General features: G+C 53.9%; 207 protein-coding genes, 1 tRNA gene, 1 other RNA gene and 3 pseudogenes (2 of these 212 only partly in view). 100 read left to right on the top strand and 112 right to left on the bottom strand.

Features of this window, described 5'->3' with window-relative positions; all coding sequences use genetic code 11:
- From C8R31_RS00220 to prfB, 3 genes are all read right to left on the bottom strand, one after another.
- Nucleotides 1-331: the beginning of a sulfite exporter TauE/SafE family protein gene (locus C8R31_RS00220; protein WP_219907414.1), read on the bottom strand. 788 nt of this gene lie to the left of the window's left edge; only the first 331 of its 1,119 coding nucleotides appear in the window; the start codon lies at nt 329-331; the stop codon falls past the left edge of the window.
- A 523-nt stretch (nt 332-854) separates the two neighbouring features.
- On the bottom strand, nt 855-2,384 hold the full coding sequence (gene lysS, locus C8R31_RS00230) for a lysine--tRNA ligase (protein ID WP_107692096.1): 1,530 nt from the start codon (nt 2,382-2,384) through the stop codon (nt 855-857).
- A 25-nt stretch (nt 2,385-2,409) separates the two neighbouring features.
- Nucleotides 2,410-3,514 (bottom strand): peptide chain release factor 2 gene (gene prfB / locus C8R31_RS00235; protein ID WP_146164511.1). Its coding sequence is split into 2 segments (ribosomal slippage): nt 2,410-3,432 and nt 3,434-3,514, totalling 1,104 coding nucleotides; the frame shifts between segments, so codons are not numbered across the junction.
- 480 nt (nt 3,515-3,994) lie between these two features.
- Between prfB and C8R31_RS00240 the strand changes: the two genes are divergently transcribed.
- A complete protein-coding gene (locus C8R31_RS00240; RefSeq protein WP_107692098.1) occupies nt 3,995-5,809 on the top strand; it encodes a hypothetical protein in 1,815 nt (604 codons plus the stop codon).
- Between the two features lie 129 nt (nt 5,810-5,938).
- Here the strand turns inward: C8R31_RS00240 and fghA are convergent, their stop codons facing one another.
- Complete coding sequence (gene fghA, locus C8R31_RS00245) at nt 5,939-6,775, bottom strand: S-formylglutathione hydrolase (RefSeq protein ID WP_181320414.1); 837 nt, start codon at nt 6,773-6,775, stop codon at nt 5,939-5,941.
- A 43-nt stretch (nt 6,776-6,818) separates the two neighbouring features.
- The gene (locus tag C8R31_RS00250; RefSeq protein WP_375136107.1) at nt 6,819-7,946 is read right to left on the bottom strand and encodes an S-(hydroxymethyl)glutathione dehydrogenase/class III alcohol dehydrogenase; all 1,128 of its coding nucleotides are present in this window, start codon (nt 7,944-7,946) and stop codon (nt 6,819-6,821) included.
- Nucleotides 7,947-8,233: 287 nt separating this feature from the next.
- On the opposite strand from C8R31_RS00250, the gene C8R31_RS00255 reads away from it, so the two are divergent.
- Complete coding sequence (locus tag C8R31_RS00255; protein WP_107692101.1) at nt 8,234-8,743, top strand: DUF1269 domain-containing protein; 510 nt, start codon at nt 8,234-8,236, stop codon at nt 8,741-8,743.
- A 6-nt stretch (nt 8,744-8,749) separates the two neighbouring features.
- Here C8R31_RS00255 and C8R31_RS00260 read toward each other — a convergent pair whose 3' ends face one another.
- Nucleotides 8,750-9,943: an FAD-dependent oxidoreductase gene (locus C8R31_RS00260; protein WP_107692102.1), complete on the bottom strand. Its 1,194-nt coding sequence runs from the start codon at nt 9,941-9,943 to the stop codon at nt 8,750-8,752.
- Between the two features lie 40 nt (nt 9,944-9,983).
- Between C8R31_RS00260 and C8R31_RS00265 the strand changes: the two genes are divergently transcribed.
- The 5 genes from C8R31_RS00265 (at nt 9,984) to C8R31_RS00285 (ending at nt 17,127) form a co-directional block, all read left to right on the top strand.
- Nucleotides 9,984-10,352 carry a gamma-butyrobetaine hydroxylase-like domain-containing protein gene (locus C8R31_RS00265; protein ID WP_107692103.1) on the top strand — a complete coding sequence of 123 codons (369 nt, stop codon included), beginning with the start codon at nt 9,984-9,986 and terminating at the stop codon, nt 10,350-10,352.
- Nucleotides 10,353-10,454: 102 nt separating this feature from the next.
- Nucleotides 10,455-11,189: a bifunctional demethylmenaquinone methyltransferase/2-methoxy-6-polyprenyl-1,4-benzoquinol methylase UbiE gene (ubiE, locus tag C8R31_RS00270; RefSeq protein WP_107692104.1), complete on the top strand. Its 735-nt coding sequence runs from the start codon at nt 10,455-10,457 to the stop codon at nt 11,187-11,189.
- 484 nt (nt 11,190-11,673) lie between these two features.
- Complete coding sequence (locus tag C8R31_RS00275) at nt 11,674-12,585, top strand: carbohydrate kinase (protein ID WP_107692105.1); 912 nt, start codon at nt 11,674-11,676, stop codon at nt 12,583-12,585.
- Complete coding sequence (locus C8R31_RS00280; protein WP_107692763.1) at nt 12,582-14,750, top strand: HAD-IIB family hydrolase; 2,169 nt, start codon at nt 12,582-12,584, stop codon at nt 14,748-14,750. The genes C8R31_RS00275 and C8R31_RS00280 overlap by 4 nt, the downstream gene beginning before the upstream one ends.
- The gene (locus C8R31_RS00285) at nt 14,734-17,127 is read left to right on the top strand and encodes a sucrose synthase (RefSeq protein ID WP_107692106.1); all 2,394 of its coding nucleotides are present in this window, start codon (nt 14,734-14,736) and stop codon (nt 17,125-17,127) included. Before C8R31_RS00280 ends, C8R31_RS00285 begins: the two co-directional genes overlap by 17 nt.
- 65 nt (nt 17,128-17,192) lie before the next feature.
- Here the strand turns inward: C8R31_RS00285 and epsA are convergent, their stop codons facing one another.
- Nucleotides 17,193-17,951, bottom strand: a complete 759-nt coding sequence (epsA, locus tag C8R31_RS00290) for an XrtB/PEP-CTERM-associated transcriptional regulator EpsA (protein ID WP_181320307.1) — start codon at nt 17,949-17,951, stop codon at nt 17,193-17,195.
- Between the two features lie 664 nt (nt 17,952-18,615).
- Here epsA and C8R31_RS00295 point away from each other — a divergent pair.
- The 3 genes from C8R31_RS00295 to C8R31_RS00305 all read left to right on the top strand — a co-directional run bounded on the left by C8R31_RS00295 (nt 18,616) and on the right by C8R31_RS00305 (nt 20,215).
- Entirely contained in the window at nt 18,616-19,200 is a 585-nt protein-coding gene (locus C8R31_RS00295) for a hypothetical protein (RefSeq protein WP_181320309.1), read from the top strand.
- A gap of 132 nt (nt 19,201-19,332) precedes the next feature.
- Complete coding sequence (locus C8R31_RS00300) at nt 19,333-19,722, top strand: RidA family protein (RefSeq protein WP_107692107.1); 390 nt, start codon at nt 19,333-19,335, stop codon at nt 19,720-19,722.
- A 106-nt stretch (nt 19,723-19,828) separates the two neighbouring features.
- Nucleotides 19,829-20,215 carry a TIR domain-containing protein gene (locus C8R31_RS00305; protein WP_107692108.1) on the top strand — a complete coding sequence of 129 codons (387 nt, stop codon included), beginning with the start codon at nt 19,829-19,831 and terminating at the stop codon, nt 20,213-20,215.
- Between the two features lie 204 nt (nt 20,216-20,419).
- Here the strand turns inward: C8R31_RS00305 and C8R31_RS00310 are convergent, their stop codons facing one another.
- From C8R31_RS00310 to C8R31_RS00320, 3 genes are all read right to left on the bottom strand, one after another.
- Entirely contained in the window at nt 20,420-21,679 is a 1,260-nt protein-coding gene (locus tag C8R31_RS00310; protein WP_107692109.1) for a hypothetical protein, read from the bottom strand.
- A 755-nt stretch (nt 21,680-22,434) separates the two neighbouring features.
- The gene (locus C8R31_RS00315; RefSeq protein WP_107692110.1) at nt 22,435-22,986 is read right to left on the bottom strand and encodes a Slp family lipoprotein; all 552 of its coding nucleotides are present in this window, start codon (nt 22,984-22,986) and stop codon (nt 22,435-22,437) included.
- A 128-nt stretch (nt 22,987-23,114) separates the two neighbouring features.
- Entirely contained in the window at nt 23,115-23,993 is an 879-nt protein-coding gene (locus tag C8R31_RS00320; protein WP_181320311.1) for an alpha/beta fold hydrolase, read from the bottom strand.
- Between the two features lie 1,486 nt (nt 23,994-25,479).
- Here C8R31_RS00320 and ovoA point away from each other — a divergent pair.
- The 8 genes from ovoA to C8R31_RS00365 all read left to right on the top strand — a co-directional run bounded on the left by ovoA (nt 25,480) and on the right by C8R31_RS00365 (nt 38,530).
- Nucleotides 25,480-27,675, top strand: coding sequence for a 5-histidylcysteine sulfoxide synthase (ovoA, locus tag C8R31_RS00330; protein ID WP_181320313.1), 2,196 nt, complete (start codon nt 25,480-25,482; stop codon nt 27,673-27,675).
- Complete coding sequence (locus tag C8R31_RS00335) at nt 27,672-28,874, top strand: MalY/PatB family protein (protein ID WP_258192466.1); 1,203 nt, start codon at nt 27,672-27,674, stop codon at nt 28,872-28,874. The genes ovoA and C8R31_RS00335 overlap by 4 nt, the downstream gene beginning before the upstream one ends.
- A gap of 85 nt (nt 28,875-28,959) precedes the next feature.
- Entirely contained in the window at nt 28,960-29,859 is a 900-nt protein-coding gene (locus C8R31_RS00340) for a DMT family transporter (RefSeq protein ID WP_258192528.1), read from the top strand.
- An 83-nt stretch (nt 29,860-29,942) separates the two neighbouring features.
- Nucleotides 29,943-32,282, top strand: coding sequence for an ABC transporter transmembrane domain-containing protein (locus tag C8R31_RS00345; protein WP_107692113.1), 2,340 nt, complete (start codon nt 29,943-29,945; stop codon nt 32,280-32,282).
- Nucleotides 32,275-32,748: a DUF1854 domain-containing protein gene (locus tag C8R31_RS00350; RefSeq protein ID WP_107692114.1), complete on the top strand. Its 474-nt coding sequence runs from the start codon at nt 32,275-32,277 to the stop codon at nt 32,746-32,748. The genes C8R31_RS00345 and C8R31_RS00350 overlap by 8 nt, the downstream gene beginning before the upstream one ends.
- A 431-nt stretch (nt 32,749-33,179) precedes the next feature.
- The gene (gene cphA / locus C8R31_RS00355; RefSeq protein ID WP_107692115.1) at nt 33,180-35,483 is read left to right on the top strand and encodes a cyanophycin synthetase; all 2,304 of its coding nucleotides are present in this window, start codon (nt 33,180-33,182) and stop codon (nt 35,481-35,483) included.
- A 25-nt stretch (nt 35,484-35,508) separates the two neighbouring features.
- On the top strand, nt 35,509-38,079 hold the full coding sequence (cphA, locus tag C8R31_RS00360) for a cyanophycin synthetase (RefSeq protein ID WP_107692116.1): 2,571 nt from the start codon (nt 35,509-35,511) through the stop codon (nt 38,077-38,079).
- Nucleotides 38,080-38,308: 229 nt separating this feature from the next.
- Complete coding sequence (locus C8R31_RS00365) at nt 38,309-38,530, top strand: dodecin family protein (protein ID WP_107692117.1); 222 nt, start codon at nt 38,309-38,311, stop codon at nt 38,528-38,530.
- Between the two features lie 81 nt (nt 38,531-38,611).
- Here the strand turns inward: C8R31_RS00365 and clpA are convergent, their stop codons facing one another.
- Nucleotides 38,612-40,870, bottom strand: coding sequence for an ATP-dependent Clp protease ATP-binding subunit ClpA (clpA, locus tag C8R31_RS00370; RefSeq protein WP_107692118.1), 2,259 nt, complete (start codon nt 40,868-40,870; stop codon nt 38,612-38,614).
- A 1-nt stretch (nt 40,871) separates the two neighbouring features.
- A complete protein-coding gene (gene clpS, locus C8R31_RS00375) occupies nt 40,872-41,180 on the bottom strand; it encodes an ATP-dependent Clp protease adapter ClpS (RefSeq protein WP_107692119.1) in 309 nt (102 codons plus the stop codon).
- Nucleotides 41,181-41,482: 302 nt separating this feature from the next.
- Here clpS and C8R31_RS00385 point away from each other — a divergent pair, with 302 nt between their 5' ends.
- On the top strand, nt 41,483-41,686 hold the full coding sequence (locus tag C8R31_RS00385; RefSeq protein ID WP_004174375.1) for a cold-shock protein: 204 nt from the start codon (nt 41,483-41,485) through the stop codon (nt 41,684-41,686).
- Between the two features lie 313 nt (nt 41,687-41,999).
- Here C8R31_RS00385 and icd read toward each other — a convergent pair whose 3' ends face one another.
- Entirely contained in the window at nt 42,000-43,247 is a 1,248-nt protein-coding gene (icd, locus tag C8R31_RS00390; RefSeq protein ID WP_107692121.1) for an NADP-dependent isocitrate dehydrogenase, read from the bottom strand.
- Between the two features lie 464 nt (nt 43,248-43,711).
- Between icd and C8R31_RS00400 the strand changes: the two genes are divergently transcribed.
- Together C8R31_RS00400 and mnmA are read left to right on the top strand one after the other, a co-directional pair.
- Complete coding sequence (locus tag C8R31_RS00400; RefSeq protein ID WP_258192467.1) at nt 43,712-44,140, top strand: NUDIX hydrolase; 429 nt, start codon at nt 43,712-43,714, stop codon at nt 44,138-44,140.
- Nucleotides 44,141-44,244: 104 nt separating this feature from the next.
- Nucleotides 44,245-45,330 (top strand): tRNA 2-thiouridine(34) synthase MnmA, encoded by a 1,086-nt coding sequence (gene mnmA, locus C8R31_RS00405; RefSeq protein ID WP_107692124.1) that lies wholly within the window; start codon nt 44,245-44,247, stop codon nt 45,328-45,330.
- Nucleotides 45,331-45,418: 88 nt separating this feature from the next.
- Here the strand turns inward: mnmA and C8R31_RS00410 are convergent, their stop codons facing one another.
- Nucleotides 45,419-46,027 carry a glutathione S-transferase gene (locus C8R31_RS00410; protein ID WP_107692125.1) on the bottom strand — a complete coding sequence of 203 codons (609 nt, stop codon included), beginning with the start codon at nt 46,025-46,027 and terminating at the stop codon, nt 45,419-45,421.
- A gap of 277 nt (nt 46,028-46,304) precedes the next feature.
- Between C8R31_RS00410 and purB the strand changes: the two genes are divergently transcribed.
- The 4 genes from purB (at nt 46,305) to dnaJ (ending at nt 51,852) form a co-directional block, all read left to right on the top strand.
- Nucleotides 46,305-47,690: an adenylosuccinate lyase gene (purB, locus tag C8R31_RS00415; protein WP_107692126.1), complete on the top strand. Its 1,386-nt coding sequence runs from the start codon at nt 46,305-46,307 to the stop codon at nt 47,688-47,690.
- A gap of 259 nt (nt 47,691-47,949) precedes the next feature.
- Entirely contained in the window at nt 47,950-48,537 is a 588-nt protein-coding gene (gene grpE, locus C8R31_RS00420; RefSeq protein WP_107692127.1) for a nucleotide exchange factor GrpE, read from the top strand.
- 87 nt (nt 48,538-48,624) lie between these two features.
- Nucleotides 48,625-50,562 carry a molecular chaperone DnaK gene (gene dnaK / locus C8R31_RS00425; RefSeq protein WP_107692128.1) on the top strand — a complete coding sequence of 646 codons (1,938 nt, stop codon included), beginning with the start codon at nt 48,625-48,627 and terminating at the stop codon, nt 50,560-50,562.
- 186 nt (nt 50,563-50,748) lie between these two features.
- Nucleotides 50,749-51,852, top strand: a complete 1,104-nt coding sequence (gene dnaJ / locus C8R31_RS00430) for a molecular chaperone DnaJ (protein WP_107692129.1) — start codon at nt 50,749-50,751, stop codon at nt 51,850-51,852.
- Nucleotides 51,853-52,031: 179 nt separating this feature from the next.
- Here the strand turns inward: dnaJ and C8R31_RS00435 are convergent, their stop codons facing one another.
- From C8R31_RS00435 to uvrA, 5 genes are all read right to left on the bottom strand, one after another.
- Entirely contained in the window at nt 52,032-52,589 is a 558-nt protein-coding gene (locus C8R31_RS00435; RefSeq protein WP_107692130.1) for an NUDIX domain-containing protein, read from the bottom strand.
- A gap of 77 nt (nt 52,590-52,666) precedes the next feature.
- On the bottom strand, nt 52,667-53,995 hold the full coding sequence (gene phoR, locus C8R31_RS00440) for a phosphate regulon sensor histidine kinase PhoR (RefSeq protein WP_107692131.1): 1,329 nt from the start codon (nt 53,993-53,995) through the stop codon (nt 52,667-52,669).
- Between the two features lie 51 nt (nt 53,996-54,046).
- Nucleotides 54,047-54,733 carry a phosphate regulon transcriptional regulator PhoB gene (phoB, locus tag C8R31_RS00445; RefSeq protein ID WP_107692769.1) on the bottom strand — a complete coding sequence of 229 codons (687 nt, stop codon included), beginning with the start codon at nt 54,731-54,733 and terminating at the stop codon, nt 54,047-54,049.
- A gap of 132 nt (nt 54,734-54,865) precedes the next feature.
- On the bottom strand, nt 54,866-56,167 hold the full coding sequence (locus C8R31_RS00450) for a glycerate kinase (protein ID WP_107692132.1): 1,302 nt from the start codon (nt 56,165-56,167) through the stop codon (nt 54,866-54,868).
- A gap of 25 nt (nt 56,168-56,192) precedes the next feature.
- Nucleotides 56,193-59,030, bottom strand: coding sequence for an excinuclease ABC subunit UvrA (uvrA, locus tag C8R31_RS00455; protein ID WP_107692133.1), 2,838 nt, complete (start codon nt 59,028-59,030; stop codon nt 56,193-56,195).
- 187 nt (nt 59,031-59,217) lie between these two features.
- On the opposite strand from uvrA, the gene C8R31_RS00465 reads away from it, so the two are divergent.
- The 12 genes from C8R31_RS00465 to rlmD all read left to right on the top strand — a co-directional run bounded on the left by C8R31_RS00465 (nt 59,218) and on the right by rlmD (nt 72,916).
- Nucleotides 59,218-60,603: an MFS transporter gene (locus tag C8R31_RS00465; RefSeq protein ID WP_107692135.1), complete on the top strand. Its 1,386-nt coding sequence runs from the start codon at nt 59,218-59,220 to the stop codon at nt 60,601-60,603.
- On the top strand, nt 60,603-61,061 hold the full coding sequence (gene ssb, locus C8R31_RS00470; protein WP_107692136.1) for a single-stranded DNA-binding protein: 459 nt from the start codon (nt 60,603-60,605) through the stop codon (nt 61,059-61,061). Before C8R31_RS00465 ends, ssb begins: the two co-directional genes overlap by 1 nt.
- A gap of 361 nt (nt 61,062-61,422) precedes the next feature.
- On the top strand, nt 61,423-63,291 hold the full coding sequence (locus tag C8R31_RS00475; protein WP_219907415.1) for an SIR2 family protein: 1,869 nt from the start codon (nt 61,423-61,425) through the stop codon (nt 63,289-63,291).
- 173 nt (nt 63,292-63,464) lie between these two features.
- A complete protein-coding gene (locus tag C8R31_RS00480) occupies nt 63,465-64,742 on the top strand; it encodes a hypothetical protein (RefSeq protein WP_219907416.1) in 1,278 nt (425 codons plus the stop codon).
- Between the two features lie 115 nt (nt 64,743-64,857).
- Nucleotides 64,858-66,144 (top strand): SH3 domain-containing protein, encoded by a 1,287-nt coding sequence (locus C8R31_RS00485; protein ID WP_107692139.1) that lies wholly within the window; start codon nt 64,858-64,860, stop codon nt 66,142-66,144.
- Between the two features lie 429 nt (nt 66,145-66,573).
- Nucleotides 66,574-66,867 carry a helix-hairpin-helix domain-containing protein gene (locus tag C8R31_RS00490; protein WP_107692770.1) on the top strand — a complete coding sequence of 98 codons (294 nt, stop codon included), beginning with the start codon at nt 66,574-66,576 and terminating at the stop codon, nt 66,865-66,867.
- Nucleotides 66,868-67,002: 135 nt separating this feature from the next.
- The gene (cysM, locus tag C8R31_RS00495) at nt 67,003-67,890 is read left to right on the top strand and encodes a cysteine synthase CysM (RefSeq protein WP_107692140.1); all 888 of its coding nucleotides are present in this window, start codon (nt 67,003-67,005) and stop codon (nt 67,888-67,890) included.
- 221 nt (nt 67,891-68,111) lie between these two features.
- Nucleotides 68,112-70,004: a YdbH domain-containing protein gene (locus C8R31_RS00500; RefSeq protein WP_258192468.1), complete on the top strand. Its 1,893-nt coding sequence runs from the start codon at nt 68,112-68,114 to the stop codon at nt 70,002-70,004.
- A 7-nt stretch (nt 70,005-70,011) separates the two neighbouring features.
- Entirely contained in the window at nt 70,012-70,287 is a 276-nt protein-coding gene (locus C8R31_RS00505; RefSeq protein ID WP_107692142.1) for a hypothetical protein, read from the top strand.
- Nucleotides 70,288-70,298: 11 nt separating this feature from the next.
- Nucleotides 70,299-70,727, top strand: a complete 429-nt coding sequence (locus C8R31_RS00510; RefSeq protein ID WP_107692771.1) for a YdbL family protein — start codon at nt 70,299-70,301, stop codon at nt 70,725-70,727.
- Between the two features lie 48 nt (nt 70,728-70,775).
- Complete coding sequence (locus tag C8R31_RS00515) at nt 70,776-71,549, top strand: 3'-5' exonuclease (protein WP_107692143.1); 774 nt, start codon at nt 70,776-70,778, stop codon at nt 71,547-71,549.
- Between the two features lie 53 nt (nt 71,550-71,602).
- On the top strand, nt 71,603-72,916 hold the full coding sequence (rlmD, locus tag C8R31_RS00520) for a 23S rRNA (uracil(1939)-C(5))-methyltransferase RlmD (RefSeq protein ID WP_107692144.1): 1,314 nt from the start codon (nt 71,603-71,605) through the stop codon (nt 72,914-72,916).
- An 82-nt stretch (nt 72,917-72,998) separates the two neighbouring features.
- On the opposite strand, the gene C8R31_RS00525 is transcribed toward rlmD, so the two are convergent.
- Together C8R31_RS00525 and C8R31_RS15750 are read right to left on the bottom strand one after the other, a co-directional pair.
- Nucleotides 72,999-73,697 carry a Bax inhibitor-1/YccA family protein gene (locus C8R31_RS00525; protein ID WP_181320315.1) on the bottom strand — a complete coding sequence of 233 codons (699 nt, stop codon included), beginning with the start codon at nt 73,695-73,697 and terminating at the stop codon, nt 72,999-73,001.
- 247 nt (nt 73,698-73,944) lie between these two features.
- Complete coding sequence (locus C8R31_RS15750; RefSeq protein WP_181320317.1) at nt 73,945-74,112, bottom strand: hypothetical protein; 168 nt, start codon at nt 74,110-74,112, stop codon at nt 73,945-73,947.
- Between the two features lie 443 nt (nt 74,113-74,555).
- On the opposite strand from C8R31_RS15750, the gene C8R31_RS00535 reads away from it, so the two are divergent.
- Complete coding sequence (locus tag C8R31_RS00535) at nt 74,556-74,816, top strand: hypothetical protein (protein WP_181320319.1); 261 nt, start codon at nt 74,556-74,558, stop codon at nt 74,814-74,816.
- A gap of 427 nt (nt 74,817-75,243) precedes the next feature.
- Nucleotides 75,244-75,576 carry a hypothetical protein gene (locus C8R31_RS00540; protein WP_146164513.1) on the top strand — a complete coding sequence of 111 codons (333 nt, stop codon included), beginning with the start codon at nt 75,244-75,246 and terminating at the stop codon, nt 75,574-75,576.
- Nucleotides 75,577-75,991: 415 nt separating this feature from the next.
- On the opposite strand, the gene C8R31_RS16360 is transcribed toward C8R31_RS00540, so the two are convergent.
- Both C8R31_RS16360 and C8R31_RS15890 read right to left on the bottom strand, forming a co-directional pair.
- A complete protein-coding gene (locus tag C8R31_RS16360) occupies nt 75,992-76,588 on the bottom strand; it encodes a DUF1566 domain-containing protein (protein WP_258192469.1) in 597 nt (198 codons plus the stop codon).
- A 308-nt stretch (nt 76,589-76,896) separates the two neighbouring features.
- The gene (locus tag C8R31_RS15890; RefSeq protein ID WP_181320321.1) at nt 76,897-77,034 is read right to left on the bottom strand and encodes a hypothetical protein; all 138 of its coding nucleotides are present in this window, start codon (nt 77,032-77,034) and stop codon (nt 76,897-76,899) included.
- Nucleotides 77,035-77,141: 107 nt separating this feature from the next.
- Here C8R31_RS15890 and C8R31_RS00555 point away from each other — a divergent pair, with 107 nt between their 5' ends.
- Nucleotides 77,142-77,357, top strand: a complete 216-nt coding sequence (locus tag C8R31_RS00555) for a hypothetical protein (protein ID WP_107692149.1) — start codon at nt 77,142-77,144, stop codon at nt 77,355-77,357.
- Between the two features lie 1,229 nt (nt 77,358-78,586).
- Here C8R31_RS00555 and C8R31_RS16680 read toward each other — a convergent pair.
- From C8R31_RS16680 to C8R31_RS00650, 19 genes are all read right to left on the bottom strand, one after another.
- Nucleotides 78,587-78,949 (bottom strand): HNH endonuclease, encoded by a 363-nt coding sequence (locus C8R31_RS16680; RefSeq protein WP_107692150.1) that lies wholly within the window; start codon nt 78,947-78,949, stop codon nt 78,587-78,589.
- A gap of 5 nt (nt 78,950-78,954) precedes the next feature.
- Nucleotides 78,955-79,539 (bottom strand): hypothetical protein, encoded by a 585-nt coding sequence (locus tag C8R31_RS00565; RefSeq protein WP_107692151.1) that lies wholly within the window; start codon nt 79,537-79,539, stop codon nt 78,955-78,957.
- A complete protein-coding gene (locus C8R31_RS00570; RefSeq protein WP_107692152.1) occupies nt 79,536-79,988 on the bottom strand; it encodes a retropepsin-like aspartic protease in 453 nt (150 codons plus the stop codon). The genes C8R31_RS00565 and C8R31_RS00570 overlap by 4 nt, the downstream gene beginning before the upstream one ends.
- Nucleotides 79,989-81,053 (bottom strand): hypothetical protein, encoded by a 1,065-nt coding sequence (locus tag C8R31_RS00575; protein ID WP_107692153.1) that lies wholly within the window; start codon nt 81,051-81,053, stop codon nt 79,989-79,991.
- On the bottom strand, nt 81,029-81,412 hold the full coding sequence (locus C8R31_RS00580) for a DUF6950 family protein (RefSeq protein WP_146164514.1): 384 nt from the start codon (nt 81,410-81,412) through the stop codon (nt 81,029-81,031). The genes C8R31_RS00575 and C8R31_RS00580 overlap by 25 nt, the downstream gene beginning before the upstream one ends.
- Before the next feature lie 167 nt (nt 81,413-81,579).
- Complete coding sequence (locus tag C8R31_RS00585) at nt 81,580-82,731, bottom strand: phage major capsid protein (protein ID WP_181320322.1); 1,152 nt, start codon at nt 82,729-82,731, stop codon at nt 81,580-81,582.
- Nucleotides 82,732-82,827: 96 nt separating this feature from the next.
- Entirely contained in the window at nt 82,828-83,202 is a 375-nt protein-coding gene (locus C8R31_RS00590) for a hypothetical protein (RefSeq protein ID WP_107692156.1), read from the bottom strand.
- Between the two features lie 154 nt (nt 83,203-83,356).
- Nucleotides 83,357-83,629 carry a hypothetical protein gene (locus tag C8R31_RS00595; RefSeq protein ID WP_107692157.1) on the bottom strand — a complete coding sequence of 91 codons (273 nt, stop codon included), beginning with the start codon at nt 83,627-83,629 and terminating at the stop codon, nt 83,357-83,359.
- Nucleotides 83,630-83,634: 5 nt separating this feature from the next.
- Nucleotides 83,635-83,838, bottom strand: coding sequence for a hypothetical protein (locus tag C8R31_RS00600; protein WP_107692158.1), 204 nt, complete (start codon nt 83,836-83,838; stop codon nt 83,635-83,637).
- Nucleotides 83,835-84,233, bottom strand: coding sequence for a hypothetical protein (locus tag C8R31_RS00605; protein WP_107692159.1), 399 nt, complete (start codon nt 84,231-84,233; stop codon nt 83,835-83,837). The genes C8R31_RS00600 and C8R31_RS00605 overlap by 4 nt, the downstream gene beginning before the upstream one ends.
- Nucleotides 84,233-85,285 (bottom strand): AAA family ATPase, encoded by a 1,053-nt coding sequence (locus C8R31_RS00610; protein ID WP_107692160.1) that lies wholly within the window; start codon nt 85,283-85,285, stop codon nt 84,233-84,235. The genes C8R31_RS00605 and C8R31_RS00610 overlap by 1 nt, the downstream gene beginning before the upstream one ends.
- Nucleotides 85,282-85,719: a hypothetical protein gene (locus C8R31_RS00615; RefSeq protein ID WP_107692161.1), complete on the bottom strand. Its 438-nt coding sequence runs from the start codon at nt 85,717-85,719 to the stop codon at nt 85,282-85,284. Before C8R31_RS00615 ends, C8R31_RS00610 begins: the two co-directional genes overlap by 4 nt.
- On the bottom strand, nt 85,716-85,931 hold the full coding sequence (locus C8R31_RS00620) for an AlpA family transcriptional regulator (RefSeq protein WP_107692162.1): 216 nt from the start codon (nt 85,929-85,931) through the stop codon (nt 85,716-85,718). The genes C8R31_RS00615 and C8R31_RS00620 overlap by 4 nt, the downstream gene beginning before the upstream one ends.
- A gap of 213 nt (nt 85,932-86,144) precedes the next feature.
- Nucleotides 86,145-86,870, bottom strand: a complete 726-nt coding sequence (locus C8R31_RS00625; RefSeq protein ID WP_146164515.1) for a hypothetical protein — start codon at nt 86,868-86,870, stop codon at nt 86,145-86,147.
- Nucleotides 86,871-86,956: 86 nt separating this feature from the next.
- The gene (locus C8R31_RS00630; RefSeq protein ID WP_107692164.1) at nt 86,957-88,180 is read right to left on the bottom strand and encodes a site-specific integrase; all 1,224 of its coding nucleotides are present in this window, start codon (nt 88,178-88,180) and stop codon (nt 86,957-86,959) included.
- A gap of 156 nt (nt 88,181-88,336) precedes the next feature.
- Nucleotides 88,337-88,421, bottom strand: a tRNA-Ser gene (locus C8R31_RS00635).
- Nucleotides 88,422-88,645: 224 nt separating this feature from the next.
- On the bottom strand, nt 88,646-89,899 hold the full coding sequence (locus C8R31_RS00640; RefSeq protein ID WP_258192470.1) for an AI-2E family transporter: 1,254 nt from the start codon (nt 89,897-89,899) through the stop codon (nt 88,646-88,648).
- 128 nt (nt 89,900-90,027) lie between these two features.
- Nucleotides 90,028-90,516: a hypothetical protein gene (locus C8R31_RS00645; RefSeq protein WP_107692165.1), complete on the bottom strand. Its 489-nt coding sequence runs from the start codon at nt 90,514-90,516 to the stop codon at nt 90,028-90,030.
- Between the two features lie 29 nt (nt 90,517-90,545).
- Complete coding sequence (locus C8R31_RS00650) at nt 90,546-91,700, bottom strand: zinc-dependent alcohol dehydrogenase (protein WP_107692166.1); 1,155 nt, start codon at nt 91,698-91,700, stop codon at nt 90,546-90,548.
- A gap of 1,610 nt (nt 91,701-93,310) precedes the next feature.
- Here C8R31_RS00650 and C8R31_RS00655 point away from each other — a divergent pair.
- Nucleotides 93,311-93,610 (top strand): encapsulin-associated ferritin-like protein, encoded by a 300-nt coding sequence (locus C8R31_RS00655; RefSeq protein ID WP_107692167.1) that lies wholly within the window; start codon nt 93,311-93,313, stop codon nt 93,608-93,610.
- An 82-nt stretch (nt 93,611-93,692) separates the two neighbouring features.
- Here C8R31_RS00655 and C8R31_RS00660 read toward each other — a convergent pair whose 3' ends face one another.
- The 7 genes from C8R31_RS00660 to gyrA all read right to left on the bottom strand — a co-directional run bounded on the left by C8R31_RS00660 (nt 93,693) and on the right by gyrA (nt 102,964).
- Nucleotides 93,693-94,616 carry a prephenate dehydrogenase/arogenate dehydrogenase family protein gene (locus tag C8R31_RS00660; protein ID WP_107692168.1) on the bottom strand — a complete coding sequence of 308 codons (924 nt, stop codon included), beginning with the start codon at nt 94,614-94,616 and terminating at the stop codon, nt 93,693-93,695.
- Nucleotides 94,617-94,690: 74 nt separating this feature from the next.
- Nucleotides 94,691-95,707 carry a 3-deoxy-7-phosphoheptulonate synthase gene (gene aroF / locus C8R31_RS00665; protein ID WP_107692169.1) on the bottom strand — a complete coding sequence of 339 codons (1,017 nt, stop codon included), beginning with the start codon at nt 95,705-95,707 and terminating at the stop codon, nt 94,691-94,693.
- The gene (hisC, locus tag C8R31_RS00670; protein ID WP_181320324.1) at nt 95,704-96,873 is read right to left on the bottom strand and encodes a histidinol-phosphate transaminase; all 1,170 of its coding nucleotides are present in this window, start codon (nt 96,871-96,873) and stop codon (nt 95,704-95,706) included. The genes aroF and hisC overlap by 4 nt, the downstream gene beginning before the upstream one ends.
- Nucleotides 96,874-96,943: 70 nt before the next feature.
- Nucleotides 96,944-98,026, bottom strand: a complete 1,083-nt coding sequence (gene pheA, locus C8R31_RS00675; protein WP_107692171.1) for a prephenate dehydratase — start codon at nt 98,024-98,026, stop codon at nt 96,944-96,946.
- 36 nt (nt 98,027-98,062) lie between these two features.
- Nucleotides 98,063-99,262: a 3-phosphoglycerate dehydrogenase family protein gene (locus C8R31_RS00680; RefSeq protein WP_107692172.1), complete on the bottom strand. Its 1,200-nt coding sequence runs from the start codon at nt 99,260-99,262 to the stop codon at nt 98,063-98,065.
- On the bottom strand, nt 99,255-100,349 hold the full coding sequence (gene serC, locus C8R31_RS00685; RefSeq protein WP_107692173.1) for a 3-phosphoserine/phosphohydroxythreonine transaminase: 1,095 nt from the start codon (nt 100,347-100,349) through the stop codon (nt 99,255-99,257). The genes C8R31_RS00680 and serC overlap by 8 nt, the downstream gene beginning before the upstream one ends.
- 38 nt (nt 100,350-100,387) lie before the next feature.
- On the bottom strand, nt 100,388-102,964 hold the full coding sequence (gene gyrA / locus C8R31_RS00690; protein WP_107692174.1) for a DNA gyrase subunit A: 2,577 nt from the start codon (nt 102,962-102,964) through the stop codon (nt 100,388-100,390).
- A 318-nt stretch (nt 102,965-103,282) separates the two neighbouring features.
- On the opposite strand from gyrA, the gene C8R31_RS00695 reads away from it, so the two are divergent.
- The 4 genes from C8R31_RS00695 (at nt 103,283) to C8R31_RS00710 (ending at nt 106,856) form a co-directional block, all read left to right on the top strand.
- On the top strand, nt 103,283-103,963 hold the full coding sequence (locus tag C8R31_RS00695) for an OmpA family protein (RefSeq protein WP_107692774.1): 681 nt from the start codon (nt 103,283-103,285) through the stop codon (nt 103,961-103,963).
- Between the two features lie 68 nt (nt 103,964-104,031).
- Entirely contained in the window at nt 104,032-105,375 is a 1,344-nt protein-coding gene (locus tag C8R31_RS00700) for a TRZ/ATZ family hydrolase (protein WP_107692175.1), read from the top strand.
- A gap of 26 nt (nt 105,376-105,401) precedes the next feature.
- Nucleotides 105,402-106,106 carry a bifunctional 2-polyprenyl-6-hydroxyphenol methylase/3-demethylubiquinol 3-O-methyltransferase UbiG gene (gene ubiG, locus C8R31_RS00705; protein ID WP_107692176.1) on the top strand — a complete coding sequence of 235 codons (705 nt, stop codon included), beginning with the start codon at nt 105,402-105,404 and terminating at the stop codon, nt 106,104-106,106.
- 102 nt (nt 106,107-106,208) lie between these two features.
- Complete coding sequence (locus tag C8R31_RS00710) at nt 106,209-106,856, top strand: HAD family hydrolase (RefSeq protein WP_107692177.1); 648 nt, start codon at nt 106,209-106,211, stop codon at nt 106,854-106,856.
- 45 nt (nt 106,857-106,901) lie between these two features.
- Here C8R31_RS00710 and C8R31_RS00715 read toward each other — a convergent pair whose 3' ends face one another.
- A complete protein-coding gene (locus C8R31_RS00715; RefSeq protein ID WP_107692178.1) occupies nt 106,902-107,177 on the bottom strand; it encodes a hypothetical protein in 276 nt (91 codons plus the stop codon).
- Nucleotides 107,178-107,441: 264 nt separating this feature from the next.
- On the opposite strand from C8R31_RS00715, the gene C8R31_RS16365 reads away from it, so the two are divergent.
- Together C8R31_RS16365 and ssrA are read left to right on the top strand one after the other, a co-directional pair.
- Nucleotides 107,442-107,573 carry a hypothetical protein gene (locus C8R31_RS16365; RefSeq protein WP_258192471.1) on the top strand — a complete coding sequence of 44 codons (132 nt, stop codon included), beginning with the start codon at nt 107,442-107,444 and terminating at the stop codon, nt 107,571-107,573.
- Between the two features lie 221 nt (nt 107,574-107,794).
- Nucleotides 107,795-108,156: a transfer-messenger RNA gene (gene ssrA, locus C8R31_RS00720) on the top strand.
- Nucleotides 108,157-108,383: 227 nt separating this feature from the next.
- On the opposite strand, the gene C8R31_RS00730 is transcribed toward ssrA, so the two are convergent.
- Entirely contained in the window at nt 108,384-109,076 is a 693-nt protein-coding gene (locus C8R31_RS00730; RefSeq protein WP_146164516.1) for a hypothetical protein, read from the bottom strand.
- Between the two features lie 290 nt (nt 109,077-109,366).
- Between C8R31_RS00730 and C8R31_RS00740 the strand changes: the two are divergent.
- Nucleotides 109,367-109,767, top strand: a pseudogene (locus tag C8R31_RS00740) (ATP-binding protein); the annotation flags it as partial.
- 129 nt (nt 109,768-109,896) lie between these two features.
- Here C8R31_RS00740 and C8R31_RS00745 read toward each other — a convergent pair.
- The 4 genes from C8R31_RS00745 to dndD are packed head-to-tail and all read right to left on the bottom strand — an operon-like array spanning nt 109,897 to nt 115,188.
- Nucleotides 109,897-111,114, bottom strand: coding sequence for a DNA phosphorothioation-associated DGQHR protein 1 (locus C8R31_RS00745; protein ID WP_107692181.1), 1,218 nt, complete (start codon nt 111,112-111,114; stop codon nt 109,897-109,899).
- Nucleotides 111,111-111,602, bottom strand: coding sequence for a hypothetical protein (locus tag C8R31_RS00750; protein ID WP_107692182.1), 492 nt, complete (start codon nt 111,600-111,602; stop codon nt 111,111-111,113). The genes C8R31_RS00745 and C8R31_RS00750 overlap by 4 nt, the downstream gene beginning before the upstream one ends.
- 8 nt (nt 111,603-111,610) lie before the next feature.
- Nucleotides 111,611-113,140: a helicase HerA domain-containing protein gene (locus tag C8R31_RS00755; protein ID WP_107692183.1), complete on the bottom strand. Its 1,530-nt coding sequence runs from the start codon at nt 113,138-113,140 to the stop codon at nt 111,611-111,613.
- A complete protein-coding gene (gene dndD, locus C8R31_RS00760; protein ID WP_107692184.1) occupies nt 113,137-115,188 on the bottom strand; it encodes a DNA sulfur modification protein DndD in 2,052 nt (683 codons plus the stop codon). Before dndD ends, C8R31_RS00755 begins: the two co-directional genes overlap by 4 nt.
- A gap of 178 nt (nt 115,189-115,366) precedes the next feature.
- On the opposite strand from dndD, the pseudogene C8R31_RS00765 reads away from it, so the two are divergent.
- A pseudogene (locus C8R31_RS00765) lies at nt 115,367-116,481 on the top strand (IS3 family transposase).
- 119 nt (nt 116,482-116,600) lie between these two features.
- Here the strand turns inward: C8R31_RS00765 and dndC are convergent.
- From dndC to C8R31_RS00790, 5 genes and pseudogenes are all read right to left on the bottom strand, one after another.
- Entirely contained in the window at nt 116,601-117,773 is a 1,173-nt protein-coding gene (gene dndC, locus C8R31_RS00770; RefSeq protein WP_107692185.1) for a DNA phosphorothioation system sulfurtransferase DndC, read from the bottom strand.
- A gap of 539 nt (nt 117,774-118,312) precedes the next feature.
- Nucleotides 118,313-118,444: pseudogene (locus tag C8R31_RS16685) on the bottom strand (transposase); the annotation flags it as partial.
- Between the two features lie 59 nt (nt 118,445-118,503).
- A complete protein-coding gene (locus C8R31_RS16130; RefSeq protein ID WP_219907418.1) occupies nt 118,504-119,889 on the bottom strand; it encodes an endo alpha-1,4 polygalactosaminidase in 1,386 nt (461 codons plus the stop codon).
- A 77-nt stretch (nt 119,890-119,966) separates the two neighbouring features.
- A complete protein-coding gene (locus tag C8R31_RS00785; protein ID WP_107692187.1) occupies nt 119,967-121,667 on the bottom strand; it encodes a hypothetical protein in 1,701 nt (566 codons plus the stop codon).
- 430 nt (nt 121,668-122,097) lie between these two features.
- Entirely contained in the window at nt 122,098-122,652 is a 555-nt protein-coding gene (locus C8R31_RS00790) for an acyloxyacyl hydrolase (protein ID WP_107692188.1), read from the bottom strand.
- Between the two features lie 299 nt (nt 122,653-122,951).
- Here C8R31_RS00790 and C8R31_RS00795 point away from each other — a divergent pair, with 299 nt between their 5' ends.
- Nucleotides 122,952-124,469 carry a cytochrome P450 gene (locus tag C8R31_RS00795; protein WP_258192472.1) on the top strand — a complete coding sequence of 506 codons (1,518 nt, stop codon included), beginning with the start codon at nt 122,952-122,954 and terminating at the stop codon, nt 124,467-124,469.
- Nucleotides 124,470-124,575: 106 nt separating this feature from the next.
- On the opposite strand, the gene C8R31_RS00800 is transcribed toward C8R31_RS00795, so the two are convergent.
- From C8R31_RS00800 to C8R31_RS00815, 4 genes are all read right to left on the bottom strand, one after another.
- Nucleotides 124,576-125,568 (bottom strand): isoaspartyl peptidase/L-asparaginase family protein, encoded by a 993-nt coding sequence (locus C8R31_RS00800; RefSeq protein WP_107692189.1) that lies wholly within the window; start codon nt 125,566-125,568, stop codon nt 124,576-124,578.
- Between the two features lie 167 nt (nt 125,569-125,735).
- Nucleotides 125,736-126,791 (bottom strand): hypothetical protein, encoded by a 1,056-nt coding sequence (locus C8R31_RS00805; RefSeq protein ID WP_107692190.1) that lies wholly within the window; start codon nt 126,789-126,791, stop codon nt 125,736-125,738.
- 172 nt (nt 126,792-126,963) lie between these two features.
- Nucleotides 126,964-127,566, bottom strand: a complete 603-nt coding sequence (locus tag C8R31_RS00810; protein ID WP_107692191.1) for a SagB/ThcOx family dehydrogenase — start codon at nt 127,564-127,566, stop codon at nt 126,964-126,966.
- A 29-nt stretch (nt 127,567-127,595) separates the two neighbouring features.
- The gene (locus C8R31_RS00815; protein ID WP_146164517.1) at nt 127,596-127,784 is read right to left on the bottom strand and encodes a hypothetical protein; all 189 of its coding nucleotides are present in this window, start codon (nt 127,782-127,784) and stop codon (nt 127,596-127,598) included.
- A gap of 188 nt (nt 127,785-127,972) precedes the next feature.
- Between C8R31_RS00815 and C8R31_RS00820 the strand changes: the two genes are divergently transcribed.
- Complete coding sequence (locus tag C8R31_RS00820) at nt 127,973-129,370, top strand: alkaline phosphatase PhoX (protein ID WP_107692193.1); 1,398 nt, start codon at nt 127,973-127,975, stop codon at nt 129,368-129,370.
- A 68-nt stretch (nt 129,371-129,438) separates the two neighbouring features.
- Here the strand turns inward: C8R31_RS00820 and C8R31_RS15895 are convergent, their stop codons facing one another.
- The 3 genes from C8R31_RS15895 to C8R31_RS00835 all read right to left on the bottom strand — a co-directional run bounded on the left by C8R31_RS15895 (nt 129,439) and on the right by C8R31_RS00835 (nt 132,013).
- Complete coding sequence (locus C8R31_RS15895; protein ID WP_181320326.1) at nt 129,439-129,591, bottom strand: hypothetical protein; 153 nt, start codon at nt 129,589-129,591, stop codon at nt 129,439-129,441.
- A gap of 391 nt (nt 129,592-129,982) precedes the next feature.
- Entirely contained in the window at nt 129,983-131,368 is a 1,386-nt protein-coding gene (locus C8R31_RS00825; protein WP_107692194.1) for a CAP domain-containing protein, read from the bottom strand.
- A gap of 324 nt (nt 131,369-131,692) precedes the next feature.
- A complete protein-coding gene (locus tag C8R31_RS00835) occupies nt 131,693-132,013 on the bottom strand; it encodes a hypothetical protein (RefSeq protein WP_107692196.1) in 321 nt (106 codons plus the stop codon).
- Nucleotides 132,014-132,268: 255 nt separating this feature from the next.
- Between C8R31_RS00835 and putA the strand changes: the two genes are divergently transcribed.
- Nucleotides 132,269-135,937, top strand: coding sequence for a trifunctional transcriptional regulator/proline dehydrogenase/L-glutamate gamma-semialdehyde dehydrogenase (gene putA / locus C8R31_RS00840; RefSeq protein WP_107692197.1), 3,669 nt, complete (start codon nt 132,269-132,271; stop codon nt 135,935-135,937).
- Between the two features lie 18 nt (nt 135,938-135,955).
- On the opposite strand, the gene C8R31_RS00845 is transcribed toward putA, so the two are convergent.
- Nucleotides 135,956-136,423 carry a putative molybdenum carrier protein gene (locus C8R31_RS00845; RefSeq protein WP_107692198.1) on the bottom strand — a complete coding sequence of 156 codons (468 nt, stop codon included), beginning with the start codon at nt 136,421-136,423 and terminating at the stop codon, nt 135,956-135,958.
- 174 nt (nt 136,424-136,597) lie between these two features.
- Nucleotides 136,598-136,852, bottom strand: coding sequence for a DUF504 domain-containing protein (locus C8R31_RS00850; protein ID WP_107692199.1), 255 nt, complete (start codon nt 136,850-136,852; stop codon nt 136,598-136,600).
- Between the two features lie 481 nt (nt 136,853-137,333).
- Between C8R31_RS00850 and C8R31_RS00860 the strand changes: the two genes are divergently transcribed.
- From C8R31_RS00860 to C8R31_RS00875, 4 genes are all read left to right on the top strand, one after another.
- On the top strand, nt 137,334-137,540 hold the full coding sequence (locus C8R31_RS00860; protein WP_146164518.1) for a hypothetical protein: 207 nt from the start codon (nt 137,334-137,336) through the stop codon (nt 137,538-137,540).
- A gap of 2 nt (nt 137,541-137,542) precedes the next feature.
- Nucleotides 137,543-139,030 (top strand): tyrosinase family protein, encoded by a 1,488-nt coding sequence (locus tag C8R31_RS00865; protein ID WP_107692201.1) that lies wholly within the window; start codon nt 137,543-137,545, stop codon nt 139,028-139,030.
- A gap of 606 nt (nt 139,031-139,636) precedes the next feature.
- Nucleotides 139,637-140,014: a hypothetical protein gene (locus C8R31_RS00870; RefSeq protein WP_107692202.1), complete on the top strand. Its 378-nt coding sequence runs from the start codon at nt 139,637-139,639 to the stop codon at nt 140,012-140,014.
- Between the two features lie 396 nt (nt 140,015-140,410).
- Nucleotides 140,411-141,343 (top strand): YihY/virulence factor BrkB family protein, encoded by a 933-nt coding sequence (locus tag C8R31_RS00875; RefSeq protein WP_107692203.1) that lies wholly within the window; start codon nt 140,411-140,413, stop codon nt 141,341-141,343.
- A gap of 21 nt (nt 141,344-141,364) precedes the next feature.
- Here the strand turns inward: C8R31_RS00875 and C8R31_RS00880 are convergent, their stop codons facing one another.
- From C8R31_RS00880 to C8R31_RS00915, 8 genes are all read right to left on the bottom strand, one after another.
- Nucleotides 141,365-142,507 carry a glycosyltransferase family 4 protein gene (locus tag C8R31_RS00880; protein ID WP_107692204.1) on the bottom strand — a complete coding sequence of 381 codons (1,143 nt, stop codon included), beginning with the start codon at nt 142,505-142,507 and terminating at the stop codon, nt 141,365-141,367.
- A gap of 1 nt (nt 142,508) precedes the next feature.
- Nucleotides 142,509-143,312, bottom strand: coding sequence for an amidohydrolase family protein (locus C8R31_RS00885; RefSeq protein ID WP_107692205.1), 804 nt, complete (start codon nt 143,310-143,312; stop codon nt 142,509-142,511).
- A gap of 29 nt (nt 143,313-143,341) precedes the next feature.
- Nucleotides 143,342-147,202 carry an NAD(P)-binding protein gene (locus tag C8R31_RS00890; RefSeq protein ID WP_258192474.1) on the bottom strand — a complete coding sequence of 1,287 codons (3,861 nt, stop codon included), beginning with the start codon at nt 147,200-147,202 and terminating at the stop codon, nt 143,342-143,344.
- Nucleotides 147,203-147,552: 350 nt separating this feature from the next.
- Nucleotides 147,553-148,713, bottom strand: a complete 1,161-nt coding sequence (locus C8R31_RS00895) for a zinc-dependent alcohol dehydrogenase (protein ID WP_107692206.1) — start codon at nt 148,711-148,713, stop codon at nt 147,553-147,555.
- Nucleotides 148,714-148,777: 64 nt separating this feature from the next.
- Complete coding sequence (locus C8R31_RS00900; RefSeq protein WP_107692207.1) at nt 148,778-149,212, bottom strand: hypothetical protein; 435 nt, start codon at nt 149,210-149,212, stop codon at nt 148,778-148,780.
- A gap of 167 nt (nt 149,213-149,379) precedes the next feature.
- Nucleotides 149,380-150,168 carry an inositol monophosphatase family protein gene (locus tag C8R31_RS00905; RefSeq protein ID WP_146164519.1) on the bottom strand — a complete coding sequence of 263 codons (789 nt, stop codon included), beginning with the start codon at nt 150,166-150,168 and terminating at the stop codon, nt 149,380-149,382.
- 113 nt (nt 150,169-150,281) lie between these two features.
- Nucleotides 150,282-150,815 carry a DUF421 domain-containing protein gene (locus C8R31_RS00910; protein ID WP_107692209.1) on the bottom strand — a complete coding sequence of 178 codons (534 nt, stop codon included), beginning with the start codon at nt 150,813-150,815 and terminating at the stop codon, nt 150,282-150,284.
- Between the two features lie 421 nt (nt 150,816-151,236).
- Nucleotides 151,237-151,746, bottom strand: a complete 510-nt coding sequence (locus C8R31_RS00915; RefSeq protein WP_107692210.1) for a hypothetical protein — start codon at nt 151,744-151,746, stop codon at nt 151,237-151,239.
- Between the two features lie 97 nt (nt 151,747-151,843).
- On the opposite strand from C8R31_RS00915, the gene C8R31_RS00920 reads away from it, so the two are divergent.
- The 4 genes from C8R31_RS00920 to C8R31_RS00935 all read left to right on the top strand — a co-directional run bounded on the left by C8R31_RS00920 (nt 151,844) and on the right by C8R31_RS00935 (nt 155,572).
- Nucleotides 151,844-153,124, top strand: coding sequence for an SDR family oxidoreductase (locus C8R31_RS00920; RefSeq protein ID WP_107692211.1), 1,281 nt, complete (start codon nt 151,844-151,846; stop codon nt 153,122-153,124).
- Complete coding sequence (locus tag C8R31_RS00925; protein ID WP_107692212.1) at nt 153,124-153,588, top strand: DUF2269 domain-containing protein; 465 nt, start codon at nt 153,124-153,126, stop codon at nt 153,586-153,588. Before C8R31_RS00920 ends, C8R31_RS00925 begins: the two co-directional genes overlap by 1 nt.
- Before the next feature lie 53 nt (nt 153,589-153,641).
- Entirely contained in the window at nt 153,642-154,232 is a 591-nt protein-coding gene (locus C8R31_RS00930; protein WP_107692213.1) for an isochorismatase family cysteine hydrolase, read from the top strand.
- Nucleotides 154,233-154,408: 176 nt separating this feature from the next.
- Nucleotides 154,409-155,572 carry a fatty acid desaturase gene (locus C8R31_RS00935; protein ID WP_107692214.1) on the top strand — a complete coding sequence of 388 codons (1,164 nt, stop codon included), beginning with the start codon at nt 154,409-154,411 and terminating at the stop codon, nt 155,570-155,572.
- 147 nt (nt 155,573-155,719) lie between these two features.
- Here the strand turns inward: C8R31_RS00935 and rpmG are convergent, their stop codons facing one another.
- From rpmG to radC, 3 genes are read right to left on the bottom strand one after another with little or no spacing between them, the layout of a single operon-like run.
- Nucleotides 155,720-155,875, bottom strand: a complete 156-nt coding sequence (gene rpmG, locus C8R31_RS00940) for a 50S ribosomal protein L33 (RefSeq protein WP_107692215.1) — start codon at nt 155,873-155,875, stop codon at nt 155,720-155,722.
- A 38-nt stretch (nt 155,876-155,913) separates the two neighbouring features.
- Entirely contained in the window at nt 155,914-156,159 is a 246-nt protein-coding gene (gene rpmB / locus C8R31_RS00945; protein WP_107692216.1) for a 50S ribosomal protein L28, read from the bottom strand.
- A gap of 58 nt (nt 156,160-156,217) precedes the next feature.
- The gene (gene radC, locus C8R31_RS00950; protein ID WP_107692217.1) at nt 156,218-156,892 is read right to left on the bottom strand and encodes a DNA repair protein RadC; all 675 of its coding nucleotides are present in this window, start codon (nt 156,890-156,892) and stop codon (nt 156,218-156,220) included.
- Between the two features lie 112 nt (nt 156,893-157,004).
- Here radC and coaBC point away from each other — a divergent pair, with 112 nt between their 5' ends.
- The 3 genes from coaBC to C8R31_RS00965 are packed head-to-tail and all read left to right on the top strand — an operon-like array spanning nt 157,005 to nt 159,098.
- Nucleotides 157,005-158,204 (top strand): bifunctional phosphopantothenoylcysteine decarboxylase/phosphopantothenate--cysteine ligase CoaBC, encoded by a 1,200-nt coding sequence (coaBC, locus tag C8R31_RS00955; RefSeq protein WP_107692218.1) that lies wholly within the window; start codon nt 157,005-157,007, stop codon nt 158,202-158,204.
- A 7-nt stretch (nt 158,205-158,211) separates the two neighbouring features.
- Entirely contained in the window at nt 158,212-158,664 is a 453-nt protein-coding gene (dut, locus tag C8R31_RS00960) for a dUTP diphosphatase (RefSeq protein WP_107692219.1), read from the top strand.
- Complete coding sequence (locus tag C8R31_RS00965) at nt 158,664-159,098, top strand: DUF192 domain-containing protein (protein ID WP_107692220.1); 435 nt, start codon at nt 158,664-158,666, stop codon at nt 159,096-159,098. Before dut ends, C8R31_RS00965 begins: the two co-directional genes overlap by 1 nt.
- A 13-nt stretch (nt 159,099-159,111) precedes the next feature.
- Here C8R31_RS00965 and ffh read toward each other — a convergent pair whose 3' ends face one another.
- Nucleotides 159,112-160,461: a signal recognition particle protein gene (gene ffh, locus C8R31_RS00970; protein ID WP_107692221.1), complete on the bottom strand. Its 1,350-nt coding sequence runs from the start codon at nt 160,459-160,461 to the stop codon at nt 159,112-159,114.
- 65 nt (nt 160,462-160,526) lie between these two features.
- On the opposite strand from ffh, the gene C8R31_RS00975 reads away from it, so the two are divergent.
- The 11 genes from C8R31_RS00975 to thpR all read left to right on the top strand — a co-directional run bounded on the left by C8R31_RS00975 (nt 160,527) and on the right by thpR (nt 172,891).
- Entirely contained in the window at nt 160,527-161,354 is an 828-nt protein-coding gene (locus C8R31_RS00975) for an inner membrane protein YpjD (protein WP_107692222.1), read from the top strand.
- Between the two features lie 400 nt (nt 161,355-161,754).
- On the top strand, nt 161,755-163,041 hold the full coding sequence (locus tag C8R31_RS00980; RefSeq protein WP_107692223.1) for an HlyC/CorC family transporter: 1,287 nt from the start codon (nt 161,755-161,757) through the stop codon (nt 163,039-163,041).
- A 157-nt stretch (nt 163,042-163,198) separates the two neighbouring features.
- On the top strand, nt 163,199-164,059 hold the full coding sequence (locus C8R31_RS00985; RefSeq protein ID WP_107692224.1) for an A24 family peptidase: 861 nt from the start codon (nt 163,199-163,201) through the stop codon (nt 164,057-164,059).
- 2 nt (nt 164,060-164,061) lie between these two features.
- Entirely contained in the window at nt 164,062-164,667 is a 606-nt protein-coding gene (gene coaE, locus C8R31_RS00990; RefSeq protein ID WP_107692225.1) for a dephospho-CoA kinase, read from the top strand.
- Between the two features lie 110 nt (nt 164,668-164,777).
- Nucleotides 164,778-165,533: a cell division protein ZapD gene (zapD, locus tag C8R31_RS00995; RefSeq protein WP_107692226.1), complete on the top strand. Its 756-nt coding sequence runs from the start codon at nt 164,778-164,780 to the stop codon at nt 165,531-165,533.
- A 438-nt stretch (nt 165,534-165,971) separates the two neighbouring features.
- Complete coding sequence (locus C8R31_RS01000) at nt 165,972-167,165, top strand: hypothetical protein (protein ID WP_146164520.1); 1,194 nt, start codon at nt 165,972-165,974, stop codon at nt 167,163-167,165.
- 35 nt (nt 167,166-167,200) lie between these two features.
- Entirely contained in the window at nt 167,201-169,366 is a 2,166-nt protein-coding gene (locus tag C8R31_RS01005) for a hypothetical protein (protein ID WP_146164521.1), read from the top strand.
- Between the two features lie 465 nt (nt 169,367-169,831).
- Entirely contained in the window at nt 169,832-171,034 is a 1,203-nt protein-coding gene (locus C8R31_RS01015; protein WP_107692230.1) for a 5'-methylthioadenosine/S-adenosylhomocysteine nucleosidase, read from the top strand.
- Nucleotides 171,035-171,062: 28 nt separating this feature from the next.
- Nucleotides 171,063-171,773, top strand: coding sequence for a 2-C-methyl-D-erythritol 4-phosphate cytidylyltransferase (ispD, locus tag C8R31_RS01020; RefSeq protein ID WP_107692231.1), 711 nt, complete (start codon nt 171,063-171,065; stop codon nt 171,771-171,773).
- A gap of 64 nt (nt 171,774-171,837) precedes the next feature.
- Nucleotides 171,838-172,344, top strand: coding sequence for a 2-C-methyl-D-erythritol 2,4-cyclodiphosphate synthase (gene ispF / locus C8R31_RS01025; protein WP_107692232.1), 507 nt, complete (start codon nt 171,838-171,840; stop codon nt 172,342-172,344).
- Complete coding sequence (thpR, locus tag C8R31_RS01030; protein WP_107692233.1) at nt 172,322-172,891, top strand: RNA 2',3'-cyclic phosphodiesterase; 570 nt, start codon at nt 172,322-172,324, stop codon at nt 172,889-172,891. The genes ispF and thpR overlap by 23 nt, the downstream gene beginning before the upstream one ends.
- A gap of 3 nt (nt 172,892-172,894) precedes the next feature.
- Here the strand turns inward: thpR and C8R31_RS01035 are convergent, their stop codons facing one another.
- Entirely contained in the window at nt 172,895-173,335 is a 441-nt protein-coding gene (locus C8R31_RS01035; protein ID WP_107692234.1) for a host attachment protein, read from the bottom strand.
- A gap of 130 nt (nt 173,336-173,465) precedes the next feature.
- Here C8R31_RS01035 and tsaB point away from each other — a divergent pair, with 130 nt between their 5' ends.
- The 6 genes from tsaB (at nt 173,466) to C8R31_RS01065 (ending at nt 177,553) form a co-directional block, all read left to right on the top strand.
- The gene (gene tsaB / locus C8R31_RS01040; protein ID WP_107692235.1) at nt 173,466-174,134 is read left to right on the top strand and encodes a tRNA (adenosine(37)-N6)-threonylcarbamoyltransferase complex dimerization subunit type 1 TsaB; all 669 of its coding nucleotides are present in this window, start codon (nt 173,466-173,468) and stop codon (nt 174,132-174,134) included.
- Nucleotides 174,131-174,592, top strand: a complete 462-nt coding sequence (gene rimI / locus C8R31_RS01045) for a ribosomal protein S18-alanine N-acetyltransferase (protein ID WP_107692236.1) — start codon at nt 174,131-174,133, stop codon at nt 174,590-174,592. Before tsaB ends, rimI begins: the two co-directional genes overlap by 4 nt.
- Nucleotides 174,589-175,368 carry a uracil-DNA glycosylase family protein gene (locus tag C8R31_RS01050; RefSeq protein ID WP_107692237.1) on the top strand — a complete coding sequence of 260 codons (780 nt, stop codon included), beginning with the start codon at nt 174,589-174,591 and terminating at the stop codon, nt 175,366-175,368. The genes rimI and C8R31_RS01050 overlap by 4 nt, the downstream gene beginning before the upstream one ends.
- A gap of 56 nt (nt 175,369-175,424) precedes the next feature.
- Nucleotides 175,425-176,018, top strand: coding sequence for a LemA family protein (locus tag C8R31_RS01055; RefSeq protein ID WP_107692778.1), 594 nt, complete (start codon nt 175,425-175,427; stop codon nt 176,016-176,018).
- Between the two features lie 149 nt (nt 176,019-176,167).
- Entirely contained in the window at nt 176,168-177,052 is an 885-nt protein-coding gene (locus tag C8R31_RS01060; protein ID WP_107692238.1) for a YgcG family protein, read from the top strand.
- Entirely contained in the window at nt 177,053-177,553 is a 501-nt protein-coding gene (locus C8R31_RS01065; RefSeq protein WP_107692239.1) for a TPM domain-containing protein, read from the top strand.
- 61 nt (nt 177,554-177,614) lie between these two features.
- On the opposite strand, the gene lplT is transcribed toward C8R31_RS01065, so the two are convergent.
- On the bottom strand, nt 177,615-178,889 hold the full coding sequence (lplT, locus tag C8R31_RS01070; RefSeq protein ID WP_107692240.1) for a lysophospholipid transporter LplT: 1,275 nt from the start codon (nt 178,887-178,889) through the stop codon (nt 177,615-177,617).
- 163 nt (nt 178,890-179,052) lie between these two features.
- Between lplT and alr the strand changes: the two genes are divergently transcribed.
- The gene (gene alr / locus C8R31_RS01075; protein ID WP_107692241.1) at nt 179,053-180,126 is read left to right on the top strand and encodes an alanine racemase; all 1,074 of its coding nucleotides are present in this window, start codon (nt 179,053-179,055) and stop codon (nt 180,124-180,126) included.
- 91 nt (nt 180,127-180,217) lie between these two features.
- Here alr and C8R31_RS01080 read toward each other — a convergent pair whose 3' ends face one another.
- From C8R31_RS01080 to C8R31_RS01135, 12 genes are all read right to left on the bottom strand, one after another.
- Nucleotides 180,218-181,015: a peptidyl-prolyl cis-trans isomerase gene (locus C8R31_RS01080; RefSeq protein WP_107692242.1), complete on the bottom strand. Its 798-nt coding sequence runs from the start codon at nt 181,013-181,015 to the stop codon at nt 180,218-180,220.
- A 12-nt stretch (nt 181,016-181,027) separates the two neighbouring features.
- Nucleotides 181,028-181,306 (bottom strand): BolA family transcriptional regulator, encoded by a 279-nt coding sequence (locus tag C8R31_RS01085; RefSeq protein ID WP_107692243.1) that lies wholly within the window; start codon nt 181,304-181,306, stop codon nt 181,028-181,030.
- A gap of 5 nt (nt 181,307-181,311) precedes the next feature.
- Nucleotides 181,312-181,614: a YciI family protein gene (locus C8R31_RS01090; protein ID WP_107692779.1), complete on the bottom strand. Its 303-nt coding sequence runs from the start codon at nt 181,612-181,614 to the stop codon at nt 181,312-181,314.
- Nucleotides 181,614-182,159 carry a septation protein A gene (locus C8R31_RS01095; RefSeq protein ID WP_107692244.1) on the bottom strand — a complete coding sequence of 182 codons (546 nt, stop codon included), beginning with the start codon at nt 182,157-182,159 and terminating at the stop codon, nt 181,614-181,616. The genes C8R31_RS01090 and C8R31_RS01095 overlap by 1 nt, the downstream gene beginning before the upstream one ends.
- A 41-nt stretch (nt 182,160-182,200) precedes the next feature.
- Complete coding sequence (gene msrB / locus C8R31_RS01100; protein ID WP_107692245.1) at nt 182,201-182,620, bottom strand: peptide-methionine (R)-S-oxide reductase MsrB; 420 nt, start codon at nt 182,618-182,620, stop codon at nt 182,201-182,203.
- 55 nt (nt 182,621-182,675) lie between these two features.
- On the bottom strand, nt 182,676-183,881 hold the full coding sequence (locus tag C8R31_RS01105) for a DUF2863 family protein (RefSeq protein ID WP_107692246.1): 1,206 nt from the start codon (nt 183,879-183,881) through the stop codon (nt 182,676-182,678).
- 545 nt (nt 183,882-184,426) lie between these two features.
- Complete coding sequence (locus C8R31_RS01110; RefSeq protein WP_107692247.1) at nt 184,427-187,639, bottom strand: efflux RND transporter permease subunit; 3,213 nt, start codon at nt 187,637-187,639, stop codon at nt 184,427-184,429.
- Nucleotides 187,640-187,676: 37 nt separating this feature from the next.
- On the bottom strand, nt 187,677-189,287 hold the full coding sequence (locus C8R31_RS01115) for an efflux RND transporter periplasmic adaptor subunit (protein WP_107692248.1): 1,611 nt from the start codon (nt 189,285-189,287) through the stop codon (nt 187,677-187,679).
- Nucleotides 189,277-190,701: a TolC family protein gene (locus tag C8R31_RS01120; protein WP_107692249.1), complete on the bottom strand. Its 1,425-nt coding sequence runs from the start codon at nt 190,699-190,701 to the stop codon at nt 189,277-189,279. Before C8R31_RS01120 ends, C8R31_RS01115 begins: the two co-directional genes overlap by 11 nt.
- A 172-nt stretch (nt 190,702-190,873) precedes the next feature.
- A complete protein-coding gene (locus C8R31_RS01125) occupies nt 190,874-191,251 on the bottom strand; it encodes a hypothetical protein (RefSeq protein ID WP_107692250.1) in 378 nt (125 codons plus the stop codon).
- A gap of 93 nt (nt 191,252-191,344) precedes the next feature.
- Nucleotides 191,345-193,207 (bottom strand): alpha-amylase family glycosyl hydrolase, encoded by a 1,863-nt coding sequence (locus C8R31_RS01130; protein ID WP_107692251.1) that lies wholly within the window; start codon nt 193,205-193,207, stop codon nt 191,345-191,347.
- Between the two features lie 79 nt (nt 193,208-193,286).
- Nucleotides 193,287-193,649: a cupin domain-containing protein gene (locus tag C8R31_RS01135; RefSeq protein WP_107692252.1), complete on the bottom strand. Its 363-nt coding sequence runs from the start codon at nt 193,647-193,649 to the stop codon at nt 193,287-193,289.
- A 477-nt stretch (nt 193,650-194,126) separates the two neighbouring features.
- Here C8R31_RS01135 and lon point away from each other — a divergent pair, with 477 nt between their 5' ends.
- Nucleotides 194,127-196,517, top strand: coding sequence for an endopeptidase La (gene lon, locus C8R31_RS01140; RefSeq protein WP_107692253.1), 2,391 nt, complete (start codon nt 194,127-194,129; stop codon nt 196,515-196,517).
- A gap of 45 nt (nt 196,518-196,562) precedes the next feature.
- Here the strand turns inward: lon and C8R31_RS01145 are convergent, their stop codons facing one another.
- The 3 genes from C8R31_RS01145 to ppa form a co-directional block, all read right to left on the bottom strand.
- On the bottom strand, nt 196,563-197,306 hold the full coding sequence (locus C8R31_RS01145; RefSeq protein ID WP_258192475.1) for an intradiol ring-cleavage dioxygenase: 744 nt from the start codon (nt 197,304-197,306) through the stop codon (nt 196,563-196,565).
- A 130-nt stretch (nt 197,307-197,436) separates the two neighbouring features.
- The gene (locus C8R31_RS01150; protein ID WP_107692254.1) at nt 197,437-198,039 is read right to left on the bottom strand and encodes a GNAT family N-acetyltransferase; all 603 of its coding nucleotides are present in this window, start codon (nt 198,037-198,039) and stop codon (nt 197,437-197,439) included.
- 150 nt (nt 198,040-198,189) lie between these two features.
- Nucleotides 198,190-198,738, bottom strand: a complete 549-nt coding sequence (ppa, locus tag C8R31_RS01155) for an inorganic diphosphatase (RefSeq protein WP_107692255.1) — start codon at nt 198,736-198,738, stop codon at nt 198,190-198,192.
- Between the two features lie 87 nt (nt 198,739-198,825).
- On the opposite strand from ppa, the gene C8R31_RS01160 reads away from it, so the two are divergent.
- Together C8R31_RS01160 and C8R31_RS01165 are read left to right on the top strand one after the other, a co-directional pair.
- Entirely contained in the window at nt 198,826-199,638 is an 813-nt protein-coding gene (locus C8R31_RS01160) for an alpha/beta hydrolase (RefSeq protein ID WP_107692256.1), read from the top strand.
- 69 nt (nt 199,639-199,707) lie between these two features.
- Nucleotides 199,708-200,370 (top strand): glycerophosphodiester phosphodiesterase, encoded by a 663-nt coding sequence (locus tag C8R31_RS01165; protein WP_107692257.1) that lies wholly within the window; start codon nt 199,708-199,710, stop codon nt 200,368-200,370.
- 95 nt (nt 200,371-200,465) lie between these two features.
- On the opposite strand, the gene C8R31_RS01170 is transcribed toward C8R31_RS01165, so the two are convergent.
- The 5 genes from C8R31_RS01170 to C8R31_RS01190 all read right to left on the bottom strand — a co-directional run bounded on the left by C8R31_RS01170 (nt 200,466) and on the right by C8R31_RS01190 (nt 206,220).
- Complete coding sequence (locus tag C8R31_RS01170; RefSeq protein ID WP_258192476.1) at nt 200,466-201,959, bottom strand: M48 family metalloprotease; 1,494 nt, start codon at nt 201,957-201,959, stop codon at nt 200,466-200,468.
- Between the two features lie 87 nt (nt 201,960-202,046).
- The gene (gene rpmE / locus C8R31_RS01175) at nt 202,047-202,271 is read right to left on the bottom strand and encodes a 50S ribosomal protein L31 (RefSeq protein WP_107692258.1); all 225 of its coding nucleotides are present in this window, start codon (nt 202,269-202,271) and stop codon (nt 202,047-202,049) included.
- Nucleotides 202,272-202,408: 137 nt separating this feature from the next.
- Entirely contained in the window at nt 202,409-203,668 is a 1,260-nt protein-coding gene (gene rho, locus C8R31_RS01180) for a transcription termination factor Rho (RefSeq protein ID WP_107692259.1), read from the bottom strand.
- A 145-nt stretch (nt 203,669-203,813) separates the two neighbouring features.
- Nucleotides 203,814-204,140 (bottom strand): thioredoxin TrxA, encoded by a 327-nt coding sequence (trxA, locus tag C8R31_RS01185; RefSeq protein ID WP_107692260.1) that lies wholly within the window; start codon nt 204,138-204,140, stop codon nt 203,814-203,816.
- A gap of 382 nt (nt 204,141-204,522) precedes the next feature.
- Nucleotides 204,523-206,220 carry a glutamine--tRNA ligase/YqeY domain fusion protein gene (locus tag C8R31_RS01190; protein WP_107692261.1) on the bottom strand — a complete coding sequence of 566 codons (1,698 nt, stop codon included), beginning with the start codon at nt 206,218-206,220 and terminating at the stop codon, nt 204,523-204,525.
- Nucleotides 206,221-206,349: 129 nt separating this feature from the next.
- Here C8R31_RS01190 and C8R31_RS01195 point away from each other — a divergent pair, with 129 nt between their 5' ends.
- The 4 genes from C8R31_RS01195 to hemB all read left to right on the top strand — a co-directional run bounded on the left by C8R31_RS01195 (nt 206,350) and on the right by hemB (nt 209,969).
- On the top strand, nt 206,350-207,339 hold the full coding sequence (locus tag C8R31_RS01195; RefSeq protein ID WP_107692262.1) for a biotin--[acetyl-CoA-carboxylase] ligase: 990 nt from the start codon (nt 206,350-206,352) through the stop codon (nt 207,337-207,339).
- A 1-nt stretch (nt 207,340) separates the two neighbouring features.
- Nucleotides 207,341-208,090, top strand: coding sequence for a type III pantothenate kinase (locus C8R31_RS01200; protein WP_107692263.1), 750 nt, complete (start codon nt 207,341-207,343; stop codon nt 208,088-208,090).
- 71 nt (nt 208,091-208,161) lie between these two features.
- Nucleotides 208,162-208,788 (top strand): ribosome biogenesis GTP-binding protein YihA/YsxC, encoded by a 627-nt coding sequence (yihA, locus tag C8R31_RS01205; RefSeq protein WP_107692264.1) that lies wholly within the window; start codon nt 208,162-208,164, stop codon nt 208,786-208,788.
- Between the two features lie 182 nt (nt 208,789-208,970).
- The gene (gene hemB / locus C8R31_RS01210; protein WP_107692265.1) at nt 208,971-209,969 is read left to right on the top strand and encodes a porphobilinogen synthase; all 999 of its coding nucleotides are present in this window, start codon (nt 208,971-208,973) and stop codon (nt 209,967-209,969) included.
- A 45-nt stretch (nt 209,970-210,014) separates the two neighbouring features.
- Here the strand turns inward: hemB and C8R31_RS01215 are convergent, their stop codons facing one another.
- From C8R31_RS01215 to cysK, 7 genes are all read right to left on the bottom strand, one after another.
- Complete coding sequence (locus C8R31_RS01215; protein ID WP_107692266.1) at nt 210,015-212,393, bottom strand: penicillin-binding protein 1A; 2,379 nt, start codon at nt 212,391-212,393, stop codon at nt 210,015-210,017.
- Nucleotides 212,394-212,644: 251 nt separating this feature from the next.
- Complete coding sequence (locus C8R31_RS01220) at nt 212,645-213,037, bottom strand: SirB2 family protein (RefSeq protein WP_107692267.1); 393 nt, start codon at nt 213,035-213,037, stop codon at nt 212,645-212,647.
- Between the two features lie 2 nt (nt 213,038-213,039).
- Nucleotides 213,040-213,522: a CopD family protein gene (locus tag C8R31_RS01225; RefSeq protein ID WP_107692268.1), complete on the bottom strand. Its 483-nt coding sequence runs from the start codon at nt 213,520-213,522 to the stop codon at nt 213,040-213,042.
- A gap of 329 nt (nt 213,523-213,851) precedes the next feature.
- A complete protein-coding gene (locus tag C8R31_RS01230; RefSeq protein ID WP_107692782.1) occupies nt 213,852-215,282 on the bottom strand; it encodes a dihydrolipoyl dehydrogenase in 1,431 nt (476 codons plus the stop codon).
- Between the two features lie 185 nt (nt 215,283-215,467).
- Nucleotides 215,468-216,193, bottom strand: coding sequence for a tetratricopeptide repeat protein (locus C8R31_RS01235; protein WP_258192477.1), 726 nt, complete (start codon nt 216,191-216,193; stop codon nt 215,468-215,470).
- Nucleotides 216,194-216,590: 397 nt separating this feature from the next.
- Complete coding sequence (epsC, locus tag C8R31_RS01240; RefSeq protein WP_107692270.1) at nt 216,591-217,514, bottom strand: serine O-acetyltransferase EpsC; 924 nt, start codon at nt 217,512-217,514, stop codon at nt 216,591-216,593.
- A 76-nt stretch (nt 217,515-217,590) separates the two neighbouring features.
- Nucleotides 217,591-218,553 (bottom strand): cysteine synthase A, encoded by a 963-nt coding sequence (gene cysK, locus C8R31_RS01245; RefSeq protein ID WP_107692271.1) that lies wholly within the window; start codon nt 218,551-218,553, stop codon nt 217,591-217,593.
- A 291-nt stretch (nt 218,554-218,844) separates the two neighbouring features.
- Here cysK and C8R31_RS01250 point away from each other — a divergent pair, with 291 nt between their 5' ends.
- The 8 genes from C8R31_RS01250 to C8R31_RS01285 all read left to right on the top strand — a co-directional run bounded on the left by C8R31_RS01250 (nt 218,845) and on the right by C8R31_RS01285 (nt 226,722).
- On the top strand, nt 218,845-220,224 hold the full coding sequence (locus C8R31_RS01250; RefSeq protein WP_107692272.1) for an adhesin: 1,380 nt from the start codon (nt 218,845-218,847) through the stop codon (nt 220,222-220,224).
- A 66-nt stretch (nt 220,225-220,290) separates the two neighbouring features.
- Complete coding sequence (aroA, locus tag C8R31_RS15900) at nt 220,291-221,604, top strand: 3-phosphoshikimate 1-carboxyvinyltransferase (protein WP_107692273.1); 1,314 nt, start codon at nt 220,291-220,293, stop codon at nt 221,602-221,604.
- Between the two features lie 48 nt (nt 221,605-221,652).
- Nucleotides 221,653-222,333, top strand: coding sequence for a (d)CMP kinase (gene cmk / locus C8R31_RS15905; protein ID WP_107692274.1), 681 nt, complete (start codon nt 221,653-221,655; stop codon nt 222,331-222,333).
- A 383-nt stretch (nt 222,334-222,716) separates the two neighbouring features.
- Nucleotides 222,717-224,432, top strand: coding sequence for a 30S ribosomal protein S1 (rpsA, locus tag C8R31_RS01265; RefSeq protein WP_107692275.1), 1,716 nt, complete (start codon nt 222,717-222,719; stop codon nt 224,430-224,432).
- A gap of 8 nt (nt 224,433-224,440) precedes the next feature.
- The gene (locus C8R31_RS01270; RefSeq protein ID WP_091136706.1) at nt 224,441-224,725 is read left to right on the top strand and encodes an integration host factor subunit beta; all 285 of its coding nucleotides are present in this window, start codon (nt 224,441-224,443) and stop codon (nt 224,723-224,725) included.
- A gap of 148 nt (nt 224,726-224,873) precedes the next feature.
- Entirely contained in the window at nt 224,874-225,131 is a 258-nt protein-coding gene (locus C8R31_RS01275) for a lipopolysaccharide assembly LapA domain-containing protein (protein WP_107692276.1), read from the top strand.
- Nucleotides 225,132-225,182: 51 nt separating this feature from the next.
- On the top strand, nt 225,183-225,899 hold the full coding sequence (gene pyrF / locus C8R31_RS01280) for an orotidine-5'-phosphate decarboxylase (protein WP_107692277.1): 717 nt from the start codon (nt 225,183-225,185) through the stop codon (nt 225,897-225,899).
- Nucleotides 225,900-226,131: 232 nt separating this feature from the next.
- A complete protein-coding gene (locus tag C8R31_RS01285) occupies nt 226,132-226,722 on the top strand; it encodes a CBS domain-containing protein (RefSeq protein WP_107692278.1) in 591 nt (196 codons plus the stop codon).
- Between the two features lie 273 nt (nt 226,723-226,995).
- Here the strand turns inward: C8R31_RS01285 and C8R31_RS01290 are convergent, their stop codons facing one another.
- Nucleotides 226,996-227,355, bottom strand: a complete 360-nt coding sequence (locus tag C8R31_RS01290; protein ID WP_107692279.1) for a dihydroneopterin aldolase — start codon at nt 227,353-227,355, stop codon at nt 226,996-226,998.
- A gap of 373 nt (nt 227,356-227,728) precedes the next feature.
- Between C8R31_RS01290 and plsY the strand changes: the two genes are divergently transcribed.
- Nucleotides 227,729-228,337, top strand: coding sequence for a glycerol-3-phosphate 1-O-acyltransferase PlsY (gene plsY / locus C8R31_RS01295; protein ID WP_107692783.1), 609 nt, complete (start codon nt 227,729-227,731; stop codon nt 228,335-228,337).
- 4 nt (nt 228,338-228,341) lie between these two features.
- On the opposite strand, the gene tsaD is transcribed toward plsY, so the two are convergent.
- Entirely contained in the window at nt 228,342-229,388 is a 1,047-nt protein-coding gene (tsaD, locus tag C8R31_RS01300) for a tRNA (adenosine(37)-N6)-threonylcarbamoyltransferase complex transferase subunit TsaD (protein ID WP_107692280.1), read from the bottom strand.
- Between the two features lie 129 nt (nt 229,389-229,517).
- Here tsaD and rpsU point away from each other — a divergent pair, with 129 nt between their 5' ends.
- The 3 genes from rpsU to dnaG all read left to right on the top strand — a co-directional run.
- On the top strand, nt 229,518-229,730 hold the full coding sequence (rpsU, locus tag C8R31_RS01305; protein ID WP_004179462.1) for a 30S ribosomal protein S21: 213 nt from the start codon (nt 229,518-229,520) through the stop codon (nt 229,728-229,730).
- A gap of 47 nt (nt 229,731-229,777) precedes the next feature.
- The gene (locus C8R31_RS01310; RefSeq protein ID WP_107692281.1) at nt 229,778-230,224 is read left to right on the top strand and encodes a GatB/YqeY domain-containing protein; all 447 of its coding nucleotides are present in this window, start codon (nt 229,778-229,780) and stop codon (nt 230,222-230,224) included.
- 132 nt (nt 230,225-230,356) lie between these two features.
- Nucleotides 230,357-230,686: the 5' portion of a DNA primase gene (gene dnaG, locus C8R31_RS01315; RefSeq protein ID WP_107692282.1), read on the top strand. It continues 1,473 nt past the right edge of the window; only the first 330 of its 1,803 coding nucleotides appear in the window; its start codon is at nt 230,357-230,359; its stop codon lies off the right edge, out of view.

The raw sequence follows: 230,686 nt of genomic DNA on the forward strand, positions 1-230,686 counted from the left end.
TCATCTCTCCTACCAGGCCGGGGATCATGCTCTTGCCCCAGACCGTAATACCACCCACTACCAGCAGGAAGAGCAGGAAAATGAACGCGCTTCGCAGATTGCCCAGTGGGGACGTGGCTGCGCCTTCGAACTCGTATCCCTTTTCTTCGATCGCAAGGCGAATCCCGGCATCGCCGATGAGCTTGCTGTTGAACTCGACATCAACCGTCTGCTTGACATAATCCGCTTTTACTTTCTGCACTCCCGGCAAACCAACGATTGCATTCTCGATAGTTTCCTCGCACCCCGTGCAATGCATGCCTTTGATCTTCAGATGTGTGGATTTATTCATCGTCGCATCCTTTTGGCCGAACCACAGACTGTCTTCAGGAAATCCCCTCGCGGAATTTGTTCCTCGCAAGTCCCGGAGCCTGGATTCAGCAACTCCTGCTATCGAATTAAGGAAATTCCATTAGAAGCTTTGCTTTTAATATATACCCCAATAGGGTATATGTCAATACCCCCATAGAGTATGTGTTCTGGGAAGGCGCTACCTGCTTGAGGCAAGGAATTTCGTTGTGTTGCTACGGGAATGGTAGAAGAGGTACGTCAGGGTAGAGGGGCAACGTGATGACGATTTGAACCGTTGGAACCCTCCTGTGCATGCCGTACCAACGGCCGCGCACACGTCAGGCAGGATTTTTGAAGGCCGTGATCGGCCCGATGGGGCGTGTTGAGGGAGAGGCGTTATCTCATCCTCTTCCGTCACAAAACAATGACCGCCCTATTTATACCGAGGCAGGATTTCCGGAGAATGCGAATGATCCAATATATATATCGAGACCAAAATGGCTTCCGCCGGAGGATCTGACGGATTAGTCTTCCGGTCGCAGTTGCGGAAACAGAATCACATCGCGAATACTCGGACTATCGGTAAAAAGCATGACGAGCCGGTCGATGCCGATGCCTTCGCCAGCTGTGGGAGGCAGGCCGTATTCCAGCGCTCGGATATAATCGCCGTCGTAATGCATCGCCTCCTCATCACCAGCCTCCTTGGCGCTGGCCTGTTCCTGGAAGCGTGCAGCCTGATCCTCCGGGTCGTTCAGTTCAGAAAAACCATTGGCGATTTCGCGTCCGGCAATATAGAGCTCAAACCGGTCGGTTATTGCGGGATTCAAGTCGTTGCGCCGTGCTAGGGGGGAGACCTCGGCCGGATAATCGATAATAAAAACCGGCTCAAACAGTAAATGCTCGGTGGTTTCATCAAACAAGGTGAGCTGCAGGGCGCCAATACCGTCCTCCGGTTTATACGCGACACCCAGCGACTTTAGCTTGGCAATCACGAAGGCACGATCGGCGAGTTGCACATCGGTTATATCGGGGTGAAACTTCCGGATAGCCTGAGTAATGGTAAGCCGCCCAAAGGGCTGCGCAAGATTAATTTCGCGGCCCTGATAGACGATTCTCGTGGTGCCCGACACCTTGAGAGCAATTTCCCGCAGCATGGCTTCGGTTAAATCCATCAAGTAGGCGTAGTCCCGATAGGCTTCGTAGAATTCCAGCATCGTAAACTCGGGATTATGCCGCGTCGAAATGCCTTCGTTCCTGAAGCTGCGGTTGATTTCGAATATCCGCTCCATACCGCCGATAACAAGCCGCTTCAAATAAAGTTCCGGCGCGATGCGGAGGTACAATTCCATATCCAGCGCGTTATGGTGCGTGACAAAAGGACGCGCCGCCGCGCCACCGGGGATGGGATGCATCATCGGCGTCTCGACTTCCAGGTAACCGCGCGCGACCAGAGACTCACGGATGGACTGAATAATGCGTGAGCGGGCGATAAAAACGTTGCGGCTATTCTCGTTGGTGATGAGGTCGAGATAACGCTGGCGATATTTCTGTTCCTGATCGGCCAGGCCATGAAATTTTTCCGGGAGTGGGCGCAGCGATTTTGTCAGCAACCGAAGGCTGGTCACTCGCACGGATAGCTCGCCGGTTCTGGTTCTGAACAGTGTGCCCTGAGCCCCGAGAATATCGCCGAGGTCATAATGCTTGAACGCCGCCTGTGTCTCCGCCCCGGCTGAATCAATCGCGATATAGAGTTGAATGCGGCTGCTCATGTCTTGAATCGTGGCGAAGCTCGCCTTCCCCATGACCCGCTTCAATACCATGCGGCCGGCCACGCTGACAGTCCGAGGCGCCTCTTCCAGCATTTCGTTGGAATAATCCCCATATTCCCGGTGGAGATCCTGCGCAAGATCATCGCGGCGAAAGTCGTTGGGAAAAGCATTGCCCGCTTGACGCAGCGCTGCAAGTTTGGCGCGGCGCTCTTCGACAAGCTTGATTTCTACGTGAAGCCGATCGAGTGTTTCATCCGGATTTTTTTCCAAGGCGTCATCTGCCACGTTCGGCTCTCCTTTTATGTCTTATTTATATGCCTTGTTTCAAACTCGCGGCAATGAAATCGTCCAACGCCCCATCAAGTACAGCCTGCGTATTGCCGGTTTCGACCCCGGTTCGCAAGTCCTTGATGCGTGACTGGTCCAGCACGTAAGAACGGATCTGGTGGCCCCAGCCGATGTCGGTTTTATTGTCTTCGACCGCCTGCTTCTCTTCATTGCGCTTGCGCAATTCGGCCTCATACAGGCGCGATTTCAACATCGCCATTGCGTCTGCCCGGTTGCGGTGTTGCGAACGGCCGCTTTGGCACTGCACTACAATCCCGGAGGGGTTGTGGGTGATTCGAACAGCCGAATCGGTTTTGTTGATATGCTGGCCTCCGGCGCCCGACGCCCGGAAGGTATCCACGCGGAGATCCGCCGGGTTGATTTCAATGTCTATCGTCTCATCCGCTTCGGGGTAAACAAATACGCTGGCAAAGGAAGTATGGCGGCGATTTCCGGAATCGAACGGGGACTTCCGCACCAGGCGGTGCACGCCGGTCTCAGTGCGAAGGTAGCCATAGGCATACTCCCCGGATATCTTGAGACTTACGCTTTTGATACCCGCAACTTCCCCCGGCGACTCTTCCATTATTTCTACACTATAACCGCGGCGTTCGCTATAGCGCAGATACATGCGTTCCAGCATTGCTGCCCAGTCCTGTGCCTCGGTGCCGCCAGAGCCGGACTGAATGTCCACGAAGCAATTATTGGGATCCATCGGGCTGGAGAACATCCGACGGAATTCCATATCCGCCACGGTCTTTTCCAGTTGCCCGATATCGCGTTCGATACTCAGCAGTGCGGCGTCGTCATCCTCTTCCCGAGCCATCTCGAACAAGTCTCGCGCATCGTGCAGTTGCCGTCCGACTGTTTCCAATGTAACAACGATACTCTCCAGCGCCTTCTTTTCCCGGCCCAGTTCCTGGGCGCGCTTATTGTCCTCCCAGATGGCGGGGTCTTCGGTCAGCCGGGTGAGTTCGTTCAGCCGCGTCTGTTTGCTATCGAAGTCAAAGATACCTCCGCAATTCCACGGCCCGGTGATCGAGATCATCGAGCTGGTTTACGATCGCGTTGAGTTGTTCCGCTTCCATGGCGTTATTCCAAAAAGAAATAATTATACAGGAGGGGGAGGGGCGTTTGCCGCCCCATAAGCAAGGCGACCTGAAAGCTAAAAAGAAGGAATTTATGCGCAGAGCGGCGGATTGCATCGTCGCTCGTGCGGCTAGCCCCCTTCTAACGTAAATCATCCACCTACTTGTCAGTTTTCCTATGCCAGTGGTCCTATCGAGAGACTTTTTCTAATATTCCACTAAACAAAAAACATCGAAGCCTGATCGAGAGATCAATGGGTCTGGAGATTTACTAATATAGAGACGACTCTGATGCAATTCTGCTTAGGAAAAATATGAGGAATAAATCCGGGTTCCCTTATCAAAAATTCCTCGGGTTCCGGCGTTTATACATATCCAAACCGCAATCAGTCTGAAGCGGTCAGTTCATTGTCAGTACTTGTTTAACGACTTGTTCAATCCGCACTATGCGGGGACATTGTTATAAAGGAACGAAAAGCTATGACAAGACACGCGAACCTCTATGACATCTGTGATCAGCCGATCCTTGACGGAGAGTGCGTTACCCCGGCGGGACGCAATCTTAGAGCCATATACAGAGATCTAGCGGGCCATCCCTTTCTAAAGTACGTGATCCTTAATGGTTGTCGTCATCCTGCTATAGGGGCAACAGAAGTATCCCATTATCAGGAGATGATGCGTAAAGCCATGCAGGCTAGCATTGACAACTGGCACGATCCCCTATGGATCGAAACAACCTTTCGTCCCTTGAGTCGACTTCTTGATGGCATCGAAAGCCCTCGTTGGCAGAAACGCGAAAAGACTGAGCGAGTCCACAGCGAACCGACTCAAACAGAAATGCAGAAGATGATCGATAACTGTCTACAAGACATTTTACGGATTTGGGATAAAGATAAGAATGATCCCTGGTTTCCAGTTGCTGCGCAGGTCGAGCTGTCGGGCGATGACCATATGGATGGTAAAAATTTTATCAACGTACTACAGGGGGTAGGCTCCTTCGAATATAAAAACATTTCGTTGTTATTTGCGCTAATACGATGCTTTCTAATGACGAACCCCGCCAGACTCAGGCTCATCCGCAGGCCTTATCGTGGGATTTGCGAGCCTATGTCAACGTCCTTTGCCTGGATCTGGCACAGAATCGCGTTTTCAGATGTCAATTTTTTCGAACATCTGCTTGTGTTTTTAAGCTTGGAGGCTTCGCGACGCCAGCATTATCCTCGCATTATCCCGATTCTCGAAAATCTACTGCGTTATTGTGTGTGTAGCAGTCGAGAGTGGCTCGAAACACCGAATAATCTCATTCGGCACCCAGCTATTACGTGCTTGCCGAAAGATGAAGAGGGGAGACCTCTTTGTCGGCTGTCCGAAGAAGCCCTGCAAAAGAAACGGAACCTGGGATTCGGCGATTACGTTCCGGATACGGATACAACCTTTCTCACGTTAGCGATGGCGAGAAAGTGGCTTGACTTTGTGCAGAGGGAGCAGTTGGCCGTGGACGGAGGGCTTCTCGAAAGTTGTGAGTCGCTTTTGGCTTACCCTTGGGTGAAAATTATTGGTGAGTACCAGGTAGGAGGCAAATACAACTCGAATCCACCCACCATTCAGATCACCCGCCCGTTGGATTACGAGGGTGCCGTGCCGATATGGTTTGATAAAACGTTCAAGAACGAAGACGGCAGGATGATCAGGGAAGTATTAGGTAATGAGATTTGCCCCGGTCACAACATGGACATTCTAGACGCCATTCTTGTTAACCGGAAACAATGGTTGGCTTTAGAGGGTGAAAACCTGGTCTTTTTACAGCGGTTGCTTGATTTTCATTATCGAGCCTTCGTAAGCGGTAATTTTCACCATGAAACGGCCCTCAAATATTATTTGCCGGAAATGTATGTCTATTATTTGGGGCGTATGTATCGGACTTACACGACACTCACTGATATAGATAAACGTATCCTTGACCCTGACAAAAAAATTGAAGACATGCGCAAGATTGCTCAGCAGTATTGCAAGGATGAGTTAATCGGGTATTCCCTCAACGCCTTCGATGCCGCCTTGGCAGTATCTGCGCTCGCGCTGCTGGAATATGAGCCGAGACATGACGGAGTAATTGCTGCTGGCCTGAAGGTTCTGAGCCAGGCGACGGGGGAAGGCAGAGGCAGCCATCCTTACCGAGCCTATGAATGGAACCGCATGCGTCACCCTACCCGAATTCTGATCGGCAGTGAGGTTGCAACCGCGTTCTTTGTGCTGAGAGCCAGTAGTGAAGCTATGCGCTACCTCAAAAATGAGTAATTATGAAGGGTGAGTGACAGAACCCGATTTATGCGCATTATTCAACGGATACTCACCGCGAACATTCCCACCTTGTTTGGGGACAAAGGACGTTATCAGTAAGCGGGACCCGTATCCGCGTGAAGTGAATCACCTCCGAAGCGCTTCGGCGTGAAAACGCAGATGGCTTTCGATGAAGGTACTGATAAAAAAATAACTGTGATCGTAGCCCGCACGCATATTGAACTGCACAGGATAATTCGCTGCCTCGGAAGCGGCGATGAATCGTTCAGGCTTAAGTTGCTCGGCCAGGAATTCGTCGGCGTCGCCCTGGTCGATCAATATTGGTAGTTGCTGGGATCGGTCCGCCGTCTCGATGAGTAATGTCGCGTCATAGTCCCGCCACCTTTCGATATCGCTGCCCAAATAATGGCTGAATGCTTTTTTCCCCCACGGGCTGTTGGTCGGGTTGGCGATGGGTGAAAAGGCGGAGACTGCGCGATAGCGGTGGGGGTTGCGTAGGGCTATGACCAGTGCGCCGTGTCCGCCCATCGAATGCCCGCTGATCGAACGACGGTTGCTGGTCGGAAAAGAGCCCTCGATCACAGACGGGAGTTCGTCGACGATATAGTCGTACATGCGGTAGTGGCGGCTCCATGGTTCCTGGGTCGCATTCACGTAAAATCCCGCGCCCACCCCCAGATCATACGCATTCTCGGCATCCGCCACGCCTTCCCCACGGGGACTGGTGTCGGGGACGACCAGCATGATGCCGAGTTCTGCAGCCACGCGCTGCGCCCCCGCCTTATTGGTGAAATTCTCGTCGGTACAGGTTAATCCCGATAACCAGTAAAGTACCGGCAGCTTGCTTCCACTGCGGGGCGGAAGATAAACCGAGAAATTCATTTCGCAATTCAGCGCGGTTGAGAAGTGACGATAGCGCTCTTGCGAGCCCTCAAACGAGCGCTGGGTTGAGAGAACTTGCAGTACTTGCATAGTCTGAATCCCGTTCCAGTTCTGATTCCGCCTATTATCGGGCTTGTTTGTCGAAATGGATAACCGAGCGGATAGACTTCCCCTCGTGCATGAGATCAAATGCTTTATTGATGTCGCCCAGCTCGAAGGTGTGAGTGATGAAGGTATCGAGTTCGAACTCCCCATCAAGATAGCGTTGCACATAGCCTGGCAGTTGGGTTCGACCCTTTACCCCGCCAAACGCCGAGCCTCGCCAGACACGTCCCGTCACAAGCTGGAAGGGGCGTGTGCAGATCTCTTCGCCCGCGCCGGCCACGCCTATGATCACCGATTCCCCCCAGCCCTTGTGACAGCACTCCAGAGCGGAGCGCATCACTTTGACATTGCCGATGCATTCAAAGGAGAAATCCACTCCGCCTCCTGTCATCTTAATGATGACATCCTGTATGGGTCGGTCGTGATCTGCCGGGTTGACCACATCGGTCGCGCCAAGTTTACGCGCGATCTCGAATTTCCCGGGATTGAGGTCGATGGCAACGATGCGCCCGGCCTTGGCGATTACCGCGCCGATGATTACCGCCAGACCGATGCCACCCAGGCCGAAGACGGCTATGGTGTCGCCCGCTTTTACTTTCGCCGTGTTGGCCACCGCGCCCATGCCGGTGGTCACACCGCAGCCGAGCAGGCATACTTTTTCCAGCGGCGCTTCCTTGTTGATTTTGGCGAGCGCAATCTCGGGTATGACTGTGTATTCTGAAAAGGTTGAGGTGCCCATGTAATGATAGATGGGTTGCCCGTCTTTAAAAAAGCGTGTGGTGCCGTCGGGCATCAGCCCTTGCCCCTGCGTGGCGCGGATTGCCTGGCATAGATTGGTTTTGCCGGATTTGCAGAATTTGCATTTGCCGCATTCCGGAGTATAGAGCGGAATGACATGATCACCCGGGGCGACCGTAGCGGCGCCTTCCCCTACAGCCTCGACAATACCGCCACCCTCGTGACCAAGAATAGTGGGAAATTTGCCCTCGGGATCTTTGCCCGATAACGTGAACGCATCGGTATGACAGACGCCGGTGGCGACGATGCGTACCAGCACTTCGCCTCGCTGCGGCGGCATCAGGTCAACTTCTTCGATAGCCAAACGCTGCCCGGGGCCCCAGGCGACCGCGGCACGCGTTTTTATCATATCCTTCATTGAGTCCTCTCTGCTCTCTGTTGTGCTTCCGAATAGTATACTTATCAATCGGGCAATTTACAAATGATGCCGCTTCTGTGCCGATCCGGCGGAAGCTTTTTTACGTCTTCTTCTGGCGATTGCCGTACCGAGAGCCGGAACGGGGAAAAGCATGTTTTGGGCCAAAAGCTCAGTGGACACCGACGAGGTTGGCTTTTTCGTACAACGCGTCTATGATGAAGTAGGCCCGTTTGAATCTCTGCCTTGATTTGCCTGTTAATGCTTTTAAGGAGGTCATGATGAGACGAATCTATTTTCTTTCCCCCGATATTGAGACCACTAAACGTATAGTCGACGACCTGCTGTTGGCTCGAATCGAGGAGCGGCACATTCATGTGGTCGCCAAGCGCGGCACGGAACTGGAGGATCTGCCTGAGGCGAACCTGCTTCAAAAAAGCGATTTTGTCCCGGCGGTAGAACGTGGGCTCGCAGTGGGCGGATCGGCCGGCGCGCTTGCGGGACTGGTTGCAGTCGCGCTTCCTCCTGCTTCCACGGTAATTGCCGGCGGGGTTTTGCTGGGGAGCGCGCTGGTCGGCGCGGGAGTAGGTGCATGGGCCGGGAGTCTGATAGGGGTCAGCACGCCCAGTTCCAGGATCAAGCAGTTCGAACAGGCTATCGAGTCAGGACATCTACTGGTGTTGGCTGATGTGCCAAAAAACCGCGTTGCTGAGATCGAGGCGAAGATAAAACAACATTTGCCGGAAGTGGATATTGAAGGGACCGAACCTATCATACCGGCATTTCCCTGAGTAGGACTATCGGGTAAGCCCTGTGAACTGCTTCATGAAGCGACGATCGATCCAGTCTTTCAATCGCCAGAAAAGCGCAGAGTGGCCGGCCAAGGGCCCGTATGACGCAATGGCGCGTCCATCCGCGGTGCCGATAAGGCTAAGACTGTGGCGTTGCGTTTTATAGGCCCCCAGCGGCGCGCCCGCGAAATAAGCGCGCAGGTTGCGCTCCAGCGGTTTAGCCATGCGCACCGCGAAGACACCGGACTTCGGCAGTCTCCGATTTTCGATGGCAGCCACATCCCCCGCTGCAAAGATCCAATGATGGCTTATTGTCTGAAGTGTGGGGGTGACTCGAACGAAGCCTTCAATCGTGGTTTCCAGTCCGCTTTCAGCCAGCCACGCGGGAGGCGCGGCTTGCGCGGCCCAAAAGACGAAGTCGGCGGCAATGGTTTTTCCGGTATCAAGGCGAACGCTATCCGGCATGACCTCCACCACTCGGCGGTCCGTGATGACGGACACCTTGCGGATGCCCAGAACCTCGGCGGCAATACGTCGCGTTCGCGGATGGTATCCCGGCAGCAGATGCGGACCGGCATGAATAACGGTAAACGCTCCGTTGTCTCCCAGCCGCGAATGCATGGCTAGTGCCAATTCCACTCCGCCTGCGCCCCCGCCCACGACAACGATTCGCAAACTCTGTTTCGAGTGTGCTGCTGCTTCGACACGTGCCCATCCGCTCAGCAATTCCGGAACGGGTTTGGATGGAATTGCCCATGCTTCCGCACCGGCTACGCCTGCCATGCATGATGTGCCGCCGACATTGATGGAGACTGCGTCAGCAGTCAACGTTGGAGGGTTGAAGTCGACGAGGATCTGTTTTCGCTTCAAATCGATTCCGCGTGCTTCCGAGTGAATGAAGCGGGCACCTGCGAAATGGCACAGGCGGCGCAGGTCTATCATCATTTCATCGCGGGTGTAGATGCCGCTGATATGACCCGGCAGCATCCCCGAATAAGCCGCATGCTCGACGTCGCTTATCAGCGTCACGTGAACATTCCCCAGGGGGTTGTCGCCGAACTTCCGCAGCAGCAGGACATGAGCATGGCCCGGGCCGATAAGTATCAGCTCGCGAAAGCTGGCATTGTTCGATGAGTTGAACGAGTTTGCGATGGCTTGAACTTCCTCAGGGTTTCGGTTTTGTCCGTGCTGGTTTATCATGCGCGGTTCGCGAACGAGGAAACGGCCGAGGAAACCGAGAATGGCAGGACTGAATAAAGGTACTCCTAATCCTGTTGAAATAAAACTGCACCGAAAATCGAGAATTTTGGAGATTTCTTTCAGCGACGGTCAAACTTTTCGATTTCCATGCGAGTTTTTACGTGTCTATTCCCCTTCCGCTGAGGTGAAAGGCCATGGTGCGGGACAGGAAACGCTGCAAACCGGCAAGAAGGAAGTGAATATCAACCATATCGAACCTGTCGGCAATTACGCGATTCAGCTTAATTTTTCCGATGGCCATAATACCGGACTGTATTCCTGGGATTTACTTTACGATTATGGTTTACGCCAAGACGAGATGTGGCAACACTATTTGAGGCGGATGGAAGCGGCGGGTGCGGTCAGGTAGGCGCGCCGTTTGCCGGCGTTCCATCTTCGAGAAACAAAGCACGTGGTAACTTCATCGATATGATAATTTGTGCATTCTTTCTTGACATAAGACTGGGCGTTCATGACTAAGACTACGCATTTCGGGTTTAATACCGTTGCTGAAACAGAGAAAGCCCGCCGGGTGGCCGGTGTTTTCGATTCAGTAGCCGAGCGCTATAACCTGATGAATGACCTGATGTCTGCCGGCATGCACCGTTTGTGGAAGCGCTTCGCGATCGAGGCAAGCGGAGTTAAAAAAGGTGAGCGGGTGCTGGACATTGCTGGCGGTACCGGGGATCTCAGCACGTTATTTTGGGAGCAGGTCGGCGGCTCCGGCGAGGTCTGGCTTACTGACATAAATAATTCCATGCTTACGATAGGCCGTGACCGGTTGCTGGACGAAGGCGCGGCTGTATCGGTCGCACAATGCGATGCCGAAAAGCTGCCGTTCCCCGACGACTATTTTGATTGCATAAGCGTTGCGTTTGGGCTCAGAAACATGACTCACAAGGACGTCGCGCTTGGGGAAATGTTGCGTGTCCTTCGCCCTGGCGGGCGCCTCATCGTGCTCGAATTCTCGAAGGTATGGAAACCATTGCAGCGTTTCTACGATCTTTACTCATTCAATGTCCTCCCCGCCATGGGCAAGCTCATCGCCCAGGATAGCGAGAGCTATCGCTATCTGGCCGAATCCATCCGGGTGCATCCCTCTCAGGAAGAATTAAAACAGTTAATGCAACAGGCCGGGTTTGACCGGGTGGAGTATTTTAACCTGACCGCGAGTGTCGTCGCACTTCACCGCGGCTACAAGTTTTGATAAGAGTCGGTTCGACATGGCCTGCATTTCGGACCCACGTACTGGCAGTCGCGGTCCAAGGGGAGCGTTTGGGTAATACCCTCCGCAGCGCAAGCGCAAGATGGCTTGCCTTCAAGTTGTCCAGTAGTACCGTGGGGACTTAACTGTGGTGGGTGCACGTTCGCGAAGTCATTCGACATATTGATGTTGACGTACGAATACTCGAACAATGCCCGGATTGCGGTCTCGCTTCGTCAGGGCGGGGCGGAAAGCCCGGGCATATGGATAAGTATTTTTAGCTGGTATCATCCTTAAAGCGTAACCGGAACTTGCTGTCGCCATTCCGGTAAAAATCGCTCCTACAAAACCATAATAAGCTCCTGTCCTATTATTGTTTGGACTTTCTGAAAGGAGCGGCGCCTCGCACCTCAATGGCCCGGTTTCATGGTGTGCGGAATTACGTCGTCACCACCTGGGTTACAAAGCAGGTTTTCAGGAGGTAAGAATGCCCGACCTTCGCCATGTTGTATTATTGTTTGGCGAAATCTTGATAGACCGGTTTCCTGACAGGGAAGTGTTGGGCGGCGCACCGCTGAATGTAGCCCGACACTTGCATGCTTTCGGTTGCACGCCTGTACTGATTACACGTGTTGGACAGGACGCGGCTGGTGCGCGACTGTTGCAGACCTTGAGAGGTTCAGGCCTGGCCACTCATGGGGTGCAGCTTGATTCCGTGTACCATACCGGCGTGGTGGAGGTGAAATTTACCGCCGCTGGTCACCGGTTCGATATCCTTCCCGATCAGGCCTATGACCATATCCATCCGCGATTATCCAGAATTGCCGCGCTTGCTGCGAGCCCCGAATGGATCTATTTCGGGACGCTGGCCCAGCGTGCCAGCTCGCATCGGGCGCTGCGCCACACCTTGCGCGCAGTCCGAGGTCAGCGGTTTTTTGACATTAATCTGCGTGACCCATGGATATGCCCGGATCGCATACGCTGGTCGTTGCAGCACGCGGACGTAGTAAAGGCGAATGATGCCGAGCTGGCGCGAATAGCCCAGCTATTTGGCCTGGAGGAGACTTCTGCTGAAGCGCAGGCACATACCCTGGTGCGACAGTATCACCTCAGGGGAGTTCTTGTCACATGCGGTGCAGCGGGCGCGTGGTGGCTGGACGATTCTGCGGAACCCATAACGGTTGCGTCCGAATCAGTGGAGAATATCCGTGACACGGTGGGGGCCGGCGACGCATTTTCCGCCGTCTTTATACTCGGACAGTTACGCGGCTGGGACCTTACCGCAACCTTGCAGCGAGCGCATCGTTTTGCCGGCGCAATTTGCCAGATACGCGGAGCAATTCCGGATCACGACGATTTCTACAAGCCGTTCACGGAGGAATGGTCTTCACCGAAATGAACGAATTATATATCTTAATGCTGAGCCTGCACGGCCTGATCCGGGGGAGCGACCTGGAGCTGGGGCGTGATGCGGATACCGGGGGCCAGATATTATATGTAGTGGAATTGGCGCGATCGCTGGCCCGTCAACGCCAGGTTACCAAAGTCGATCTCTTGACCAGGCGGATAGAAGATCCGACGGTGTCGTCCGACTACGCGCGACCCGTAGAGACGCTAGGTAGGCATGCCCGCATTATTCGCCTTCCGTGCGGACCTCGCCGCTATCTGCGTAAGGAGAGCATGTGGCCCCACCTCGACCAGCTTGTTGACCGCGCCTTGCTTTTTCTGCGCGAGCAGAAGCGGTTACCCGATGTCATTCATAGCCATTACGCCGACGCGGGGTATGTCGGGATGCAGCTTTCCCAGCTTCTGGGCATCCCGCAGATTCACACCGGCCATTCCCTTGGGCGCAGCAAACATCAACGTCTGCTGGCGCAGGGCCGTAAACCACAGGCACTAGAACGTCAATTTAATTTTCGCCGCAGAATCGCCACTGAAGAAGCCGTGTTGCAGCACGCGAGCCTCATAATAACCAGTACCCCTCAGGAAAGCGCCGAGCAGTACGGCCTGTATACGAATTATCACCCCGAACGCGCAATCGTCATTCCACCGGGAACAGACATTTCCCGTTTCGCTCCCCCCAGCCGCCGGATTCCACCTGAACCCGAGGTTGCCCCCATCATCGATCGTTTCCTGACGCATCCGCGCCAGCCTCTTATACTGGCGATCTGCCGGCCGGAAATACGAAAAAATCTCGGGGCATTAATCGCCGCCTTCGGTAATTCGTCCAAATTAAGGGAACAGGCTAACCTTGCCATTATTGCCGGCAATCGCACTGATATCAGGGCGCTCGACGATGCTCAGTCTGAAGTAATGACCGATCTCCTGCTTGATATTGATCGTTACGATCTTTGGGGCAAGGTGGCCCTGCCCAAGCAGCACAAGCCCGCTGACATTCCCGGTTTTTATCGTCTCGCAGCGCGACGCCGGGGTGTGTTTGTCAACCCAGCGCTTACCGAGCCGTTTGGTCTTACCTTGATTGAAGCTGCTGCGAGCGGGTTGCCGGTGGTTGTTACCGAAGACGGTGGTCCGCGCGATATTCTTGCTCACTGCAAGAACGGATTGCTGGTCAACCCCACCGATATAAGCGCTATCGCGGCTGCGATCGAATACGTACTGGACGAGCCATCCCGTTGGCAGCGCTGGGCCCGCAACGGTATCTTGGGCGTTAAAAACCACTACACCTGGGATGCGCACGTCCGCAAGTATCTGCACGCTTTGTCACGTTTGCTCCACCACGAGCGCAAGCGCATCCGCCGCAATATCGCGATCCACCAGCGACCGCAACGCCATCCGCTACCGTTGGTCTCACAGATGCTTATCAGTGATATAGACAACACCCTTTTAGGAGATCGTGCCGCCTTACGGCGCTTTCTTTCGACCTTGCGAGCAACGCCCCCGAATTTGGGCTTCGGGGTGGCGACTGGCCGTACTTTGAATAGCGCGGTGAAAATATTGAAGGAATGGAACGTACCCCTGCCCGATGTATTTATTACAGCGGTGGGCAGCGAGATCAACTATGGCCCTGAACTCAGACCGGATGTGGGATGGCAGAATTTTATCAAGCACCTGTGGCGCCGGGGTGCGGTCGAGGATGCACTCCGGGCAGTGCCCGGACTGACTTTGCAACCAGCGGAAAACCAGCGCGAATTCAAGCTCAGCTATAATGTTGACCCGGTTCTACTGCCGCCAATAACCGAAATCAGGAGCCTTCTGCGTGAGCAGAACCTGTCTGCTCAATTGATTTATTCACGGGCGGCATATCTCGATGTTTTGCCGGTGCGCGCTTCCAAGGGACGAGCGATACGTTATCTGGCCTACAAGTGGGGGTTGCCCCTGCGAGCCTTTCTTGTTGCCGGTGACTCTGGCAATGACCATGAGATGCTAATAGGGGATACGCTTGGCGTAGTGGTTTCCAACCACAGCCCCGAGCTCGCGAGTCTCCGCGGCAATGAGCAGATTTATTTTGCTCAGACCAGCTACGCGGATGGCATTGCTGAAGGCATGGCTCATTACAGATTTGGGATTTCCATACTGGAGACTGTGAATGATTCAGAAATTTGATACATGGGTGGCAGACCATCGCAGCGATTTGTACGCTCTCCTGCGGAGATGGTTTGAGATGGAACGACCACTGTTGCTGCGATCGGATCTGCGCGCGGCTTTCGATGATTTGAGCGCGGATCATCCTCATTCTCTTGTTGAGACCCCGTTGGAGGAAATTGTAGAGCTCCTGCAAGAAGCGATATGTCGGCCGCCACTGGTTTACATGGCGTTACGAGAAGATGCCGGTCGCTGGTATTTTATGAGCATTCACCAGCAACAGCTTGTACCCGAGCTTGTCAGCGTTTCCGACTATCTTGCTTTCAAGGAATTGCTGGTGCATCCGGAAAACGCTCATGAGCTTGTGTTGGAGCTGGATTTCGCTCCGTTCAATCGTGGCTTTCCGAGACTTACGGAAGTGCGATCAATCGGCCAGGGCGTGATCTTCCTGAACAGGCAGTTGGCAGGCACGCTTTTCACTCAATCCGGAATAGGCACAGGGAAGCTGTTGCATTTTTTGACAGTGCATAGCATGGATGGGCGGCAACTAATGCTCAGCGGTAATTTTCCCGATGTTGCGGCGCTGCGTACCGGTTTGCGTCGTGCGCTCGCATTGCTTTGCAAATACCCTGCCGAGACGCCGTGGCAGCAAATTGCGGAGCCACTTAGTGGATTGGGCTTCGCTCCCGGCTGGGGCGGCACTGCCGCCCGGGCAACCGATACCATGAGCCTTCTGGTCGATATCCTCGAGGCGCCCTCTCCGTTGATACTGGAAGACTTCCTGGCCCGTATTCCGATGGTCTCAAAATTGTTGATCCTTTCCCCCCATGGCTATTTCGGCCAGGACCATGTGTTGGGACTACCGGATACTGGCGGCCAGGTAGTGTATATCCTGGATCAGGTAAGGGCTCTGGAACGGGAGATGAGCGAACGTTTGCTACTGCAGGGCATAGAGGTACGGCCCAAAATCCTGATAGCAACGCGCCTTATTCCCGATGCAGGCGACACGCTGTGCAACCAGCCGCTTGAGAAAATTCACGGAACACAGAACGCCTGGATCGTGCGCGTTCCGTTTCGCAAAACCAACGGCGAAATTATCAGGCAGTGGATATCGCGCTTCGAGATATGGCCATACCTGGAAAATTTTGCCCATGACGTTGAAAGAGAAGCGCTGGCACAATTAAGCGGGCGTCCCGATCTTGTGATTGGCAATTATTCGGACGGAAACCTCGTGGCTTCGTTGATTTCCAAGCGGATGGGAGTGACCCAGTGCAATATTGCGCACGCCTTGGAACAGAGCAAATATTTGCATTCGGCCTTGCACTGGCAGGAGAACGAAACCCAGTATCATTTCAATTGCCAGTACACTGCTGATCTGATCGCGATGAACAGCGCGGATTTTATTATTACCAGCACTTATCAGGAAATTGCTGGCACTCCGCACACGGTAGGTCAATATGAGACTTATCGTAATTTCACTATGCCTGGGTTATATCGCGTCGTGAATGGAATCGATCTCTTCGACCCCAAGTTCAACATTGTTTCACCGGGAGCGGATGCGGAGGTGTATTTCTCCTATCTGGACGATGAACGCCGCCTCAAGACTCTGTTACCTGAAATTGAGCGTCTACTGTATGGGCATGACCCTGGGGTACCTTGGCGGGGGCAATTTGAGGATCCTTCGAAGCCCTTGATGTTTACAATGGCCCGTCTCGACACGGTCAAAAACCTGACGGGATTGGCGGCCTGGTTTGGGCAGTCCCCGGCGTTATCGGCTGCCGCAAATTTACTCGTGATCGGCGGTCATATCGACCCGGCGCTATCCGCGGATGCCGAGGAGCGAGCCGAGATAGAACACATGCATTCGATAATGAACGAATACGGGCTGGATGGACGTATGCGCTGGTTGGGCACGCGCCTCGAGAAGAATCTTGCGGGCGAATTGTACCGGCGCGTTGCAGACCGGCGCGGAATTTTTGTTCAGCCAGCTCGATTTGAGGCATTTGGACTGACCATTATCGAGGCAATGGCGTCAGGCCTTCCGGTTTTCGCCACTTGTTATGGTGGTCCTCGCGAGATCATCCAGCACGGCGTGTCGGGTTATCACTTTGACCCTAATCATGGCGCGGCGGCCGCTGCCGCAATGGCGGATTTTTTTGAACGTTCAGCAGCTGATCCGGCGTTTTGGGACAAAATCTCCACTATGGCTCTGAGGCGAGTCGAATCGCACTACACGTGGCGTCTATATGCGGAACGGATGATGACTTTAACGCGTATTTACGGTTTCTGGAAATTCGTGAGTAACCTCGAACATGAAGAAACCGTGCGTTATCTGAACATGTTCTATCATTTGCAGTTCCGGCCCATGGCTCAGAAGTTGCGTGACGCTGCTGCCTGATACTGAGGTAAGGGGAGAATTAATCGGCAGTCAGGTTGTGTGTTTATTTATCGGGAGTAGCTTGCTTAGTGTCTGACATCTCCCGCGAGGGGAGTATAAGAGGCCAATTTTTTGAAGATGCTACGAAGATGGTCTGTTACAGTAAATGTACTGATTCCCAGGATAGCGGCTATTTCGGAAGTGGTCTTGCCCTCCTTGATCCAATTAATTATTTCGGTTTCGCGGCGGGTCAGCTGGTTATTCCCGGGGCTCGAAAACGATTGGCCGAGCTGGGCGTGCAAGGGTAGCGGATCTATTTTGCCCAATGCGCTATCGAGAAACGGAAGGAGAATATTGAAGGCGCTAAATGAGGAAGTGGCGAATTTTTTCCCTGAGCCGAAAATTATGTAAAGACAATCGTGCTGTCCGCGTTTATCGCTAATGCCATGGATCAATATGGATTGCATGCCTTGGGATGCCACTCCGAGGGGACATTGAAGGGCCCGATCTTCAAGTAGAAAGCCGGTTTCGCCGACGCTTAGCTCATACGGTCTTCTACCCAACTCGATCCAGCGGTTGAAGAGTCCCTGAAGCAACGGGGACAGACTGGATACATCCGAATGTTGTGTCCTCACGCCTATCAAGGCAGAGACGATATCATGACGGATAAGGTTCGAATGAAAATCACCCCATGCCGCGAGCATGATTTCATGTGGCAGATAGTGCTGTATTTCTCCCTGTAGCCATAGGAAAAGATCGTAATGCCGCCGGACTGCCATCCATTCGCGGATGATTCTGCCGTATCGTTCTACCTGTTCGGCAGAGAGAGAGAAGGGCAAACCCATATGTGCTTCGCTTTTGAAAGGAAAACTGCCTGCTTTTGCTTGGCGTCGGCGATTGAATATATGTTGTATAACCTTATAAGAAGGTAAAAGCAAAATCCGTGCCGCCTTTTAATATGAGGATTTTCAAAAGTAAAAAAGGTTTCATTGCCCGAGATGTAAGGAAAGCCGACGGATGGTTTCGACATAAGACGGACGCGTCAGGTCATTCCTCATGACGCCCGCTGCGTATATGCCGTTTGTCATATAAATAAAAGCGAAGGAAATGCATGCGATAACCCACCTCGGCTGAGCGCAAGATGTCATATCGTTTGCGACCCTCCTCCTGATAACAAGCGGCCAGTCATCCCTCACGCGTCATGGGATTTCCTTGTTGACCGGTTTTATTGTTGATAAAATAAACCCTATTTTTCGGGTGGTTCTGCTGTGTTGTGTTTTCCATCGCGTTGAGATAGCATGCGCGCCCCGGGCGGGACAGGCAGCAGAACATTTAGTATGGATAGAGGGGAGTTTGCGCGTTTCGATACAGCCCCGTAGAACTTCCGTGTCTTGCTGTGGGCTATTCTGTTAAGGCTTTGCCCACGCTCGCTTTTATCTCCAATGACGTATCAATGCTGTGTGACATTCTGGTTTCGACGGGCGGAAAAGATTCCGCCAAGGAGTATTCGTGAACAAAAGTATTATCAGCCTTGCCTTTGCATTCGTCCTCCCATGGTCAGCTCCCGCTTCATCGCAACCACAGCAACGACAGCAACAACAGCAACAACAACAGCAACAACAGCAACAACAACAGCAACAACAGCAACAACAACAGCAACAACAGCAACAACAGCAACAACAGCAACAACAGCAACAACAGCAACAACAGCAACAACAGCAACAACAGCAACAACAGCAACAGCAGCAACAACAACAACAACCGCTACCCCAAGGTGATGGCTGGCGCCTCATCCGATCGGTTCAGCTGGGAAATTCGGGTAATTATATTCATATGGTCCTGATTGACGTCAGCCGAGACGCCGACAAAGCAGTTTATGGCGCTGCACTCAGTAAATTATGCCGGTCACAGCCTGACTTCTGCCGGGTCAGGTTTTGGAACGAAGCCCGCTACGTCCCCGACTCCATTTCTTTTACTGATGCACAATTCAAAGCCCTGAGAGCAGAGTACGTATTCAACCGTGCGGGAGGTGTCCAGGAGCTGCGATACGCCTGCACGGCAGTACCCGACAAGAATCAGTGTTTTTCACATTGATGCAGGCATTGATGACGGGGAGTGAGCGCGTCGTGGTCGTAACACATCTATATCGATGGTCGTTCTGTCTAGGCAGATGCGGGGCTCGAGCGTAGTGATCGAATTTTTTACGTGCGAAAACAGGACGTTTATATGTCACGTCAGCTGATTAGTTCAGGCTCTACTTTCGAGCATGAGATCGGGTATTCAAGGGCCGTTGTCGAGGGCGATTGGATTTTCGTATCCGGCACGACCGGATTTGACTATAGCAGAATGACGATATCCGAAGACCTGTTGGAGCAGGCGGAGCAATGCTTCAAGAATATCGAGGCTGCCCTAAATGAAGCGGGGGCAACTTTACGCGATGTTGTTCGGGTGATCTACGTCTTACCGGTCGCCGAGGATTTTCCCAAGTGCTGGCCGATTTTACGTAAATATCTGGGGGAAACCAGGCCTGCAGCAATGATGATCTCGGCTGGTCTTTCCGATCCACGCATGCGTATCGAAATCCAGGTTACGGCTCATCGTAAGCTCAGCGCCTGAACTGGTCCATCCAGGCCGTGGCCAGTTGTTTAGTGGAATCAGAAAGGTAGGTTGAGTACCGGTTTAGGGGCTCGAAACATACAAAACGCAAGGAGGAACGAACTTAATGGCTTCAACAAACAAAGTCTTTATTAGCTTTGCCCTGAGGGATATAAAGCTGCGCGACCAACTTCTTGAGCAATTGAATAAGGAGCAGACAGGATTAACCTTCGTGGACATGCCGGTCAAGCAGTCATGGGAACCGGCGTGGAAGGAGGAGTGCCGGGAAAAAGTTACCGACTGTGATGGAGTGATTGGCCTGGTAACAAAAAATATTGTCCGGGCAGATGGTCAGCTATGGGAACTACGCTGCGCTTATGAAGGCAAGATGCCGGTCCTGCTCATTCACGGGGATAATGAAAAACTACCCTCCAAACTTCCTGACCCTGTGAATGATCGCGAAATTGATGCCTGGACTTCATCCACTATTTCAGCATTCCTAAAAAGGTTGTGAGGCAATATTGACCACCAGCAAAAAGAAATGACCAATATGGGAAAGTATTTACTTGATGCATGCTCTCGGCAGGTCTCGTTTTCCTGCCGAGGTCGTTGCTGCTTTCATTAGCTTCTTTCCAGTCCATGCGTGTTATCGCCACGCATAAATACGGGGCGCTTCAAGACACTCTTTACCCGTGCCGAAGATTGCCAGGCAGCAACCCTAACGCAATATTCGTAAATCTGCGACTCGGTGCTCGATCTTCTGCATCACTGCACGGTAGGCTGGCGAATCAATTTCGGTAAAGCGGCGTTTGAATTCCGCCTCTGACAAGTATTCGGGAAGATCCTTCCACTCCGGCATCAGATCCCTATCTTCAATTCCCGATGCCATCTGGCCTCGCAGGTCCCGTGCGGAGTCTTCGCTAGCCACCGCCTTTTCACCGAATTTCGTACCCGCTCGGTCAGCGGCAATGTCATTGAATGAGAATCCGCTACCATAACGCGAGTCATCGATTTCCTTATACAAGCCGATTGCGTCTGCAAGCGCCGTGTCCGCATAGGCGGCGATAGCAGCGGACACCATGAAGTGCTTTGCAAAATCATCACGTCCGTCAAGCGTGATCTTTTGAGGCGGGGGATGAGGCCACCTTGCTGCCTCCGGTAGCAGTTTTTCGAGGGAAATCCCCAGCACGTGGAAAGTCGCGACTAAAATCATCGCGCGATTATCCGCCATCGCCTCTCCCGCCGATTGAGCGGGGGACGTGCCGCGCGCTAATTGCGACAGGATGGTTGCTAGGGATCCAACCCCTCCGTTTCGGGTGCTGTTTGCCGCCAGCAGAGACTGATAGCTAAGTAGCCGCCCGCGTTCATGCTCGTCAACCATCGACGCTTTCATGTCATGTGGGAAAGCATCGATCCAACGGTAAACAACGACCAGTTCGTCCCTCGATATTCTGATTTGTCGCAGCGCGTCGAACCCGGCCCAATATTCGGAGTCGCGGCGTAGCCAATCTTCGACCCGAAGAGCGATTAATTCAGTAAATGCATCGGGAAGTGGTAGTTTCCCGATACGTACGGACCGAAGCGCCGGAAGCCCATCTGTCTGAAGGAGGGTGCCCTCAAGGTTCAAATAGCCGTTAATGGCAGGCAGGGCTGTTGAAGTCATCGGCAGGCTGAGGCGGATGATGGCACTGCGGTCTGCAACAGCTACTTGGGCACTGCCATTCCCTAGACGGCTTGCCAGGTAATTCGCCGCTAAATCGGCGTCCGCCGGTCTGACTCTAGCTACCGCAAGCATTCCGGGGCTCGCCCGATGGCGATGTGTATCGATGATCGCTTTGGCACGACCCACATGTTCAGGCGTGAGAATCACCTTACGGTCGGTACGAGGTCGATCTTCGATGGCTAACCAAAGGATAGTCAGCAGCGCCAGAGGTACAGCAACCAGCACGCCAACGACAGGAAGGGCATATTTTCGCATGCAATCTCGTTTGTTTTCGCCCGATACCTGATTTGGAAAAACCAAACTCTTAAGCCAACTGTTCGGACCACAATGCAGCGATAGAAATCAGACGCTCGCCGGCAAACAATGACAATTAACACAGCGCAGGAGCGGGAGCAAGGCCTTCGGTTGAGCTTCTGATTCTGAGAAGCATCGAATGCTCTTGGCGGGCGACACCAATGGAGAAAAAGGCGTACAGCACAGGAGCCACCTCAGCCGTGGTTATTGAAGCTCGGACTAACGTTCTGGGTCTGCCTTCTCGGACTCCTCGTGAAGGAGCGGTCGAGGCAGTCTACGGTGCGCCTCGGGGCGCGTTTGGGGTGGCGCTGTCGCGTGCTTGCGACCGTAGCCCGGTGCTTGCGACCGTAGCCCGGTGCCTGCGTCCGAATCTGGGCGTACGGGAGCAACCCTTGAACAACTCCTTCACGTAGCGCATTGCTGGGAAATTGGGACGATCACAAGGCATCCACCATCCTTACGGAGGTCGTAGGCTGGGTCTACGACACGACCGCAAGGAGTCGACGCGGTGAGCCGCTCGATTTGGCCGCAACCCTAACGGATATGCCTTCGCGGATGGTCTGCTTTGTCACGCTTCCTAGAACACTTCCTGGACAGGCGCCGGCCATTGGATCATCCGTTCACGTCGTTGCCTTTCGGCCCTCCGCAAAACCTAACGTTGCGCTCGTGAGACTTGCAGGAGGCTCCTTGGAAATAACTAATGGCTGAGTTATTGTTTACCAGTACGGCCGGCCGTATCCCCCCCAGTATGGACCGTAATAGCCGTATCCGTAATATGGACTCATACCCCAGGGGCCCCAGCCACCATAGCCTCCGTAACCATAGCCGTATGGATTGGCTTGATAAATCGGCCACATATATATGGCCGTGGAGGACAGCAGCGGCAGCCGGACTGTCTTTTTGCCTATTTGGCGTTCAATATCGCCTTCCAATTCTCCGGCAACGGTAATTTCCCGGTCCTTTTTATACACTGCGGGATCAAGAAATTCGGCGCTTTTTACAACAAAACGCCCCTCGCTTTGTTTTGTCGATTGAGGGCGGCCGGTGTAGTCCAGCGGATAGGACAATACCTGTACCAGAGTTTCGTTTTCTTCATTCTCAACATCGATTATTACTCCACCCCATCGCACAAGAGTACCTTTATAACTGTTCGGGTCCGTACTGGCCTGCGTATAGGAGAGTTTCGATACAGGCACATTTTTCACCGCCGCGGGAAGTCCGGCACAGGCGCTCAAAAATGCGCATAGTGGCAATACATAGAGTCTCATGTTTGGTCCCCTTTGATTTCAAAAGTGCATGCCCGCCGACGCGCATCAGCCATTGCAAGCGTAGTACGAAACATTAGACAGTTATCACGAGTGATGATTCCAGTACGAGCTTAATGTAGAGGCTGATTTCAGGTATCTTTCCGGCCCCGGAGAAAATTGACAAGCATGCGGTTAACTTCAGCAGGCGCTTCATTTTGTACCCAATGGCTCGAATCCGGTATTCGATGTATACAAACGCGAGGCGCTACCTCATCGAGCCCATCGAGGAGTTCAATTCCGAGCGCGGGATCAAGCTCTCCCCAGATCACCAGAGTTTCAGCCTGGATGGGCATGAGGATTGCAGACTTACCCATTGTCGCCATGGTTACATTCGCCCGATAGTAATTCAGCGCCGCGGTGAGGGCGCCCGGCGAGGCGAGAGCCTGGATGTATTGTTCGATATCTTCCGTGTTGAAAGCCAGTTTCCGCGCTTGGCCCCGCTCGAACATCTTCCTCAGTACCCGATAGTTTCGCGACGACAGAACAAACTCGGGTAAGCGCTGCAATAAAAAGAACAGGACATACCAACTTCTGAGCATTTGTCGGGGGTATCGCACCTTTTGAAAGTAAATTTTCAAATGGGGAGCGTTGAGTATGATGAGTTTGTCCACCAGTTGCGGATATTGACCCGCGAACATCCACGCGATAACGCCGCCCCAGTCGTGTCCAACGATATGCGACCTTGAATAACCGGTTGCATGCACCAGGGCGGCCACGTCTCTTACCAGATGTTCCAGTCGATAGGCATTTTTATCTTGCGGGCGGCCCGAGAGGTTATATCCGCGCAAATCGGGCACAAGCACGGAAAAGCCGGCGTCCGCCAAGACCGGTATTTGCCGTCGCCATGAGTGCCAATTTTCAGGAAAGCCGTGAAGCAAAATAACCGGCGGACCTATTCCAGCCCTCACGACATGCAACTGGACGCCATCTGCCAGGATGTGTTCATGATGAAATGACGCTTCTGTCAATGCATTACTCTCAAGCTCCGCCTTTCGCTGCCAAGGGCTCCGTCGCGGGATTCGCTCTTCACTATTCTCGGCAAAGAAGGCGAGACCAGCATTGGATGGCGCCCTATCAGGCGTGACCCACACCGGTTACCAATCGAGCGCCCAATGAAGTAAAAATAAAAAGCCCGGCTTCCAGCGGGTTTCTGAGCGAGCAGGTCTAACGTCATAAAATATTTCTGCGGCGACCTTGCGTAGAGTATTTCAGAAATATTTGTTGAAACGGGGGAGGCGATGAACTGCCCCAACGCCACGCCATCACATGCTACGCTGCCGAGAATAGCTGGATCTGCTTGAGCTATGCCTGGAGGCCTTCAGCGAAGGTGGAGCATCCGCTTCCCAGGTGCGTCGGACTTTAGGAGCTCGTTTCTTGTTGGTGCTTTCCTCCAGCCACCTGTCAAATTCTTCTGCCTCATACCCTAATACATCAATATTTCTGAGTTTCTTCATCGAACGTTCCTATTGAGAAAGAGTTGTCAAAAATACGGACTGCATTATTAAAGGGAATGCAGAGGGGTGCCAGCCCGGATCAAGACGTAATGTTGGCGTCTGAATGAGTACCACGACCGCAATATATAATCTCAGTACGGGCAAGATATGTGCGGTCCCCAACTTATGAAGAGGAGTTTTTCCACATTGACGATGCGGCTCCAGGTAGGGCACATCATCCCTTCCCCCCACGAATATCAGTGAGCGTGCCACTGTGCGAAAGCCTCTAACCATGGCGCGCACACCCATGTACTGAAGGGCACCATGACATTGGGCGGCAAACAAGATCTCGGAGGGTACTGTGATCCGGTGGCTCCACTGCCGGGCTTGCAACAGTGGGTGAGGTTGACGTTCAGCTGGTCTATCGTTAGACTGAGGCACCTATCCGGCGACTACGGCCGGTCCAATGCCATTTTTGCTGCGGTCCACATCGAAATTATTCTGCATGACAGCAGAGAATATCATCCCCCAGCCGTTAACAACCTCTCTACGGCGTCGAAGGAGTCATGAAACGCAGTTCACTTGGGTCGAAGATCTGGCGCTGCACGGCCCACCGTTCATTTCGCAGGCCACATACCGGCATGCCGAGGGGCCGGTTATAATGATAAGAACTAAAGGCGTGGACGGAATTGCGGAACTCACTTCCCTCATTGCAATCAAATTCCAGGATAAGTCGCTTCCCCCTTGATGCTCGTCCAACGACCTTCTAGTTTACTAGTTCGCGTTTTGACAGACAGCTCGTCCTGAAACGCTTGAGTAGATCCTTACACCTTTAACAAACTTCTATTCGTTCGCTCTATGCCAGCTCTTCGAATCGGCATGGCCAAGCCATTGTTCCATACGCGTCAATTCCGCAGTACACGTCCAATAAACGCAGTACACCTCGACTATGTTGAGGTGGCGTTTCAGGTGTTAAACTTCTCGTTTAATCTTTATTAGATAACTCGCATCGAGGTTGAACATGAATTTGAATGATGCACGAAAAGTTATGCTGCGGCCTGAGTCAGCCTCTTCGGCAAACTCGGCAAACCCGACGTTGAGGGTGCTGCCGGAACAGCTTTTCCCGAGAACCCCCATCCTCACCAGCGGCGATGTCGCCGCGAAGCGGGAGGAGATACGGCATTATTTCCATGCCACGCTCGATCGCTACGAGCAACTCTTCGAAACATTACAGGGCGATGAGGCCTATTTCAAAAAACCGATTTCGTTGCGCCATCCGTTGATCTTCTACCTGGGTCACACCTCGACTTTTTTCACCAACAAACTGGTGCTTGCGGGGCTAATGACGGAGCGTATCAATCCCAGGATGGAATCAATGTTTGCGGTGGGCGTCGATGAAATGAGCTGGGATGATCTGAATACCACTCACTACGATTGGCCGTCCGTTGACGAGGTACGCGCTTACCGGGGTACGGTGCGTCGCATCGTCGACAAACTGATTACGGATACACCACTTACCCTACCCATCGGCTGGGATAGTCCGTGGTGGACGATCCTGATGGGTATCGAACATGAGCGGATCCATCTGGAGACGTCATCCGTGCTGATCCGGCAGCATGCGCTTGAGTACGTGCGACGCCATTCCGCATGGGAACCGTATAAAAAATCCGGACAGGCGCCCGAAAATCAATTGATCGATATCCCGGAAGGTATTGTGCGGCTGGGTAAAATGAAGACCGATCCGGCGTACGGATGGGACAATGAGTATGGCAAACATATAGCGGAAGTTGCTGCCTTCCAGGCGGGCAAGTACCTCGTGAGTAACGGGGAATTTCTTGCTTTTGTTCAGGCAGGCGGTTACAGCGATGAAAATTTCTGGGAAGAGGAGGGCCACGCGTGGCGATGTCATACTCGCGCAGAACATCCCACCTTCTGGATCAGGCACGGCTCGGGCTGGAATCTGCGCTTGATGACCATGGAAATACCCATGCCCTGGGATTGGCCGGTGGAAGTGAATTACCACGAAGCCAAAGCCTTCTGCAACTGGAAAGCGGCAACCAGCGGCCAAACCTACAGATTGCCGACGGAAGATGAATGGTACCGGCTATATGATATGGCTGGGTTGTCGGAGGTCCCGCATACGGAGCCCGCTCGCGCCAACATCCATCTTGACCACTGGGCCTCCAGTTGCCCCGTGAACGAATTTGCCCATGGAGAGTTCTACGATGTGGTCGGTAACGTCTGGCAATGGACGGAGACCCCGATCTATCCCTTTGAAGGTTTCGATATTCATCCCCATTATGACGATTTCACGACGCCAACCTTCGATGGCCGACATAATATGATCAAAGGCGGTTCGTGGATGTCATGTGGCAATGAATCCCTGAACAGCGCCCGCTATGCATTCCGTCGACATTTTTTTCAGCACGCGGGATTTCGTTACGTGATTGCGGAGGCGCCAGCTGTGCAGCAGGGATCTCACTACGAAACCGACAAGCTTTTGTCTGAATACGCCGAATTCCATTATGGCGACAGTTACTTTGGCGTCCCGAACTTCCCGAAGGCGCTGGCGGAACTCGCTATTGCCGCCATCAAAGATAAACCAGCGTACAGGGCGCTCGATCTCGGCTGCGCGTCGGGACGTGCGACTTTTGAATTGGCCCGTCATTTTGACGATGTTACAGGGATAGATTTCTCCGCACGTTTCATCGGACAGGGTGTCCAGCTTGCTCAGCAGGGTGCGCTGCGCTATACCCTCGCGGATGAGGGCGATCTTGTTTTTTACCGGGAGCGGACGCTTGCGGGGCTTGGGCTGGGTGACGTGAAGCATAAGGTGGCGTTTTACCAAGGCGACGCCTGTAATCTCAAGCCCCTGTTTAGCGGATACGACCTCATCCTTGCTGCGAATCTGATTGATCGCCTTTATGACCCGGCCAAGCTCCTGAGGAATATACACATGCGTCTCAATCCTGGGGGTCTGTTAATGATTGCTTCGCCCTATACCTGGCTGGAGGAACATACCAAGCGGGAAGCATGGATTGGCGGCTTCAAGCGGGATGGCGAAAGCTTCGGTACCCTCGACGGGTTGAAAGAAATGCTCGGCGCCAATTTCAGACTCATTCAAGGGCCGCAGGAGGTGCCATTTGTGATCCGCGAAACTCGGCGCAAATTTCAGCATACACTCTCCGAAGTGACGATCTGGGAGCGGATTGCTTGAGCCTAGGCCCTGTTTCGGGCTACGACTTTGACAGCGAGATCGATCGCGGTGGTACCGCCAGTCTGAAGTATGACGGGCGTACGAAAATGTTTGGCAGGGAGGACGTCATACCCCTGTGGGTAGCTGATATGGATTTCGCGGCACCTCCTGCCGTCACCCGGGCACTTTCGCATCGCGCCGCCCATCCTGTTTACGGTTACACGCTTTTTCCGGATAGCCTGTACCAATCCCTGATAGAGTGGTTATGGCGCCGTCATGGCTGGGAGGTGCACCGCGACTGGATCATGATGTGTCCTGGCGTCGTGCCGTCGTTGCATGCTTCTGTCATGGCATTTGCCGAACCGGGCGAGCAGGTCATCGTGCAGCCGCCTGTCTATTTTCCCTTTTTCTCGGCCGTCACGAGTACCGGCAGACAACTTGCACATAGCCCGTTGCGTCTCGGAGACAGCCGTTATGAGGTCGATTTCGATCAACTGGAGCAACGTGCGGCGACGGCCCGCCTGTTATTGCTATGTTCTCCGCATAACCCCGTCGGCAGGGTATGGAGCAAGCCGGAACTGCAACACATCCTGCGAATTGCGGAGAAACACGATCTTGTCATTTTTTCGGATGACATTCACGCGGATCTGGTTTATCCCGGCAACAGGCATCACATGCTTGCGGCTCTGTCAGAAGGTTCGGCCCGGATCGTCACAGCTGTTGCCCCCAGTAAGACGTTCAATATTCCCGGTCTGAATCTTTCTGCGCTCATCGTGCCTGATGCGGACTCCCGGATAGCGCTCGCTCGGGTACTCGATATGATGCACATCAGCGCATCCAATCCCTTCAGCATCGCCGCTTTCGAGGCAGCTTACCTGGACGGTGGCGCGTGGTTGGATGCGCTAGTGGTTTATCTTCGGGAAACGCGTGATTTTGTTGCCGGATATCTCGCGGCGGACGTGCCGGAAATCCGGCTTCTCGAACCCGAGGGTACCTATCTGCTGTGGCTGGATTGCCGTGCGCTAAAAGTCGACCTGGGTATGGATGATGCACAGCTCCGGCGCTTCTTCGTACAGGAAGCTGGCGTGGGCATGAGCCCCGGCACACTGTTTGGCGATACGGGCACCGGTTTTATGCGGATGAATATAGGCGCTCCGCGCCATGTCATCCGGACCGCTCTGGAAAAAATTAGGAAAGCGCGAGATAAGGCAAAACCATGAATCGGCTCCGGGTAGAAGTTTCCAAATATGTCCCCCACTCCAAAATGAACCTGTCCACGGGTTCCTCCGCATTATAAGTGCACCGATAAATTCCCGTAGCGGCTGGGTTGCTGTTTTCCTTACCATATGCATCTGGACGGGTTTTATTCTTGTTTCCCGTCATGGTGGCACGGGGGCACTCACCAGTTGGGATATCGTGTCCCTTCGTTTTGGCGCGGGTGCGCTGATTGCCGCCCTTTGTCTGCCGTATGTCAGGCTGCCACCCCTCCGGGTGATTGCGCTGTTTTCGTTGTATGGGGGCATTGGCTATGCGAGCGTCGTATATGCCGCTTTCCGCATGGGTCCCGCGGCGCACGCTTCTGTGCTGCTGCCCGGCGCATTGCCTTTTCTGACGGCGATAATTGCCTGGCTGTGGTTAGGCGAAAAACCGATGCCGCGTCGCGCCGTCGCGCTGGTTATCGTCCTCGCGGGTATCATGCTGACTACTGCCGATTCGTTTTCACGCGGTCCGCAACTCACCAGCACGCTGATTTTGGGCGATCTGCTTTTTCTCTGTGGCTCATCATTGTGGGCGGTATTTACGCTGTTGCTTGGCCGTTATGCGGTGACGCCCCTTGCCGCAACGGTGTCAACCACCCTGGGTAGCGCCTTGCTTTACCTGCCGCTGTGGTGGTTGTTCCTGCCCAGCAACATCGATCAGGCGCCGGTCAGCGAAATAGCCACTCAAGCGTTATACCAGGGTGTGCTGGTCGTGTTTGTCGCCATGCTGCTCTATACCTTCGCGGTGCGCTGTCTGGGAACCCAGACAGTCGCCTTGCTGATGGCCTTTGTGCCGGTTCTCTCTGCCCTTGCCGCCGTGCCTCTTCTAGGCGAGGCATTGTCCATGACCACATTGGCAGGATTGGGAGCAGTAACCGCAGGCGCAGTGCTGGGTGCGCGGCAGCATCAGTCACTACGACCGCCAGGTGAGTGCAAGGTAACATAACACCACCGATGAGGTGAGAATGTCTGGCCGACGTTCGCGCCATTTCCAATCGCGCCAGCCCTGATTCGCTCTACGCGCAAAAGATGACCAAACTCAATCCTTCTCTGCCGGCGGGCGCCCCCCCCAACATTTCCTTCTCGGTTTTGCCAGTGGCGTGGGCGGCGCAGGTTGAGCCCCGACTGTCCCCGGAAGAGAAGGTGCTGGCCTGGCTGGAAACCGATCTTGATGCACAGTTAGATTTCTCATCCGGGCTGGTAATAGTTACCAATAAACGATTATTAGCCAAAACCGGAAGTGATGCCAACTGGCAGGACTGGCCGTACCGGCGAGGACTGAGGCTGGGGCGCCACGATCATTCGGGGGTGGGCAGGCTTGAGCTTATTGATGAGGAATCGCTGCTTACGCGCTGGCGCTACACACTGGGACAAGATAGTGCAGCGCGGCGTCTTGTTGAACATTTTGCCCAGCAACTCAACTTCCAGCTTACCGGCGAACTTCCCCACGCGGACGCCGAGGCTGAGGCCGTGTGTCCCCGTTGCCGCGCGGTGCTTGACACGCCGTTGCCGCCGGGTCAAGAGGAATGCGCCACCTGCCGCGGTCAAAGCGTCATCCCACCTTCCACGTGGACGCTGTTCCGTTTGTGGCGTTTCGCGAAACCTTATAGATGGCAACTGCTCGCGGGTTTTATGCTGACGCTTGGCAGTACGGCGGCTGCGCTGGTGCCGCCCTACATGACGATGCCGCTGATGGATAACGTACTGATTCCCTATCAGAACGGCAAGCCGATCGACGTAAATCTGGTGACATTTTACCTTACCGGGCTGCTTGGCGCCGCAGTGCTGGCGTGGGTGCTCGGCTGGGCCCGGACTTATATGCTGGCGCGGATCTCGGAACGTATCGGGGCCGACCTTCGTAGTGCCACCTATGAACATCTCCTCAAACTCTCGCACGCATATTTCGGTGGAAAACGCACCGGTGACCTGATGGCGCGTATCGGGTCGGAAACCGACCGTCTCAATGTTTTCCTGTCGCTTCACCTGCTTGATTTCGCCACTGACGTTCTAATGATCGGCATGACGGTGATTATTCTGGTGTCGATCAACCCGATGCTTGCGCTGGTCACGTTGGCCCCGCTGCCGATCATTGCTTGGTTAATTCATATGGTCCGCGACCGATTGCGCACGGGGTTTGAGAAAGTTGACCGGGTCTGGGCCGAAGTCACCAGCGTGCTGGCCGATACCATTCCCGGCGTACGCGTTGTCAAGGCATTTGCGCAGGAGAAGCGCGAGGCAGCGCGTTTCCGTGCGGCTAACGACCGCAATCTGGAAGTCAACGACCGGGTCAACAAGGTCTGGTCATTATTTACGCCCACGGTTACGTTGCTTACCGAGATCGGGTTGCTGGTGGTATGGATATTTGGTATCTGGTTGGTTTCGAAAGATGAAATCACGGTGGGAGTACTCACCGCCTTTCTTACCTATATCAGCCGTTTCTATCTGCGGCTGGATTCAATGAGCCGCATTGTCTCGTTTACGCAGAAAGCGGCGGCGGGCACCAAACGCATCTTTGAGATTCTCGATCACGTTTCCAGCGTCCCCGAGCCTGCCCATCCCGGGCATCTGTCCGCCGTCGCCGGCCGTATCGAGTTATCCGGCGTCGGTTTTCGCTACGGCACCCGCAGCGTGATTCGAAACATCAGCCTGGTCGTTGAACCGGGCGAAATGATCGGCCTTGTCGGGCATAGCGGTTCCGGAAAAAGCACGCTCGTGAATCTGATCTGCCGCTTTTACGACGTTACCGAAGGCGCGATTCTGCTGGACGGAGTAGACATCCGCGCACTGCTGGTCGCGGAATATCGTAAGAATATCGGTCTCGTGCTTCAGGAGCCTTTCCTGTTTTTCGGAACGATCGCGGAAAATATTGCTTACGGTAAACCAGACGCGAGCCGCGAGGAGATCGTTGCCGCGGCGCGCGCTGCTCATGCCCATGAGTTCATCCTGCGCCTGCCCCACGGCTACGACTCCCTGGTCGGCGAGCGAGGTCAGGCGCTCTCGGGAGGTGAGCGGCAGCGGATCTCCATTGCCCGTGCCCTGCTGATCGACCCCCCCATCCTGATTCTCGACGAAGCCACGTCATCGGTTGATACGACCACTGAGAAGGAAATTCAGAAGGCGCTGGAAAACCTGGTACGCGGCCGTACGACAATCGCTATCGCCCATCGTCTTTCCACGCTGCAGCATGCGCATCGGCTGGTCGTGTTGGACCGCGGCAGCGTCGTGGAGATCGGCAATCACGATACGCTAATGGAACGGGAAGGGCACTATTACCGTCTTTATCAGGCGCAGGCACGCAACATCGACACCGAGGATAATTTGCGTGGGCCCAGCATGGATCCCAAGCACAGGACAGCCGCCAATGAGTGACAACGCATCTTACCAATTGAGCCGTAACCTTTTCGGACGACTGGTGCTCACGGAGGCAAATGGCGCCGCTCGGGAAGGGGTCGTCCCGATACGCGCATTTCCAATCACTGCGCCGGACAGAGCCATCGCCCTCATCGATCAGCATGGCCAGGAACTGGCCTGGATCGAACAGCTGAGCGATTTACCCGAGGCGTTACGTGAAATTGTGGAAGCGGAACTGGCCGCCCGCGAATTCATTCCCGAAATCCGGCGCATTCGCGACGTCTCGGGTTTCGCCACTCCCAGCGCATGGAGCGTGGAAACGGATCGGGGCAATACGTCCTTCATCCTTAAAGGTGAAGAAGATATCCGCCGCCTGGCCCCGCCGTCTCTACTAATTGCCGACAGCCACGGGGTTCAGTTCCTGATCCGCGACCGTTTCGCCCTAGATTCTCACAGCCGCAAGATTCTGGACCGTTTTCTATAAACCCGCCGGAAAGCCGGATCAGCTGTTGGACAAGAAGAAGGGGATAAACCTTTGCCGGCTCAGGCGCTGCCTTTGCCCGTTACCATGCCTGCGTATTAACCAAACCAGTGCTCGACGAACGAAATCCCTGCAAACCGCTGTCGTTGCGAGGAGACAGAAATATTCATTATGCTTCAACGGGTTCACATCAATTTCACAAACCTTTGTCCAGAAACAGCGACATGTTCCAACGCGGGTTCTGTTGAACCAATGGAACAAGCGATTGGTTTTACAGGAATATTAAATATGGCACGGGAAATGCTTAATTCTTCGCCGTTATGCTGACTCCGTGCTGCGGAACTATTTCCCTTAAAAAATTAAACGTGCACAGCTGTAAACCGTTTCCAGCGCACCGCGTTAGTTTAACGTTGATTCACTCCGTGTAAAACTCTATGCTGGCCAGTGCGAATACGAATACCGAGCATGTCGATAATAAAGATATCAAGTTTCTCGAAGTCCGCCACCTGAACGGTCCCAACATCTGGACACTTCGGCCAGTGCTGGAGGCAGTGGTTGATATAGGAGACCTGGAGGATTTCCCCTCCAATACCATTCCCGGGTTTTACGACCGGCTTTCTTCGTGGCTCCCTTCCCTTATCGAGCACCGTTGCAGCTACGGTGAGCGGGGCGGCTTTCTCCGGCGACTGGAGGAAGGGACATGGCCGGGCCATATACTTGAACATGTCACGCTTGAACTGCAGAATCTCGCCGGAATGCCAGGCGGTTTCGGCAGGGCTCGCGAGACCTCGCAGCGCGGCGTCTACAAGGTGACCGTGAGCGCGTGGCATGAGGATATCGCCCGCAGTGCCCTGTTTGCGGCGCGTGAATTGGTGCTGTCGGCGATGGGGTATCGGCAAGGCGATCATCCTTTTGACGTGAGGAATGCCGTTGAGCACCTGCGCGATATGGTGGACTCGTTGTGGCTGGGTCCGTCTACGGCTTGTATCGTCGAGGCTGCCTTAAGCCGTGGTATTCCCTCCATCCGCCTGCTGGCCAAAGGCAATCTTGTGCAACTCGGCTATGGCGTGCGCAGTCAGCGTATCTGGACTGCCGAAACAGACCGGACGGCCGCAATTGCAGAGACCATATCCCGCGACAAGGACTTGACCAAGGAACTGCTCAGGTCTTGCGGAGTTCCAGTTCCCGAGGGCCGCGTTGCTAACAGCGCGGAAGATGCCTGGGAAGCCGCGCAAGACATTGGTCTTCCCGTCGTCATCAAGCCGTGCGATGGCAACCATGGTCGTGGTGTTTTCATCGAGTTAAGCAAGCGCGAAGAAGTTGAGTCTGCCTATCATGTGGCGCTGAAAGAGGGGACGGGTGTGCTGGTGGAACGATACGTTCCTGGCACCGAGCACCGTCTGCTGGTCGTCGGCGGGCGCCTGGTGGCCGCAAACAGGGGCGACTCCGTATCGGTTACGGGGGATGGGAAGGCCACTTTCCGCGAGCTGATTCGCAACCAGATCAATTCCGACCCGCGGCGCGGGTCGACGGAAGATCACCCGCTTAACCTCATCAGCATCGACGGCGTGACAAGAATGGAAATCGCGCGGCAGGGCTTCACCGTTGATTCGATACCGCCAGCCGGTCTGGAGGTTTTGATTCAACGTAACGGCAACCACGCTTTCGACGTTACTGACGAAGTACATCCGAGCACTGCTGCTGCGGTCTCCCTTGCAGCCCGGGTGATAGGACTCGATATTGCCGGGATTGATCTCGTAGCACGGGATATTTCACGCCCCCTTGCTGAACAGGGTGGCGCTATCGTGGAGGTTAATGCCGGCCCCAGCTTGCTGATGCACATCAAACCTGCTGTCGGCGCACCTCGGCCAGTGGGCGAGGCAATCGTCGACCATCTCTTCCCGAACCATGAGGATGGCCGCATTCCAGTGGTTGGAATTACCGGCAGTCACGGCAAAACTACCGTAGCGCACATTATCGCGCACCTGCTCGCACTTTCCGGGAGGCATACGGGACTCGCTTGTAGTGACGGATTTTACCTGGACCGTCGGCAAGTCTTCAGTGGCGACCATGCCAAACGGAAAGCGGCCAACAACATGCTGACGAATCGTTCGGTTGAAGCCGCTGTTCTGGAAAACGGAGGCGATAGCATCCTGTGCGAAGGGCTGGCCTATGATGGTTGCCAAATTGGCGTCGTAACCAATGTGGAACTGGAGCGGCACTATGGAAGGCACGATATCCAAACGCCCAGGCAGGTGTTTGATGTGCTGCGCACTCAGGTTGACGTCGTGCTGCCGACCGGCGCAGCGGTACTTAACGCCAGAGAATTGTTACTGGTCGAGATGGCCGGGTTGTGCAACGGTGAAGTCATTTATTTCAGTGCGGACCCTGAGAGTCCTGTAATCAGCGCGCACCGTGAGCACGGCACCAACGGTCTTGGTTCCGTCCGGGGAACACGAGCGGTAATCGTTCGGGACAATGAAATTCTCCTTGCCAATGGTTCGAACGAGACACCGGTCGCCGCGCTGGCGGAAATTGCATTTGGCAACGACGTAGACGCACGTACAGAAGTGGAAAACATACTTGCGGGGGTGGCTGCCGCCTGGGCGTTTGGCATTGCGCCTGCTCTCATACGTCAGGGAATCAAAGATTTTTATCACGCCAGAGCAGATGCTCGTGCAATTGCTGAGACGGATAAAACCGGCGAGCAGAATCCGGCATTGGAACTTACATGCTGACCCGGAAACAACAGGAGAACAATTGATGGAAGTGTCCCGCATCCGCGCATTGCGCGGTCCCAATTTGTGGAGTCACAAGACGGCGATAGAAGCGGTGGTATCATGCGACGATGCCGAGTACCTCACCAGCGGAATCCCCGATTTCGCGAAACGTTTGCGCAAGTGGTTGCCGGATCTTAATCTGTTCCAGGCGACCGGTCAGTACGGCCCTATAACCATGGCGCATGCTTTGGAGCGCACCACGCTCGGTTTGCAGATACTAGCAGGCTGCCCGGTAGAGTTCAGCAAGACCGTCCAGACGCTGGAACCCGGCACCTATCAGGTTATTGTAGAGTACAGCGAAGAAGCGGTAGGCCGCCTTGCCATTGAACTTTCCCAGGCTCTTTGCCGCGCGTCAGCGGCAGGTATTCCTTTCGATCTTGCTGGGACAGTGAAACAATTACGCGAACTGAACGAAGAAATACGCCTCGGGCCGAGTACCAGCGCGATCGTGCATGCCGCCGTGGATCGCGGTATTCCTTTCCGCCGCCTCACTGACGGCAGCATGGTTCAATTTGGCTGGGGAAGCAAACAGCGGCGCATCCAGGCCGCCGAAACCAGCTTGACCGGCGCTATTGCAGAATCAATCGCGCAGGACAAGGAACTGACCAGATCACTGTTGAGCGCCGCAGGGATTCCCGTGGCAACAGGCAGACCGGTCGCGAATGCGGCCGACGCATGGGCGGCCGCGTGTGAGATAGGGGGCCCGGTCGTTGTCAAGCCACGTGATGGCAACCAGGGGCGGGGAGTGGGCGTGAATCTTATCACGCAGGCGCAAGTTGAAGCGGCATATGCGCTGGCAGCGGAGATCAGCGGTGAAGTGCTGGTTGAGCGTTATATCCCGGGTTGCGATTTCCGGATGCTGGTGGTCGGCAATAAGTTGGTTGCCGCTGCACGGCGCGATCCACCCCAGGTGATCGGCGATGGCGTGCACAGTATCAGTGAATTGGTGGAGCAGCTCAATCGCGACCCCAGACGAGGTGAGGGACACGCGAACACACTGACAAAAGTTCAGTTCGACGAAGTTGCCCTTTCTCATCTGGCGGACCAGGGATTAACGGCAGACTCCATTCCGGCGAGCGGAGTGCGCGTTCCCCTCCGTAATAATGCCAACCTTTCAACCGGTGGGACGGCGATCGATGTTACCGATGATGTCCATCCCCAGCTTGCTGCTCGTATTGAAACGGCTGCGCAAGTCATCGGTCTCGACGTATGCGGGGTTGACGTTGTCTGCGATAGCGTGTCGAATCCGCTGGAGGGGCATGGCGTCATTATCGAGATTAATGCGGCTCCCGGTCTTCGCATGCACTTGCAGCCTTCGTTTGGCCAACGGCGCAACGTGGGGGAAGCGATTATTTCGAATATGTTCAAACCGGGCGATGACGCACGCATCCCGGTTGTTGCCGTCACAGGGACCAACGGCAAGACCACGACGGTTCGCCTCATCGCCAGTATCCTTAACTACCAGGGGCTGCGGGTCGGTATGACGAGTACCGACGGAGTTTATATTGAAGGGAAGCGCATCGACAGCGGTGATTGCAGCGGTCCCAAGAGTGCGAAAAAGGTTCTTCTTCATCCCGATGTCGACGCGGCCGTATTCGAAACGGCGCGGGGCGGCCTGCTACGAGAAGGGTTGGGCTTCGACCTCTGTCATGTCGCAGTGGTGACGAATATCGGCAGGGGTGATCACCTCGGTCTCTCCAACATCAACACAGTGGAAGATCTGACAGCGGTGAAGCGCATTGTTGTGCAAAACGTTACCCCTGGCGTCGGCGTCGCGGTGCTCAACGCCGCGGACCCGCTGGCAGCCGGCATGGCTCCGTATTGCCCGGGCTCGGTTACTTTCTTCGCGCGCGATCCCAACAATGCGGTCATAGCGAAACATCGGGCGCAACGCAAGCGTGTCATCTATCTCGATGGAGGTTGGATAGTTGCTGCGGAAGCCGGCGTTGAACATCGCATTCCGGTAGCGAGCATTCCTTTTACGCAGAATGGCACCATCGCATTCCAGATCGAAAACGCGATGGCCGCAGTCGGCGCCGGGTGGGGGCTTGGCCTGGATTGGGAAACCATCCGCGCCGGGTTGAAAAATTTCATTAGCGATACGGAAACCGCGCCCGGGCGTTTCAATCTCTTCAGCCATCGCGGTGCTACATTGATTGCGGACTATGGCCACAACGTGGACGCGATCCGGGCATTGGTTAATGCCATTGATAAGATACCGGCCAAGCGACGTTCAGTGGTCATCAGTGGTGCGGGGGATCGTCGCGACGAGGACATACGTCAGCAAACGGAAATTCTTGGCGATGCTTTCGACGAGGTGGTGCTTTATCAGGATAAATGCCAGCGGGGGCGGGCGGATGGAGAAGTGCTGGGCCTCCTGCGGCAGGGTCTGGAGAAGGCCAAGCGTGCGCGCGATGTAAAGGAAATCCGGGGGGAATTCGTTGCCATCGACGCTGCTTTCGCTAACTTAAAAGCGGGCGAGTTATGTCTCATTCTTATCGATCAGGTGGAAGCAGCGCTTGGCTATATCAATAAGCGAGTAACCGCGGGCTAATAGTACTTGCGGCATATGATTTGAACCGTCTTCCCGCTCTCCACGGTTCGGGTTATCCTCTCCTACCACTGCGCTGAGTCGGGAGGCCCATAAGGTTCTAATGTCTTTCCCGGGCGTGATTGCAATTTGCGGGAGCTAGCCTAAACTGAAAGGCGGCAAATCAGGGATAAGCTGGGTTTGCCGACGTGCTTATTTTGAAATGCTTGTTTATAGAACAAGGAGAAGAATCATGGCGGGAGATAGCGTTTATCGAATAACGGAACTAATCGGAACCAGCAAGACATCCTGGGAAGATGCGGCCAAGAACGCCGTCGAAACAGCCTCCAACACTTTACGGGACCTGAGAGTTGCGGAAATTGTAAAACTCGATATGGTAATTGAAGATGGTAAGGTAGCTGCATATCGCGCGAGGGTTAACCTGTCGTTTAAGTATGAAAACAGTAGTAACTAGCCGGGATGAGGAATAGCCTGGCAAGAAAAAAGGCGCTCGCGGCGCCTTTTTTCTTGCCCTTCTCCGTCGTTGCACCGCCTGCTATAAAGCTGCAGCAGCCTCCTCCTCGAACTGGAGTTTAACCTTGTCGTCGGCGTCTATATCCACTGTCACCTTGCCACCATTAGCGAGCCGGCCAAACAGCAATTCATCCGCAAGGGCGCTGCGAATAGTATCTTGAATCAGTCTGGCCATGGGACGAGCACCCATGAGAGGATCAGCGCCGTTGCGCGCGAGATAGTCCCTCAGTGCCTCGGTAAACGTTGCCTCCACTTTCTTGTCATGCAACTGCGCTTCGAGTTGCATCAGGAATTTATCCACCACTCGTAGAATCACGTCCGTATTCAGGGATCCGAATGAAATGATCGCGTCCAGCCGGTTCCTGAATTCGGGCGTGAACATCCGCTTGATTTCAGCCATCTCGTCCCCTGCCTGTGTCGCCGTTGTGAAGCCTATGGTGGCTTTTGAAAGCGATTCGGCACCAGCATTAGTGGTCATGATAATCACCACGTTGCGGAAATCCGCCTTGCGGCCGTTGTTGTCCGTTAACGTGCCGTGATCCATTACCTGCAGCAGGATATTGAAAATATCAGGGTGAGCTTTTTCAATTTCATCCAGCAGCAGTACCGAATAGGGCTGTTTTATGATGGCCTCGGTGAGCAGGCCGCCCTGATCGAAACCGACATATCCCGGCGGTGCGCCAATCAGGCGTGAAACGGCATGCCGTTCCATATATTCCGACATGTCGAAACGGTGCAGGTGAATGCCTAGTGCGTAAGCGAGCTGCCGCGCCACTTCAGTTTTACCGACGCCAGTGGGGCCCGAGAAAAGGAAGGATCCCACGGGTTTCTGGGGATTGCCTAAACCGCTGCGGGCCATTTTAATTGCCGCGGTGAGAGCATTGATCGCCTTGTCCTGCCCGAACACTACCGCTTTCAGGTCCCGATCCAGCGTTTTCAGTGTACTACGGTCATCGCTAGAGACGTTTTGCGCTGGAATCCGCGCGATTTTGGCGATAATGCCTTCGATTTCATGTTTGCTGATTACCTTGCGCTGCTTCGATTTCGGCAGGACGCGCTGGGCGGCTCCGGCTTCGTCTATGACGTCTATCGCTTTATCGGGCAAATGCCGGTCATTTATGAAGCGTGCTGACAACTCTGCTGCCGTGGTAAGCGCGATTGCCGTATATTTAACGCCGTGATGAGCCTCGTAGCGTGCCTTCAAACCGCGCAGTATGGCGACGGTTTCATCGACGCTGGGCTCGAGTACATCGATTTTCTGGAAACGCCGCGATAATGCATGGTCCTTTTCGAAAATACCGCGATATTCGCTGTACGTGGTTGCGCCGATGCATTTGAGTTGGCCGGTATTCAGTATCGGTTTTAGCAAATTGGACGCATCCAGCGTGCCTCCAGACGCGGCCCCGGCACCAATGAGTGTGTGAATCTCATCAATGAAAAGGATGGCGTTGGAGCTGTCCAGCAACTGCTTCAGCACTGCTTTCAGGCGTTGCTCGAAATCCCCCCGGTATTTCGTTCCCGCCAGGAGCGCTCCCATGTCGAGGGCGTATACTTGATGGCGCGCGAGAATCTCCGGGACGTCGTTTTCGATTATTCGACGTGCCAATCCTTCGGCTATCGCGGTTTTGCCTACCCCAGCTTCGCCAACGAGAAGGGGATTATTCTTCCGGCGACGGCAAAGCGTTTGTATCAGCCGTTCCAATTCCCTTTCACGCCCGATCAGTGGATCGATCTTACCGGCGATCGCCAGCGAATTGAGATTTACAGCGTAGCTTTCCAGTGCTCCACCTGAGCCAAGCTCCTGCTCAGTGTCGCCTTCGCTTTCCGATTTAGCCGTGCTGCCCTGAGGCACCTTGCTGATGCCATGCGAAATATAATTGACGACGTCCAGCCTCGTAACACCCTTCTGATGAAGAAAATAAACTGCGTGGGAATCCTTCTCCCCAAATATCGCTACCAGTACGTTCGCCCCCGTAACTTCTTTTTTACCCGAAGACTGAACATGCAGGATCGCACGCTGTATTACGCGTTGAAATCCCAACGTAGGTTGTGTATCAACTTCGCCGGTTCCGCCCACCGTCGGGGTATTCTCGGTAACATGTTCCGTCAGCAGCCGACGCAGGTCTTCTATGTCAACCGAACAAGCCCGGAGCACCTCGGCAGCGGTGGGGTTGTCGAGCATTGCCAGCAACAGATGCTCGACCGTGATAAACTCATGCCGCTTCTGTCGCGATTCCACGAACGCCATATGTAAACTGACTTCTAGTTCTTGCGCAATCATTTCAGGTCTCCTCCATCACGCACTGTAGCGGATGTTGATGCTGCCTCGCAAATGTGACCACTTGTGCGACCTTGGTGGAAGCCACATCATTGGGATAAACTCCACATATCCCCGCCCCATCCATATGGACTTTGAGCATGATTTGCATTGCCTGTTCGCGGTTCATCGAAAAAAAATTTTGTAACACGATCACGACGAAATCCATAGGCGTGTAATCATCATTCAACAATATTACCTTAAACATGGGTGGCGGCTTGAGTTTACTCTTTTCAGCCTCCAGTACAACATCTCCTTGATTTTCGCTTGCCATGCTTCTAGTCTCACTAGGCATCAGTTCGAGTGAAAAAATAAAACGGAACAAATCGCTCTCTACTGGTGTACGCACTCTAATATTTGATGATTGCGCAGAAATATTCAAGTACCTTGAGAAAATTATTCTGTTGCATTTGTGCAAAATAAGTGCGCCGAGTACTTGACTTGAACATCGGATTTGCGTAAAACAACTCTTGGCGTTTGGCTTCAAGTTCTCTGCAGTACCGGTTACAGCCGTTTGCGGTCTTGAAACTCAAACAGTGTTCGGGTTTCCGGCCCGTTTTTTTATAGGAAGCAAAAATGGCAACTGGTACAGTAAAATGGTTCAATGACTCCAAGGGTTTCGGTTTTATCACTCCGGATGATGGCAGTGAAGATCTGTTCGCTCACTTTTCCGCAATAAATATGTCCGGGTTCAAGACACTAAAGGAAGGTCAAAAAGTTTCCTTTGAAGTCACGCAGGGACCGAAGGGCAAACAGGCATCAAATATTCAATCTGCTTAATGGTCTCATGCTGGCGTGGTGAAGCCGCGACCAGTTTGTAATCAATTACAGAATTATGTAAAGCTCCTTGCCGGCCTGCCCGGCAGGGGGTTTTTCACCTCCGGATGGACCAGTTCAGACGCAAAGTTTCCCGCAGAACCAGAGCTTCTGCAGGACCTACTTTCCGCATTATCCGGTTACCTTCGCGGGGATAGCATCCCCGCTGGCAGCCCTTCTGTTTCCTTAACCGTGGCCGTAAGCCTTAGATGGGACTGTCCCTCGCAGGTCTCAACAATCGCCATTCAGCTTTCACGCCGGACCCTTCGCAAAAACGCTACATTCGGTCGATCAGCGCCTGACCGAACGCCGAACATGAGACTTTTTGCGCATTGGTCATCAGTCGCGCAAAATCGTACGTGACTATTCTATCCTGAATGGTTTTTTCCATCGCCGCGATAACCAGATCTGCTGCTTCAGTCCAGCCCATGTGTCGCAACATCATCTCCGCAGAGAGAATGATAGAGCCCGGGTTAACCTGATCCTTGCCTGCGTATTTCGGCGCGGTACCGTGGGTTGCCTCGAACATTGCGATGGAATCGCTTAAGTTTGCTCCGGGTGCAATGCCAATGCCTCCTACCTGCGCCGCCAACGCGTCGGAAATGTAGTCGCCGTTCAGATTCAGTGTAGCGATTACGTCATATTCTTCCGGACGCAGTAAAATCTGTTGCAGGAAGGCGTCAGCAATCACGTCCTTGATAATCACTCCTCCCTTATCGTCGGACAACTTCATCCATGGCCCGCCATCAAGGGGCCTCGCGCCGAATTCGTTGGCGGCAAGTTCATACCCCCAGTTTTTGAAGGCGCCCTCGGTGAATTTCATGATGTTGCCCTTGTGCACCAGCGTTACCGAACTGCGGCCATTATCGATGGCGTACTGTATTGCCTTGCGCACCAATCGTTCTGTACCCTCCCGGGAGACAGGCTTGATTCCTATGGCTGATGTTTGCGGGAAGCGGATCTTGCTGACACCCATGTCAGTCATCAGAAAATGAATGACTTTCTTTACGTTCTCCGATCCGGCTTCCCACTCAATTCCGGCATAGATGTCCTCGGAGTTCTCCCGGAAAATTATCATGTCTGTCTTTTCGGGGTTTTTTAACGGGCTGGGGACGCCTTGGAAGTAGCGCACAGGACGAAGGCATACATATAGATCCAACTCCTGACGCAGCGCGACGTTAATGGAGCGGATACCGCCACCCACCGGAGTGGTCAGCGGCCCCTTGATGGAGACGACATACTCTCTGGCAGCTTGCAAGGTCTCATCCGGCAGCCAAACATTGTTACCGTAAATCCGCGTGGCTTTCTCGCCGGCGTATATCTCCATCCAGGAAATCTTGCGCTTTCCTCGATAAGCTCGACTAACCGCTGCATCAACAACGCGTATCATTACGGGGGTGATATCCACGCCGATCCCGTCGCCTTCGATATACGGAACGACGGGGCTATCCGGCACGCTCAGGGTAAAATCTGCGTTTACACGAATTTTCGTGCCGTTGGATGGCGTGCTAATGTGCTGGAACATGATATCTCCCAAGAATTGTTATGGTGCTGGCGGCGCCCGACGCAGCGGTCAATTTTTTAAAAAACGAAGGGTTCGAGAAGCCCGTTATTTTATCCGTGTTTGCACGCGAAGGGCTAATATGCTGCGTCATGCCGCTGTCGAAATATCCTTCTGCCAGCTCTCATTTCTGGCAACCAAACTGCAAATCCTGCTTGGAAAGCTCATCTCCCGATTAGCTTTAATAAAGCAGTTTCCCTAGCTCAACTCGTCCCTGATCGCACCTTCGCGACCGTTTTGCAGTAAAATCCGACGCTCGCCGGTGCACGCTTGCATAACCTATCATCGACTATCACCGCGCAGGTGGCCTCTTGTACTTGGCCGACTGTGATTGGCGTTCGATGTCAGGACGAGGTGCGAGAAGAGTTTTCACCGGTCTTGGCGTAAAATGAGGAGTACCCCAAGTTAACACGATCTGGAAACCAAATGTGACCGTTGCTGCTGTGGTCGAACAAGAGGGAAAATACTTGCTGGTAGAGGAACAAACCTGCAACGGCATTCTGTTCAATCAGCCAGCGGGACACCTTGAACCGGACGAATCAATTATTCAGGGCGCAGTTCGAGAAACGCTTGAGGAGACAGGTTACACTTTCGCGCCACAATGGTTGCTGGGCGTTTATCGCTGGCATTCGAGCTCCGACAACACGACTTTTCTCCGGTTTGCCTTTAGCGGTTCGGTCACGGATCATGATCCCAATCGCGCACTTGATGCAGGAATATTACGCGCGGGGTGGTTCGGAGTGGACGAAATCCGCGAGATGGCTTATTGCCACCGTAGTCCTCTCGTGATGCGATGTATTGACGATCATCTGGCCGGGAAGCGCTATTCCCTAGACATTTTAGTTCATTACAGCTGAAGAGCTCTTGCCTTCGAGCGTTCATTTCCCGGTCATCTCCTGTTTACATCTCAATCCTGCAGCGTGATTCAACCCGTGACTAAACCCAATTTCCTACCTGATCAATGAGCAAAGGGCGAGTGGTGGTCGGCATGTCCGGCGGGGTTGATTCATCGGTCGCGGCTCTGCTGTTAAAACAGGAAGGTTACGATGTAATCGGTCTTTTCATGAAAAACTGGGAAGACGACGATACGGAGCAATATTGCTCATCCCGTCAAGATTTGATTGATGCTGTATCGGTGGCGGATATCATTGGTATTCCGCTGGAGGCCGTGAATTTCTCGGCTGAATACAAGGAGCGCGTATTCAGCCAGTTTCTTGCGGAATACAAGGCAGGGAGAACGCCGAACCCGGATGTACTTTGTAACGCTGAGATCAAGTTCAAGGCGTTTCTTCAGCACGCGGACGGGCTTGGCGCCGACTATATCGCGACCGGGCATTATGCCCAGGTGCGTGAGACAAGAGGCGTATTTGAATTATTGAAAGGCGAGGACGGCACCAAGGACCAGAGTTATTTCCTCTACCGTTTGAACCAGGCACAGTTATGCAGGACCTTGTTTCCCATCGGGCATCTTTACAAGCGCGACGTACGCAGGATTGCGAAAGATTACGGCTTGCCGAACTTTTCCAAGAAGGACAGCACTGGGATATGTTTCATCGGCGAGCGGCCTTTCAGAGAATTTCTCAGCCGTTATTTACCGAATGATCCCGGGGACATGAGAACGCCTGCAGGCAATGTGATGGGCAAGCACGTCGGCCTAATGTACTACACAATCGGTCAGCGGCAGGGGTTGGGCATCGGCGGGACGAGGGATGGAGATGGTGAACCGTGGTTTGTTTCAAACAAGGATGTGGTGGGGAATATTCTGACGGTGGTACAGGGTCATGATCATCCTGATCTGTTCAAGCCCTCGCTTACCGCCACCGAGGTGACATGGATAAGTGGCCATGCGCCCCATTGCAACTGGGTCTATGGCGCTAAGATCCGCTATCGCCAGGCTGATGCGCCCTGCGCTATTACGCAACTCGACCAAACGGAATGCAGGATTGAATTCGCCCAGCCTCAGTGGGCTGTGGCGCCTGGACAATCGGTGGTTGTTTATGAGAGCAAGGTGTGTCTTGGCGGTGGAGTAATTAGCGATCAGTATTAGGTTTCTTTGGAAACACTAAGTAAGTTTGTGTTCCAGAGAGTCGATTGCGTTCGCTCAGCAGTTCGGTTGCGTAATACAGGCTGTTTTCTTAATCTCGTGGCGCCGTTTCCAGAAACGGGTTCCGCTTTTCAAGCCTGTCGGAGAGGTCGGCAAGATTGGGGAAATTCGTGCGCCATTCGATCTCGGGAAAGCGAAAAGCCAGGTAACCCAGCGCGCAACCCAGCGCGATGTCAGCTAGCGTATAAACATTCCCGTCGCACCATTTTTTGTCTGCCAACTCATGGGCGGCGGCTTCAAGGCCCCCGGTCACCTTTTTATGCTGGCGCGAAATCCACTCCTCGTTTTGCTGGGTTTCAGCACGCTTGCGCTCGAGGAATATCGCTGCGGCGGCGTCGCATATGCCGTCAGACAACGCTTCCCAGCGTTTTACCATGATCCGGCGCCGGTTGGATTCGGGAATGAGGCGGGATACCGGGTTGATGTTATCGAGATATTCAACGATGACTCTTGAATCGAACAGACTGGTGCCGTCGTCCATAATCAGCACCGGAACCTTGCCGAGCGGATTGTAGTCGGGTACGTGTGTATCCGTGTTCCAAGGGGCTTCCAGTTCAAAATTGTAACCAATGTGCTTTTCAGCCAGTACAATGCGCGCCTTGCGCACGTAAGGGCTCGTGAGCGATCCGATCAGCTTCATGGCCAGCCTTTGGAGAATTTATCAGGCGGCATTATATCGGCTTTCCCCATGCCAGTGCATAGTCTGCCCGGATTCCGGAAATATCGGGAGAAGTGTCGTAGTCCCTGCCGGCAACATTTCCCCAAGGCGCACTCCCGTTTGCAAGAGTTTTGTTGAGGTGTTGGGTCTAAACGCTATGATAAAATGCAATGGCCTGGCCGGCGTTGCTCAAGGCATTTTTAACCAGGTGGAGGGTCCGCGTGTCATACCGGCAGTTCACTAGAAACCAGGTAAAAATATGAATTCGTCGTTCCTTACCGCCCTCTCGCCTCTGGATGGGCGATACGGCGCCAAAGTATCTGCGCTGAGACCGTATTTCAGTGAATTCGCGCTGATCCGCTATCGTGTTCGGTTGGAGATAGAGTGGTTAAAAGCGCTGAGCCAGGATAACGATATCGTCGACGCGGAGCCGCTTTCTCCGGCTTCTGTTGACCAACTGGACAGCATCGCGGCGAACTTTGACGAGGGCGGCGCGGAAGAGGTCAAGCTCATCGAATCCCGCACCAATCACGATGTCAAGGCGGTCGAATACTGGCTGAGAGAGCGCCTAGCAAGGAATGTCGAGATCGTGCGAAGCGCGCAATTCATTCATTTCGCCTGTACTTCCGAAGATATCAACAACCTTTCTCATGGATTGATGCTGATGCACAGCCGTGACAGAGTGATGCTACCCATGCTGGCGAAGATTAGCGGCAAACTGGTCGAAATGGCGCGTGAAATGGGGGATGTGCCCATGCTTGCACGTACTCATGGACAACCCGCTACTCCCACGACGGCTGGTAAGGAAATCGCCAACTTCGCTTATCGGTTGGCTCGAGGACGGGAAAAGCTCGCCGCAGTGCCCATTCTTGGAAAAATAAATGGCGCCGTTGGAAACTATAACGCTCATCTGGCCGCTTATCCCGCAATTGATTGGGAAAGGTTTGCGCAGGCCTTTGTTGAAAAACTCGGCCTCAAATACAATCCCTACACGACCCAAATCGAACCGCATGACGCCATGGCCGAGCTGTTCGACGCCTATGCACGCATTAACACTATCTTGCTTGATTTTAACCGTGATATCTGGGGATATATATCTCTGGCGTATTTCAAGCAAAAAACGCAAAAAGATGAAATTGGTTCATCAACGATGCCACACAAGGTCAACCCGATCGATTTTGAAAACTCCGAGGGTAATCTCGGCATTGCGAACGCCCTGCTGAGGCATTTCAGTGAAAAGCTACCAATTTCGCGTTGGCAACGGGACCTGACTGATTCCACTGTGCTGCGCAACATGGGCGTCGCGCTGGGGCATACGCTATTAGCTTATGAATCGTGCAGCAAGGGACTGAGCAAGCTGGAACTAAACCGGGACCGGATGGCGCTAGATTTGGAAAATGCCTGGGAGGTTTTGGCGGAGCCTATCCAGACTGTGATGCGGCGCTACGGCATACCGGATTCATATGAGCAATTAAAGGAGTTGACGCGCGGCAAAGGCGGTATCACTAAAGAGACTCTACACAGTTTCATTGAGCGCCTCGACCTTCCCACGGACGAAAAAAATCGCTTGCGCGCTCTGACTCCCCAGAATTATATCGGCGCCGCAGTTACGTTGAGCAAAAAAATAGAGGTTGAAAGCAGGTAAACTCCTGATATTTGCGAGACTCGGCGATCAACAGATTTCAGCCTTGAAATTGGAAGAACCGTCCCGATATGGCACGGATCACTAAATAATTCTACGCGGGCGCCAGTCCGCTGCCGGGTCCCCGCTTCATCGGTTGGCCACTGGCCAACGGCTTGATGTACCTCTTCGATACGAGCCTGAGAAGGCATACCGCGATCAACACGTTGCCGCGAAGGACTGTTTAGAGAATCCATAGGAACCAGAAACCAGGAGGAAACCAATGACAAACACAGAAGAGTCCAAACCAGATCAACCCGAATTGACCTCAGCCCTGAGCGAAGCTGCAACGCCGGAAGCAGGCACCAACGAGAATAAAACCTTGGAGCCGGCAGTGGAAACGATCCCGAGTCTCGAACAGATGCTAAAGAAGGCCGAACTCGACGCAGCAGAGCATCACGACGCGTGGATGCGTGCCAAGGCCGATGCGGAAAATACCAGGAAACGCGCCCAGATCGATGTTGCAAATGCCCATAAATACGCGATCGATAAATTCTCAACGGAGTTGCTCTCAGTCATGGATAGTCTCGAAGCGGCTTTGGGCGTGGAGAAGGCAAGCGTTGACAACTTCAAAAGCGGCATGGAGCTGACGCTGAAGCAGCTCACCTCGGTTTTTGAAAAGTTCAACCTCAAGCAAATCAATCCGCAAAAGGGGGACAAATTCGACCCGCATCTGCATCAGGCCATGTCTACGGTAGACTCCGACCTGCCTCCCAACACTGTGGTCCAGGTAATGCAGAAGGGATACATGTTAAACGATCGTGTTATCCGCCCTGCGTTGGTCACGGTTTCGAAGTCCAAAGAAACTTGAAATTTGGACCTTAATCCCCATCTCTTACACCACAACACATACTTCGCGCAGACGGATATTCAGATCTAACTAATTCAAGGATAAATCATGGGAAAAATTATTGGTATTGACCTCGGTACCACGAACTCTTGTGTGGCCGTCATGGAAAGCGGCAAGCCCAAGGTAATAGAGAACTCAGAGGGAGCGCGTACGACGCCTTCCATCGTGGCTTACACGGAAGACGGTGAAATTCTGGTGGGTGCTGCCGCCAAACGGCAGGCTGTTACCAACCCAAAGAACACGTTGTTCGCGATAAAGCGCTTGATCGGCCGGCGCTTTGAGGAAGAAATAGTGCAAAAGGACATCAAAATGGTGCCCTATAAGATTGTCAAGGCTGACAATGGCGATGCATGGGTGGAGGTCCGTGGCAAGAAAATTGCACCGCCGGAAATTGCCGCGCAAGTGCTGATCAAAATGAAAAAAACTGCGGAGGATTATCTGGGTGAAGCGGTAACCGAAGCGGTCATTACGGTCCCCGCGTATTTTAACGATTCACAGCGTCAAGCGACGAAGGACGCGGGACGCATCGCGGGCCTGGACGTCAAACGTATCATCAATGAGCCAACCGCGGCAGCTTTGGCTTTTGGCATGGATAAAAAAGAGGGCGACCGCAAGATTTCCGTGTACGACCTGGGCGGCGGCACCTTCGACATTTCCATTATTGAGATCGCGGAAGTGGAAGGCGAACATCAGTTTGAAGTTCTGGCTACCAATGGTGACACCTTCCTCGGAGGTGAGGATTTCGATGCACGGGTCATCGAATATCTTGTGGATGAGTTCAAAAAGGAAACCAGCATCGATCTTAAAAAAGACATGCTTGCTCTCCAACGCTTAAAAGATGCGGCGGAAAAAGCCAAGATTGAACTTTCCTCAAGCCAGCAGACTGAAGTCAACCTGCCGTATATTACGGCTGATGCCTCAGGTCCGAAGCACCTCGCGGTGAGAATCACGCGGGCAAAGCTGGAAAGCCTGGTTGAAGATTTGATCGACCGGACGGTTGAGCCCTGCCGCATCGCTATCAAGGACGGGGGCGTCAAGACTTCTGAGATCGACGACGTGATTCTGGTGGGTGGACAGACCCGCATGCCGAAGGTACAGGACAAGGTCAGAGAAATTTTTGGCAAAGACGCTCGCAGGGATGTCAACCCGGACGAAGCGGTGGCGGTCGGCGCGGCCATTCAGGGCGGCGTATTGCAGGGGGCGGTGAAGGATGTGCTGTTGCTGGACGTGACGCCGTTATCCTTGGGCATTGAAACACTTGGCGGGGTAATGACGAAATTGATCCAGAAAAACACCACGATCCCCACAAAGGCGCAACAGGTGTTTTCCACGGCCGATGACAATCAGACGGCCGTTACCATCCATGTGCTGCAAGGGGAGCGGGAGATGGCATCCGGCAACAAGAGCCTGGGCCAGTTCAATTTGAGCGATATTCCACCGTCCCCGCGCGGTCTGCCGCAAATCGAGGTTACATTCGATATTGATTCGAATGGCATATTGCATGTCTCTGCCAAGGACAAGGCGACGGGTAAGGAGAACAAGATCAAGATTCAGGCAAGCTCGGGTCTGTCGGAGGACGAGGTGCAGCGCATGGTCAAGGATGCGGAGGCGCACGCCGAGGAAGATCACAAGGCGATGGAATTGATCACCGCCCGCAACCAATGTGACGCTGTGATACATTCTGTTCAGAAAAGCTTGAAGGAGTATGGAGATAAATTGTCCGATGATGAAAAAGCCAAAATAGAAGCTGCGCTGAAAGAAGCGGAAGAGGCTCTGAAATCAGGCGACAAGGACACTATCGAGGCCAAGACTCGGGCGCTGACCGAGGCCTCGCACAAGCTGGCTGAGAAGATGTATTCGCAAGAGCAGGCACAGCAGGGGCAGGGTCAGCCTGGCGGGGAATCTGCCCCTCACGGCGGCGGTGAGAAACCAGTAGAAGGCGAAGTCGTGGATGCCGAGTTTGAGGAAGTAAAAAACAAGAAATAAGAACAATAAGCATCAGAACATCAAGGCGCAGCGATGCGGGAAGGATAGAGAAGCCTCGGAACAAGCCCTCTCGGACTTGTTCGAGGTTTCACCCGTTCCGCGTCCTGCGTTTTAACATTATTTGGAATACGCGGAGCAGTTCGCGCTAGTGCATACTCTGCGCCCTCCCGATTACACGAAAACGACATGAGCAAACGCGATTATTATGATGTGCTGGGCGTTAACCGCGACTGCAGCGAAGATGAGATCAAAAAGGCCTATCGCAGGCTGGCGATGAAATACCATCCGGACCGCAATCCGGATAATCCGAAATCGGAAGAACATTTCAAGGAGGCCAAGGAAGCTTACGAAATACTGTCGGATGTGAAGAAGCGCTCCGCGTATGATCAGCACGGACACGCTGGTGTGGATGCTAATATGGGTGGGGCAGGGGCTCAGGGGTTTGCCGACGCATTTGGCGATATATTCGGCGACCTTTTTGGTGGCCGGGCACAAGGCAATGTCTATCGCGGCGCGGATTTACGCTATAACCTTGAAATTTCGCTGGAACAGGCGGCAAGGGGAACTGAGACCAAGATTCGAATTCCCACCATGGATGTGTGTGGCACGTGCCATGGAAGCGGCGCTAAGGCCGGGACTTCGCCCATTACCTGCCCCACCTGTAATGGGCACGGCCAGGTAAGAATGCAGCAGGGTTTTTTCTCCATTCAACAGACCTGCCCCAAATGCCACGGCAGCGGCAAGTTTATTGCGAGTCCTTGCCATACGTGCGGGGGAGCGGGCCGCGTCAAGCACCATAAAACCCTGTCGGTGAAAATCCCGGCCGGGGTGGATGAAGGAGACCGTATCCGATTAACTGGAGAAGGGGAAGCTGGTGTTAACAATGGACCACTAGGCGACCTGTATGTAGTCATTCAGCTGGCGCCCCATCAGGTCTTTCAGCGAGATCACAATGACCTTCACTGCGAAATGCCGATCAGTATTACTACCGCCGCGCTGGGTGGGGAAATTGAGATACCGACACTTGAGGGTCATGCCAAAATCAAAATTCCCGCCGAAACTCAGAGCGGAAAAATTTTCCGTTTGCGCGGTAAGGGAATTAAAGGCGTGCGCAGCAATGCTCCCGGTGATCTATTATGTCACGTGGTGGTCGAGACGCCGGTCAAACTCACCTCTCGCCAGAAGGAGTTATTGCAGGAACTGGAAGCGCTCAACCAGGAAGACCGCTCCCGGCACAATCCCCGCGCAAAGTCTTGGATGGACAAGGTGCGGGAATTTTTTGCCGAATAATTTTTTTCGGTTTCTGTCAAGACCGCCTAAAAGGCTTGAGGGAGCGTAATCCGGCTGCTCCACGCGCGGTTGAAACGAGCACAAAGCACCAGGATGAGCCGACTGTGCGATACACAAAGCAGGGCGGGGTCCCCCCCGCACAAAGCCGACGTGCAAGGGGCTCTCGATAGAAAGGAACGTTACCACTCGCCGCGCAGCAGCTTATCGGCCCAGAATAGTCCGGAAACAGTTTTATTGTCGGTAATTTTTCCGGTTTTTACCCAATCCAGTGCCATTGGCAGGGTCAGGGTGAATACCTCAAGGTGCTCTCCCTCATCAAGGCTAGCGCCGGTGAAGATGAGGCCTTCCGCAAGGTAATACATCAGCTTCTCGTCGGAATAACCAATGCATGGGTACAGCGTCGTGACGTAACGCCATTTGCTCGCGGTATAACCCGTCTCTTCCAGCAACTCGCGTTGCGCGCACTGCAGCGGATCTTCTCCACGATCAATTTTACCCGCTGGAAGTTCATAAAAATCCCGATGCAGGGGATAGCGGTGCTGGCGCTCCATCACCAGTTCACCATTGTCGAGCAGCGGTATGATGACGACGGCGCCTGGATGGGTGATGTATTCCCGTACCGCTACTTTCCCATCGGGCAATCGGGCGAGATCCGCGCGGACGCGCAGAAGTTCCCCGTCATATACATTCCGGCTGCTGACTGTGGTTTCGGTAAGGTCTGGCGAAGGTTTGGGCATAAAGGTCTGAAATATTTCACGGCATGCATGCGTACATGAACACGTTCGCATTGCCTCTCGTCATGGACGGCGCTTATTCAAATGTTTGTCAATATTGTACACGCGTGGTCGCCTTCCGGCGTCACGAGCCGCACCGGGGGAAACCATGCACTGAAGCAGCTTCCTTTGCCGGGCTCGCTGACGATCTCGAGCTTCGCCTGGTGGCAACTCAGCACGTGCTTGACGATGGCTAGGCCCAGACCGGTGCCGCCGGTTTCGCGAGAACGTCCCCGGTCTACCCGGTAAAACCTTTCCGTAAGACGAGAGATATGTTCGGATTCGACACCTATGCCGTTGTCCTGCACGGAAAAGACGGCCTGTCCATCGCGAGTAGTCCAATTCAAACTGATATTGCCGTTGTCGGGGGTATAGCGTATTGCATTACTTATGAGGTTGGTGAAGGCGCTCCGCAACTCATCCGTGCTGCCCAGCAACTGCGTGCCAGTCTCGAGATTCAGGCTGATGTGGTGTCGACCTGAGCTAAGGGAGAGCGCCTCGTCGTAAATCTTGCGCAACATTGCCGGAACATCCACTCTCTCCCCCCGAATCAGGTTTTGCGTATCCTCCAGCCTCGACAGGGTTAACAGATCCTGAACCAGATTCTGCATGCGCTTGGTCTGGTCGGTCATAAGGCCCAACGCCCACTTGAATGTTTCAGGATCGGACGGGCTATGATCCGACAGCGTTTCCAAGAATCCGCCAATCACAGTCAAGGGGGTGCGAAGCTCGTGCGAGACATTGGCTACAAAATCCTGGCGCATGATCTGAATTCTTTCCAATTGGGTCACATCGCGGCTGAGCAGCAGTTTCTGTTTATCGCCATAAGGTACAAACTGCAGGGAAAGGATCAGCCCCTGGTGCCGAGGTTGTTTTATAACCAGAGGCTCGGCGTAATTCTGGGCCGCCAGGTATTCGGCAAATTGGGTGTGACGCACCAGATGCGTGATATGCTGGCCGGTATCCGTACCGGAGCTTATCCCCAAATGTTTTTCCGCCACGGGGTTGCACCATTCGATATGGTCCATCTCATCGAGAATGACCACGCCCTCGGGCATTGCTGAGGTGGCACGTTGAAGGCGCTCCAGGGCGGAACTGATATGCTGGTAGGTTCGGCTCTGCTCGCGTACGAGGCGCATCAAGCGCGCGAATACGTCTCCCCATTTGCCTGAAGCATTCGGCAGAACAGAACCGTCCGTCTGGAGCCATCGGTCGAGGATCGTCAGATAGCGCCGGTGACGAACGACCAGCACGAGCAGAACCGTGACATAGATCACCAGTGTGGTGACAGCCCCCAGAGTTGCCAGGAGCATCCCGGTCACAACAGCAATCAGGACAGCGTTCGCAACACGCTCCCAGAAACCGCTCACTGAATTAGCGGGAAGAGTAAGGGTGGGTCATTGTTTAACCTAAATTAGCCATTATCCCGCGGACATTCGATATCCTGAACCTCTGACAGTCTGCACCAATCCGTCCTTGCTGACTGCTTCCAGCGCCTTGCGAAGCCGCCGAATGTGGACATCTACGGTACGGTCCTCGACGAATACGTGATCGCCCCAGACCTGATCGAGCAACTGGGTCCGGCTATGTACCCTTTCCGTGTGAGTCATTAGAAAATGCAGCAGCCGGAATTCGGTAGGCCCAAGCGTCACTTCACTATCATTGGCCGTGACCCGGTGGCTGGCGGAATCAAGCCGCAGCCCGCCAATCTCGACTATATCGTCGGCGGCCTCCGGCGACCGCCGCCTGAGCACGGCTTTAATTCTGGCGAGCAGTTCGCGAGGCGAAAAAGGTTTGGTGAGGTAGTCGTCGGCGCCGATCTCCAGACCCGCTACCTTGTCGCTTTCCTCGGCCCTAGCGGTAAGCATGATGATGGGGATTGTTTTGGTGCGTGATGCCCGCCGGAGCATGCGGGCAAAATCGACCCCGCTCATTCCCGGCAGCATCCAGTCGAGAAGCAACAGATCGGGCAGTTCATCATTGACGATTTCCATCGCTTCTTCCGCGCTTCTTGCGGAAAAAACCGAATGTCCCGCTTGCCGCATGCTGTATGCGATCAATTCCTGGATTGCCGGTTCATCTTCTACAACCAGTATTCTTGCTGCCATCAGATCGATCCTTGCATTCACTCAGAATTTCGATTATGCGACTTTTTACATATTGCCATGATATTTAAACAACATTACGATTTTGTGACATGGGTCGCATATTCAGTGCATCGTCGATTTACCGGTATCGCCCTACAATATCAGTATTACCCGATAGTCGTTAACATTGGTGCGGGTCGGGCCGGTAAGAACCAGATGATCGAGCTCCTGAAAAAAAGCGTAAGCATCATGGGTTGCAAGCAGCACTGCTGCGTCGAGGCCCTTTTGCTTTGCGTCTCGCAATGAATGCGGCGTAACGATCGCACCGGCATTGTTTTCTGTCCCATCAATGCCATCGGTATCGCCGGCAAGAGCATAGGTATTCTCCATACCGCCAAGTTCGACGGCGAGCGAAAGCAGAAATTCGGTATTGCGTCCACCCCTCCCGCCACGATTCTTATCATCGATCGTTACCGTCGTCTCGCCCCCGGAGATCAGTGCTGCCGGCGTTTTCCACGGTTGCTGGTACTGGCGGACGTGTTTCGCTAAAGCCGCGAAAACCTTGGCGACATCGCGCGCTTCGCCAGTTACCGCGTGGCCCAGTATCGCAGCGTCGATGCCCTGTGCAGCCAGATACTCCGCCGCCGCCAGGAGCGAATCGCGCGCCGTCGCAATCACCCGGTTTTCCACGCGTTCAAAAGCCGGACTACCTGGTTTCGGAGTTTCGTCGAGTTCGCCTCTTACGCCGGCCTGCAAAGTTGCCATCACGGCCGCAGGCACGTCAATATTGTAGCCCTCGATGACTTCGAGCGCATCCGAGTAGGTTGTCGGATCTGGTGCGCAGGGGCCGGATGCGATGTGGGTGGGATCATCCCCAGTGACGTCTGAGATGATCAATGCCAGAACGGGCGCTTGGCTTGCGGCTGCGAGTCTACCGCCCTGGATGGCGGAGAGATGTTTACGCACCGTATTTATCTCCTGAATTGCCGCGCCGCAGCGGAGCAATTCGGCCGTAACCTTTTTAAGGTCATTCAGCGTTACGTTTTCAACCGGCAAGGTCAGCAAACTTGAGCCGCCGCCGCTAAGCAGGCATAAGAGCAGATCGTCGGCCCCAAGTTTCTCCACCTCAGCCAAAATTGTCCGGGTGCCTTGTTCCCCGTGCTCATCGGGCAGCGGATGACCCGCTTCGATGACCTTGATTCGGTCAAGGGGCAAGCTGTGGCCGTAGCGGGTTAGGACGAGCCCTTCCAGCGACGCAGTCTCCGGCCAGTGACGCTCCACCGCAAGGGCCATCGCTGCGGCTGCTTTGCCTGCACCAACCACGAGAGTGCGGCCCGCTGGCGGTCTCGCCAGGATGCTGGGCAAATGCAAGGGCACGATCCGCAGCGGATCGGCGGCGGCAACCGCGGCCTCGAAGCTGCGGAGCAGGAGTGCACAGGCGTCATGTTGAACCATATCCGTCCAGTGATAACCGCCGTGGTCACGTTTGTGGCTGCAGTTGCGAATTGAGCGTCGCCCGCAGATACTGACCAGTGAAACTATTTTCGTCTGCCGCTATTTCCTCAGGTGTGCCTTGGGCCACGATTTCGCCACCACCTTCACCGCCTTCGGGCCCAAGGTCGATGATCCAATCGGCGGTTTTAATCACATCCAGGTTGTGCTCAATTACTATCACCGTGTTTCCATGGTCGCGCAGCCGATGCAGAACTTTCAAGAGCAGATCGATATCCTGAAAATGAAGGCCGGTGGTGGGCTCATCCAGAATATAAAGAGTGCGACCGGTATCGCGTTTTGAGAGTTCCAGCGACAGCTTCACCCGTTGGGCTTCCCCACCGGAAAGCGTGGTCGCGGATTGCCCCAAGGTGATATAGCCAAGACCCACATCCAGCAGGGTCCGGAGCTTGCGCGCGACCACTGGCACAGCGCTGAAAAATTCATGCGCGTATTCAACCGTCATCTGGAGAATTTCGTTGATGTTTTTCCCCTTGTATTGAATTTCCAGGGTTTCGCGGTTATAGCGCTTGCCATGGCATACATCGCATGAAACATAGATATCGGGGAGAAAATGCATTTCCACCTTGATCACGCCGTCCCCCTGACAGGCCTCGCAGCGCCCGCCTTTAACATTGAAGGAGAACCGGCCGGGCCCATAGCCACGCTCGCGCGCCTGCGGCACGCCGGCAAACAACTCGCGAATCGGGGTGAATAAGCCGGTGTAGGTGGCCGGGTTCGAGCGCGGCGTACGCCCAATGGGGCTCTGGTCCATGTTGATGACCTTATCAAAAAAAGCCAGCCCGTCCAGGTTGCGGTACGGCGCCGGCTCGGCAGCGCTGCCGTAGAGATGGCGGGCGGTGGCCAGGTAGAGCGTTTCATTGATGAGGGTGGATTTCCCTGAGCCCGAGACGCCGGTTACGCACACGAACAGCCCCACCGGCAGGTTGAGATTAACGTTTTTCAGGTTGTTGCCGGAGGCACCCTCGATTTTAAGCCACCGATCGCTTTTTGGCTCGGTACGCGTTTGGGGCATAGGGATGGCCAGCTGGCCCGAAAGATACTTCCCTGTCAGTGAGCGATTATTCTTCTGAATGGCCTGAGGTGTTCCTTCGGCTATAACCGATCCCCCATGCTCGCCTGCGCCCGGACCCATGTCCACCACGTGATCGGCGGTAAGGATCGCATCCTGATCGTGTTCCACCACGATAACGCTATTGCCCAAGTCCCGAAGGTTCTTCAGAGTCTGCAGCAAGCGGCCGTTATCCCGCTGATGGAGTCCGATAGATGGCTCATCCAGCACATACATTACGCCAGTCAGACCGGACCCGATCTGACTGGCCAGGCGAATGCGCTGGGACTCTCCGCCGGAGAGCGTATCGGCGGAGCGATCAAGCGACAGGTAATCCAGTCCGACGTTATTGAGGAACAAGATACGGCTGCAAATTTCCTTGACGATCTTTTCGGCGATGGCATGCTTATGGCCCGTCAAGGTCACCTGGTCGAAAAAAGTTTTTGCCTCTTTTAGGGGCAATGCGTTAATTTCATAAATCGCTTGTCCTCCTACCCGCACATGGCGTGCTTCCCGGCGGAGCCGAGTACCCGCGCACTCGGGACAGAGTTGGGAATTGAGGTATTTCGCCAGTTCCTCCCGTACCGCGACGGAATCGGTTTCCTTATACCGGCGCTCGAGATTGGGAATGATGCCCTCGAATGTATGTTTGCGATGAGTCCGGGTTTCGTTTTCGTTCAAATATGCAAATGAAATTTTTTCCCTGCCGGAGCCGTTCAGGACGATATCCTGGATATTCGCGGGAAGCTGTTCAAAGGAGATTTCCAGATCAAAATCGTAGTGACTCGCAAGGCTGGCCAGCAGCTGGTAATAAAACTGGTTTCGCCGGTCCCAGCCCTTGATGGCGCCGGAAGCCAGCGATAGGTGCGGGAAGGCGACGATCCGCTTGGGGTCGAAAAACGTGATCTTCCCCAGCCCGTCGCACTTGGGACAAGCGCCCATCGGGTTGTTGAATGAGAACAGGCGCGGCTCAAGTTCCGGCAGAGAATAGCTGCATACGGGGCAACTGAACTTGGCGGAAAAAAGATGTTCCTGGCCCGAATCCATTTCAACGGCCAGGGCGCGTCCATCGGCATGGCGCAGTGCCGTTTCGAACGATTCCGCCAGCCGCTGCTTGGAATCTTGCGAGATTTTGAGACGGTCTACCACCACTTCCACGGTGTGCTTTTTATTTTTCTGAAGTTTCGGCAGGGAATCGATGTCGTACACCTCGCCGTCTATTCTTAGCCGCACGAACCCCTGAGCCCGCAATTCATCGATTAAATCCATCTGCTCGCCTTTGCGGCCTACCACGAGCGGGGCGAGTATCATCAGCCGGGTATCGGCGGGCAGCTGCAGGACATGATCTACCATTTGTGACACGCTTTGCGCCGTAAGCGTAATGCCGTGGTCGGGACATTGCGGGTCTCCCACGCGGGCAAACAGCAGACGCATGTAATCGTGTATTTCGGTAACTGTGCCGACCGTCGAGCGGGGGTTGTGCGAGGTCGCTTTTTGCTCGATTGCGATGGCGGGGGATAGCCCCTCGATCAGATCAACGTCGGGTTTTTCCATCAGTTGCAGGAATTGCCGCGCGTAGGCTGAAAGCGATTCCACATAGCGCCGTTGTCCTTCGGCATAAAGCGTATCGAATGCGAGCGAGGATTTGCCTGATCCCGATAGGCCAGTGATAACTACCAGCTTGTTTCGGGGCAAATCGAGATTGACGTTTTTAAGATTGTGCGTGCGTGCACCGCGAATTCTAATCAGTTCCATTGACCTTCCAATTGACGCCCAGGCCTCTCGACATTCCCACCCTTCTCATTTTCTGCGCCCATGTTGCCCAGCGTTTTTACATCATTTTTGCGGACGGCGCGACCATGAAGTACAACAGGGTCTTCTACCTGAGCGGTGAGCAAACCTGTTAATATACGCAAGTTTCCGCGTTTTCCCAATCTGATTCATGTCCTCCTCATTACCTCCCGAGAAATTGTCGCCGATAGAGTTGCGCGCCACCGCCGGTCTGGCCAGTATCTATGGGTTACGGATGTTGGGGATGTTCATCATCCTGCCCGTGTTCGCGTTCTATGCCGAGCATTTGCCTGGCGGGGATAACTATGCGCTGATTGGCATCGCGCTGGGGGCATACGGGCTGACCCAGGCAATACTGCAGGTTCCGTTTGGCTGGCTGTCCGATCGCTTCGGACGCAAACCCGTTATTTATGCCGGCTTGATCCTGTTCGCCATCGGCAGTTTTGTTGCTGCTAGCGCCACCGATATTTATTGGGTTATTTTCGGCCGCATCATCCAGGGCTCGGGCGCGATTTCGGCAGCGGTGATGGCGCTGGCCGCCGACCTTACCCGCGAAGAGCATCGCACCAAGGCAATGGCCGCGATAGGCATGACCATTGGCGTCACCTTCGCACTTTCACTGATTATTGCACCGGCGTTAAACCGGTTAATTGGGGTGCCGGGGATTTTTGTCATGACCGGAGTGCTCGCCCTGCTGGCCATGGTGGTGGTTTACAGAATCATTCCCGATCCGGTCGTCAGCCGCTTCCATTCCGATACTGAGGCAGTTCCTGGTCGCTTCAATAATGTATTGCACGATCCCGAGTTGCTGCGCCTGGATTTCGGCGTTTTCGCGCTGCATGCAGTGTTGATGGCGCTCTGGCTGGTCGTACCGCTGTCGTTGCGTAACGCCGGACTCGCGGCGGACCAGCACTGGCAAGTCTATTTTCCGGTCCTGGTTCTCTCCATGGCGATGATTATCCCGGCAATCATTTATGGTGAGAAGAAGGCCAAGCTCAAGCAGGTATTCGTCATTTCGGTAGGTGTACTGCTGGCGAGCCAAGTGTTGCTGGCGTATGCATTCAATTCATTATGGGGCACCGCAACCGCGTTGCTGGTGTTCTTCGCTGCCTTCAATTTGCTGGAAGCGACGTTGCCCTCGCTTATTTCCAAGATTGCGCCGGTGGGGGCGAAAGGCACCGCCATCGGCGTCTATAGCAGCGTGCAGTTTCTCGGCACTTTCGTAGGCGCAACCGCAGGCGGATATCTGTATCAGCATTTTGGCAGTTCTGCCTTGTTTGGGTTCTGCGGCAGTCTCCTTGCCTTATGGCTGATGTTTGCAGCCACGATGAAAGCGCCCGCCGCGGTGCGCACCAAAATGTATCATGTGCAGGAAATGGATACGGGGGCCGCCAGCGGGTTGACCCGCCAGTTGGCGGCGCTGCCGGGCGTGCACGAGGCGCTCGTGCTTGCAAGCGAAGGCGTGGCATATCTCAAAGTGGACATGAGGGGCTTCGACGAACAAGGTGTTGTACAACTATTAGGGGGAAAAGCGTAATGGCATCAGTCAATAAGGTCATCCTCATCGGAAATCTCGGTAAAGACCCGGAGACCCGCTATATGCCGAATGGCGACGCAGTGACCAATATCACCCTGGCCACGACCGAAACCTGGAAGGATAAAAACGGTGAGAAACAGGAAAAAACCGAGTGGCACCGCGTCACTTTTTACCGCAAGCTGGCGGAAATCGCGGGTGAATACCTCAAGAAGGGCCGTCCGGTCTATGTAGAAGGAAGGCTGGAAACGCGCAAATGGACCGACAAGGCAGGCGTCGAACGCTACACCACCGATGTCATTGCCAGCGACATGAAGATGCTGGGCACCAAGCCCGGCAGCGGCAGCTATGAAGGCGGGGAGAGGGAAGAGAGCAGCTATGCGCCCAGCCCGTCCGGTAGCAAGGCTCCAGCACGGAGCAGTACCAACTTCGATGTTATGGACGACGATATTCCGTTTTAGCCAGTACAAAGTGCAAACAATTCGAGCGAAGGCATTGATTGTTTTCGCTCTTTTATTGTTGGCGGTTTTATTGTCGAGCTTACTATTCCATCTGCCGTTTACCGCAGACTAAACTATGCAGTACGCGTTGTGATGACTGGGAGCGGTGAGCGCCGATGTTGTTCAACCGACAATCTGGACTCCCGCTCTTCGAGTCGATGCGCGCAGAGCAAGCCGCACGTATCGGCTTTCTCAAGTGAAGCACCCTTCCGGCGTTCGACGTTCTTCGAGCGACGCAAGTCATTGCTTCCGATGCATTCTTGCAAAGCATTGCAAGAGAATATCGGAAAAAGAATGTGGATATCAAACCAATGGGACTCTCGTGCCATCCTCTTTGCCGGTAATGTCCGCTGCGGAGTTCGCCTGCGCGTTTGCTCTCCGTCCGCACTTGTTCGCATGGTTCCTGGGGGCGGGCGCTTCCGCTGCGTCGGGTATCCCGACTGGCTACGCAATGATTCGCGACTTCAAGACGCGCATCTTTTGCCGGGAAATGGGCTATTCGATAAAGGAAGTGGACGCAGCGGACCCGCTATGGGTTGCCCGCGTTGACAAATTCCTTCGAACGAGTTCGCTACTGCCACCTGATGGCGACCCCAACGAGTACGGAGCGGCCTTTGAAGCTGTCTACCCTAACGAGCGGCATCGTCGTCAGTACATAGACGATGCCATCAGCAAAGGGACTCCATCCTTTGCCCACCGAGCTCTGGCCGCGTTGATTTCGAGCAAGCAGTTAAGCTGCGTCTTCACTACGAACTTCGACGCATTGATGGAGACATCGGCGACGTTGACTGACCAGTTGCTTCTGCCAGAGAAGCGAGCAATGCCGACCGTGGCTGCACTTGACTCGGTTGAGAGAGCCCAACGTTGTGTTGCGGAGTCCGACTGGCCATTGATTGCAAAGCTTCATGGAGACTATAAGTCAACAAAGATAAAAAATACCGGCATAGAACTGGAGCATCAGGACGAGCGCATGCGCGGTGTGCTCGTAGAGGCTTGCAAGCGCTTTGGTCTTGTGGTGGTGGGATACAGCGGCCGAGATGTCTCGGTTATGGAGGCGCTTGAATCCGTCCTGAAACACTCTCCCGTCTATCCGAGTGGACTGTATTGGGTCACGTCGTCTAAGTCGAAGCTCCTACCGGCAGTTCAGAGACTACTTAAGAATGCTTCTATAGCCGGGGTGGACGTCGCAGTGGTGGAGTCAAAGACGTTCGACGAGTTGGCAGGGGATGTAATCTCCCACGTCCGCCTTCCAGATGTGCTCCTGGAACACGTGATGCAGCAGCGGACACCAGCCAGGCTCCATCCGGTCAAGCTGCCTGAGGTAGAAGCAAGGGCCTTTCCCATCCTACGCTACTCTGCGTTATTGGTTGAGGGGATGCCGACATTCGCCCGTCGCATTTCTCTATCCAAAGCTGCAATCACCCCAGCGGTGTGGGAACTCCTGAAGGAGCAACGTTGCCGCGCCGTCGTTGCGGTACTTGGTCGCGAGCTAGCGGTGTTCGGCAAGGATGCAGAGGTGCTAGTTGCGCTCCAGTCGCTGGGCGCCCGCATTGATGGTACCATCGGCTTGGACCCCGCGAAGGACAGCTGGGCTTTAGGTCTTCTATATGACGCGCTTGCCAAGGCATTGTCTCGACGACGCCCCCTTCTGCCCCGATTCAAGCGCTTTGGACACGTATTAGTTGTTACCGCCCCACGAGAAGGTGAGGACGCGGACAAGACACAGAGGCGCGTGTCACAGCTTGCCCGGCTCAGGGCGGCTTATGACAGCAATCTGACTGGAGCAGTTCCCAACCTGGGATACCCGTACCAAGAGGGCGTCTACCTAAAGCTGGAGTGTATTGAAGACCGCTGGTGGTGCGGCTTCGAGCCCTCCACATTCGTCGACGTCCCCAGGGAAATTAGAGACGCAAGTGCGGCCCAAGACAGGGATGAGCTTGGGAGCTTTGTTTTTGGCAAGAGAGACCCCAGCGGTGACTGGAGGCGTGAGCGTTGGGCTAAGAAGTACAATCCAGATTGGTCCCAGATCGTCGACGCTTGGGCCATACTTCTCACCACCTGTGAGCACGGGCAGGTCTCAGCGTTTGGTCTACAGGGAGACGAAGGCATAGACGCTATCTTCCCGCTGTCGCCAGTGACCGGTTGGAGCCGTCCTTCGCATCACCATGCCTACTTCCAGAGGGCCAAGTGATGGCGGTTTACCCATCATTCTCCAAGCTTCCGCCATTCATCCTTCTTGACGAACCGAAGTTGGCCTTCTCACCGTCGGATGGAACGCACGTCGATGTCCATCCGTTGCGAGGGCTCGTTCGATACAGCCCGTTCTCAAAAGGTTCCTTTGGGGGTTTTACCGCCAAGGTACGAATGGCAACAATAGGCCCGGAAAGTGCCTTCAAGAGGCGCGGCGAACTTATGGCCTCGCTGCGGAGAGAGTTTGAGCCTTCAGACCGCAGGGAATACGTCCTTAAATTCCCGGGCTTTGAGCGGCTCTTCGATGTGGAGCTAGTCTCTGCACCAGCTACGGCCCACATAAAGTGGCCCCACTCCCTGGGGCAACTCGGAGGGGAAGGATCGGTCGAGGCGCGGCTTTTTCAAGCTATGGAAAGCGCGTTGCGTAGGCTCGATGCCGTCCGGACCGAGTTTGACGTGGTGCTGGTTCACTTCCCGGATTCATGGAGCCCAGCGACTCGAGCAAAGGGGTTTGACGCACATGACGCTTTGAAAGCTCTTGGCGCTAAATACAACATTCCGACACAGGTTCTCAACGACCGAGCGTTCACATTTAACTACAAGGCGTCGCTTGCATGGCGGCTTGCGATTGCGTTGTATGTGAAGGCTGGTGGAATACCCTGGAAGCTGGCTCGCGTATCTAGCGTTCCCGACGAAACCGCTTATATAGGCTTGGCGTACGCTCTCCGAGGAGACCAGCGAGAAGCACACTATGTCACTTGCTGTTCACAAGTCTTCGATATGGATGGAGGGGGGATGCAGTTTGTTGCCTTTGAGGCCCGAGACCCGATCGCCGATTTTGCCGAAGCAAGGCGAAACCCTTTCCTCAGCCGTGACGATATGCGGGCGGTGCTCGCCCGAAGCCTCGAGCTTTACCAAGGGCGAAACGGAGGTAATCTTCCTAAGCGTCTCGTCATTCATAAAACGACGGCTTTCAAACCGGAAGAAATCGACGGGACCTTTGATGCGCTTGCAGGCGTGCCCGAGGTGGAGTGCATCGAGATAGGTACCAATCCCAGTTGGCGAGGGGTTTGGCTGCTTGACTCTGGTAAGAAGTCTCCCCCAAGCAAGCCGTCGGGCTATCCTGTGCCGCGCGGGACTGTTGTATTCCGTTCAGGTACGTCCGCGCTTCTCTGGGCGGCGGGTAACGCCCCCGAAGTTTCAAGTACCGGCGACTACTATCAAGGCAAGAAGAGCATCCCAAAACCGCTACAGCTCATTCGTCATGCAGGTCGCGGTCCCTTAGAGGTGGTAGCACATGAAGCGCTGGCACTGACAAAGATGGATTGGAACAACGATGCCCTGTACGATCCAGTACCAGTAAGCATTCGCTACTCGCAGAAGTTGGCACGGACGATTGCGAACGTCCCGGACTTGCCCGGCAAGACCTATCCATATCGACTCTTTATGTAGCGTATTGCCGCCGAGCTGTGCATTCTCGAAATACTGAAACGCAAGTATTATTTGTCCACCGATCAACCCTTCGTACCTGCGGAATTCTGCGTGCGTACCTTCCGAACGGCCTGACATGAGCGCATTCAAATCCTCCCGCGAGTATCTCAAGGCCTTAGCTGGGGTCAGCTCAGCGAGTCCGTTAGCCGCATCATTCGGAAGCTCGCTGGCACAGCGGGAATACGAAAAGTCGATTGCACAAATCACATCGATTGAAAAGCAAACCAAATCACTCGGCTTAGCTGCCCAGTTGCAGGGCTCTGCAAGCGAGATGGCTGGTCTGACATCATCCAAGATACTGCAGGGGGCCTTTGCAGGTCTTACCTTAGAGCGCGAGTGTGCTGCCGTTACAGCCGCCCAGGGTACGACGCGAATGCTGGAGAATGCTTCCGGTAGCGGTGCGGCTTTACGTGAATATGCCAAGGCCATGGACCTCACAAGCCAGGTCAAGAAATTGGCGTTGGGATTTGATGTCAAAGCGGTCTCCAACGAGTATCTAAGGGTGGTGGAAGCTGCTAGCGCAACCATCCAGCTTGCGAAGACCTTCGGCGGGACCTCCGCACACCTCGACTATTTGAAGGGTCCCGCGAGTGCCAGCTGGATTCAGCAGCTGTCGAAATCTATGGTGGAAGACGACCTCTACCGCCGGTTTCTGGGCACGTTTGAGGCTCGACAGTCAATCTCGAGCGAGATATGGTCATCTGCTGCTGCTGAAATAGCGAAGCACCGCTACGACAAGCTCTTCTCCGTATCGGACGTTTGGGCGAAGCAAATTGAACTGCTGAAGCGCCCGGAGTATCTTGATACCTTACTCGCTACCATCGAACGCGACGTATCTGGCCACCGCTCTCATGCAGAGGATTTTGCCGGCAACGATGTGGAGGACCAAGACGGCGAAATGTTGTTCGGCCAGCTCGGCCAGGTGGACAGTCCTGAGCGCTTCCGCGAAGTCCTTAGCCGTTGCTCGCCAGGGATAAAGTGGGTTCTCCTAAATATTCTGCTCTATGTGATGTTGCCGGCCATGATAGGGATCTCGGTTAATCTGGTAACGCCTCACCTCGAAGACTATCTTCACCGAAATCAGGCCGTGACCCAGCGCGAGCAGATAAAGGATATCAAGAAGCTCTCGATGGGAGAGCTTGGCCTTGCACTACGTGACTATCGATTTGTGACCGCGCCAACCTTGGTGCTCCGTGCCAATGCGAACTCCCGGTCTGCACAGGTAGGAAAGCTGCAATTTGGGCAGGTGGTAGCTGTTGTTTCCTCACAGCGAGACTGGACGAAAGTTGCATACGAGTATGGAGGCGGACAGGTGGTAACAGGATGGGTCTTTACCCGGTACACCGAAAAATTCCGGCGATAAGCGCGAAGCTGCCGGGAGCGAGAATGATTGCGCTGATAGGGCGAAAGTGTAAACAGCTGGGAAGAACAAACCGTTTTGTTTATACTTTTCCCAAAATTCTGCGGATTCTTCCCCTTCTCACTCTCTCCCATCGAACTTAGTAGATACATCCTCAGTAACCATAACCGAAATAATTTCACCACAGGTTTAGCCCAGGCTGGCCGTAATCAGACAGGTTCCAACGAATAAAAATATGCTGCTGGCAGGTATTGCCGTGCCGCGTGTACCGCCTGCTGTCCCGTTTAAGGCTGCGTTGCGAGATACTGACTTGGAGGAATGAGGGGTGTTTTTATCTGGAGAAACGGCTTATCGATTCTTCCGGTAAACATTACGCTTCAAAGCTGCCTCTAAGCGAACCAAAATGAGCGAAAAAAAATGCGGGGGAAGTTCATGAAAACACTGTTTCTGATCATCGTCACATTATTCGCACTCACCGGCGCAGCGTTCGCGGCGGTCAACGTCAACACTGCTACCCAGGCCGAACTGGAATCATTGCAGGGAATTGGCCCGGCGAAAGCCAAGGCAATTGTCGATTATCGCAAGAAGAATGGTCCTTTCAAATCGGCAGACGACTTGCAAAACGTCAATGGCATTGGCCCGGCGACTATGAAGCGGCTCCGCAAGGATGTGACCGTTGGGAGCACCTCTGCAGTCAAGAAGGACGCCAAGCCTCCCATCAAATAAAACAGACAGTTGGCTGGACGCTCGAAGTTACTCAAACGCCCACGGTAGCGAGTTTTGGGCTGCCTTAATCTTCGGCTCTACCATTTGTTTGGCCGTATGCCATAATCAAGCATCGTCTTTCTCAATTCCTTTTTCATGTACAAGACCCTGGAAAACTTCGTCGGCAACACGCCACTGGTAAAACTCAAGCGCCTGCCGGGAAATACCGGCAATGTTGTTCTTGTCAAGCTGGAGGGCAATAATCCTGCCGGTTCGGTAAAAGACCGGCCGGCGCTGTCGATGATTACGCACGCGCAGGAAAGGGGAGAGATCAAGCCGGGCGATACTTTGATAGAGGCCACCAGCGGAAATACGGGGATTGCGCTGGCGATGGCAGCAGCGATGATGGGTTATCGCATGCTGCTCGTGATGCCGGAGCATCTCAGCATCGAACGGCGGCAATCCATGAAAGCCTATGGCGCCGAGATTATACTCACGCCAAAAGAAGGAGGCATGGAAGAAGCCCGCGATGTGGCCGAGCGTATGCGCACCGAGGACCGCGGGATTATTCTGGATCAGTTCGCCAGCCCCGACAACCCCGGGGCGCACTACGAAGCCACTGCTCCCGAGATCTGGCGGGATACGGGGGGCGAGATTACCCACCTCGTAAGCAGCATGGGGACCACTGGAACTATCATGGGTTGCTCACGGTATTTCAAGGAAAGAAAACCGGAGATACAAATCATCGGTGTCCAGCCGGAAGAGGGCGCCCAGATTCCGGGAATTCGGAAGTGGCCCGAAGCCTATCTGCCAAAAATCTACGATCCTCGCAGGGTGGATCGAATTATGCTCGTTTCTCAGGCTGAGGCCGAGGAAACAACCCGGCAGTTGGCACGCGAGGAGGGGATTTTTGCGGGTATTTCGTCCGGGGGCGCATTGGCCGCTGCACTCAAAATTTCCGCCGCGACAGAAAACGCCACTATTGTCTCAATCGTATGCGACCGCGGCGATCGTTATCTTTCCACGGGCGTTTTCCCAGCGTAGTATTGTGCCTCGTTAAGTGCCCGCGTTGTCAGCGCCATTAACCCGCTGGCGATTCATGGCTGATCGTAATGATAAAGCTCGTCAAAATATTGACACCATTCTTGATCGCGAGCTTTTCCGCATACGCTGAATCCCGCATTACACTTTCCATCGATGACGTTCAGAGTCCCTTTTTAAATTCAAAAGGCGTTCAGGTTAGCCTGGCTGGTTCACGGGCTTCTGTGCTGGAGATTAAACTGGGAGAAATGGAGGTACAGGGGAAAAGCTGGCGTGATCTACGATTTTCCTGCGCCAAGTTTCAGGTTACGGGTAGCGCGGGTCGTTGCGAAAAGGGCGTGCTAAGGGTGTCCCCGGCTCCACCGCTCCCCGTCGCTTTCCTTTTTTCTTCTGCCGACAAGACACTGGACGTACAGCTCCAGGCTACAACCGATGCGGCGAGCGGAGGCTGGAGGCTGTCTGCCCGCTGGGGAAGAGCGGGGTGGGAGGGCAGGCTTACGGCTGCGAACGGCCAACTGGCACAACTCCAGGGGCTTCTGCCGATTGCAGGAGGTGAAATTCTGCCTTCCTCTACGAAGGGTAATATCAATGGCAAGATCACACTGCGAGGCAACGCAGACGGCGTTGCAGAAATTAGTGCGAATGTGGCCGTGAATGAACTGGCGTTCAGCGACGCGAGTGGATTGCACGCAGGCGAGAACATCGGTGTTGAGGTTAACATAAACGCCAAGCGAGGGTACGGCCCGACAAGGAGGCTGTGGGAATGGCAGACTGGAGTGAACTGGCTGCAAGGTGAAGTTTTCTGGCAGCCGCTCTACTTCGTCGGCCGAGACTATCGTTTTAACGCGAGCGGTGATTTGTACGAAACCATCCTTCGCCTGGCCAAAGGAAATCTTTTTCTCAAGGATATCGGCGAGATGGATTTCTCGGGTGTGGTAGACACGTCAGTCACTTCTTTGCGTGACTTCGACTTGAGGGCGGATAACCTTGAGTTGGGGGGTGTGTTCAGCCAGGTTCTGAAGCCTTTTCTGGTGAACACGCCTTTTGCCGAGCTGAAGGCCGAAGGGCGTGCCGGAATTCAATGGCAATTCCGCCAAGGTGCCCATCAGTCGCTCAACGTGAACCTGCATGAGACCTCTTTTGAAGATGGGCATGGGCGCTTTGCATTTCGCGGGGTAAATGCACGCGTTCCGTGGCGAGCGCAAGGCTTGACCCAGACCGGCATCAGTATCCGGAGCAGCCAGTTGGGAAAGCTTCCGATAGGCGAGTTTGAGGTGCCCCTGCAAATTGACGGACCGAATTTCAGTATCGCGCGAATGGTGGTGCCAGTACTGGACGGGAAACTTACGCTGGAGGATTTCAATGCTTCACCGCAAACCGAGGGCGGACTTAATGGTTGGCAATGGCAACTCAGCGGCGGGCTTTCGCCAATATCAATGGAAAAACTGACTGAAGCGCTTGCAACGCAGTCGATGAAAGGCACTTTGTCAGGCACGATCCCCCGGGTAAGTTACAATGGTTCCGCTGTTGAAGTGGATGGCGCACTGCTTTTCAAAGTATTTGACGGCACAGTTAAGTTAGGGAATCTAAAAGTGCTTGATCCGCTCGGACCCGCACCTTCTTTTATGGCTGATCTGGATATGCGCAATCTGGATCTCAACCAGCTTACCGGTACGTTTTCGTTCGGCAGCATGCAAGGCCGCATTGATGCAACGGTGAATGGTCTGGAGCTTTTTGACTGGAAGCCGGTGAAGTTCGATGCCAGTATCAGGAGCAGTGCCGGAAATTATCCCCGCCGGATTAGCCAGGCCGCGGTCCAGAATATTTCCTCCCTTGGAGGATCGGGAGCAGCTGCGGCCATTCAACGCAGCTTTCTGCATTTTTTCGACCAGTTTGGCTATCTGGAGATCGGCTGGAGCTGTTCGCTGCGCCACGGCATCTGCCACATGGGCGGGATAGAGTCGGAACCCCTACCGCATGGCTATCTTATTGTTAAAGGCGGTGGAATCCCGGCGATTACAGTGATCGGCTATAATCGCAACGTCGATTGGGATGAGCTGGTGAGCCGGTTGCAGCGGATAACGCAGGCAAGAGATATTAAACCTGTTTTTCAATAAAGAGAGCATGAAAAAACTTTTGGGCGCAGGCTTGTGCGCATTGACGGCTATGGCTCTGCCCGGATGCGTCACCATCAATATTTATTTTCCTGCCGCTGCTGCCGAGAAGGCTGCCGACAAGATAATCGAAGAAGTGTGGCAATTGAAAAAACCGGGAGAAGAAGGACAAGGAGGGCAGGGGGGACAGGAAGGCCAAGGGGGACAAGGCGCGGATAAACCCAGGACGCCGGAGCCCGCCAGCGACCCTGCTGTACAGCAGCAGCAACTGCAACAGCAAAAGTAGAGGTGAATACCATGCTCAACCCGCTATCGCTCTCCCGTTTTTTTCTGTTAATGCTGTTATCGTTGGTGCCGCTTGCCGGCTATACGCAAGCAAATATCGAAATCGATACCCCAGCGATTGCAAGTCTCAAGCAGCGCATGCAGCAACGTCACAATCAGCTTGAGCCGTATTATTCCAGGGGTGCGATAGGGCTTACGCGTGACGGCTTGATCGCGATGCGGGATGCCAACGAGTTGCCACTGTCGGCGCGGCAGACCGTCAATGCACTGATTGCAGCCGAGAACCAGGATAGAAACGCCCTTTACCGCGAAATCGCCCGCGCCAACGGTCATCCTGAGTGGGAGACGGACATTCGTTCGACTTTTGCTCAGCGGTGGATCGAGTTGGCGCGGCCGGGATGGTGGTATCAGAGTCCCAGCGGCGCTTGGGTCAGAAAATAAGACCCCGTCCTTCCCTAAAACAAGCTAAAGGCTTAAAGCCTCTCGACCGTGGCACCTGTCCTGGTTTTCGATATCGAGGCCGTCCCTGATACCGAGGGATTGCGTAGAATTCACGATCTGAGCCCGCAACTGAGCCCCGCCGACATTGCCGAAATGGCGTTTCAGTCTCGGCGCCAAGCCGTTGGCAATGATTTTCTCCAGTTGCATCTGCAGAAGATTGTAACGATTTCGTGCGCGCTGCGCGACAAGGACGATTTTCGCGTTTGGTCGCTTGGAAGCATTGCTGATTCTGAAGCCGAACTCATCCGGCGGTTTTTTGAAGGCATAGAGAAATACAGTCCCCAACTGGTTTCGTGGAATGGCGGCGGCTTTGATCTGCCGGTGCTTCATTATCGCAGCCTGGTTCACGGTATTCAGGCGCGCCGCTATTGGGACATGGGTGAGGATGACCGCGATTTCAAGTGGAACAATTACCTTAGCCGCTACCATACCCGCCATCTCGATCTGATGGATATTCTCGCGTTGTATCAGCCCCGTGCCAATGCGCCGCTGGATGAGCTGGCGAAGCTGATGGGTTTGCCCGGAAAATTGGGGATGGATGGCTCTCAAGTCTGGCATGCCTTTCAGGCGGGCGAGATCGCTGCTATACGCAACTATTGCGAAACGGATGTGGTCAATACCTATCTCGTGTTCCTGCGTTTTCAGTTCATGCGTGGACTCTTTGACAATGAACAGTATCAACGCGAATGTGAACTGGTGCGCTTCACCCTGAGCAAGTCCTCCGAACCTCACTGGCAGGAGTTTCTGGCTCACTGGGCCTAAACTCCTGCGGCTCCCGCTCTCGGAGCGGATCGCGTGATTCCCGCAGTGTAAAAATGATTACTCCTGTTATCATCGAATCCCTGGATCAGGAAGGACGTGGCGTTGCCCATGTGCAAGGCAAGGTCATCTTCATCGAAGGCGCGTTGCCGGGCGAGCTGGTTACCTATAACGCCTATCGCAAGAAACAGAACTTTGAACTGGCGCAGGTTGCGCAAATTCTCAAGCCCGCGTTTGGCCGGGTCACCCCTCAATGCCAATATTTCGGGACGTGCGGAGGGTGCAGTCTGCAGCATCTGGATGCTCGCACGCAAGTGGCGGCGAAACAGCGTGTCCTGGAAGATAATCTCAGGCATATCGGCAAGGTCAAGCCGGAATTGATATTGCCTGCTGTATATGGCGCAGCCTGGGGTTATCGGTACCGCGCCCGTTTGTCGGTGCGTTACGTGGCAAAAAAAGACACGGCGTTGGTGGGTTTTCATGAAAAGCGCAGCAGCTTCGTCGCCGACATGCAGACGTGCGAGATTATGCCACAGCGCATTTCCGCGCTTCTCATGCCATTGCGGAAGTTGGTTAACGCCCTTTCCATCCGGCAGCGACTGCCCCAGATCGAAGTCTCGCTCGGCGACGATGTGGACGTGCTGGTTTTACGCAACCTCGAGCCGCTCACCTCGAAGGATGAGGCCATTCTTAGGGCGTTTGCCGATCAGCACCGCATTCAGTTCTTCCTGCAACCCGGGGGGCCTAAAACAGCTTATCGCTTCCACCCGCAGAACGCCCCCGAGTTGAATTACACCCTGCCGGAATTCAACATAGTGATGCCGTTCGATCCCACGGAATTTACCCAGGTAAACCCCTCGATGAATAGGGTCCTGTTGCGGCGCGCGCTAAACCTCCTCGATCCGCTGCCTGGAGAACGTATTGCAGATCTGTTTTGCGGGCTGGGGAATTTCAGTTTGCCCATTGCGCGGCGGGGCGCATACGTTACTGGCTACGAGGGAAGCGCAACCTTGGTGCGCAGGGCTGCGGAGAACTCGGAACGCAATAAGCTTTCGCCACGTACCAAGTTTGCTGAAACCAATCTGTTCGAGATCGATGAGCGGTGGATGCAAGAGCAGGGGCACTTCGACAAGATGCTCATCGACCCTCCACGTGAAGGCGCAATGGCTGTGGCAACTTCCTTGAATAAGGAACAAGCCCCGCCCTGGCGGATCGTCTATGTTTCCTGCAATCCTGCGACGCTCGCCCGCGACGCCGGGGTGCTGGTGCATCGGAACGGCTACTCATTGAAAGCGGCAGGGGTGATCAACATGTTTCCCCATACGGCGCATGTCGAGTCCATCGCGCTGTTCGAGAAGGAGAAAGATTGAGGGGAGGTATCGCAGAAACCAAAAGGGGCGCCTGTTAGCCAGGCGCCCCTTTTTTATGCTGCTATACCGGCTAGCTGCTGCGTTAATCCCTCTCGCCCGAGAAAGCCAGCAGCAGGTGCAAAAGGCTGGTGAAGAGGTTATAGATGCTGAGATAAAGACCCATCGTCGCCATCACGTAATTCGTTTCGCCACCATTTACGATGCGGCTTACATCAAACAAGATGAAACCGGAGAACAGCAGCACCGCCACTGCCGAGATGGCGAGGGAGGCCGCCGGCACCGCGAAGAACAGGTTGGCAAGCGAAGCAATGATTAGCAGTATTAATCCCACGAACAGGAAATTTCCCATGAAGCCGAAATCCTTCTTCGTCACGGTAGCGATCCCTGCCAGGGTAAAAAATATCGCGCCCGTTCCAGCGGCCGCAGTTGCGATGATTTGCCCGCCATTCCTGAAGTGAAGCGCGTATTGCAGTATCGGGCCCAGCCACCAGCCTGCTACGAAGGTAAACGCAAACAGCAATACGATCCCCATCACGCTGTTGCGGGTTGCGCTAACGCCAAACAAAAGACCCATCATGACGGCAAACATTACTAGCGGCCCCATGATTGGAGCTTGCGCCAGGAAAGCGAAATTAGTGCTCATCCCGATCATGGCGCCGATAACCGTCGGAATCATGGTCAAGCCAAGCATCCAGTAGGTATTGCGCAAAACCTTGTTGCGGGCTACCGCCAGTCCGGTTTGCGCAGTCGGGCTAGAATAACGAAGTTCAGGTTGTTGCATGATGTCTCCCAGGTTGACGAACAACTATACACTGCATAAGACTACTCATGTTTGGAAAAAGTTGCAATGCCAATCCAATATAGCCGTAGGGGTTTTGGCAAAATCACGCTTCGAGTATGATCGGTGGCGGGAGGGACCAGACGAGCATTTCACCCAGCAGACGTGAAAATGCTCAACCTGTTATCCAGCAGAAGGTATTCAGACGTTAAGTAATACGTCGTAATACGTCCGCCAGAGCGTTACTGCATTATTGTTCGGTCTTTGCCGCCATTCTTATTCGCGCCTGAGCCTCTGCCTTATTTGCCTCTGAAGCCTGACGCCCGAATGCGTCGCGAGTTTCCTTATCTGCCAGAGCGCCCTTGATGCTGCGCTCGCATCGCCATCGTTTGCCATTTCTCGTGACGAACAATTGCATGTCTTCCCGCGGATGGGGCTTATGGCAGTGGTAGCAATAGATGGAGGCAGGCACGGTATAAAGAAGTTTAGAAAGTTATTAAATGGTTTCGACGTTGGACGAGCTTTGGCGTGCTATTTACTAAAGGACACTACTAAAAACGAATTTCCTCGATACTGAGCCTTGGCTGTTCCGATTTTTTTGTTTACAGGTTAGGCGTCAAAATGTAGATACGTCATTGAAGGGAACATGGCTGCTATCGAGTCCGTGTCTGATAACTTGGGGGTCTCCGATTCCAGACGAAAAAGCAACGCGCCTAACTCATCGTCGGTTCCCACCTCGCCACTTAAGCCGAACATATCTAACAAATTCGCTTTATTCACCGTTCCGTCCTTTCGTCGTTCATTTAAGAAATATTGCTTGAGCCGAGGGGGTAATAATCTCATTCAAAAATGATCCGATCTGTGCGATTCCGCACCCAGCTATTGATGAAGTGGAACAGTCGCCTGATCGAGGCGAACGGATGCGCGGTGGGTACCGCTACTGTTCTAACTGGGATTGACCTCAATGCTTGGGTATGGGTTATCGGTAGCGAACGTATGAAGGCCGATAAGGAGCATCGCATACCGCCTTCCGACGCTGCCCTGGCTGTGCCCGAGAAGATGGAGCGGTCTACAAAATTGATTTCCTGGGCAGATCTGAAGGGGAGCGATTATCCGACTTGAGCCTACAATGTGATCCATACGAGAAATATTTCGAAGTCGTATGGGGCAAGTTGGGAATGAAGCCGGCGGTGTATGTAACGTGCACAGGGTATTGGCGCACGCTTAGGGTAAAAAATAATAGTGGTGCTACAAAACCGATCCATGCATCGTTTTGAGCAGCGTTCAATCGTCCTCGCACAGTGATAAGAACGGAGGCAGCCACCTCTTAATTTAGAGCGACCCTGCGACTTTAAAGAGCCCAGGCCGAGCCAAAGCACTTACTCAACCCTGTCAATTCCCTGGATTCACGCTACGAGGGGGGCGCCGAAATGGGATCTGTAGAGTCATGATCGGCATCAAGAAAGATATGTATTCTCTTAGCCTCGCTCTCAGCGTAGTATGGGGTTCTTGTCTTTAATGATTGTGCGTTATAAATAAGGGGGCTTACTTGAGATTCTCATTTCCCGCTGAAAAATTCAAAACAGCGCGCAGTAACCTCATGCTTCCTCACCCTAAAGGTGAAGCTGCTTCAATCGCGGATGCTTTTGCTGAATGTGCTTCCGGCATAAGTAAGGTAGACCCGGTGGATCTGGACGACTACGCGCGGGAGGCCCTAAGCAAACTTAATGCGCTTATTGACCCGATCGGATTAAGAGATCCGGCAGGCCGGGGCATGCACACCATTAAGGCAGAAAAACTATCGATCGAACAAAGGCGTGAACTGTCCTCAACAGTTGATGAACTCGCAAGCTGGTTTGACATCAAGTCTCGGACTTCCTAATGGATTCCACCCCTTAGCCTGGTCTGGCTGAAGCTCGGCCTGTTCGAGCTCGAGAATTCATGGGACCCGTCTTACCTCATCCGTTAATGAACCGGTATCCGGATTGTGTATTTATTTGTAGAGCAAAACGGGCGGGAACTTCAAAAATTCTTTATTCATGCGAGTTCTGAAGGATGGGCGGCGGACGCGGTGTCCGCCATCAAAGCTAGAAGAACCGCATGGATATTGACTTTTGTAGCTACCTTTAGATTTAATATACATTTTAGTTAGCCACGTGCTCGGCCGCTCGGCCATTTCGGGCGGGAGTTCTAGTGGCCACACGAATCGCTATCCATCTTGATTTCCCTTTATTAAAAAAATAGCCCGGTAGTGGCTGTCCCACTCCGGGCAACTATTCCCTACAGCAAATTGCTATTTAGGATACTAGCTTTCTCCGACGCGCAATAAATCCGACCAAACCTAGCCCAGCGAGCAGCATAGCGTAGGTGTCGGGTTCGGGGATGTTATTAACAGCTATAGCGTAATGCCCAACATTCTTAGCATCCGCGAATTCATCGCCACGATAAAAGCGAAACGCCGAGTGTGTATCAGCATCACCAGTGGGGGTCGTCGTCCAGTAAGCAACGTTATAGTCAGCCTGGATATTACTGAACAGCGCGAATTTTGCATTGTTATGGCTCTCATAAATGGTGTGGCCATTTATCCCCTCTAAATCATCAAAAAACAGATGTGATAACTCGCTGGTGGAAGGAAGATGCCAGTCGCTGTAGCCGCCCACGTTAAGCTGGCTCGCCCAATTATTTGCTGAGCTCCAAGTCATCAAGCCATCAGTATTGTATCCGGACGTCTTAGAGTTGTTGGCATCTGCAAGCCAAACGATATCAAGAGCAGTATCTTTAATAACTCCATTTCCTAGATCCTCTAAAGCGGCTTGAGCAATAGGAGTGCAAACAAATCCCGCTGCCAATAAGAGGCTAGCAACAATATTTTTTGAATTGAGTCGTTTATTCATTTTTTGTTCTCCTCAAAAGATTAAGTAGGTTGCTCGGTCTAAGTTCTATTGAACTAGTTCCTAGCCCAACAATAATACATAGGAGTAAGTCATTTTATTGTGAAGGGTTGGGTGAAGTAAGAAAACCCGCCGCGTAGTTAAGGACAGCTACCGATGGCCGTCGCGGTTAGAGTATTTTTACTTTTTTGTTACGGTTTATGCGAGGACAGGGATAGGCGCGGTCTGGAGGTGTATTTCCTAGACTTTTGACTCCAACTTTGGGTCATTCTCCTTGAGCGGGTGAGATTTTTCCCAATTAGGTATGATTTTCAGTCTTCTCGCGTATCGATAGCACGCATATCCTTAATCGCCAGATATTCTTTGCGCTGATTGCTAAAGCCTGCGTGGCACATTTGCTCCAGCCCGCGTCCCCGATGATAGCCATTCATTTTGTTAGGCTTGCACATGAGGCATCCGACCCTGCCATTCTTTGTCTTACCGCGCTTATGATTCATGTTGATATTTTAATTTGTACCCGGATAATCCGATCTGACGCTAAACAAAGGAGAAACACATGCGCCAACTAGAGTATTCACTTGAATCAAAGGACGGAACCAAACCACGCATTGGGCCGGTTATCCTTCAGGCAGCACTTGATGATGAAGAAACACGTACCACTGCAACGCAGTTGCTGCAAAAAGATCATCCCGAGGCTTCAATTGATGATTACGAGCTCCATGTTATATGGACGGAACTGACTGTGCCACCTTCGAACAATGGGATAACTTGATCCCTTTCTGTCGCGAGCCTGAGTATCCCATTGAGATTGGGCAAGACTTGGTGAGACAGTGCGAGATGGTGAATCAGGCTGAGACCGCGTATTTACGGGGTTTTGAGGCAGTGTGGAATCTTGTGAGACGATGGGGGTGGCGGAGGCGGTGTCCGCCATTAAGCCTCTAAGAACCGCATGGATGTTAGGTCTTAGAAATTGAATGCGTTTCGCTCTACAATTCACGCTACATGAAGGTGGAAACGGCCATGCCCTCTACCGCTACCTGAATCTTGGGAGCCCGCATTTACTCGCGGATCAATTTCCAAATAGGCTTAACCTACACGGCCCGTCATTTCTCTTACGAGACCTCAGCGGTTGGCAACCCCCTAAGGCTGACTTCCGTCCTTCCTGTAAGGAAGGGTGCGGACCTCAATTTAACGTCGTTTCCTAATTGCTTCCCACTCGGTTAAGCGCTCACCTGTTGCCACAAATGCGTGAGGATGGGAAATTCAAAAATTGGGTCAAGATTTGGCCTCCTTCTCAAGTTTCCCGATTTGGGGAGGTGATTTTATCCGTTGTTTAGCTCTACTTCAAGCACAGCAAAAGTGCTGACTAAAGTACAATGGATGAAGTTAGTTTTTAGGGATATACATAGCCCGGTTTCATCTCTTCTTCGACTTGGCAGGTTCTCCTATGTTAAGGCTTCTATATATCACGCTGCTCAGTAGCCTCTTGGCGGCGTGTGTCACAGCCCCGACTCGCTCTGACAGTGGGGCTTTCAAACTCACCCAACACGGCGAAATACCCACCTCCAGCACCCAACCTTTCACGGATTGCTTGATGGATGGGTTCGACGCAAGTAGCACAATGCTGACAAATGTATCAATTCGGCAGCAGCGGCGTACTGAGCGCTATCGCGTAGAAGTATTGACTCACTCGTCAGTTCTGCTTAGCGCGGATGTCTTTGACAATGGTCGCGTCGAACTTTATGAAAGCTCGACTGCGGCTCTGATTAATTTATCTAAAGAACGAAAAGCTTTTGCTGACTGCCTTAGCCGCTTCCGCGCGCCGAGCTAGGCTAGAGCAAGCTCTATCAGAAGCCCTACAATCAATTTAAATTGAGATGCGGCTGCCCCAGCATTGCCGAGGCCGACGTTCTTTTAACCTTTTTTGTTACGATTTATGAAAGTAAAGGGAGGAGCGCGGTGTCCGGGTATGGACTGTAGAGATCGGGATGCCGGGAGGGGTTACTTGTGCCAATGGTGCGACTTGTCCCGAGGAATTCCGTTTACATCGCATCCGCTATTCATCCGTGGCTTTGTCGTAATACCTCTCGCCCTGTTCGATTCCTGCTGAGTCTTTTCCTTGTGGCAAGGATTGCACAATCCGACCGTGTTGCTTGCATCGTCTGTGCCGCCTTCGAACAACGGGATAACGTGGTCCCTTTCCGTCGCAAGCCTGAGTATCCCTTTCTTCTGGCAGTTAACACATAAGGGGTTACGCTTGAATAGCTCGGCTCGGGCCTGCTGCAATGCTCGGCCTCTTAACCTGGTGGCGCTTGAGTTGGGCCGGTTTGACCATGATTTACGCTGTGCGGATGTGGGCCTCATGCTCGCTAATTGATACTTCTAAGAAACTTTTTACTAGTCCACACGACCGGATTAGCTATCAAGTCGGTGAGCAGATCAAAGCCGGTATCAGTTGGATGTTTTGCCTTTTGCTGTGCTGCGTTTAATCGGAGACCGGGCGCCTTTTTCAATCCGTATGCTGAGGTTTCGCATTTCAGTTGAATGGCTCCCTCTTGCCCCTCAATGGAGACGGCCATCACGTCCATGATCCCGCGCCAACAAAGCTGAGGCGTACCCACAAGCTGGAATGATTCGTTTAACGGACAAAAGTACATCTTCGCCGGTCTGCCCCGGTATTGCTCAACATCTCCGACGGCGAGAGCGAGAATGGAAGCTTGCGCGACGTTTAAAGTGAAGGTCAGCGACTTTGACTCGACGCCCTCTGATTCTTCAATAGGGCTTATTGATCCGATGGTTCCCAGACCGACCCATTCATGACCGCCCCAGGTGATATTAATGTTTGACGAACAGAGATACTCTGTGGAATCACGAAAGCGCAGCTCAACGAAGTAAATAGTGCCAGTTACAGCTTTCTCGAGCTGGGCCTGCTGGGGTCCGGATAAGGTAGTCATATCGATCCTTTTTGGGGCGTAACACTGAATGACCACTCAGTATTGGAGTTAACATTTTTTACTGAAAATTTTCCGGCCGAAATTATGTCCATCCCTATAAGAACATCCCACCATACATCGCCTGGACTCTTGGAGATAACAATCAGTTCATGGAAAGTAATCTTGCTGGGGAGCGATAGGTTTATCACATAGGCTTCGCTCTTTTCCACCCCCCCGTCCACACCTTGTAGGTAGCCTCTTATCGACTTCATAGGCTTTAAGCCCAAGGCTTCAACCACTCGCCGCGTTATTACTGATTTGGTCGCCCCGGTATCCCAGCAAGCGTTAAATTCAATTCTTTCGCATTCAGGAATTCCATTGGCCGGGTTAAACGGGTGAGAGACATGGCAAGGGGTTCCTAAGGATGTCAGCAATCCGTTTTCAGTTGTAATAGTAAAGCTTCTATTCATTTAACATAGTCCTTGTATTGGCTCATCACAGACATTGGCCGCCGTGATGTAACTGGCGATCGGTATGTCCTCAATATCCACTCCGCACATTTCCGAGGTAAGGTAGTCGAGCGCAATAAGTGCCGGATTACTGCTCCATTCGGTTAAGCCGCTGCGCGGGTCGTAAAGCTTACGTCCCTTCATCAGAACGTTTATTTCAGGCAAGCCGTTCTGAAACTCTGCTTGCCTCAAGTCCAACCTTATGACGGTATACGTGAAGCCCCGCAACACTGCAGTCTCTTTCCACTTGTCCGGACACTCAGCCAGTAATGAGGCATCGGCCGGATCGGTCGGGGTGCCTAGGTGCTTCTTAACGCGGACTTGGCTCGTGTTTTCTTTGTACTGGTAGATAACGCGGTATTCATTAACTCGCAACGTGCCGATGGGAACCGGCGATGACGGAGATCCTGTAACGGTAATAGTGTTTCCCACGCGAGAGTAAGTTACCTCGCCACTTACCGGGCCGTAGGGAAGCGGTATAGAGCCGGAGTAGAGTGCGCCCCACGCGATAACCTTTACCGCACTGGAAGGCGTATGCGCGAGCGTGAACGGTGACGTTGCGAACGACTCTGTTATGGTCTCGGTCTTGGTTGAGTAGTAGTCTCCGCTCGTGACAAAGCCATCAGCATCCAGCGTGCCGAGCGGTTTGTTATTGATGTAAACCTCATCAATGGACTCTGATTCTCCTGCCGCATGGACGCAAACAAGATGCTGGTATTCGTCGTTCGCCCCGCTCTTCAGGACGGCTACAATGGCCGAGCCGACCTTCGATCGGCCATACACGTAGACATGAGGCGCTTCAGTTGCAATGCGCGTGACGGTGCGCTCTTGCAGCGAGTTGAGAAAATCTTCTCTGGCTTTGGCTGCCGCGCGCCTGGCTTTCTTCGCGGCTTTCTTCTGCTGAACCGCGCCGAATACAGTCGTCCCGATGGTCATCGCGATAGAGGCGACGGTAAAAAGTGTCGCCGCGGAGGCGGCCGATATAGCGGTAGCTAAAGCCCCTATTGCAACGAATACGGGTGGCATGTCCAGGCCTCCATTGCTACAGTGCGGTCAGTAAAAATCAAGCCATCGAGCCCAACTGAAACGATGTGCCGGCCACTAAAGAGGTGTGCCGTGCCTTGATAAATTGTTAAGTCGCCGTCTTTCGCCATGTGGGGGTTGATCTCCTTCAGATTGCCCTGGAACAAAGCCCGAATGCCGCCCAGGTCTCTTAGCTTTTTGGTAGCTTGTCGCGCGGTGCGCCAAGGCTTGTGCTCGGTCAGGTAATCACGTCCTGTCTTAATCTGGATCCATGCCCCTATGAACGTGCAACAATCGTGAGACCCCCACTTGAACGGCTCCGTTAGATGCGCGGTAATGTATTCGGGTAATGTCATTGGCATTACAACCTTGCTTGTTAAGTTATCCATAAAAAACCCCCGGCTTTTGGGGCCGAGGGTCTCTTTTGCCTGCCGCGCGACCAATGGAATGAGATCGCCGCAGGCTGTCGGGGTTATCGCACTAGCCGACTGATCGGGCGCACTTACTGTTACGCGCCTATTGAATCTCATTAGCTGGCCGCAAACTTCATCAGTTTGATTGCGCGGAAGTCGCGCATACCGCCGCCGACTCGCTTGGTCGTGTAGAACAAGACGTGAGGTTTCGCAGTGAAAGGATCGCGCAGCATGGCTGTATTGCGGTCCACAATTGTGTAAGCCCGTTGGAAGTCACCGAACGCGATAGACAGGCTGTCTGCGGCAATGTCGGGCATGTTCTCGTCTTCGTGTACCGGGTAGCCCAGCAACGTGTCAGGCTGGCCGGCTTCCAGGCCCTGCTTCCAGATGTAGTCGCCGGCTGTGTTCTTGAATGCCCGAACCAGCTCAAGAGTATTGGTGTTCATTGACCAATGAGCATTAATGCGGTACCGCGGCTTAACCGCATGGACCAGCTTTATCAACTTGTCGGAAGGGTTGCTTGCAGCGAACGCTCCAGAGGCGCCAGATGCGACATACTGGAGAGCGGTATCTGCTCGCACGCCGTCTGCTGTGCTGGCAATGTCGTACGTCAGAATGCCGCGCGGTTTATTGACGCCGTTACCGGTCACGAACGCTACTCCCTCGCCTTCTCCGAACGCTTCGGCTAACTCCTCAGTCAACCAGTTTTCCAGGTCGAAAGCGTTGTCATCAAGGAGACGTTGGGTGACTGCCGGGCTGGCGTATATCTCGCCCATGGCAGGTTTCAGCTCCATGAAGCGCGCGCCATCAGTCTGCGGCCTGTCTGTCTTCTCACCTACCCACGAGTACTCGGTTCCGCCTACACTGTGAAGCATGGAATAGTCGCCGCTATTGATCTGAACTACTCGTGCCAGTTGCCGCATTGGGGAGAGTTCGCGCAGCGCTTTGGAGATAACGCTATCAATCTGAGTCGGGACCAGGTAGCCGCCATCCGGATCGCTGACCGTCGACATGGATTTGATACTGCGAGCCTTGGATTCGAGCTCGCGCTCGCGGCCCGATCGCATATAGCCTAGAAATGCCTGCTTGTATTCCCGCGCTTCGGGATCGCTGCCGCCGTCGTCATAAGACGCGCCGGGCCGGTTGGCTTTCTTTGCAAATTCGTTGAGTGCGCTTTCCAGATTCTCAAGACGTCCGCCTTGGACTTTCTTAAATTCTTCGAACGCGTCGCCCTGCTTCTCCAGTAGTTCTTTTATCTCGTAATCCAACTTGTTAACTCCTTTAATATGTCATAGAATTACTCTAAAAGTTAGAGTATGTCTAAGTATATAAAGGATAATTCCCTGTTTGGGCGTATCAGGGAATTACGGATTGAGATTTAATTTACACCAGGTAAGCTTGTTGCGAATGGTCTTGAATGTTAGCGATTGCCGGCCTGCTCGGGGATGATGGAAGACTATGACTTCCCAGACACGATCGACCTTTTCGATGGGACTTGCCTCAGTGCCGTAAATATTCCGGCGCGCCGCTTCAAGTTCCAGCTCATCCAGCAGCCGATCGAAGGTGAGGGGTGTTTCTATCCTGGCTGTGACTTCGAGGAGATATGCCTTTAAGGGGCCGGGTCTCTTGCCTACCCTGTGATGTTTCTGGAAGGAAAGCCCCAGCCTGATTAGGCTGAGGGCCTCTTCACGCTGGGGGCTCGGTGGTAATGTATTCTCCAGGTAGCTGACTAGGCTCACTTGGCGCCGTCCAACTCTGAAACGATCTTTTTAGCTTGGGAGCGTGAATAACCCAACTGCTGTACAAGCTCTTTCTCGATCCTTCTTTTTCTCAACGCCTCAGCCCTGTCTCCTCCCTTTCTCATGGCTTGCGCGTAAATATTCCCCCCCGCTCTTAGTGGCATACTTTGTTCTCCCCTCTGCGGTAGGCCAGCAAGGGACCGCCGATCACTTTGTTGTCGGTACCCACCGCGAATAGCTCTAGCCCGTTCACGTCTGCTTGCAAGACAAGCCGGGCCCTGCCTGTGTTGACCAGATCGTCAACAGCGTCCGCGGCCTCCTGGCTGTGCCGGCCGATGGCGACCACCATCAGCTCCATAACCTGTAACGCTGTTTTGACGCCGTTTTCCAGTGTGTCGAGTATTTGTTCGTCTATTTCCTGTGTCATTTTTTTTATCCTTTTAGAAAATCGTTTTTTTGGCATTGGCTACGCGAATAAATCACTATCAGCGCGGTTTCCAGCAACCCGTTCCAGAGATCGAAGCCTCGGGTAGGCCCACCCCCATCAATTACGCGGGTATGCGTGCAACGATGGAAGCGCGGGTTCCAGGTATAAGCGCTTGAGATGTCATGCCCCCCTACCGTTACGCTGATCATCTCGCCTCCTTTGCTTCTGCAAGGATCTGCGACTTGATTGCTCGGAAGCAGGTGAGGGCACTGTCGTAATCTGCCAGCGCTCGCTCTAATGCCTCCGCGTGATCCTCATCAGTAAAGGCATACGCTTCACCGCAAAAACGTACCAATTCAGTCAGCTCGCAACGCGCAACAATCGCCCCTTTATTTTGGGTAGCTAGTTGCGCGTGTTTTGGTGAGCTTGTTGCGCGGTAGTTGCGTTGCCTGTTGCGTGCTAGATCAAGCAACGACGCGGGTTCTAGGGTAGAGAGTTGCGCGGTAGTTGCGTTGCCTGTTGCGCTATTTATAGGTGATAGTTGCGCGGTTGCGTTGCTAGTAAACGCAACACGCAACTCGCTCGGTTTTAAGGGGGTATTCATCAACTTCCCCTCCTTGTCCGGTACTGGTTCGAGCTTTTGTCTGCAGCGTTGTTCTGTATCAATCCGGCCTCGGAAGCCTTGCGATACGCTCTGGAGACATTCGACTTATGAATACCCAACTCAGCAGCAATGTCTGCCTGGGAGAGCCCTTCATTCGCCAAGGATATAACTCGGTCGTACGTGGACTCGGTTACAGTCCTCCATACCCAAGTGCTTTTTCCGTCCTCATCAACGGTAAGCTTGGCCTCGATTGGATCAACGTCCGGCCCGGCGAGGTGACGCGCTTTCTCATAGTGGACTTCGAAGCAAGCGCCGTCGGCCGGATCGTAGTCTGGTGGACGCTGGAGGGATATAACGACATCCAGTAGATCCTCTCGCTTGGATGTTCCGCGCTGCTGCCCGCTCTTGCCACTGTGATGGATGAACAGAACGCTACGACCAGCGCGTCTCTGAAGTAATGCCCACTCTGATACGCTCACCCAGCTTTCAGCGTCGTTCTCACGGCCTCCACCGCGCACAAGGCAAGAGAGGTTATCTATCACTATCAACTCTGCCTTGACGCGCTCAGCAACCTCGCTGATTGCTTCTTGGCCGGCATGGGTAGCCAAGTCCGGCATTGCACCGTCTTGAAGGTCAGGGGTAATTATCGAGAGATAGCCACGCTCGGGCTCGGCTCCACCGGATGTGATAATGGTGGTAAGCCGTTCCTGCAATGCGGGCCCCGGCATTTCTCCGTCGACCAGCAACACCCGCCTGGGTTTGTCCGCTTTCCAGTTAAGGAACTCACCCCCACCAGCTACCGCATAGCTCACCCCTAAGCTAACGTGAGTCTTTCCGGTGCCTCGCCAGCCATAAATCATGCTGAGGCTTTGAGTCATGAGCCAGGGGGATAGCATTGTGTCGCGAGGGGGTAAGTCCATACCGATAAAGTCATGTATGCCCACCACCTTTAGCGGCTTATCTAATGGTGGCCTCATTACTTTGGTTAGGGCCGCGAACGCAGACTTTGCTTCAGGTGATGCCTCTACCGTCGCCATCGCGTTTATGGTCATGCCGCCTCCGCTTGTTCAACGGTGTGGTAGGGCTTGATAAGAGTGAGCGCCGGCGCGGTGTCTACCAGGTCAAGCGCAAACGTAGCGAGTAAGCAGGGGTTAACTCGCATGATCTCCTGAACAAGAGCATCCACGCGGTGTGCGTCTTTATTGCGGTAGATTATTTGTACTGGAAGGCCGGCAAGGAACTTGAACTCTATCTCTGCCGGGTTTGCGCCTGCTGGGATGATGATTCTCGGGTAGGCCTGAGCCAGATCCCAATCGAAGGAAACCATGACGGTCTTAGAGGGAACCTTGCCGGATTCCCTGATTGACATAAACTGCTTGCCATATGGCGGCAGTCGTTTAGAATTGCGTTCGGAGTGTACTGTTGTTTTGGTTTCGAGAATCGCCTGGGTTGCCGCCCGGGCGATTTCTTTTGTGGGGTCGGTCATTCGTCCCCCATTTTCGATTTAAGCCAAGCCTCAACGTCCTTTATTGACCAGGCCGTAACCCGAGCGGACAATCGGGCCGGAGCTGGGAAGGTGCCGTTTTTCGTCCATCTCCACAATGTTGCTTCAGAAATATCCAGACTTGGCGCAAGCCTGGAAGCCCGGATGTAACCCGTCTGAGGTGGATTTTTGTAGTTTAAGTAGAACTTATTCATTCAGATTCCTTTAAGTTGGTCAACACGCTATCTTGTAGCGTTGCTATTCATTGCGACCATATGTAGGGTCACAAACGAATTATACATACGTCTGTGGGCCCGCCGCCAATGCTCGCTTCGCTGACGCAAATCGCTTCCCCCACCCTAAGCCCTTGGCGCGTTTTGCTACCCTTCGCCAAGGTCGCGCCGGTCCTTGGCGAAGTATCTAGATGCCTATTCGACTGTTGCGGCTTTACCGATCGCCAGAGTCGCAGCCATGAACGCGGAAAATTCTGGGTGTGCCTTAATATCCTTTTCCTTAATGTCATCGAGCGAATATTGATACCTTTGTTTGTCGAAATACACCTGGCCCTCTTCAGCGAGCTCAAGAAGATCAGTTACCAGATCCCGCGCTTTCTCGATAACTTCACGCGAATAATGGTAGCCACCGTCCGCTCGACAAAAATAGTGATTGAACATTGGCCCAAGCATTTCTTTTAGAATCTGGTACCTTTTAGCTGAAAACTGCTCGCTGCTTTTTGGAAACGCATCCAATACCTGTTGTTTCTCCGCGTGTATCCGCTCGACGTCTCTGCGCAATATTTCCCGCTGCCTCGCCGCGTTTTCCTGTTCGATTTCGCGCTCTCTTTCTTCTGGCGTTGTCGATACCTGAACTCTAAACGTGCTTTTGCTTGCCCTAAATATGCGAATGAGGCGGTTTTCCTCTTGGAACCTCGTTGCCATTACTCCAAAAGGCAGGAGCTTCATTGCCCCTTCAATCAAGCCAACCCGGGTAGCTGTTTTAGCGTTGCCATGGAGCCCAGGCAACCATTCTGCCTTCACGATTCCAGCCTCAACGAGTTCGGCTTCAGTTCCTCGATAACAATTCCAAGCGCTTCCGGCCCATGTCAGTAACCGCGCTGCCGCGTCGTTCATTAATGTAGAATTGGCGTTAGCCATGATGCGTACCTCCCGTAAGGTTGCGTTGTGGTCAGGGGTGTCTGGTGCTCTAACACCTTTCACCCCGCTTTATTGCCTGAAGTCCGTCAGGTCACGGTGTTACTCCTTTTCTGCGGCAGCACGCTCCCGGCGCCGCTTTGTATTGTTCCGCAGTATTTAGCCCAATCCTCCATCATTGCCGTGCGTTTTTCGAACAGATCGCCGCGCCTGTACGCTGCCTCTACCTTGTTGCCGATGGCATGGGCCAGCGCCATTTCTGCCACATCGCTAGGGTAGTTCGTACACTCTGAAGCCCAATCGCGGAAGGTCGAACGGAAGCCGTGAACGGTTAAATCGCCGCGTCCCATCCGACGAAGCACAGCCGACAGACTCATATCAGATAATGCCTTGCCTTCACCGCGACCCGGGAAGATCAATTTTGTAGATTGGTCCATCTGCTCGAGCACGGCAACGGCAGCATCGGAAAGCGGTACGCGATGCTCCTTACCGGCTTTCATGCGCTCTTGGGGAATAATCCAGACGCGAGAATCGAGGTCAATCTCTTCCCAAGCGGCCAAACGAACCTCACCAGAGCGGCAAGCGGTCAGAATAGCGAATTCTAGGGCCTTAGCGCCATTTCCGGCCTGTTGCCTAAGGGATAGCATTAGCTCAGCCATTTGCGTGTAACCTAGGGCCGCGTAGTGCGTTATCCTTTTCGCCCTGCTTATGTTCGGCAGGAGATGATCTAGTTGTGCCTTCCATCGAGCGGGGTTGTCGCCTTCCCGGTACCCGCAGACCGTCGCCCAATCCAATATCGATTCAATGCGGCCGCGTAGCCGGCCAGCTGTCTCTGCTTTCGTCGTCCAGATTGGGCTTAGTACTCGCATAACCAGAGCAACGTCGATTTCATTGACTGGTAGCTTTCCCATGACCGGGCCGCAATAGGTTGCAATAGTGCTAGTCCACTGCTCAGCGTGTTTGACATTCTTCCAGGCAGCGCGGTGTGAGGCGATGTACCGATCGGCGCATTCTTGAAAAGTTACCGTGCCGCGCTTTCTGGCGTTAATGGTGTCGCGCTCAGCGATGGGATCGGCGCCAGATAATCTCACTCGGCTAGCCTCTAGGCTTTTCTGGCGAGCAGATAGGAGCGTTACTTCGGGATAGGGACCCAATCCCATCCAGTGCGCCTTACCCGCGAGCGTGTAACGGAATATCCAATGTTTGGAACCGCCATCGGTCACACGGATATACAGTCCAGCACCGTCGCCATAGACGCCCGGCTTGCTGATTTTCTTGACTGATAAATCCGAAAGTTTGTGCGCCTTGGCCATTTCAATACTGTAGAGGTGATATACAAAACACTCTACAACAAAGCATGCGATTATGCAAGACCTTGTGAGGCTAAGTGAGAGGACAAAACTGGGGTAAAACGGCGTGGTTACTAGGATTTTGAGGGGATGTGAGGCTATGTGAGACCATAGTTCCGGCGGAAGCGGTGAGATTCGAACTCACGGACGGTTGCCCGTCGCTGGTTTTCAAGACCAGTGCCTTAAACCGCTCGGCCACGCTTCCGGGGCGCCTATTCTAGCATAAGCCTCGGTATCGTTTTTCTCATAGCAACCGTCGTAAGCCGGCTATCAGCAATGTGTTGCGGAAACAACAGGCACTCCGCCTTAAGCACAGCAATAGAGTCGAGTAAACATCAGTGTTGCTCGGTCTGAAAGGGCAGTAGAGTAATAACCGCTGTCTTTGTGGCCGCGCATGTTGAAGGATTGCTGGCTGCGGTTGATTGCCTGCTAACGCCCAAGCAGTTCACCGATCGGTTTAAGCGACTCAATTCGATCACAAACCACTTTGGCAATAGCCAGCAGTGGCGCTCCCAGCAACAGGCCGGCCAAACCCCACAGCCAGGCGAAAAATAACAGGACGATGAAGAGCACGGCTGCGTTCACGCGCGCAAATTTTCCTTGTAACCATGTCGTAAACACCATTCCGATTACGAAGGAAACGACCACGGAAGCGGCAGTTACAGAGAGTGCGAGCGGGAGTGACCCGAATTGCAGCAAGCCGGATATACCACTGGCGATCGCAATCGTGACTGTTCCAAGATACGGAATGAAGCGCAGCGCCCCGGCAGCTACGCCCCACGCGCCGGCATGGTCGAGTCCGATGGCTTCGAAGGCGAGCCATGTCAGGACCGCGATGAGAATGTTTGATATCAGGATGACAAGCAGGTAGCGCTGGATCTGTACGTCTACCTCTTCAAGTATCCGGACTGCATCTTTCTTCCGTGACAGCGACGGCCCGACAAGTTTTACCAGTTTGCGTCTAAAATGCGTACCCGCGGCGAGCAGAAAGTAAGTAAGCAACAACACTACGGGAGCTTGCGCTGCAAACGCGACAAGGAGTGCCGCCTGAGTGAGTACGAAGTCCCGCAGCCATGTGCTGGGGTTAGGCTCCTGGGTAATAACCACCGGTGCGGCTTCTGATTTCAAACCGGCATCAACAGCCGCATTTTCCAGTTCGTTGGCAGCTTCCCGAACACGCTCGAGGGTTGCCGGCTTAGTGGATAACAAATTGTGCAGATTCTGTCGTAGCTTTCGGGCAGCTTCAGGAAGCTTTTCGATGATTGCTTCAGTATCGGCACTTAAATAGAGTACCGTCCAGGATGTGCCGCCGACGAGCGCGCCCAATACCAATGCTGATGCGATTACACGCGGAACGTGATAGCGCTCGAACCAGTCCACGATCGGCCCTAACGTGTAGCTCACGAGAATGCCGAATAATAGGGGAACGAAGAAAGCACGGGCGAAATGTAGCGCAGCAACCAGCGCAATGATGGCCAGTATCCATAGTGCCGTCGCTATCTTGCGATTAATTAAAGCGGGGGCTGGCGCTGTTTCATCCTCCGTGATTGACGGGGCAGCGTCATGGAGGGATGCTTTTGATTCACCCTGATATTCACCGGCGGGGACTTCATGGTTCGTGCCCAGGGGCGCTAATTTTTCTGGGATGATAGAACCGGCGTTGCGTCCAGATACATCATTCAATTGGCAGGCCCTTTCTTTTACCTTTTTCTTTCTGTTTGTTTTCTGCTTATTCGTGGGCGCAACGCCGGCCACAAAAGATTGCGGCAATCTTGGGGATTAGCTTCGCATACGTGCGGCTATTACGATTATCACGATTCGCGCCGTCTTTTCCGCTTCATCAGGCAGATTGCGGTCCCCAGCAATACGGATCCGATCGCAAGTTTTCGAACCGCGCCTGCGCGGTTGTACTTTAACTCTGCCTTCCAGCCCATCTCATCAAGAATATGGGGGATATGACCTTTGTTCAAATCCTGGACTAGCCCTTCGCATACGTTTACCCGGTCAGCAAACAGCAGGAGCAGCCAATGGCGGATATCGTTCTCGCTAAATTTGAAGGCCCCACGGCGTATCAATCCGCTCAACCCGGATGGCGGGGTACTTGTGCCGAAGATGGGTGTGATACCCGGGCGCTCATTCGAACGCAGGATTTCGATTTTTTGTTCCTGCTGGTCCGGTTGATCCCAGTGCACGCCAGTAAGGCGAGCGGGCATTCTTTCTTTTGGATACGCGGGCCTGTTTTGCGGATCCAGATCAGCACCCCATCCTTGAACATGGGAATAGTCGTTTGCAGTTTTCATAATGACCTCCTCCTGTAGCTTGGGGCAGCTCAATGTCGAGCGCTCGGCGGAAACAATATCGTTTTGATGCAATTATCGAGTTTGCTTGAAAAAATATGATACGCATCCGAAACCTCTTCCAGGGGAACCCTATGTGTAATGATTTTTTTCGGTTCTATCCGCCCGGCCTGGATGTGTTCGATTAAACGCGGCAAGTGTCGCTTGACGCTCGCCTGGTTCATGCGAAGCGTAAGGCCCTTGTTTAGGGCGTTACCAATGGGAATGGCATTAAAAGTAGGCCCGTAAACCCCGACAATCGATACGTTGCCACCTTTACGCACGGAATTGATGGCCCAGTGGAGGGCAGTAGCGGAACCCGCCTGCAGTTTCATTACCACTCCGGCAAACTTCTGCGCAAAGCTCCCGTCAGCCTCGCATCCAACCGCGTCAATGCATACGTCGGCCCCCAGCCAGTCCGTCATCTTTTTGATGTGAATCGCCATATCGTCCACTTCCTTGAAATTGACGATTTCACACTGGGCGAAATTCTTTACGAACTCTAAGCGATACTCCAAATGATCAACGACGATCACACGACCGGCTCCCATTAGCCAAGAGCATTTGGCGGCGAAAATACCTACCGGGCCGGCGCCAAAAACGACGACAGTGTCACCTTCCTTAATGTCCCCCATTTCGGCCGCCTGATACCCCGTGGGATAAGCATCAGTTAACAGCACCGCATCATCCAGATCCAAGTCCGAGGGGATAACGGTAGGGTCGATATCAGCCATGGGCACGCGGACAAATTCGGCCTGGCCCCCATCGTAACCGCCGGCACTGTGGGAGTAGCCATAGATTCCGCCGATTGCTGTAGCTTCAGGATTGGTGTTATGGCAGTTTCCGTAGAGCTCGCGTTTGCAGAAGAAACAGGAGCCACAGAAGATGTTAAAAGGGACCAGGACGTGATCCCCGACCTTTAGATTCTGAACCGATGAACCCACTTCCTCGACAACGCCGGTAAACTCGTGTCCGAAGGTCATGCCGACCCGGGTGTCTGGGACCAGCCCATGATAAAGGTGCAGGTCCGAACCGCATATGCAAGAACGCGATACTCGAACGATGGCGTCATTAGGATGTTCAATAACGGGATCGGGTTTTTGCTCTGCGCGAACCCGATAAGGCCCTCTGTAATTCATTGCTAACATAATTTTCTCCTTTGCAAAAATGCTGCTCTAACGAGCTGCCTATCAGGAAGGAAATCAGGCGAGGAGGTATACGGTACGGTCATTCATTCACCTAAGGAGGCACAAACCAGACTAAGCGGATGAGGGGAGGGAGTCTGTGTGGTAAACCACGTTAATGCGGTGTGGAGGCCGGAAACGGCGCTCTCTTTATAGTCGTATAAACCGGGGGGAGAACGCCTGGACAGGAGCGCGGTAGAGCAGCAGGCAAGGGGTTCAGGCAAGCGTGGACACAGTACAGATCAGGCATGTGGCAAGACAACACGTGCAGTGTCCTGATGCGACCAATCGAGTAAAAGCGAGATGGGGTTCGATCTTGGACTCATACTCATCAGTAAGCTGTACTTTGGTACAATACGAAAAGTCGCGTACTTGCGCTATTTTATTAGACGTAAGTACCGTTATAGGTAGAGACTGCTTCTTGCTCCTACCCTTATTTATTCAATAAAAATCCGTAGCATGGCCCAATATCTGGATTCAAGCTTTCTTGTTCGATCTCCCCATTTCAATTTTGAAAAAAGATACCCCCCTGGGACTGTCGTTCCTGATTCGGGAATCTACCGGTGCAGAGGTTGTGGTCGTGAAGTTGCATTGGCAAAAGGTAGCGCGCTGCCAACGCATGCTCAGCACGATCACGGTTTTGAATTAGGGCCCGCAAGCTGGCTGCTTATCGTTTTGGCCCTTAGCGCGGAGTGACCCGGCCGGGGAAGGCCTTGCATGAGGTTCTCCCCAGGAACACTACCAATAACCCGGCAATATTTAGGCAGGTTGCGCCGCCCTGCTGGATAGCAGTTTTTCGCGACTTCCAGCCAACGGCGCTCTGAAGAGAATACGCCCAAGGCTCCATTTAGCCTCGTTTCATCTGCACCCAAAGCTGGTTCAACTCAAAGCTGGTTCAACTTATTGCCATAAGCCCCAAGCCGGCGGCAAGCACAAGAATATACGTACCCCAAAAAATTATTGTGTTGCCCATGGCGTATCTCCTCGTATCTTGTAGCGGCTGATCACGCATACCGCTTCCTACGCACTGTCGATCATCATGACCCCGCTTGACCCTTGCCAATGACGAGGGTCATGTTGTCAAAGTTTCCTCCTCAATTGTTACAACTGTTCGTATGGCAGGGCTGTCATCAGATGGACATATGTGTATGAGATTATTAAATCGCGGTATCTATCCCTCCTTTCCTTTAATAGATGCCGCCGCTGGCGTCTACCCCTCTGCAGACGCCGCAGCCCGGTAGGGGTCAATCCCGCCGGGTTTTTTTTGAGGTGCCCAAACTTGCCCCAAATTCACCCGATCCATCCCGCCGGGTGCGACTGCCTGCCTAATCGCAGGATCGACCCGCGGTTACCGGATTGCGTGGCGGCGCTTTTAAAAATTGCATGCAACTGGAAAAGACAAGGCAACTCTTTAAGGAAAATCCTGCTGCCTTTAAGGAAAATCCTGCTGCATGAGCCCGGCACGGCCTAATTACCCTATTATCCTGATAACATGCCGAACTGAAGTTCCCTCGCGGGCTTGGCGGAGAATGTTATCTCGGCTATCTGGTTTTATAGGCAAATAAGGAGGACGTATGGCAAGTGAAGGTTATCATGAACCTATCGAGGAGCTTTCCGATGAAACCCGCGATATGCACCGGGCAATCGTATCCTTAATGGAAGAGTTGGAGGCGATCGACTGGTATAACCAGCGGGTAAGCGCATGCAAGGACGAGGAACTCAAGGCGATTCTGACTCACAATCGGGATGAGGAGAAAGAACATGCTGCCATGATGCTGGAATGGATCCGACGCAGGGATCCGAGATTTTCGGCAGAAATGAAAGAGTATTTGTTTACCGCCCAACCCATCACGCGTATCGAGCAGGATGAGTGAAGCAAATTCAGCCCCATCTATCTAATAAACGGGGCATTGTTCGGAAGCCTGCGCGACCGTCGTTCATTGCTCACTACCAGGCTCAAGGCGTTTCTTTCAACCATTGGCGCCGAGCTTCGCGCGCATTTGCGAAAATGCTTTCGAGCGCATCTCCGTCGCCGCGAACCAGCATTTCGCGCAAGGCGGCCAGTTCACCCTGATACGCATCAATTTGTCTCGAGAGCACTTCCCGGTTGCCGAGGCATATATCCCGCCACATCTCGGGGGAGCTTCCCGCAATACGGGTAAAATCGCGAAAGCCGCTGCCTGCGAAGCGAAGTAATTCGCTCGGCCGAATCATGTCATCAGTGAGAAGCCGGTCGTCCGCCTCAAGCCCGTTTCCCGAGCTAACATAATGCATGAGCGCGAAAGACAGCACATGGGGCAGATGGCTTACCGCCGCAAGTATTTCATCGTGCCTTTTCGCGCTCATTTGAGAGACCTGGGCACCACAGGCTTGCCATAGTTGGGTCACTCGCTTGAGCGCCCCGACGCTGGTTTCTTGTATAGGCGTCAATACCAGGTTTTTGTCGCGGAACAGGTTTGGGTTGGCCGCCCCCGCGCCGCTAAGTTCCGCCCCTGCGACGGGGTGTCCCGGTACGAAATTTCGCAGATGCTCGGCCAGATGAGTCCGTGCCGCCTCAACTACGTTCTGCTTGGTGCTGCCGGCATCGGTAACGATGGTGTCTAATCCGAGATAAGGGGATATCTGGGCCATAATTTCGCCGGTCTGACGAACCGGGACGGCAAGGAATACCACCTCGGCGTCTCTCAATGCCGATGGAAGGTCGCGGGCGATTTCGTCTATTGCCCCAAGATCGCGCGCGCGTTCCATGTTTGCTTGGCTTCGTCCGACACCGGTGACATGGGTCACCAGATCGGCCTTGCGTAGCGCCAGTGCAAACGAGCCGCCGATCAGGCCAACGCCGATAATCACCAGCTTGTTGATTACGACGACATCCGTCATTGGCTGACCGGTACCGCGGTTGATACCAGATAAATCTCCGAAAGGCCCAGTGGGATGATTCGGAGGTCCGACAATTACAGACTCCGTCCGATTACGTTAGCGATTCCTCTAAGCGATCCCATCAGCGCATGAAATTCCTCGGGGTTCAGCGCCTGATCCGCGTCGCACCATGCTTCGCAGGGGTTTGGGTGCATCTCTACCAGCAACCCATCCGCTCCCGCGGCAATCGCCGCCCGCGCCAGCGCGGGCACCATCCATGTTTTGCCGCCAGCGTGAGAAGGGTCCACGATGACGGGCAAATGGGTTTCCCTTTTCAGCACAGGAATGCAAGTAACATCCATGACGTTGCGGTAGGAAGTTTCAAAGGTACGTATGCCGCGCTCGCAGAAAATGATGTTGTGATTGCCGCCAGCAGCAATGTATTCCGCTGCCATAAGCCACTCGGAAACGGTGGCCGACATGCCGCGCTTGAGTATCACCGGTTTATTAACTCGTCCAACTTCTTTCAGTAGCTCGAAATTCTGCATACTGCGCGTGCCTATCTGGATCACATCCACGTCATACTTGAGAAACGTGTCGAGCATGCGGGCGTCCATCAGCTCAGTAACAATGCGCAGACTATACTTATCCGCTGCGTTGCGGAAAAGTTTCAACCCCTCTTCGCCTTTCCCCTGAAAGGTGTAAGGACTGGTGCGGGGCTTAAATGCGCCGCCACGCATCAATTGACAGCCGGCTGACGCAACGTGCTGTGCCGCTAAATCCATCTGGTCCTGAGTTTCGACCGAGCAGGGTCCGCCTATCACCTGCACCTGATTCCCCCCGATCGGTATTCCGCCCACATCTATTATGGAGTCGTCCTTGTGCGACTCGCGCGAGACAATTTTGTATTGCTTTACGATGTGCATCGAATATTCGACGCCGCTCAGCGAATCGAACATCTCAGGATCAAGCCTGCGCTCGTCGCCGATGGCGCCAATCACCGTACGCTCGGTGCCGCGTGAAACATTCGCATCAAGGTCGAAACTGCGAATCTTTGCCACCACCGTTTCGATTTGCTCATCGGTGGCGCCACTATTCATGATGATGATCAAGCGGATTCTCCTGTCGCTATTTCGTGAGCCATCTGTGGGTCTGCTTTTTTTTCTGCCGCGTTTGCCATATCGAGCGCTACCTCCAGTGACTTGAGGAATTTCTGGTTTTCCGATTCGAGCCCGACCGTGACCCGCAGATGCTCAGGCATTTCATACACTCCGATGGGCCTTACAATAACCCCCTGCCTAAGGAGACTTTCGTTGACCACTTTCGCGTTTCCGCGCACGCGAAAGCTCAAAAAATTGCCGTAGGATGGTATGTATTCAATGCCGAGTTGCCGCAAGCCGGTGGTGATTTGTAGCATCCCTGCCTGGTTCAGCGCGTAGGAGCGTTTCACGAATTCCACGTCCTCCAGCGCGGCCACGGCGCCAGCCAGCCCGATGCTGTTTACATTGAATGGCTGACGTACGCGGTTCATCAAACCACTAACGTCGGGATGCGCCAGCCCGAAGCCTACGCGTACCCCAGCCATGCCGTACGCCTTGGAAAAGGTGCGGGTGATGAGCAGGTTGGGAAAGCGTTTCAGCCACGAGATGCTGTCGGCCTTGATGTCGGTCGGCAAATATTCGTTATACGCTTCGTCCAGCACCACCAGCACATCGGGCGAGACGCGCTCCAGAAAGCGCAATACTTCGGCAGCAGGGAGCAGCGTGCCGGTTGGATTATTGGGATTGGCAATAAAAACCATGCGGGTTTCGGGCGTGACTGCGTCCAGCATGGCATCAAGATCATGGCCATAGTTATACGCGCGCACCGATAGGCCGGTAGCACCGACTGCCTGGGTCACAAGCGGGTAGACCGCAAACGCATGTTGCGAGTAAACCGCTGATCCGCCCGGTTTAAGGAATACCCGGGCAGCCAGTTCAAGAACATCGTTCGAACCATTACCCAACACAATCTGTTCGCTGGACACGCCGTAACGTTGTGACAGCGCCGCTTTCAACTCAAAGCCGCTGCCATCCGGATAAAGCGCGACGTCGGCGAGCGCCTTGCTCATCGCCTCACGCGCCATCGGGCTTGTCCCCAACGGATTCTCGTTTGAGGCGAGCTTGATAATGGATCGTTCATCCATACCCATCTCGCGCGCCAGCTCTGAAATGGGTTTGCCAGGCTGATACGGGCTGATACTACGGATATACTCGGGAGCGAGGTCGCAAAGATTCATAACGTCTGGTCCATGAATGCAGAGTTATTAGAAGAGCCTGGTCTGGTATGTTTGATAGAGCGGGAAAACCTCATCGGTCCGCAGTTGAACCGCGCGGGTATGAGCCTAGCACCTTCAGAAACGCCGCTTTTTCCCGCAATTGCTGCAACGCCTGCGTAACTTTCGGGTCCTGCTGATGGCCGTCAACATCAACAAAAAAAACATACTCCCATAAGCCTGCACGGGAGGGGCGGGATTCCAGGCGGCTCATGCTCACGCCATGTTCCGCGAACGGCCCCAGTAATTGGTGTATTGCGCCAGGACGGTTTCTGGTCGACATGACCAGTGATGTCTTATCCCTGCCTGAAGCCGCGACCTCCTGCCCACCGATGACCAGAAAACGCGTGGTATTGTTAGGATCATCTTCGATATTCTCGGCACAGATGGTCAGTCCGAATACTTCCGCTGCTTTTCTGCCCGCTACCGCCGCTGCATTTTCCTCCTGCGCGGCCAACCGAGCTGCATCCGCATTGCTCGCGGCGTTGATACGGGCCGATCCCGTCAAATGGGGCAGATTAACGTTAAGCCACTCATGGCACTGGGCGAACGACTGGGGATGAGAATAAATTTTCTTGATGCGGGTCAGATCGAGGTGTCGCGCAAGCAGTTGCTGATGTATGGGCAATACGATTTCGCCGCAGACCTTCAACGGCGTTTGCAACAGCAGATCGAGCGACCTTCCTACTGCGCCTTCAGTTGAATTCTCAACCGGCACGACCCCATAGCTGGCCTTGCCGGCCTCCACTTTTCGGAAAACCTCATCTATCGAGTTGCAGGCCAGAGTCGTTACGACGCTGCCGAAGCGCTTCAGTGCGGCCTCTTCGGAAAAGGTTCCCTCCGGGCCAAGATAGGCGACCGTCAACGGTTCCTCCAAAGAGCGGCACAGCGACATGATCTCGGTGAACAGCCGCACGATATGCTCATTTGTCAGCGGCCCCGGGTTCAACTCGCACAGCCGCGCCAGTACCTGTGCCTCCCGTTCCGGACGATACGCAATGCCGTTCTTGACCTGTCCGATCTCACGGGCAAGATCGGCCCGCGCACTCAGAAGCTTGAGCAGCTCACTGTCGATCGAGTCTATTTTGTCGCGCAGATGTTTGAGTTGGCCGGTCATCGGGATGAGCTTCTATCTTGCCTCGATTGCCTAAGACTATTCAGCCAATACCGGCAAGTAGCGCGCCATCAATACGCCGCGTATTGCCGCCATCTCGTCTATCGTTTTTTGCGGAACCGGGCTATCGACATCAACCAGCGTATAAGCCATCTCCCCTCGGGATTTATTGCCCATGTTATGGATATTAAGCCCCGCATTGGCCATGCTGGTGGAGATCTGGCCGACCATGTTAGGCACGTTGGCATTGGCGACGGCCAGCCGGTAGGGGGATTCCCGTTCCATCGTGATGTTGGGAAAGTTGACCGCGTTGGTGATGTTGCCATTTTCCAGATAATCGATCATCTGGTTAACGACCATTACCGCACAATTCTCTTCCGCCTCGAGGGTGGATGCCCCGAGGTGCGGCAGGGTGATGACCTTTGGGTGATGCTGAAACAACTGACTGGGAAAATCGCACACGTAATACCTTATTTTCCCCAGTTTGATTCCTTCCAGGACCGCGTTCTCGTCCACGATGCCATCGCGGGAGAAATTAAGCAGAATCGTGCCATTCTTCATGGTTTGCACGAGTCTGTGATTAATCAGATGACGCGTTGCGTCAAGCAGCGGGACGTGCAACGTTATGAATTCGCTATTGCGAACCAGATCTTCCAGGCTTTCGGCGCGCTTGACTTCCGAGGGCAGGTTCCACGCCGCATCCACCGTGATATTGGGATCGTAACCCATCACTTTCATCCCAAGGCGTATGGCCGCTACCGCCACCAGTCGCCCGACCGCGCCCAGACCGATAATACCGAGCGTGCGTCCGGGCAATTCGATTCCGGCGAATTGCTTCTTGCCCTCTTCCGCCCGGTTGTGCAGGGTGGTGTTATCACCTTGCAAGCCTTCGGCAAAGTGGATGGCGGGAACGAGATTACGCGAGGCCATCAGCAGACCGGCGAGCACCAATTCCTTCACAGCGTTCGCGTTCGCGCCCGGCGCGTTGAAAACGGCGACGCCTCGAAGATTCATCTCCTTTACCGGCACATTATTGGTCCCGGCACCGGCGCGCCCAATTGCTTTTACGCTGGGTGGGATATTCATCTGCAGCATGTTGTGCGAACGCACGAGGATCGCATCCGGCTCGGTTATGTCATTGCCGACCACATAATGGCTGGCGTCAAAAAGCTTGAGGCCCAACGGCGAGATCTGGTTGAGCGTAAGTATGCGAAAAATTTTATGGGCGCGCTCAGGCATGACTGTCCGCAAATTCCTTCATGAATTCCACCAGAGCCTTTACTCCCTCAAGCGGCATCGCGTTGTAGATGGAGGCGCGCATCCCCCCGACCGAACGATGCCCCTTCAATTGTATCAGTCCACGGGCGCCAGCCTGCTTCAGAAATTCCCCATCCAGCGAGGTGTCCTTTAACGTGAAAGGCACGTTCATGCGGGAGCGGTCTGGCTTGGCCACGGGGCAGTGGTAGAAATCCGTAGTATCCAGAAAGTTATACAGCAGATCGGCTTTGGCGACGTTTATTTTTTCCATCGCTTCCAGTCCGCCATTTTTCTTCAGCCACTCAAGCACCAGTCCGGTGATGTACATCGGGTATGTCGGCGGGGTGTTGTACATCGAATCGTTTTCCGCATGAACCTTGTAGTCGAACATGGTTGGGGTCCCCGGGACGGTCGTGCCAAGCAAGTCCTCGCGCACGAGGACGATGCATAACCCCGCCGGACCGACATTTTTTTGCGCCCCGGCATAAATCACCCCGAATCGGGAAACGTCCAGTGGACGCGACATGAAGCTGGAGGACATGTCCGCGACCAGCGGCATATCTCTACCATAGCGCGTCAAATCGGGAACCCAGTTGTACTCGACGCCACCTATCGTTTCGTTGGGCGTGTAATGCAGATAGGCAGCCTCAGGGTCAACATTCCATACATCCTGCGCCGGGGCGTAAGTGAAGTTCTTGTCCTCGGACGACGCGGCCACATTGACTGCGCAATACTTTTTCGCTTCCTTGATGGCTTTTTTTGACCACTCCCCGGTATTGACGTAGTTGGCGCTTTTCTTTCCGCGCAACAGATTCATGGGCGCCATGGCAAACTGGCTGGAAGCACCCCCGGAAAGGAACAGGACCTTATAGTTGTCGGGAATGCCCGCCAACTCTCGCAGGTCCGCCTCGGTCTTTGCCGCGATCGACATGAATTCCTTGCCGCGATGGCTCATCTCCATCACTGACATGCCGCTATCGTGCCAATCGAGTATCTCATCGCGGGCCTGGCGCAGAACTTCCGCTGGGAGGACTGCCGGGCCTGCGCTGAAGTTATATATATGCTCCATTTGAATTCCTCGATGCAACGGTTAGCCAACGAACTGCCTTACTGTTCGTCCCTGGGGATAAGATCCCCGTTTACCCCCTCGGTCTCCACCACCCGCTCCAGTCCGGCCAGTCTCTCGCCCTCATCCAGATTGATCAGGATCACTCCCTGGGTGGCGCGGTTCATCTCGCGGACTTCATTGACGCGAGTGCGAATGAGCACCCCGCCTGTTGTGATGAGCATGATCTCATCGTCTTCCCTGACCAGTTTCGCGGCGACCACCTTACCATTTCTTTGATTGGTCTTGATCGCGATCATCCCCTGCGTGTCGCGGCCGTGGCGGGTATATTCGCCAATGGGGGTGCGCTTGCCAAATCCATTTTCCGTCGCGGTCAGAACCGACAGTTCTTCACTCTCCGCCACCAGCAGGGAAATAACCTTTTGTCCCCTGCCAAGTTTCATCCCGCGCACGCCGCGGGCACCGCGTCCCATCGGCCTCACATCGTTTTCATCGAAGCGGATTGCCTTGCCTGCATCGGAAAACAGCATCACGTCGTGCTTACCTTCAGTCAGCGCCACCCCGATCAGATAGTCATCCTCATCCAGTCCCACGGCTATGATGCCACTGGCGCGGGGGCGCGAGAATTCCGACAACGGTGTTTTCTTGACAGTGCCGAACGCGGTAGCCATAAATATATAGCGATTTTCATCGAACGCTTTTACCGGAAGTATGGCGTTGATTTTTTCGCCTTGTTCCAGTTGCACCAGATTGACGATTGGCTTGCCGCGGGAGGCGCGGCCACCCTGCGGCACGGTATAGACCTTAATCCAGTAAACCCTTCCGCGGCTGGAAAAGCACAAAATATAATCGTGCGTGTTCGCGATGAACAGGTTATCGATGAAGTCGTCTTCTTTTGTGCCGGTGGCCTGCTTTCCGCGTCCACCTCTTTTCTGCGCCCGATAGTCATCGAGCGGCTGCGACTTCATATACCCGTTGTGCGAGAGGGTCACGACCACATCTTCCGACGCGATCAGATCCTCCATGCTCAAGTCCTGGGTACTGATGACGATTTCACTGCGGCGTTTATCGCCAAACTGTTGCTTCATTGCCCCGAGTTCTTCGGTGATGATGGCTGTGATGCGTTCCGGTTTGGCAAGGATATCGAGAAGATCGGCAATCTTTTCCATGATTTCCTTGTACTCGCCGACGATCTTGTCCTGCTCCAGCCCTGTCAGCCGTTGCAGGCGTAATTCCAGAATCGCCTGCGCTTGCGCATCGGACAAGCGGTAGCCATCGGCGGATAAACCATATTCGGGCGCCAGGTTCTCGGGCCGGTAGGCCTTTACATCGACCGAAGCGCGGGCGAGCATGTCCTCCACCATCGCCGAGCGCCACACCTTCGACATCAACCCATCCTTCGCCACCGCGGGCGTGGGAGCCGCCTTGATCAGCGCGATCACTTCATCCACGTTTGATAGTGCCACGGCCAGGCCTTCCAGCAGATGGCCGCGCTCACGCGCTTTTTTCAACTCGAACGCGGAGCGCCGGGTCACCACCTCGCGTCGGTGTCGCAGGAACGCATCCAGCATCTGCTTCAGATTCAGCAGGCGCGGTTGTCCATCCCGCAGGGCCACCATATTCATGCCGAAGGTGTCCTGCATCTGCGTTTCTTTATACAGGTTGTTCAGCACCACTTCGGGCACTTCGCCGCGCCTGAGCTCGATCACGACCCGCATGCCGGACTTGTCCGATTCGTCGCGCAGATCGGAAATGCCTTCGATCCTTTTGTCGCGCACCAGCTCGCCGATACGAATCAGCAGATTCGCCTTGTTTACCTGATATGGCAACTCGTCGATGATAATGCTCTGGCGGCTGCCTTTATCCATATCCTCGAAGTGAGTACGTGCTCGCATGACGACACGGCCACGCCCGGTGCGGTAGCCTTCCTGCACGCCGGCGACACCGTAGATGATACCTGCGGTGGGAAAATCGGGCGCCGGGACTATCTCGATCAGTTCTTCGATGCCTATCTGGGGATCCTTCAACAGCGCGAGGCAGGCGTCGATTATTTCATTAAGGTTGTGCGGTGGAATATTGGTGGCCATGCCGACAGCAATGCCGGAGGAGCCATTTATCAGCAGGTTCGGGATTTTTGCGGGCAGAATGAGTGGTTCCTTCTCCGAACCATCGTAGTTCGGGCCGAAATCCACCGTTTCCTTGTCCAGGTCCGCCAGTAGCTCGTGCGCGATGCGCGACATGCGGATTTCCGTATAACGCATCGCCGCGGCGTTATCGCCATCCACTGAACCAAAGTTGCCCTGGCCATCGACCAGCATGTAACGCAGGGAAAAGTGCTGCGCCATGCGCACGATGGTGTCATACACGGCGGTGTCGCCATGCGGATGGTATTTACCGATGACATCGCCGACGACCCGCGCCGATTTTTTATAGGGGCGGTTCCAGTCATTGGAGAGCTCATGCATGGCAAAGAGAACCCGGCGGTGGACCGGCTTCAGGCCATCACGGACATCCGGTAATGCCCGTCCCACGATTACGCTCATGGCGTAATCAAGGTAAGAGCGGCGCATCTCCTCTTCGAGGCTAATGGGCAGTGTTTCTTTCGCGAATTGATCCATTAATTACTATTCGTCTATTCAGGGTCTTACGGTTCGAATCCCGCAATGGATACAGCCCGCGAGTATCAACACGTAAAACCACTCATTTTAGCATGCCCCCTATTTTGAAGCCACCCAGGCGTTTGATTATTCATGCCGTATGCAACAACATGATTTGACAAGAAGTGCGATATGAATAGATAATCAAGACGTGGATTATGCAATAATGTGCTATGGTCAAACAAATGGCTGGGCCTGCTATAGCTGTACTTGTTATTTGGGATGACTCAGGGATGATTCGATTTTGAATTGAAGTTTTAAATGAAAAGGGGCAATAGCATGAAAAATATGGTAACGAAAAAACTCTTGCTGGGAGCGATAGTTCTGCCGATGGTATTTTCGGGGGCTGCAATGGCGGCTGAGCAGCCTGAAGGATACGCAAGCGATGCCGGCGGTACAACCGCCAAAGATTCATCCGGAGACTGCTGGCGCACGGGTTACTGGACACCGGCGATGGCCACCTACGAATGCGATCCCGATCTGCTGCCGAAACCCGAAAAACGCGTTGAAGCGCCTGAACCTGCTCCTGCTCCCGCTCCGGCTCCTGCCCCTGCGCCCATTACAGAACCAGAAAAACTCTCACTTTCCGCCGACACGTTATTCGATTTCGACAAGGCCAACCTGAAATCAGAAGGAAAACAAGCCCTGGATGACCTCGTAAACAAACTGGGTGGCGTCAAGTACGACACCGTCGTAGTCATCGGCTACGCGGACCGCCTTGGTTCGGACGCTTATAACAAAAAACTTTCATTGCGCCGCGCTGAAGCTGTCAAAACCTATCTGGTCAACGAAAAAGGCATTCCCGCTGACAAGGTCTTCACGGATGGCAAGGGCGAAGCCAACCCTGTAACCGGTGATTCCTGCAAGGGCAATAAGAGAAGCAAGTCTCTGATCGCCTGCCTGCAACCCGACCGTCGCGTTGAAGTTGAAATCGCTGGCACAAAGGAAGTAGTCCAATAATTTCATCTCAACAAATAATTCAAACCCTGCCGCGCGCAGGGTTTTTTTTTGCTAAGCTTTCCGTATAAATGACTGACCCCGTAAAAATCGATACGTTGGTGGAGGCGCGCTGGATAATTCCGGTCGAGCCGGCGGGCACGGTATTGCAGGATCATGCCCTGGCTATTGATCAGGGCATGATCCTCGCCATCGTCGCCAATGACGAGGCGCAAGCGCGATTCGAGCCCGCTGAACGGATCGCCCTGCATCACCATGCGCTGATCCCGGGTCTGGTCAACCTGCACACGCACGCGGCCATGACCCTGATGCGCGGGCTGGCGGACGACCTGCCCCTGATGGAGTGGCTCAACAACCATATATGGCCTGCTGAAACAAGGCATGTCGATGCGGGGTTTGTCTTCGATGGCACGCGGCTGGCCTGTGCCGAGATGCTGAGAGCGGGCGTCACCTGTTTCAATGACATGTATTTCTTCCCTGAGGCATCCGTTCGGGCAGTGCTGGCCTCGGGCATGCGCGCCGCCATCGGCATGATCACCATCGACTTTCCTACCGCCTACGCCAGCGATGCCGACGATTATTTAGCCAAGGGCCTCGCCCTGCGCGACGCCTATAACCCGCACCCCTTGCTGTCGTTCTGCTTTGCCCCGCATGCGCCTTTCACGGTAAGCGACAGGGTGTTCGCCAAAATCCTTACCTATGCAGAGCAGCTTGATTTGCCCATTCATATTCATCTTCATGAAACCGAGGACGAGGTAGCGGGCAGCCTGAAAATGCATGGCATGCGCCCGATAGAACGCATGCATAAGCTCGGCCTACTGGGGCCCAACCTGATCGCGGTGCACATGATTCATGTCACAGCCGATGAGATCGAACTCATGGCGCAGCTGGGCTGCACGGTCGCGCATTGCCCGACCTCGAATCTGAAACTCGCCAGCGGTTTTGCGCCCGTCGTGTCTATGTTAAGCGCGGGGATGAATGTCGGCCTGGGAACGGATGGCGCCGCGAGCAACAACAGCCTGAAGATGTTCGAGGAAATGCGTCTCGCGGCGCTGCTGGCGAAAGGCCAGAGCGGGCGGGCCGATGTGCTGCCTGCATGGCAGGCTCTACAAATGGCGACGCTCAACGGTGCCAAAGCGCTGGGCCTGGATTCAATGATCGGCTCATTGCTGCCGGGCAAGGCGGCTGACGTCACCGCGGTGGATTTTTCCAGCCTTGAACTGGCACCTTGCTATGACCCTGTTTCGCACCTTGTTTATGCCGCCGGACGGGAACACGTGAGCCATGTGTGGGTAAATGGTAAAATGCTGTTGAACGACGGCGAGTTGACCACGCTCGACGAACAGGAGTTGTTGCTCAGGGCGGGATTCTGGCGGGAACAAATAGCAGCAACTCGACAGGGGCAGGGGCAGTAAAGCCCAAAGAATAGATGAGCAAACAAATGGAAAACAATAGCGCGAACGTCGATCTGCTGGAGCTGGACAAATTCAGCCAGCTGGCCCATCGCTGGTGGGACCCGAATAGCGAATTCAAGCCGTTGCATGAAATCAACCCGTTGCGGCTGGAGTACATCGACCGCCTTGCGGGATTGGAGGGGAAGACCGTGCTCGACGTTGGTTGCGGCGGCGGCATCCTGTCCGAGAGCATGGCTGGGCTTGGCGCCCATGTGACCGGGATCGATCTTGGAGATAAAGCGCTGAAAGTGGCAAAACTGCATTTGCTCGAAAGCGGCAGGCAAGTGAACTACCGCAAAATCTCGGTAGAGGCCCTCGCCAAAGAACAGCCCCACCATTACGACATGGTGACCTGCATGGAAATGCTGGAGCACGTGCCGAGCCCGCAGAGCATCGTGCGGGCGTGCGCGAAACTCGTCAAACCCGGCGGGCGGGTCTTCTTCTCTACCATCAACCGCAATCCGAAATCCTATCTGTACGCCATCATCGGTGCGGAATACGTATTGAACCTCCTGCCGAGAGGCACGCACGATTACGCGAAGTTCATCAAGCCGTCGGAACTCGCGCGCATGGCCCGCGCGGTCGACCTTGATGTACATGAGATCATCGGCATGACTTACAACCCCATCACCAAGGTTTATGCGCTTGAGCCCGACTCTGATGTCAACTACATCATGGCGTCTCGCGCTTGAGATATCCGGGGCAATCACGCCAGCTCCGAATTTTTTTGATTAGCCTTCCCGCCGCCTCATCATCCTGGCGCGCTTTCGCCTATTTCCTCCCGTGACACCGTTATGATCAGAGCTGTTCTCTTCGACCTCGACGGGACACTTGCACATACCGCTCCCGACCTGGGCCATGCCCTCAACCGGCAGCGCGTTGCCCGCGGTCTTTCGCCCCTACCGCTGGAGATCATCCGTACCGAGGCCTCGGCTGGTGCGCGCGGCTTGCTCGGCCTCGGGTTCAATATCAAGCCGGGCGACACGGACTATGACGCAATGCGTGCGGAATTCCTCGATTTCTACGAGGAGCGGCTATGTCATGACACAGCCTTATTTCCGGGGGTGATGGAACTGCTTGAAGAGCTGGATACTCGTGGGCTGCCGTGGGGAATCGTCACCAATAAACCCGCGCGTTTCACCATACCGCTGCTGCAAGAGCTGGGATTGAGCAACCGTACCGCATGCATCGTCAGCGGCGGGGATACCGCTCACTCCAAGCCTTATCCCGACCCGCTGCTCAAGGCAAGCGGCGCCATGGCCATTGCGCCCGCCGAGTGCATCTACCTGGGGGACGATATGCGCGACGTGCAGGCCAGCCTGGCCGCAGGCATGGAGCCTATCATTGCCAAATATGGCTATCTCGGCAGCGTGAGCGCGCCAGAATCCTGGGGCGCCAAGTATCTCATCGACCGGCCCGAAGAACTGCTCAGTTACCTCTGACGCCTCACCGCGAAACCTGCGCTCGTGCGGTCTACCAACGGACTATTATTGCTTATACGGCTTCTTGTTCATTATCTCTTGATCTCTGTATTCTTCTTTCACTCCCGGCGACACATTGTCGGGCATCTTTTCTTTCATGATCTCAGAGGTTGAGCTTGGCTCCTTCCCATACTTGCCGTCTTCCTTCTTGCTCGTGGGTGCGGAGGAGTCCTTGCGCATTGTTTCCTTGTTTTTATCTGTATCATGCGATGTAGCGGTAGCACCGAAGCTGCACAAAGCCGTGAAGGTGGTGATAATAACGGTCGATATGAGTTTGTTCATTTCAAGCTCCTATATAGTGACGAAAGGTTAATTAAATGGCTTTCCCCCAACAATCCAATCCATCACGTGCTATGGAGGAACATTATGCTTGTCCGGTCGATGTTATCGGTGCGCCACCGCACAGTAGCGGATTACCTGGTAACTTGTGGCTGATCTGCTTGAAGAACTGGATACTCGTGGCCTGCCGTGGGGATACCGCTCACTCCAAGCCCCATCCCGATCCGCTGCTGAAGGCAAGCGGCTTTATGGTTATTGTCCCGGCGGGTGCATCTACCTGGGAACGATATGCGCGACGTGCTGGCCAGCTTGGCCGCAGGCATGGAGCTGGTCATCGTCAAATATGGCTACCTTGGCAGCGTGAGCGAGCCCGAATTCTGGGGCGAGGTATCTCATTGACCGGCCGGCGGAACTGCTCAGTTACCTCTGACAGCCCGTTTCTGTTATAGTGAAGCGGTAGTAAAAGGGATTGGAGCGCGGCGCCTGGAGAGGAAAGCATCCCGTTGCAGGCTCAGCGAAGCGGAGGGCAACGATGTGATTAGATGGGTTGCGAAAGTATTTACCCATCCGCTGAACTCTTCCAGCCCGCTACTCTCTAAATAGCTGTAACACAGAATGCCGGGGGCGACCTGGCTTCGACGTGGGTTGCAAAGCAGATCAGGGCATACCGAGGACCAGTCACCTCGTAAATACATCTGGAACAGTATAGTCGCAAACGACGAACGTTACGCTCTAGCCGCTTAAATCCGGCTGGACTCCGCACCGGTGGGCCTCAACGCCGGGTCTGGCAACAGGCAGTGGAGCCATTAACGAGGATCGCGCTCAGTAGGGTTACTTTACAGAGCGTTAAACAATAGGTGACTCGCCTGTCGTCAGTCCGCCGGTTGACGGACGCCAGGTTAAACTAAATAACATGGCTAAGTATGTAGAACTGACTGTAGAGGACTTGCGGACGCGGGTTCGATTCCCGCCGCCTCCACCAATTAAAAAGCCACCCCAGCGGGTGGCTTTTTAATTGAGGTGGCCGGGATGAGAACCCGCCATCGGGTTCGACTAAGCGAGCACTGCTCGCTTGGACGCGCGAGCGGGTTTTGTACGAGCGCGGTCCCGAAGCGAAGCGCAGGGATGGCTGGATCGCTCAAAGGCGAGACACGCGCATCCCGTCGGTATCCTTCAAATTTTCCGCCAAAGGAATCCAACACAAGCATTTCATTCAATCATTCGCTTACGCTCTGGGTATCTCGCGTCAAGTATTCGCTCATCCAGCCAGTTTGCGAACAGCTCGACCTGGTCAATGGCGATAAACAACTTTTCGCGGGAGACGTGCAAACTTCGACTGAGCCATAAAATACCTGAACTTTGAGGTGTTATTAGCTCTTTATCTGTATCGCTCATGAAAAAAGGTTCGCGGTACTTTTCTAGAATATCTGCGTCATGGCTCGGGGCTAGGGTCATGATGTTTTTGGGATGCTGGACACTATTGCGTGCCAATATGACTTGTTCAAGCACAGTAAAATCAGCCGGACAATTGCTCCAGTCGACTTCCAACGTTTTTTCGAAACATGCTCGATAGCCTGCGAGAAATCCACTGCGAAATGGCTCCTTAAAGCACCTTTGGCATCGGGGTTTCGTCCAGAAATGAGTTTCCCATGCTTTAAAGTAAAGTTTTAACGATTCAGACAGCATCGAAAGGCAGTTCCCTCCCAAGATTTCCAACGCTGCGTTCGCCTCTTGCCACTCTTTCATGAATGGTGGCTCATCGCCGTCTTCGCAGTACGGCGTCACGAATGGTGAGATACCGGCCGCGATTTTACCGATATTCTCTCGGAATGGCAGGCACGCGGTTTCGTAGAACCAGCGGATATACGTGGTACGCTCGCCGAGGAAATAAAGCACATCCATACATCCCAACTTCACGTAGTTTTTGGATTCCAAACATAGGCGACTAAGCCGACATCCCTGTCTCGACAGTAGAAAGTACTTCGGTCGTTGTCGAACAATTTCCTTTCTTTGGAAATTTTGTAGGTCGGTCCACCGGCGCGGGCTTTCTGCGATTAGAGGCCCGAGTAAATAGAACGTCATACCTCCTCATCTTTTTGCGCAGCGACCGTCCAGATTTGCTTCAGTGGTAACTCCGCCCTCAAATCTTCGTCCAAGTTAACATAATGGACGAATAGCTGTTCCAGTACTTCCTTCTGGGTCCAAGCGGCATGGGCAAAAGCCATTTGGCCCAAGCCCTGGCCTACCGCGCCGTGATGGCCGGCATCAAGATTCGATTCATCATGGCGGCAGACTTGATGCTGCAGCTTGCCACCGCATATAAACAGGACCGATTGAAACAGTATTTCAATCGCGAAGTCATCGGGCGGCGACTTCTGATAGTCGTTGTAGTCCAACGCTATGAGCGGGGCAATATCATTATTACCAGAAATCTGCCTTCGGGCTGTGGGCTTCGACCATCGCCGATGATCAGACCTTACCCGCCATGCTGGATCAATTGCTGCATCATGCCACATCGTTCCATTCTGAGGCGAGAGTTAGCAGCTCAAGGGATAAACGCAAGGCCGGCCAAATGAAGGTGAAAACTCAGTAAAAATGGATGCTGCATGGTCCGGTTTTATTCCGGCCAAAAACCGAAAAATGGGTATTTCGGGCGTTGACACCTGCAGCTAACAAATGAAGCGTTGAAGCGCTTGGTTCGCGTTGATCGCGAGCTTCTTCCCTAAGATAAGCCAATCGCCTGCTTCAAATCTCTTCGTATTTCCGAACGACCTATACCGGAGGCTTCATACTTGTCTCCTGCAGGATCCAAGTCTGCGCAAGGCGCAAGGAGATTTTCAAGAGCCACGATCGAGTAGTTAGCGGCGTTTATGGGCCTTAAAGCCAACAGCTCCCTCAGTATATCGAACGCAGCTTGAATGCCTACAGTCTTCTTGAGATAGGAGTTATAGCCGGCGGGTTGCCAAACTTTGCTGGTCACTGCCGCAAAGTAATTGCAAAGGCTGTCGTAAATCGCTTTGTCATTTCCGCTGATGTAAAAATCTCTCAAAGGAAGTTCTTTGACTGCTGTTAGAGCGTTTCTACCAGAGTCTTTATTCTGCGGTCGTCTAATAATATTCCTATCTTCCTGAGGATTCTTTGAAAGAATTCGAAGAATTCCATCAACAACTGTCGCCATGGATACCTTTACCAGGCCGACTCCGTGCGCATTTTTAGAGAATATTACGTCGGAATCTGCAGCAGGAAAAATTGACCTGTAGAGGGGGGAGGCCTCATCCGTATTAAGAAGTCTGGTCAAATATACTGCTAGTGTTTCTGGGGACCATAGATCAGCTGGACGTTCATCTACGTCAAAACCAAAAAGCTCATACGCCAAGCTTCGATCAACCTTCTTTTGATTAAAGTTAATCGTAGCAAATACATACGCATGATATGGGGTCGGTAGCTCTAGAAAAACGACGCAAAGCAACTCCATTTCTTTTTCAGGGGCATCATCGGGTAGATGCTGAAATGCGTGTAGTCGATGTTGGCCATCAATAATGGATGCACATGGCTGCAGAGACGGAATTTGTAGATTCCAAAGTCCATCACCTTGTTCTTTAACTGTCCACTGTAAACTCTCGTCAATGTAGAGCCCATCATCCTGGGAATAATTCGCCGCAAGAATGATTGCATTCGGGAAGGTTGCATCAGTGGTTTGTATATATGATGCGATTTCCTGAAGGCGTGTCTTTTTCTCTTTGCGTTGAGCTCCGAAGATTGAGTATCCACCCTTTGTTTCACCCTCCTCTTGCTCCAGTCGGCGCATAACCGTGGCAGGGAGGGAGTATGTAATCTTGTTTAAAATATCTGCGCTTACCGAGAACGCATAAAAATTCCCGAGGGGCTGTTGTACGCGTATAGCTGGACGGGTTAAGGTAGATGAAACTTTACTGATCATGACGGAAGTCCTGCTCCGATGGGTTTATCTATCTTAGACGTTGGTCCGCCATCCTCCATACTAGGGGCAATCTCCGGCTGGAATTTCCCAGAAAGTACAGCGACGTGGTAATAGGTGAATAGAACTACGACAACAGAGATAACCGCGCAGGTAAGATCCCCAGGTTTTTCATTTCTCACTAGCGCCGCAAAAGACAAAGCCGCAGCGAAAGCAAAAAGAGCCCCTATTCCCATTCTTGCTTGTTTGGAGATATCCCTCCAATATTTTTCCGGCAATAGTATGTCAGTAGCGACAGGTGCTAATACAGCTAATGCATAGGTGGCAAATGATTCCGCGTTAACCGGCCGGTCTAACAACAGTGGTAAATAAACGCCTATTCCACCCCCTACCAAGAGCACTATAATTCCACAAAAAACTATGGTCTTTCTTTCGGCCCAAGTTATTTTTCGAGTTTTGTTATATGAAGCCGTTTCGCTATACGAATCCATAACATTCCTCAGAACGCCTTAATCTTCACTGGCTTCGTGTCTCGAATGGTCATAAATACTCCAGGAGGTAATGAAGCAAAACTGACCTTGCCTCGGAACATGTTCTGTAAAACCTGGTTGCTCGCTGCATTAGTCTTGAAACAGATAGGTAAACCGATATTCTCAAGGTGATCGTCACCGGCTCCATCGTAGTCATCAGGACTCTGGGAAGCGAGGGTGACCATCAGTCCTTTGGACCGATGGAGGCGAATGTTGTCCGAAAGCGCCTTGTGTCGCGATGCCAACAAATGCCGAGCTTCATCAACGGCTAGGATCGTACGCACGGCCCGGTGCCCTTCAAAGTCTTGAGGTGCTTCAGGGGACCGCTTGACAAAGGTGTTCAGCGCATCCAGGAGGAGGTAGGCGGCAAGATTCTTCTGCGTGTCGTGCGCGTGAGCAAATGTAATAATCCAACTTTGGGAGAAGAAGCTGGACGGGGACATCGCTGGACGAAAGATGGTACGTTCTGTTAAGTCGCTGATGGTCGATATAACGCTATCAGTTTTTTGATTTCTATCGTCATAGAAGTCACGAAGGGCTTGTGAAATATCGTCGAGTGAGATGTTTTTACGCTTTGAAAAAAGGGGACGAAGAGCATCTTTCATGGCTTCCTGCTGCACTGCACCTGCTTTGCTTTGCATGACCTTTACAAAGGAGTCGCGGAATCCCATGATGGCGTCTGATGCAGCCAATTCTGATGAATCAGACCCGTGAAACATGTCCAGAGGGATTGGCTCTTCTGGTACACGCAGCACCCGCGCACCGATGGTCCGAATGAACTCTGTCTGGTTAGCGAGATCACCTTTCCCTAGGTCGAGCAAGATGACGGAGGCGCCGGACTGCTTATGCACTTGCCCTACGAGTTCCAGCATAGTGCGGGTCTTCCCTGAACCAGCTTGGCCCATCACAGCCACGTGGGGAGAGTAACCTACACCGTTCACCCTCCAAAGGAATGGGTCTTTGGAGTCGACAAACCTTCCGAGATTAATCAGGATTGGTCTTGGATCGCCAGCACTCGTCGCCCGTTTATCTTCATTTGACGCAGAGGGCACTAAGGAGGTTGCTCCGGTTTCGGGCAGGTCAGCGCGGCGACGCACTAGAATATCGACAAAACGATTGTAGTTCTCTTCAGCCTCCTCCCAATCTTCCATCAACAACGTAATGCCGCGACTCCAATGGCGCTTGACCAAGTCTTGCAGCGAGGCCAGCGTCAGTTCGGCCCGAGGGTCAATTCGGCGAAGGTGAGTGAACAATAGCGCGACCCACAATGGAAGTTCCTCCACCCCAAACAGTACATCGCCTCTGATGGGTCTCCCTGCACCAAACAGATTGCCGGACGGGTAGGTAGTTTCCGAGAGTGAGCGCCCTATTGCCAACCGCGCTATACGGTTCTTAGCGCTCAATCCCAGATTGGAGCGTAGGAGCTCGGTATTCTTATCAGCTTCTGCCGCTGTTTGAAATGTAGAGACCAGCACTTGCTCCATCTTCAAGGCGCTCATACTGTTGCCTCCTCGAAGTATCTGCCCTCTGCTGCAACTGTGCGTCCAACACCGCTTTCGATCTCTGCATGCTGCAGTAGATATGTCTTGCCTACATGGGCCTCTAAGGCGGCATATGTGCCTTGATCAATTTCCTTGTCTTGTGAGAGAAGGATCACCTGTCGTTTCTTGTTTGAAACCCAATACTTGAGAATGTTAGTACGGTGTGTGCTGTCGAGACGCCCTAGCGGCGTGTCAACAACCATGGGTGCATCAATGCCCGAAATCTCGGCCAAACCCGCCAGTAAGGCGGTCGCAAAAACTTGGTTTTCTCCGGCGGATTTATCAAAGGGTATCTCTTGCCCGTTTCGAGCAAGAATCCTAGTTTTACCGGTTTCATCAATGTCGACCCGATGAATCTGTCCCTTGTGAGCCAAATTTTTATACACGCTAGTCATCGCCTTTGCGAGTTGATTCACTTTAAGTGCATACATTTGGGGGATCAATTCTGCAATAAGGTTACACACACGCTCCGCCCGTGCGACCATCGACTTCACTGGATTCGCCTGAACAAAGCGTTCATGCTCTCTTGCATACAGAGCCCGCTCCTGATCGATGGTGCTTTTGAGCGCCACCATCTGACGGCCCAGATCGCCTAATTCGGGTTGTTTCTGGTCCAACATGGCACTAATGGATGCCGCCTCCCCTTGCAGCTTAGCAAGCGTGCCGTCGCGGTCGACCCCTTCGATCTTTGTGTACCGATTCACTAGCTCTCGGATGCGCTTTTGCAATGCTTCTCGCTTGGCTATCAAACCGAGAACATCTTCCGCTCCCATACGAAGACCATCCATAGCGTTTAAAAGCGTTAGATGCTTTGATCCCAGATAATCGTGCATCATGGTTTCTGCGCATCCCTGCGGCATGGGATAAAACAAGCTTTCCCATGCAGTATCCAATCGGGCCCGCAGCGAAGCTTCTTGATCGCCTGTCAAACTAGGCTCTAGGGGAGGCTCATTGGTCTTATAGAAGGTGTTGAGGAACATCGACTTCTCCGGTTCAAGATTTCTCCGACGCTCCTCCCAGCTTTCGCGGGATATCTCAGCCCTGATTTGCTGAGACAGTGCCTCCAATGTCTCCCTACCTACAAGGTGGAAAGGTAGCTTGGTCGCAACGATCTCATCTAGCGCGTCTTCGGTGACGCGTAGTTCGTTTTCTGCTTCAGTTTGCTGCCTCACGATGTCCGCCGCGCTTGCCACATCGCCTGCACCGGCTCCTAGTCCAATCATTCGATTGGTTAAATCCGTTCGCTGCGTTTGTAGACTCCTAACGGCCTCATCCACTTCGCGGTGCTTGCGTTCCAACTCCTCGTACTCGAGCTCGTGTTTGGATAGCGCCTCGAACAGTTCCCGGTGTTTCTGTTCATCCAAAGCCGGAATTCCGCTAGATCGGTGCGTTTGGAACTCTTCCAGTCGCTTTTTCAATCGACGCAGAAGAACGACACCAAGCAATCCTTCGATGCCGCTCTTGATCTGATCGGACCGCCCCTGATCAGCGAGTTTTTTGACCTCTTCACCATCAAAAAAGAAGAATGGAGCGACGTGGGCAGGAATGAAATCCTGATCGAGAAGTTCAGGTAATTTTTCTGCAATCAATGCATGCCCACGAATGCCGTCTCGCACCGGGTAAATAACCACTTCTTCCTCTCCGGTCCAGTCCCCTGACCGACTGAAGAACCATGTTCGGGTGATTTCCCATCCCTCGGCCGGGGTCTTGTTAATTTGAGCCTTGACCCACATCGAAAATCGCCCAGTACGAACCGCTGTGCCGTGCAGAGCCTGTGTCACAAACTTGCGATAGCCAATATAATCTTTGAGCCCAGCCCGCCCCAGATGTTCGACGGCTTCTTTACCGTAAAGCCCTAAATACAGTGCTTCGAGGATCGAGGTCTTTCCGTATCCATTCATGCCCCCAATGAGCACGATGTTCCGCCCGCCTTTCGGCTGAGGGAACTCGAATATCTGATGCTGATAACTTTTAAAATTAAACAGTTCTATCTTTGCAATCCACATATTTTTGTTACCTCAATCCATCGCGCTAAGAATTTCCTCGATACGGGGATAGACATTGTGGGCGCGTTCTTCACCCGCGCGCTGGCGTTGCATGCCGACAAGCTGTTCCGTAAGCTTCCCTGTTTTAGAGACAAGCGAAAAGTAGAACTTTCTGGCAGGATTTTGCCTGGAGGTTCAAATGAAGAAATCACGTTTTACGGAAAGCCAGATTGTTGGGATTCTGAAGGAAGCGGACGGTGGCGTTGCGGTCAACGAGATATGGCGCAAGCACGGGATCAGTTCGGCAACCTACTATAAGTGGAAAGCCAAGTATGGTGGGCTTGAGGTTTCCGAGTTGGTACGGGTGAAGGAGCTGGAAGCGGAAAATAGTCAGCTCAAGCGCATGTATGCGAATCTTGCGCTGGAGAATGAAGCGATCAAGGCGGTATTAAAAAAGCTATAGCGCCGTCTGAGCGCCGGGATGTGGTTTTGCGTTTGGCGGGTGATCAGAAGCTGTCGATCAGACAATCCTGCCAATTGGTGAACCTGTCACGGGCGGCGTATTACCGGGACGAGAACAAGCTTGCAGTGCGGGATGCGCCGGTGATTGAGGCGCTCAATGCGATTGTTGCCAGGCATGGCCGTTGGGGATTTTGGAAATGCCATCACCGGCTGCGGCTTAAAGGTCATCATTGGAACCACAAGCGAGTCTGGCGGGTGTATTGCGCCATGAAGCTCAATCTGCCGCGTCGTACGAAGAAACGATTGATCAGACCAATGCAGCCGCTGGACGCACCGCAGCTGCCCAATGAAGTCTGGTCGCTGGACTTCATGAGCGACAGTCTCTACCAGGGACGTCGATTCCGCACATTGAATATTCTGGATGAAAGCGTACGAGAGGCGTTAGCTATCGAGATCGATACCAGTCTGCCCGCGCAACGCGTCGTGCGAACATTACAGCAGCTTGAGGTTTGGCGTGGGTTGCCCAAAGCGATACGGCTCGACAATGGCCCGGAACTGACCTCGCAGTACTTGGCCGATTGGTGCCAGGACAAGGGCATTGAACTGCGTTTCATCCAGCCGGGCAAGCCGAATCAAAATGCTTTCATCGAGCGTTTCAACCGATCATATCGGACGGAAGTCCTCAACAATTGGTTATTTACGTCACTGGATGAGGTGCGAGAAATCACGCATCAGTGGCTACAAAGCTATAACGAAGAACGACCCCATGACGCGCTGGGAAGCCTGCCCCCGGCTGTGTTCCGTGAGCAATTGCTCACAGGGAAGAATTCTACTTCTGAACTGTCTACTTGAGGGGGAAGCTTACGGTTCCAGCACGTCGAAAGGAACACAATGTTTAGCACAAAGCTCTTCCAATAGAGCACGTGCATCAATATCCGACCATAGGGGTAGATCGCCCAAGAACACATCAGTCATTTTTCTAATCCTCTTTTTGTTATCGGTTTGCTTATTTCCTCGGCCCAAATAGCTTGTATTCTCTCTATTTCATCCGCGGATATTAGCGGATCACCATAAATTTCCTGGGTGGCGAGCAATCGGTCCAAGATCATTTTTCGCGCCTGAATTGTAAATGGTCCGGGAACATGTTGAAGTTGCTCACCTCTCGCATTAAAACAAATTCCACGATTTCTGCGCTCAATAGACCGATATCGCGGATCGTTTCGAATATCTCGCAGCCACTGTCTAAACTCGATCAATGCAGAAAACTTGTGCCTTCCGGCATCGACAAAGCCTTGGAGACTTTTATCCTTTTCAACCACTGTACAGGTCCAGCACCCGAAACGGCTGTTGGCTGTGCCGCAACCGGGTGCTTCATCCCTACTCAATACCACTGGACATTCGCCCCCTTCTGCGTCGCGATAGAGCTGGATGAGGTCTCGGTGAGTCCCGCCCCATGGAGGTTGGCTCTGTCCCAGAACCTCCCACACATCATCAATCATAAGATGCATTATCGGACGATAGATGAAGGCACCTGGCAATTCCCTGTGTGGGGTTAGGGTCGAACCCTCGAGATTCTTGAACTTGTTTATCGAATTTCGGCGAGAATCGCTTTCATCGAGGCGAACGCCCAGAATGACGATGGCCGCACCATGCGCGGAGACATTATCTAAGATGTAACGACTTGTGGGTTGTATCTTGAGGCGGTCTGTGCACCAACGCATGGTCTGATTTGGGCTGGGGTAGCCCTTCCCAATCAGTAATGTCCAGAAAGTCTTGTCAGGTGCAGGCCTCGTAGTCTTCACGTGCACAGGTAGTCGCAAGGCCTGGGCCATTTCCTTCATCGCCTCCTGTACCTTGACAAGGTGGGCTATAATCAGGGGACTCTCGACCTGTGTGTCGTTTGAGATCACATGCACCTCGCGCTTTCGCTGTGAAGGGGATACCTGCAGAAGCGCCTCGAACACGGCTTGTGCGACAACGGTCGAATCTTTCCCGCCCGAGAAACCGATGATCCACGGGTAGTCTTGGGCCTCTGATAGATACTCAGCAAGCACGGCTCGAACGACCTCATCCCACAGCGCCGCTCCTTCAACACACTCTATTTCTGGAACTTCTAGCAACGCTTCGACAGTTGCAGAAAGCATAGTTTTAAACCCTGAGAGTAGGAATGTCGTTCAAAATGCCGCAAATTAAAGCGGAACGAATGCCGCTTTAATTATAAACCTTATACCTGAGCTAACAATTAGACTTAAGTACACCATCAAATAAGTATTTTTCAGATTGGTTGATAGTCTCCCGAAGCTTATGTCGATAAGCAAGGTCAGGGTGGAGGTTTGGAGTTAGCTCTTTTTCGTGGACACTTAATGTTTTGAGTTTAAGGAGCCCTTGACGTTGCCCCCGAAAACCGGATAGTTTGAAACTATAGTCGGGCCGCTTCTGATGTCCCCCAATTCTGCTGGGATTCAAAAATAGAATCTAGCCGCCTCTAGCAGTCTCACCTGGTTGGATTTATCGTATTCGGTTGGGTCAGCTTTTCGAGCGAACCGTGGGGTCTGTGATCATTATCGTCGCGTCGTAACGCCGTACTCTTGTGGTACCAACCGCCGCGTGAGAAATTGCCTAGCCGACACGCCCGTTCAACGCTCACCTTGCACATATCGATGATTCATTGAACAACTTCGCAGTACTTCTTCTTCCAGCTGTCGAATGTCGCTTCGGATATGCCAAGGCTGCGGCACACATCCATCACGGGCGCGCCGGCTTCTGCCTGTCGCGACGCATCCGGGATCTTGTCATCCCTTGAAACTCCTTCAATAGGGGAGCCAGATGCGCCTTTACTCTAATTTAAAACTACCCCAGTTTTTGGGGATGACGTCACCTGCAGGGCACCCTTTTCGCATCGAGGGACAAATTCTTCGTTAGAAAATCGAAATTCATTGTATTTGCTTGGGGGCAAAAACTCCTGTTTGAGAGATGATATTCAATTCCAAAAACAGCTTTCCCGACATCAACAAATGGTTTGAGCGCGTTGCATTCACCGTCCTGGAAGCATTGTTCATTCACAGCAAAGTCGAAATAATTTACAAGATGCTTGATTTGTTCAAGATTATTTTTCAAACCTATAGCAAGTCCAAGATCATGTGCTGCGTCGGCAAGGGCTATATTAAAAACCAGCTGATCATTGTAGCTGAGAGGAAAGCCCGTATTGTTACTATAGCCGTCAACATTATCAGGATCGACACCGTCGCAACCTTTTTTAGCGGCTTGTTCCATGCGAGCCCGCATGATGGGAATCAGAACATCCAGTTTGCGCACATCGAGCCATCTCTCACCCGGCCAGCCATCGAGATTCCGGCCGAGAACCGGGGCTGGAAATGCGCGGCTATCCGGACGCCAGTCTTCATAGCTACCCGCGCTAAAATAACAGATGACATGCTTGCCCTTTGATCGCAGTGCTGAGATAACCGCCGCACTGGTATCAAACAGGTCGATGTTATAAACATCGACGTTCAAAGACGTATCGAGCGGATCAGTATATTGAATTTGCCACTTTAACCCAGGAGCCGGTTGCCAGCGGTTTCCATGGCTTCCCCGATCACTACCTGTTCCTGACGCATCTACAGGCCGATTGGATCCTACACTTTTTATTTCGAACGCAACGAAGTCGAGCTGGCTATTGTCCCCTTTACTTTTTGCCATGTAGCGTAACGTTATCTGGTTTCGCGCGCTGATGAATTGGCTGGGGTCCATTATTGTTGCGGTGATATTACTCCAGTACCAGTCGGCTACATCGCGATTGTCTGCGATATAAACCCATTTGCCGGTTTTAACATCAAGTAATTCAAATTCCCATTTCTGAAAGGAAGTTTTCGGTCCCCGATAGTTGGCATGCAATATTAATTTCTGTATCACCTTGTCAGGCATGGCTGGCAGGTTGAACCTGAAGTCTCCTACGTATACATCTTGGTCACTATTGAATTCTATATATTTGTCAAAATTATCATCTGAGCCTTGCTGATCTTTTACACCAAGAACTTCCAAGGGCTGCGACGTGGAAGAGCCTCTTTTATTCGATAAATTAGACGGAAACATAGCCTCAGCAAAACCTGCACTTGCCGTCAGCAGAGTGATGCCTGCAGCTACGAGCAGTTGAATTACGTTTTTTCCCTGTTTGGTCAGACACACCTTATAAACCGTCAGTCTTTTTATTAAGTTAATGATGGGTTTGAGAATTGTTCCGGGGTGATATCGTGTTTGCATTGCAGGGCCCTTCCTTCTTCGGGATCTTCAGTAGGTCACGGTGCACGTGACGTTAAAGGCTGTCTCACAGCTACCGCTTATTGAACTGTGGAGAGAAGGTTAACCCCCACTTTGTGCTCGCCGGCAGGCGGTCTGTGTAGAATTACTTCCCATTTCGTAACGGCAGAGCTCATCCCGTAAAACGCACCCAATATATACTTGCAGCGAGAATCATCCGGGTCAGGGCGCACCATTGTCCAAGGGGACGGGCAAGAAATATAAATCCTGCGTATTGATCGTCCAGCTTCGGGCAGACCAAAGCTTTGCTGCCAGACTTTTCCATCACTTGTGGTCAGCTTGAAGATAACCGCATCCGGGGAGGAGTTTACATAGCTATTGGTGATCTCAAGGTTGAAGCCCAGCCCCAGCCCGTTCACCGGAGTTTCCGACGCAATGTAAAGGCTATTTCCGAAGCCGTCTGAACTAATGTCTGCAATCACTCCGTCAGAAGCAAAGCCGCGCTGTAGCCATTGCGCCTGGCCGGTGGCTCCAAACGTGTTGTCCGCTTTTACTAAAGAAGCCTCCATGATGCCAATGCTGCTCAGCAAGACGGATTTTTCCCCTTCCCCAAGATTATTGAACGACAGTTCCCATGCTTTGATCCCGCTGAGGTCGAAGTTACCTGTTGGCCCCCAGGCTGCCCGCGCCCAGCCTTTTCCTTGGGGATTAAGCGAAAACCTGTATGGCAGCACGATATCGCCCGCAGGCGTAAAGTGGCTTAAGGCATTCTTACTAACCACATCCAGTCGCGTTCCCTGTTGCCAGACGCTCCCATCCTGCATGGTCAGGCTCATCACCAATGCGTTCGGATCGAAATTCTGGTCGGCATTCACTAAAGCTACTATTTGCCCCCCGCCGCTGGCGGTCAGGTCGAAGTGTGTCTGTGCTTCCCTACGCAAGGATACGGTTTCCCATGGATCCCCTTGCGAGCGGTAAACCGCCCTCACATATCCAAATGGATTGTAGTAATGTTGGTGCGTGCGTACATGATATAACCAGTCGGTATCGCCATCTGCTGGGTTCCAGTCAGCCTGGCGGAACAGAACGCTCCCGTCTCCAGAGGAAAACTCTACTGCGAATGGCTCTGCCGCGCTTCCTGGCGTTTCATAGTTTCCCTTCATGTAGAGGGTATGAAAGTTGATGTAGTGGTTATTGCCAGGAGGCAGGTCTACCAGGATAACTTCCCATGAGGTAACCTTGCCAAGGTCGAACACTCCCGGCGGCCCCCACTCAGCAAGGGTAAAGGAGCCTTCCTTAACGGGAAACGCTGCTGTTTGCCACACATTGTTTGCGAGCACTTTGGGCTGGTCCCAGATGCTACCGTCCTGCATGGTCAGGCGCAACACGACACTGACATATGGCCTGCTAGTCATATACCCCGGGCGGGCGACAAGCTGTATTTCCTGAGTTCCCTGCAGATTGAACTGTTTCCCGGCAGCGCTTTTTATCGAAACGGTCTCCCAAAGATCCGCCCCAACGGAAAAGCTTCCTGCAACGTTTGCGCCAGTGAAGTCGGTAGGGCCAGGATCTGTGCTTTGGGACACAGCAATAGGTCCCCAGTACGTAGTTCCATTTGCCGGGTTCCAGTCATTTTGCAGGAATAACACTGAATTCGTTGAATCAAAGCGCTGGAGAATTTTCAGTGCAGTAGCGTGCGCGGGTAGGGCAAGAACCAGACTTAAACCAGCGGCTGCGGCCAGGATGAGGCTGCGGACTTTGAAGCAATTGTTAATTATCATTGTGTGCTCCGGCAGATGGCGTTTAAAGTACTGAAGAGTCCACTACTCAGATTAGATGATGGAATTCAAATGTCAAAGGCAGAGTTCCAGTTATGGGCGAATGCTTTGGACAATCCGGAAGATGCAAGGATTGCGTCCGTGCTTAAGGCGTAGATAATCGTGGCACTGGATGAATTGGCGGCGGCACTCCTCGGCAATACGACATCAGTCCGGGCAGGTGCCCGCTTATGCTTCACATGCCGGCTGGTAGAAACACAGATCTGCGCATATCGCCTCGGACTATCGCATCCCGAATGAGGCCGCTGCAAAGAGAAAACTGTGATTAATGCGCGGGTAGAAAAAGTACTGGCCGGGCGCTATTTCCGGCGCATGTTCCGCGAGGGGAGGGTAATCATTTCCGGGGCGCGCGATTTAAAGTAAAGGTGGCGCGTCAGAAGCGGTAGCCATACCGTACGCCCAAGGTATCCATGCCCTCGTTGGCGTCAGCAAGGTAAGCGTTGGAGATATGATCGAAGTATGCCGATAACGCACTTTTGCCGTCGAAACGATATCCAATTTCAATCGGTATATGAAACAGAACCCTTGACCCGAGAGCCTTCCTGTCGTTGTGCTGTAAGTGAAGATCGCCGTTATGAACCGCACCGCCCAGTCCCACACCGAGGAATATTCCGCTGATGTGTTCATATTGCCAACGAAGGCCCGCGTAGAGCTTGGAGGTGTCGCCAGCCGTATTCACCGAGCCGCCAAAGGCGGGACGAATGGCCCCTCCAAGAATTTTTATCTGAGGCGAAAAAAGCGCTTCGAGATTAACATCCACCCCGCTTTCGCGGCGGAAGCCGCTCCACAAACTACTGGTATCGTGGTGCAGCACCCCGAGCTTGACTTCATGCAGCCATGACGTTGTTCGCCGTTCATCTGCGTAGCCGGCAGACGAAATAACACAGCCAACGCATAAAACCAGCACCTGCCGAAGATGTGCGTACATTACCTATCCTTTCAGCTCTCAGAGGGTAACCCTGCCAATAATACTGGCCAGTGTGCCCCCCGATTCAAGAAGGAACTTCAAAGCTGGTCCGGTTTAGTCGCCGCCCTTCAGTACTTCCTGTTACCGGATCTCTGCTACGCGTTACTTTTATTCCCCTGGAATTACAACTGCTCGTGTTCGAAAACCGACATTGCCGGCTAGCTAAGCCCCATTCTCTTCTTCAACATTATCACGGTTCGAAAACAAGCTTCCACTGGCGCCTTTGCGTCTTTTGGTATCCAAGCACTTGCCGAGGCTTGATGGCTTTCAATGTCGGCTATACTAATTTGCCGCTGAAGGGCAGCAGAATAGCGAGAACTGGACAAGAACCGACAGTGAGTTGGCTTTTGTTTGGCTTATTGCATCTGATTGATGCATACGCTGAATTGAATGCTAATGAAACCGTCTTGAAATTTCCAACTGTATTGACGATGCCACATAACAAAACAGTTCCACAGGTCAAAGGCGATTTTCTGCTGGGCAATTTAAGCCAGATGATTGCGAATCCGTTTCAAGCGCTTTGTGACTGGCAGCGAGATTATGGTGATCTGGTCAGCTTCAGGTTAGCTACCCGCCAATTTTATTTATTCAGTCACCCAAAACTGATCGAACAAGCCTTGATCAAGCAAAGAGATGTTTTTGTAAAAATCTACAATCCTGACAAACCAACAGGTCTGGCATTGATTTTAGGTCAGGGATTAATAACAAGTCAGGGAGATTTGTGGCAAAGACAACGGCGGTTAATGCAGGGGGTTTTTCAGAGAAGCAACATAACCTCGCTGCTGCCGCAAATCGCCACCGCTGGCAATAATATGTTGGATCGATGGCGGCAACTAGGTGGTGGTGCACAGGTTAACCTCTCTAGTGAAATGACGAAGCTTACGTTAGAAGTCATCACCCAGACCATGTTCAGCACCAGTGTGCTCGACAAAATTGAACGTATCGCTCCATCTTTGGATACTTTGCTGAGGTATGCCGCTAAAACCATCGTGAGTCCTTTGACTCTCCCGTTGTATGTACCAACGCCGGCCAATCGAAAATTCAGAGAGGCATTGGGAATAATTGATGACGTCATTTACGGAATCATCGAACAACGCCGCAAGACATCATCGGCGCAAAATGACTTATTGGATATGCTGTTAAAAGCACGCGATGACAGCAGTGGTGAAAAGATGACTGACAGGCAGATTCGTGATGAAGTTATCACCATTTTCAGCGCAGGGCATGAAACCACCGCAAATTTATTGAGCTGGACCCTATATTTGCTGGCCCGGCATCCCGATGTTCTCGCCAAACTGCATGAGGAACTGGATGGATTGCTGCAAGGAAAAATACCGAATGCAGAAGATTTGCAGCAGCTTGTTTATGCCAGAGCGATACTCAACGAATCGATGCGCCTCCGTCCCCCTGCCGGCATTCTGCTGCGTAAGGTTAATAAGGATACCGAGGTCGATGGTTATTTTTTAAAGGCCGGAAGACCCGCAATATTCAGTATTTTCAATCTTCATCATCACGCCGAGTTTTGGCCGCAATCCGAGCAGTTTGACCCCCAACGGTTTTTAATACCCGAGAATCGGAGGTTCTCGTTTATGCCTTTCGGGACAGGGGAGCGAAGCTGTATCGCTAGTCATTTTGCATTACTGGAAGCCCAGCTTTTGTTAAGCATGATAGTTCAGCGCTGCGATTTACAGTTGCTCGACAAGGATGAAGTCGAGGTTGAAATGGCGGTAACCCTGCGACCCAAAGGTGGCATTCCAGTCCGAATAAAGTGGCGATGAATCTATCTTCAGTTTGTGGCTCTACTATACAAAAGCTGTTGAAGGTGTTTCGTTTTTTTTTGACGAGCTCCGGCCTAAACTCTGCTTTTTCATCCTGGGTAGTAGCTCATTCGAAAATCTCCACCCGCGCGATGCCGTCGCTGCCGATCGTGCCGCGGAACATGCCTCTGGTGTTGAAACGCATTGCATAATTGCCTTTTGCATCGAGCACGATGAGACCGCCATCGCCGCCAATAGCGGCGACTTCCGCCAGCGCGTTATCCGCCGCCTCGATGATCGGAAGGTGCAGCAGCCGCATCTGTGCCGCTGTGTTGAAGGCCGCACAGGTACGGATGAACATTTCTCCGCTGCCGGTGGCGGATACCGCAACCGAGCGGTTGTCCGCATAGGTTCCGGCGCCGATGATCGGCGAGTCTCCTACCCGTCCGAAGCGCTTGTTCGTGAGCCCGCCGGTCGAGGTGCCGGCCGCGAGATTTCCCCGGCGATCCAGCGCCACGGCACCGACTGTTCCGCGCTTTTTATCCGTCTTTTCGTCCGCGTCGGGCTGGGGCGTGTCCGAAAGCGCGTCATGGTCTTGGAGGAGGCGTTCCTGAGTGATGGCTTTTTGCAACTGATTCCAGCGGAACTCGGTGTGGAAATAGGAAGGATCGACGATCTCTAGGCCCTTCTCGGCAGCGAAGGCGTCGGCACCGTGGCCTATCAGCATCACGTGCGGGCTTTGCGTCATCACGGCGTGGGCGGCACGGATGGGGTTGCGTATCGTCGTGACCCCGGCAACGGAACCGGCCATGAGCGTGGAACCGTCCATGATTGATGCATCCAGTTCGATGCGGCCGGCATTACTGAATACCGCGCCCTTGCCGGCATTGAATAAAGGCGAATCCTCCATTACGACGATCGCTGCAATTACGGCATCGATGCTGCTGCCGCCCGCTGCAAGCACTGAATAGCCAGCGGTTAGCGACTGCTCAAGTACCTGCGTATAAGCGTGTTCGCGTTCCGCTTTCAGCCGGGCGCGCGTGATAGTGCCGGCGCCGCCGTGAATTACTAGCCGGATGGGTGAAGTTTCCCCACTGGGCGTGTTTGTCTGTACTGTCACGTGTTGCTAAATGTAAGGGTAAAGGAAAGTTACTGTCGGGGTTTCGGGAGGATTCGTGAATGTATCAAACTTCGAAATGGTAGCACTGGATGCTCAGAATGAGCGAACCATAACATGGTCGCGCGAAACATCAGGAATGTCTAGTGAAGGTAAATGATTGGGAATGTTCAGGGGGCTGGCAACGAGCATTCGATCCCGTTCTCCATGCTCTTCATGAAGGCGCTCGCGGCATGGCCGGTGATGTCGATCCGCTGCGTGCGATTATGTAACGTGAGGCCGAAGCCGCCGCGTTCTCTTTCCGTGCCGTCGTGGGTGCATTGCAGCCTGAGCAGGTATGCCAGACCGGTGCAGATGCACTGCCGGTAGCGTTCGGCGCGCTCATCATTTGAGGTGCGTGTGAGCGCATAGGTGTCGTTGAGGCCCTCCAGCGCGCAGGCCACTTCCACCGACACTTGCGCGGCTGGGTCGCGCTCGACGTTTTCGTAGAAGCCCCGCTTGATGATCTGGTCGTGCATGCGGCGGACGTAGTAGGCAACGTCCTGTTTGATACCAGCGCTCTGAGTACACTCGAACAAGAGGCGGCAGGCTTGGGATTGCCAGTTGGCGAAGAAGACCAGCATGTCCTCCGTTACGAGCGCGCGTCCGAAGTAATGCGCATCATAATAGGAAAAGGCGCGTTCCACGCTTTGGAGGTACCGCGTGTCCTGTAACTGCCGGTACGTTTCCAGAAGGGCGAGCATGGCCTCGCCGGCGTACAGTTCCTCTCCATGGTCGGGCAGGTCGCGGAAGTACACTTTATACGAGCCGTTCGGCCTCTGCTGCCGGAGTATTCCCCCGGCGAGGGCGGCGACTTCCTGCGTCCTGCGCGGCGACGGGGCATGCAGCAGCGCCAGGGTCATGAAGGCGCTGTGGGCGATGCACGAAGGCTCCTCCAGGCCGCGGGGGTCGAGGATCAGGTACTCGCCGTGTTCCACGAGGTAATCACCGTAGTGCCGCAGCGACTTCTCGATCAGTGGTCGAAGTTCATGCCTGTTCAGGAAATCGCTGAGCACTTCCACGTCCCACACAGTGGCAATGTCCCGGATGGGGGATTTCTCGCGGACGAAGTCGTTGGCCTGGGGGAGGTAGAGGTACTCAAACATTGCGGTATCCGGATTGACCATGCCTTGGTACCACCGATAGACGAGCCCCAAACGCTGCGTCAGCAACTCTGCCGTCTTCATATCTGTCTCTCCAGTCGTCAAAGACGGCGGCGTTCGAGGCTGCTCCATGATCGCTGGCGCGCCGCTGGCCACTGCCGCTGGCTTCCGCATCTCTAGCGCCTAGCTCCTCGGTAGCACTCCACCAAGGGTTGAGGCGCGGCAGGGTCCTTTGCACCAAAGCAATGCAAACTCGTCAGTTACGCGGATAACCCACCGGCAAGAGATAAAGGGGTGTCTGATCCCCGGCGAGTTCTGTAACCGAGGCTACGCGCTTGTCGTCGAAGGCTCCCACCACAGCCGCGCGGAGATCCAGGGTGGCCGCCATGAGCAGGACGTTTTGGGCCACATGCCCTGCCTCCATGTGCACGTACCTGATGCCGCGACGGCCATGTTTCCAGGTGCTGTGCTCGTAGTTGGCGGCGATGATGAGGATCAGGGCTGCATCTGCCAGCCAGGCCTGGCCCAGCGCCCCAGCAGCCAGCGCGGCCCTGCGGTCGCCCTCCGCCACGCTTCTTATTGCGCCGTCAATGGGCAGATAGCGGTAGATGCCGGGTAGAAGTTCGTTCACGTCGCCCGCCGCCAGGTAAATTTCCATGGGATGGAGTGCTCCGGCCGACGGGGCAGTGCGCAAATCATCCGCGTTGCTAACGCCCTGCGCCGCCCATAGCAGGCTAGTCGCGTTGGCCAGGGTTACTGAGCGACGCGCATATTTTCGCTCACAACGGCGCTGGGCGAGCAGCCGTTCCAAAGGCTGGCCCGGGCTGGGTTCGGTCTGGGGTAGTCTGATGAGATCCATGATTCGATCTTTAGTGATGACATTTCAGTCTAGACGAGGAGAGTGCCGACGGCAAGTTGCCGGTCGCGCCGGGCGAGCATCAGGGGAAAGCCCGATAAAACCGGCCTCTTATACCTCGTCGCGCCTTGATTCACAGCATAGGCTGACAGCTGGACCGCTACCTGTACCAAATGGCCTATGGCAGCGTTGATCCGCGAAGCCTCTGTCGTCATATCCACGAGTTATATTTTTCCCCGTACCCGCAAGGCTAAGCTACCCGGCTCACGGCGGTGCAGGAAATCGGCATGGCGCAGTTTTCTTCAAAATATGCTCAGATAGCCACAACAAGCCGGAAAAGCCGCAAACAGCCGCACAGCGGTTGGGGTACGTGACCAAAGCTATTTCTTAACTCAATTGGGGAGTTACCATGTTTAAACGTAAAAAAACGAGCATTCTTGTTCCAGGAGCACTTGTGGTTATGGCCGGGATGATGCAAGCCACGGAAGGCACGGCCGCGCCGACTTCTTTCGACAATTTCACTCCGTTAGCGAGCAGTGTGCCGCCGGGCTCATTGCCAGAGTCGGCCCCGTTCCAGTTATCCGCGCCTAATTTCTCGCAGGTCCGTATCGCCGATCGCACCACCCAGCTTGGCCTCGGCGAAGCCAACACGGGTAGCTGGGATATGATCACCGCGAATGAAACTGGCCCTAACGCCGGCCGTTACCTCTTTAGCCCATTTGAAACCTCGATGGCCGGGGTGCATCGTACCGATTTAATGACAGGGCTAACGAAGACCATCGTTGCGCCGGGCACGCAGGGCTTTGTTTCAGGTGACGCCTCCCGCTGGGCGCCCTGGGGCGGGCTCTTGACCGCCGAAGAATCCTGGGGGGGCGGTAGCACAAAGGGTCGTCTGTTTGAAGTGACCAACCCCGTGACCGCGACCGGCACGAGCGACGCGAATTTTGTAAGCCGATCCATCCTGCCGCATGTATCGCATGAAGGCCTGGTTTTCGACAAGAACAACAGCCTCTACTTCATCGATGAGCTGAATGGCGGCAGTATCTACAAATACGTCTCTGCTAATCCGAATGCCACCAGCGGTAACGACTACTTTGCGGCCGGACAGACGTTCGGCATGCTGGTCAATGGCGGTGGTAATGCCAACGCTGTAGGTGCAGTCACTTGGGCGCCGATAACCAATACCTCTGGCGGAGCCCTTGCCGGGGTATCCGTCATCAACGCCGACGGCAGCATTGATGGGCGGTTAACAGCCGACGCGGTGAAGGGAACCGACTACCAGCGGCCCGAGGATATGGAGATCAAACCCCTGGCCAATGGGGATCAAATGATATTTGTCGCGACCACCACGACGAATGAGATCTACTCCATCAATTTGGCTTCCAACCAGGTGAACCTGTTCGCGAGTCGCGGCACGACCGATGAGGCTACGGGCGTGGCAGTCGGCACGACGCTGACCAGCCCGGATAACTTGGCAATAGATGGCGCTGGCAATATCTATATTGTCGAGGACCAGCCCGGTGGAGTCGCTGACATCTGGTTTGCCCGCGATACCGGGAACGATGGCGTGGCCGACTCCTTGGGACGTTGGGCCTCCATGTCCACGATTGGGGCCGAACCCACGGGTCTTTATTTCGACAAATTCAATTCCAATGTCGCGTATGTGAATGTCCAGCACCCGGATAGCCTGGCGGACAGCACCATCATGATCTCCGCCGTGCCTGAGCCGGAAACCTACGCCATGTTGGTGGCGGGTTTGGGTCTGCTGGGAGCGGTAGCGCCTCGCAGAAAGATATCCGCGAAGTAATAAAATTAGAGGAAAACAAAATGCAACGGTAGCGAGCTGCCGTTGCATCTCAGCGGCAGGAAGGGCTGTCACACACCCGCCCATACCTCTTCGTCATCCTCATCTTCGTCGTCGTCTTGCTCCTTGCTTATTTTGCTCTCTTCTGCCGCTTCTACCTCCTCTTCTACCTCTCCTTCTTCCTCTTCCTCTGTTTTGCTCCACTCATCATTTGCGAAATTCATTTTTACCTCCCCTCGGTATCCAGGCTTGCTTAGTCGAACGCCAACCAGGAATTGTAGAAGCGTCCTATTACAATTCTGCTACACGGGTGGCCTCATCCAGAAGTATTGGGCGATCGCCTTCGTGGCTGATCTGCGCTCGCGCCCGCTGCTCTATAAGGCCTTCACCGCTCGCATCGCGAGCCCTGCTGGCCGGATGCTATCTGTGGGCGTCGCGCCGTAATGTTTTCGCTTGTGCACAAAAAAAACCACCCGAGGGTGGTTTTTAATTTGGAATGGCCGGAGCGAAGATCGCAAACTTCATCTCGCCCCGGCGTTTTCCCGGGCAGACTGGCGGCGTTACTGTCGTAGGGAACCGTTTGGTGGATTACTCAAACCTCCAGTTCCACTTTGATCAGATAACGTAGAAATCCGCGTCGCTAAGATTAATTTCAGCCGTCAGTTGGGCGAACTGCTGGGCGGCCGCGCCACCTGTGCCGTCGGCATCGTAATACAGTCCGCCGGTATCCGCGTCGTATATTATCCGATCCGTGGCGTCGTGCGCTGCAGTACCAATATGAAAGGCTGATGCACTCAGGTCACCGCTGCGCAGACTGGTAAAGATGCCGTTCTCCAGGTAGATCATGTCCTCACTGGTTGAGTAGTCCGTGATCGTATCTACCGCTCCGACGAAGGAGGCATTGAACACGAACGCATCTTGACCCGTTCCACCGGTCAAGGTGTCTGTTCCCGCGTTACCCCACAATGTATCGTTGCCGCTGCCACCATTAATGCTGTCGTTGCCGGAATCGCCATACAGCCTGTCACGCCCGCTACCGCCGTCGAGTTTGTCGTCTCCGGCTTCACCGTAGAGCCTGTCGCTGCCCTCGAGGCCCGCGATCACGTCGTTACCGGAGGTCCCATCCAGAGTGTCGCGTCCTGCCGTACCGGAGATTGTGCTGGACCCGGGTATCGTTGGGGTTGTAGGGGTTGTAGGGGTTGTAGGGGTTGTAGGGGTTGTAGGGGTTGTAGGGGTTGTAGGGATGGTAGGGGTTGTTGGGGTCGTTGGCTCGTCGGGCGTGGTTGGTGTGCCGTTGCCGCTCCCGGCATTGACGAGATCCAGCTTTATATTCTTGCTGCCAAGACTGACCTGTTTGGTGGTGGCAACTCCGCTGCCGGAAAAATTGACCGTGTAGCTTCCGGCCGCGAGCGACAGTTCATAGCCCCCCGCGCCATTCGTGGTGGTCGTCGTGACGGCGTTGGTCGCATTGTTTTTTGCGCTGACCGTGATATTTCCCAGCCCTTCACCGATGTCGTACCGCTTGTCGCCATCCGAATCGCCAATGGCAACGCCGGTCACAAAAGAATTCGATCCGCTACGGCCGAAGTTTTGCGTAACGAACGCGGCCTCGTAGGTACGGTATTGTCCAACCTCGAACCCTACCCCTATTTCGCGGTAGCTATCATTCAACAGGTTGGCACGATGTCCGGGCGAATTCATCAGGTTAGTGTGTAATTGCTCCACTTCATTTTGCAGGCCCGCGGGCGAACGGGTGCTCATCCAGGCGATATTTTCAGCCCAGCCGCTAGGGGAGTACCCAGCGGCCTTGATGCGGGCGCCGGGATCGGATCCGCCTGCGCCAGTGTGGGAGAACGTGTCTGTCGAGATCATCCAGGCACTATGGTTTTCAGCCGACTCATTCAGGTCACTGTCGGAAGCAAGAGGCTGCGCGCCAACTTTAGCGCGATCAGCGTTGATGAGTTCAAGCATATACTGCTCATAGGCGTTGACTTGAGACATAAGTAAAGCTCCAGTTTATTTCGACGTGCGAAGTTAAAAGGATGAGCGTTGTAGAACAAGCGCTCGTACTGCGAGGGGAAATACAGAGAAGCTGTGCACAAGCTCTAATTAAGCACAGCAGTACAATTGTACCAGAGGTTGAGGTACAGTCCACCTGGAAAAGGCCTGCAAAGAGGGTTTTTTTCGGTCTTTCATGGCTGGCGGACGTGTTATTCCCGCATTTGGAGCCAGAGCGAAGGTGGGTTTTGGGGATGGGCGGGAGGATCGGTGACGGGCCGCTTATGCGGCCCGTATTGTGCGATTAGGGAGGGGTTTGGCGAAGGTTTAGGCGGCGGCCTCATAGCCGCTATGGGGGAACGCGAGGGAGTGCGTGGTAATACCGAGAATTTTTTTGTAGTTGAGCACGGCTTTTCTGGTGTGGACGACACGAAGCGCTGTCCACCCAAAGGTCATGCCAAGCAAATACATGCCGGTGCCGGAGTACAGCAGATTTATGTCGCCGTCATGGTTCTCGACCGCATTGATTATTTTCCAAAATGCCAGGTCATCTTCCTCGTTCCAGGCTTCATCTCCTGTTGCCCTGATCTGGTCTCTTAATTCCTTTTCTTCCGCTGACAGGTCCCACGCATCATTCTCGTAAGTCATTTTCTACCTCCATATTGATTGGTCACATTTTCCCTGGGTCCATGGATTCTAGAACCGGCCTGTTACCTGCCTATTACAGTTCCGCGACATCATGCGGAAAAGGAGTCCGCAGGATGCTCCTCGAGGGACTCGACACGGTGATTTATCGGGGGTGTGAAAAAAGGGCCATTAGCTGAACTAACCGGCGAGCTACGCTTTCAAACTTCGCTGATAACACCTGCTGCCAGAGCAGCCACCCGTTCCTGATTTGCTACAATGATGGTTACGCTCCAATCCGAGCCCCTTGCTCCGCAGCCGCCATTACGCGCTGCGATCACCAATGCCTACCGGCGCGATGAGGCGCAAAGCGTGGGCGAGTTGATGACCTGGATGAAATGGCCGTGGCAGAGCCGCTGCCATGCGCAGGAGCAGGCGCGCGAGCTGATTGCCGCCGTGCGCGGAAAGCGCACACGATCTTTCGGGGTGGACGCGTTGTTGCACGAATTTTCGCTGTCCAGCCAGGAGGGTATTGCGCTCATGTGTCTTGCGGAGGCGCTGCTTCGCATTCCGGATCGGCAAACCGCCGACGATCTGATCCGCGACAAGATCAGCAAGGGCAACTGGCGTGCGCACCTCGGGCACAGCCCCTCGCTGTTTGTGAATGCAGCGTCCTGGGGTCTGTTGATTACCGGCAGGCTGGTGTCGACGCATGGTGAGGGTGGATTGACAGCCGCGCTGACACGTCTGATCGAAAAAGGCGGGGAACCTCTGATCCGCAAGGGCGTCGACCTTGCAATGCGAATGCTGGGTCAGCAGTTTGTGGCCGGCGAGACAATCGCTGAAGCGCTCGAGCGCAGCCGCGAGCCGGAGGCGCGCGGTTTTCGCTATTCATATGACATGCTCGGTGAGGCGGCCCTGACCGCAGCGGATGCCTCCCGTTATTACGCATCCTACGAAGATGCGATTCACGCGATTGGCGAGGTCAGCGGGGGGCGGAGCATCTATACGGGACCCGGGATCTCGGTCAAGCTTTCCGCGTTGCATCCTCGCTATGTACGCGCCCAGCGTCAGCGTGTGATGGCCGAGCTTCTGCCGCGGCTGAAGTCGCTGCTGCTGCTGGCCAAGCGCTACGGCATCGGGCTGAACATCGACGCCGAGGAAGCCGACCGCCTGGACCTCTCGCTGGATTTGCTGGAAGCGCTTGCGCTTGATCCGGATCTGGCCGGATGGGATGGCATTGGCTTTGTTGTCCAGGCGTATCAGAAGCGTTGCCCCTTCGTAATAGACTGGATAATTGACCTTGCGCGCCGCAGCGGTCACCGGATCATGGTCCGGTTGGTCAAGGGCGCATACTGGGATGCGGAAATAAAGCGCGCACAGGTCGACGGGCTTGACGGCTACCCGGTCTATACACGCAAGGTGCACACCGACGCTGCCTATCTGGTTTGTGCGCAAAGGCTGCTAGGCGCGCCGGATGCGGTGTACCCGCAATTCGCAACGCACAATGCGCATACGCTATCGGCGGTGTATCAGATGGCCCGGGACGCAGGAAACGATGACTACGAATTTCAATGCCTGCACGGCATGGGCGAGACGCTGTACGACGAGGTGATTGGCGTCGATCAACTCGCCAAGCCATGTCGTGTCTATGCGCCCGTCGGCAGCCACAAGACACTGCTTGCCTACTTGGTGCGGCGCCTGCTTGAGAACGGCGCAAACTCGTCATTCGTAAGCCGGTTGGTGGACGAGAATGTGAGCGTGGATGAATTGGTGGCTGACCCGATCGCGCGGATCGAGCAGGAGGGTATGAGTCCCCACCCCGCCATTCCGTTGCCGCGCGACCTGTACGGGGCCGAGCGCACGAACTCTGCCGGTATTGACTTGAGCGACGAGCACGTGCTTTCCGTGCTGGCCTCGGAATTGGCAGTGGCGGAAGAAAACGAGTGGCGCGCCGCGCCAATTCTGGCTGACAACAATTGCAGCCGCTCGGAAGGCAAGCAACTGCCTGTTATCAATCCTGCAGACCACACCGACCAGGTAGGAGTGGTGATCGAGGCGACTGAAGTCGAAGTGGGGGCGGCCCTTGCGGCTGCGCAGGCGTTCGCGCCTGAGTGGGGATCAGCGCCGTTGAATTTCCGCGCGGAGCTGCTTGAGCGTGCGGCCGACCTGCTTGAGGCGCACCGCGCAGTGCTGATTGGACTGGCCGTGCGCGAGGCGGGAAAGTCCCTTTCGAATGCAGTTGCGGAGGTGCGCGAGGCGGCGGACTTCTGCCGTTATTATGCGCAGCAGATGCGCAGGCAGTTTGCGGATGTCGACCAGCCTGAGCCACTTGGGCCGGTGGCGTGCATCAGCCCGTGGAATTTTCCGCTCTCGATCTTTATAGGCGAGGTGAACGCCGCGCTTGCCGCCGGGAACACCGTGCTTGCAAAGCCGGCCGAGCAAACCCCGCTGATCGCGGCAGCGGCGGTAAGGTTACTGCATGAGGCCGGCATCCCGCGCGCGGCATTGCAATTCCTGCCCGGGGGCGGCGAGACGGTTGGCGCGCAGCTCATCGGCGACGCGCGCGTGCGCGGGGTGATCTTCACCGGCTCCACCGAGGTTGCCCAGCTTATCCATCGCGCACTCGCCAAGCGCTCGCATGGCGACGAAATTCCGCTGATCGCCGAGACCGGCGGTCAGAACGCCATGGTGGTCGATTCGTCCGCACGGCTAGAGCAGGTCGTGCAGGACGTGCTGGTGTCGGCTTTCGACAGCGCCGGGCAGCGCTGCTCGTCGTTACGCGTGCTGTGCCTGCAGGAAGACATTGCCGATAGTTTGCTGCCGATGCTGAAAGGCGGTATGCAGGAACTCACGCTTGGTGACCCGGCTCGTCTGGCGACAGACGTTGGGCCAGTGATTGACTTGCAGGCGCGGAAGACACTGCTCGCTCATATCACGGAGATGCGCGCGGCTGGCCACGAGGTATTCCAATTGCCGCTGCCGGGGAATTGTGCCAGTGGTACCTTTTTACCGCCTACTCTGATTGAGATCGCGGACATCGGAGAACTGGAACGCGAGGTGTTCGGCCCTATCCTCCATGTGATGCGCTTCCGCCGCGAGGCGTTGGACGATCTGATGAGGCGTATCAACGCAGCGGGATACGGACTTACGCTTGGCGTACACAGCCGGATCGACGAAACGATTGATTTTGTCGCGGCGCACGCGCATGTGGGAAATATCTACGTTAACCGCAATATGATCGGCGCGGTGGTGGGCGTGCAACCCTTCGGCGGCGAGGCTAAATCCGGCACCGGGCCGAAGGCTGGCGGACCGATTTACCTGCACCGCATGTTGCGGCAAGCGCCAATATCGCTTGCCCGCATCGGCGTCAACGACCGGGGCGCGCACGAGCCACCTGTCCCATTGCAGGCGCTTTCAGGCTGGGCGCAGCAGACCGGTCGCCGGGCGCTCGCCGAGCTTTGCATCGATTACGCCAACCGTACGCCGCTGGTGAACCGTATCTCCCTGCATGGTCCGACGGGCGAGAGCAACACGCTCACCTTCGCGCCGCGCGGCGAGGTTGCCTGTGTAGCAAACGACGAGGCCACACTGCTTCAGCAGATTGCCGCCGCGCTGGCGACAGGCAATCGCGTGCTGCTTGCAGACGGATCGGTAACAACCGCGCTATTGGATAAGCTGCCCGCCGCGGCACGCGAAGAGATTCGGATCGACCCAGACTGGACTCGGGCGTCCAGCCCCGCCGTGGCCGCCGTGCTGCACTCCGGCCGGGCGGACGAGGCGTGCCGGCTGCGAAGCGAACTCGCCGCGCGCGATGGGCAATTGGTGCCGCTGATACTAGCAGACGATGGGGGTTTCTTGCTGTATCGGTTGACGGTCGAGCGTGTGGTAACAGTGAATACGACCGCTGCCGGCGGCAATGCCGCCCTGATGATGCTCGGCGCTTAGGGTTTTGGCGCTTCTCAGTCAGTCACGTTCAACATTACTGAACACCTCGTCCAACACCTCGTGAACAAACGCTTCTATGTTTTTTGCGCTTGAACCGCGCGACCCCGCCACATTCAGTATCCGGATTGAATTTGTTTGCAGAAAAGTCCTGATCCATTCGCGCCAAGAAGTACATGGATAAACGTGCAGATAAGGCCGGCTTAAATCCCGGGCGCATTCCTGCGTCCAGAGCGAGCCGCTGGTGAGCTCTGGCGTCGGGGTAATAATCAGCGTGCCATCGCTATCGCGCACGTTCCATTTGGTACGTTGTCGATAATTGCGCCCTGGGGTTTGTCGCAAGGCATATCGCTCCGGAATCTCTCCGTCTTCCGCCCGCCGCCCAGCCGGGCACCAGCCGCCATGTTCAATACCGTTATCGATGGCCCAATCAAGCGCGGCCCGGTCGGTTCCGGTTTGGCCGCCCGAGACAACTTTATGGATCGCCATAGTTATTGAACATCCGAGCAATCCGGTTCACGGAGGTGGGGGGCGGTTGAATTAAAGCCTCAATATTGAAGGTATATGCTTTTAATCATCCTGTTAAGATGGCAATTTGAGCTAGCGCCGCCTGATGGATAGGTTTGGCCACGCGACAGGTTTCTGGCGCTGTCTCTGCCGTTATTAGGCGCCTCTGTGCCAGATCAGTTCACCGTTCTTGTAGACTTCCCTTATCCGATGGAGGGGAACCTCACGAATTGCGCCATCGGGGCCAATGTACTGAAAGAAAAAATGGTTGCCCGGAGTGAGCTGGACCTGCTGTAACGGAAGCTGGATAATTTCCCCGCTTACGCGGTCGTAATATCCGATGAGAAAATCGCCTTCCGCAAATGTATCATCCCAGCGAATGCGATTGAGCAGTTCCTGAATGGGAATCATGTGCTTCCTGCTGTCGTCCCTCTTTTGATCTTCGCCGTGCCCCAACTTTGATGATAGATTACATTTCCGACCGACGTGACAGACGTTATTGCGGGCTGGATTGAAAGAGGCTGGCATGCATGAAATCGATGGTTCCTGCGGTGAGGGCAGCGGTCAACTGCTGCGTGCAGCGGTGGCACTGCCGCGATCGTTGGCCGCTTCGTCCATTTGCGCAATATTCCGACTAAACGCTCCAACCCTGGTCTGGCGCCACAGCATCTCTTCGCGGATAAGGCGGTCGCTCGCTTTGCGGCGCCGAAGTCGGAATCGAACACATCAGTTGGTAATAAGAATACTGAAATAGACTATAGTGAAGCATGATCCATGAGGCAAGGCGGGTTGTTTTAATGAACCTGGAATTCAACACTGCGAGGAAAAAATGGCGGAGCAACGGGAAAATTATAAAGGGCGCGAAATCGTACTCCGATCAGGAGCGGACGCGGTGGCAGCGCGCAGCGGAGACGCGCAAGTTTCTGGAGAACGCGGGGCGACTGCAGATGAGCCTGAACTGACCATCGACGGAAAACGCGTCTTCATGGTGCGTAATTCCGCAGGCGCATATATCGCATCGGGCTTTGCTTTCGACCCTCAGCCGTCTCCCTTGGATTTGGCCAAAAAGATCATCGATTACCAAGAGGCAGGAAGATAACCATGGGTATCCGGAAAGACCAGTCCAGCTTGACTCCAGCTGAAAGATCAGCCTTCGTTGGCGCGGTAAAAGCGCTGAAGGCAAGCGGCGCATACGACGTGTTCGTGGCCCAGCATCGGGCAGCTTTTCTCGCCGGCCCTAATGATCCCGCCCATGGAGGACCAGCCTTCCTGCCCTGGCACCGGGAATATCTTCGTCGGTTCGAACGCGCACTCCAGGGAATCGACCCGAGTGTTTCCCTGCCGTATTGGGACTGGACAGTCGATAGAACACCCACCGCCTCAATTTGGGGTTCGGATTTCATGGGCGGCAATGGCATGGGCGGCAACCAGCAGGTGACCACAGGTCCATTCGCCTTTGCTACCGGCGAATGGACGCTTACCGTTCTAGACCCGGGCGATACCACTCCCTTTCTTACGCGTGCTTTCGGAGCCATGGGATCTCTCCCCACCCAGCAGGCTGTCAACGCCGCCAAAAGCGTGGTGCCGTACGACTCGCCACCCTGGAATGCCGGTAGCAGCGTGAACACAAGCTTTCGCAACCGGCTGGAAGGAGTCATTCATAACCCGGGCCACATGTGGGTCGGAGGATCCATGATGGCAATGTCGTCGCCCAACGATCCCGTGTTCTGGCTGCACCACTGCAATATCGATCGGCTGTGGGCTGAATGGCAAACGGAGAATCCTGGCCGGATGTATCTCCCCCCCAGTGGAACCCCGGGCGTTGTCGCCGGCCACGGGCTGGATGACCCCATGCCGCCGTGGAACAATGAAACATCGCCGCCCACGCCCCGAAGCGTGCTCAATCATCATACTCTCGACTACTCCTACGACAATGAGGCGCCGACGACACCGGAGAACGTGCAACTTACCATCGATGCCGCCCCCGTTTCCGCCTCGATCGGCCGTCCGGGCGAGGTCGATATATTTACTTTTAAGGTGGCCTCGCCAGGTAGCTACATTGTGGAAACGCAAGGTACTACTGACGTGGTGATGGGGCTGTATGGTCCAAACGATGAGGACATGTTTATCACCGAGGACGACGATGGTGGGGCAGGGCAAAATTCCCGCATTGCTGGAGACTTGTCGTCAGGTACCTATTACGTGCGCTTGCGTCACTACAGCAGTTCATCCATTGGAAACTACAGTATTTCTGTAAGCGGCTCCGGAACTCAACCGAATATACCGACCATCGAGGTGAACGGTCCGGCGATAAACGGAGCGATTACCGCAGGAAACCAGCGGAATACATACACATTCACGAGCGCGAGCCCCGGTAGCTATACCATTGAAACCGCTGGCAGCACCGACTGCTTCGTCACATTGCATGGTCCCGACAACCCGAATACCCTCATGGCTCAGGATGATGATAGCGGTCCGGGAACAAACTCCAGGATCGTGGCGGACCTCGGGCCTGGGGCTTATTTTGTCCAGGTCAGGCATTACAGCCCGGAAGGCACTGGCGCTTATAGCATTACCGTTAAAGGCTGAGGCGGCCGAAAGATTGGGATGCGTACTCGAAGTCATCGCTTGGGAAGTCCGTCGAGACAGGGGTTGGCGCTCTGTGCAGAAGGTTTGTCATGCGTTAGAAGCATTACCTATTTCGTCTTCGCAACGACGTTTATTGCTGGATGCAGTCCGCTGGGATCTAAACCGGATCAAACGGAAAATAGCCCGGGAACGTACTCCATTTCGACTATCTATGACGGCAGCCTGGGGGGGAGAGAACAGGCTTCCGAGTGGCTGGCTATCGACGCCAAAAACCTATGCAGATCACCGTATAAGCTGCTCTCGGAAAAAACCTTTTCAACCGTAAATCATCTTGGTGAAGTAACCTCTTCCCGTCTCACATGGACCGTTAGTTGCGAGCCTCCCCCCGAGGAGGCGCCCGAGTAGACTCATCTACGATTCGCTGCGACCTTCGAGGACGCGCCTCCCTTTCTCCTTCCCGTTACCCGGCTTCCCCGTGTGCGCGACGCCGGCGGCCCGACGGCATCGCTCGACAGCCCATTCCCGTGCGCTAGCGCACCGAAAAGCGGAGGGCGTCCGCGTATAGTTTTTGCACAGCGATATTGCTGCGCAGATTAAGGAGCCATCATGACTACTTCATCGAAATCCAGAGAGATAGTGCCGGATACGGTTTCGTTCGCTGTCGGGCTGACCTTCAGCATCGCAGGATTGCTCATGGTCCTCGCTGCACCCCTGGTTTATGCCCAGAGTGCGCCGATGGGAGATTCCGGCGCGAGCAAGGCCCCAAGTGGGGAGTATAAGCGCGGCGAGACACCCACCGGCCAGGAATATGGCGTTATCAAAAAGGGTGAGCCTCACAAAAGTGACGCGGCTGGAAAAAAATCGGATCGAAGTGATCATAAGCATCATCATAAAGGGGACGCAAAACCGGACGGCGGCCTTGTCGACAGAGATAAGCGAGAAACCCACGAAGGGTCCGGCCCTGACCCCTTAGGCCGGTATTAAGCGTCAGGCTGTTTGTCAGAGTTTAATCAAGGCGGCCTGCGGGCTGGAACTGCGCGATGACTGACAGATCTTCATTCTCCCATCGCGGGCAATCGAGCTAAGGACCGGGCGACGCGCGCACAGCACTGGTGCTGCCGTCGGAGCGGTTCCTACTTCAGGAAGCCTTGCACTCGGAGAGCCTGCTCGTAAGTGTGAAAAAAAAGCGGCCGCGTTTTAATTAGCGCGAATACCGACGCGACCGGATTGCCTATCCTAATTATCTGGAATTTCCCGTTGTTCTCCCGACGATAACAATGATGGACGAGGTGGCGGTATGGCTGGGTAGCGAGTTGGCAGACTGGATATCGGTATCTCAGCTTGGTTACGGGGCAAAAGGAAAGGGAAAAGGAGGGCTTCATGAGAATTCCGCATGTGTGGAGTCTGGTCAAGACAACTTTTTCGTCCTGGCTCGATGATTACGCCCCGAGCATGGGGGCGGCGCTAGCCTATTACACCATGTTCTCCATTGCGCCACTGCTGTTGATTGTCATTTCGACCGCAGGCCTCATCTTTGGCGAAGACGCGGTGCGTGGGGAAATTTTCGGGCAACTGAGGGGTTTGATGGGCGACGAAGGAGCCCGGGCAGTACAGAGTTTGCTCGAAAGTGTCAGCGCTCCTGAAGAAGGAAAGGCCGGAACGGTCATCGGGACCATCCTGCTGCTAATCGGGGCAACGACAGTATTGAGCGAGCTCCAGGACGCTTTTGACCGGATCTGGCGTGTTCCCGCCAAAGACAAAAGTGGCGGTGTATGGGGAGTGATCCGTTCGCGGCTGCTATCCTTTGGCATGATACTTGGCATCGGTTTTTTGATGATGGTTTCCCTCGTGTTCAGTGCGGCAATGGCTGCGCTTGGTAAATGGTGGGGCCCGTTCTTTTCCGACCTTCAGGTTATTGTGGGCGCGGTCAACTTTGCTTTCAGCTTTGTGCTTGCTTCAACGGTTTTTGCAATACTTTACAAGTTCATGCCCCGCGTAAGGATTCTCTGGCGGGACGTGTGGGCCGGCGCTGCGGTTACCGCACTCCTGTTTACCATCGGGAAGTTTCTCATCGGTCTCTACATCGGGAAGAGCGCCATCAGCTCTGGATTTGGAGCCGCAGGATCGCTGGTAGTGGTGCTGGTATGGGTGTATTACTCTGCCCAGATCTTTTTGCTTGGAGCCGAATTTACGAAGGTGTATTCCCAGGCTCATGGATCGCGTAAGAAACAGCCGTTGCCGGAAGGTGAAGAGTACCCACCGAGCCATAGGAGAACCCCAAAGGGAGAGCAGCTCGACCGGCTTTTTCAGTGAACATTCACGCTACATCGAGCATCACACCTGTCCGACGTTCAACTCGCTATGATATCCCGTCCGAATCAGCGAACTCAGTAGTTCGCCGGTGTGGTTAACACTTTGGCTGAGCTCGAATTTTTCTTTGACCCGTTTTCGGGCTGCTTTTCCCATCTCTGCCCGTGCTGAAGCATCGGACATCAAAGAAACGATGTTCGCTGCCATTCCTTCCGAATCGCCCACTTTGTTCAGCAACCCCGTACGTCCGGCCTCGACGATATCAACGATGCCGCCGACGTTCGTGGAGACCACGGCTAGTCCCGAAGCCATCGCTTCCATTAGTGCCAGAGGCATGGCTTCAGAATACGAAGTCGATACCACGACGTCGAGGGAGGCATAAACTTTGGGCATATCACTTTGAATGCCGGCCATATGGATGACGCCGGTCAAGCCGAGATTACTAATATCTTCCACCAGTTTTGTCCGCATTGACCCTTCGCCCACGAGAACAAAGCGGCAATTTTTTAGCTGCTTGTGGACCATGCTGGCGATGTGCACGAATACATCCGGTCCTTTTTCCGGAGAAAGCCGGCCGATGAACCCGATGAGCGGAGTGTGCGGAGGGATGTTCAGGATGGAATGGAGATAAATCGCCCCCGCAGTGGGATGGAAAACCCTGGTATCAACGCCATTCGGGATAAAGCGCAGTTTGCTGGCGGGGACGCCCAGACTGAGTGCGTGAAAATAGGCGGTTTTCGCTACCACGCTGATATGGGTCTGCGCGATTTTATGGACTTCCAGGTCCCGGATACTGAGATAGCGGCCGTGTATGGTGGCTAGCGCAGGTGTGTCAGTGAGCTTGCTGAGGATACCTGCGAGCGAATGGGCATTAGGAAGATGCGCATGAATGACATCGATCGACTCCGCTCGAATAAGGCTTACGCCCAGCTGGATGGATTGCCAGTCCGGATCATCGGCAAATGGAGTTATGTGAACGCTGCATCCGATCTCCCGCAATGACTTAGTGATATCACTTTCCGCGACGCAGAGGCATGTGACGCGAAAGCTGTCGCGCGGCAGTCGCTGCAGGAGGCGCAACACGTAGGTTTCCATGCCGCCCACGATCGCCGCTCCTAGAATTTGCAGAAGATTGATCGGACGATCCCCGGTGGAGATTATTTTCATCTCACTTCACCCCAAGCCAGGCAGCGGCTGTTCCTCCCATTATTCTTTGGCGACTTTTCCGGTCGATGTCGAGCTGATCCAGTAACGCTGATACGTCATCGACTCGACTTTTGATTAGCTTGCCGCTGCAGGGCAAAAACACGTCACTGCCGAATTGCAGTAATCCAGGTGTCAGGACGGCGATCGCTTTTTTCAGGACTTCCAGCCGGTAGGCAGGAGGCGCACCGAAGGAAATGTCGAAGCGGAACTGGCTATTATCAGGCGCGATGCCGTTGATAAGGTCAATTAAACCGACCGCGTTGGCCTCATCAGACCACGGCCACCCCAGGTGGGCCAGGGTGACCCGCAGGTCAGGGTAATTGCGAATGGCTTCGAAAAAAACCGGACGGCAATAACGACCCGATTTTCCGTCAATAAAAATACCGCTATGAAACAGGATGGGTATTCGCAGTTCAGATGCGGTTTCATAAATTCGAAGCGCACATTCATCGTAGGGATACCATCCTGCCGGGACCATTTTCAGACCGCGCAGACCAAGCTCATACGCGTCGCGCAAATCAATCGATGCGTTGTCAAGCGCCGGGTTGACTACCGCGAATCCGATCAATCTATCGTCGTGGCCGCCAATCAACCGGGCAAGGTAACGATTGGCGGATCGCAAGGAGTCGCCGTTGTGCATTGAGTAGCAGCCACTTAGAAAAGGTGCGAGGACGACCGCCTTATCGACCCCTGCTTGATCCAATGCCCACAGCACATCGTCCGCTTTTTCCTTACCGGAGCAATGGATGTGGGCGTCTATGATCATGTCACCAGCACGCCCCGTTCTTCTTACAGTCAGCTGACATACATTTTTTCGCGTGGCCTAACCTGTTTGACCATCTCCGCCGCTTTTTTCCCGGCCAGGAATGCGTGGTCGGAGTTGTAGTATTCCCATTCGCTGTAGCGACCCGACAGGACGATATCCTGCTCCAAAAGCCATTTTTTAACAGTTTCGACACTCTGTTTACGGACGTGATCATATACGACATACGCATACGGCATGTCGACCAGGTTGGACGTGATCAGTTTGTCGTCGGGTGTCAAAAGGCCCACCTTGATGCAATCCTCCATGCAGCGATCGATCAATTCCTGGCCATCGAATGGAAGAGGTTTTGCCGGCGAGTAGGATATTTCGCAGGTGAGACCGAACCCGCCGGGCGGATTGCACTCGGGACTGGCGTTGCCTTGAAGGAAGATGCGGTGGAATATCGTATCTTCCGGATAGTAAATCCAGTGCTTTTCCGAAATGTTTTCGCGACCGATGCCGAGGTTAACGCAACGCACGGATACATGACGTAGCGCGGCGGCGGCTTGTCGGATTGGCTGCGGTGCTTCGTTACCCATGCGCCGGATCAATTCCGGCAACGGCATTGTACTGATCAGATTTTCATATCGGTACTGGCGGCCATCCGCAAGCGTAACCACATGCTTCTGGGGCGAGACGCTTACTACGTCGGCGCTGAGTTCGACGGCTCCCTTGATATGCGGCAAAAAGCCCGACATCATGGCTTGAAAACCGCCTCGTAGCGGATAGCCGAAGCGCGCGTTCGGACCCATCGGCTTTGCGACTGGCTGAAGGGCGCCGTCAATGATTTCTTCGAGGTCCGGTAAAGGCACTCTTCCACCCAGCCAGGAGGTCTCCATCTCCGTCAGGGGAACGGTCCAGAGCTTCCGGTTGTAGGGTATCGCAAAGTGTTTTGCGATACCCGCGCCCCACATTCTGTATATGAATTCCTCGAAGTTCTCGGGCCGGTTTTTTGCACTCGTCATCTCCTGTCGCAGAACTGTTGTGCCAGACTCGGGCACCGTTCCGTCAGCGCAGCAGTCTGAAAGCACGGCGGCTGCGCCATCCACGCCCTGGCAGGCAGCGGCATTTTTCGGACCCTGATTTTTCAGAGCGCCATATCGTGATTCCATCGCCCCGACGATGCACTCCTTGATGACGTCCGGAGGCAGACCATACAGAGCGCCCTGGAAGGGATAGCGCGTATGCACCCCTTTGCTGTATACCCAGGCTTCGCGGTTTTGCCAGTGCACATTGTTGCCGAGCAGGATTTTATAGAGCTGCAGCACATAGGGATCATTTGAAAACATGATGTGGCCCGCATGATCAAAGGTGAAGCCTTTATCCTCGATCGAGCGGCACCAGCCTCCGACGGACGAGTTTTTGTCCAGCAAGAGGGTGTCCTCGTCGAGGTGATAAGCCGCGCTCAACCCGGTCGGCCCCCCGCCGATGATCACGCATTTCCTGTTCTCCGCCGGTTCCGGCTGAATTTCGCGTTGCAGGAGCGGTTGCGGCTTGCTCTGCGCCCGTGCTGCGCTTAGCGATGTTTCCTTTTGTGCATGCGTGTGGTGTATCAGTTCGTGCATTTTTTCCGCTGTGGTGTTCCAGGATGTTTCCGATACCAGTTCCCTCATCTTGATAACGTTCCGCGTGTGCTCCTCCGGAGTGGTCAGTAACGCGTTTTCACAGGCCTTGATAAAAGCCTGCGGCGAGTCCGCGATCGCCACGACTTCCCCATACAACTCCAGCACGTCAACGATCGGCGTGCTAACAATGGGTAACTCGGCGGCCATATACTCAAGGGTTTTAGTGGGACTGATGAAGCGGGTCGATTCATTCAATGCGAACGGCAGCAGGCACACGTTCCAGCCGGCTAGAAATTGGGGTAAGGCTTTGTAGGGCTGCTGGCCCAGATAATGGATATTATGACGTTTGGGCAATGCGGCCGGGTCTATTTTTACCACTGGGCCCACCAGCAGGATCTGCCATTGGGGGTGTGCCTCGGCCAGTCGGTCGATCAGCTCGAGATCGACCCGTTCATCAATTACTCCATAGTAGCCAAGCCTTGGGCCGGGAATATTCTCGTGCACCGGATGAATGTTGCTGCGATCGAGCGCCTGTTCAAAATGCACCAGATCAACGCTGCTGGGAAAGCAATGCACATTGTGGTGTCGTTCCCGCTTTGCGCGATACAGGCTCGGGCCGCCGGTAAACACCAGGTCGGCCACTTTGAACAACGCATTCTCGCGCTGAAGCATCTGCTTCGGAGGGTTTTTAAACGCGGCGAGTTCGTCCATGCAATCGTACACGACCAGGGAGGGATCCAATTCATGTAGTAACGGCAATGCCATCGGTGTATAAAACCACGCTATATGCGGATGGTCATTCGCCACGAACTGCCGCATCAGTTTAATCAGGTGCGGCAGTTGCTCGTCATGGAAACCAGGGGCGGCGACCGGCGTATGGGGTTTAAAAACCGTAATGTGCGGCGCGGGCGTGGAGGTTTCGAGGAAGCTGTCGTGCTCGTGGAAAACGGGTTCCTCAATGAACAGAATCTTGTAGTTTTCAGCCATCCGTGACAAAAGGTGTTGGGGTCGCTGATACACAAAGTCCCAACGGAGGTGAGAAAAAACTATAATCGTGGTCATTGCGGCTCCTTGGATAGTGGTTGAGGCTTTAGTTTTAAAATATTGATCAGAAAAGCTTTTTATCACGCGCTGAGCGTCGCGCAGCCCTGCCGCGTAGGGTTGCGATAGAACACGTTGGTAAGGTTTTTCTTCCACACCATGAATGTTCACTTCCCACAAACCGCTCTTGTGCCACCGATGCGTATCCTCCCAATCGGGCCGGTCCACTATCGGATACAGGCAAATCCCGTGTAGCTCGACACCGTGCTGTTGAGCCATTACTGCCTCGCGGGCTACTTCCTTGATCCACGCGCCTCGGCCACTTCCGACGTGGCTGGTTTCGGCCAGGAGCATCGGGCGGCGGTAGCGGCAGTACACTTCAGTCAGCAGGCTATACAGCGGAACGCGGTGGGGGTGGCCCAGATGCCACCATAGGCTGCGATTGGTATTGCCGTCGGTCTGCCACTGGTTGCTGTGATAATAGTTCACGCCGATGAGATCCAGGAATTGCGGGGCGCCACCAAGCTCAGGCTCCTTGCGGCCGCTGAGCATATCCCACGCCTCAAATTGAGATTCCCTTTGCATTGCTGCGTAATCGCCGAGATCCGGTCGATCATGCGGAGCAATCACGTGGATCAGCGGATCGCAATGCAAGATACGTGCGGAGGGATTGACTTCCCAGATTACTTCGCAGCTCTTCAATGTGGCGCGCACAAGCTGGCGTTTCATTTCCATGCCTTCGTCGCCGCGTGGATCGAGGCACATAAACTGGAGTTGCGCGCTGGCCCAGCTGGCAAAAGAGATTTCGTTGATGGGCGAGTAGATACTGGTAGCGTGATGTGCGGAGCGCGATTCGATATACTTGACCACCCGATGACAATAGCGGGCAAACCGGTCGATAAATGCGGGAGAGTATACGTCGACATCATCCGGCCAGCCGTAGTGGCATAATGTCCAGATAACCTGCAACCCAAGCTCGTCGGCCGCGCGAGCGCGAGTTTCGATGGATGAGAAATCGAAACGTCCGTCCTTTTCTACCAGGCGCCAACCGACACTTTCGCGCACAGTTCTGATGCCGAAATTGTTTAACAATAAATAGTCGTCATATGCGAGCGTCGCATGCTGCGTGATATCGTTCATCGATAGTGGCATTCCAGCGCTATTGATGTGATCGGCGCCTTCATAACCTGCCTGCCAGTAGGATGAGAAAATTTCGTTGTACGTTGCCTTCATCGGTATGGCCATGAAAAGGCTGCGCAGCCATGGACTGCGAAGAGCCTGGTGGATAATCCGCTGCAATGATCGAGGTTTTCCGGAGCTCGCACTGTGCGATAACGTACATTTACGCCCGTTTTAGCCGGCACAGTTTTGACTAGCCAGGGGGGATCTGATGGCGATCTTATTCAACCAGGAAAATATATGACGTATCAATGGCGGACGGTAACTCGGCGGGGAGACACGGTAGCGGGCCTAAACGGCAGAAGGGGTGAGGGGGCTCCCGGGTGGTACTGAACCTCCCCCGGGAGCAATGCCTAAAATCCGAACAGTACTGTCCGCTCGTCGACAAGCACGCATCAAAGCATATTTGCGAAGCTCTAGGGTGTCAGCACGATCTTGCGGCAGTCATCCTCTTTTTTGTCGAACATGCGATAGCCGGTTGCGGCTTCAGCGAGTCGCATGCGGTGGCTGATGATGGCGTCCGGATGTAACTCGCCGTCTTCTATATGCTTCAGCAGTGCGGGTAGGAAACGCTGCACATGGGTCTGTCCCAATTTGAATACCAACCCCTTCTCAAAGGCATCGCCAAAAAGAAAGCCGTGTATGAAACCGGCATAAACCCCCGGCACGCTGACAGTGCCGCCGCGGCACACGGCTGCGATGCATTGACGAAGCGCCTTGCCACTGCTGCCTTCAAGTTTCAGGTTTGTCATCACAGTTTCCAGCGCGCTCCCCTTGGCTTCGAATCCCACCGCATCGATAGCGGCATCGACGCCCCTGCCGGCCGTATTGTCGATAATGACTTCAGCCGCATCGACCTCGTCGAAATTGATTGGGAAGACGTTATATGTTTTACGCGCAAACTCAAGCCGGTACGGATGGTGGTCGACCATAAAGATTTGTTCCGCCCCCAGCATTCGCGCGCACGCGGCCGTCATCAGACCAACGGGACCGGCGCCGAAGATTGCTACGCTCGATCCCGGCCCGACATCGGCATTCACTACCGCTTGATACCCGGTGGGCAGGATGTCGCTCAAGAACAGCACACGCTCGTCAGCAAGCGTATCGCCAACCTTGATGGGCCCTATGTTTGCCTTCGGAACTCGTACATATTCGGCCTGCCCTCCAGGTACGCCTCCATAAAGATGGGTGTAGCCAAAAAGAGCCGCACCGGGACGCACGCTCTTCTTATTGAGGATTGCGCCACGGTGTGGATTGGTGGTTTCGCAAGCGGCAAATAATTGCCGGTCACAGAAGAAACACGCTCCGCAGGCGATCACAAACGGTACCACTACCCGGTCGCCCTTTTGTAGCGCTGACACGTCGGATCCGGTATCAACCACGACTCCCATAAATTCATGGCCCAGGATGTCGCCATCCTTGAGTTCCGGAATTTTGCCCCGGTACAGATGCAGGTCTGACCCGCAGATCGCCGTGGCGGTAATCCGGAGAATGATATCGTCCCGTTCCTGTAGTATCGGATCAGGAACGGTATCTACCCGAACGTCATGAGCTCCATGATAGGTTAGCGCGCGCATGTGGCTCTTCCTTTGATTTTTTTCATCACCAGAGAATCGGTAAGAAGTCAGCTGAGGCGGTTTCCTACCGTGGCAACGGCGTTCCCGGCGGGATCCTGGCAGCTTCTTCCGGGCTCAATCTGCCGTCGCGATCGATGTCGGCAGCTTCTCTATTCGTCCGGTTCAATTTATCCCTTACCGGATCGCTTCCGGGCGTTGAACCGTAACCACCCAGCCCAGGCGGAGGTTGACCTATCCTTGACCCCCCCGTCGACTGCTGGGGAAGAGTGTCCGTATGTCCGCCCGGCGTGGGTTGGCCAATAATGGAACCGCCTGGCGCCTGAGGCGGCTGCCCGATAACGGAACTACCTTGGCCCGGCCGGGACGGCACCCCCGTGGTACCGCCTGTGCCGGGCGTGACTTGCGCCTGACTTGCCCCGTTAATACCCAGAAAAACGAGCGCTAGCGCGACCGTTAACGCGCCAACTGGAAATGCGGGAGATATCGGATGGAAATTCATGACGCTCTCCTAACGAGGTTTAGCGACGATAGGAAATGCTACCTTTACCGTTTTATGCATTCGGTGCGGCATCGCACTTACCGAATCTGATCCAAGCAAAATTACCGAAGCACGTTGCCGTGCTCTGCCGTTGACGCAATGGATGCGCTGTGGAGCGGTAGACGGCGTCAAGAGACCGCTAACGCATCAATGACCGCATCAAGGAGAGGCTTATTTGCCGCGGCGATTATCCGCTCACCCGAATTCAAGCCGAGCGGATCGCCTTGCCAATCCGCTATCCATCCGCCAGCGCCGCGGATCACCGGGACCAGGGGCAGATAGTCGCAAGGTCCGAGCCCGGATTCCACCACGAGATCGCAATGTCCCGAGGCGAGCAAGCCGTAGGCATAACAATCGCACCCATGCTGAGCGACGGCCGTGCGTTGACACAGTGCATTAATCAAGGGACGTTCAGAAGAAGGAGTCAAATGCGGTGTTGACACATACAGTCGCGCCTCTTCGATGGAATGGCAACGACCTGCCTTGACTACGCGAACCTGGTCACCGCCAGTGAATTTCGTGAGTTTCCCATCCCCTATCCATCGTTCTTTCAACGCTGGTAGATCAATCAGTCCGATAATGGGCTCATGATGAAAGAGCAAACCGACGAGGATGCCGAAGAGAGGATTTCCCATGGCAAAACTCAGGGTGCCATCTAGGGGGTCGACCACCCAGCTGTAATCGCTGGCCGGCATGCCGCCGTATTCCTCGCCAATAATCCCATGGCGGGGATATCGTTCACGGATCAGTCGGCGGAGCGTACTCTCGATTTCAAAATCCGCTGCTGTCACAGGGCTCTGGTCGGGCTTGCAGGAAATTTCCAGAGAGGTGCGGAAATACCGAAGTGCGATTTGGCCGCCAACATCAGCCAGGTATTGAGCGAACTCTAATGCTTGTTCGTGATCGACACTGTTCATTGCTTCGCTGAACGGATTCGCACTGGTTGAGAATGAGGTAACGCCGGAGCCGTTATTGCAGAGCCAGGGAAGCCACGGGAGCACGAGGGCGGAGACAACATCTCAGGAAACTGCTAGACGGGGCTTTTACCCGGGGATCGGCGCGAGGATTGTTCCGGTTCTTTCCCGTCACGGCGCAATACGCTGATTTCACCGTTATCTTCAAGATAAGCTATTCTTATTTCGGCGAAATTTTCAACGCCATGTTCGCGCAGCTTCGATTCCAGTTCCGAGGCAGTAATCAACTCCTGCCGCATGGCTTTGCGTTGCAGCTTGCCGTCGCGTATGAGAGCCAGCGGAGGCGGTTCGACTAGGTTGCGGATTGAAGGGAAGTGAAAACTGGCCCAGTCAAGAACGTAGTTCCATCCTGCAATGGTGGCGATAAGAAGGCAGCCATCCGTGATGGAGTCATAGCTTCCGGACATGCCATTGCTTGCCGCATCGGCGATGAGGACTACGAGCATGACGTCGGCGATGCCGATGGCCCCGATGTCACGCCGAAGCACGAATCTGAACAGCAGAAATATGAACCAGTAGATAACTGTTCCCCTGATCACCATCTCGGCTGGATTTACTGAAAAGCCAAAAAGATGTGACCAGTCGATCATGCTTCAGGCAGGATGGAAGTCGGCGTTAAAATTTGCGAGATGAACCCATAGGATCTTCGCAATGATGAATGGGGAAGGAGGCACCGGTGCGAACAAGATTTTATGCCAGATGAGACCAAAAGCGGCGCAGCAAAATATTTAGATGTGACGTTTGCAACGCAAAATTAGCTAATAACGTTGCCACGTGCTACTCCAAATTATGGCGTAATCGTAATAGCCGGGTCAGAGTCTTTCAGTGCGTTAACGCACATTCGGCGGTTTTAAATTTGAGTAGAGTGGAAGGCCTCGCGCTCTGCGAACATATCAAATATATATCGGGTATCCGGCGCATTGGATGATCGCAGCCTAAGTCGGGCTCGGGCCGAAGCTAAAGCCTCTCAGTGACATTCGGAGGAATAGTCACCGGGTGAAACAATGGAAATTACGGCTTCCGATTGGGCATGCCCTCGGATTTTGGATAACGCTTCAGTAAAGCCGTAGCCGCCAAGCCGAGGGCGAACGTTCCGTACACGATAAGTAGCGAGCGCTTAGACAGGCGGTGCTCAAATCCAGGTGTCAGCCGTTGCGGGGTCAAATGAAAATCAACGGTGTAGGCGGCGGCTGCTATCACGGCCGCAGGCGCCAGCACGGCGGCAGTGTTCTCAGCAACCGATAAGCGCTGGCGCAGTCTCTCGTACCAGAGCGCCCAAAAGACGGATGCGGCGTGGTGTATCAAATAGCCGACGATGGTATAGCGAAGGCTAAAACGGTTCTGATAGGGTGCGTGTCGCCCCCAGACCCACTGGCTTGGGCCATTGACAGGAGCTGCCGATCTGTCCAGTTCGGCTTTACCCAGCATCGAAAGCGAGATCGTTGACGCAACGCTGGCAACGGTACCGGAAACAAGACTGTTTTGAAATGCTTCTCTCAAGCTTTTCACAGGATTTTTCATGATAAAAAATATAGCTTATTTTTGTCTCGCAGTCACTCCGCGGCAAAAATTCGTGCCTGTATTCTACTGTAGTCAGTCAAGTTCCACCTATCCATAAATGGCCACGGTATTGATTACAGGCGCAACGGGTTTTATCGGCAGCCACTTGGTCGAGGCGCTGGTTGATGCGGGGCATGAAGTCAAATGCGCGGTAAGAGAATGCCCAGCTCAAGGAAAGTGCAGTAGGCTAGCGTGTGTTCCGGTTGATTACACGCGCGATTTCGAACCGGATGTCTGGCAAAGGCGGCTTGCGGGTATCGACGTGACTATAAATGCGGTCGGGATATTGCGCGAACACGGAGCGCAGACTTTCGAGGCGCTTCACGACCGTGCTCCACGAGCGCTTTTTGCAGCCAGCGCCGCCGCCGGCGTCAAGGTCGTGCAGATTTCCGCGTTGGGAGCGGATGAGCGAGCAAGCAGTCGATATCATCTCAGCAAAAAGGCTGCGGATGATGCCTTGCTGGCGTCGTCGAAGAAGGCGGTGGTGGTACAGCCGTCACTTGTGTATGGGCCGGGTGGGACCAGCGCCAGGGTATTCAATATGATGGCAAGCTTGCCTTTGATTCCGTTGCCGGGCGCCGGTGATCAGGCAATTCAGCCGATTCACATCGACGATCTAATCCGAGCGGTGGTACGGTTGGTGGAAACAGAGCGATATCTGGGGCAGCGCGTCCCGCTTGTTGGTCCCGAACCCGTTACGCTGCAGCGCTATCTGGATGAATTGCGCCACTCCATGGGGTTGGGCCCGGGCAAATTTATGCATATCCCTGCCGCTCTCGTCGATATTACAGCGCAAATTGGCCAGTGGTCCGGGAAAGGGATGCTTGACCTCGATACATGGAGGATGCTTCAGCGGGGAAACACGGCTGATCCCGGCGCGACCAGGGATCTTCTGGGTCGAGACCCCAGGCCGGTGAGCGAATTCACGTCCCGCTGGAGCGCAAGGGAATCACGGATGTCAGCGCTGATGGAGTGGCTCGAACTCGTGCTGCGGGTGTCCCTCGCGGCGGTTTGGCTTCTCGCCGGCGTCGTGTCGATGGGCGTTTACCCGGTCGAAGACAGCTATGCGATGCTCGCGCGAGTAGGAATCACGGGCAGCAGCCTCGCGCCCATAGCTCTTTATGGCGCCGCCGCTCTGGATTTTGCATTCGGCTTGGGAACGCTGTTTTTACGTCGTCGAAAATTTCTGTGGATAGCGCAGGCGACGCTCATCGGTCTCTATACCATTACCATAACGTTTTATCTCCCCGAGTTCTGGCTGCATCCCTTCGGACCTTTGATAAAAAATCTGCCTATCCTGGCCGCAATCCTGGTGTTGTACGAGTTGGAGAAGCGGTAATGGAATACATCACCGCAAAATGGCTGCATATTCTCTCTTCAACCTTACTCTTCGGCACGGGTATAGGCACAGCCTACTATATGATTTGCGCGACTCTGACAAGGAGTCCCCCGATCGTGGCAGCGGTGGGGAAAAACGTAGTGACCGCAGACTGGCTGTTTACCGCAACCACGATCGTTATTCAGCCCCTTACCGGGTTTTATCTCATCTACCTCGCCGGTATCCCTCTCACGGCCCGCTGGATCTCCTGGTCGATAGGCCTGTACCTGTTAGCCGCGGCCTGCTGGCTCCCCGTCGTTTGGTTGCAAATAAAAATGCAGCGGCTGGCGGCCGAGGCCCGCGATAGCAACACCCATTTGCCCGCGTCGTATTGGCGGTATTTCCGGCTCTGGATTGCACTCGGCATTCCGGCATTTTTTGCGCTGGTTGTCGTGTTTTATCTAATGGTGGCCAAGCCGGTATGAACCCCCTCAATACGTTTGCGGTTACCTAAAACAACAAGGAACGTGATCTGGCAATGAATGACGAATGCGTGCTCCACGAATGTGCTGTTGCGCTCCTCCTTATTGATGTCATCAACGATCTGGAATTCGAGGACGGAGACAAGCTATCCGCCGCTGCTGTGCCTGCTGCGGGGAATATTGCGCGGCTGAAGCTTGAAGCAAAAATCAACGGCGTGCCCTGTGTGTATGTGAATGACAATTTTGGGCAGTGGCAGTCCGATTTCAAGCATCTCATTTCCAGTTGCGTGAGAGATGGCGTACGCGGTGCTCCGATAGCCAAGCAACTTGTTCCACAACGGGACGATTATTTCGTTCTCAAGCCCAGGCACTCGGGTTTTTTTCAGACTCCACTGGATCTCTTACTGCGGGATCTGCATGCTCGGAAATTAATTCTTTGCGGCCTCACTACCGATTCGTGCGTTTTGTTCACCGCGAATGACGCGTATTTGCGTGGTTTTGAAATTCTCGTCCCGTCGGATTGCAGCGCCGCGATGACCAACAGCCGACATACGACCGCGCTTGGGCAAATGCGAAGAACGTTGAAGGCTGCGACCATCGAATCGACCCGTATTGACTTCAAGAAATTATTGAACCAACACAAGTAGATGCGGTCTTTGATACTGGACAGTTCATTCCACGGTTTTCCCGGACGTTTTACCCGCTAGAGGTCGTAATTCCCCGGAAAAACGAGCAATAGTATTTCTTGACTATTCGCTCATTTTTCTTTACATTCCCGTATGGTTTTCCTTCGGTAATTTATTCAAAAAAGGTTTGTAAATACATGACTTTAGGTCTGATCGACTTACCCTGGTGGGGCTACGTTCTGGTTATCCTGGGTCTTACCCACATAACAATCGCCGGCATCACGATATATTTACACCGCCATCAGGCTCACCGTTCACTGGAATTGCATCCTTTGCCCAGCCATTTTTTCCGTTTCTGGCTGTGGCTTACCACGGGTATGGTGACCAAGGAGTGGACGGCGATACATCGCAAGCACCACGCCAAGTGCGAAACTGTGGATGATCCTCACAGCCCGCAGGTTGTTGGTATCAGGAAGGTCCTTAGAGAAGGGTCGGAACTATACCGGGCGGAAGCCAAGAACAAGGAAACGCTGGAAAGATATGGTCACGGCACCCCGGACGACTGGCTGGAGCGGAATCTCTACTACAAGCACAGTCGTAAAGGCGTCGCGCTGATGCTGATCATCAATTTCATCCTGTTCGGCCCCATCGGATTGACGATCTGGGCCATACAGATGGCATGGGCTCCGATTTTTGCAGCCGGTATCATTAACGGCGTAGGCCACTTCTGGGGTTATCGCAATTTTCAGGCAGAAGACGCAAGCCGTAATGTTGTTCCCTGGGGAATTCTCATCGGCGGGGAGGAATTGCACAATAATCATCACGCGTATGCCACCTCCGCCCGTTTGTCCAACAAATGGTACGAGTTTGACATCGGCTGGATGTATATATGCATACTTGAGACGCTGGGGCTGGCTCAAGTCAAGAAGGTCGCACCAAAACTACGGCTCGATGCCGCAAAAACGAAATGCGACCTTGATACACTGCAGGCGGTCATTTCCCATCGCTACGAAGTCCTGGCAAAGTATGCCCAGTTTCTGAAACATACTCTTGCAAAAGAAATCGACCATCTGAAAGAAGCGTCTCTTGACGTCGACCGCTCTACCCTTAAACGCTGGGTGCTTGCCGATTCCAAAACTTTGCAAGAAGAAGAGCGCGTAAAACTGAATCTGGTGCTGAGCAAGACTACGACGCTGGACAAGGTTTATAAAATGCGTGAGGAACTCACGGCAGTATGGCAACGCTCGACCATGTCCAAGGATGAACTGGTGAAGCAGTTAGAGGACTGGTGCCATCGTGCCGAGGAAAGCGGCATCGAAGTTCTGCAAAACTTTTCCCGCAGACTCCGTTGCTACGCATGATCAAGCAAAACAGGCTTAAATAAAAAAACCCGCCACTGGCGGGTTTTTTTCTGGTTGAATACTTTGCCGACTCGTTCGATGGGTTCTCTTGGCTTATCCGGGCTTGTTCATTGGCCGGCCTTATCCCCCTGTCGGTGACGACAGATATTACTTGAGTTTCGTTTCCTTGTACTTGACGTGCTTGCGCACTACCGGATCGAATTTAAGAATCTCGATCTTCTCGGGCGTCGTACGCTTGTTCTTCGTGGTCGTGTAGAAGTGACCTGTTCCCGCGGAAGATTCAAGCTTTATTTTTTCTCGCATATTAATGTGTCCTTATATTTCCCAGCCTAGAAACTGTCTTATTGGTTGGTTACATGCTGTTTCCGCGCCCGCATTTCAGCAAGCACTGCGTCAATGCCATTCTTGTCTATGGTGCGCAGCGCAGCATTAGACAAACGCAGGCTGATCCAGCGCTTCTCGCTCTCAACCCAGAAGCGGCGGTGCTGCAGATTGGGCAGAAAGCGACGCTTGGTCTTGTTGTTCGCATGGGAAACATGGTGACCGGTAACAGGTTTCTTTCCGGTGACTTCGCATACTCGTGCCATGATGGTGCTCCAAAATCCTAAACAAACATTATAACCCGAATTCACGCATTTCCTCAATTCATATCAATCCGCGCTCGGCAAAGGACATGGCCGTTCCTCCGCCCACAATAAAATGGTCCAGCACGTTCACATCCACCAGCGCAAGCGCCTGCTTCAGCGATTGAGTCAGTATCTCGTCTGCCCGGCTTGGCTCCGCTAGTCCAGAGGGATGGTTATGTGCGAAAATTATCGCAGCGGCATTATGATGGAGGGCTCTTTTCACCACCTCGCGCGGGTATACGCTGGTTTGGGTAAGCGTCCCCTTGAATAATTCTTCGGCGGCGATAGTGCGATTCTGCGCGTCGAGAAAAATGCCTACAAAAATCTCGTGCTTTTTGCCCTGAAGAGTGAGACGTAAATAGTCGCGCACCGACTGTGGCGAACTCATGGCGTCGCCGCTTTTCATTTTCTCTTCAAGCGCACGTCGGGCCATTTCCAGAACTGCCTGTAGTTGGGCATATTTTGCCGGCCCCATTCCAGGTACTGCGCAAAAAGCGATTTGATCTGCAGAGAACAACCCGGTCAAGCCATTAAAGCAAGTGAGCAGTTCTCGTGCCAGATCGACTGCGCTTTTTCCGGCAATGCCCGTGCGCAGGAATATCGCGAGAAGTTCCGCATCGGAAAGGTTGGCAGCGCCATTTTTTAGCAGTTTCTCGCGTGGACGTTCAGATTCGGGCCAGTCTGGAATTGCCATGATGTGGAAGTTCGCCAACGCTATTAAGTATTAGCGGCACACCGCGCCGCCACTGCAATGAAACGTCGTTTCTGGGTTAAACTTGAGCTTCTCGGCAAATCGATTCCTGTAAATGACTGATACATCCTTGCCCCGGATCAGGCTGATCCTCGGCCTGACCGGCGGGGTGGCGGCATATAAGGCCGCCGAACTGGCGCGACTTCTCATGCATGACGGGGTGGACGTGCAGGCGGTGATGACCCGTTCGGCGTGCCATTTCGTCGGCACAGCGACCTTGCAGGCATTGACCGGAAAGCCGGTGTTGACCGAGCTCTGGGACGAGCGTTTGCCCAATGGCATGGCGCATATCGATCTCTCGCGCAACGCAGACGCTATTCTGGTTGCCCCCGCAAGCGCGGATTTTATTGCCAAGCTTACGCATGGTCTCGCCGATGATCTGCTCTCAACACTATGTCTCGCGCGCGACTGTCCTTTGCTGATCGCGCCGGCGATGAATAGGCAAATGTGGGAAAACGCCGCGACGCAGCGCAACATCGATATGCTGGAGCGTGACGGATTAACGATACTTGGGCCAGGCAGCGGCCCCCAGGCATGCGGTGAGACCGGTATCGGGCGCATGCTGGAAGCATATGAACTCGCTGAGTCGGTGCGCGCCTTTTTTGAGCCCAGGCTGTTACAGGGTAAGCGGGTACTCGTGACCGCCGGCCCTACGTACGAGGCGATCGACGCAGTCCGGGGAATCATGAATTTAAGCTCCGGCAAGATGGGTTATGCTATCGCGCGTGCGGCACGGGACGCGGGAGCCGAGGTCATTCTCGTTTCCGGGCCGGTGTGCCTGCAGCCCCCTTCAGCTTTAAAGTTCCTCAGCGTGACGAGCGCCGAAGATATGTTGGCGGTTGTCAAAAATGAGATCTCGCTGGCCGACATTTTTGTGAGCGTCGCGGCCGTAGCCGATTATCGCGCTATACGCGTCAGCGGACATAAAATCAAGAAAACGGGTAGCAATATCACTTTGGAGCTTACGCCCAACCAGGACATTCTGGCGTACGCGGCGGGTCTTCCGCACGCGCCTTTTTGCGTGGGATTTGCTGCGGAAACCGAAAATCTGGAGGAGAACGCTGAGGCGAAGCGCCGCAAGAAGAGGTTGCCTCTGCTGGTCGCGAATTTGGCCCAGGAGGCCATCGGGTCCGAGGAATGTGAATTGACCCTCCTGGATGACTCCGGCAGACATTTCTTACCGAAAGCGCCGAAGCTCGTGCAGGCTCGGCGTCTGGTCAAACACATCGCATCAATGCAGAAGAAAAATTCCTGACCGAACCATGTTAAAAAAAGTAAATGTGAAAGTTCTGGACCCGCGGCTCGAAAGACTGCTTCCGACCTACGCGACGCCTGGTTCCGCCGGGCTCGATTTGCGGGCCTGCATTGAGCATGTGATGACCCTTGAACCCGGGGAAGCGAATCTCATCCCCACCGGGATCGCCATGCATCTTGCCGATCCCGGACTCGCCGCGCTCGTGCTTCCGCGTTCCGGTCTAGGCCATAAACATGGGATCGTGATGGGGAATCTGGTCGGCTTGATCGATTCGGATTATCAGGGACAGATACTTGTGTCCTGCTGGAACCGTGGGAAAGTTCCTTTCCTGCTAAACCCGTTGGAGCGGATTGCGCAGCTTGTGATCGTGCCGGTGGTACAGGTTGCTTTCAACGTGGTAAATGATTTCGAGCAAAGTGACCGGGGTTCAAACGGCTTTGGCAGCACCGGCAAGCATTGATGCGGTGCCTTTCAGTCCTTTTAGTCTGTTTTTTGTTCTCGGGGGCGGTCAGCGCCGAGTTGCCACTACGCCAACTCAAGGTTTCAGGCCATGTTCTTTCCGTCGAGGTCGCGAATACCCAAGCTGCGCGTGCGCGTGGATTGATGTTTCGTCAATCGCTGCATGAAGGCAGCGGGATGCTGTTTGTATTTCCACAGGCTGGACAGCATAGTATGTGGATGATGAATACGGATATTCCGTTGAGTGTCGCCTTTCTGGATGAAAAGGGGGTGATTCTCAACATCGCGGACATGATGCCTCGCACGGCAACGGTACATCGTTCCGCAGGCGTGGCAAAGTACGCGCTTGAAACGAATCTCGGCTGGTTCGGAACCAGAAATATCGCGGCCGGCGCGAAGGTGGCAGGCCTTGAGAAAGCACCCCCAGCGGAGTGATCCGGGATGGCTTTTACCGCATTCCCGGCAGCATTCCCTTCAATCCTCGAAGCATTTTAGTCATCCCGCCCTTGCTCATCATTTTCATCATCTTCTGCGCTTGCTCGAATTGCGCCAGTAAGCGGTTGACTTCCTGCACGGAGACACCCGCCCCTGTGGCGATGCGGCGTTTCCGCGATGCTTTCAGAATTTCGGGTTTAGCGCGTTCCTGAGGCGTCATGGAATTGATAATAGCCTCGGTTCGACCCATCACCTTGTCGTCGATTTTCACATTCTGGGCGGCCTGGCTCAGTTGCGCCGGCAGTTTATCCATGACGGCGCCCATGCCGCCCATGTTTCTCATCTGTTGAAACTGCATTTTGAAATCGTTCAGATCGAAGCTTTTGCCCGATTTCATCTTTTTTGCAAGTTTTTCCGCCTCATGCTGATCCACGCCGCGCTGCGCTTCCTCGATCAAACCCAGCACGTCCCCCATGCCGAGAATGCGCGACGCCATGCGATCGGGGTGGAATGGCTCGAGGCCTGTCAATTTTTCCGCAACGCCGGCGAATTTGATCGGTTTACCGGTAACGTGCAGCACCGACAGTGCCGCGCCGCCCCTGGCGTCGCCGTCGAGTTTGGTAAGAATCACTCCCGTCAGCGGCAGCGCCTCGGCAAACGCGCGGGCAGTATTCACCGCGTCCTGCCCCTGCATCGCATCCACGACGAACAACGTTTCGATTGGGTGCAAAAGCGTTTCCAGCTCACGGATCTCTTGCATCATCGCCTCATCGATGGCCAGTCGTCCCGCTGTGTCAACGATCATTACGTCATGGAAATGCGTACGTGCAAAGTTCAACGCGGCCGCCGCAATTTCTTTTGGCTGTTGCCCTTTTTGGATGGGGAAGAAATCCGCGCCGGTTTGTTGGGCAAGCAACTCCAGTTGCTGAATAGCCGCAGGGCGATAGGTGTCGCAGGAAACGAGTATTACCTTTTTCTTTTTCTGTTCCATCAACCACTTTGCAAGCTTGCCGCTGCTGGTCGTTTTTCCCGCGCCCTGCAGCCCAGCCATAAGGATGACCGCTGGGGGCACCGTCGACAGGTTAATGTCAGCCCTTTCCCCCCCCATAAGGGTGATCAGTTCCTGATGGACGACACCCACGAGAGCCTGACCGGGTGTAAGGCTGCCAACCACATCCTTGCCCACAGCCTTTTCCCTGACCTTCGCGATGAAGTCCTTGACTACCGGCAATGCGACATCGGCCTCCAGCAGTGCCATACGCACTTCACGCAACGCGTCCTGGATATTGTCTTCCGTTAGCCGCGCTTCGCCCCTGAGCGTCTTGATAACCCCGGAGAGCCGGTTGGTAAGATTGTCGAACATGCAAAATGCCTCTCTAGAAAAATTCGTGTAGACTAAACGGACTCCTGCTTTAGCCCGCAATATCAATGTCCGGTATTCTAGCGTATCTCGCCGCCTTCCTGCTGTACGCACTGATCGGGTGGCACTTTTGGCGCACTCGATGGCACGCCCCCGCGAAATTGGCGGGTGGCGAAGCCATAAGTGCCGGATGGGACCGTTATGTCATTCTCGTGCCCTTGGCGCTGCACGGCTATACCCTTTATGACTCCATATTTGCTGGTGCCGGATTAAATTTTGGCGTCGGTAGCGCGGTTTCTTCCATTGTATGGCTTACCGCCGTGATTTACTGGGCGTCAGGTTTTTTCTATCGCCTGGAAGGGTTGCAAACCCTGGTCGCGCCAGTGGCAGCAATTGCGGTACTGCTTCCCCTCGTGTTTCCCTCCCTGCGACCACTGGCAAATACGGAACTCCCGGCCTTCAAGGCGCACATCTCGATCGCGATGCTGGCGTACAGCCTTCTCACCATTGCCGCGCTTCATGCCCTCCTCATGGCAGCGGTGGAACACCGCCTGCATCACCCGGCAATGCCGTCCGTAATGACCAATCTGCCCCCTCTTTTGACAATGGAAACGCTACTGTTCCGCATCATCTGGGTGGGATTCATACTGCTGACGCTGACACTCATCAGCGGGATCGTATTTTCGGAGGAGGTATTCGGTCAGCCGCTCAAATTTACCCACAAGACGTTATTCGGCATCATTTCCTGGTGTGTATTCGCTGCCCTATTGGCGGGTCGCCAATTTTATGGCTGGCGCGGACGTATTGCCATCCGTTGGACCCTTGCCGGGTTTATTATCCTGTTGCTCGCCTATCTGGGTAGCAAATTCGTGCTGGAAGTGATTTTGCGGCGCTAAGTGCTAACCAATCTCCGGATTTATCCATGTGGGTGAAAACGGTAAAATTGGGACGATCGTGAGAAACACGACGAAGGGTCCGTGCTCTGCCCCGTGCGAAGGAGAAACATATGACTCCGCGGTGCCATCGCAAATGAAAGATATGGAGCTACCCGAGTGGTCTGCTTCGTCAGCTCTGCGGCCAAAGCGAACAGGGGAAAACAACGGCGCCTTCCCGGCAGATTTCAAGAAAGCCGGGCGAGGGCGGTGCGGGAACGCCGCGATGGGCGCTCCCGCTGCAAGACCGTACGTATCTCCGCGAGCCACCGCTCCGCCGGGCGATGCGGCGGCGCGGCAATGCGTCGATCCGGTAACCTGTATCTTGTTCTCTCCCTTTCTATTTGCATAAAGGCGTTTCCCCTTGGAAGAGTTGCCGCTGTATGTACTGCTGACAGTACTGGCTGTCCTATTGATTCTTTCAGCATTTTTTTCCCTTTCCGAGACCAGTATGATGGCCCTCAACCGATACCGGTTGAAGCATCTTGCGAAAGAAGGACACCGCGGCGCCCGTTTGACCAGCCGGCTGTTGGAGAATACTGACCGGCTTCTCGGCGTCATACTGCTTGGCAACAATCTGTTGAACGCGGCCTCCGCTACACTGGTCGCGGTTATTGTCTCCGTGCTCTTCGGCCACAGCGATCTGGCGCTTCTATTGGGTACGGTAGCTGTCACCTTCGCCATTCTTGTGTTTAGCGAAATTACGCCCAAGGTGATCGCAGCTGCCTATCCTGATCGCATTGCGCTGGCGTCAAGCTACGTGCTGACACCGTTGCTGAAGCTTTTTTATCCGGTAGTCTGGTTTATCAACCTGTTCGTCAAGTTATTGCTCACCATTTTGCGCTTAAAGCCGCAGGCTGAGGATGCGACGCAAAAGATCAGCATGGAAGAACTCAAGACCATGGTGCTGGAAGCGGGGCACTTCATCCGCAAGAAACACCAGAGCATGTTGCTGAACCTGTTCGATCTGGAAACGATCACGGTCGATGACGTAATGGTGCCGCGTGGCCAGATCGAGGCGATAGATCTCAATGCTGATGATGTAACCATCCAGAACCAGCTGTTAACGTGTTATCACACACGCTTGCCGGTATATCGGGGGACGCTGGACAACGTGGTGGGCATCATTCATGCGCGCAAGGTGCTCAACCAGATGAGAAGTGGCGACATCACCGCGGCGACGCTAGGCAAAATCACGCGTGAGCCCTACTTTGTTCCCTCCGGAACGCCGCTGTTTTCACAGTTGCAATTATTCCAGGAAAACCGCGAGCGGGTGGGGCTCATCGTTGACGAGTACGGCGAGTGGATGGGATTGGTAACCCTCGACGACATCGTTGAAGAAATTATTGGAGAATTTACCACGCATTCGCCATCGCATGCCGCATTCCTGAAGCAGGAAAACGGCAGCATAATTGTGGAAGGCAGCAGCCTGCTTCGAGATCTCAATCGCAAGCTTGGCCTCAACTTGCCTCTGGGTGGGCCAAAGACGCTCAACGGCCTTATTCTCGAATACTTCCAGGACATACCCGAGGCCGGCACTAGCCTTAAAATCGCCGGTTATCCGGTGGAGATCGTTCAGACTCAGGATCGAGTGGTCAAGGTCGTGCGAATTTTCCCGGGGGTACCACCAGGCCCTGTGCACGGAGGTTAATAGCTCATCCGTGTTCCAATGCGCAAGGGAAGGGAGCCTGTGGGTGGATCCCCCGCGAAATCCTTCATGAGCAATCGGACTTGCGCCCAGGCGCAAGCGTACCAAGTGTCGAGGCTCCTCTGCTGCTAAACTCCTGAGGTTGGCTATAGGTTCGTTAATGTCCCTGATAGAAGGCTTGCAAAGCTCTGAGATTTTTTTTGTTTCGTTTTGTACCATCTTTGGCTTGATGGTCGGCAGCTTTTTGAATGTGGTTATCTACCGCTTGCCCAAGATGCTGGAACGGAACTGGCGGCGGGGGTGTGCTGAGTTCCGGGGGGAGCCGGTAGAGGCGCTGCCTCCTTATAACATCGTCATCCCCCGTTCCTCCTGCCCTCATTGCGGTCACCGGATAGGCGCACTCGAAAATATCCCGCTTGCAAGTTACGCGATTTTAAGGGGCCGGTGTTCTCGGTGCGGTGTGCCTATTTCCGCGCGCTATCCGGTTGTGGAACTATTGACCGGCTTTCTCAGCGCCTTCATCGCCTGGCATTTTGGTTTCGGATTTGCTGCTTGCGCCGCTTTGGTTTTTACGTGGGCAATGATCACGTTGGCGTTTATCGATATGGATACCCAACTGTTGCCCGATGTCATCACCTCGCCTCTGTTATGGTGCGGGCTACTGGTTAATCTGAGTAACGGCTTTACCGACATCCACTCTGCAGTCGTAGGCGCCATTGCGGGTTACCTTTCGTTATGGCTGGTATACCACGGCTATAGATTCATAGCCCGAAGGGAAGGTATGGGGTATGGCGATTTCAACCTGCTCGCTGTGATAGGCGCATGGTTTGGGTGGCAAATGCTGCCGCTGGTGATTTTGTTTTCCTCAGTGACAGGAGTTATCGTCGGTTTGGGCCTGATCCTGGTTGCAAGACATGGGTACCACACTCCCATCGCGTTTGGGCCATTTCTTGCAGGTGGGGCTATGGTGGCGCTGTTCTGGGGTAACGAAATTAATCACGTCTATTTCAGCTGGATTTAGCGATGTCCTTAGTGGTTGGACTCACAGGCGGCATTGGCAGTGGTAAGACGACCGCGGCCACGCGTTTTGCGGCGCTGGGTGCGGGCGTTGTGGATACGGATGCGATCTCGCATCAGCTTACCCAGCCGGGGGGCGCCGCGATTTCGATGATTCGGCAGGCTTTCTCCGAAAATTTCCTCACTCCCGAAGGAGGGCTGAACCGCAAAGAGATGCGCGACCTGGTATTTCGCGATAGCAACTCGCGGCGCAAGCTCGAAGCCATCCTGCATCCTCTCATTCGAACTGAGGTGGCCCGCTGCGTGGGGCTGCTCTCTACCCCCTACACGATCATCGTCGTGCCGCTCTTGCTTGAGACCGGGAGTTACCGGGGGATGATTCGACGCGTGCTTGTGGTGGATTGCAGTGAATGCGCTCAAATTGCCCGCGCCACCAGTCGCCCCGGAATGGACGATAAGACCGTGCGCACCATCATGGCCACACAGCTTTCGCGCGAGGAACGGTTGGCACAGGCGGACGAAGTAATCGTCAACGATACGGACCTGTTGCATCTGGAGCGGCAGGTCGACGCAGTGCATTGGAAATATATCGCTTTGGCCGCCGGCTGCTGAATTCCTGCGCTCGCGTCCGTTTATCGCACGGCAATTTGGTTGTAAAATAATGTTTTATCGGGCAATATCGGATATCCTTCCCTGTTTTACCCCGTTGCTGGCCCGCAATCGTGATCTGTTACGAACATCCTCTCAATGAGCGCATCCGCACGTTGCTGCGGCTTGAGGACCTGTTTGACAAAGTGTCCTTCTTTTCAGACCAAGACGACACTTTTGAGCATCACTCCGCGCTTGTCACGCTGTTTGAAATTCTGGATGTAACCAGTCGCGCAGATATGAAATCGGATATCTTGCAGGAATTGGAGCGCCAGAAACACTCGTTGGAGGTGCTTCGCCGGAGTCCGGATGTCGCGGAGGGCGTATTAAACCAGGTAATGGATAACATCCAGGCGGCCTCTCAAAGCATGCTCAACATGCCCGGCAAGATTGGGGAGCACATGCGCGACAACGAGTGGTTGATGAGCATCAAGCAGCGTGTCGGCATACCGGGGGGCGCATGCGAATTCGACCTTCCGTCCTATCATTACTGGCTACATCAGGACCCGGCAGCGCGTCGCGCCGATCTCAACGAATGGCTTACCCCATTGCTGCCGCTGGAAAACGGCTTCAGTATTGTATTGCATCTGTTGCGAAACAGCGGTAAAACGTCTCGCCACACCGCTCGCAAGGGCGTGTTTCAACAGATGGGATCAGGCCGCGTGGCTCATATGCTGTGCCTGAAAGTGGATGAGAGTTTGCCGTGCGTGCCGGAAATCAGCGCCAACAAGTATGCACTCAATATTCGGTTCGTCATTTCGGGCGCGAAACAGAAAACCAAAATATATGAAGAAGATGTGGCGTTCGAGCTGACGTTCTGTAATCTTTAATAAGCCTTGTCGCGGACTCATAGCAATTAACGCACTACATTCTTTGATTCATTTTGGCAACTAGATCTTAGCTGACCAATTTCCAATGTTCAGGTAGATTTGAAGGTTTATTCCTCCCGTTCACTTTAGATAAACCATGGAATAAGCTGATATCCCTGCCACCTCTGAACAGTGCACTCCTATCCCTTTACCGCGTAAGGTTTACAGGAGGCGATTTCTAAAAGCATAAACAAGCCCCTTTTTAACTTTTATCACCCTTATGTGCCTTCATAAGCTCTGGTATTGCAGTTTTGCAAACTTATCGAGCTGATCACTAGCTAATCGGTTGGCTGCAATTTCAGTCGGAATTGAGCCTCTACGCATACCCTTCGCAACAAACCATCTTTTAATATACGAGACGACTGCCCTTTTGTATTTGTTTAACCGGTTAATTAATAAATGTCCAAAAAAAATCAAGGAGGTCTGCTGCAAAGGTTGCGAGGGGGCCCAGACAATCCAGATGCTGTCCGAGTAGCTTTAAAAACGTTACGACTTGAGGTACCTCCGGAACAACTAGGCATATTGGTTGCCGCTTTGCGACGAACTAAACCTCGATTTATGCATAAATACGGTGCCATGGGTAAGCAACGATTTGCTGATTTATGCTGGGAAAGACCCTTAATCCCATTGGCTCTGAAAGACGAGTTAGCGTTTGCTGCTGCATGGTTATGCCCCTATTCGCAAGGCATCAACTTGTTTCTAAGAAAGGCTGACCTCTTACAGACATATTTTTTAAAAGGAGAGTTAGAAACAGCGGCGGCTGGCGTTCGTTCAGTCATTGAGACGATGGGTTGGAGCTTTTGGGCGACAGAGCTTGAATTTGGGTTGTTGCAATTATTATATGGGGACGACGTACGAAAAACACACAGCCAACGCCTCAGAGAAAGTGCGCGGCCTCGACTTGCATCACTTGTGGCGCAAGTAATTAATGATCGGAACGACTCTTTAATTTCGCTTGAAAGCTTTGTATCTAAATGTAATGACATTTTTCCTCGCCTCGGTCTAGAAAAGACGACCGAAGAATACCTTTCATACCGCGCCTCAGGTCGTATTTCAGATTTGCCAGAAAGCATGGCTAACATTCTTGCTACCGATATATTTAACAGCTTGCCAGATTACTATGAATCGTTCGTGGATGCTTGTGCGTCTGTCGCAATTTATTCGAAGGAAAGAGCAACTCGTAGTGCAGCTTTAGATGCCACTGATCAATTATGCAAAGCTGGCTTTTCTGATCATAGGTTGGCAAAGATACGCACTATGCTTGGCTCGGTAGACGTTAACAGCTATGAGCAAGGTGAAGGAGAGTCAGTCCAACACTTGAATAAACTTAAAGTTCTCCTTTTGGGAGGCGATGTAGAGCTTTCCGCAGAATTTATGGATGAGTATGCGAGCGGCACTACCCTATCCAGCATAGCCTCAGACATCCGCGCCATTTCAACCTCAAGTTTAAAAGCTGAAAATGAGATAACTAGGCTTACAAAGTTAGGTGCAACCTTCGGGGTTTTAGTTTTGGCGTCGCCGTCGCCGATTTTGGGGCCAATCAATATGCAGATCTATTTTCGGGTCACCTCATATCCCCCTGGATCAGTCTAATATCGGAAAAAATAGAGATTAGGGAAATGCTATGGATGCGCGCGGAAACATTGGTGCCACTTCTAAAGAAGTTGGCAGCCAATCAACTTCTGTCCGCTACAGACGTTGTGATTACAAATACGATATCCGCCGTTATTGCTAACCAAAATCCCGATGACTTATCGCTCCTACCCCCATTATTTCAGGCGTGGCTCGGACGTGAGCTTGCTATCGCAGGCCGCTTTTCCGAGGCCAAACGTGTTGCCACATTACTCCAAGCAAGCAATGGTGATACAAGACGACATGCTATAAAAATACTAATGCGAGTTGCGACTGACGAAACTGAGTTTGAGGTTGCCCTTGCCTTGGCGGCCAACGCCATTATCGATAATGAGAAACTAGCTGTAGTGTTACCACTAGAATATCTTCTGAAAACAAGAAAATGGAAGGATTTTGCTGAAATTGATCCGATTAAGGTTGGGTGGCTCTCACACTATGCGTTTTTATTTACTGGAGACCACAAGATCGGCTTTATCTGTCGGATGGCCTGCCGGAAATTTTACGGTAACGGTCAAAAAGCAAAGCTCGTGGATATTTGGAACGAGCTGACGGAAGCCAGGAAACGCGAAATTACGGCGTTTCTACGCGACGTTTGGATCGATGACAACCTCACAATGTTGGACTTGGATTCCACTCAGGCCGTGAGAAATGAGCGCTTACTCACCCTCCAACTACTCTTGCAGCTAGATGAAGGTTCTGAACAGGCGTACGCGGATGAGATCAAGAATTTGACATTTCAGGAAACATTATGGAAAGGATTACAACACATCAACGAACTCCGCATATTTGTAAATGAGTCCGCGATATTACGTTGGGCTGAAAAGGAGCTTGCGCAAGATTTTGAAAGGCTCGAGCGTTCCGAATTATCTCAGGGAGCACCAATAGTTGCTGATTCGTTGTTACGAGGCTATTTGCTCGAGCCCGGGGCCGAGGACTTCTTAAAAGCTCTTTCCAGAGAGCCTTTAAGTGAAGCGAATGCGCTATTGGTTGGGCTTGTTGAGAGGCTAATGCAGCGTTTCCTGACTGACCCAACTGCCGGGCTTAATTGTTATCTCAGCTCAAGAATTAGACATGGTTCGCTTAAAGGCACGATTCTTAGCCCTTTAGAGCAAGGTGGTTTAATTGGACATTCTGGAACGCAAGTTATTTCAAACTATTTGCCCGCGTTAGAGTTACCTGCCCTTCGCTCCGAAATCGAACTTGCAATCAACCGATTTAATCAAAGGGTAAACGCCACACTTGATGAACTCATTACCCATAGAATACAAATCCGCAATGCAGAACATCCACAGGGCGCGATTTATGTGTCAACCGACATTAAATTCGTTGCCCCCTTACTTGCGGAGCTGGCGAAGGCAGCGACATTTCAACAATTCGTAACTACATGTTTTCAATTTTACTGGTTTGGGCTCCGAGAATCACTACTGCATCTATCGAGGGATATACGTGAAGAAGTAAAAAATTCTTTGCAGATGGAAGTTGACTTGTTGATCATGGCAGTCAACGCTTGTGGTGAGGCGGGAGTTTCACTCGTCAGTACACTTCGCACACTTGCTACGGCTACCAAGTCACAATGTGATATAGCTGCTGATTGGTTTCTTCTTGAAAAGAATTATGATCAGCAAACATATAATCTTCATGAGGCGATAGAGATTGCTGTAACAGCAACAAGGAACGTATATCGTCGATTCTCCGCGTTTGTGAATTTTACAAATGAACTTGAGATAGTTCTTCCATTGACAGCTTATGGCTTATCAGTAATTGTCGATTGTTTATATATTGTTCTTGAGAACGCGTGGAAACATTCGGGTTTAGGGGCGACCAATTATGAAGTAAAAATTTCGGCGTCATTTGATGAAAAGAACAATGTTTTGCTCCTAAATATATCTAGCCCCCTGAGCATTGACGTTCGTGAACAACTAAGAGATCACCGCAAGTTAGAAACATTAAGAGATCGCTTCCTACAAAAAAAATTTCCGATCGAATTGTTGACTACCGAAGGGGGATCTGGAATGGCTAAGCTAGCTAGCATGACACGTTTGGTAGATACATCAGCATATCCTACACCATTTGACTTTGGTATCGAATCTGAGAATCAGTGGGGTGTGAAGATATGCATTCAGCTTTATCCTCGAGGGGGGGCATATGATGCGTATGAATAACCCGAGGCTCTTGCTGGTTGAGGATGATGATCACAAACTGCAAGCGGTGCAGGGTTTGGTAAGAGACCAATTTCGAGATGCCAATATTACGGTTTCGCGCTCTCTTTCGTCCGCGGTCAATACACTCTCGATTCGCAATTTCGACTTCGCATTAATTGATATGTCGCTACCTACATATGACTTTATAGTCGACAAAGCCGGGGGGGGGGCAGCCACAAAGCTTCGGGGGTACAGAAATATTACGGTTTATCGAGGCAGCTACCCCGGGAACAAAAGCCTTAGTACTAACACAGCACAACGAGTTTATTAACGACGATGGTAGCAAAAAAACTCTACAAGACTTAGAGGACGAGCTTAAAGCCGAGTTTGGTGACGCATTTCTCGGAGTTATCTTCTATTCTGGCCCGGGCGGCAACTGGAGAAATGAGTTAATCTCAGCAATTTCTAGATCGATAGAGCTATAAATTGGCTTTTAAAATTCTCTTGGTCGATGATGATGCCGCGAAGGTTTCCGCAATAGTGAACTATCTCGGTACTCTTGAGATTCCGCATACATCTATAACAATAGCATCTAACGCTGTGCAAGCGAGAGAGGCTCTCAAAGGTCAGTTTGAGCTAATGCTTCTCGACTTAGTGCTTCCTTTGCGTACGAACGCTATGGCGAAGGCTGAAACTGGGCTAGAGTTACTTCGTACAATAGTCGAGGATGGCCAAATCTTTCCCCCTAGAACAATTATCGGTATTACAGCGGATCAGTCGGCGCTTGCCGATTCCGAGGAAGAGTTTCGGCGACTCACCTTTCAAATATTATTTGTTGATCTAGCAAAAACTGCGTGGAAGGAGTCACTTCAGTATGCAGTAAGCTTCATAAAAAATGCTCTCGCACGTGCTAAGCATTACGATATTGACGTTTGTTTTCTGGTCGCACTTCGGCAGCCAGAACTTGGAGCTATCGTAGATCTCCCTTGTGAATGGGAATCTGAGCGGCCATGCTATGGAGGCCCGTTAATTCGTCGTGGTAGCTACTTACTAGGAGGCAAACGTCGCAATTTTGTAGCTGCCCATGCACCTCAGATGGGTTCAGTAAGCTCCGCGTTAGCAACGTCTGCTTTAATCGCTGAATATCGACCACGTGTAATTTTGATGACAGGAATTTGCGGCGGTATTGAGCACGGTCTTAACTTGGGTGATTTGGTGATTGCCGAGAAAAGTTGGGACTGGCAAAGCGGTAAATGGAATGAGAATGGAGAATTTGAGCAAGCGCCGGACCAGATCACCGCTACGAGATCTCTTGTCGATGCGGCCCTCAGTGTTGAATCCGAGTTGCGCCCAATACATTTGAACTATGAGGCCCACCGACCACCTAAGGAACCGAAATTGCATTGTGGTCCGATGGTATCAGGGAGTGCAGTAGTGGCGGAGAAAGCAAAACACGCCTTATTTAAAAAACAGCATCGGAAAGCACTAGCGGTGGATATGGAGTGTTACGGAATGTACAGCGCTGCATTTGTATCGGGCGAGCCCAAGCCCGATTTCATCTGTGTTAAAAGTGTGTCTGACCTCGCGAACCGGGACAAGTCCGACGACTTGCAAAAATATTGTAGCTACATAACAGCGAGGTTTGCGCTAAAGACACTGGACCAATTCTTTACCAATCAAAAAGAATAAAAATCCGGGACGGATATTTAATTTATTAATGACAGTGCCTCTGACGCCAAACTTTTTCGTACTCATCCCCGCAGCTGGTTATGGCTCGCGCATGGGAGACGAACTTCCCAAGCAATATCTGCCACTGGCCGGCAGGCCCATGATTTCCTACACCTTGCGCACGCTTTGCGACTCCCCGCGAATATCCGCTGTTTTCGTAGTGCTTGCACCTGGCGATAGCGAATGGATTCGGCATGACTGGTCGGAATTTTCGCCCAAGCTGGTGGTTCTCGAATGCGGAGGCGCAACCCGAGCCGAAAGCGTCCTAAATGGTCTTGGCGCTGCCCGCCTGATGTCATCCATTGCAGATAACGACTGGGTACTGGTGCATGATGCGGCGCGACCATGCTTGGGAAACGCACAGCTCGACAAATTGATGGATGAGTTGGCTGACGATGAGGTGGGCGGGCTGCTCGCTGTTCCGGTGGCAGATACGCTGAAGCGCAGCGATCCCAATGGTCGCGTTGAACGCACAGAATCCAGGGAAAAATTATGGCAGGCGCAAACCCCCCAGATGTTTCGTTTCAAGTTGCTGCTGGAGGCTTTGAGCATGAGTGGCGGTGCAGCGATGACCGACGATGCGGGTGCAATTGAGGCGCTCGGCCTTCACCCCAAGCTCGTTTTAAGCGATGTGCGCAACCTGAAAGTGACCTACCCCCAGGACCTGGCCCTGGCCGAATTGATACTTAAGAATCGTTGATAATTAAAACGGCAGCGGCTGCGGCTTCGTACGGGCTGCCGAAGTGGAGCGGAGAGAAGGCATAGTGAGCAAATTCAGAATCGGGCAAGGTTTCGATGTGCATCAGCTGGTTGAAGGCCGCAAGCTTATCATCGGCGGGGTCGATATCCCTCACGAGAAGGGTCTTCTTGGGCATTCGGACGCGGACGTGCTGCTCCACGCAGTTTGCGATGCGCTTCTCGGAGCAGCCGCGCTGGGGGATATTGGCCGTCATTTCTCGGACACCGATCCACGTTACAAGAATATCGACAGTCGGGTGCTGCTGCAAAGCGTGGGACGTCTGTTGATGGAGCATGGATATAAAGTAACCAATATTGATGCGACCATCATTGCCCAAGCCCCGAAAATGGCGTCGCACATCGCTGGGATGGTGGGCAATATTGCCCAGGATCTCGGAATGGAAGCCGGGGACATCAATGTAAAGGCCAAGACGGCCGAGCGTCTGGGTCCCGTTGGCCGGGGCGAGGGGATCGAGGCTGAAGCGGTATGCCTGATTTCACGGATGGATCATGCAGACGACCGAGAAAAGTAATGCCATCAGGAAACAAACTGCTCGTGTTTTTTTTGCAATTTGGCCTGACAATAAAACGCAAAAGCAACTGGGCAAGCTGATAGAACAGTTGCAGCTGGAGGCGCGCTGCGGCGGCCGGAAGACTAAACTGCAAAACATTCACCTTACGCTGGTGTTTTTGGGTGAGGTTGATGCTGACGGGCTTGCAGCACTATGCCAGGTGGCGGATGAAATCAGGAATTCCGGAGCGCGGGCTTTTGATTTTAGTATCGAAGAAATCGGCTGCTGGAAACACAATCACATCGTTTACCTCGCATCCCGCGAAGTTCCCGCGGAACTTTCCAATCTGGTGACGAGGTTAAAAAATGGCGTCTCAGCCGCCGGATTTTCGGTGGAGCGAAGGCCTTACGCGCCGCACATTACATTGATGAGAAACGCTCTCTGCCGGAGTTTGCCTGAGTTGCCCGAGCCGATTACCTGGCGGGCAAGGGAATGGTTGCTTGTCAAATCGCAACAGACCAGCGGCGGCTCTGCTTATGCTCCTGTTGGCCGCTGGTCATTGGAATAAATATCAGAGGTAAATACAGGTTTCCAATCGTCTTGCCAGATTTTTCTCGCTGGTTCGAGTGTAATCCTTTTCAAAGGTATCGCTTACCAGGTTGCGCACATGGCTGCCCAGGTTGTTATTGATCAGGCCGATGAATGGCGCTGATACAACGAGGATTAAGCGGTGGTAGCTGTTCGTGGTGCGTCCGTGCTCAAGTTCCCGCGCAAGCCGCGAGGCAAAATTCTGAGCTTCATTTTGTTTCGGATCAGTGGCAGGTACATAAGAGCCGCGGCCGTTGCCGTTATTTCTGTTGTGTCCGGGACGATCAGAAACGAGATCAACCCTTTTTTCCCGGCTGGCGTCGTGCCTGAATTCCTTGAGTTTCTGTAGTCCCTTCTTGGGTCCGTAATTTGCATAAAGATAAGCTGCGCTTGCGTTTGCGACGAGAATCCACGTGATGCTCATGACTCCTCCATGCGATATGATAAAGTGGAAGGACGCGACTCAGCCTTAATAAGGACAGTAAGTTCGCAGTACAAGTTTCCATCCAAAAGGTGCATAAAATCAACCTAATTTTTAATTTTTTTTACACGCGTTGAAAATTCTCGCAATCGATACGTCCACCGAATACTGTTCGGTTGCGCTGCTGGATGGCGAAATAACGAGCCAGGAGCTTCTTGCCGGACAGCGGCACTCGGAACTGGTTTTGCCAATGGTAAAGCGGATACTGAATGAGGCCGGGCTGACACTGGCACAGCTGGGCGGTATCGCCTTTGGTGCCGGACCGGGTTCCTTCACCGGCCTGCGCATCGCTTGCGGGGTAGTGCAGGGTCTGGCGTTTGGCGTGGGCTTGCCGGTGATGGGCATATGCACGTTGGAAGCCTTGGCGCACGAGGCTGGGGGAAAGTCAGTCATTGCCGTGCTAGACGCGCGCATGAGCGAGATTTATCATGCAGCCTACGAAAAGACGGCAGCAGGATGGCGATCGGTAAGCGAGCCCGCTCTGTGCCAGCCGGGCAATGCGCCTCTGGTGCAGGGTACCGAATGGACGGGTTGCGGCAGTGGTTTTGACTTGTATGATAAAGTTTTGCTCGACCGTTATCGCGGACAGGTTCGCCACATTGTGCCCGGGCTGCGGCCCCATGCGCGGGCGATGGTTGAACTGGCAGCGCCCCGTTTCGCAGCAGGGCTGGGTATCGATCCTGCCGATGCCGCTCCACTTTATGTCCGAAATAAAGTAGCTCTGAAGGAGAAGGAGCGATGAGCGCCCAACTGCAGGAGATGCCGCGAATCAGGCGAATGATTCCGACTGATCTTGATGCGGTGGTCGCCATCGAACGTGAAGTTTTTCTTTTCCCCTGGACGCGCGGCAACTTCAGCGATTCAATTGAATCCGGCTATCATTGCCTTGTTCTGGAACAGGGTGGGGAGGTCTTCGGATACGGCGTCATGACGATTGGGGCCGAAGAAGCCCATCTTCTGACGCTCAGTATCGCCTCAGGGTCGCAACGGAAGGGCTGGGGCGAAAGGTTGTTGCGGGAATTTATCCACATTGCGCGCGAGCGCCTTGCGCGGACAATGTTTCTGGACGTGCGGGAGTCCAACCGCTCGGCTGCCCGGCTATACGAGCGGCTCGGGTTCAGGCAGATCGGCAAACGCAGGGGTTATTATCCCGCAATGGGGGGCCGGGAAGATTCGTTGGTGATGGAGTTGGTATTATGAGCACAGGCGACCCCAGGCACGCGAGGCGCAAGCTGTTGCTCGACGAGTTGGGCTTGACGCCATTGTGGCGAGCCAGGGATGCCGGCCGGCCTGAGGCGGTTGATATCCGCCCGACAGCAATCGAAGATTCTGCTGTTCAGACAGGCTCGAGACAAGCCGATACGTCCCACGTCGATGTGCTGAAAGAGCGGCGTGCAGAAATTCTGCGGATGGGTTGGGAACAGCTTCAGGCGAGCGTAGCTGGTTGCGTTGCATGCCCATTGTGCGAGTCGCGCTCTCGTACCGTATTTGGCGTCGGCGACCCAAACGCGGACTGGCTGTGCGTGGGAGAAGGCCCAGGTGCCCAGGAAGATGCGACTGGAGAACCGTTCGTTGGGCCGGCTGGCCATCTGCTTGACAACATGCTCGCCGCTATCGATCTGAAACGCGGCCGGAATGTTTTTATCACAAACATCGTAAAATGCCGCCCGCCCGGCAACCGCGAACCCGCTCCCGACGAAGCGGACCGTTGCGAGCCTTACCTGGCGCGACAAATTGAGCTCATCCGCCCCAAGCTGATCATTGCACTGGGGAAAACTGCCGCCAGCAATCTGCTGCATACCAATGCCAGTCTCTCAAGCCTGCGCGCCAGGCTTCATCAATATCTGGATATACCCGTCATCGTCACTTACCATCCGGCATACCTTCTCCGCAATCTGCCGGCCAAGGCAATGGTGTGGGAGGACTTGTGCTTTGCCAGAAGTACGATGACCACGCTATTGCAATTGGAGAACTGATCCCCATCTAATTCAGGAACGTAATTTATGTGAAACCGCTTTCCAGAGATGAACCCATGAATAATCTGTTGCGGACCGTGACATTGCTTCTTGCGCTGACCTTGAGCGGATGCGGCTACAATACCTTGCAATCTACCGATGAGCAAATCAGGGCGGGCTGGTCTGAAGTCCTGAATCAGTATCAGCGCCGCGCTGATCTTATTCCCAATCTAGTAAACGTAGTCAAGGGTTTTGCCGCACAGGAAAAGGACGTACTCCTGGGCGTGACCAATGCCCGCGCCAAGGTCGGCAGTATCCAGGCCACACCAGAACTGATCAACGACCCCGAGGCGTTCGCAAAATTTCAGAGTGCTCAGGGTGAACTGTCGAGCGCGTTATCGCGTTTGCTGGTGATAGCCGAGAATTACCCGCAACTCAAATCCGACGCTAATTTTCGCGAATTACAGGCGCAACTGGAAGGTACCGAAAATCGTATTGCCGTTGCCCGCAACCGTTATATCAAGGCGGTGCAGGATTACAACGTCGTGGTGCGCTCGTTCCCGACCAATCTTACCGCAATGATCTTCGGCTACAAGGTGAAACCCAGCTTCGCCGTGGAAAACGAGAAGGAAATATCCACTGCACCGAAGGTCGATTTCAGCAGACCATAAACGAACGGCGGGAGGTGAAACGGGGTGGCCGGCCGGGTCGAGCATACCTGATTGGCTGACTGCTGGTATGTGTGGCTAATCCCGCTGCGCTTCCTGGTTCCAATGTACGCCTTACCTTTTCCTTTTGACGACATTTCAACCTTTCCGACATGACTCTCACTGGAAGAAAAATCCTCGCGTTCATCGCTCTGTTTTTCTTTACCTCCCTGTCAATGGCGGAAGTTGCGGTGCCGCCGCTCGGATCCCGCGTCACCGACCTGACTGGAACGCTTAGCCCGACCGAGACCGCTCGATTAGAGCAAAAGCTGGCTGCCTTCGAAGCTAAAAAAGGTAGCCAGATCGCGGTACTGATTGTTCCCACCACTCATCCTGACACCATTGAACAGTATTCGATTCGTGTGGCTGAAACCTGGAAGTTGGGACGAAAGGGCATTGATGACGGGGTTTTGCTACTTATCGCGAAGCAGGATCGAACCGTTCGCATCGAGGTAGGGTATGGTCTGGAAGGCGTACTTCCAGATGCGGTAGCCAAGCGAATAGTCGAAGAAACAATTATTCCCATGCTCAGGCAAGGTAATTTCGCAGCCGCGATTGAGGCCGGGATTGACCGGGTGACGAGCGTGATCGAGGGAGAGTCGCTGCCGGCACCTCAGCCAGGACGCGGTACCGTGTCTACCGGGGTGGGCGTTGTTCTGGATAATATTATCTTCGTATTTATCGCACTCATTGTCGTGGGCAAAATCCTCCAGTCCCTATTTGGACGCGTGATCGGTTCCACTGTTATAAGTGCCGCCGCGGGATTCATAGGCTGGCTGGTCTTTTCGTCCATTCTCGTCGGGATAATTATTGCTATTCTTGCGTTCTTTCTGACCTTGTTCGGAAATTCGGGCGGAGGAATTTCGCGAGGAGGGCCGGGAGGCTGGTATGGCGGTTATGGCGGCGGCATGGGCGGCAGGGGTGGCTTTGGTGGGGGAGGCGGGTTTGGTGGCGGCGGCGGGGGGTTCGGTGGTGGCGGCGCCTCGGGGAGGTGGTAGGTGAACTTAGCGCGCATTCTGCGGCATCTTGCTGCGGGACGGATGGCGCTGCGTCGGTTGTTCCCCGCTTCTGCGTTGGTGGCGATTGAGCAGGCCATTGAATCATCTGAAGTCAGCCATGGCGGAGAAATCCGTTTCGCAGCTGAGTCGGGTTTGCAGCTTCTGTCCTTGCTTAAGGACCAACCAGCGCGGGAGAGGGCGATAGAAGTTTTTTCCCAACTCGGCGTTTGGGACACGGAGCACAACAATGGGGTACTGATCTATTTACTGGTCGCCGACCGGGATGTCGAAATCGTCGCTGACCGGGGTATCAATATGAAAGTCGGCAGGGAAAAGTGGGAGCTTATCTGCCGTGAAATGGAAGGCGCGTTCAGTCAGGGAAAGTTCGAATCAGGAGTGATTGCCGGAATCCGGGCTGTCGGCGCGCATTTGCGGGAACATTTTCCCTCAGAGCAGAGTGAGCAGCAAAATGAGCTGACCGACAGACCGGTTATCTTATAGCGTTATCAGACAGCGCATCGTGTTTGTCAGCCGCAAACGTTCTGTGACCCGGCAGCGATCGTCAATGACCTTTATGAGCGCCGATCAGATGAAGAGAGTCCTCAATGCTCTGGTTGCGCAGGTGCCACCGTCGTATCACCGTCATAGTCACTGCCACGAAAAGACCAAACAGAACGATTACCGTGTAAACGTGGACGTCGAAGCTTACCAACAACGCATAGAGTGCCAACATTGCAAGGATGCTCAGGTTCTCATTGAAATTCTGCACGGCAATAGAGTGGCCCGCGCCCATCAGTATATGTCCCCGGTGCTGTAGCAGTGCGTTCATCGGCACTACAAAGAATCCAGCCAGTCCGCCAATCAACATTAAAAGCCCGATAGCAATCCAAAGATCGTGCGCAAGGATCATCGCCATTACCACGATACCCATGGCGATACCCAGCGGAATCACCCGTACGGAATGGCGTAGCGATACGAGGCGGGCGGCAAGTACCGCGCCGACTGCGATCCCGACGGCAACAACGCCTTGCAATTGCGCGGCTTTGCTTAAGGGGTAGCCAAGAGCGGCATCGGCCCATTTCAACACGATAAATTGCAGGGTTGCGCCCGCGCCCCAAAACAGCGTTGTCACGGCAAGCGAAATTTGCCCCAGTTTGTCCGTCCACAGCAGTTTCATGCAGTGACTAAATTCGTGCACCAGAAACATCGGGTTTTTCTTCAGAATGCGGTGATCAACTCCCGTATTGGGAATGTACAGATTGAAGATCGCGGCGGTGCTATAAAATACCGCGATGAGCAGAATACCCGCTTCGGCGACCGTATTAATGCCCGTATCAATTAGTGGAAGGTCGAACCCCAGAAGCATGGCGGAGACTGCGGGCGAGATCAGCAGCCCACCCAATACTGTTCCCAGGACGATGGAAGCCACCGTTAATCCTTCGATCCAGCCATTTGCGATGACCAGCTTCTCGGGCGGCAGCAGTTCCGTGAGTATCCCGTACTTGGCCGGGGAATACGCGGCTGCGCCGAGTCCCACGACCGCGTAAGCGGCGAGGGCGAAGTACTGGTGCGATGCTAGAAAAAGCAGACTGCAGCCGAGGATCTTGATCGTATTGCTGATGAACATCACGCGCCCTTTCGCCATGGAATCGGCGAAGGCCCCCACAAAAGGCGCGAGAATCACATAAAACAGAACAAATACGAACTTCAGCATCGGCGTAAGATACGCGGGAGCATGTAATTCCACCAGAAGCGCTATGGCGACCACCAGCAGCGCGTTATCCGCCAGCGAAGAGAAAAACTGCGCCGCCATGATAGTATAAAATCCGCGTTTCAACTTGTTCTCCCGATTACGGTTTCAGCTCAGGCGTGGATTATACAATGGTCATCCATCGCTATTCCGAAGAGAAAAATTTATATCATGAAACTGCCAACGCTTCCAACCGCCAGGGCAAGGATTCAGCTCTGATGCCGGGATTTTGATAAACCTGCGTATACCAATGCCACGTCCACTTAAGGCACTCATCGATCTTTGCGCGCTCGAGCATAACTTATCCGTGGTTCGCCATCATGCTCCCCATTCGCGCGTAATGGCCGTCATCAAAGCCGATGCGTATGGGCATGGCCTGTTGCGAGCCGCCGAGGCGCTGGCGGGCGCAGAAGGTTTCGCCATGCTCGAACTGGACGCTGCCGTACGTTTGCGGGAGGCAGGCTACCGGCAGACCATATTGCTGCTCGAAGGTTTTTTCGACATCGATGAATTGGCCTGGATCGAGCAATACCGCTTAAGTACCGTCATCCACAATCGCGAGCAGATCGCAATGCTATCCGCAGCCCGAGTTCGGGGCAGGCTAGACGTTTTTTTGAAGCTCAATACCGGCATGAACCGCTTGGGCTTTCCGCTTGAGCAATTTGCCGCTGCGCTGGAAACGCTTCGCTCCAATTCCATGGTGGGTCAGATTACTCTCATGACGCATTTTGCCTGTGCCGATGAGCCACAGAAGGGAGAAAGCGTATCCGTTCAAGTAGAACGCTTCAACGCGGCGGGAAAGGGGTGGCGTTTGCCGCGCTCACTGGCTAATTCTGCCGCTATTTTGCGCTATCCCGAAACACATGCAGACTGGGTTCGTCCCGGCATCATGTTGTATGGTGCCTCTCCGGTTGCAGGCACATCAGCCGCAGAGCTGGATTTGCAGCCGGCAATGACAGTATCCAGCAAGATAATCGCAGTGCAAACCCTTAAATCGGGCGAGGGAGTCGGCTATGGCCATACTTTCCGCCCCAGCGGTTCGCTGAGAGTAGGGGTTGTGGCCGGTGGCTATGCCGACGGCTATCCTCGTCATGCGCCTACCGGCACGCCGGTACTGGTGAACGGGAGGCGCACGCGTCTCGTGGGGCGCGTGTCCATGGACATGTTACACGTGGATCTGAGCGGAATCGAGGATGCAGGAGTGGGTAGTCCGGTAATACTTTGGGGCCGGGACATGCCTATCGATGAGGTGGCACAGGCAGCGGAGACGGTTCCCTATGAGTTGATGTGTGCGCTTGCGCCCCGAATGCAGAAAGTCACGTGATTGCCACGCGCAATACGATCGTACCATTAGGTATAAAAAAAGGCAGCCTAGAGACTGCCTTTTATTTGAGACTGCTTGAGCTTTTCCGAGATTATTCTACCTTGGCTTTTGCGCGAAGGTCGTTGACCGCAGAAGCGAATTGCCGTTGCAATACACGTTGCGCCAGATTTTGCTTTATCTCCTCAAATGGCGGAACCTTCAGGGGCCGCACATCATCCAGCCGGATCACGTGATAGCCAAAGTTGGTATGCACGGGCTGTTCGGTGAGCTGGCCCTTGCTCAGCTTGGTCAGGGCTTCCCCAAACGGCTGAACGTAGCTTGCCGCGGGGCTCCATTCGAGTTCGCCACCCTTGGCCTTGCTGCCCGTGTCGAGAGATTTTTCCTGCGCAATCTTCTCAAGCTTTGCGCCTTTTTTAATTTTAGCGATGATGTCCTTTGCTTCCGCCTCGGACCCCACCAGGACATGATGAGCTTTGTATTCCTTATCGCCCATCTGCGCTTTCACCGCTTCATATTCCTTGCGCAGTTCGTCATCATTTACCGGATGACTCTTTATGTAATCGACCTGGTATGCCCTAACGAGGGCTGTCTGGCGTGCCATCTCAAGCTGGGTTACGAAATCGGGGTCCTTGTCCAATCCTTTTTTCAACGCCTCCTGAGCGATCACTTCTTCCGTTATCAGATCGTCACGCAAGGTTTTCCTGGTTTCAGGGCTATCCGGCTGACCCTGAAGGGTGCGCGCCTTAACAATGAACTCGAGGCGGGACTGAGGAACTGCTACGCCATTTACTTTGGCCAGGGATGAGCCGGATTGAGCCTGAACAGTTGTTGCGGCAATCAGGCCACAAATGCCGAGCGCCGTTAATCGAGAAAGTTTCGTAAAATGCATAGGGCTTCCTTGTCAGTGGATCAAATCGGATTCTTCGGGAGTATACGCTTTTACGCTGAGCGCGTGAATATCCTTGTGCATCAACTCGCGCAGCGCACCGTACACCAGGCGATGGCGCGCAACTGCGGTCTTACCCGAAAACTGGCAGGAAACAATGGTCACAGAGTAGTGTCCGCCCCCGCCTCTGGCGCCTGCATGTCCGGCATGCTTGGCGCTGTCATCAATAATGTCTATTTTCGCCGGCTCAAGTGCTGCGAGCTTCTGCCTGATCAAATCTGTCGTGTCGCTCATTGGGTTCAGGATGGCATTATTTTTTTGAATGGCTTGACGGTTACCTTTGCATATACACCCGAGGTGGCATACGGATCGTTCTCTGCCCAGGTTCGCGCCGCTTCCAGCGATTCAAATTCCGCAACGATCAGACTTCCGGAAAACCCGGCGGGGCCGGGGTCGGGGCTATCGATCGCCGGGTGCGGCCCTGCCAAAATAAGACGTCCCTCATCCTGTAATGCCTTGATGCGTTCCAAGTGCGCAGGGCGGGCAGCAAGTCTTTTTTCCAGGCTATCCGGAATGTCCTCTCCCTGTATCGCGTAAGGCATCATATTTCTTTATCCTCGTTTTCTTCCATATATTTTCCCAGCATCAGGCCTTGAGCTACGACGAACACCAGCATCAGGCCCATAAACCCGAACAGCTTGAAATTAACCCAGGTTTCAGTGGAGTAATTGAAAGCGACATAGAGATTAGCCGCTCCCATCGAGGCGAAGAATGCCGCCCAGCTGGCGTTGAGGCGAGCCCATATAGGCTCGGGCAGCGCGATCTGCTCTTTCATCATCACACGGATCAAATTCTTCTTGAAAACCGCATGGGCCAAAAGCAGTGTAGCGGCGAACAGCCAGTAGAGCACTGACGGTTTCCATTTGATGAAAGTCTCGTCTTGAAGAATGAGTGTCGCGCTGCCAAAGATCACGATGATTACAAGGCTTACCCAAAGCATGGTATCGACCTTGCGGTGGCGAAACCATACCCACCCGATCTGCCCGAACGTGGCGGCGATGGCTACTGCAGTGGCGGTGTAAATCCCATAAATCTTGAACGCAACGAAAAATAGGATGACCGGAAAGAGATCAAAAAGAAACTTCATAAATGGCCAGCTGTGTCTGTCGCAATAGTTTGATGAAGTAATTATTCTAGCTCGTTATGTAGCTTATTATACGGCTCGAGCTTGAGCGATGTTGAATTGATGCAGTACCGCAAACCGGTTGGCTCGGGTCCATCGTCGAACACATGTCCCAGATGGGCGTCGCAACGCGCGCAGAGCACTTCGGTACGACGTGTGAAAAAGCTTTGGTCTTCCCGGGCGGCAACGGTATCCGGCTCCAGCGGTTGCCAGAAAGAGGGCCAGCCGGTACCGGAATCAAATTTGCTCTCCGAATCAAATAAGGGGGCTCCACAGCAGACACAGCGGTATATTCCGCGGTCGCGACAATTCCAGTATTCCCCGGAAAACGCCCGTTCGGTGCCTTTTTGTCTGCAAACCTGATATTGCTGCGGCGTCAGTTGTTTTTGCCATTCCTGTTCCGATTTCGCGATTTTGTCCGTCATGATGAGCTGCCTCCTCGTAAAAAGCTCACGCTGAGTCCATGTTTCAGAATGAGTCTTAATGGAGATGTATGGGCGTTACCTCGCCTTCTTCAGGAAACTCCGCGTGGACGACTTCGCCATCAGGGTTAGGAAATAGCGGGGCACCGCACTCTTCGCAGTACTCGAGAAGGAAACGCGTCTGCAACAGCGTTGTATGAGTCACGCCACATTCCCGCAGTGTCGCTTCGATTTGAGAGACGATGTCACTGTTGTCATCCTCATCCCCGACGAGTGCCCAAACAATGCCGTAGAGCACGTCATCCCGGTCCTTGAGCGTGAAGCCTACGCGGTATTCCTCCAGCCATTGATCATAAAAGGGCGCAATGACCGCGCGTAGACTGTCCGGAGAAATATTGAGCGTGGTTTGCAGAAAATCAATGGTGGCATGCATGGAATACGGCCGAGCTAGCCGGTCGGCCATGCGCCACGCGGAAAAAAAACCGTCGGGCATCAGCAATTCAAACGCGCACCCCTGAAACAGGGGCCGCAGAACTTCTACGCCGTGTGATTGCCATTCATGCAATATATCTTCTTTCGAAAGCTTCGAACCAACTGGGCCGCTACCCGCCTGGTCAGTCTCTTGCCAGCGAAACATGGGGTTTCCCTGTGGCGTGGCAATTGCGCCGAGCAGATAGCGGGTATCGGAGAGAAAGCGCCCGGTTTCGGCAAGCTGGCCGGGATTCATGTGCAAGTCGCGTTCTCCCGTTAATGCCGCGGCCCAAAGCCTGGTGGCCAACTCGTGTGTAAGATGATAGCCGCGGGGCAACTGGTCCGGGCTGAACAGGCAATCGGCCAGCGCGAACCGAACATCCGCCGCCAGCACATGCGTTTGCAACTGAACGCGCAAGTTTGCGAGTATTGGTCCCGCAATTGGCCCGGAAGGGATGGAGAAGCGGGACCAGGTCAGCACCGGTACCGCAAACATGAGCATGTCGTAACTGCGGTCGTCGCGCGTTAAGAAAGTGCATTCAATTGCGGCCTCAATCGCGTAGATAAACTCGCTATAAGCCGCGGGATCGGTATCGTAGAGCTGATCCAACGCCGCTTCAAGGTTTTGATCGTCACCCGTGCGCAACTGGGCGTGAATCTTTGCCGCCAGCCGGTTTTCCCAGAATGCATCTTCTATGCGGCTTCCAGAAGCCGCAAGCCCCGCCGCAAGGCGGGAAAGCTCCTGAACAACCCGGGGGGACTTGGTGCGATGAGGGACACGGGACTTTTTCATAAGATGGGTTCGTGGCCGTTAAAAAAACATTTTAACCTAAATCGATGGGTGGGAAGCAGGGCCGCTCGCCGCCCGTTTGGTCGCCCCGCTATGAATCAAAGGTTTCAGCCAACGAAATGCGTTTTTCGCCTGTCCTGGTGATCTTGACTATGTGTGGACAATGCCCGGCAACACTTGATGAGTTTTGACACCGGATTGTTCACCTTGCTCGACGGTTAAGGGTGGCGAATGATCTGACCGGCTTTGCCGGCTTCTGAATGCAAGTGGGCATCAGTATACACAGCGCTTTCTTGACATGGCCTACGACGTGCTTGTGGACCTCGGCACGGTGGCAACAAGCGGACTTATCTTCTGCCCGGCTGGTTTTGGCTTGAATTACATGTGAGCCGAGCTATTGCTGTCGCTATTCACGTGGGACACAGGTGCCTGTTGCGCGACTCCAATCGGGGCGACACTCGATGTAATTCTCGTCGGGATCATCTGCGCGACGGATTTCTGCCGGGAAACATTTGAGGCTCGCAGTTGGAGGCAAGGCAATATGCGGGTCACTTTACGATCGTTCCCTGCTCCAGCGGAACCGGACTTTTTCTCGAAGTAGCCGACACATCCCTCCCGTGAACCAGATGGTACAGCACCGGCAATACCAGCAGTGTCAGTGCGGTGGAGGACAGAATGCCTCCTATCACCACCGTAGCGAGCGGTCGCTGCACCTCCGCCCCCGTACTGGTGGCCAAGGCCATTGGAATGAAGCCGATTGCTGCTACCAGTGCTGTCATCAGTACCGGGCGCAATCGGGTGAAAGCGCCGGTTTCAATAGCTTCATCCAGCCCCCATCCTTTCTCCCGCAGATCCCGGATAAAGGCCAGCATTACCAGGCCGTTCAACACCGCTACACCGGACAATGCGATAAATCCCACTCCCGCAGAAATGGACAAAGGAATATCTCGCAACCACAAAGCCAGAACGCCTCCGCTGAGCGCAAATGGGACTCCGGTAAACATCAGCAACCCATCCCGAAAATTCCCGAACATCGTATAAAGCAGAACGAGAATGAGGCCAAGGGCGAGTGGAATAACGATCTGAAGTCGCTGGGCGGCTGAAATCAGTTGCTCGAATTGTCCTCCCCATGTCACCCAATATCCGGAGGGGACCTGCACCTTTTCAGCAACCCGTGCTTCCGCTTCGTTTACGAAAGAACCGAGATCTCGGCCTCGGACGTTAGCGGTGACTACTACTCGACGTTTGCCGTTTTCCCGACTCACCTGGTTGGGGCCCTGGACGATCTCAAGATTGGCCACCTCGCCTAACAGGACGTAGCCGAAGGCATTGGCCGTAGCTGCGCCGCCTATGTTGGAAGCGGGTAACCTGATCGGCAGCCGTTTGAGTGCTTCGATATCGCTACGCATGGATTCGGGCAGTCGAACCTGAAGGTCGAAGCGGCGATCACCCTCATAAATAAGGCCCGCACTCCTCCCGGAGATCCCCATGGTTCCTCCGATTCCGATAGTGACAGCATCCTGGACATCCGCACCGTTCAAGCCGTAGCGCGCCATTTTTGCTCGATCCATCTGGATGGAAAGCACCGGTAATCCCGTGATCTGTTCGGTTCGCACATCCGCGGCGCCGGGGACGGTATTGAGAACCTTCTCGATCTGCTCTCCCACGTCAAGCAGCGTATCCATGTCATCGCCAAACACTTTCACCGCGACATCCGCGCGCACGCCCGATAGCAGTTCATTGAAACGCATCTGAATCGGCTGAGTGAACTCGTAGTTATTACCTGGTATCTCTTGCACTGCTTTTTCAATAGAGGCTACCAGCTGTGCCTTGGTGTGGTGCGGCCCCGGCCAGTCTGATTCAGGTTTAAGAATGACAAAGATGTCGGCAACGCTTGGCGGCATCGGGTCGGTTGCAATCTGAGCGACTCCGATCTTGGAAAAGGTCCTCTCCACCTCGGGAAATGCTTTGATCTTCTTCTCTACCTCATTCTGCATTTCAATGGATGTAGTCAGGCTTGTGCCGACAATGCGTATCGCGTGCAGCGCAATATCTCCCTCGTTAAGACTGGGCACAAACTCAGTGCCCATCCTGGTTGTCAGAAGGCCCGAGAGCACCACAATCACCACGGCGAGGGTAACCGTGAGACCCTTGTTGCGCATGGTAGCGGCAAGCATGGGTACGTAGACTTTCTTCGCCCAAATCACTGCCGGACTTTCCTTTTCTGCCACTTTGCCGGAGAGAAAGAGCGCGATTGCCGCCGGCACAAATGTCACCGAGAGGATCATCGCCCCCAGTAGCGCGATTACTACCGTGAATGCCATGGGGTGGAACATTTTTCCTTCCACTCCCGAGAGCGCGAAGATGGGCAGATAGACCACCATGATAATAAGCTCCCCATAAATCAGGACCCGGCGCGCTTCCCTGGATGCATCAAAAACGATCGAAAAGCGCTCGGTGGGCGTGAGTTCCCGTCCCCGCCTTTGCTGCTCATGGGCCAGATGGCGGATACTGTTTTCGATAATGACGATGGCGCCGTCCACGATGATGCCGAAGTCGAGCGCACCCAGGCTCATCAGGTTGGCGCTCACATGGTTAGCCACCATACCGCTAAAGGTGAACAGCATGGAAAGCGGGATGACAAGCGCAGCGATGAACGCTGCCCGCAAGTTGCCGAGGAACAGGAACAACACTACAATCACCAGAGCCGCGCCCTCAAGCAGATTGGTGGCGACGGTTCGAATAGACTTATCTACCAGGACGGTCCGATCATAGACGGGGGTGATGACTATCCCTGCGGGCAAATTTCGGTTAATTTCTGCCAGCTTGTTGGCGACCGCTTGAGAGACGGCGCGGCTGTTCTCGCCGATCAGCATGTGCGCGGTGCCCAGCACCACTTCTTCGCCGTTCTGAGTGGCGGCCCCGCTTCGCAGCTCCTTGCCGATAATCACATCGGCGACATCCTTGATGCGTATCGGCACCCCTTGGCGGTTTCCCAGAATGATATCTGCGATCTCGTCCAGGTTTGCTACTTGGCCAGGTATCCGAACCAGATGCTGCTCGCCGCTTTTTTCGATATAACCCGCGCCGACATTGAGATTATTGCGTTCCAGCGCGAGGACGACATCCTGCAGCGTCAGACCGAAAGACAGCAGCTTTTCAGGATAAGGCGTTACGTGGTACTGCTTGACGAAGCCGCCGATCGCGTTCACTTCGGTAACGCCTCTGACCATGCGCAGTTGAGGCCGGATGATCCAGTCCTGAATTTCGCGCAGGTCCGTCGTGCTATACGCCGAACCGTCCGGTTTTAATGCATCTTCCTCGGCATCGACCGTCCACATGACTATTTCGCCCAATCCGGTAGAGATTGGCCCCATCGTGGGTGCGATCCCCGCAGGCAGGTTGCCCTGCGCCTCCTGAATTCGCTGGTTCACCAGCTGGCGCGCGAAATAAATGTCAGTACCATCCTCAAAAATAACCGTGACTTGCGACAGCCCATAGCGCGAGATGGAGCGTGTATGGTGCAGATGGGGAAGCCCGGCCATCACTACCTCGATGGGAAAGGTCACGCGCTGCTCGGCTTCCACCGGAGAATATCCCGGTGCCGCGGTATTGATTTGGACCTGAACGTTGGTAATGTCCGGCACCGCATCAATAGGCAGCCTCTGGTAGCTATATATACCCAGTGCCGCCATCGCCAGCACCCCTCCGAGCACGAACCCTCGTTGCTGTATCGATATGCGTAAAATCCGTTCAATCATGATCTGTGACCTTGGTTACTCTCAGCTGGGTGCTCGTCTAATGGTCATGGGAGGCGCCGGATTTGCCGAGCTCGGCCTTGATGGCAAAACTGTTCTTCGCCGCGTACCGCTCACCGGCGGTAAACCCATTGAGAACCTCAACCATTTGCCCATCGCTGCGGCCCAACCTGAGCGGGCGCGCTTCAAAGTATTGCCCGTAGCGACCGAACACCACTGTATGGTCGTCCAGGGTTTGAATGCCATCCGCCGAGACGGCAACTGGCACCTGTAGTTCCTCGATCGCCACCTCTGCGGTGATAAACATACCGGGACGCCAGCGTCCGTCCTCGTTTTCCAGCACCACCCGCGCCGTGGCGGTCCGGGTTTGTACGCCAATAAGCGCGCTAATGTAAGAGATAGTTCCTTCGCCTTCGGCATCGATTGCGGTTGATCTTATGGTGGCTTTCTCCCCTAGCCTAAGCACATCCAGGTCCCTTGCGTACACCGTTATTTGCGCCCATACACTCGATATGTCGGCAATGGTAAAAATCTCCGCGTCTTCCTTTAGCACCTGACCCTGGGCTACGGCTTTAGCGGTGATAAGTCCTGAAATGGGGGCGCGGATATCATATCGGGCCAGTTCGCCTCTTTGATGAACTGCCTCAGGCGGAAATCCTATAGTGCGTAGTTTGGCTAATGCGAGATCCGAGGCAATCTCAGCTTCAGTCAAGGCCTGCTGCGCAGCCAGATAATCCTGCTTGGCGGAAATCTTTTCTTGCCACAATTGTTTTTCACGCTCAAAGGTCACCTGCGCCAGACCCAGTCGTTTCCGCGCCGCTAGGAATTGCGCGCGTATTTCGGCCAATACCTGACTTTCAATGACTGCAAGCACCTCGCCTTTCTTTACCTGTTGACCGTGGTGCGAATAGACGGCAGTTACGATGCCTGGCATACGGGGCACGACTTGTACAATAGTGTGTTCGTCGAATCCAATCTCACCCGGTAGCTTGAGTGTGGGTCTGATCGTAGCCGGTCCGGCAGTACGTACTTCCACACCGATGCTCTTCAGCACTTCATCCGATATCTCTGCCCGTGCCTCGACCTGGCTGTAACCCCAGCGAAAAGTTTCGCCCTTGTGATCGGCGGCAATCACCATATCGAACGAGTGAGGTTCTTCCACTACCTGATCGCCGAGCAGATAGTCAGCTTCGGGTTTGAAGTTGAATACCTGTGCCGGCGCGCCGAGACGCGAAAGAGTGACGGTGACATGTGCGCCAGACGGAGGCAGCGGCTTTCCGTTCTCATAGAGATAGAGCCGGAACTGGGGCGGGATGCCTTTTTCAAAAATGGTAACTTCTACACCGAAGCCATTTCGGGTAAACAGTTTCCCGCCTTTAGGCCCCTTGCCTGGTTCGCGGCTTTTGCTTTTATCCCCTGCCGACTTATCTTTGGTTTCATGATGTGGGTGCGGGCCGTTGGTAGAGTTAGCCTCGTCCTCGTCGCCATGATCGTGATTGTCATGCGCTGCATGAGACAAGTCAGACTTGTCGTGGCCACCGTGCGCAGCCTCTGGTGTCGCTGCTTTGTCCCAGGTCAGTATGAGCCCCCCCAACACAGCTCCAATTGCGATAACGACGACAATTAAGATTATTTGTCGTTTATTCATCATCGCTCCTTGAGGCTGTATTTGCGTTGCTGCCTTTACTGGCCGAAGGGCTCAATGCACCGTCGATGGGGGCTGCAATCAGCCGTTCTATTTCATTGACCAGGCGCTGATAATTCGCCAGTGCCCGCACATACAACACTTCGTTTTGAAACAGGGTGCGCTGCGCATCCAGCACTTCCAGAAAACCGAACTTTCCCAGCTCATAGCCTTTGTTCGTGACTTCAAAGGCGCTCCTGGCTCTGGGCAATATATTGTCGCGCAATATGCGCGTTTCATCCTGCGCAGCCGACAAAGCCTCATACGCCTGTGACAGCTCGGTTTTAAGGCGCAATTCAGTCGCCATCTGTTCGTCCATAGCCTTGTCCACGCGTTGGTAGGCTTCGTGGAGGTTGCCCTGATTGCGGTCGAATATCTGTAGCGGTATGGAAATGCCAGCAATAGCAGTCGTGCCGCCGGTTTGCGAGTGGTTCAGAACGCCGGCAACAACGGTGAGATTGGGTATGCGCCGTGTCTGCTCCACTTCCAGCACTGCTTTACGCTGTTCCATATTTTTGATGGCGCGCAGGGCCATGGGGCTGGCGAGAGCGCGCTCCGCAAGCGCTTCGAAACTCGGCAGGGCAACCAACGATTCAAGGTTTCCCAGTGCCTTGTTAAATTGCGGAGAAGAACTGCCCCATAGCAGAGCCAGGCGTTTGCGCGCTGCGGCCAAATCGCGCTGTGCTTGTACCATGGCGATCTCCGTAGCGGAGAATGCTACCTCGACCTTGGTCTCTTCAATTGGGGGCACTTTGCCTGACTGAACGCGCTTTGAAACCGTGTGGACCACCCTCTGCGCCAGCCGCTGGCTTTCCTCGGCAAGTCGCAACTGTTCCTGCGCGGCTAGCACGTCGGTAAACACATTTGCCACCTGAGCGATAAGTTCCACACGCCTGGCTTCGTAAGCTTGTTCCGCCACTTCCTCGCCGAGCGACGCCGCTTTGACCCTCGCGGCCCGTTTTCCGCCGAGTTCGATCAATTGATTGATCCGAAGCGTGGTGTCTTGCTGCTCTACTTCTTTTGCGCCTACGGCAGCGTTGCGATTAACCTTCTGAAGATTTCCAGCATTCTCGGCAAATAAAGTCAGCTCCGGGTTTGGCAGCAGTCCGGCTTGAAGCGTGACGCCCTTAAGGGCCTGAGTTTCTTTGGCAAAAGCCGCCAACTCCGGGTTACGCTGCAATGCGAGGCGCGCGGCATTGCGCAAAATGAGGTCGTTCTTTTCTTCGAGCAAAGACGGAGCGGAGTAATCCACGCTCGCGTCAGGCAGTGCGCCGGAAAAAGTATTTTGGGCAAAGGCCGAAGATATGAAGCCCAGTGCCAAAATAAATGATCCGGCTGGCAAAAAGTGTCGGCACACCGTGGGCAACACGGTAAATTTCATGGGTTTCTCCGCAAGTAATGCACTAACTCAATTGCACCATCAGCCATTTCAATGAGCGAATGGAGCAGATAAACTGTGCAGCAAGCCCGCGAAGCCAGATAACACCTGACGTGGCTTAGGCGACCTTGCCTAAACAGTATTCAGGTTGTTATACCGGTGGGAACTCGCCGATCTAACTTGCGAAGGTGTTTCGGGGGGGATGAAGCGGGGAATCAGGAATGGATTCGGGAACGATGATAGAAATGAACAATGTCAACCCTTCCATGCCGGTGGAAGTGGGTACGATTAAAGGGGGGGTGAAGAAAAAGGGCTGATATTGTCCTGCGGCATGCAGGCATAAGTGCGTCGCGGCATCCAGATGACCATCGTCATTAATAGCGGCGTGTTGATGCGCCTCAAGATGGGCCGCGGGGTCAAGAGAAAGGACATGATGCTCATGATCGAGTTCATGAGCGAACACTTCCCCGTTAAAGGCCCAGCTGAATGCGTTCGTCAGCATCGTAACGAACAATATCAGCATGACAGAATAATTATGGCGGCGCTTGCTCATGGCTTCGGAGATTCTATACCCTGGAACGAGGGCTGCCAATAGATGTTTTTTCCGTTAGCTCCCGCGACAACTTGCGTCCCCTCAAGGGTTTGTTCAGGGGTGTCCAGAATCAACCTTACGCCACACTCGGCCGTAGTTGGGTGGAATAGTCAGCCAGCGCGTCTCACCTTCACGCACGACAAAATTATCCTGGTTGTGCAGTTGTTCTATATAGTTTCCCGGGCGGGTGAACATAAATGCCACACTTTGCTCGATGTCGGTAAAATTTACTGCGATCAGGCTTATTGCGTCGCTATTCTCTCGTTGAAAAAGCAGAATACCGCGCGAAAGATAACGCTCGTAATCGTTATGAAAATAGTGGCTGCCGCGACGCCACTCGGCGCAATTTTTACGCAGACTCAGCAGACTTCGCGTCAGCTTGACCAAGCTTCTCCCCGCGGGGTCGTAGAAATAATCCCAACGCAGCGGTCGCAATAACAATACCCGCCCGAGGCCCGCCTCGGGCAGAAAGTAATTCTCGCCGAATTCCTGACCCTGCCATAGCAGAGGGATGCCTTTGGCGGCGAGAAATGCGATCAGGTAGGGTTGAAGCCGGTACCACTGCGCGCGGTCACCCTCTGCAAATAACGGATTTCCGTCGCGTTGATCGAGGCCGAACTCGCAAACGAAACGGCTGTGGTCGTGGTTCTCGATATACTGCAGCGGACGCTTGGCAAGGACTTCCCCGTTCTGAGTTGTCTGTTCGATGTAGCCGAGTGCACCCAGCCGATGGCCCAAACTCTCGATGGCGCCTGGTGCCCCGCGCGCGCAGGTGGTAGCCGCGCCGAAGCTTGCGTTCTGCCAGGCGGCGTTGCTGTAGCTCTGTTCAAGGATCTGCTCCGGAGCCTCCAATTGCTCTGCGATCTGGATCAACCGAGACCCTTCCGGCGTGCCGAAGCGGGAAAGGCTGGCGAGCGAGTTTTTGACATAATCATGAGTATTAAAGACCAGGTTGGCGTATCCGACGCCTAGCGCGCCGTCCCAATAGTTCGGCACGCAGTCATAACGGAAACCGTCGATATGATAGGTATTCAGCCAGTGCAGGTTGACGCTATAGAAAAAATCGCGGGTCAATGCGCGGTTGAAATCGGTGCTGACACCGAGATCACTAAAATAGTCTTTGGCAAAGGGCCCCATGAAGGGATTCTCTTTGTATCCAAGCCGGCGGTAGAGATCGGCATAAGGAAAGTCCAGACCCGTATGGCCGTATACGGCATCGATGATTACCGCCAGCCCATGCTGGTGTGCGGCGTCAACAAAACGCTGGAAATCGTCGCGCCGTCCGAAACGTTCATCGACACCAAAATACCCGAGCGGCAAATAGCCCCAGTCGACATCAAGAGAAACATTGTTGACGGGCATGAGCGATAGTGCGTTTACACCGAGGTCGGCCAGATAGTCCAGGCGGTCGATGGCACCTTCGAGACTGCCGCCGAATTCGGCAAGATTCAATTCGTACAGAATCAGGTCAGGTAGAGCGGGTGTTTTCCAGATCTGCTCGGCTTCGCTCCAGATATATGGCGCGTAGCCGAGCGTAAAGGCCGAAAGTTTGCCTGTTGCATACTCGCGCGAAAAAGGGTCGATGATCCAATCCAGTACACCTGCGTTGGGATTGTGCAGTTCAAAGCGATAGACATGCCGGCCGGGCAAACCGAAATGGGAGTTGCCCTGAAAATCGTGGATAGTGTGGAAATCCACCTTCGCCCACCAGAAATCTCCATAGTTGGTATCAGTTTTGTGCTGCAGCTCGAAGGCGAGCGGCTGAATTGACTGAATAAACTGGTCTCGCTCATGAATGATTTTCACGAATAGCCTGTTACCCGCCAAGGCTGAAATCCAGGGCAGCAATATGCCGAAATCGACTACGCCTGGCTCGGACTCTCGGGGGCCCAGCCGATTCAGTGGAAGGTGTTTCATACCCGATAGCTCCGTGATTAAACGCCAGCCGGCTTGACACTTTTGCTGGCGGACGAGGATGGGCGGCGTGCGCCGCTTTTCAGGCGGCAGTCACGCCATTCTTTTCGCCGCCCTTGGGTCCCCAGAACACGACCCAGGTGCCGAAATCATCTGAAAAGTTTTCGAAGCGATGCTGGACGTTTGCTCCCACAAAAAGGCAATCTCCCGCCTTGAATGCATAACGCTCGCCGCCGATGACGAGTTCGCCCGTTCCGCGGTGGACGAAGTAAATTTCGTCCTGCTCATGTGGAGTTTGGGGATCATTGCCGACAGGGGCGTAATACTCAACTGACATGCTGCCATGGGCAAGCGCCACGGCAAATCGCTCTCCCATTGGCCACTCCGGCGTGACCGGGCCGGGGATGCGAGAAAATACTTCTTCAACGGTGCTTTTAACTTTCATTGCGAGATCCTGGCACGTGGCAAGGTAATGACAGTTTGCTATCACATTTCGCTGGTCATAAAACCTCCAGCAAAATTTATTTTACCCGCCCCCTTCGCGGCGCACCGATTTTTTTTCGCTGTGTATCGGAGCTGCGGTGGGTAAAACTGCGAAGCAACCGAACCCATACAGGAAGATCGCAGCTAAAAGTTGTTGGAGATTCCCCGCTCAGTCAGGTTATGTGTGCGTTCCCGAACTGAAGCGAGCGAACCCGAGGATTAAGCTGGTGTATGTTAGGTCCAATCGGCCTTCTACTCTGCTCATGGGAAATTCGTTAACGGGGCTGGTATGAGACAGTCTGGCTCTGAAACAAGGTCCCGATCTCCAGGAGTCTAAGTCTTAGTGGTCGCCGAGCGACAGCGCTGTTCGATGAACAACAGACCTTGGCGGATCTGCGCCCCGGTTAAAACTGTTTCTCCATAATCGAGAGTCTTCTCCATGACCGAGAGTCAAACGGGACAGCTTATCCTAGCCAAACCGGAATTGCCGGAGGATGTGGTCGCATTGGTGCCGATGCGGAATGTCGTAATGTTTCCGCATGTGTTAATGGCTATTACGGTCGGCCGCGCCAAGTCCATTGCCGCGGTGGAGCATTCCTTGCGTTCCAACGTCCCGATAGGGATTGTCCTGCAAAAGGATCCCAATGTTGATGACCCGGGGTTGGAAGCTTTGTTCAAGATGGGCACGGTGGTGAATATCGTGCGTCATCTCAGTTCCACCGATGGGTTGCGGCATGCAGTGTGCCAGGGTTTGGAGCGATTCTGCATCGAAGACATGGTTGAAGGCTACCCGTTTTTAGCCGCTCGCATTCGGCGTATCGAAGAACCCGCCGAGGTGTCAACGCAGGCCGAGGCCCTCGCCATGCAACTGCGCGAGCGAACGATCGAAATCCTTTCATTGCTGCCGGGAGCGCCAGCGGAGCTCGCGCACGCGCTACAGACAACGCGGGCACCGTCACATCTTGCCGACATTACGGCAAGCCTGCTTGACACGGAAGTGGCGGAGAAGCAGATGCTGCTCGAAACCGTCAATACCGAGGAGCGGTTGCAGAAGGTGCTCCAGATATTGTCACGCCGTATTGAAGTGCTGAGGTTATCGCAGGAAATCGGCGAACGCACGAAAGAGCATCTGGATGATCGCGAACGCAAATTTTTATTGCGCGAGCAATTGAAGACGATCCAGAAGGAGCTCGGCGAGACAGATAGTGATGACCAGGAGATAGCAGAGCTGGAAGAGGCCATCGCCAATGCCGGCATGCCGGAGGATATCGAGGCGCAGGCGCGCAAGGAGTTGCAGCGTTTAAAGCGGATGCCGCCTGCTTCAAGCGAATATTCGATGCTTCACACCTACCTGGAATGGATGACCGAACTGCCCTGGCGGCTGCCAGAGGATGCACCAATCGATCTCGATGCCGCGCGTCAAATTCTCGAGGCCGATCATTTTGGACTCGAACGAGTGAAGCAGCGCATTTTGGAGTTCCTCGCAGTGCAAAAGCTTAAACCCCAGGGTCGCGCGCCGATACTATGTTTTGTAGGCCCGCCAGGGGTAGGGAAAACTTCCCTCGGCCAGAGCATCTCACGCGCCTTGCAACGTCCATTCGTGCGCGTTTCGTTGGGTGGCGTCCACGATGAAGCCGAAATGCGGGGGCATCGCCGCACATATATCGGCGCGATGCCGGGAAACATTGTGCAAGGATTGCGTAAGGCGGATGCGCGAAATTGCGTCATGATGCTTGACGAGGTCGACAAAATGTCGGCCAGCCTCCACGGCGATCCTTCGGCCGCGCTGCTGGAAGTGCTGGACCCGGAGCAGAATTCTACCTTTCGGGACAACTACCTGGGCGTGCCGTTTGACCTGAGCCGGGTCGTTTTCATTGCTACCGCAAACGTGATCGATAATGTCCCGCCCCCGGTCCGCGACCGCATGGAGATTATCGATCTTCCGGGTTATACGCGCGAGGAAAAACTTCAGATCGCGTTACGTTACCTGGTCGGTCGGCAAAGGGAAGCGAACGGTTTAAGCGAAGAGCAGTGCGAGATAACGGTCGCGGCGATCGATAGTATTATTGCAAATTACACGCGCGAAGCCGGGGTACGCCAATTGGAACGCGAGATCGGTCGCGCGATGCGGCACGTTGCGATGCGCATTGCCGAAGATGCGCAACTCAAGGTAAGGGTTGACGTCGCAGACCTGGAGGTCATCCTCGGTCCGGCGAAATTCGAGCACGAGACTGGGCTGCGCATTGGTTTGCCGGGTGTGGCGACCGGTCTGGCCTGGACACCTGTGGGCGGTGACATTCTATTCATCGAAGCCACACGGGTCAGCGGCCGCGGACAGCTGATTTTAACCGGGCAGCTTGGCGACGTAATGAAGGAAAGCGCGCAGGCCGCGCTCACGCTAGTGAAAGCCAAGGCAGATAGCCTCAATATCCCCTATGGCACCTTTGAGGGCATTGACGTGCATGTGCATGTGCCCGCTGGCGCTATTCCCAAGGATGGCCCGAGCGCTGGCGTGTCAATGTTTATTGCGCTTGCCTCGCTTTTTACCGATCGTCCGGTAAATCACGACGTAGCAATGACAGGCGAAATAAGTCTGCGCGGACTGGTGCTTCCAGTGGGGGGTATCAAGGAAAAGGTGCTTGCCGCACAGCGTGCGGGCCTGCGGGTGGTGCTATTGCCGGCGAGGAACGAGAAGGATTTGCGCGACGTTCCCGAATCCGCGCGCGCTGCGTTGCAATTTGTCATGCTGGACACGGTCGACGACGCGATTCAGGCATCGTTGGGTCAACGGGAGAGGCGCCACACCATATCCGAATTCAAGCTTGTCTAGCCCACGCTGGTGGAGCGGCTCGGCGACCGGCTATGCTGGGACTGACTACGCGGGAATTCCCTTTAGGCCAACATCAAACGTTGCAACATATCCTTGGTTCGTCTCGACGAGAGTAAGCACTAACTGATCGCCTCCTGCACGGTATATGCCGTCTTGCTCATTTCTCGTGCGCGGGAGACGTGACTTTGCCGAGGTGTATGGCGGCTGCGCATGTACCCGGTCCGTCAGGGTGTCGTCGAAATAGAACTGCGATGTAAACTCATGAGCCGAGCGGTGTTTTCCCTTCGTGCGAATTTTGAAGTGAATATGCACTGTTCTGCCCGGATACGACCCGGGATAAATGGTGAGGAATCGCGCGATGCCCTTAGCGTCCGTCATCTGGTAGCCGCGTAGAAATTTCTTTCCGCGGGTCTGGAACGCAGGGTCCATGACATCAGAATAGACACCCTGTGCGTCGCACTGCCAGATATCAACGACGGCATCCTGCAGAGGTACACAGCCTGTTTGACCGACGTTGAGTATGCGGATTTCGAGCGCGAGCGGCAGCCCTTCTTTTACCGACCCGTCCGAAGGATCGGAACGGACATCCGAGCGATGCAAGCGCTCATCAACAAAATAAGGACCTTCGGTTTGCGCAGGGGTGACCACGCAGGCAGGGGTTCGTCGCGCTGATTCGCCGCCACCGCCGGAGCTCGCCGATGAGTGCGCCGAAAGCGCGTTCACCCCGGTGACGCCAAGCAGGGCAAGCATTTTCCGGCGATTTCTGAACCAGTCCTGACGATCATCCACGTGCGAATGCCTCCCCTCGATTCATCGCGTCAGCCACCTTTCCTATTATCGCTGTGTACATTGGTGGCCGACCCGATGCATTAAGTTCCCGCTTATCGACGACCCCCTTAACCCAAGTTTGCTATCCGCCTTAATCCTCGCCGCGATCATAGGCTATGAGCTTACTCGTCAGGTTGCTTTTTACGGCGGGCCACTCATGGCCAAGAATCGAGTAAATAACCGTATCTCGAATTGAACCGTCGCGCATCATTTGGTGGCTGCGCAGAATTCCGTCTTGCTTGGCTCCCAGGCGTTCAATCGCGGTTCTGGAGACCTGGTTGAAATAATGCGTCCTGAACTCGACCGCGATGGCGTTTTTTTCCTCAAACGCATATTGAAGCAGCAGCAGCTTGCATTCGGTGTTCACCCTCGTCCTGCAGACTGAGTTCGCGTACCAGGTGTAACCGAGCATCGGCCGTCGGTTGATTTCATCCACGTTATAGAAACGCGTCGTTCCCACGATTTTGTGCGTGCTGTTAAGCCTGACGGCAAATGCAACATTTCCCTTGGCTGAACTTTCAACAGCCCGCATCACATAGTCTTCCATCTGGTCGCAGGAGGGGACGTTCGCAAACCAGAGCTTCCAGAGCTCTCCATCCATGACAGCCGCCTTCAGAGGCTCGACATGATTGATTCCAAGGGGAATCAGCGTCACGGCTGCGCCCGTCAATTGTACAGGTTCAAGCCAGGTCATCTTTTATTGCTCTCCGCCGAGCGCGGCGTGAGGCCGCGAAATACGCTAAATGAACCATTGGGCGCCGGGAGGGAGTTGCGATGCACTGTCCGCCCGCGTCACACGCTCATCCATTGGGATATTGACGCTGCGTCGAGGGTGAATCAGGTTTTAGAACATAGGCTTTTTCTTCGCCGAATTATAGCGTTTCACCCCGTCTACAATTTCTGCTTTGGCTTCCTTGACTCCCACCCAGCCATTTATCTTGACCCACTTGCCGGGTTCAAGATCTTTGTAGTGCTCGAAGAAATGCGAGATTTGCGCACGTACCAGTTCAGGTAGATCCTCATGGGATTTTTTTTTGCGGTAGAGACTGCACAACTTGTCGATGGGCACCGCTAATATTTTGGCGTCCTCGCCGGCTTCATCAGTCATTTTTAACATACCGAGCGGTCTGCAGCGGACGACTACGCCGGAAATGAGTGGAACCGGCGAGATCACCAGCACATCCACCGGGTCTCCGTCGTCCGATAGAGTATGGGGAACGTAGCCATAATTGCATGGGTAGTGCATTGACGTTGACATGAAACGATCAACGAACATTGCGCCGGTCTCCTTATCCACTTCGTATTTGATGGGATCAGCATTCATGGGTATTTCTATGATGACGTTGAAATCATTCGGGACGTCACGGCCAGAATTTACCCGATCGAGATTCATTTGATAGTCCTACTCTAGGTGACTGAAACTGGTTATTATAACCGTGAGTTGCGAGAAAAAATTCAACTTCCACCTGATTACCTTCCTATGCTTTTCAAATTGGGCATTCTGGCTGCTACTGGTTACGCTGTTCTTGCTGGAGTCCTATTCCTCATCCAGTCACGCTTTGTTTACTATCCGGAAACTGGACGGGCCATTATCGGCACGCCGGATGCTCATGGGCTCGACTATGAGTCGGTAAAAATTGCTACGGAAGATGGAGAAACATTGAACGGCTGGTTTGTTCCGGCGAAAGACGCAACGGCGACGGTATTGTTTTTCCATGGCAACGCAGGAAACATTTCGACCCGGATGGGATACCTGCTGATGTTTTACCGTCTCGGGTACAACACATTGATCATTGACTATCGCGGCTATGGCGAAAGCAGCGGAACGCCATCCGAGCAGGGTACTTATCGCGATGCCCAGGCCGCGTGGCGATATCTCACCGAGCAAAGAAATATTCCATCAACGCGCATTGCGCTGCTCGGCGAATCGCTGGGGGGGGCGGTCGCAACCTGGCTCGCCGTGCGCGAAAAACCCGCCTTATTGGTGTTAGCTTCCGCGTTTACCTCGGTGGACGATATGGCGGCGGCAATTTACCCGTTTCTGCCGACGCACCTGTTGACCCGTTTCCAGTACAACACCCGGGACTACCTGCGGGGCGTTACCTGCCCGGTATTCGTTGCGCACAGTCCGCAGGATGAAATCGTGCCGTTTGCGCAGGGCCAGGCCCTGTACGCATCGTCACCCGAGCCAAAACAGTTCGTGGAGTTGCAGGGCGGGCACAACAACGGGTTCATATACATGCGCGAGGAGTGGGTGCGCGCATTGGGCGACTTTATGGCCAGGAATTTATAAATCCGCGAGATGCCAGCTCGGAACTTGATAACGGGCCGCCCGCGATTTGATTAATGTTGGAGCAATCTCATGCTGGTAATAGCGCATCGCGGTTATCACGCGAAGGTGCCCGAAAATACACTGGCGGCTTTTGAAGCCGCAGTGAATGCGGGCGCAGGCGGTATCGAGACTGACGTGCGCATCAGTCGCGAGGGGGTGCCGGTGCTGATCCATGATCGCATTATTGCATCAGGCCAAGCAGTGGCGGATCTGACGCGAAAGGAGATCGAGCAGGCAGTGGGCTACGGGATACCCACGTTGGATGAAGCGCTGGAGTATTTTCCCGGTGTATTGTGGAATGTGGAAATTAAAACTGCACAGGCCCTATCGACCGTCATAAAAGTGCTCGAAAGGCATCAGGCTGGCCACCGCCTTGTGGTGACGTCTTTCCGCCATGATCTGGTAGCGGTTTGCGCCTCATCGCTCAAGGTTAATTGCGGGCTGTTGCTGGCACATCGACCGCTTACGCTGAGTTCCGTGCTGGCTGACTTCAACTGTGACGGAAATCCGAGGGTTAATCATCTCGTCTGGAACTACGAGGTTCTGGATGATACCCTTTTGAAAGAGGCAGCCGAGGACGGGTACCGCAATTTTGTTTATGGCGCCGTAACCAGAGCCGAGCATGACATTTGCCGGGAAGCGAATGTGGACGGGATCATCACAGACTACCCGCTTCTTGTGCAGAACGTATAGCTGCTCTTTTGGTGGGGTGGCACGAACACCAAATGCATCTATTAAAATATCGTGGAATGCTTCAGCAGGGTTCGTGACCTTGGGAAGCAGATGTACTACTTCACAATTTTGATGAGCTGACCCGTAATCGGTTCACCTTCGGGATACTGGCCATTGAGCAAGCGCAAATAGCCTTCGGCGTGGGCGCCCAGAGGAGACTCTCTCGCCAGTTCGGCATAGGTGAGGCCCTTGGCTGCCGTAATGGTTCGGATCTCAAGTGCCTTGATTCCTTCTTTCTCCGCATCGGTTAGCGGGCGAAAACTTTCAATCGCGCGGGCGATGACTGGATGATGGCGCTCGAATGCGGCCCGTGAATCGCCCCGTCCTGCCACGAGATACGCGTTATTGTCGAGATAAATCACTCCGGCCGTGAAGCGTTCTCCGTTCTGCGTATTCGCGGTCACCACAGCAGTAGGCAACCCATTGCTGACCGTCGACGAAATTTCTGTAGAGCTTCCAAGGCGAAATCGTTCGCGTGCAAGATCAGCGGGGGAACCGCGGGGACTATCGAATCGACTTAACACCATCAATGCGTCCCCATCAGGGCTGGTAGCGACAACTTCGTTGGGCTTGTTTCGTATTCGCCACTCGGGCGGAAACGACAATGTGAAGCCCATCTCCTTGTGATGAAATGTATTTCCTCGTACCACCCCCTGGTTGACAGGATCCCCGAAAGTCAAACCTTCGGTTTGGCGCAGAAACTCCGTGCGTCGATCGTCTATCGCGCCGGGCTGGGCATATTGCTGGGCCTCACCGACCACTTCCTGCAAGCGAGTGTCATTGTCGGGATGGGTGGAAAAAAGCCCATGATAGCGACGCGGCTCCCGACCCTCTTGTTGGGCGGCCGCAATATCGAACAGTTCCTGATTTTTGAGTACGCGGATGACTTTGATCATTGCCTGGGGATCATAGCCGCTTCGCGCCAGATATTCCGCTCCCAGGCGATCGGCTTCCAGCTCATGGCTGCGGCCGTAGCCGGAAAGCAGGGCATCACCCGTAACGCCCAACAGGCTTTGAACACCTTGTGCAAGCGCTCCGCCCAGCTGCGGCACAAATATTCCAGCCACAACCCCGCCGATCGTGGCAGCAACGTTCGCGGCGGTGGCGGCACTATATTGCCGCACGCTATGGCGTGCCGTGACATGGCCTAGTTCATGCCCGAGCACGGCAGCGAGCTCGGCTTCTGAATTAAGGTAGGCCAGAATACCCCGCGTGACATAAATATAACCGCCGGGTAGGGCAAAAGCATTTACCTGAGGACTGTCGACGACGGTGAAATGATAATTGAGCTGAGGCCGGTGGCTGTTTTTCGAGAGTTTTTGCCCGATCTCGTTGACGTAATCTTGCAAAGCCGGCGACTCGCTGTAAATCCCATAAACTTCGGGCACATTGGCAGCCGCTTTCTCTCCCCTGCGGATCTCGTCGGCTTCCGTCATGAGCGTGAAGTTCTGCTTGCCGGTCACCGGATTGGCGGCGCAGCCGCCTAACAGAAGCAGGCCGACGAGAGGAACGATGAATTTGAGTCCGCTTATCCTTCTCATTGTGGTCATTTCGCCATCTAAAATAACCATGACCGCCGGAAATGAAAAAGGGCAGCTTCAAGCTGCCCTTGTTTTTTGATCGCGCTTCCCTGGACGTTAAGCTGCAGCCTGCTTCTCAGGCTTTTTGCCGTATTTCTGCCGAAATTTCTCGACCCGACCGGCCGTGTCAACAATTTTCTGCTTACCCGTATAGAAGGGATGGCACACTGAGCAAACCTCGATATGCAAAGGCCGACCCATGGTGGATCGCGTCTGAAAAGTACTGCCGCAACTACAGGTCACGGTGATTTCCTGGTAGTTTGGATGAATGTCTGGTTTCATGGGTAAATCCTTGAACTGTGCCGCTACAGCGGAAACTGTGAGCGAAAATGTGGAACGAAACGTATATTATCCTTTAACCCATGCCCCGGTGCAACAATATTCCGCGCCGCGGGTGAATTGAACGCGGTTTTCGTGCTTCAGACCCGCCGCATCGAATCAAAGAAATCCGCATTATTTTTGGTAGCCTTGATCTTGTCCAGCAAAAATTCCATTGCCTCCAATTCATCCATTGGATAGAGGAGCTTGCGTAGCACCCAGATCTTCTGCAGCACGTCAGGTTTGATTAACAATTCTTCCTTGCGGGTACCGGAGCGGTTAACGTTGATGGCGGGATAAATGCGTTTTTCCGCCATGCGCCGGTCCAGGTGTATTTCCATGTTACCTGTACCCTTGAATTCTTCGTAAATTACATCATCCATGCGCGAACCGGTATCAACCAACGCGGTCGCAATAATCGTAAGCGATCCGCCTTCCTCGATATTTCGAGCTGCGCCGAAAAAACGCTTGGGACGTTGCAACGCGTTTGCGTCGACGCCGCCGGTTAAAACCTTGCCGGATGCGGGCACGACCGTATTGTAGGCGCGTGCAAGTCGCGTGATCGAGTCCAGCAGTATCACCACGTCTTTTTTATGCTCTACCAGCCGTTTGGCTTTTTCGATCACCATATCGGCCACCTGAACGTGCCGCACAGCGGGCTCGTCAAATGTGGAAGAAATCACCTCCCCTCTAACGGAGCGGATCATCTCGGTAACTTCCTCCGGGCGCTCATCTATCAGCAGCACCATTAGGATGACATCCGGACAATTGGCCGCGATCGCGTGAGCGATGTGCTGAAGCATTACTGTTTTTCCGGATTTGGGGCTTGCGACCAGCAATCCGCGCTGTCCCTTACCAATTGGCGCGATAAGGTCGATAATGCGGCTGGTGATGTTTTCTTCGGCTTTGATGTCGCGTTCGAGCTGCAATCGCTCGGTAGGAAAGAGGGGGGTGAGATTTTCAAATAGTATCTTGTGCTTGGAATTTTCCGGCGGCTCGTTGTTGACCTTATCCACCTTGACCAAAGCGAAGTAACGTTCTCCATCCTTGGGGGTGCGGATTTCCCCTTCTATGGAGTCCCCCGTGTGCAGGTTGAATCGCCTGATCTGGCTCGGTGAGACATAGATGTCGTCGGGTCCGGCCAAATACGAGGTATCCGGCGAGCGTAGAAAACCAAAGCCATCCTGCAACACTTCCAGCGTCCCCTCACCGTAAATGCTCTCGCCTTTCCGCGCCTGGTTTTTCAGTAATGCGAAAATCAGATCCTGTTTTCGCAGACGATTAGCGCCGTCGATCTCATTGGCGATGGCCATCTCTACCAGTTCGGTGACGTGAAAATTCTTGAGGTCTGATAAATGCATGAAGGGAAACCCGAGGGTGAAAAAGCAGGGACGTAAAGCGTCAAAGACGTAGAGAAGCGCTGATGGGGCAGACTAGAATCAGAACGGAGCGGTGAATCGAATCAGATTCCGCTTAGGGAGGCGGTTGGCCGTAAGTTTATCTTGTTTAGATGTGGCTGTCAATAAAGGCGGTTAGCTGAGATTTCGACAGGGCGCCGACCTTGGTTGCCTCAATGTTGCCATTCTTGAACAGCATGAGGGTAGGGATCCCACGAATGCCGTATTTTTGCGGCGTGGCCTGGTTCTCATCGATATTCAGCTTTGCTACCTTTAGCCGATCCCCATATTCGCCGGCGACTTCATCCAGGATAGGCGCGATCATCTTGCACGGTCCGCACCACTCTGCCCAAAAATCCACCAGAACAGGAACAGTGGATTGTATTACTTCGGTCTCAAATGTTCCATCCGCGACATAATGGATATGCTGGCTCATAGGGATTCTCGTGAGAAGTTAATGTTTCGTGTGTTGGGTCAACGGCTGCGGTTGTGGGCAAAAAATTTGAAGCGGGATAAGGAAGCTCGGGTAGTCCGGCAGAAACGCAGGAAATGGCGGCTCGCCCGTTTCCACATGGCTTGCATCACTCTTGTTTCGATATGCTAGCGAAAAAAGTCTCGGAAGGGAAGAGTAACTTTATAACTGCTGTCCAACCGTAACGAATTATTGCGAAATCAGGTTTTTCCTTCCGGGAACCTCAATGAGTGTCCGTTCGTCGATTCGCGCGGCTAGCGGGAAATCTGATCATAACCGTCAAGGAACTCCTTCGGCCGCTGTAGCGGTCATGCCATGGGGCCGCGCACAACCTCCCGCTCCCGAATCAAGCCTTCTTACCCCATGAGTCCCGAAGTGTTACCGCGCGGTTGAAAACAGGCTTTTCATGTTTCGTATCCACCGGGTCGGCGATAAAGTACCCATTCCGTTCAAATTGAAAGCGATCCTCCGGTTGGATATTCCTGAGCGACGGTTCCACGAAGGCCGTTATGATGCTTTTGGAATGAGGATTAAGAAATGTTTTGTAATCCTGCCCGCTGGCGTCGGGATGCGCGTGAGCAAACAAACGGTCATAAAGCCGTACTTCGACCTGTTGCGCATTCCTTACAGAGAGCCAGTGGATATTTCCCTTGATTTTGCGCTTGTCCGCTCCAGGCGTGCCACTTTTACTGTCGGGATCATAAGTGCAGTGAATCTCCACCACTTCTCCACTATCATTCTTGACCATGCTTATGCATTTTACAACGTAAGCATAGCGTAATCGCACCTCTGCGCCGAGGGACAGCCTGAAGAAGCCTTTGGACGGCGTTTCCATGAAGTCGCCGCGCTCGATGTAGACGATTTTCGAGAAGGGTACTGAACGGTTCCCCCATTCCGGCTTTTGCGGGTGATTCGGCGCCAGGCACTCCTCTTCCTGGTTTTCAGGGTAATTGTCAATCACCACCCTTAACGGTTCCAGGACGGCGAGACGCCGGGGAGCAGACTCGTTCAAGTCCTGTCGCAGGCAATCTTCCAGTACGCTCATATCGATCCATGAATCAGCTTTACTGACACCGATACGTTCCGCGAAAAGACGTATCGATTGGGGCGTGTACCCGCGGCGTCTAAGTCCGGCCAGGGTATTCATGCGCGGGTCGTCCCAGCCGTCCACCAAACCCCCGTTCACCAGTTCAATCAATTTGCGCTTGCTCATCACACTATAGGTAAGATTCAGCCGCGCGAATTCAATTTGCTGCGGATGACATGGGACAACATCCGACAATTGATCCAGCACCCAGTCGTATAGCGGACGATGATCTTCGAACTCAAGCGTGCAGAGGGAGTGGGTGATTCTCTCTAGCGCGTCCGAAACGCAATGTGTGTAATCGTACATGGGATAGATGCACCATTTGTCACCGGTGCGGTGGTGATGGGCATGGCGAATGCGATATATGACGGGGTCCCGCAAATTAATGTTGGGTGATGCCATGTCGATCTTGAGGCGTAAAACATGCATGCCGTCGGAAAATTCACCTGCCTTCATTCGCCTGAACATGGCGAGATTTTCCTCAACGGAGCGGTCGCGATACGGGCTGTTCTGTCCGGCCTCGGTCAACGTGCCACGCAGAGTCCGAATTTCATCCGCAGTGAGACTGTCCACGTAGGCCTTGCCCTGCCTGATGAGGAGTTCAGCAAACTCATATAGCTTGTCAAAATAGTCGGAAGCATAATGGAGGTGGTCGCCCCAGTCGAAGCCAAGCCACCTGACCGAGCCGCATATGGAATCAACATATTCCTGTTCTTCTTTTTCGGGATTGGTGTCGTCCAGGCGCAGGTGGCATATGCCGTCATAATCTCGCGCGAGACCGAAGTTAAGGCAAATGCTTTTAGCATGGCCGATATGAAGGTAGCCGTTGGGCTCGGGTGGAAAACGGGTTTCGACACGTCCCCCCCATTTGCCGCTCCGGTTATCCTCTTCAATGATATTGCGGACGAAGTTGGAAGCGGAGGTTGGGGCGGCGTAAGTGTCAGCGTTATTTGTCAAGTTGGCCTCTCAAACTTTCAATCGCCGTCATTATAGAGCTAATGTCGTTTCATTACGCTAATCCGAGCACGTTCTGCGCAATGGAGCCTCTCTAGCGCAATCCCCGATATTTAGACTACACTCGCTAAAATGAAGCCCCTCACTTTTTCCATTTTGCGCCTCCTGAGCGATAACGAATTTCATTCTGGCGAGGTAATTGCCCGGGCTATGGGGGTGTCGCGGGCGAGTGTATCGATCGCCTTGAATGACGTGAACGAGACGGGTCTCACTTTGCAGAAAGTTCATGGCCGTGGCTACCGCCTGCTCGGTCCGGTGCAATGGCTGGAGCGAGACACCGTTCTGAAACACCTCGGCGGAGAGGCGAACCGCTTTAATCTCGAAGTGCTCGACATCATCGATTCTACCAGCAGTTATTTACTGCAGAGGGCAGCTAGAGGAAGCGGCGCCAGTAGCGAACATATTCATGTGGTGGCCGCGGAATTGCAGACTAGCGGGCGGGGTCGACGCGGGCGGCGGTGGTACTCCGGCTTGGGTGACGGCCTTGCTTTTTCGTTGCTATGGCGGTTCCAGCATGGGGCGAGCTTGCTGGCGGGTTTAAGTCTCGTAATTGGATTAGCCATAATACGCACACTTGAGTCCGCGGGCGTGGACGGCGCCGTGTTGAAGTGGCCCAACGACGTACTTTATAACATGTGCAAGCTGGCTGGCATCCTGATTGAATTGCACGGAGATATGCTTGGCCCCACCATGGCCGTGATCGGGGTGGGGCTTAACCTGAAACTGTCGAACGTGACGCACGCGCGCATAGATCAGGGGGTCACGGACGTGTACTCCATCAGCGGAGAGACCCCAGACCGCAATAAATTCCTGGCTGCGCTCCTGATGTCGCTCACAAGCGCATTAAGAGATTTTGAGCGCGAAGGCTTCAGTCTGTTTAAGCAAGAGTGGATGACTCATCATTGTTGTGAAAATAAAGTAGTCAGACTTGGCTTCCCCGACGGCTCCAGTCTTGAAGGCGTGATCCATGGCGTGGCAGATGACGGGTCGTTGCTTGTAAGAACTTTCGCCGGGGTTCAGCGCTTTAACAGCGGCGAGATCACGCTGTACAAGATGGAGTGACATGGATCCGCTTTTTCTACTGGTTGATTCAGGCAACACAAACATCAAGTGGGCGTTACGCGACGGACTCACTTGGCTCCAAAGAGGAGCAGTGGCGCAAGAAGAAATCACGTTGCTGGAGCAGGAATGGCAAAAACTGAGGGAACCCTCGTGTATCATGGTTTCCGATGTTGCCGGGGCTGAGGCCAAAGCCGAACTGTCTACGCTGTTTTCTCGATGGAATGTAGAGCCGCGTTGGGCTAGCGCTGTCGCGTACCAGTGTGGCGTACGCAACTACTACGCCAATCCGGCTCAGCTGGGCAGCGACCGCTGGGCAGCGCTGGTCGCGGCATGGCAGACGGAACGGCAGGGTTGTCTTGTGGTTGATGCCGGAACCGCTATGACGGTGGATGCGCTTTCCGACACCGGAGAATTTCTTGGCGGCATCATTACACCCGGTTTTGATCTGATGCGAAAGACCCTCATCGGTAATACTGCAGTCCCGAACAAGGATGACGGGGACTTTTGCGATTATCCAGACAGCACGGCGGATGCGATATACAGCGGCGCGACGCATGCCATGGCGGGTGCCGTCGAGCGCATGGCGGCTCTGCTCACCAATACCCTGGGCCATGCGCCTGTCTGTATCCTGAGCGGCGGAGCGGCTCAGCTGCTCCAATCCCAGCTTTGCGTGACGGTCAAAGTGATTGATAATCTTGTATTGGAGGGTTTATTTGCAATTGCTCAGGAAAATCCCGAAACGCCGCCGTAGCGGCGAACCCAACTGTCGACGCAGCGCTCAAGTTAATCTCCTCTCGTGTTGCCCGTCCTGAGTAAGAAAACATGTCTGTTTTTCAGCACGCATCCTTTTACACTACCGTTAATCAGTTGCGGCAATTGCCGACGCCCGATGGCGTGGAGATCGCCTTCGCCGGACGCTCCAATGCAGGTAAATCCAGCGCAATCAACTCGCTTACCAACCGCAGTCGTCTTGCTTTCGTCAGCAAGACGCCTGGACGTACCCAAAACCTGAATTTTTTCCAGTTGGGCCATGGCTTTTTGGTGGATCTCCCGGGTTATGGTTACGCTAAGGTACCCTCTGAAATTCGTCAGCATTGGGAACGCTTGCTCAGCACTTATCTTCAAACGCGGGAACCCCTTTACGGCATGGTCCTGATCATGGATGTGCGTCACCCGTTAACGCCGCTTGACCGCCAGATGCTCGACTGGTTCGCGCCAACGGGAAAGCCGGTGCATGTGCTGCTTACGAAATCGGATAAGCTTTCCAGACAGCAGGCTCGAAAAACCCTCAGCCAAGTGCAGGCTTTGTTGCAGAATGCCTACCCGCAAGGCAGTGTACAGTTATTTTCCAGTTTAACGAGGGAAGGGGTGGAAGAAGCCGCGACCTTGCTCGGAACGTGGCTGGAGGAGAAAACCGATCCGGGAGAACTCGCTGACCTGAAAAAATAAAAAACCCCCGGTTAAAGGGGAATAAAACCGGGGGCAAACTACCTTAATAGGGATTAAGGTAACCCGCTCAGGGAGGAAAAGCGGGAGACAATAAATAACGTCTGCAGGTAAGATAAAGATTTCGCGGACAAGTTCCCCCGGTTTTATATATTTATCAATTTATTTCTTTTTAGGCCGCAACCATGTCATTTTTGAGCGAATTTCCACAGAAGAGAATGCGTCGTATGCGCCGCGATGATTTTTCACGTCGCTTGATGCGAGAGAATCGTCTGGACCCGGACGATCTGATTTATCCCGTATTTGTCCTGGATGGAAACAAACGCGAGGAGAACGTATCCTCAATGCCTGGCGTGGTGCGGCAGAGCCTTGACCTGCTACTGTATCAGGCGGAAAAATGCCTGGAGCTCGGCGTGCCGGCGATGGCTATTTTTCCGGTTATCGACTCGAGCCTTAAAGATCTGACCGCTGCCGAAGCGGCCAATCCTTTGGGACTTGTGCCGCGTGTCGTGAGTGAACTGAAGAAGCGTTTTCCCGAGCTTGGCGTTATTACCGATATCGCTCTCGACCCTTACACGAGTCATGGCCAGGATGGACTGATTGATGACAGTGGTTATGTGCTGAACGATGAAACTGTAGCCGTTCTGGCGCAGCAGGCCCTGATACACGCTCAGGCGGGCGCGGACGTAGTGGCGCCATCAGACATGATGGACGGGCGCATCGCCGCAGTTCGAGCCGTTCTTGAGAACGCGGGGTGCATTCATACCCGTATTCTGGCTTACTCCGCGAAATATGCTTCCAGTTTCTACGGCCCTTTTCGCGACGCGGTTGGTTCTGCCGCCAACTTGGGGGCGGGCAATAAATACACGTATCAGATGGACCCCGCCAACTCGGATGAGGCGCTTTGGGAGGTTGGCCTGGATCTGGATGAGGGGGCTGACATGGTGATGATCAAGCCCGGTATGCCCTACCTCGATATTGTTCGGCGCATAAAGGACGAGTTTGGCGCGCCAACATTTGTTTATCAGGTGAGTGGAGAATACGCAATGCTTAAGGCTGCTGCTCAAAACGGCTGGCTGGACGAAAGAGCGTGCGTGCTCGAGGCTTTGCTGGCGTTCAAGCGCGCAGGCGCGGACGCTATTTTGACTTACTTCGCCCTCGACGCAGCGCGATGGGTGAAGTAGAAGGAACAGTGGCGTCTAAGATATGACGTAATTTCCCGCTCGATCTCAAGGGGACAGGAACTCATTTATGATGTCTTCTACCGACTTCAGATGACCGTCCACCTTGTCCACTTTCTCCACCTTTTCCACCTTTTCCACCTTTTCCACCTTTTCCACCTTATCCTCCGCTTCCGGGGGCAATTGCTCCTCCAAAAAATATTCCGTCAAGGTGCCGGCCGGTTCTCTCAAGCCCGTTTCGGGATTGATTTTCGCGGTTGCAATTCCGGAAGGTGGCTTATAAACGGAAACCGGCATGCCTTTTAATGCTTGGCCCATATAGCTCATCCACATTGGCAAGGCGGCGTGACTCCCGGTTTCGTTATTTCCCAGGGATTTGGGGTTGTCAAAGCCGATCCAGGCAATAGCGACCAAATCTCCTTGATAGCCGCAAAACCATGCATCCACATAATTGCTGGTCGTGCCTGTCTTTCCCGCCAGATCGGCACGACCGAGCTGTCGTGCTTTAGTGGCCGTGCCGCGCTGCACCACATCCTGCATTATGCTGGTCATGAGGAATGCATTACGAGGATCAATGATTTGCTTCGCCCCCTCTCCCGCCAGCACGGGTTTTGCCTGTTCCAGGATGTTGCCTTTTTCATCTTCGATGCGTTGGATGAAATAGGGTGATATCCGGAACCCGCCATTGGCGAATGCCGCATAACCAATCGCCATTTGAATAGGCGTCACCGATCCGGCGCCCAGCGCCATTGTCAGATAGGGAGGGTGTTGCTTGGGGTCGAATCCAAAGCGGGCAACGTAATCCTGCGCATATTGAACGTCGATGGACTGCAGAATGCGGATGGAGACCAGATTCTTCGATTTCGCCAGCGCCTCGCGCATGCGCAATGGACCCTCGTAATTTCCATCATAGTTCCGCGGATCCCACTGCTCGCTTCCTGTTTCTTCGGCAGTGAAGGAAAGGGGTGCATCATTGATGACCGTTGCGGGCGTGAAACCCTTCTCCAGCGCGGCAGAATAGATGAATGGCTTGAAGCTCGATCCTGGCTGACGCCATGCCTGCGTGACGTGATTGAATTGGTTTCGGTTGAAGTCAAACCCGCCCACTATGGCACGGATCGCGCCATCCCGCGGATTCACCGCGACCAGTGAGGCTTCGACCTGAGGGAGCTGTATAATTTGCCACGCTCCCTTATCGTTTTTACGTATCCGGATTAATGAGCCCGGGCGAATATTCTGCTGGCCGGGGGCAGCTTTGGTAGTAAGAAATTTTTGCGCGAACTTGAGGCCATCTCCGCTGATCTCAACAATTTCTCCGCCTCTGCGATACGCCCGTACCAGCTTGGGATCTACGGCCAAGGCGACAGCGGCGTGGATGTCACCGCTATCGGCCACTTCCTGAAGCGCATCTTCGAGCATCTCCTCCCGATCGGCGCCGTTTTTCGATAAATCTATCACCGCTTCGGGACCGCGGTATCCGTGACGCCGGTCGTAGTCCATTACGCCCTGACGCACTGCTTTATAGGCGGCTTCCTGATCCGATCGCCGAATCGTGGTATAGACTTTAAAACCTTTGCTATACGTATCGTCCTGATGGCGTTCGAAAACTGCCTGACGCGCCATTTCCGCCACATAGTCCGCGCGCATTCCAAATTCCTGTGACTCGCGCTTCACCTGTATCGGTTGTTTTTCCGCTCCTTTGAACTCTTCGCTGGGGATATAGCCAAGGTCATTCATGCGCCTGAGGACGTAGAGTTGGCGTGTCTTGGCGCGCTTGGGATTGACTACGGGGTTGAAGCGCGACGGCGCTTTCGGCAGACCTGCGAGCATCGCTGCTTCCGCGAGATTAATGTTATTCAGCGATTTTCCAAAATAGACCTGCGCGGCGGCGGCAAAACCGTAAGCTCGCTGCCCCAGATAAATCTGATTAAAGTAGAGTTCGAGGATTTCGTCCTTGCTCAAGCTATGTTCGATCTTGAAGGCAAGCAAAGCCTCGCTGAATTTTCTGGTTAAGGTTTTTTCCTTCGTCAGGAAAAAATTACGCGCGACCTGCATAGTGATCGTGCTGGCTCCCTGCCGTACGCCGCCGGAGGTGAAATTGGAGTAGGCTGCGCGCAGTATGCCAATGTAATCCACCCCGCCATGCTGGTAGAAACGATCGTCCTCCGCTGCAAGGATGGCCTGCTTGAGGCGCTGGGGAGCCGCGCCGATTTTTACCATTTCCCGCCGTTCTTCACCGAATTCGCCTATGAGGATCCCTTCTGCGCTGTAAACGCGCAAAGGAATTTTGGGGCGATATTCGGTCAGGGCTTCCAGCGACGGAAGGGTGGGAATCGTAACCAGAGCGGCGAAACCGGTCAATAAAACCGCGAGAAGACCCAGTGCGGAAACAGCAGCGAGAAGATAAATCCACCAACGCGCTAGCATGTCTGGCAATGAGTGGAAAGTGGCGAAATCTGCATGTCAGGTGAAAAGAACCGACCGTGATCGGACAGGGGAATGAAATGAGGCGAAGTATAAAGTCGAAAAAACAGTTCCAATATCACTTCTTGGAGAACCAAAAGGTTGAGCTTAAAGCAATATCGCGTGGAGTGCTATGCACTGTAAATCGTACGCTGGGATTTTACCGCGTTGTAGAGCTGTTTTTTGACGACCCGAAACTATCTTTAGTTTCAGTATTACGAGGTTGCACCGAAATATAATGCCGGGTTTTTTGTCACCGCAACGAGAACGATGTAAAAAAAAACAAACTGAGCCGCAATCCACGCGTAAATCCTCGCATTGCGGGTTTTGCCAAATCGCAGTGTCACCATGCCAAGCGCAATATATATCAGCAGACCCACAACTTTGGCGCCGAGCCACGAGTCATGTATCGGGTCCTGCCCGATCTTGACAGCCAGGGCGATGGCGCTTGTCAGCAATACGGTATCGACGATGTGAGGCGTTATTTTAACCCAGCGTTGTTTCAGGGCTACGGAGTCCTGCATCATCCATATCCCACGTAGTGAAAACAGCAGGTAGCTGATGACTACGCTGGTGACGTGAATCATCTTTATCGCCGCGTAGCTCATGCTTAGTCCCCTGGCAGCATCCAGCCGTGACTGCCGGCCACGGCCCCCCCAACAGCAACAAGGCTCAGACTTAACAATACTTGGTGCATGCGCCGCATCCGTCTGAAGTTTTTATCGGGGTCCCCGTTATCCGTGCGCCTGACTTGCCGACGCAACACGAAGGGTTCCACCACGAACAGCATCAAGGTAAAGATCCCCCATACCAGAACCATGGCGTGCATCCACCAGTAGCGAAGTTCTGCAAATCGGCTCCAGGCGTTGAGTATATGCACCATGTAAAAACCACTCAAACCGACGAGCAATGTCGTGAAGCGTGCCTGAGGAGCGAAGCGGCTTTCAATACGGCCGAAAAATTCCATTCGCTCGGATGACGATCTCATTTGGGCCATCGCCGGAATCAACACCGTCGTTACCATCGCTACGCCACCAATCCAGAACACAACGCCCAAGACGTGGAGTACTCTGGCAAACGCGAATTCGTTCATAAAACAGACTCCTCATGTAGCCCAGGACTTCACAATTCTATGCGAACCGATCATTGCATAGCTCGGGCACACGCAAGGAAACGGTATCCGCATCAAAACGATTTGCCATGTGTCTGCTGGAAAAATCGCAGTATGTAAATCGAATCAGACTGAGATAAGTAAACGGTTTAAGACAAATAAACGATTATGAAGGGCGAGTTCGATCACGACTTGCCGGGGGGAACAGGCATATGGACGTTCGCATCGAAGCGATTATAGGCTGTTGCATGCGTACTTTCTACAGTAACGTCATCACCAGGACGGGGCAACGTATGGATGAATCCGCGCGATTATTCCAGCGCCTCGGCATTGAGAGGCTCGCAACCCGCGAGGTCGGACTCGCCGCATGATGGCAGTTGTGCCGCCAACTCGCGCAGGGCGGTGCGAACACTCTCCTCCAGGACCGGGTGGTAGAAAGGCAATCGCAGCATGTCGTGGACCGTCAGCGAGCGTTCGATAGCCAGTGCCAGCAAATGCGCCAGGTGTTCCGCGGCCGGCACGCACATCTCTGCGCCGAGCAGCCTGCCGCTTTCCGATTCTGCGTAAATGCGTAAGACGCCTCGGTCGCGCTGACCGGCTTGTGCACGTCCCTGATGGTGAAAGTCCGCTTCCCCCACAAGCATGTTGCTGTCACCGGATTCAAAGCGCTTCCCTACCATCGCGATGCCGGGGTCGGCAAAGACGATCGCAAGCGGAGTGCGACGCGCAAAAATTGCTGTGTTGGAACGGCTGGCGTTGATTCCGGCTATGTGACCGTCATCGGTCGCCTCATGCAATAGCGCCTTTTCGTCATTGACGTCGCCAGCCATGAAAACGGGCAGATCACCAATTTGCATGGTATGGGGATCGACTGGAGGCAACCCCTGCTCATCGAGTTCGACACCCAGGGTTTCGAGGCCCAGATGTTGGATATTAGGGCGCCGGCCCAGGCTGACCAGAACACTATCAACTACGGCTACGCTATCCTTGCCACGCACCCGCACTGCGCCGCCTTGGCCACCGTTCATCACCGCCGCATCCAGGTCAGCCTTTTCTCCGAGATGCAAGGGAAATTCCTGTCTTAAAAGATCTATCGCGACCGCGTTGACCCGCGGATCGCTTAATCCTGCAATAGCGGTTTCCGCCCCAAACGCGACGATGTCAATACCCAGTCGGGAAAGCGCCTGTGCCATCTCGATGCCGATGGGCCCCGAGCCTATTACCGCAATGCGGCGCGGCAGTGTTTCCTGCTCGAACAGGGTATCGGTGGTAAGCAGTTGTTGTGTGACGGTGCGCCAGGCTTCCGGCACGACCGGGTGAGATCCGGTAGCGATGATGATGTTGCGGGCGTGCAGTTCGCGACCGTTTACCACAAGCCTTCCCACCCCAAGTAAACGCGCTTGTCCGCTGATTGCCTGCTCGCCTAGCGCGTTGGTCGCTTTAAGCGTACTGGCAACGAAGGCATCGCGGAGCCTGCGCACGCGCCGCAGCACGGCTGGAATGTCGACTGTAAGCGATTCCTCTCCCCGGATACCGAATTCGTCAAAGGTCCCGCGGTGATGAAAGGCGTTCGCGGCTTCGATCAGTGTCTTGGAGGGCATGCACCCAACACGGGCGCAAACTGTGCCCCACGGGCCATCATTGATCAGGATGAAATTGCGAGTACGCTTCTTTACTTCCCGTAACGCAGCTAAACCGGCGGTACCCGCACCGACAATAACAACGTCGAATATCTTATTCAAGGCAGATTCCTCGGTGGCGCAGTTTTTGTTCAAATGAGCACGGGCTTTGCTACGGGTCTGGTAAGGACCTTGTCCAAAGGCTCAAAGCTTTCGTGGATAATACGCGATCAGGAATTCGCAAATGCTGGCAAGACTACGCAAGCTGAACACCGGTTACAAACGATCGGATCGGCGTGCAGTAGATGTCATTCATGGATGTCGCGGCTCGGCTTGCTGCTGCCATTGTCCGGTGTTTTGGATTTTGATTTCGAGGCGAGCCAGTCCCGAGACGCCTTTTGCGCTTGAGCAAGCTGCTTCCCATTGAGAGAGCGCATGACTTCCTCTCTCGCCGCCACCGCTTGCTGAATGCCGGCCGCGGCGGCAAGATTAAGCCAAACGTAACTCTGAACCTGATCAATCGCTACGCCATGCCCCGTGCGATAAATGAGCCCTAATTCGTACTGTGCGAGCGCGTAACCCTGCTCCGCTGCCAGCTTAAGCCATTTTGCAGCCTCGGCGAAATCCTGCAGAGCACCATTTCCCGTCAGATAGAGTAAACCGAGCTTGTACTGCGCATCGCTGTTTCCGTTTTCCGCGCTTTCCTGATACAGCCGCACGGTGAAGTAATGATCATCCGTTGGGCTGGATACTTGAGGCGCAGGCTGCTTTTTGCTGCGTTCGGTCTTGGAATCTTTTGAAGGTATGATTCCGGCATCTGTCGCGGTCGGATATGTTTGCTGCGCGGCAGCGGATTTACCCGCGCCTATAGTCTCTTGCTTCGGCTGGCCTTCGCTTGCTGGCTGACCTTCGCTTGCCGGAACGATGTACTGGTCAACCGAGTTTTGTTCAATAAGCAGCCAGACAGTGGTAAAGACCAGCACGATAAGCGAGAGTGCTGCCCCTGCCGCAACATACGCGGTGGGATTTTGCACCCAGAAGCGCTCCCTGCACTCACGGCAGCGCACCGGCTTGAGGAAGAGCATCGCCGCTGTGCGTTCGCCGGGCCTCACGCGTGAACTGTGCGTTTTCTGACTGCCGCACTTAATGCAATTCGCGTACATAACGTCCCGTATTCCTTTTATTGTTCTGCTCCGGAGGCGGCATTACCCCACAGTCTAAGTATTGGGTGATCAAGCGTCAACTCGATGGAATGCGATGGAGAACAGACAACCAATAGCGTTTGTCTGTTTGTCTTTCCAGAGCATGCTAGCGGTGATCCACGATCGAGGAGTTCTCAGACGTTGGGGCGGCGCGGATGGTCATGGTGGTTCGCTGGCTGTCGAAGAGCCGCTGATAAGTTTTACAGTCTACGAATGTCACTAGAATCCGCTAGATGCCGGCACCGCCCTCAAATACCTCACTGCGCGTCTGTGCCTGTGAAATGGTGCTGCCAGGGGGAACGCTGCGCGTAAGCCAGACATTGCCGCCAATGGTTGAGCCACGTCCGATAGTGATGCGGCCAAGAATGGTGGCGCCGGCGTAGATGACGACATCATCCTCGACGATGGGATGGCGCAAGTTGCCTTTTACCAGCGCGCCGTGTTCGTCAACCGGGAAACGCTTCGCCCCAAGCGTTACAGCCTGATACAGACGTACGTGTTCACCAATGATAGCGGTTTCACCAATAACGACACCCGTGCCATGATCAATAAAAAAACTACCGCCGATCTGCGCGCCCGGATGGATTTCAATGCCGGTAGCAGAGTGGGCGATTTCCGAAATCATGCGCGCGATCAAGGGCGCGCCCAGACAGTGCAGTTCATGCGCAAGCCTGTAATGCATGATGGCTGTGATGCCGGGATAGCAGACGAGTACCTCGTCGACGCTACGCGCGGCCGGGTCGCCCTCATAAGCCGCCTGAACGTCGCTTTCCAGCAAGCTGCGCACACGCGGCAACTGCCGGGCAAATGCCTGTGTGATGCCGGCCGCCTGTTCCCGATCCGAATTGCCCGAGGGATCCGAACCGGATACGAAGCGGAGTTCGCGGCGAACTTGCACCATTAATTCCCGCAGCGTCACATCCAGCATATGCCCAACGTAGTAATCGACGCTTTCATTAGTGAGGTCAGGTAAGCCCAGACGGTTGGGAAACAGTACCGCTCTTAAGCCATCGGAAATGCCCACCAATACCTTACGGGAAGGAAGCTTCGGCGGCCTGTCGCGTCGCTTCCGCGTATCCAGCGATCTCAATCGCAAAGTTCGCAATTCGGCCACAACCGTGCCGATCTCAAGGTTTGTTTCTTTTAACGACATCGAGTATTCCGGTAGATTGGCGATCTGGAGTCGAATCTTGAGCCCCTATGCAGGTTCAGCCTAGGGTTGTTCAGATTCAAGCGTCAAGTGCGTCTTCGAAGAGGGTGGAACTCAAATAACGCTCACCGGAATCCGGCAGAATTACGACGATTGTTTTGCCCGCGTGTTCAGGATGCCGGGCATAGCGGACTGCCACGGCCACAGCCGCTCCACATGAAATTCCGGAAATGATTCCTTCCTCGCGCGCAAGCCGGCGTGCGTAACGTATCGCCTCCTCATTGCTCACCTGCTGGATTTCATCCACCAGTGACAGATCCAGGTTTTCCGGGACGAAACCCGCTCCAATACCGGGAATTTTATGCGGACCGGGATTCAACGGCTCTCCCGAACGCTGTTGCGTGAGTACGGGACTGGCGGAGGGCTCCACTGCCACTGACATAACGGCTTTCTCCTTCGTTTTCTTGAGATAGCGTGAAACGCCCGTGATAGTGCCGCCCGTGCCCACACCGGATACGAAAATATCGACCGCCCCGTCAGTGTCATTCCATATTTCCGGTCCGGTCGTGCGCTCATGGATAGCGGGATTCGCCGGATTGGTGAATTGCTGAAGCAATACATAGCGGTCGGGGTCTGACGCGGCCAGTTCCTCTGCCTTTACTATTGCCCCTTTCATACCGCGCGCGCCTTCGGTCAAAATCAGTTTCGCGCCATAAGCACTGAGCAACTTGCGGCGTTCGAGGCTCATGGTTTCCGGCATGGTCAAGGTCAACGGTATCCCCCGCGCAGCCGCGACAAATGCTAGCGCAACGCCGGTGTTACCGCTGGTCGGCTCCACGAGTTCTTTTCCTGGATGGAGTAGCCCCCGGTGCTCCGCATCCTCGATCATCGCGGTGCCAATGCGGCATTTTACGGAATAGGATGGATTCCGACCTTCGATTTTGGCCAGCACGGTCGCGGGTGCGCCGTCGGTAATGCGATTGAGTCGAACCAAGGGAGTGTGCCCGATGGACCGGGAGTTATCTTGGAACCATTGCGACATTGGAGCTTCCTTAATGAGGCGTGCGTGGCGGGTCATGCTCGGCGGCTGACCATCGGTGAGCGGGATGCCATAGTATTTGGCTTTATGAGTGAAGTTCCCCTGGATCGAGCTGCTCTCGCTACGCTCACGATTTGTTCCGCGCGTGCTTAATTTTATTCCGGATCGGCAGTGTGATTATAATAGCGGGATTTATCGCTGCATCCGCCATCCGCATAAGTACTATCCCAATGAAATTACGGGGATATTTTAACATAAGTAAAAAAATTTAAATCAATTAGAGGGAACGTCGAAATGAAGCTCAATCCGATGGATGGCTGGAACCGCTGGACACAGTTTATTCCGGCCGTGCTGTTGTTGACTCTTGCCGCATGCGATGGGGGTGATAAACGCGGGGGTAACGGCGGCGGAAAGCCGGAAACAGGGCCTACGACCGGGGTGTTAACGGATGCGGCGGTTGCCGGCGTTGCCTATACATCGTCCTCAGGAGCGGCGGGCACCACAGACGAGAGAGGGAGCTACAAGTACAATCACGGAGATACAGTTGAGTTTAAGCTCGGCAGCATGATTCTGGGAAAGGTCAAAGGCGCGCCTATCGTTACGCCAATCGAGCTGGCTGCGGATAACCCGAACAGGTTGAAGAATATTCTTGTGCTCCTGCAATCGCTGGATGCGGACGGCAACCCGGAGAATGGTATTTCGATTCCGGCGGGTGCTGCAGCCGCCGTTAGCGCCGCCATTAATCTAGATGGCGACTTCGCAGGGTTCGGGTCCTCAGCCGAGTTGCAGAAGGCGAGGGACGCGGGCGGGATTGGCGGACCCGTCAGGGGCGTGGAACTGGCCGGTGCTCACTTTCTCTCGCAAGGCATGAGCTTGCTCAGTACGGATATCTGGGTAAGCTACGACGACACCATGGCAATCGCCATCCGCGCCTCGACAAGCGGAACCGGCGAGTATCTGCAAGGGGAAGCGACCCCTGATGATTCCTGCGATGTCAATCGCGTTTGCGGCAGTAAGCTGGTCAGTAAAGCGGGGGTGGAATACGGCGCCGCGCGCATGTCGGAGTTTGATACCAGGGGATTCAAATTCGCCGGAGAGCCGGTCGTTGACACTAATCTTCAGGCCGGACTATCGCATTTGCGCCCGAATTGGCGCATCCGTATCGATGGTTCGGGACTGGTCGCTACCGATATCGTCGCGGCTCCTTCAGAACTGAAACCCGCAACATCCGCATTCAATCCTGGGGCATTGATCAAAACCACCGCCGAGGAACCGACTAGGACAATGGTCAAGGAAAGCCGTTATCCCAAAATGGAGAACGATCCAAAGGGAATCATCGGTGCCTGGGCGGTCGACACCTCTACCCTCAAGACGCAAACGTACCTGTTCTTTTCTAACGGTAAAATTTTGATGATGGATCCGATTGGGGATCCTGAGCGTCCCGGTCATAACAGTTGTGGCGGTCCGGGTGTCGAATTCGCCTCGTATTCCTACGATTCCGCAAGCGGCGCGCTAAAGGTAAAAGGTTTTACCTATGATTCGAATGGTTGCGCAGGCTTTTCCGCAAACGAAACCACCTCCTTCAAGCTGGGGGCAGACGGAACAACAGCCATAATGCAAACCGCCAGTGCGGCTCCACTTACGCTTCATCGAATTTCCCGGGGGGGGCGCTGAGAATCGTACCGAGTGCCCAAAATGAACGACATCTGATGGGAGCCAAGATCGTTCCCGAGATTCATCATGGATGTTCTTGACCTCCCGGCAGTTAAAACTGCACGGGGAACCGTGCGTCTGCCCGGCTCGAAGAGTATTTCCAATCGTGTTTTATTGCTTGCCGCACTGGCGGATGGCGCAACGGAGATACGCGATGTGCTCGTTTCCGACGACACGGCACGCATGCTGGACGCGCTGAAAGCCCTGGGCGTGCCCATCGTCAAGGTGAATGAAGGGGTTTATCGGGTGCAGGGCGTGGGCGCTCATTTTCCGTTACGGTTCCCGGTCAGTAAAGCCGATTTATTTCTGGGCAATGCAGGAACCGCTTTTCGTCCTCTGACTGCGGCGTTGGCGCTGTCCAACGGAAGTTATCGGTTGTCTGGCACTGCGCGCATGCATGAACGGCCCATCGGTGATCTGGTGGATGCGCTCCGTCAACTGGGCGCGGATATTACCTATCTCGGCAACGCAGGCTTCCCGCCGCTGCAAATCAAACCCGGGCATATTCGCGCCGGCAATATAACAGTGAGGGGCGATGTCTCAAGCCAGTTTTTGACCGGCCTGCTCATGGCAATGCCTTTCTGCGCAACCGATAGCGACCGGGAGTCAGTAATAACGGTGAGCGGCGAGCTGATTTCGCGTCCTTATGTTGAGCTGACGATAGCACTGATGGCTCGGTTCGGCATGCGCGTGGAACATGAAAACTGGCGGCGCTTTAATGTTCCAGGGGGGAAGCGTTATCGCAGTCCGGGTGAAATATTTGTCGAAGGCGACGCTTCCTCCGCTTCATATTTTCTCGCTGCCGGCGCTATCGGTACCGGTCCGGTACGAGTGGAAGGCATCGGGCGTGACAGCCTGCAGGGTGACGTGCGTTTTGCTGAAGCGTTAATGAAAATGGGTGCGCAAATTACCTCAGGCGCCAACTGGATGGAAGCCCGTGCGCCTGCATCGGGCTTTCTCCGGGCAATTGATCTGGACTGCAATCATATCCCCGATGCGGCCATGACGCTTGCGGTGACCGCGCTGTTTGCCAAAGGCACTACGATGCTGACGAATATTGCGAGTTGGCGCGTAAAAGAAACGGATCGTCTCGCGGCAATGGCGAAGGAGTTGCGTAAACTGGACGCGACGGTGGATGAAGGGGCGGATTTTTTACGCATCACGCCGCCAGCCAAGGGCCTTGCCACGCACGCCGTGATCGATACATACGACGATCACCGGATGGCCATGTGTTTCTCGCTGGCCTCGCTTGGCACTTCGGTTCGTATTAACGATCCGCATTGCGTAGCGAAGACCTTCCCCGATTATTTCGACAAGTTCTCAGCAATAGTGCAAGGCTGATCCGGTATCATTCATATGATCAGCCACGGGCTTTAATTTAGATCTGTCATGAGTACACATCATATTCCTGTCATCGCCATAGATGGCCCTTCGGCTTCGGGCAAGGGCACCGTTGCCCAACGCGTAGCGGTAAAGCTGGGTTTTCATTATCTCGACAGCGGCGCCCTCTATCGATTGGTCGCGCTGGCGGCGACGCGGTCCGGCGTCGATCTGAATGGCGAAGGGGCGCTCGGCGAAGTCGCGGCCAATCTCGACGTAGCCTTTATAGATTCGCAAATTCGTTTGGGAAGTGAAGATGTCAGCGATGCCATTCGCGCAGAAGCATGCAGCAATGCCGCTTCCAAGATCGCTGCTTTCCCGCGGGTGCGGCTGGCGCTCCTGGATCGGCAGCGGGCTTTCCGTCAGCTTCCCGGTCTGGTGGCTGACGGCCGCGACATGGGCTCCGTCGTTTTTCCCGAAGCCGTTCTAAAGATATTCCTCACGGCGGATGCTGAAACGCGTGCGCAGCGGAGACATAAACAGTTGATGGAAAAAGGGGTTGATGCTAATATTGCCTCCCTTCTGGAGGATATACGGGAACGCGACAGGCGTGACAGCAATCGCGCCGTGGCTCCTTTGCAGTTGGGTGCAGACACCTTTTTGCTGGATACCAGTTTGCTCAGTATTGCACAAGCGGTGGATAGTGTACTCGTGCGCTACGCCGATGTCTGTACAAAAGGGCGCTCCTGAACACAGCTTGAAGGCCCTCGGTTTTGGTATGGACGTGGTGTCTCAGTTGCTCAGTTGCTCAGTTGAGCAGTTGCTCTGTTGAGTTGTATTGCGGCTTCAATTGGTGCGGATACCAGCAATAAGCACACTTAATGCTGCAGTTTTTTTAAGCCTTATTGTGATGCTGGTAAGGATGCCATGGATGGTAACACCATGGAACGAAACTGACATCGCCAAATATAAAGCCGAGGTAGTGTTGAAGGTAAACGATTAGTAGTTCAACTCTCGTGCTGCCGAGCCTCTCTCTTTGTACGCGAAGAGGGCGGATTCAGCGGCGTTATTATTAATCCATTAGCCCCGTCAGGGCAGTATTGACGGGATTCCCAAATCAGGTATTTTTTACAATGAACATTGCTTCCCCCGCCACAGACGTCTCCGAAAGTTTTGCCGCGCTATTTGAAGAAAGTCTTTCCCGCCAGGAAATGCGCATCGGTGAAGTCATCACCGCTCAGGTCGCCCGCGTCGACTACAACATCGTAGTCGTAAATGCTGGACTGAAATCCGAAAGTTTCATCCCCGTCGAAGAATTCAAGAATGACAAGGGCGAAATCGAAGTCAAGGCCGGTGATTTCGTCAGTGTCGCCATTGAAGCGCTTGAAGATGGCTACGGCGAGACTCGTCTATCGCGGGACAAGGCCAAACGGCTGACAGCCTGGCATGATCTGGAAGCTGCCATGGAAAGCGGCGCCATTGTGAAAGGAGTGGTAAGCGGCAAGGTCAAAGGTGGACTCACCGCCATGATCAACGGTATTCGCGCCTTTCTGCCGGGTTCGCTCGTGGACATCCGTCCGGTCAAGGACACGAGTCCATACGAAAACAAAGAGATGGAATTCAAGGTGATCAAGCTTGACCGCAAGCGAAACAACGTGGTCGTGTCGCGCCGAGCGGTTCTGGAAGAAAGCCAGGGCGCTGACCGGCAATCCCTGCTTGCAAATTTAACAGAGGGTGCCGTGGTCAAGGGCATCGTCAAGAACATCACCGATTATGGCGCCTTTGTGGACCTCGGCGGCATAGACGGCCTGCTGCACATTACCGATCTGGCGTGGCGTCGCGTTAAGCACCCGTCGGAAGTGATCAGTGTGGGCGACGAGGTGACCGCGAAGGTACTTAAGTTCGATCAGGAGAAAAACCGCGTCTCGCTGGGTATGAAGCAACTGAGCGAAGACCCATGGGTAGGGCTCTCCCGCCGTTATCCGCAACATACCCGTCTGTTCGGTAAAGTGAGCAATCTGACGGATTATGGTGCGTTTGTCGAAATCGAGCAGGGCATCGAAGGCCTGGTTCATGTCTCCGAAATGGATTGGACCAATAAAAACGTATATCCCTCAAAAGTCGTGCAACTGGGCGACGAAGTGGAAGTGATGATTCTGGAAATCGATGAGGAGCGACGTCGTATTTCACTGGGTATGAAGCAATGCAAGGTCAATCCCTGGGAAGACTTTGCGATGAACCACCAGAAAGGCGATAAGGTACGGGGGCAAATCAAGTCCATCACCGATTTCGGCGTTTTCATTGGTCTACAGGGCGGAATTGATGGACTTGTGCACCTTTCCGATCTCTCATGGAACCAACCGGGTGAAGAAGCGGTTCGCAACTATAAAAAAGGCGATGAAGTCGAGGCCGTCGTATTATCTATCGATGTGGAGCGCGAGCGCATTTCGCTTGGCATAAAACAACTCGAAGGTGATCCATTCAACAGTTTTGTTTCGGTGAATGATAAAAATAGCATCGTCAAGGGCACAGTAAAGTCTATCGATGCCAAGGGCGCCGTGGTTGCATTGGAGAATGATGTCGAGGGTTACTTGCGCGCATCCGAAGTATCGCGCGACAGGGTCGAGGACATTCGCACACGCCTTAAGGAGGGCGATACGGTTGAGGCGATGATCATTAACGTGGATCGTAAAAACCGCAGCATTAATCTTTCGATTAAGGCTAAGGATATGGCGGAGGAATCCGATGCCATGCAGAAAGTTGCAGTGGATAGTTCCGCGAATACAGGAACGACCAGCCTGGGAGCGTTGCTGAAGGCCAAGATGGATGTTAAAAATACCGAACAATAAGGACATTCATGACAAAGTCTGAACTGATCGCCAGGCTTGCAGCTCGCTATCCGCAGTTGGGGGCAAAGGATGCCGAGCTGGCAGTCAAGGTTATCCTTGATGCTATGGCAAAGAGTTTGGCACAGGGACAGCGCATTGAGATCCGAGGTTTCGGTAGTTTTGATCTGAATTACCGCCCTCCGCGCGTCGGGCGCAACCCTAAGTCAGGAGAAAAAGTTCGAGTACCCGAGAAGTACGTGCCTCATTTCAAAGCGGGGAAAGAAATGCGAGAGCGGGTCGATCAAAAAAACTGAAATAACGCATGAGATGGGATGAGTATAATGGCGGTGTGATCGCAAGATCACGCCGCTTTTTATTTCACCTCTTCGGTGACTCCGACGAGATTCATCGGATGCCTTTACTCTATTTACGCCCGCGGTATGCCTTTTGGAAAAACGAATCATGCGTTATCTGATGTGGTTCCTGCGGATTGCCTTGTTTCTCCTGTTGCTGGGCTTTACGGTAAAGAATACGGAAACGGTAACCCTGCGTTATTATTTCGGGTACGAATGGCAGGCACCATTAATATTGATTGTCCTGCTGTCGTTCGCCTTGGGTCTCGCAATCGGAATAATGTCGTGCCTCGGCAAGATACTCCGCCAAAAGCGGGAAATTGCGACGGGCAGAAGAAAGTACCACTTGCCGGAGGAACATGGATAGATACGGGCCTAATCTCCAGGTAGCTTCTTCACATCCTGGAAGCAAGACGAAATGAGCGATTCACGAATTATCGTTGCGCTGGATTTTTCCAGCGAGCGGCAGGCGTTGGATCTTGTGGTCATGCTGGACCCGGCGTTGTGCAGGGTAAAAGTGGGAAAGGAGCTCTTTACCGCTGCCGGACCGCAGCTGATCGCCAAGCTGATGGCGCTGGGTTTTGAGGTATTCCTCGATTTAAAGTTTCACGACATTCCCAGCACGGTCGCGAATGCGTGCAAGGTGGCGGCGGGAATGGGGGTATGGATGATGAACGTTCACGCGCTGGGCGGCCGGCGGATGTTATCCGCGGCCCGCGAGGCTGTGCCGGCAGGCTCGGCCAAGCTCATCGCGGTCACCCTGCTCACCAGCATGGAACGTAGTGATCTGAGCGATATCGGGCTGGAACAAGACCCAAAAGAGGTGGTGGCGCGGTTGGCGTGGCTGGCGAGGGATTGCGGACTGGATGGAGTGGTATGTTCCGCGCTTGAGGCTCAAAGCCTCCGCGAAACCATGGGCGTTGGGTTTTGCCTGGTTACGCCTGGAATACGCCCGGCCAACGCTGCCCTGAACGAACAAAAACGCGTTACGACGCCACGCGAGGCGATCGAGAACGGCGCGGATTACCTGGTCATTGGCCGACCGATCACGCAAGCGGAAGATCCGATATCGATGCTGCGGCGATTGAATGATGAAACAAGAGGAATCGGACGCAAAACCGGAACCCGGAAATAACCGTTAGGATCTATTAACCGGGGCCTATGTTCGTATCCCGTCGCTCTCGCATTTCCCGTACAAGTTTTCCTGTGGCGTTCGCGGTTTTATAAGCTGTTGCGCTGCTTTAGCGACGGTCGAACATCATATTGACCCCTACTCCCTTTAGGGGTAATGTGAACATACGGGGTGTTTGGAATTGGTTTTTTGATTTCAAGTGTATCCCCAACCATTAACGTTGGAGGACCATGCCATGCCCGACTATCACATGCTTCCCGCGCAGCGCCTGACGGGCGCTGTTCGGATAGTTCGCCCAGCGCCGCCCAGATCCGTCACGCTGGAATCACCCGCTTCTGATGTTATGACCGATCTCCGCCACGCCCATGCCGCTATAGTCGACTCGCGCGCATCTATGGAAGCAGCAAATGAATATATGAAGCAGCGCGGAGTCCGTTCTTTGCTTGTGCTAAATGAGGATGAGATTCTCACAGGCATTATCACCGCAACGGATGTGCTTGGTGAGAAGCCGCTGCGATTCATTCAGGAGCGACGCGTGAAGCACAGCGAGATCCTGGTGTCTGACATCATGACCCCGCTCGATCGGCTCGAAGGAATTCCCCTTGAGGTAGTGCGTCGCGCGAAGGTCGGGGATATTGTCGCGAGCTTGCTGGACACCGGCCGTCAACATACCCTAGTGTTAGAGGATGATATTGAAGGGAACCCGGTGGTATGCGGTATATTTTCGTTGACCCAAATCGAGAAGCAACTGGGCGCCTCAATCCCATCCATCGAAATAGCTCGAACTTTTACAGAAATTGAAGCAACATTAACTGCGGGTGCATAATCCGGCCAACCTATCGCGGGAGCCGTTTGGCGGTGCTGCGTCTCAATGCTCAGGCGGCGTCCCTCATGTATTCAGGAATTAGGTCTGGCCTTCGGCAGAATGTCAGAGGCGTTTTTTCTTTCGTAGCTGGCTGTACTTCATTCACTCCAAGGTTTGTTATTTTTGCTCAGCTTGGGGTGTTTCACATCTTTGTTGCGGGGCTTCCAGCCAAGTCAGGGGGGCCATTTCGCCATCTCCCATCCTGCAGAGCCGCGACCCCCCTGATACTTCCGGTTACGGTTCGTTCCGCTGGCGTTCAATGCATACCCCTACCTTTTTCACTCCGCGTATCGCGCTGAGCTTGGCGACGCTAATTTTGACCCGGGGTGACTTGAATTCCATCAGGATGATTTCTGCGATGTGCTGGGCCAAGGCTTCCAGCAATGAGAAATGCTGCTGGGCAAGTGTCTCATGAATACGTTGGACGATAAGGGCATAATCCAGCGCATCCTCAAAATGATCCGTATAGCAGGCAAGATTCGACGGTAGGGCGATCTCCAGATCGAGCTGAATGGTCTGCGCAACGTTGAGCTCCCATGGATAAATTCCAATGAGTGTTTTAACTTTGAGTTCTTGCAGGAAGATAATATCCATTTGAGGAACCTCCTAATAAGCCTTACTTGGCGATTGCGGGCTTGAGGAATTTGCCTATACGAAGCGAGACGAGGGCGGGACGAAGCGATTGACAGGTATTCCGGAGAGGTGGCATCCCGGGGGGTATCGGAATTCGGAGGATCACCGCAGTGCGGTAATCGCCGCCGTCAGAAGAGGAAACACTCGAACAGACACTCAAGCTATAGCCCGACACCCAAGATTTGCGCCCAGGGCGATTTTATCAGCAACTGATCAGTGATGGGCCTGTTTGATGCTAATAAACAGGTAAGAACGGGACGCTCCCGAAGCGCATCGACGGTTTTTTACGTAGAATCACCGCGTGATTTTCAATGCGCGGCTTGGCGCCAATAAGATGACTCTAATTGCTGTTGTCCTGATGGCTTATTTGCTGGGTTCCATTCCCTTCGGTGTGGTGGCAAGCCGTTTGTTTCACCTGCCTGATCCTCGCTCTTACGGCTCAAGAAACCCCGGTGCGACAAACGTCCTCCGCAGCGGGAAAAAAGCGGCGGCCGTATTCACCCTTGTCGGTGACGCTGGTAAAGGCTGGGTGGCGGTGGCGTTGGCGAGATACGCCGGCCCCATCCCAGGGGTGGAGGTGGATGCAACTGCTCCGGTGGCGCTGGCGGTGTTTCTTGGCCATTTGTTCCCTGTATTTCTGGGTTTCAAAGGCGGAAAGGGAGTAGCGACTGCGCTTGGGGTATTATTGGGGTTTAACCCGTGGATGGGGCTGCTATCCGCAATCATCTGGATTACGGTCGCTGTAGTGTGGCGCATTTCTTCGCTGGCTGCGTTAGCCGCTGCAGGGCTTGCACCCGTTTACGCGCTGTTTTTTCTTGGTCTCGATCAACCGACTTTAGTAGTTTTCATCATGTCGTTGTTGCTCATCTGGCGGCATAAATCCAATATCGCAAGTCTGCGCGCGGGAACCGAGGCGCGAATCGGCAAGCAAAGCACGCCCTAGATTTTTATAACGCGGATGGGGTTGCCTGCATTTCCAGGTCCCACCGAGCTTTAACCGTGAACTCGTCGTTCAGCTTTTGCCTCGCGATATCGATGGACTGCAACCGCATTGCTCCTGCGAAAGCAATCATGGCGCCATTATCGGTACAGAATTGCAGTTCAGGATAAAAAACGGTGGCCCCGATTTCCCCGGCTTTTCTGAGCAGCGTACTACGCAGATGGCGGTTGGCCCCCACGCCGCCTGCAACCACCAGTCGGTTGAGACCGGTTTTTTCAAGCGCCGCCAGTGCTTTTTCGGATAGGACATCTGTTACGGCTCTCTGAAAAGCAGAGGCAATGGCACCCTTGGTTTGCGGCGTCATTTCGTGTTTTTTGGTGAGCGTCAGCACCGCGGTTTTCAGCCCGCTGAAGCTGAAATTCAAATCACCGCTATGCAGCATGGGGCGCGGGAGCTCGAAGCGCTCAGGCCGACCCGAACGCGAAAATTCATCCGCAAGTTTCGACAGCGCGGGGCCGCCGGGGTAGCCTAAACCCAGCAGTTTCGCCGTCTTGTCGAACGCTTCCCCAGCCGCATCGTCCACGGTCTCGCCGAGTAACCTGTATGAACCAAGCCCGTCGACCTGCATCAACTGTGTATGCCCGCCGGATACCAGCAGTGCAATGAAGGGGAAGTCAGGCGCGGGGTCGGATAGCAGTGGAGAAAGAAGATGCCCTTCAAGGTGATGAATGCCCAGGGCCGGAATTTCCAGCGCGAAGCCAAGGGAGGCGGCGACGCTTGCGCCCACCAGCAGTGCTCCCGCCAGCCCCGGACCCTGGGTGTAGGCTATAGCGTCGAGGTCTTGCAACCCGATGCTGGCCCCGGCTAGCGTTTGCCTTATCAGGGGCAATACGCGACGGATATGGTCCCGGGAGGCAAGTTCAGGCACGACACCCCCATACTCGCCATGCATTTCCGTCTGCGAGTAAAGCGCATGGCTCAGCAATCCCTGCCGGGTATCATAAATCGCCACCCCGGTTTCGTCGCAGGAGGTTTCAATGCCGAGTACTAGCAATGGTGTAGGGAAAGGAATGACTCTTTACAACAGTATTTGGTACTTGTTATATAATAGTGGATTACAGGTTACACATATACGCGACAATTTGTCGAGCCGTTTAACATTTTTGAGAGGAACTCCATTTTCATGACGACTATTAAAGTAAAGGAAAACGAGCCATTTGAGGTTGCCATGCGCCGCTTTAAGCGCACCATAGAAAAAACCGGCCTGCTCACCGAGTTGCGCGCCCGGGAATTTTATGAAAAACCGACTGCTGAACGCAAGCGCAAGCTCGCGGCGGCGGTTAAACGTACGTACAAACGTCTACGTAGCCAATTGCTCCCTCCGAAACTTTATTAGTTTCAGTCAGTCTAAAACTTACAAAACGTGCTTGGCCCGTTTTTCACTTGAATCTCACACAACAAATCTCCGAAGACATGAAGACTGCGATGCGCGCTGCTGATACCAAGCGGCGCGACGCCATCCGTCTGCTGCAGGCGGCCATCAAGCAGCGGGAGGTGGATGAGCGGATACAGTTGGATGATGCGGCGGTGGTTGGTGTCATCGAGAAAATGCTCAAACAACGCAGAGACTCCATTGTTCAATTCGAAGCAGCCCATCGTCACGATTTGGCCGATGCGGAGAAATATGAAGTCAGCGTATTGCAGGCTTACATGCCTCAGGCAATGAGTGACGCGGAGATCGAAGAAGCCGTAAGCGAAGCGATCTCTATCGCGGGGGCCAAAGGCCAGCAAGACATGGGGCGGGTAATGGCGCAGCTCAAGTCCAGCCTTTCCGGACGCGCCGATATGGGTAAAGTATCCTCATTGGTCAAAACGAAGCTCATTGGCTAAGCCGATTTTTGGCAGCAGACCAAAGCTATGTCAAGTCCGGTCACAAGCAGCAAAGCTACGGTACGCAAATAGGATTTCATCGCTGTAATCCCGTTAGCAATCCTCCTGAAATATTCGGAGTTATATCCAGTAATGATTTCACAATCATTCATTCAGGAGTTGCTGGACCGGGTTGATATTGTTGATGTCATTGAACGTCACATACCGCTCAAGAAAGCGGGCGCAAATTACACCGCGTGCTGCCCCTTTCACAGCGAGAAGACGCCTTCTTTTACCGTAAGTCAGACCAAGCAGTTTTATCACTGCTTTGGGTGTAGCGCGCACGGCAACGCCATCGGTTTCCTGATCGAATATAACGGCTTGAATTTTTTGGAAGCGGTGGCCGATCTTGCGGCGCGCGTTGGTCTGCAGGTTCCCGCGGAGCAATCGGGGTCGCATTCCCGATCAGCAGACTCAGAACCC

Source organism: Nitrosospira sp. Nsp2, assembly GCF_003050965.1.
Lineage (GTDB): Bacteria > Pseudomonadota > Gammaproteobacteria > Burkholderiales > Nitrosomonadaceae > Nitrosospira.

Coding starts and splice junctions, on each gene's coding strand:
- C8R31_RS00240 (WP_107692098.1), top strand. CDS start 3,995: ATGACAAGACACGCGAACCTCTATGACATCTGTGATCAGCCGATCCTT.
- C8R31_RS00250 (WP_375136107.1), bottom strand. CDS start 7,946: ATGATAAAAACGCGTGCCGCGGTCGCCTGGGGCCCCGGGCAGCGTTTG.
- C8R31_RS00255 (WP_107692101.1), top strand. CDS start 8,234: ATGAGACGAATCTATTTTCTTTCCCCCGATATTGAGACCACTAAACGT.
- C8R31_RS00260 (WP_107692102.1), bottom strand. CDS start 9,943: ATGATAAACCAGCACGGACAAAACCGAAACCCTGAGGAAGTTCAAGCC.
- C8R31_RS00265 (WP_107692103.1), top strand. CDS start 9,984: ATGGCAGGACTGAATAAAGGTACTCCTAATCCTGTTGAAATAAAACTG.
- ubiE (WP_107692104.1), top strand. CDS start 10,455: ATGACTAAGACTACGCATTTCGGGTTTAATACCGTTGCTGAAACAGAG.
- C8R31_RS00275 (WP_107692105.1), top strand. CDS start 11,674: ATGCCCGACCTTCGCCATGTTGTATTATTGTTTGGCGAAATCTTGATA.
- C8R31_RS00280 (WP_107692763.1), top strand. CDS start 12,582: ATGAACGAATTATATATCTTAATGCTGAGCCTGCACGGCCTGATCCGG.
- C8R31_RS00285 (WP_107692106.1), top strand. CDS start 14,734: ATGATTCAGAAATTTGATACATGGGTGGCAGACCATCGCAGCGATTTG.
- epsA (WP_181320307.1), bottom strand. CDS start 17,951: ATGGGTTTGCCCTTCTCTCTCTCTGCCGAACAGGTAGAACGATACGGC.
- C8R31_RS00300 (WP_107692107.1), top strand. CDS start 19,333: ATGTCACGTCAGCTGATTAGTTCAGGCTCTACTTTCGAGCATGAGATC.
- C8R31_RS00305 (WP_107692108.1), top strand. CDS start 19,829: ATGGCTTCAACAAACAAAGTCTTTATTAGCTTTGCCCTGAGGGATATA.
- C8R31_RS00310 (WP_107692109.1), bottom strand. CDS start 21,679: ATGCGAAAATATGCCCTTCCTGTCGTTGGCGTGCTGGTTGCTGTACCT.
- C8R31_RS00315 (WP_107692110.1), bottom strand. CDS start 22,986: ATGAGACTCTATGTATTGCCACTATGCGCATTTTTGAGCGCCTGTGCC.
- ovoA (WP_181320313.1), top strand. CDS start 25,480: ATGAATTTGAATGATGCACGAAAAGTTATGCTGCGGCCTGAGTCAGCC.
- C8R31_RS00345 (WP_107692113.1), top strand. CDS start 29,943: ATGACCAAACTCAATCCTTCTCTGCCGGCGGGCGCCCCCCCCAACATT.
- C8R31_RS00350 (WP_107692114.1), top strand. CDS start 32,275: ATGAGTGACAACGCATCTTACCAATTGAGCCGTAACCTTTTCGGACGA.
- cphA (WP_107692115.1), top strand. CDS start 33,180: ATGCTGGCCAGTGCGAATACGAATACCGAGCATGTCGATAATAAAGAT.
- cphA (WP_107692116.1), top strand. CDS start 35,509: ATGGAAGTGTCCCGCATCCGCGCATTGCGCGGTCCCAATTTGTGGAGT.
- C8R31_RS00365 (WP_107692117.1), top strand. CDS start 38,309: ATGGCGGGAGATAGCGTTTATCGAATAACGGAACTAATCGGAACCAGC.
- clpA (WP_107692118.1), bottom strand. CDS start 40,870: ATGATTGCGCAAGAACTAGAAGTCAGTTTACATATGGCGTTCGTGGAA.
- clpS (WP_107692119.1), bottom strand. CDS start 41,180: ATGGCAAGCGAAAATCAAGGAGATGTTGTACTGGAGGCTGAAAAGAGT.
- C8R31_RS00385 (WP_004174375.1), top strand. CDS start 41,483: ATGGCAACTGGTACAGTAAAATGGTTCAATGACTCCAAGGGTTTCGGT.
- icd (WP_107692121.1), bottom strand. CDS start 43,247: ATGTTCCAGCACATTAGCACGCCATCCAACGGCACGAAAATTCGTGTA.
- mnmA (WP_107692124.1), top strand. CDS start 44,245: ATGAGCAAAGGGCGAGTGGTGGTCGGCATGTCCGGCGGGGTTGATTCA.
- C8R31_RS00410 (WP_107692125.1), bottom strand. CDS start 46,027: ATGAAGCTGATCGGATCGCTCACGAGCCCTTACGTGCGCAAGGCGCGC.
- purB (WP_107692126.1), top strand. CDS start 46,305: ATGAATTCGTCGTTCCTTACCGCCCTCTCGCCTCTGGATGGGCGATAC.
- grpE (WP_107692127.1), top strand. CDS start 47,950: ATGACAAACACAGAAGAGTCCAAACCAGATCAACCCGAATTGACCTCA.
- dnaK (WP_107692128.1), top strand. CDS start 48,625: ATGGGAAAAATTATTGGTATTGACCTCGGTACCACGAACTCTTGTGTG.
- dnaJ (WP_107692129.1), top strand. CDS start 50,749: ATGAGCAAACGCGATTATTATGATGTGCTGGGCGTTAACCGCGACTGC.
- C8R31_RS00435 (WP_107692130.1), bottom strand. CDS start 52,589: ATGCCCAAACCTTCGCCAGACCTTACCGAAACCACAGTCAGCAGCCGG.
- phoB (WP_107692769.1), bottom strand. CDS start 54,733: ATGGCAGCAAGAATACTGGTTGTAGAAGATGAACCGGCAATCCAGGAA.
- C8R31_RS00450 (WP_107692132.1), bottom strand. CDS start 56,167: ATGGTTCAACATGACGCCTGTGCACTCCTGCTCCGCAGCTTCGAGGCC.
- uvrA (WP_107692133.1), bottom strand. CDS start 59,030: ATGGAACTGATTAGAATTCGCGGTGCACGCACGCACAATCTTAAAAAC.
- C8R31_RS00465 (WP_107692135.1), top strand. CDS start 59,218: ATGTCCTCCTCATTACCTCCCGAGAAATTGTCGCCGATAGAGTTGCGC.
- ssb (WP_107692136.1), top strand. CDS start 60,603: ATGGCATCAGTCAATAAGGTCATCCTCATCGGAAATCTCGGTAAAGAC.
- C8R31_RS00480 (WP_219907416.1), top strand. CDS start 63,465: ATGGCAACAATAGGCCCGGAAAGTGCCTTCAAGAGGCGCGGCGAACTT.
- C8R31_RS00485 (WP_107692139.1), top strand. CDS start 64,858: ATGAGCGCATTCAAATCCTCCCGCGAGTATCTCAAGGCCTTAGCTGGG.
- C8R31_RS00490 (WP_107692770.1), top strand. CDS start 66,574: ATGAAAACACTGTTTCTGATCATCGTCACATTATTCGCACTCACCGGC.
- cysM (WP_107692140.1), top strand. CDS start 67,003: ATGTACAAGACCCTGGAAAACTTCGTCGGCAACACGCCACTGGTAAAA.
- C8R31_RS00505 (WP_107692142.1), top strand. CDS start 70,012: ATGAAAAAACTTTTGGGCGCAGGCTTGTGCGCATTGACGGCTATGGCT.
- C8R31_RS00510 (WP_107692771.1), top strand. CDS start 70,299: ATGCTCAACCCGCTATCGCTCTCCCGTTTTTTTCTGTTAATGCTGTTA.
- rlmD (WP_107692144.1), top strand. CDS start 71,603: ATGATTACTCCTGTTATCATCGAATCCCTGGATCAGGAAGGACGTGGC.
- C8R31_RS00525 (WP_181320315.1), bottom strand. CDS start 73,697: ATGCAACAACCTGAACTTCGTTATTCTAGCCCGACTGCGCAAACCGGA.
- C8R31_RS15750 (WP_181320317.1), bottom strand. CDS start 74,112: ATGCAATTGTTCGTCACGAGAAATGGCAAACGATGGCGATGCGAGCGC.
- C8R31_RS16360 (WP_258192469.1), bottom strand. CDS start 76,588: ATGAATAAACGACTCAATTCAAAAAATATTGTTGCTAGCCTCTTATTG.
- C8R31_RS15890 (WP_181320321.1), bottom strand. CDS start 77,034: ATGTGCAAGCCTAACAAAATGAATGGCTATCATCGGGGACGCGGGCTG.
- C8R31_RS00555 (WP_107692149.1), top strand. CDS start 77,142: ATGCGCCAACTAGAGTATTCACTTGAATCAAAGGACGGAACCAAACCA.
- C8R31_RS16680 (WP_107692150.1), bottom strand. CDS start 78,949: ATGAGGCCCACATCCGCACAGCGTAAATCATGGTCAAACCGGCCCAAC.
- C8R31_RS00565 (WP_107692151.1), bottom strand. CDS start 79,539: ATGACTACCTTATCCGGACCCCAGCAGGCCCAGCTCGAGAAAGCTGTA.
- C8R31_RS00570 (WP_107692152.1), bottom strand. CDS start 79,988: ATGAATAGAAGCTTTACTATTACAACTGAAAACGGATTGCTGACATCC.
- C8R31_RS00575 (WP_107692153.1), bottom strand. CDS start 81,053: ATGCCACCCGTATTCGTTGCAATAGGGGCTTTAGCTACCGCTATATCG.
- C8R31_RS00580 (WP_146164514.1), bottom strand. CDS start 81,412: ATGCCAATGACATTACCCGAATACATTACCGCGCATCTAACGGAGCCG.
- C8R31_RS00595 (WP_107692157.1), bottom strand. CDS start 83,629: ATGACACAGGAAATAGACGAACAAATACTCGACACACTGGAAAACGGC.
- C8R31_RS00600 (WP_107692158.1), bottom strand. CDS start 83,838: ATGATCAGCGTAACGGTAGGGGGGCATGACATCTCAAGCGCTTATACC.
- C8R31_RS00605 (WP_107692159.1), bottom strand. CDS start 84,233: ATGAATACCCCCTTAAAACCGAGCGAGTTGCGTGTTGCGTTTACTAGC.
- C8R31_RS00610 (WP_107692160.1), bottom strand. CDS start 85,285: ATGACCATAAACGCGATGGCGACGGTAGAGGCATCACCTGAAGCAAAG.
- C8R31_RS00615 (WP_107692161.1), bottom strand. CDS start 85,719: ATGACCGACCCCACAAAAGAAATCGCCCGGGCGGCAACCCAGGCGATT.
- C8R31_RS00620 (WP_107692162.1), bottom strand. CDS start 85,931: ATGAATAAGTTCTACTTAAACTACAAAAATCCACCTCAGACGGGTTAC.
- C8R31_RS00625 (WP_146164515.1), bottom strand. CDS start 86,870: ATGGCTAACGCCAATTCTACATTAATGAACGACGCGGCAGCGCGGTTA.
- C8R31_RS00630 (WP_107692164.1), bottom strand. CDS start 88,180: ATGGCCAAGGCGCACAAACTTTCGGATTTATCAGTCAAGAAAATCAGC.
- C8R31_RS00645 (WP_107692165.1), bottom strand. CDS start 90,516: ATGAAAACTGCAAACGACTATTCCCATGTTCAAGGATGGGGTGCTGAT.
- C8R31_RS00650 (WP_107692166.1), bottom strand. CDS start 91,700: ATGTTAGCAATGAATTACAGAGGGCCTTATCGGGTTCGCGCAGAGCAA.
- C8R31_RS00655 (WP_107692167.1), top strand. CDS start 93,311: ATGGCAAGTGAAGGTTATCATGAACCTATCGAGGAGCTTTCCGATGAA.
- C8R31_RS00660 (WP_107692168.1), bottom strand. CDS start 94,616: ATGACGGATGTCGTCGTAATCAACAAGCTGGTGATTATCGGCGTTGGC.
- hisC (WP_181320324.1), bottom strand. CDS start 96,873: ATGAATCTTTGCGACCTCGCTCCCGAGTATATCCGTAGTATCAGCCCG.
- pheA (WP_107692171.1), bottom strand. CDS start 98,026: ATGACCGGCCAACTCAAACATCTGCGCGACAAAATAGACTCGATCGAC.
- C8R31_RS00680 (WP_107692172.1), bottom strand. CDS start 99,262: ATGCCTGAGCGCGCCCATAAAATTTTTCGCATACTTACGCTCAACCAG.
- serC (WP_107692173.1), bottom strand. CDS start 100,349: ATGGAGCATATATATAACTTCAGCGCAGGCCCGGCAGTCCTCCCAGCG.
- gyrA (WP_107692174.1), bottom strand. CDS start 102,964: ATGGATCAATTCGCGAAAGAAACACTGCCCATTAGCCTCGAAGAGGAG.
- C8R31_RS00695 (WP_107692774.1), top strand. CDS start 103,283: ATGAAAAATATGGTAACGAAAAAACTCTTGCTGGGAGCGATAGTTCTG.
- C8R31_RS00700 (WP_107692175.1), top strand. CDS start 104,032: ATGACTGACCCCGTAAAAATCGATACGTTGGTGGAGGCGCGCTGGATA.
- ubiG (WP_107692176.1), top strand. CDS start 105,402: ATGGAAAACAATAGCGCGAACGTCGATCTGCTGGAGCTGGACAAATTC.
- C8R31_RS00710 (WP_107692177.1), top strand. CDS start 106,209: ATGATCAGAGCTGTTCTCTTCGACCTCGACGGGACACTTGCACATACC.
- C8R31_RS00715 (WP_107692178.1), bottom strand. CDS start 107,177: ATGAACAAACTCATATCGACCGTTATTATCACCACCTTCACGGCTTTG.
- C8R31_RS00730 (WP_146164516.1), bottom strand. CDS start 109,076: ATGGATGTGCTTTATTTCCTCGGCGAGCGTACCACGTATATCCGCTGG.
- C8R31_RS00745 (WP_107692181.1), bottom strand. CDS start 111,114: ATGATCAGTAAAGTTTCATCTACCTTAACCCGTCCAGCTATACGCGTA.
- C8R31_RS00750 (WP_107692182.1), bottom strand. CDS start 111,602: ATGGATTCGTATAGCGAAACGGCTTCATATAACAAAACTCGAAAAATA.
- C8R31_RS00755 (WP_107692183.1), bottom strand. CDS start 113,140: ATGAGCGCCTTGAAGATGGAGCAAGTGCTGGTCTCTACATTTCAAACA.
- dndD (WP_107692184.1), bottom strand. CDS start 115,188: ATGTGGATTGCAAAGATAGAACTGTTTAATTTTAAAAGTTATCAGCAT.
- dndC (WP_107692185.1), bottom strand. CDS start 117,773: ATGCTTTCTGCAACTGTCGAAGCGTTGCTAGAAGTTCCAGAAATAGAG.
- C8R31_RS16130 (WP_219907418.1), bottom strand. CDS start 119,889: ATGCAAACACGATATCACCCCGGAACAATTCTCAAACCCATCATTAAC.
- C8R31_RS00785 (WP_107692187.1), bottom strand. CDS start 121,667: ATGATAATTAACAATTGCTTCAAAGTCCGCAGCCTCATCCTGGCCGCA.
- C8R31_RS00790 (WP_107692188.1), bottom strand. CDS start 122,652: ATGTACGCACATCTTCGGCAGGTGCTGGTTTTATGCGTTGGCTGTGTT.
- C8R31_RS00795 (WP_258192472.1), top strand. CDS start 122,952: ATGGCTTTCAATGTCGGCTATACTAATTTGCCGCTGAAGGGCAGCAGA.
- C8R31_RS00805 (WP_107692190.1), bottom strand. CDS start 126,791: ATGAAGACGGCAGAGTTGCTGACGCAGCGTTTGGGGCTCGTCTATCGG.
- C8R31_RS00810 (WP_107692191.1), bottom strand. CDS start 127,566: ATGGATCTCATCAGACTACCCCAGACCGAACCCAGCCCGGGCCAGCCT.
- C8R31_RS00820 (WP_107692193.1), top strand. CDS start 127,973: ATGTTTAAACGTAAAAAAACGAGCATTCTTGTTCCAGGAGCACTTGTG.
- C8R31_RS15895 (WP_181320326.1), bottom strand. CDS start 129,591: ATGAATTTCGCAAATGATGAGTGGAGCAAAACAGAGGAAGAGGAAGAA.
- C8R31_RS00825 (WP_107692194.1), bottom strand. CDS start 131,368: ATGTCTCAAGTCAACGCCTATGAGCAGTATATGCTTGAACTCATCAAC.
- C8R31_RS00835 (WP_107692196.1), bottom strand. CDS start 132,013: ATGACTTACGAGAATGATGCGTGGGACCTGTCAGCGGAAGAAAAGGAA.
- putA (WP_107692197.1), top strand. CDS start 132,269: ATGATGGTTACGCTCCAATCCGAGCCCCTTGCTCCGCAGCCGCCATTA.
- C8R31_RS00845 (WP_107692198.1), bottom strand. CDS start 136,423: ATGGCGATCCATAAAGTTGTCTCGGGCGGCCAAACCGGAACCGACCGG.
- C8R31_RS00850 (WP_107692199.1), bottom strand. CDS start 136,852: ATGATTCCCATTCAGGAACTGCTCAATCGCATTCGCTGGGATGATACA.
- C8R31_RS00865 (WP_107692201.1), top strand. CDS start 137,543: ATGGGTATCCGGAAAGACCAGTCCAGCTTGACTCCAGCTGAAAGATCA.
- C8R31_RS00870 (WP_107692202.1), top strand. CDS start 139,637: ATGACTACTTCATCGAAATCCAGAGAGATAGTGCCGGATACGGTTTCG.
- C8R31_RS00875 (WP_107692203.1), top strand. CDS start 140,411: ATGAGAATTCCGCATGTGTGGAGTCTGGTCAAGACAACTTTTTCGTCC.
- C8R31_RS00880 (WP_107692204.1), bottom strand. CDS start 142,507: ATGAAAATAATCTCCACCGGGGATCGTCCGATCAATCTTCTGCAAATT.
- C8R31_RS00885 (WP_107692205.1), bottom strand. CDS start 143,312: ATGATCATAGACGCCCACATCCATTGCTCCGGTAAGGAAAAAGCGGAC.
- C8R31_RS00890 (WP_258192474.1), bottom strand. CDS start 147,202: ATGGCCATACCGATGAAGGCAACGTACAACGAAATTTTCTCATCCTAC.
- C8R31_RS00895 (WP_107692206.1), bottom strand. CDS start 148,713: ATGCGCGCGCTAACCTATCATGGAGCTCATGACGTTCGGGTAGATACC.
- C8R31_RS00900 (WP_107692207.1), bottom strand. CDS start 149,212: ATGAATTTCCATCCGATATCTCCCGCATTTCCAGTTGGCGCGTTAACG.
- C8R31_RS00905 (WP_146164519.1), bottom strand. CDS start 150,168: ATGAACAGTGTCGATCACGAACAAGCATTAGAGTTCGCTCAATACCTG.
- C8R31_RS00910 (WP_107692209.1), bottom strand. CDS start 150,815: ATGATCGACTGGTCACATCTTTTTGGCTTTTCAGTAAATCCAGCCGAG.
- C8R31_RS00915 (WP_107692210.1), bottom strand. CDS start 151,746: ATGAAAAATCCTGTGAAAAGCTTGAGAGAAGCATTTCAAAACAGTCTT.
- C8R31_RS00920 (WP_107692211.1), top strand. CDS start 151,844: ATGGCCACGGTATTGATTACAGGCGCAACGGGTTTTATCGGCAGCCAC.
- C8R31_RS00925 (WP_107692212.1), top strand. CDS start 153,124: ATGGAATACATCACCGCAAAATGGCTGCATATTCTCTCTTCAACCTTA.
- C8R31_RS00930 (WP_107692213.1), top strand. CDS start 153,642: ATGAATGACGAATGCGTGCTCCACGAATGTGCTGTTGCGCTCCTCCTT.
- C8R31_RS00935 (WP_107692214.1), top strand. CDS start 154,409: ATGACTTTAGGTCTGATCGACTTACCCTGGTGGGGCTACGTTCTGGTT.
- rpmG (WP_107692215.1), bottom strand. CDS start 155,875: ATGCGAGAAAAAATAAAGCTTGAATCTTCCGCGGGAACAGGTCACTTC.
- rpmB (WP_107692216.1), bottom strand. CDS start 156,159: ATGGCACGAGTATGCGAAGTCACCGGAAAGAAACCTGTTACCGGTCAC.
- radC (WP_107692217.1), bottom strand. CDS start 156,892: ATGGCAATTCCAGACTGGCCCGAATCTGAACGTCCACGCGAGAAACTG.
- coaBC (WP_107692218.1), top strand. CDS start 157,005: ATGACTGATACATCCTTGCCCCGGATCAGGCTGATCCTCGGCCTGACC.
- dut (WP_107692219.1), top strand. CDS start 158,212: ATGTTAAAAAAAGTAAATGTGAAAGTTCTGGACCCGCGGCTCGAAAGA.
- C8R31_RS00965 (WP_107692220.1), top strand. CDS start 158,664: ATGCGGTGCCTTTCAGTCCTTTTAGTCTGTTTTTTGTTCTCGGGGGCG.
- ffh (WP_107692221.1), bottom strand. CDS start 160,461: ATGTTCGACAATCTTACCAACCGGCTCTCCGGGGTTATCAAGACGCTC.
- C8R31_RS00975 (WP_107692222.1), top strand. CDS start 160,527: ATGTCCGGTATTCTAGCGTATCTCGCCGCCTTCCTGCTGTACGCACTG.
- C8R31_RS00985 (WP_107692224.1), top strand. CDS start 163,199: ATGTCCCTGATAGAAGGCTTGCAAAGCTCTGAGATTTTTTTTGTTTCG.
- coaE (WP_107692225.1), top strand. CDS start 164,062: ATGTCCTTAGTGGTTGGACTCACAGGCGGCATTGGCAGTGGTAAGACG.
- C8R31_RS01000 (WP_146164520.1), top strand. CDS start 165,972: ATGTCCAAAAAAAATCAAGGAGGTCTGCTGCAAAGGTTGCGAGGGGGC.
- C8R31_RS01005 (WP_146164521.1), top strand. CDS start 167,201: ATGCGCGCGGAAACATTGGTGCCACTTCTAAAGAAGTTGGCAGCCAAT.
- ispD (WP_107692231.1), top strand. CDS start 171,063: ATGACAGTGCCTCTGACGCCAAACTTTTTCGTACTCATCCCCGCAGCT.
- thpR (WP_107692233.1), top strand. CDS start 172,322: ATGCAGACGACCGAGAAAAGTAATGCCATCAGGAAACAAACTGCTCGT.
- C8R31_RS01035 (WP_107692234.1), bottom strand. CDS start 173,335: ATGAGCATCACGTGGATTCTCGTCGCAAACGCAAGCGCAGCTTATCTT.
- rimI (WP_107692236.1), top strand. CDS start 174,131: ATGAGCGCCCAACTGCAGGAGATGCCGCGAATCAGGCGAATGATTCCG.
- C8R31_RS01050 (WP_107692237.1), top strand. CDS start 174,589: ATGAGCACAGGCGACCCCAGGCACGCGAGGCGCAAGCTGTTGCTCGAC.
- C8R31_RS01055 (WP_107692778.1), top strand. CDS start 175,425: ATGAATAATCTGTTGCGGACCGTGACATTGCTTCTTGCGCTGACCTTG.
- C8R31_RS01060 (WP_107692238.1), top strand. CDS start 176,168: ATGACTCTCACTGGAAGAAAAATCCTCGCGTTCATCGCTCTGTTTTTC.
- alr (WP_107692241.1), top strand. CDS start 179,053: ATGCCACGTCCACTTAAGGCACTCATCGATCTTTGCGCGCTCGAGCAT.
- C8R31_RS01080 (WP_107692242.1), bottom strand. CDS start 181,015: ATGCATTTTACGAAACTTTCTCGATTAACGGCGCTCGGCATTTGTGGC.
- C8R31_RS01085 (WP_107692243.1), bottom strand. CDS start 181,306: ATGAGCGACACGACAGATTTGATCAGGCAGAAGCTCGCAGCACTTGAG.
- C8R31_RS01090 (WP_107692779.1), bottom strand. CDS start 181,614: ATGCCTTACGCGATACAGGGAGAGGACATTCCGGATAGCCTGGAAAAA.
- C8R31_RS01095 (WP_107692244.1), bottom strand. CDS start 182,159: ATGAAGTTTCTTTTTGATCTCTTTCCGGTCATCCTATTTTTCGTTGCG.
- msrB (WP_107692245.1), bottom strand. CDS start 182,620: ATGACGGACAAAATCGCGAAATCGGAACAGGAATGGCAAAAACAACTG.
- C8R31_RS01105 (WP_107692246.1), bottom strand. CDS start 183,881: ATGAAAAAGTCCCGTGTCCCTCATCGCACCAAGTCCCCCCGGGTTGTT.
- C8R31_RS01110 (WP_107692247.1), bottom strand. CDS start 187,639: ATGATTGAACGGATTTTACGCATATCGATACAGCAACGAGGGTTCGTG.
- C8R31_RS01115 (WP_107692248.1), bottom strand. CDS start 189,287: ATGATGAATAAACGACAAATAATCTTAATTGTCGTCGTTATCGCAATT.
- C8R31_RS01120 (WP_107692249.1), bottom strand. CDS start 190,701: ATGAAATTTACCGTGTTGCCCACGGTGTGCCGACACTTTTTGCCAGCC.
- C8R31_RS01125 (WP_107692250.1), bottom strand. CDS start 191,251: ATGAGCAAGCGCCGCCATAATTATTCTGTCATGCTGATATTGTTCGTT.
- C8R31_RS01130 (WP_107692251.1), bottom strand. CDS start 193,207: ATGAAACACCTTCCACTGAATCGGCTGGGCCCCCGAGAGTCCGAGCCA.
- C8R31_RS01135 (WP_107692252.1), bottom strand. CDS start 193,649: ATGAAAGTTAAAAGCACCGTTGAAGAAGTATTTTCTCGCATCCCCGGC.
- lon (WP_107692253.1), top strand. CDS start 194,127: ATGACCGAGAGTCAAACGGGACAGCTTATCCTAGCCAAACCGGAATTG.
- C8R31_RS01150 (WP_107692254.1), bottom strand. CDS start 198,039: ATGACCTGGCTTGAACCTGTACAATTGACGGGCGCAGCCGTGACGCTG.
- ppa (WP_107692255.1), bottom strand. CDS start 198,738: ATGAATCTCGATCGGGTAAATTCTGGCCGTGACGTCCCGAATGATTTC.
- C8R31_RS01160 (WP_107692256.1), top strand. CDS start 198,826: ATGCTTTTCAAATTGGGCATTCTGGCTGCTACTGGTTACGCTGTTCTT.
- C8R31_RS01165 (WP_107692257.1), top strand. CDS start 199,708: ATGCTGGTAATAGCGCATCGCGGTTATCACGCGAAGGTGCCCGAAAAT.
- C8R31_RS01170 (WP_258192476.1), bottom strand. CDS start 201,959: ATGACCACAATGAGAAGGATAAGCGGACTCAAATTCATCGTTCCTCTC.
- rpmE (WP_107692258.1), bottom strand. CDS start 202,271: ATGAAACCAGACATTCATCCAAACTACCAGGAAATCACCGTGACCTGT.
- rho (WP_107692259.1), bottom strand. CDS start 203,668: ATGCATTTATCAGACCTCAAGAATTTTCACGTCACCGAACTGGTAGAG.
- trxA (WP_107692260.1), bottom strand. CDS start 204,140: ATGAGCCAGCATATCCATTATGTCGCGGATGGAACATTTGAGACCGAA.
- C8R31_RS01195 (WP_107692262.1), top strand. CDS start 206,350: ATGAAGCCCCTCACTTTTTCCATTTTGCGCCTCCTGAGCGATAACGAA.
- C8R31_RS01200 (WP_107692263.1), top strand. CDS start 207,341: ATGGATCCGCTTTTTCTACTGGTTGATTCAGGCAACACAAACATCAAG.
- yihA (WP_107692264.1), top strand. CDS start 208,162: ATGTCTGTTTTTCAGCACGCATCCTTTTACACTACCGTTAATCAGTTG.
- hemB (WP_107692265.1), top strand. CDS start 208,971: ATGTCATTTTTGAGCGAATTTCCACAGAAGAGAATGCGTCGTATGCGC.
- C8R31_RS01215 (WP_107692266.1), bottom strand. CDS start 212,393: ATGCTAGCGCGTTGGTGGATTTATCTTCTCGCTGCTGTTTCCGCACTG.
- C8R31_RS01220 (WP_107692267.1), bottom strand. CDS start 213,037: ATGAGCTACGCGGCGATAAAGATGATTCACGTCACCAGCGTAGTCATC.
- C8R31_RS01225 (WP_107692268.1), bottom strand. CDS start 213,522: ATGAACGAATTCGCGTTTGCCAGAGTACTCCACGTCTTGGGCGTTGTG.
- epsC (WP_107692270.1), bottom strand. CDS start 217,514: ATGTCGTTAAAAGAAACAAACCTTGAGATCGGCACGGTTGTGGCCGAA.
- cysK (WP_107692271.1), bottom strand. CDS start 218,553: ATGTCGCAATGGTTCCAAGATAACTCCCGGTCCATCGGGCACACTCCC.
- C8R31_RS01250 (WP_107692272.1), top strand. CDS start 218,845: ATGAAGCTCAATCCGATGGATGGCTGGAACCGCTGGACACAGTTTATT.
- aroA (WP_107692273.1), top strand. CDS start 220,291: ATGGATGTTCTTGACCTCCCGGCAGTTAAAACTGCACGGGGAACCGTG.
- cmk (WP_107692274.1), top strand. CDS start 221,653: ATGAGTACACATCATATTCCTGTCATCGCCATAGATGGCCCTTCGGCT.
- rpsA (WP_107692275.1), top strand. CDS start 222,717: ATGAACATTGCTTCCCCCGCCACAGACGTCTCCGAAAGTTTTGCCGCG.
- C8R31_RS01270 (WP_091136706.1), top strand. CDS start 224,441: ATGACAAAGTCTGAACTGATCGCCAGGCTTGCAGCTCGCTATCCGCAG.
- C8R31_RS01275 (WP_107692276.1), top strand. CDS start 224,874: ATGCGTTATCTGATGTGGTTCCTGCGGATTGCCTTGTTTCTCCTGTTG.
- pyrF (WP_107692277.1), top strand. CDS start 225,183: ATGAGCGATTCACGAATTATCGTTGCGCTGGATTTTTCCAGCGAGCGG.
- C8R31_RS01285 (WP_107692278.1), top strand. CDS start 226,132: ATGCCCGACTATCACATGCTTCCCGCGCAGCGCCTGACGGGCGCTGTT.
- C8R31_RS01290 (WP_107692279.1), bottom strand. CDS start 227,355: ATGGATATTATCTTCCTGCAAGAACTCAAAGTTAAAACACTCATTGGA.
- plsY (WP_107692783.1), top strand. CDS start 227,729: ATGACTCTAATTGCTGTTGTCCTGATGGCTTATTTGCTGGGTTCCATT.
- rpsU (WP_004179462.1), top strand. CDS start 229,518: ATGACGACTATTAAAGTAAAGGAAAACGAGCCATTTGAGGTTGCCATG.